We start from the raw sequence: 226,230 nt of genomic DNA, 5'->3' as shown, positions 1-226,230 counted from the left end.
GTTCAGTGGTTGCGTGCTAAGGGCAGCGGCAAGCCCTATGAGTATCAAAAGGGTGGCTTCAACAATCAACGTCAGGGCGTAAATGTTGCTGCGCCGCTGCCGCTTGCCTACCTCGATGAGGAACGAGGCCAAGAAGGCACCAACTATGAACATTACGACAACTGTCAGAAACGCAAGCGCTGCGTCGAAGCGAAACACGGCTAGGAGCTCGGAAGCCAACGAGACGTTTCCGGTCATGTTGGCTGAGAAGTAGTGATAGGCCATATAGCCGGCGCTGTTCACGCCGCCTGCGACGAACGCTAGAATGGATGCCAACATCAGGTCTGTCGCCGGTGTTCTTTTGTCGCCTTCTTGGATGAGCATCTTGAGTGTTTACGTTGCAAGAGATTGCGCGTCGACGATGGCACATTACTGTTCATCACAAGATGCAATGCCTGATCGCGATAGTCGACAGGAATGTGCCGAAAGGCTGTCGCGACCTTTACGAACGACGCCGTGCCTCGAACGTGATTGTTTGATCGTCACGTTTCGGCGCCCGCCCATATTCATAGTTGCCAGAAACCGTGACATCATCGAAGCCGACTGCCCGTAGGGCCAGAGCGAATTCTTCGACACCCCACCATCTCAAGCTGAAGAATTCGAGCTCGCTTGCCACCAGCTGTCCTGCGGCCCAGCGGTCGTAACGCAGGTGAGAAATCGTGGTCTGGGCCACATAGTTGGTTTCAACCCGATGCGCAGTCAGCGTCACGAGGTCGCCATCGGTCGTCGACCATTGCCGAATGCTGCTTGCATCACCCAAAAAGCTGCCGATCGGATCGACGTCCACGATCAGCCGCCCATTTGGGGTGAGATGATCGAAGAACCGCTGTAGCGTTCCCACCGCCGCGGCATAGTCGGTGATCAGCTGGAATGATCCAGCTGGGATTATGACCGCCTCGAAACGCTCGTCATAAGCAAAGGTTTCAAAGGTCTGGCGGCTCAGGTTGGGTGAAAGAGACCGAGCCTCGGATTCGAGCCTGCAATAGTCCAGCATTTCCTGGGACGCATCAAAACCGACGACCTGCAGCCCGGCCTCAAGGAGTGGGATTAGGAGACGTCCATTTCCGACCGCCGGTTCAAGGATAGCGCCTGTGCATTCACTCAGGCGACTACGGTAGAACTCAACGTCACCGAAGGATTTTCCGATGTATTTGTCCAGATTGTAGACGTGGGACGCTAGCTTGCCGTAACGGTTATTCATCTTCAAAATCACTTAAAAAAACAATGCTGATAAGCAGATAAACTCTTCCACACGTTGTGCGTGAGATTATGTCGATATTCTGGCTGCGCCGGCTTGCGGCCGCAAAGTGGTCGAATCGGAAACGGTAAACGCGCTTGGATGACCTGCAACGCTCGCCCTGTTGCAAGCGAAGTACCACCTAGTCCCGGAGACCAGGAGCCGGACTTGACCATCCGGCTCCTGCTTGTCTTAATCTCCGCTCTTTCCGAGCCCGGGCGGGCCGTCCAGGCGCCCAGCCGTTGCCGCCAATGCGCGGATCGCATCCATGGCCGTCGCCAAGCCTTGCATAAGCAGAGCGGTGTCGCTCTCCTCTGCGGATTTGTCGATCTCCAGCGCTCGCTGACGCAAATCTGCACTGGTCGTATTCAGACGGGCAATAAGCTCATTATCCATGATGCTTTCCTTCAGCTTGGTTGTTTCAAGTTGAAGAACGTATGGAGCATGCTGGCGTTCCATACCCCGCATAAAGAGAACGACGACGAGACCACGAAGTGGATGATGGCTTCATGCCGGAACTCTATGAAGGACTGCTGTTTCAGCCTCCTCGCGCGAGATGTATCATCAACGCGATCCTCAAGCGGTCAGTTCCGCTTGAGGCCGGCTAACGCCAGCAGTTATTCGCCCGGCTGGCGCCGCTGGCGAAAATCAACCATCACCACATTGCAGGCTTCAGCTAACCTGTCTGCCGGCCAGGTGGGTTGCGGACTTGGCTTCGTATTGTGATCGCTGCTCTTCTCAACAGGCTGCGCGATCGTCGCTTCACTCTGCATCGTCTGCATTTTCCGATACATATGCACCACGAGCTTCTTGTAGTAAGCGACAACCTGCTGGTGTTCGCAGCGTGGAATGTAAAGCTCATCAAACCGATGGGTCATAATTCTCGTCTCCAGTCTCCATGCCGAATTCCTGGAAAATTGAAGAGTTCCCGGCGCCTGCCGGTTATGGCTAACACTTCCTATCAGGAAACGATTGGAACGCGAGGATTTCGGCGGTGAGGACAGCGCAGACTAGGATCTGTTCTCGCGGTCCGTCTTTGCCGAGAAGGACGCCTCGTCAGCCGAACCGCCAAGCCACCCCCGAATTGCACACTCGTCCATTGCGGCCGCCATCGCAGACGTGCGGGTGGGGAATGGGCCGTGAAGCGTCAGGATCTCGTCACCAAACACAATAGCCACCGTTCTGGTGACGACATCGAAAATAATCTGCGGCCGAAACGACATTGCGTGTTGTCCCTGTGGCGGCGAGAGTGGCGTTGCAGCCAAACCCTCGGTGAGGTGGAACAACTGGTTAGCAACAGCGCCCGACAATACGATGTAACCTGCGTTACATGGTTCAGGATGCCGCTATGAATTCGGGTTGACGAGATTGGTGAACCGTATGCGCTACTTGCGCTTTTGCCGGCCCTCGATGGAACTTTGTTCCCTCGGGGCGAAGGATGCGGGCGGCGAAGGCTTTTGCGCCTTAGGCCCCATGGTCACGGAGAGGTGGTGCGTCGCTGCAATATGTGGCGGCCGCGTGACTTCACTGAGCCAGGGCGCAAACTCGTCGACGCGCCCTCACCCGTTTTCGGCGGATGCCTGCTCCCGATCGTCCAAACTCTTATCTGAAATGCTGCGGCGGGCGTTTTGTGTTCATCTGCAGCTCATGGCGGCTGGCGAAGCGGCCGAAGAGGAGAAGGAGCTTGCGTTCCTCCGCTTTGTCGAGCCCGTTCTTGCGGCAGTGCTCGGCGACATCAAGAACGCTGCGGGTCTCCCTCGGGTTAAGTTGGCGGTCGTCGACGTGATGGGTCATAGCGGGCTCCTCCATTCGCACGAGGAGAGAAACACGCCGGGCAGCACTTTGTTCCCGGCGTTTCGTCTGTCAGGGCACCATGCCGGCACCCGCCTGGCCCGCGACCCGCACCGCGCCGTAATCCCGGTCATACGCCGTGCGGCGGAAGGACTGGCTGCGATCGCGCGGTCGCGCGGAAGGATCATTCGGCAGCGTTCCGATCACCCCGTCTGCATAGGTGCCGGTGGCGATATCGTCGTCGTCGGTCGGGGTGGCGTGAAAAAGACCGAAAAACATCATGGTACCTCCAGTTTCCGCTCGAACGGCCATAGGAAACCTTCGTTCCCGGCGCCGCACGCATAGACGCAAAATTAACCATGTTTGCTAACAGGCCGTTAAAGGCCGACCCTTTTGCGACCGCCTGCCGCAACTTTTTGATCCGGACTGTCATGATTCACGGCTTGGCGTCCGGAAATATTGGCGCTAGCTTTCCGTTACGTCGGGTTGGCAGAGGGGCAATCGATGACGACTGAAATGATTTCAGAAAAGGCACATTCCGACCGCGACATGCTCACGGGCGCCAACTTCGCGGAGAGGACAAAAGGACTGCCGTTTCGCGCGCAGATGGTGTTGCGCGGCCTTCTCGGTCTCGAAACCGGCCTTCTGTCCATGACAGTGCCCACGGGACAAACTTTCGTGATCGGCGGCAAGGTGCCCGGCCCGCATGCTGTCGTCAAATTGCACAGCTGGAGCCTCCTGTACCGCGCCATCAGCGAGGGCGCGATCGGCGTCGCCGAGAGCTACATGGACGGCGACTGGGAAAGCCCGGATGCCGGCGCATTCCTGGAGCTGTTCCTCGTCAACACACAGGTCGGAAAGGGTTATGCGAACGGCCCGCGCGGCTTGTTCCTGCTCGTCGAAAAGTTCCGGCACTGGCTGAATGCCAACACCAGGCGCGGCGCCCAACGCAACATTTCCGCTCACTACGATCTCGGCAATGCATTCTATTCACAGTGGCTTGATCCGACGATGACCTATTCGTCGGCACTCTATTCACGCGGCGCCAACGACCTCACCTCCGCGCAGGTCGCCAAATACCGCGCGCTCGCAGAGGCGACCGGGATCGGCCCGAATGATCATGTGCTGGAAATTGGCTGCGGCTGGGGCGGCTTTGCCGAATTTGCCGCAAGCGAGATCGGCTGCAAGGTTACCGGCCTCACGATCAGCCGCGAGCAACTGGCCTTTGCACGCGAACGCATGGCGAAAGCCAACCTCGCCGACCGCGTCGAACTGAAATTCCAGGATTATCGCGACGAAACCGGCACCTATGACCGCATCGTCTCTATCGAGATGTTCGAGGCCGTGGGCGAGAAATATTGGCCGGCCTATTTTTCAAAGCTGCACGAATGTCTGAAACCCGGCGGGCGGGCGGGCCTGCAGGTCATCACCATCCTTCAGGAGGCCTATTCCGAATACCGGGCCAACCCGGATTTCATTCAGAAATACGTCTTCCCCGGCGGCATGCTGCCGACCCGCGAGCACCTCACGTCGCTCGGCCAGCAGTTCGGGTTCTCGACGGCGTCGGACATCGGGTTCGGCCATGACTACGCCCGCACCCTTGCCGAGTGGCGCCATCGTTTCTGGGCGGCGTGGGAGCGTATCGTGCCCCTCGGATTCGACGATCGGTTTCGGAAGCTGTGGGAATTTTATTTCTACTATTGCGAGGCGGGTTTTCGGGCAAAGAACATCGATGTTCGGCAGGTGGTTTACACACGCCCCCTCGCCTGACATGTCATGGTAGAAAAAATCCCTCTGTAAGGCCCGTCTCGAGAAACACGATTTCTTGCAAAACGACGCTTACCGGCCGAAAAGACGCTTCCTACTCTAGGCAGATAAAACGAGGCCCGTCCCCATGTCCATTCTCCCGTCCGTTCTGGATGCAATCGGCAACACGCCGCTGATCCGCCTCAAGGGCGCCTCGGAGGCGACGGGCTGCGAAATCCTCGGCAAGGCGGAATTTTTGAACCCTGGCCAGTCGGTCAAGGATCGCGCGGCACTCTTTATCATCCGGGCTGCGGAACGCTCTGGCGCGCTCCGTCCCGGCGGCGTGATCGTCGAGGGCACGGCCGGGAATACAGGCATCGGCCTGGCCCTTGTCGCGCAGGCGCTCGGCTATCGCACCGTCATCATCATTCCGGAAACCCAGAGCCAGGAAAAGAAGGACGCGCTGCGCCTGCTCGGCGCCGAGCTCGTCGAAGTGCCTGCCGTTCCCTACAAGAACCCGAACAACTACGTAAAACTCTCCGGCCGTCTGGCCGAGCAACTCGCCAAGACGGAACCGAACGGCGCGATCTGGGCAAACCAGTTCGACAACGTCGCCAACCGCGATGCCCATATCGAGACCACCGCCCCGGAAATCTGGCGCGATACGGATGGCAAAGTGGACGGCTTCGTCTCCGCCGTCGGCTCCGGCGGCACGCTGGCCGGCGTTGCAGCGGGCCTGCGGGCCAAAAATCCGAACATCAAGATCGCCCTTGCCGACCCGGATGGCGCAGCGCTCTACAATTATTATGCCCATGGCGAACTGAAGTCCGCCGGAAGCTCGATCACCGAGGGCATCGGCCAGGGCCGCATCACGGCGAATCTGGAAGGTTTCACCCCGGACTATTCCTACAACATCCCGGATTCCGAGGCCGTTCAGCTGGTTTTTGACCTTATCGAGAACGAAGGCATCGCCCTCGGCGGCTCGTCGGGCATCAACATTGCCGGCGCGATCCGGCTGGCGAAGGACCTCGGCCCCGGCCACACGATCGTGACGATCCTCTGCGACTATGCTAACCGCTATCAGTCCAAACTCTTCAACGCGGACTTCCTCGATTCGAAGGGCCTGCCGGTTCCAGGCTGGCTGAAGGCGAAATCGGGGATCAAGGTCCCCTATCAGCCGGTCGAATAGGTCTCATGTCCCTTCCCACCACTGCCCTCTTTCGCGACGATTTTTATCTTTCGACAAACGAGGCGGTGGTGACGGTGGTGTACGAAGACGGCGGCATCGAGCTGGACCAGACCTGTTTCTACGCGACATCCGGCGGCCAGCCGGGCGACACGGGTTTCCTCGAGCGCGCTGACGGCAGCCGCATCGCGCTCGGCCCGGCCGTGACGGGCGCCACCAAAGAGATCGTCATTCACCGTCCGCTGGAGGGCGAGACGCCGCCGATCGTCGGCGAGACCGTCGTCGCCCATATCGACTGGGCGCGGCGCTACAAGCTGATGCGGATGCACACGGCCTGCCACCTGCTCTCCGTCGTCTGCCCCTTCCCGATCACCGGCGCCGCCGTCGGCGAGGACGACAGCCGTGTCGATTTCGACATGACGGAAACCATCGACAGGGACGAGGTGACGGCGAAGCTGATGAAGCTCGTCACGGAAAACCATCCGATCTTCGTGCAGTGGATCACCGACGAAGAGCTTGCCGCCAATCCCGGTATCGTGAAGTCGAAGAACGTACGCCCGCCGATGGGCCTCGGTCGCGTCAGCCTCGTCTGCATCGGCGAGAACTCGTCCGTCGACAGCCAGCCCTGTGGCGGCACGCATGTGTCCGAAACGCAGGAAGTCGGCACCATCCACATCGCCAAGATCGAGAAGAAGGGCAAGGAGAACCGCCGGTTCCGTATCCGCTTCGGTGCGCCCGGTTCCGAAGGCTAAAGCCATTTGTATTGCGCAGTTCGCGGCACGCCAAACCGCGGCGCACCTTTGCTGGAATTGCTTTGAGGAGAAGACCATGTCCAACGACAAGAGCAAGTTCGTCGTCTCGGCGGATTGGGTGGAAAAGCAGCTCGGCGCACCGGAGTTCCGCATCGTCGACACCTCCTGGTATCTTCCCGCGCAGAACCGTAACGGTGCGGCCGAATATGCGAGCGGCCACGTTCCGGGTGCGGTTTTCTTCGATCAGGACGTGATCGCCGATCATTCCAGCGCACTGCCGCACACCCTGCCCTCGCCGGCCTTCTTTGCCACGGAAGTCGGCAAGCTCGGCATTTCTGACACCGATACTATCGTCGTCTATGACGGCCCCGGCATTTTCACCGCGCCACGCGTCTGGTGGCTGTTCCGCACCATGGGTGCGAAGAACGTCTTCGTCATGGATGGCGGCATCGACGGTTGGAAGAAGGAGGGCCGGCCGCTGCAGACCGACCTGCCGGAACCGGCACCCGCGGTTTTCCACACCAATTTCAATCCCTATGCCGTCACCTCTTTCGAGGAAATGCGCGGCATCGTCTCGACGAAGTCCAAGCAGATCGCCGACGCCCGCGGTGCTGGCCGTTTCACCGGCGATGAAGCCGAACCCCGCGCAGGCATGCGCTCCGGCCATATGCCGGGCGCAAAGAGCATGCCCTCCGGCACCTTCTCCGTCGACGGCAAGTTCAAGGACCTAACAAGCCTGCGCCAGCATTTCGAGGATTCGGGGATAGACCTTTCCAAGCCGGTCGTGACAAGCTGCGGCTCGGGCATCACGGCTGCCATCATCACGCTGGCACTCGCGTCGCTCGGCCATGAAAACAACACGGTCTATGACGGCTCCTGGTCGCAATGGGGTGGCCGGGACGATACGCCGGTCGTGACAGGAAAAGACTGATGGCGAAGAAAGTCCAGCCGACACCGATCCAGGTGCACATCACCGCGCTTGAAATGACGAGCCCGCCGAAGCAGAGCCTGCCGGTGCCTGTCAACGTGCATACCGCCATCCTCAGCGCACCGGAAATCCCGCTCGCCTTCTACCGCTTCCTCTACCGGCAGGTCGGCAGCCGCTGGCACTGGGTCGACCGGCTGCGGATGAATGACGAGACGTTGACGAAAACGCTCAACGACAAGCGCAACAGCGTCACCGTGCTTTATGTCAACGGCGCGCCGGCCGGCTTCTTCGAACTGCTGCAGGTCGATGGGGATGTCATCGAGCTTTCGCATTTCGGCCTGCTCGAACGGGCCCTCGGCCTCGGCATCGGCAAGTGGTTCCTGCTCCAGACCCTCTATGCCGCCTGGGCGCTCGGGCCGAAGCGCGTCACGGTCACGACGAACGATCTCGACCATCCCCGCGCCCTCCAGCTCTATCAGATGTTCGGCTTCTCGCCGGTCGGCACGCGGGATGCGGAGGTCCTTCCCCTCTCCGACGCCGAATTGCTGGACCTGGCCAAGCGTGACTGCCTGCTGCCCACCGAGGGCCGTTAAACAGTCTGAATGACACCCAACCGCCGGTTCATGTTTCCTTCAGATCGTTCGTGGCAGTTTCCGCACGAAAGACGAAACAAGAAGGAAACATCGCCATGCAACGCCGCGCCTTTCTGACCGCGTTTGCCGCCGCCCTCGCCACTCCGGCCCTTTCCGACCTCGCGCTTGCGCAGGAAACGCCGTCCGAAGACATGATCCTGCGCCGCCTCGACGCCGCCCCTGCGCGTCGCATGCCGGAGAACGAACGCGTCACCGTGCGCGAGTTCAAGCGCCGGGCGGACCTGCGCCGCGCCGCGCCGTCGATCGATATCCAGTCGATCAACTTTGCCTTTGCCTCGGCTGACATCCCGCGCTCGGAATATCGCAAGGTGCGCCAGATCGCCCGTGCCATGGAGAAGATCCTCAGCCGTCGCCGCCGCGCCGTCTTCCTGATCGAAGGCCATACCGACGCCGTCGGCTCCGCCGCCGCCAACCAGGTTCTGTCCGAACGTCGCGCCGCATCGCTGAAATGGGTTCTCGTGCAGGAATACGGCATCCCGTCGCGCGCGCTGGAGACGGTCGGCTATGGTGAGGAGTACCTGCTCGTGCCGACCCAGAACGAGGAATGGCGCAACCGCCGCGTCACGCTCCGCCGCATCGACGAGTTCGTGCGGTAGTCCTACCAGCCAAACCCTTCGCCGCCGGCCTTCGTGCCGGCAGTTTTGCTTAGGACGGCAAGAAACGGGTGTCGAAGCGCCACGAAACGATGGATCGTCGCAGCACGACAAATGGAGTCAGCGTCATGTCCATCCGCTTCCTGCCCATCCCGACAGAAACCGCTACCGCTTGCTGGAGCGGCGGCAACGATGCCTATGGCATGACGCCGGAGCGCCATATCTCCGACGGCGACGGGGTGCCCTGCCGCCACTGCCTGCGGCTTGTCGGCGCGGGAGAACCCTACTTCGTCCTCGCCCATCGACCCTTCCCGGTGCTCCAGCCTTACGCGGAAACCGGACCGATCTTCCTTCATGCCGAGCCTTGTGATGCCCATCAGCCATCAGACGCCATGCCGCCTATGCTGACCAGTCGCGACTACATCGTGCGCGGCTATTCCGAAGGAAACCGCATCCTCTACGGCACCGGCGCGGTGGTTGCGAATGCGGAGATTCCCGACTACGCGGCAAGCCTGCTGGCGCGCGAGGATGTCGCGTACCTGCACATCCGCTCCGCGCGCAACAACTGCTACCAATGCCGCGTCGAACGCGCATGAAAAAGGCCCGGATCGCTCCGGGCCTTTCCTGTTTGGTCCTTACATGGATCAGGCGACGTTCAGCACCGCTTCCGGAGCGTAGGACTCATAGCCGAGCGCCTCGGCGACCGGCCGGTTCGTCACGCGGCCCTTGTGCACGTTAAGGCCGGCCCGCAGATGGCGGTCCTCGGCGATTGCCTTCAGGCCCTTGTCGGCAAGCTGGAGGCCGTAGTGCAGCGTCGCGTTGTTCAGCGCATGGGCGGACGTGACCGGCACGGCACCCGGCATGTTGGCAACGCAATAGTGCACCACGCCGTCGACCTCGTAAGTCGGGTCGGAATGGGTCGTCGCATGCGAGGTCTCGAAGCAGCCGCCCTGGTCGATGGCGACGTCGACGATGACGGCACCCTTCTTCATACCGGACAGCATTTCGCGGGTGACGAGCTTTGGCGCCGCGGCACCGGGGATCAGCACGGCACCGATGACGAGATCGGCGGCGAAAACTTCCTCTTCCAGAGCATCGATCGTCGAATAGCGCGTGTGGATGCGGCCACCGAAGATGTCGTCGAGCTGGCGCAGTCGCGGGATCGAACGGTCGAGGATGCAAACATCCGCGCCGAGGCCAGCGGCCATCTTCGCCGCATGCAGGCCCACAACGCCGCCACCAATGATGGCCACTTTCGCCGGCAGAACGCCCGGCACGCCGCCAAGCAGGATGCCGCGGCCGCCATTGGCCTTCTGGAGTGCCGTGGCACCCGCCTGGATGGAAAGGCGCCCGGCAACCTCGGACATCGGCGCAAGAAGCGGCAGGCCGCCCCGTTCGTCCGTTACCGTCTCATAGGCGATCGCCGTCACGCCGGAGGCGAGCAGGCCCTTGGTCTGCTCCGGATCGGGCGCAAGGTGCAGGTAGGTGTAGAGAATCTGTCCGTCGCGCAGCTGCGCCCATTCGGAGGGCTGCGGCTCCTTGACCTTCACCACCATGTCGGACTTCTGGAAGATGTCCGCGGCAGTGGCAACAATTTTTGCGCCGGCAGCGCGGTAGCTGTCATCGTCCGCGCCGATGCCGGCACCGGCCTTGGTCTCGACGATAACCTCGTGACCGTGGGCCACATATTCACGCACGGCCCCTGGCGTCAAACCCACCCGGTATTCGTGATTCTTGATTTCCTTCGGACAACCGACACGCATTCGCGTTCCTTTCCCAGTCTGTTCCCGTCTCATTTTGCCCCGCGTTCAGCGGGGAGCACCATGGAAGCAGAGGAGACGTGCAATGTCCTTGCAAAGCCGGTTTGCGAAACACGCGATTTTCGAATATTCAACGAATATGAGCAGAAATTTCGAAGGAAATTCGAATGGCGCAACGAGATGCAATCGATGCTGCGATCTTGAAGGCGGTTCAGCAGAATGGCCGAATCTCGAATGCAGACCTTGCCGAGCGCGTCGGCCTATCACCGTCGGCCTGTTCGCGCCGGCTCGACATTCTCGAGAAGAGCGGCGTGATCAACGGCTATTACGCCCGCGTGTCACCCAAGGCGCTCGATTACAAGATGATCGCCATCGTGCACATCTCGCTCTCCGGCCAGTTTGCCAAAACGCTCAACGAGTTCGAATCGGCGGTGAAGCTCTGCCCCAATGTGCTGGTCTGCTACCTGATGTCGGGCGAATACGACTATATCCTGCGCGTCGCCGCCAAGGATCTCGAGGACTACGAGCGCATCCACCGCGACTGGCTGTCGGCCCTGCCCCATGTGGTGAAGATCAATTCGAGTTTCGCGCTACGCGAAATCATCGACCGGCCGAATGTCGGGATTTAGAGAAATTCCGGAAGCAAAACCGCTCCGCACTTTTGCTGGAATTGCTCTAAAAGCGCACGCTGACGCCAGCCCGGCGCAACAGCCAATAGAACAGCGCGGTGGCGGCTACGCCGAGCATCACCGCCCAGCCGAAGCCGGATTCGCCGTGGCTGAACGGCAAGCCGGCGGTGTTCATGCCGAAGACGCCGACGACCAGCGTGCCGGGCAGCAGCAAGGCGCTCATGACGGCCATCGCCTTCAGGCTGCGGTTGGATTCATCCGCAAGTTCCGCCGCCATTTCCTCCTGCAGCAGGCGCGCGCGATCGTTGAGCATGACGATTTCCCGATCCAGTCTTTCGAGCCGGATCGACAGGCGCTGCAGCGTGGCGTGCGCCGTTTCCGACAGCATCCATCCGTCGCGGTCTTCTTCCTCGAACAGCGCCACCATTCCGGCCACGGGCCGGTGCAGTGAAACGGCCAAACGCCTGATTTCCTTGAGGCTACGGCGCTCATCGCTCAATCGCTCGGTGACGAGACGATCCTCCACCGCGTCGAGAAGGGCCGCCGCCTCCTTGAGCCGCAGATTGGTGTTCTTGCAGAACGCCGCGACGATGGCCTCGAAAAGCTCGTAGGCCGTCGCCGGGCAAAAACCTTCGGCAAAGGATCGCCGCACCTTGTCCACGGCCGCCAGCGGATGGCGCCGGGCGGTAACGAGAAGCCGATCGGTCATCGCGAAATGCAGTCGGCCGACCGCGGTCGACGTGCGCTCCATGTCCTGCTGCAAATCGACGACAACACCGTGTGTCGTTCCGGTCTCATGGCCGAGAACCAGGCTTTCATCATGTCCGTCGAGAACGGCGCGGGCGGCGACTGGCAGCGTGCATCGGCCGGTGAGCCAGCCCTGCATGCGTTGATCAACCAGATCAACATGCAGCCAGACCCAGCCGTCTTCAGCAGCAAGGGCCTCATCGATCTGCACCGGCGCGATGAGCTTCACCAATCCGTCGGGCGTGCCCCGCCAGGCGCCAACGAGGCCCGGCGGGTGTTCCCTGTCCAACTGCTCCAGCAGGTTCAAATGCGCGCCCAGCGTCAATAGACGTCCGGAACGTACATTTCATCCGGCGGCGGCTGGCGGATATAATTGTCATTGCGAACGCGCTGCGGCAGGTCGATCGGTGGCTTCGGCACATCCTCGTAAGGCACCTGCGCCAGGAGATGGGCGATGCAGTTGAGCCGCGCCCGCTTCTTGTCGACCGCCTCGACGATCCACCAGGGCGCTTCCGGAATATGAGTGCGCGCCAGCATCTCTTCCTTGGCTTTGGTGTAGTCTTCCCAGTGGACCCGGCTTTCCAGGTCCATCGGCGAGAGCTTCCACTGCTTCAGCGGATCATGGATGCGCATGCGGAAACGGAATTCCTGCTCGTCGTCGGTGATCGAGAACCAGTATTTGATAAGGATGACGCCGGAGCGCACCAGCATGCGCTCGAATTCCGGCACCGAGCGGAAGAATTCTTCCAGCTCGTCCGGCGTGCAGAAGCCCATGACGCGCTCGACGCCCGCTCGGTTGTACCAGGAGCGGTCGAACAGCACCATTTCGCCGGCCGTCGGTAGCTGCGAGACGTAGCGCTGGAAATACCATTGATTGCGCTCGCGCTCGGTCGGTGCCGGAAGGGCCACGACGCGGCAGACGCGTGGGTTGAGGCGCTGGGTCACGCGCTTGATCGCGCCGCCCTTGCCGGCAGAATCGCGTCCCTCGAACAACACGACGACCTTGAGCTTCTTGTGCTGTACCCAGTCCTGCAGCTTCACTAGCTCGTGCTGGAGGCGGAACAGCTCCCGGAAATAGACCCGGCGCTCCAGCGTCGGCAGTGCGGGTTCGGACATGCCCTCCGCAACGAGGTCGTCCAGCCGCTCCTCTTCGATCTGCATTTCCAGCTCTTCGTCGAAGCTGTCGGCAATTTCGGCCTTGATGCGGTTCAGATGGGTGTCTTCGAACATGATCTATATCCGTCGATGGTGAGGATTGTTACCTGGCGGCAGGTGAACCAGCAGGAGTGTTGAATGCAGTCTCGCGCGTCAGGAAGTTTGACACGGGATTGAGGGAAGGATGAGGCCGGAAACATAGCACAACTGCGCCAGTACGCCGGAAAGAACGGCATGTCCGAGAGGTGGCCCGCAAACGGCGGAGATGCGATCGACAGCAAAGGATGGCCCCAACGGCGGCGAGGTCGCTTCGGGCAGCCTCTCGCATTGCACCACTCCTCATCGACTGCCTGCTAGATTGCCCGGACTGTCCTTGGATTCGTATAGGAAGCGCGCATGAACCTTTTGTGACGGCTCGAATCTAGATCGCGTTTTGGGAGCGGACGGCGAAAGCCATTTGCCGTCTTGAGGTTCGAGAGTGAAATCCGAACGGCAGCCGAGGGGCTAGCTGAAAATCACGCGGTTACGGCCGGCATTCTTGGCGGCATAGAGCCGGGCGTCAGCCGTCGAAAGCAGCGCATTCAGCGTCGTACCGTCATTGTAGCTGTTGGCAATGCCGATGCTGACCGTCACCGGCGCACCGTCTGGCCTGTGAATTTCGGTCTCCACGGCGCGGCGCAACGCCTCGGCTCGTTCAGCGCCGGCATCGGGGGTTATGTTCTCGCAGATCACCACGAATTCCTCGCCGCCGAAGCGGAAGACCTTGTCGTTGCCGCGCACCGTCCGTTGCAGGCAGGCGGCGATATCCCTGAGCACGCCATCGCCGGCCAGATGCCCGAAGCGGTCGTTGACGTCCTTGAAGTGGTCGGCATCGATGATCATCAGGGCCAGCGGCTTGCCGTCCACCAGCATTGCCGAAAGCATGCGTGGCGCCTCGAACTCCAGACGGCTGCGATCGTAGACGCCGGTCAGCGCGTCCCTACCGGACCGGTCGAGCAGATCCTCGTAGCGCTCCCGGAAGGTGAGATCGGCAAAAATATCCGAAATCGGCCGCGGCGAGACCGGAATGGCCGAGATGCGCGAATAGGAGAGATAGATCGTGATCAGCACGGCATAGGCGCAGGCCGCCATCATCTTGGCAAGCCAGCCACCCCAGAAGACTTCGATCGGCGCACCATTCAGGAAATGCAGGGCGGCAAAGAAGCCGATCTGGTCGAAGGTCAGAACCACGACCCCGGAAACGAAGAAGCGCATGGCCGTGCTGTGCTTGAAGACCCGGCCGAGCCGTTCGTAGAGCAGGATGATGGCAAGCGAATCGATATAGAGCAGCGTCGTGCCCCAGAGCATCAGCCAGCCCATCTCGTCGATGAAGGCGAGGTCGGCAAGGCGACCGGGCACGGCGCTGACGGTCTGGTGATGCCGCAGAAGGAAACCGAGGCCCACCGTCAGAAAGTTGCCGGCAAGCAGGCCGTAGATCGGCGCCCGCACGACGGCCGCATCCTCCTTCACATAAAGAAGGAGGATCATCATCAGCTTGCCGGAAAAAAGCACGGAAGAACCCGGCGAAATGATCCCGAAGGGCAATTCAACGTAGAAGACGGCCGCCAAGTAAGTCTCGAGGAAGTGCATCACCCCGAGCGCGGCGACGAAAACGCCGATGCCCAACTGATGGCGAAGATGCAGGATGCCCACCATGAAGACAAAATAGAACCCGGCCTCGATGAGAAGCAGGATCAGATTTTCAGTACCCATGATCGGTCCGCAGATTCTTCGTGCCGGCAGCTAACAGCACCGGCACGGTCGCAACAAGTCGTTTCCTGCGGATACAGGCAAACGCGCCGGTTCTCCAGCGCCTTCATGCTCTTTGTATGACTTTTCACAAAGCGAAGCGGATTCCGCTTCGCGCTGTCTCAAACCTGCCGGCTGTCCACGCCGTCGCTGAAAAGCGAGGCACCATGCTGGTCGGCAATCTGCTTGGCCTTGCGGAAGGTCGAGGCAACCGTGTCGTCCCGCGAGGAAAAGAGATCGGCGCGGATGAAGGAACGGGTCCACACCCGGTCGCCATCCCGCTTTTCGATCCGCCCGGCAAGGCGATACTGGCCGCCCTCCGGAATGGGAGCTGCGACGAGCGTAAGGTCGTTGTAGGCCTCGGTTTCCTCAGCGATTTTCGCCGGAGCTGCCGGGCCGCTGCCGCGACCGAAGAGTTTTGAAAAGAACGATGCCATGGCCAATTGCTAACACAGGCCGCCGCGCCCTCCAAGAGGAGAGCGCGCAGCCCGGCTCTCTCTAGATGATGAGGTTTGCGAGAATTTCGTTCTCGGTGATGTCCTGGTAGCGCATGCCCGCACCGTCGAAGGCTTTCTTGAGAACCGCAAAGTTCTCCGGCGCCTTTGTCTCGATGCCGATGAGGATCGAGCCGAAGTTGCGGGCGGATTTCTTCAGGTATTCGAAGCGGGCGATGTCGTCGTCCGGGCCGAGCATATTGAGGAAGTCCTTCAGGGCGCCGGGGCGCTGGGCAAGCCGCAGGATGAAGTATTTCTTCAAGCCCGCATGCCGCATGGCGCGTTCCTTGACGTCCGGCAGGCGCTCGAAATCGAAATTGCCGCCGGAAACGACGGCCACCACCGTCTTGCCCTCCAGCGCCTCGCGGCCGAGCGCATCGAGCGCCGTCAGCGACAGCGCGCCGGCCGGCTCCAGCACCACGCCCTCGACATTCAGCATGTCGATCATCGTCACGCAGATCGCGTTTTCGGAGAGCAGCATGACCTGATCAGCGGAAAACTGGCTGAGCGCCGCGAAATTGAGCGCGCCGATCTGCCCGACAGCGGCACCGTCGACAAAATTATCCACCTGGTCGAGCGTCACCACGGCTCTGCTTTCCAGGCTGCGCTTGAGGCTCGGCGCACCGGCAGGTTCGCAGAACAGGAAACTGGAGGGACCGAGCTTGTCGGCAAGATAGCCGGTAACCCCTGAGGCAAGCCCGCCACCGCCGACGGGGAGCACCACGAGATCCGGCAATGTGTCGCCGAGCTGCTCGACGATTTCCGCCGCCACCGTCGCCTGCCCCTCGATGATATCCTCATGGTCGAACGGCGGCACCATCAGCGCGCCAGTCTCCGCAGCATGATCGCGGGCCGCCTTGTAGCACTGGTCGAAGAAGTCGCCGACGAGCTTGATCGTCACGAACTCGCCACCGAAAATGCGCGTCTTGTTGATCTTCTGCTGCGGCGTCGTCACCGGCATGAAGACCACGCCCGGCACGCCGAAATGGCGGCAGACGAAGGCGAAGCCCTGAGCATGGTTGCCGGCGGACGCGCAGACGAAGCTGCGGGCGCCGTCCTCTTTCGCCAAAACCTTGCGGAAGAAATTGAACGCGCCCCTGATTTTGTAGGAACGCACCGGCGAGAGATCCTCGCGCTTCAGGTAAATATCCGCGCCATAGCGGGCGGAGAGATGTTCATTGAGCTGAAGGGGTGTTTCGGAAAAAAGCCCGCGCAATGCGTCACGGGCTGCGTCGACGTCCGGTTTCATGCCGTTCGATGCCATCCTTGAGTTTGTACAATGCAAAGGCTATTGCATATCGCAGCGACAGACACCACCCGTCCCGGCCGCGCGGCCTTTCGAGACTTGACTGAGCCTACAGTAACCGCACGTCATCCATGACGTGCAAAGGGCGCTGTAGAATTTTTGAATATACCGCATCAATGATGCGGTGGCCGGCACGCAGGACGATTTTCGTTGAACGCCACCATCTTCCGGTCCGCCATCAATATCGCCGCCATCAGCGGCATCTATCTCTCCGTGGCGATGCTCATCCCGGCGTTTATCGACGTGTATTACGGCCATCCCGATTCGGAAGTCTTCTTTCTTTCCGCCTTCATGACCGGCGGCCTGTCGCTCGCCACGGCCGCAGCGACCCGCGCCGGCCCACCGCCCTTCAACAAGCGCATGGGCTTCCTCGTCGTCAACATGCTCTGGCTGAGCGCGAGTTTCATCGGTGCGATGCCACTCTGGCTGTCCTCGATGAAATTGACGTTCGCGCAGGCATTTTTCGAATCGGTCTCGGCGATCAGCACGACGGGCTCGACCGTCATCGTCGGCCTCGACGACGCGCCGCCCGGCATCCTGATGTGGCGCTCGCTGCTGCACTGGCTCGGCGGCATCGGGATTCTCGCGCTCGGGCTGTTCATCATGCCGTATCTGCGCGTTGGCGGCATGTCCTTCTTCAAGCTCGAATCATCCGACACCGCCGACAAGCCCTTTGCCCGCATCGCTAGCTACACCCGCGCGTTCCTCGCCATCTACGTGGCGATCACACTGATCTGCGCCATCACCTATGCAGCCCTCGGCATGAGCCGCTTCGACGCGCTGAACCATGCCATGTCCACCGTTGCGACGGGCGGGCTCTCAACGCATGACGCCTCCTTCGGCTATTTCAAAAGCCTGCCGCTGCTCTGGGCCGCCACCTTCTTCATGACGCTCTCGAGCCTGCCCTTCTCGGTGCTGATCCTCATCGTCGTGCGCGGCCGCGTCGATGCGTGGCGTGATCCGCAGATCCGTGTGTTCCTCGGCTATCTCGTGCTTTTCTCCGTGGCAGCCAGCGTCTTCCAGCGCCTTGAAAACGGCGTCGATTTCCGCGATGCCCTGGCACATTCCTTCTTCACCGTCTCGTCGATCCTTTCGACGACCGGCTTTGCCAGCGACGACTATACGCAATGGGGCCATTTCATCGTGGCGCTCGCCTTCGTCGCAACCTTCATGGGCGGCTGTTCGGGATCAACCGCCGGCGGCCTCAAGGCCTACCGCCTGATCATCCTGTTCAACTTCATCCGCACCGGCCTCTACCGCCTCATCTATCCGGACGGCATTCATGCCGTGCGCTACGGGACGATGACCGTCGATATCGATCTCCAGCGCGGCGTCTTCCTGTTCTTCATCACCTATGTGGCGATTTCCGCCATCGGCGCCATCCTGCTCGGCCTGATGGGCTACGATGTGCTGACGGCGATTTCGGCATCCGCCACCTCGCTCTCCAATGTCGGCCCCGGCGTCACCCAGGCGATCGGTCCGGCCGGCTCATTCGCTGGCTTCCACGATGCAGCGCTCTATCTCCTCTCCTTCCTCATGCTACTTGGCCGTCTCGAAATCCTCACCGTTCTCGTGATCCTGACACCGCTGTTCTGGAAGAGCTGACTTAGCACTTGCCATCAGGCGTTCTTGACTGTTGCCACGCTAATTCGCATCCTGCCGCCATCCGGCTGGAGGAAGACTGAATGTTTGTGTCGAAGTCCCTGTTGCGTCTGAGCTTTATCGGCGCGCTTCTGCCCACGCTGGCCTTTGCCGGTCCGCTTCAGGACGCGGCAAAAAAGGCGGAGGAACAGGCCGCCGCCGGCGACACGGTCGGCGCGCACAACACGATCCGCGACGCTTACGGCGCCTTCGCCGCCACCCTGCCCTTTTCGATCGGCAAATCCGTCTTCGTCTCCGCTCCGCCGGAAGGCTACGGAATGTACACAGCGCGGCCGGAAGCGAGCTTCAAACCTGGCGAGGCGCTGATCTCCTATGTCGAGCCGGTCGGCCTCACCTGGCGATCCGCCGATGGCGGCCTGCTGGAATCGCACTTCACCGTCGATCTCGAGCTGCTTGACCCCAAGGGCACCAAGCTTGCCGAACAGAAAGCCTTCGGCTCGTTCGACTTCAAGGGCAGCGTGCGCAACCAGGAAGTCTTCGCCAAGCTGACGCTGAACCTCACCAGCCCGCCGCCCGGCGACTACGTGCTGCGCTACCGTTTCCGCGATGCGGCAAGCGGTGCCGTTGCTGTCAGCGAGCAGCCATTCAAGATCGTGCCGTGATCCGCTTTACGGCTTATCCACAGGGCGGCAGAGAATTGTGACAAGCCGGAATCCGCGCTTTCCAGCGCGTTGACGGTCAATTATGACAGCCGCATGACAACCCCAGCCATGTAAGGGGCATCCATGCTCTCGCTGTTTCGCAAACTTATGCCGCGTGAAGATCGCTTCTTCGATTATTTCGAACAGCATTCCCGCACCGTCGTCGGCGCTGCCGAAGCCCTCCAGCAGGTGCTTGCCGGCGGCCCCGACATGGAAAAACACTGCGACCGTATCATCGCGCTGGAAGACCAGGCCGACGACATCACCCGTGAAGTCCTGCTCGCCGTGCGCCGCAGCTTCATCACCCCCTTCGACCGCGGTGACATCAAGGACCTGATCCAGTCGATGGACGATGCCATCGACATGATGCACAAGACGGTAAAAACCATCCGCCTCTACGAGCAGACCAGTTTCGAGCCCGGCATGCAGGAAATGGGCGACGTCGTCGTCAAGGCCGCCCATCTCATCGCCGAGGCCATCCCACTGCTCGACAAGGTCGGCGTGCATGCCGGCCGCCTCAGCGCCATCGCCGAGGAAGTCACCCGCGTTGAGGGCCGCTCCGACGAGCTGCATGACCAGGGCCTGAAGAACCTTTTCAAGCAATACGGCAAGTCCGACCCGATGGCCTACATCATCGGCAGCGAGATCTACGGCGAACTGGAAAAGGTCGTCGACCGCTTCGAGGACGTGGCGAACGAGATCAGCGGTATCGTGATCGAGAACGTCTGATGGACGCCACCCTCGCCTTTCCGCTGCTGGTCGGCCTCGTCGGCATAGCGCTGCTCTTCGATTTCCTGAACGGCCTGCACGACGCGGCAAATTCCATCGCCACGATCGTCTCGACGCGCGTGCTGCGCCCGCAATATGCCGTCATGTGGGCGGCGTTCTTCAATTTCATCGCCTTCCTGTTCTTCGGCCTGCACGTCGCCGAAACCCTCGGCAAGGGCATCATCGATCCCGGCATTGTCAGCCCGCTCGTCATCTTCGCCGCCCTGATGGGCGCGATCATCTGGAACGTCGTCACCTGGATCTTCGGCATCCCGTCGAGCTCCTCGCACGCCCTCATCGGCGGTCTCGTTGGTGCTGGCCTTGCCAAGACCGGTTTCGATGCCGTCGTCTGGAGCGGCCTCATCAAGACGGCAAGCGCCATCTTCCTGTCGCCCGCCATCGGCTTCCTCCTGGCGCTGATCCTCGTCTTGATCGTCTCCTGGCTTTTCGTGCGCCAGACCCCGTTCGCCGTCGACCGCACGTTTCGCGTCATGCAGTTCATCTCCGCTTCGCTCTATTCGCTCGGCCACGGCGGCAACGACGCACAGAAGACGATGGGCATCATCGCCGTGCTGCTTTATTCGCAAGGTTATCTCGGCGGCGAATTCTACGTGCCCTTCTGGGTGGTCATCACCTGCCAGGCGGCAATGGCGCTCGGCACGCTGATGGGAGGCTGGCGCATCGTGCATACGATGGGCTCGAAGATCACCCGCCTCAACCCGATGCAGGGTTTTTGCGCGGAAACCGGCGGGGCCATCACCCTCTTCGCCGCCACCTGGCTCGGCATCCCCGTCTCGACGACGCACACGATCACCGGCGCCATCATCGGCGTGGGTGCCGCCCGTCGCGTTACGGCAGTGCGCTGGGGAATCGCCGGCAACATCGTCATCGCCTGGATCGTGACGCTGCCCTCGGCAGCAGCGATTTCGGCGCTGTTCTATCTGACGCTCAGCGTTTTCTCGGGCTGAGCGTATCGCCGCTCCGCGTTGGGGAGCGGTGCGGAAGAAGCGAACGATTGACGAACCGGTGCATTCGATTAAATGAAATCAGGCGTGCGTCTTTTTTGAACTGGCATTGGAAACCTATGAACGACAAAGTTTTTGACACTTTGACCGGAATGTACTTCACCGTCGACGATCCCGATGGAAGTTACGGCACCGGCCAGGTTGTCCGTCTCGCGGCCGAAGGGGTCTATTTCATACGCTTCGACGGCAACGAAGTGACGCTTCCGCTGGAGCTTGCATCGATCGGCGAGATGCTGGAGACCACCGACGAAGAGTTCAAGCTCTGGCGCTTCTTCGACACGATAGAAGAGCGGGACAAGTGGATCGAATGGCTTGACGCGCCCTCAAAGCCGCGGGTCATCTCGCTCGTGCGGCCGACAAAATAGGACCTGCCGACAAACGCCGTCTTGACGAGCCGGCCTGACTCCCTGAAAAGCAAAACCATGCGGGCGTGGCGAAACTGGTAGACGCAAGAGACTTAAAATCTCTCGGCCTTGGCTGTGCGGGTTCGATCCCCGCCGCCCGCACCATAGCCCGCGTCTCGCGGGGACCTGAATTCCCCGAAATCAGGATTTTTGACTAGGAAAAAAATCACACTCGCTAGCGGCTACTACCCGCAAGAGTTTCCCGTTTTAAGCGTCGCTTTCCCTTGCGCAAGCATGGAATCGCGGTATCGTTGCCATCGATCCACGGGAAGAGGTTCAAGGCCGTTCCAGGCCAATAGAATTTAGCTTGGAGGGGACATGGCTTGCGCAAACGGAATGGCTTGGTGTCCTGGGAGCGGTGGAGTTGGTCCGCATCGGTGCTTGAAGTGCCAGGCGGTGGTGAACAGCCGCACGCCCCCGCAACAGACCATAAAGCTGCCCATGGCATACGGCAACAGGCTTCATTACGGCGCAGGTGTCTGCCGAAACTGCAGGAACGTTCACGGGGTTGGCCAGCACCTCATCGAGAGCGGGGCCAGCAAAGCATACATAGAGATTTTCATCGCGAACCTGATGATAACCGCGAGTGCGGACTGGGCGACCAAAAACCGACGTTTCATGGTCGGCGTCCTGGTGCCGAAAGGACCATCGCATAAAGTTCTGATTGCATGCTCGAAAGATGGCAACAAAAACGGCTTCGAGGCTGCGGCAAGGCGCATGGGCAATACGATAATATGCCCTGACGTTCAGCGCCCGGTTGTGACCCGTGGTGGGAAAAGATTGTCGGAAGACATGGTAGCCAGTTGCAGGGATGGCAACGAGCCCCTTACCTGCGCAGCACCAAAGCTGATCGACTACGCCATTCGCCATGGATACCCAACCCCATTCGATATGACGGAAGTATTCATCGATCCTCGCAGTCACGCGGGGTTTTTCCAGCGCGATAGCAATACTGGCGTGCTCAGCCCGACGAAAGCCTTCTCCACGCACGGCGTGTCGATCGAATCATGCAAGACATGCGCGAATTTGGTTCCTACGATGATGTGCACTGCACCTTGATGTCGGCGGGACACGACACGCGGCCCAGTCCGCATGGCACCGCCATCGCAAAGGTGCTCTCCAGTGTGGAAGCATTTTAATTTGGATACTCAGAAAACCTCGGCGAATTGCGCATCTCGCACCATCCACCAGCCTTCCATCCCTCTTGGGGGTCTTAGTCCGCTTTTCTGGATTCTTGCAGGCCAGCGTAGGCGTCGGCTCCGCCCGCCACCTCTTCAGACCTGCGAACAACAAAAAGGGTGCGGCCCCTGACGGTGGCCGCACCCTCTTTTCAGTGACGTTTCAGGAGAACGTCAGGCCGAAAGCTTTCCGGCGATCTTGGCAACATGCGCGCCCTGGAAGCGGGCCGCTTCCAACTCGATTTCGGAAGGCTGGCGCGAGCCGTCGCCGTCGGTGATGGTGGAGGCGCCGTAGGGCGAACCGCCCTTGACGGCTTCGACACCCATCTGGCCCTGGAAGGCATAAGGCAGGCCGGCAACGACGAGGCCGTGATGGAGCAGCGTCGGGATGAAGCCGAGGATGGTCGATTCCTGCCCGCCATGCTGAGTGGCGGAGGACGTGAAGACCGAACCGACCTTGCCGACCAGCTTGCCGCCGGCCCACAGGCCGCCCGTCTGGTCCCAGAAATTGCGCATCTGCGAGGCGACCGTGCCGAAGCGCGTGCCGGCGCCGACGATGATCGCGTCGTAATCGGCAAGTTCGTTCACGGCAGCGATCTCGGCCTTCTGGTCGAGCTTGAAGTGCGAGGACTTTGCGACCTCTTCCGGCACCAGTTCCGGCACCCGCTTCACCGTTACCTCGGCACCGGCCGACTTCGCGCCTTCCGCCACGGCATAGGCCATGGCTTCGATGTGGCCATAGGCCGAGTAGTAAAGAACCAGAACTTTTGCCATCGTCGTCTCCTGAGTGTCGAAGGGACCTTTCCGCTTGATCGCGGCGTCGGCTTGGATGTAGCACTTTGAAGTGACGGCGACATGAGCCGCCCGGTCGACAGACTGTTCACCCGCCATTGACAATGCCGTGCCTTCGGTCGGCATTTCTGTCCGAACTTCAGAGAGCGCCCATGAGTTCCCGTCCTATCGCCACTGCCGCCATGCTCGCCATCGGCGACGAACTTCTGTCCGGGCGCACCAAGGACAAGAATATCGGCCAGCTCGCCGATATGCTGTTTCTCGCCGGCATAGACCTCAAGGAAGTGCGCATCGTCGGCGATGACGAAGAGGCGATCGTCGAGGCGCTGAATGCCTTGCGCGCACGCTATACCTACGTCTTCACCTCCGGCGGCATCGGCCCGACGCATGACGACATCACGGCGGATGCGATCTCCAAGGCGTTCGGCGTTCCCTGTCTCTACGATCCGCTCGCCATGCAATTGCTTGGCGCCATGTACGAAAAGCGTGGCGTGGAATTCAACGAGGCCCGCAAGCGCATGGCCCGCATGCCCGAGGGCGCCGTGCATATCGAGAACGCCGTTTCCACCGCGCCGGGTTTCAACATCGGCAATGTCTATGTCATGGCGGGCGTTCCGCAGGTTTTCACCGCAATGCTGGGCACCGTGGTTCCGGCCCTTGAAGGGGGCGTGCCGATGCTGTCGCGCTCCGTCGCCTCGCCCTTCGGTGAAGGCGATATCGGCAGCGCGCTGGCCGCAATCCAGAAGAACCACCCCGAGACCAGCATCGGCTCCTATCCGCGTTTTTCCGAAAACCGGTTCTCGACGGAGATCGTCATCCGCAGCCGCGAGGAAGCCCCGGCGGAAGCAGCCGAGCGCGATGTCATGGCGATGATCGCCGAAATTGCCGCAGCCAAGGCCGCCTCTTGATCCGGATCAAGGTTTTGGCGGCCCGCCGGGCTCATAGTCGCGGCAGCTGCACATTCCGTTGATCTTTCCGATTTGCAGAATGGTGCAGCAGAGCCATATTCTACAATGTGCTTTGCGCGCCGCCGTGACGCGCAGCACTGTGATGAGGACAGGAGGCCGAAATGACCTACAAGACCATCGTGGCAGTGTTGAGCGCCACTGAGGACGCCGGCAAGGTGACGGACCATGCGCTCGTGCTTGCCCGCAAGACGGGCGGCCATGTCATCGGCATTCACGCGGAATCGCCGGTCGTCGTCACGCTCATCGCGCCCATGGAATATCCCGACCCGAATGCCGTGATGGATCTGCAGGAGCGCGCCCAGCGCCAGTCGCGTGACGTTGAGCAGGCCTTCAAGACCCGCTGCGAGCGCGACGATATCTCCTATGAATGGCGCCTCTTTACCGGCACCGCCGGCTATGCCTCGGCGGGCATCATCGACAGTGCTCGTGGCGCCGATCTCGTGCTTGCCGGCCAGTTCGACCCATATCTCGACGGCCCGGCGCGGGAAGATATTGAAGACCTGCTCTACGAGAGCGGCCGCCCGGTCTTTCTCGTCTCCAACGCGCCGGCAGGCCCGGAGCCGATCGAGCGCGTGCTGCTGGCCTGGAACGGCTCGCGGGAATCGGCGCGCGCCGCCTTCGATGCCCTGCCCTTCCTGACCGCGGCCAAGGAAGTCGAGATTTTCACCGTCGACCCACCGGAAAATGCCATGCAGTCGCGCGACTTCTGCGGCGCGGAGCTTGCGGCCACCCTCGCCCGCCACGGCATCAAGACGACTGTCACCTCCGGCTCCTCGGATGGTCACTCGGTAGCCGACGCGCTGAACCGCCGCGCGACCGAAATCGACGCCGGCCTTATCGTCATGGGCGCCTACAGCCATTCGCGGCTGCGCCAGCGCCTCTTCGGCGGTGTTACGAGCGCCATGATGCGCGGCGCCCGCGTGCCGGTGCTGATGTCGCGCTAAGATCGACGGTTGCTGGCACGCTTGCCGTCAACCGATGGCCTTGATCATCGTGGTGGCGGATTGAAAGCCGAAGACCGGTTTGAGGATGCCGAGTGACACGGTCGACGTGGCTTCAAACCCGCGGCGTGCATAGAGGGCGCGCGCCCGCGGGTTTTCGTCAATCACGTCCAGGCGAACCTGTTTCAGCCCGCTTCCAACGGCATGCTGCTCGACGGCATCCAGCAGTGCAGAGCCGACGCCAAGGCCGCGGGCCTCCGCGCGGACGAAAATACCATCCATCAGCAGCGTGCCGGGCGTACATTGCCGCTCCAGAAGGCCGATCAAGAAACCGCGGGCGATGCCGCTCAACCAGCCATAGACACGCGCCATTTCTCGCAAGCCGCCACCGACAAAGGCGCCTTGAGGGGTCTTGAAGCCGACAACGCCAAGGAATCGGTTGTCGCGCGAGACCGCGCTGATGGCATGGCTCGGATTCAACGCCTGCTCGATAAATGCGACAGCCCTGTCTTGCGGACCGAGCGGATAGCGCAACTTGCGGGAAAACGCCTCCCAGTAACCCGCCGCGGCGATAGCACGGTGTTCGGGCCGCAGCCCCGGCTCAACCTCATAGTCCCGATCATCGATCTTCGCCATTGCCGTCTCCTGTCTCATTGGCGAGACATATGGGAGTGGTATGGCGGCCAAACAATTCCAAGTGCCAGTTCCCGCCGGACTTCGCTGTGGATCGCCCGCCTTGCGGGATCGAGCGGCGATTTCTTTGGGACGCAAACTGCATTACAGAGAGGAATCTTTCTTCCGCCTATCAGGAGCCTGTCATGTCGCTGCCCGACAAAGCCTTCCCCGTATCCTGGGACCAGTTCCACCGCGACGCGCGCGCGCTTGCCTGGCGGCTAGCGGATGGCGGGCGGGAATGGCGCGCCATCGTCTGTATCACCCGTGGCGGCCTAGTGCCGGCGGCTATCGTTTCGCGCGAACTCAACATCCGCGTCATCGAGACGGTCTGCGTCGCCTCCTACCACGACTATGTCTCGCAGGGTGAAATGCACGTGCTGAAGGGCATCTCGCCCGAACTGTCGAAAGAAGGCGGTGAAGGCATCCTCATCGTCGACGACCTGACGGACACCGGCAAGACGGCCGCCGAAGTACGCGCCATGCTGCCGAAGGCGCATTTCGCCGCCGTTTACGCCAAGCCGAAGGGCCGTCCGCTGGTCGACACCTTCGTCACCGAGGTCAGCCAGGACACCTGGATCTATTTCCCTTGGGACATGGGCTTTACCTACCAGGAGCCGATCGCCAAGGGCACGCAAGGCTGATCTTCTGCAAAGCGGATTGAAACAAGGTCAATGCAGTGCGGCAACGCGCTGATTTGCCGATTTTTTCACCCGGAGCCGGCGGATGTGCGAAACGCGCCCGCCGGCTTAATCTTTCTGCAATTCCTTGAAAAGATAGTCCTTACATTCACCGGCGAATAGCGGTGGAGGGAGGCCGGGTACGACATGCATTCTGAAAAGCCGGCATTTGCGGCCGCCCTCGTCGCTGCACTGCTTGTCTGGAGCCACGCGGAAGCACAGCAGGATATCCGCACCACGGCCGTCGCAGAATTCATTGACGACAATGTCCGTCCCTGGCTCGATGAACCGGCAATCCTCAATGCCATCATCGCGCAGAACGCAGCCCATGCGCACCTCAGCCAGGCCGCGGTCGACGACCTCGACGCCCGCTGGCGGTCAGAGCTGTCTCGCGCCGCACGGCCGATGATCGAGGCGCAGCTGTCCAACCCCCTGTCGCTCTATCTCAAGGGCCAGCAGCGCGCGGCTGGAGGACTGATCACCGAAATCTTCGTCATGGACAATCGCGGCCTCAATGTCGGCCAGAGCGACATCACCTCCGACTACTGGCAGGGCGACGAGGCGAAGTGGCAGGCGAGTTTTGGTGACGGGGCGCTTCATATCGAGGAGGCGGAGCGCGACGAGTCCACGCAGCTCATGCAGGCGCAGGCGAGCCTTCCGATCAGGGATCCGCGGACCGGCGTCGTCATCGGCACGATCACCTTTGGCGTCAATCTGGACGCGCTTTGACGTAGCGTCAGAGAATCACTTTATCCACGGATCACAAGTCGTCCCCGCTGGCTATTGCTTGATGTCGGGGTGCAAAAAAACTCCGTGTTTTCACCTGTGATTTTTTTCGTTTTTCCACAGTGGCGTGCCCCGCCATCTCACCTTTCGGCGCGAAGCCGCTGATTCTTCAGGCTTCCGGCGATGTCCCCATTTTCCACAGGCACCAGCCACAAGATATAGGGTTCAAACTTCGTTCACAAACCAGCCCTTGACGGGAATCGCCCTGATGAGGTTAATGAAATCCAAGTTGCGGCGGCGGCTGGACCGTATTGTTACGAGGTCGGTTCTCATCACGAAATCGCGTTGTCATGCGCATGTGACCGGGTGGATGATCCGCTCGCCACACGAGGGTATTTGCGCAAGATTTCTTGAAACGCCACCGCAATCATGGGGCTGGAAAAAAGAAGCTGTTGATACTATATTTAGTGTTTGCAGCTAAACTCAGCACAAGATACAGGATCCCGAGATTGATCGGGTTTCCCGCACGGACTGAAGATTTGAGCTGGCTGCAGGCTATTGCGGCTGGACGGGACTAATTGCGCCCTGTTTTCAAGGCAGGTTGCGGCAGCAGAGGACAACGGACAATGCGCATAGAACGTCGTTTCACCAAACCCGGCCAGTCGGCCTTTGCGGAAATCGAATTCCGCAAGGCCATCAGCGAAATCAAGAACCCGGACGGCTCGATCGTCTTCCGGCTCGCCGATATCGATGTGCCGGCGCAGTTTTCCCAGGTCGCCGCCGACATTCTTGCCCAGAAATACTTCCGCAAGGCCGGCGTGCCTGCGCGCCTGAAGAAGGTTGAGGAAAACGACGTTCCTTCCTTCCTGTGGCGTTCCGTTGCCGACACCGAAGCCCTGAAGACGCTCCCCGAGGGTGAGCGCTACGGCTCGGAAACCGACGCACGCCAGGTTTTTGACCGCCTTGCCGGCACCTGGACCTACTGGGGCTGGAAGGGCAAGTATTTCGCCTCCGAAGAAGACGCTGCCGCCTTCAAGGACGAGCTTGCCTATATGCTGGCCACCCAGCGCGTTGCCCCGAACTCGCCGCAGTGGTTCAACACCGGCCTGCACTGGGCCTATGGCATCGATGGCCCCGGCCAGGGCCACTTCTATGTCGACCCCTTCACCGGCAAGCTGACCAAGTCGAAATCCTCCTACGAGCACCCGCAGCCGCATGCCTGCTTCATCCAGTCGGTCGAGGACGATCTCGTCAACGAGAACGGCATCATGGACCTGTGGGTACGTGAAGCCCGCCTCTTCAAGTATGGCTCCGGCACCGGCTCCAACTTCTCCTATCTGCGCGGCGAAGGTGAAAAGCTTTCGGGCGGCGGCCGTTCCTCCGGCCTGATGAGCTTCCTGAAGATCGGTGACCGCGCCGCTGGCGCCATCAAGTCGGGCGGCACGACACGCCGTGCGGCCAAGATGGTCGTGGTCGACATCGACCACCCGGATATCGAGGCCTACATCAACTGGAAGGTCAAGGAAGAACAGAAGGTGGCGGCCCTCGTTACCGGCTCGAAGATCGTCGCCAATCACCTCAAGGCCATCATGAAGGCCTGCGTGAATTGCTCGGCCGACGGCGACAAGTGCTACGACCCGGCCGAAAACCCGGCGCTCAAGCGCGAAATCCGCGCTGCCAAGAAGAGCCAGGTTCCGGAAAACTACATCAAGCGCGTCATCCAGTTCGCCAAGCAGGGCTACAAGGACCTCGAGTTCAAGACCTACGACACGGACTGGGATTCGGAAGCCTACCTCACCGTCTCCGGCCAGAACTCCAACAACTCCGTCTCGCTGAAGGACGACTTCCTTCGCGCTGTGGAGAACGACGGCGACTGGAACCTGACCGCCCGCAAGGATGGCAAGGTCATGAAGACGCTGAAGGCCCGCGACCTGTGGGAGCAGATCTCCTACGCCGCCTGGGCATCGGCCGATCCGGGCCTACACTTCAACACGACGATGAACGACTGGCACACCTCGCCGGCCGCGGGCCCGATCCGCGCCTCGAACCCGTGCTCGGAATACATGTTCCTCGACGACACGGCCTGCAACCTCGCTTCGCTGAACCTGCTTCAGTTCAAGGATGCCGCCACCAAGAACATCAACATTGCCGACTACGAGCACGCCGTCCGCCTGTGGACCATCGTGCTCGAAGTCTCGGTCATGATGGCGCAGTTCCCGTCGCGCCAGATTGCCGAACGCTCCTATGAGTATCGCACGCTGGGCCTCGGCTACGCCAATATCGGCGGCCTGCTGATGTCGTCCGGCATTCCCTACGATTCGACGGAAGGCCGCGCCATTGCCGGCGCGCTGACCGCGATCATGACGGGCGTTTCCTATGCCACATCGGCCGAAATGGCCGGCGAACTCGGCACGTTCCCGGGCTTTGCACCGAACCGCGACAACATGCTGCGCGTCATGCGCAACCATCGTCGTGCAGCCTATGGCGAAACCACCGGCTACGAGCAGCTCTCGGTCAACCCGGTGGCGCTCATTCATGACGAGTGCCCGGACCAGACCCTGATCGTCCACGCCAAGGCCGCCTGGGACAAGGCTGTGGCGCTTGGCGAAAAGCATGGCTACCGCAACGCCCAGACGACCGTTATCGCGCCGACCGGCACGATCGGCCTCGTCATGGACTGCGACACGACCGGCATCGAGCCCGACTTCGCGCTGGTGAAGTTCAAGAAGCTCGCCGGCGGCGGTTACTTCAAGATCATCAACCGCGCCGTCCCTGAAGCGCTTCGCACGCTCGGCTATTCCGAAAGCCAGTTGGCCGAGATCGAGGCCTATGCGGTCGGCCACGGCAACTTCAACCAGGCACCGGCCGTCAATCCCGGTTCGCTGAAGGCGAAGGGCTTCACCGACGAGAAGATCGAGGCGGTCAGCGCCGGTCTCAAGGCTGCCTTCGACATCAAGTTCGCCTTCAACCAGTGGACGCTCGGCGCCGACTTCCTGAAGGACGTGCTGAAGGTTTCGGATGCACAGCTCTCCGACATGTCCTTCAACCTCCTGGAGCATATCGGCTTCTCGAAGAAAGACATCGAAGCCGCCAACATCCACGTCTGCGGTGCCATGACGCTGGAAGGCGCGCCCTTCCTCAAGGCCGAGCATCTGGCCGTCTTCGATTGCGCCAATCCGTGCGGCAAGATCGGCAAGCGTTACCTCTCGGTCGAAAGCCACATCCGCATGATGGCGGCCGCCCAGCCGTTCATCTCGGGCGCCATCTCCAAGACGATCAACATGCCGAACGAGGCGACCGTCGAGGACTGCAAGAACGCCTACATGCTCTCCTGGAAGCTCGCGCTGAAGGCCAATGCGCTTTACCGCGACGGCTCGAAGCTCTCCCAGCCGCTCAACGCCTCGCTGATCGAGGACGAGGACGACGAGGACGATGCAATCGAGGCGCTGGTCGCAGCCCCCGCTGCCGCCCAGGCCGTCACGGTCACGGAGAAGATCGTCGAGCGCATCATCGAACGGGTCTCGCGCGACCGTGAGAAACTGCCGAACCGCCGCCAGGGCTACACCCAGAAGGCCGTCGTTGGCGGGCACAAGGTCTATCTGCGCACCGGCGAATTCGGCGATGGCCGTATCGGCGAGATCTTCATCGACATGCACAAGGAAGGTGCTGCCTTCCGTGCGATGATGAACAACTTTGCCATCTCCATCTCGCTCGGCCTGCAGTACGGCGTGCCGCTCGAGGAATTTGTGGAGGCCTTCACCTTTACCAAGTTCGAGCCGGCCGGCATGGTGCAGGGCAACGACGCGATCAAGAACGCCACGTCGATCCTCGACTACGTCTTCCGCGAACTCGCCGTCTCCTATCTCGGCCGCCATGACCTCGCGCATGTCGACCAGTCGGACTTCTCCAACACCGCGCTTGGCAAGGGCATCCAGGAAGGCAAGACCAACCCGTTCTCGACCGGCTGGACACGTGGCCACAAGCCGACGCTCATCCAGGGCGGCCAGATGGGTGACCGTCCGCTCAGCGAGCCGAAGGGTGCCGCAACGGCAGCGCCCGCCAAGGCATCGTCGGGCAGCAACGTCACCTCCTTTGCCGGCAACGCTGCCCGCAAGCTGGAGCCGGCGACCGCCATCTCCACCCACGAAATCGTCGCCTTCAAGCGCGATTACGAGGAACGCGCCGCCGAGCTTGCCGAGGAAATCGCGGAAGAAGGCATCGCCGACGAGGCAGAACAGGGCGTCACCGCCCTCTTCTCCGACAAGGCCGCCGCCGAAGCCGCCAGCGCCAAGGCCGATGCCAAGAAGCTCGAAGCCGAACGCCGCATGCGCTCGATCGCCCAGGGCTACACCGGCAACATGTGCTCCGAGTGCCAGAACTTCACGATGGTGCGGAATGGCACCTGCGAGAAGTGCGACACCTGCGGCGCCACGAGCGGGTGCAGCTGAGTCTCACGACGCTGCTTGTACTGAAATGGATCCCGCCGATGTCCCAGACGTCGGCGGGATTTTCTTTTGACGAACCCTACGGGAAATCATGCAAGTGCAGGCGGTCGGCTGCGTTGGTTGCCTTACCCGCTCTTCCTAAAACGACAAAAAGAATGGATGCAGGATCCGACGCGCTGTCAGGTACCTGGTGTACGGAGCTTGGCGGCGGCACGGGCGATCGTGTCTGCGAGCTCGTTGCCTTCGATCCCATCGTGCCCACGGCACCATTCAATGCGAAGGCAGGGGTTAGCGCTGAGCTGGCGGTCGAGCTCCTGCCATAGGGCAACGTCCCGTATCGTCCGCTTCCTCTTCCGAAAATTCGGCTCGATCCGCCGCCAATCGTTATTTCGCCAGATCGGCCTGAAACGCCGACAGCCTTCTTCAGCCCGGCTGGAGTCGGTCCAGATCGTGGCGGGTGCGCCATGCCATTCCGTATTGATCCAGATCACAGCCTTCAGGATAGCTAACACTTCGAACGTGTTGTTCGAATCTCCTGGGGCAGAGCCGTGATCGCGCTGGATTTCACGCTTTGCCTGAAACGCAACGAACGCCCAGCCTCCAACCGATAGTCGAGGATTGAAAGAGCCATCGGCGAAGACGTCGATCAAATCGCGTTCCATGAAGGTACTCAGTCCGGCATGAGGGGACTGTGTATTTTAGAAGAAAAAGGCTCAGCTCAGCGTGGGTTCGCCCGCGTTGCTCCCGCCTCAAGCGTCCAACATCTCCCGCACCGCCTCTGCCAGCTGCTTCAGCGAGAACGGTTTCGGCAGGAAGCCGAATTTGGCGTCCGCCGGGAGATTGCGGGCGAAGGCGTCTTCGGCGTAGCCGGAGACGAAGATGAACTTCATGTCGGGATAGGTTTTGCGCAGCTCGCGCAAGAGCGTCGGGCCATCCATTTCGGGCATGACGACGTCGGAGACGACGATGTCGACGGCGCCGTTCAGGTCTTCCATGATCTCGAGCGCCTCGACGCCGGAGCCGGCCTCATGCACCGTGTAGCCACGGGTTTCCAGCATGCGCTTGCCGCCGCGGCGCACCGCCTCCTCGTCCTCGACGAGCAGTACGACGGCCGAGCCGCCGGTGAGGTCGCGCGGTTCCTTTTCCACGACCTGCGCGGCCGGCAGCTGCGCTACGCTGGTAGCGGCCGCGGCGTCCACCGGCACGACGTCTTCAATATGGCGCGGCATGAGAATGCGGAACGTCGTGCCCTTGCCAACTTCGGAATCGAGATAGATGTAGCCGCCGGTCTGCTTGACGATGCCGTAGACCATGGAGAGACCGAGGCCCGTGCCCTTGCCGACTTCCTTGGTCGTGAAGAACGGCTCGAAAATCTTGTCGATGATCTCCGGCGGAATACCGGTGCCCTGGTCGGCGACTTCGATTTCCACATAGTCGCCCGGCGGCAGGTCGCGCAGGTTGCGCGCGGCAGCTTCTTCCGCTTCGACATTGCGGGTGCGGAAGGTGATCGTGCCGCCGTCCGGCATGGCGTCGCGGGCATTGACGGCAAGGTTGATCAGCACCTGCTCGAACTGACCGAGATCGGTCTTCACCGGCCAGAGGTCCCGGCCGTAGGCGACCTCGATCTTGACGTTCGTGCCGGTCATGCGGTCGACGAGCATGCGCAGGTCGCCGATGACATCCGTCATGTTCAGCACCGTTGGGCGCATGGTCTGCTTGCGTGAAAAGGCGAGCAATTGACGCACCAGCACGGCGGCACGGTTGGCGTTGCGCTTGATCTCCATAAGATCGGCAAAACTTGCATCCGCAGGACGCGCCGACAGCAACAGATGGTCGGAGGACAGCAGGATCGCCGTCAGCACGTTGTTGAAGTCGTGCGCGATGCCGCCGGCGAGCGTGCCGACCGCGTTCATCTTCTGCGTCTGCGCCATCTGCGTCTCGAGCGCCCGCTGCTCGGTGATCTCGACGGCGTAGACGATGGCAGCCTCTTCCGGCGCTTCGTCGCTCTGGTCGATGACGGCGTTCACATAGAAGCGGAAATGCCGACCATCATCGGCCGGATGGAGTGAGTCGAGTGGCGGAATATCGCCCTGGCGGTCCTTGGCGGCATCGAGCGCGGATTGCAGGCGCAGGCGATCCGTATCGTGCACGATGGTTTCGAGCTTTGCGCCGCGGTCGATATCGTCGCGCGAGACGACCCCGGAAAACAGCTTCAGGAAGGGGGCGTTGGTGCGCAGGATGCGGCCGTTGCCATCGACGGAGGCGATCGCCATCGGCGTGTTGTTGAAGAAGCGCGTGAAGCGCATGGAGGCGATCGACGCGGACTGATCGCTGTCGCCACCCTCCTCACGCGCGAGAACGATGGTGCGGCTTTCGCCCGGCGCCCCGTCGCGCATGGACGTCACGCGATGCACGATGCGCACCGGCAGGCTCTGGCCGTTCGTCTTGCGCAGGTCGAGGTCCAGCGTCTCGGTGCGCTTCAGGCCCGGCTCGGCCTGGACGGACTGGATGAGCGAAAGCCCCTCGCCCGCCACGACATCGGCAATCGACAGCGATCCCGGCTGGAACTTGGCGAGATCGATGCCGAGCCATTCGGCAAGCGTGGCGTTGAGATAGACGATCTCGCCCTTGCGCCCGGCGGAGAAGAAGCCTGCCGGCGCGTGGTCGAGATAGTCGATCGCGTTCTGCAACTCTTTGAAGAAGCGCTCCTGGTCGTCCCGCTCGGAGGTGATGTTGGAAATTTGCCAGATATAGAGCGGCTGCTTGGCGTTCTCGTGGTTCGGCAGAATGCGCGCCTTGAGGCGATACCACTGGGCGCCCGAGCCGTTGGCACCGGACGCGTTGAGCGGCTTCTGGACCCGGAACTCCTCCGCGCCCTCCTTGCCCTCGTGCAAGCCGTTGGTCAGGCGGTAGACGGATTCGGTGGCGTCGCGGTTGCGCGAGAGCAGCGTCTCCAGCGTCTGCACTTCCGAACCGCCCTTTGCACCCGTCAGCGCGCCGTAGGCCGTGTTGGCATAAACGATGCGGCCCTTGCGGTCTGTGACGACGGTTCCGTCCGGATGGGAATCGAGGAACGAACTCGCGAGATCGTCTGAGCCCGCCGTCTGCGGCATGAATTCGACGAGGCCGATAAGCGCGGAAACGACGAAGAAGATGCCGGCCATGGCGAGCACGCCAAGTACGCCGAGCACGAGCTCGTTGTCGAGCTGGTTCTTGAAGACGATGAAGGCGCCGGCGGAGGCCGCGAGCACGACGGCAAGCAGCACGACGCGAAACGCGACCGCCGGCCGCACGCCACGCTCCACGATCGGCACATTGTCCTCGCCCGGTCGCTTCATCGTCGTCATCAATCCCTCATCTGCAACGGTCCGGCCTTGCGCTTCGCCCGCACCCGATGCCAGAATCATGTTTATCCGCCCGAGGGAAGCGCAGAAAGCCGTCGAGGGGAAGCAAGATCGCGAATTCACAGGGAATATTCCGCCTGAACCATCGCAATTTCCATAGGCTGCCATAGTTAGGCGACCATGACGGCGGCAATCGGTGCTGGACAAGCGCGGCAAAGCGCTTGTACCACCCCGTTAAAAGCCGTCAAATGCAGCCGGTTCGGCGAAAAGCCAATCTGCGGAAAAGGAGTGAGCGCGCCATGTTCCAGGAGATTCTCACAGAGAACGGCACGAAATTCGTCATCGCCGCGGTGGTGGTGCTACTCGGCCTCGTCTGCCTCGCACTGGTGCTCTGGATCATCCGCGGACGCCCGTCCTCGCCGTTCATCCGCGGCGGGAGAAACCGCACGCCGCGCCTTGCCGTGCTCGATGCCGCCGCGATCGACACACGCCGCCGGCTCGTGCTGGTACGCCGCGACGACGTGGAACACCTCCTCATGATCGGCGGCCCGACCGACATCGTCATCGAGACCCGCATCGCCATCCCGTCAGCAGACACTACCCAGCCCGTCGAGAAAGCACCCCAGAAGGTCGAGCGGGCCGAACCGACACCCGTGCAGCACGAAACGCCTGCCAAGGCGGCAGTCGAACCGATCGTCGCGGCACGCGCAGCGACGATTGCCGCGACCGCCACAGAACGCCGCCCGGCCGCCACACCGGAAGGGGTCTCCGCCATGGGCAAGGTGCTCTATGCCGGTGAAGACAGTGCCGCCGCCGCACGCGCCGTTCCGACACGCACCGCCACGCAGCCCGTGACGACAGGCCAGCAGCCCCAGACGAGCACCCAGCAACGCACGCCCGAACACCGTATCGAAGACGTTCTGGAGCAGAGCCGCCAGCGTGTGTTGACACCGCAACCGGCAGCGACGACGACACAGGCGGCGATCGGACAGACCGTGCAGCGTCCGGTGACGGCGCAGCCCCTCGCCAAACCGGCCGCTGCAATCGACAATCCGGCCCTTGTCAGCGAATTCGAAAAGATCCTCGAAGCGGAGATCACCGGCGGCGGCGCCACGGCGGCCACCCGCACGACCGCACAGGCGACCACCGCGCAGACGACAGCCAACCCCACCCAGACGGCCAACACGCTCGGGCAGGCACAGCCTGTCGCCAAGAGCCGTGAGGAAACCGAAGCGGAAATGGCCCGCCTGCTTGGCGAGATTGCAGCGAGCAGGAAAGCGTAGCGCCAAGCGCGACGCGAAGGCGTGGATTTGCCCTATCCGAAAGGTAGCGCAAAGCCCCGCACAAGACATAAAGAAGCCGCCAGAAACGATGTTTCCGGCGGCTTTAGCTTTTCAAGGTGTTACGTCACGCAATCCGCACCCGGCCGGCACCGGAAAATCCGATGCTCGAGATCGCTTGGTCTTCTGTCGGCCCTCTTCAAACCGGCAGAAAACGGCTACTCGTCGCGATACACCTTTTCCCGACGCTCGTGGCGCTCCTGCGCCTCGATCGAAAGCGTTGCGATCGGGCGGGCGTCGAGACGCTTGAGGCCGATCGGTTCACCTGTTTCCTCGCAGTAACCGTAGGTGCCTTCGTCGAGACGCTGCAACGCCGCATCGATCTTGGAGATCAGCTTGCGTTGGCGGTCGCGTGCCCGAAGTTCGATGGCACGGTCGGTTTCGGAGGAAGCCCGGTCCGCGAGGTCCGGATGGTTAGCGCTTTCTTCCGCCAGATGACCAAGGGTTTCGCGCGCTTCGCGCAGAATGTCGTTTTTCCAGGCGTTCAGCTTCGCTCGAAAGTAAGCCCGCTGGTTTGCACTCATGAATTCATCGCCCTCATCGAGGACGAAATTGCTAAGATCGATCTTCTCACTCAACGCGATTCTCCTGAAGAACATCTCAAGGCGCGCTGTATATCCCTACAGGTAAGCTGATTCAAGCCTGCTGAAACTTACCCACGGTTTTCGCGTCTGCCTCTATTTTGAACCTTGCCAGACTAATATTTCATCAAGATTACAACGGGATGGGGAAACTGGCCTGTCGGCGCGCCATCCCATGCGACCTGTCGCCGGGCGATATGGCGTGCCCGCGGTGCCGCTCTGCCCCAAATATAGGCACGAGATTCTCGACTGTTATGCACGCTAGAACGATTTTCTTTCGCAAAACTGTCCCATCGGCAGATTCAGACTTATTTTAGCAACTCGTGCTTCTCTTCCTGCAAGGCAGGAGCACGCATTGGATGTTCAGCAAGGCGAAGGCCATTCTCACGATCGAATCCGGCAATCCGGAGCTCGTCCAGGCGCAGCTTGTCGCCTTTACCAAGCAGGTGCCGCTGCTCTACTTCATGCTGGTGACGAATACGGTCGCCCTCACCGTCACGCATTTCAACGCCGCCCCCGCCTATCTCACGCTGTACATTCCTTCGGCGCTCTATGCCGTCAGCCTCACCCGGCTGGTCCATTGGTGGTTCAGCCGCGACCGGCGCTATACGCATGACGAGGCGGTCGGCCGGCTACGTTCGACCTACCGCCTAACCGCCCTTCTCGGCGCCGGCTTCTGCGCCTGGTCGCTCAGCCTGTTTTCCTATGGCGACGCCTACCAGCAGTCCCATGTCGCGTTCTACATCGCCAACACGGTGATCGGCTGCATCTTCTGCCTCATGCATCTGCGTGCCGCCGCCTTGATGCTGACGGCGATCGTGCTCGGGCCGTTCACCGTGTTCTTCGCCGCGTCCGGCAATCCGGTCTTTACGGCGCTGGCGCTCAATGTCGCGCTCGTGACCGTCGCCATGGTCTTCATCCTTCTCACCTACTACCGGGATTTCGGCGCCCTCATACAATCGCAGAAGGAACTGACCGTCCGCCAGGCCGAAACCCAGCGGCTCAGCGACGAGAACCACCGCCTCGCCAATCTCGACAGCCTGACCAACCTGCCGAACCGTCGCCAGTTCCGCGCCGAGCTGGAAAGGCACATCATCGAGGCTGAGAAGAACGGAACGGGCCTGGCCCTCGGCCTCATCGATCTCGATGGCTTCAAGCCCGTCAACGACACCTTCGGCCATGGCATTGGCGACAAGCTGCTCGTCGAGGTCGGCGAGCGGCTCTCCGCCTTTGCCGGCAGGGGCGCATTCCCGGCACGCCTCGGCGGCGACGAGTTCGGAATCATCTTCGAGGGCAAGCCCTGTCCGGACCGGCTGCGGCTGCTCGGTGAAGAAATCTGCACGGCGCTGCAGGAGCCCTACATCTTCAACGGGCAGACGCCACGCGTTTCCGGCTCGCTCGGCATCTCCATCCTTGGCGATGCCGGCACCACCGCCGACCGGTTGTTCGACCGGGCCGATTTCGCACTCTACCTTGCCAAGCAGAATTTCCGTGGCATCACGGTCGTCTTCTCCGCCGAACACGAGGCTGAGATCAACGAGCAGGGGCGCGTCCAGCAGGCATTGCTGGGTGCCGATTTCGACAGCGAAATGCATCTCGTCTTCCAGCCGATGGTCGATGCCGACACCAACGGTATCTTCGCCTATGAGGCGCTCGCCCGCTGGGAAAGCCCGACCCTTGGCCCGGTTCCGCCCGGCGTCTTCATCCGCGCCGCCGAACGCGCGGGCATCATCGGGCGGCTGACGGAAGTGGTAATGCGCAAGGCGCTGGAGGCGGCTCAGACCTGGCCGGCCCATATCCGTCTTTCCATCAATCTTTCGACCCGCGACGTCGTCTCCAACAAGACAGTCGATGCCCTTCTCGAGATCATCGCGGACAGTGGCGTCGATCCCAAGCGCCTCGATGTGGAGGTGACGGAAACGGCAGTCATGCGCAATTTCGCGCTTGCCGCAGACAATATCCGCCGTTTCGCAGACCACGGCATCGGCATTGCCCTCGACGATTTCGGCACGGGCCATTCCAGCCTCAGCTATGTGCACAAGCTGCCGCTCACCAAGATCAAGATCGACCGTGGCTTCATCGTCGACATCACCACGAACGAACTCAGCCGCAGCATCGTCAAGACGATCGTCGACCTCTCGCGCAACATCGGCTGCGTCTGCGTGGTCGAGGGCATGGAAACCCCAGAGCAGGTGGCGGCGCTGCGCGCGCTCGGTTGCCGCATGATGCAGGGCTACTACTTCGCACGGCCCCAGAAGCTTGAGGATACGCTCGCATATCAGGCGGTGTCCGACAGCATCGTGAACGCACCCATTCGCAAAACCGGTTGATCTTTCCGGCAAGGAAAGACATGACAGGGGACAGCGGCACAGATCCGCGACCGCAGGCGAATGGAGGACAGACTTGGCATCTCTCGGCACGCCGGCCTTCCGGCTTTATATCCTTCGCCACGCCCGCGCCGCCTGGGCCCAACCCGGCCAGTCTGACTTCGATCGTGCCCTTGATGATGATGGTTTTGCCGAAGCCGAGGTGATCGCCGAGGAGGCGGCCGACCAGGGCTACAAGCCGGCTCTCATCATTTCATCGACCGCCGTGCGGTGCCGGCAGACCGCCGAACCGTTCCACCGCACCGTCAGCGAAGAATTATCGATCGAATACGTCGATTCCCTCTATTCGGGCACCGTCGATACCTATGCCGAACTCGCCTTCGCGGACCGGCAGGAAACCTCCGTGATGGTCGTCGGCCACAACCCGATGATCGAGGAATTCTTTCACCGCCTCGTCGGCAAGGAAATCGCCGAAACGGCAGCACCTTTCGGCTTCCCGACGGCGGGTCTTGCCATTCTCGATTTCGACGAGCGTCCAACGCAAGAGAATTACGGCGGTGCCTGCCTTGCCGGCTTCATGGCGCCGCGCCCCGCCCATTGAGGAAACGGCGGCGCTCTTTTTTTGCCGGATTTCGTTTCCTATATCGTCATCGACGCTGGAAAGAGACCCTTGCCGCCTAGCCTGACCACCCTCACCGATGAAGCCCTGCTCGCGCTCGACGCGCTGACCGGCCGCGCCACCAATCTCGTCAATCCGTCGATCCGCCTCGGCGTGACGGGCCTGTCGCGCGCCGGCAAGACGGTTTTCATCTCCTCCCTCGTGCACAATCTGCTGAACGGCGGCCGCCTGCCGCTGTTCGAGGCCGGCCGCTCCGGCCGCGTATCGAAAATCCAACTGGAACCGCAACCGGACGATGCCGTGCCGCGCTTCCAGTACGAGGATCATATCCGCGCGCTCGTCGCCGACCGCGTCTGGCCGGATTCGACACGCGCCATCTCGCAACTGCGCATCACGCTCGACTACGAAAGCGCATCCGGCTGGGGCCGCCTGTTTTCGCCAGGGAAACTCGCAATCGACATCGTCGATTATCCCGGCGAGTGGTTGCTAGACCTGCCGCTGCTCGCACAGGATTTTCGCACCTTCAGCGCAAACACGGTGGCGCTCGCCCAATCGGGCATCCGCGCGGAACTCGCCCGGGAATGGATGGCATTGTCCAACACGGTCGATCCTGCCGCGACCGCGCAGGAGGCAACCGCCCGTTCGCTCGCAGACGCCTTCACCGCCTACCTGAGGGCCTGCAAGTCGGACGAACGTTCACTGTCCACCCTGCCGCCCGGCCGTTTCCTCATGCCTGGCGACCTCGAAGGCTCCCCTGCACTGACCTTCGCCCCGCTGCCGAACCTGCGCGACGGCCGGCCGGAAAAGGGTTCCCTGCATGCGATGATGGAGCGGCGCTACGAGGCCTACAACAGCCATGTAGTCCGCCCCTTCTTCCGCGAGCACTTTGCTCGCCTCGATCGGCAGATCGTGCTCATCGATGCGCTGCAGGCCATCAATCGCGGAGCTGAGGCGGTGCATGATCTCGAGCGTGCCCTCGGCGACGTGCTCGACTGCTTCCGCGCCGGCCAGAACAGTTTTCTCTCCTCCTTCGTGACACGCCGCATCGACCGCATCGTGATCGCCGCCACCAAGGCCGATCATCTGCACCATGAAAGCCATCCCCGGCTGGAAGCCGTCACCCGCCGGCTCGTGGAGCGCGCCATCGAGCGCATCGGCATGAGCGGCGCGGGCATCGAGGTGATGGCGCTCGCCTCCGTGCGCGCCACGCGCGAGGCGACCGTCAAGCATGACGGCGAGGACCTGCCGGTCATCGTCGGCGTGCCGATGGCGGGCGAGAAGATCAATGGCGAAATCTTTGACGGCGAGCGGAAAACAGCGATATTTCCCGGTGACTTGCCGGCGAATCCGGATTCACTTTTTCAAGCCCTTGAATCACAGTCCGAAGGTGAAGCACCCCATCTTCTGAACTTCGTGCGCTTCCGCCCACCGCATATCGAGGAGACCGGCGGCGGCCTGAAACTGTCGGTACCGCACATCCGTCTCGACCGCGCGCTGCAATACCTGATCGGAGACCGGCTCGCATGAACGACCGCCCGCGCAAGCCCGCCGCCTTCTCGCTTCCCGCAGATGCAACGGCAAAACAACCGGAGCGCACCACGCCACGCGCGCCCGCCGCCTTCGACGATGCGGTCACGCTGACGCTCGACGCCGAAGATCCCTTCATCGCAACGACGGCAGACCTGCCGGACTTCCTGCCGCCGGTCGCAACGCCTCGCCCGCTCCGCATCACGCTCGGCCGCATCGCCTTCGGCGCGCTCGGCCTGCTCCTGTCGCTCGCCATCGGCCTGTGGGTCGATGCTCTGATCCGCGACCTCTTCAACCGCAACGACTGGCTTGGCTACCTCGCGATCGCCGCCGCTGCGATCGCCGTGCTCGCGCTTCTCGGCATGGTCACGCGCGAATTGATCGGTCTGCGCCGGCTCGCCGCCGTTCAGGATATCAAGCACGACGTTGCCGAAGCTGCCTTGTCGCCGACACCGTCCGTCGGCCGGGCCATCGTCGCCCGCCTCGTGCATCTGCTCGCCGCTCGACCCCAGACGGCACGCGGACGGGCACGGCTCGCCGAGACCGAGGGCGAGATCATCGACGCCGCCCACCTTATCGATCTTGCCGAGCGCGAACTGATGACGCCGCTCGACCGCGAGGCGCGCGCCCTCATCCTCGGCGCCGCCAAACGCGTGTCCATCGTGACCGCAGTCAGCCCCCGCGCCTTGGTCGACCTCGGCTATGTCGTCTACGAAAGCAGCCGGCTGGTGCGCAGCATGGCGGAACTCTATGGCGGTCGGCCGGGCAAGATCGGCATGCTGCGCCTGATGCGGGACGTCATCGCCCATCTCGCCGTCACCGGTTCGATTGCCATGGGTGACAGTATCGTGCAGCAGGTGCTCGGCCACGGGCTTGCCTCAAAACTCTCCGCAAGGCTCGGCGAAGGCGTCATCAATGGGCTGATGACGGCACGAATCGGCATTGCCGCCATGGACCTTTGCCGCCCCATGCCCTTCCGCTCGCTGAAACGGCCCGGCATCGGCGATTTCATCGGCGACCTGACGCCCGGCGCCTCGGGACGTCGTCGCGACGAAGCGTGACCGACGAGCAACACCCCGGATTCCCGCACGGACAAACCTGTCAAATGATAGGGGGTGAGGCCGCTGGAAACCGTCCATTAACCATTTTCGCGCAAATCTCGTGACACTAAAGCAGGCCAAAAGGCCGTCGCCTATCAAGGATCGTTCATGTACCCGCGCACCTCTTTGATCGCCCGCGCCTCCGTAGCGGCCTTTCTCGCAGTCACCACTCTTGCATTGCCCGCGTCCGCCGGATCGCGTGACAAGGCGTTTTTCGAGCAAGTCACCGGCAACTGGCAGGGCAAGGGAGAAATCGTCGCCGGCAAGTACAAGGGGACCAAGTTCTCCTGCGACCTGACGGGCGATACCGCACCGGCAAAAAGCGCCGGCATCCAGCTCGACGGCTTCTGCCGCGTCGGCGTCTTCAAGCAGCCGATGTCGGCGCTGATCACCAAGGCGGGCAACAGCTATACCGGCAAGTTCCTGGATGGCGCCTCCGGCAAGGGCCTCGACATCACCTCCGGCCAGGTTAATGGCAACAAGGTCGTCGTCGGCATCAACCGCCAAAAGCTGAACGGCGCAATGATCGCCCGCCTCGAGAGCGACAACAAGCTGAACATCACCATTTCGGTGAAGGTCGAAAACCGGATGATCCCGGTCATCGGCGTGTCGCTCGACCGTAATCTCGACGACATCGCGGTCGGCTCGATCAAGTAGCCGTCTTCCACCATTCGGAGCCGGCGCTCGCCGGCTCGATACCCGCGACATCAGCATCCTTCAGCCAGGATTCCACCGTGCGCCCCTGCACCTCCAGTTCGGGCGCTACGTCGGCCAGCGGCATCAGCACGAAGCCGCGCCCCGTCATGCGCGGATGCGGCAGTTCCAGCCGCCCGCCGGCCTGCTCCACACCCTCATAGGTCAAAACATCGATATCGATGGTGCGCGGTCCCCAGCGCTCCTTGCGTTCACGCTTCATGTCGCGTTCAATGCCAAGGCAGGTATCCAGCAGCGGCTCAGGCTCAAGCGCCGTTTCGATCAACGCGCAGGCATTGAAGAACCAGTCCTGGTCCGTCTTGCCCCAGGGCGGCGTCCGGTAGAGCCGCGATACGGCAACGACACCGCAATCCGGCCGCGCATCTAGCGCCCGCAAAGCCTCGGCCATCGCACGGACGGGATCGCCGATATTGCCGCCAAGGCCGAGCGTGGCCCGGCGGAAGGGCTCAGACGACATGATCGACCGTTACCTGGACGTAGTCGAGCACGCCGGGTACCGGCGCGTTCGGCTTTCTCACCGTGATCCGCGCCCGAGCAATCTGCGGGAAGCGGGCACAGAGAACGGTGGCGATCTCCTGGGCAAGTGCCTCGATCAGATAGCGGCGCTGGCCGGTGACGATCTTTTCGATCTCCTGGAAAGCGACGCCGTAGTCGACGGTCGATTCGATCGCATCGTCCGAGAGCGGCTGCAACGGCCGCACGTCGAGTTCGGCATCGACGAAAAAGCGTTGCCCCAGAAACTCTTCCGCGTCGTGCAGGCCGTGGCGGGCGAAGAAGGCGCAGTTCTTGAGCGTGATCGTGTAGCTGGTGGTCATGGATTCATCCTGTCTGGCTGAGTGTCAGGCGCGTGTCTCGCGTGCCTTCACCTTGCGCTCCGCGGCGAGCATAGCATCCGCCATGGCAAGCGCATCCCTGTTGATTGCGACATCATGCACCCGGAATACCGCCGCGCCGGCGATGCGCAGAAGCGCCGTCGTGGCGGCCGTGCCGGCGTCCCGGTCCGCCGCCTCACGCCCGGTAACAGCGCCGACGAAGCGCTTGCGCGAGGTTCCGGCGAGAATGGGCCGTTCGAAACCGTAAAGCTCGCCGAAACGCGCCATCAGTTCGAGGTTTTCATCACTATCCTTGGCAAAGCCGAATCCCGGATCGAGCACGATCGCCTCACGGGCAACGTTCGCCTCACGGGCGATCTCGAGCGAGCGGCCAAGGAAGAGGTACTGGTCTTCCACCACATCCGGCCGTTTTTCCCGGTCACGCCCCGTGTGCATGATGCAAAGGCCAGCGCCTGTCTCGGCGGCGACGCGCGCGATATCCGGTTCACGCTGCAGGCCATGCACGTCATTGACGATATGGGCGCCGGCCGCGACCGCAAGCCGGGCGGTTTCGGCACGATAGGTGTCGACGGAGATGATGGCATCGGTCGTACCGGCAAGCGCCTCGATGACGGGGAGAATGCGGTCCTGCTCCTCGGCCGCCGTCACGGATGCGGCGCCCGGGCGGGTCGATTCCCCGCCGATATCGATGATCTCCGCGCCCTGTTCCAGACAGAGGATCGCCTGCGCCACCGCCGCATCGGCGCTGTCGAACCGGCCACCATCGGAAAAGGAATCAGGCGTCACATTGACGATCGCCATGAGAATGCCGCGCGGCCCGAGCTCCAGATGGCGGCCATGGGCAAGCGCCCAGCGGGAGGGATCGAACGGTGAAAACATGGCGGTTTCCCTCGACGGTTAAGAAGAGCGCCGGGCGTGTGAAAAACGCCGTAGCACCTTGAATCTGGTGAACAACCTTAGTTTTTAATCAACCGATCTGAAACTAGGGTTCTTCGCGGCGCCCGGAAAGGGTGTTGCGCTTGCGGAGCCTATGCCCCAAGCTTAAAGGAAGTTCAACCGGCCGTTTGGCTGGCACACCATCAGGGAAACCCGATGGCGAAAGGAATGCTGATCCGAATGAAGACCATCGCTCACCTGATGGCCCTTGCCGCCCTTGCCTGCCTCGCCGTTCAGCCGGCGCGCGCCGAGACGATCACCTCGAAAACCTTTGCCTATTTTTCCGTCGGTGGGCGCACGGCGGCCGAACTCGACGAAGAACTGTCCAAGCGCGGGCCGGTGATGAAGCACAGCGGTTCACGCCATCCCGGCGCGACGAAGATCAAGTGGGGCGGCTCGGTAACCTATGTGCGCCGCGGCGACCGTTGCGCCGTCGGTGAGGCGAAGGTGACGCTGTCCACGCAGATCATCCTTCCCCGCTGGAAGAACCGCAAACGCGCCACCGAATCGCTCGCCCTTATCTGGGACACGCTGGCAAGCGACATCAAGCGGCACGAGGAACGCCACGCCGAAATCGCCCGCAACCATGCCCGCACCCTCGAACGCACCTTGAAGACCTTGCGTCCGGAGGCCGACTGCGAACGCATGCAGGCCCGCGTCGACCGGGTGACGGCCGACGCCGTTTCCAAGCATGACGCCGACCAGGCACGCTTCGACCGCGTCGAATCCAAGAACTTCAACGACCGCATGATGCGCCTGCTGACGCACCGCCTGAAGAGCAAGCTCCAGTAACGGCCAAGCAGCCGTTCATGTATTTCTGGATGAGCGTGAGTGATTTCGGACCGGGGCAAGGCCCGGCCTGTTACCGATCCATAAAATAACTGGTTAGTTTTAGCGATAGCGCAATTCCGCAAATCACCGTATCTTCATGTCAACATTGAACGGGAAGAGGGTTTTTCCTTCCCGCAGTAGCATGAAACAGTTTGTAACAGGTTCTCCTGGCGCGTCCCATTGAAGCAGCAGGTGTCTCCTCCCTCTCCTGTTGCGATGCGCCCTACTGGCCTCGCTCGTCTTGATCGACCGGCGAGGCTCTTTTTTTGCCCCTTCTATTCTTTGTTGGAGCCCACGCCTTCGATTCTCTTCTTCAGGCGTGAAGACGAGGTCGTGTATTCCAGCGTCGTGCGCCCGCCCGGAAAGCAGATGCGCCGGACCGCCTGCGTCATCAGCGCCGCCTCGTGGAAGCCGGAAAGGATAAGTCGCAGTTTCCCCGGATACTGGCTGGCATCACCGATGGCAAAGACCCCCGGCTGCGATGTCTCGAAACGTTCCGGATCCACGACGAAGGCATCGCCCGAACGCTCCAGCGGCCAGGCCGGGGCCGGGCCAGCCTCAAGCGAGGGCTCGCCCGCGCCGGGCACAAACGTGCCGAGCCCGGTGGCGACGACCACGACACTCGCGCCAAGCGACGCGCCGTCTTTCAAAGCCACCTGAAAGCGCCCATCCGGCTGCTGCGCGAAACCGGTAACGGTCGATGCAAAACGAAACCGGGGCGAAAAAGGCGCGATCTGCTCAAGCAGACGATTGGTCAGCTCGAGCCCGTCGATCTTCAGGAAGCCCGGGACGTCATAGATCGGCTTGTCGGGATAAAGCACGGCGCATTGGCCGCCGGCGCGGTCGAGGCTGTCGACCAGCGCGCATGTCAGCCCGTACAGTCCGAGCTGAAAGACGGAAAAAAGCGCAACCGGTCCCGCGCCGACCAGAACCACATCGGTGTCAGTGGCGGGCTCCATTCAACGCTCCGAAAAAGGATGATGTCAGGCCTGGCGTTCCGGCACGTGAACCACGAGCCCGTCGAACGCATCCGACATCTTGATCTGACAGGAAAGCCGCGAGGTCGGGCGGACATCATAGGCGAAGTCCAGCATGTCCTCTTCCATCGCTTCCGGCGGGCCGACGATCGCGCTCCAGGCATCGTCCACATAGACGTGGCAGGTCGCGCAGGCGCAGGCGCCGCCGCATTCGGCTTCAATGCCGGGCACGGAGTTGCGCACGGCATTTTCCATGACCGTGGAGCCTTTGGCGACATCGAGTTCGTGGCGCGTGCCATCGAAGGCGACGATGGTGAGTTTGCTCATGATGGGTTCCGGATCCTCAAGGCTGCCCGGAGTGGGCGAATGGCTGACCGGCGGAGGGACGGTGCCGCACCGCCAGCTTTCTGGCGGACGTTTCCAACAAAACCCCTCCTCAGTCAACATCGCCCGGCCGGCCCGGCCTTCACTGGTCCGGACGCGGCATCGGCTTTCCCCGCCGCGCCAGTCGATCGGCGACCGGCCTGCGACGATCAGCGGCAGAGCTTGAGGATGAAGTTTTCCGCCTCGACGACGGCTGCGGTCACGCTTGCAAGGGCGATGGCATTGGCGGGATTTTCCTCCAGCGCCTCGGCTGCCTTGCTGACGGCCGTGGCGCCGACCGACTGGGCAGAGCCCTTCAGGCGGTGTGCGACGGCTGCACGGGCAGCGCCTTCGGAGCCGGCGATTTCCTTCATGCTCTCACGGGCCTGGCGCGCGAACATCTGCAGCACTTCCAGTTCCAGCACCTTGTCACCCATGGTCTGGCGGGCAAGGTGTATCAGATCGATCGGCCGTCCATTTGAGGGACACATGCCGCCTGCATTATCGGGCGCCTCGAATGCGATGTTGAGCGCTGCCATTTGCCAATATCCTTATCTACGCTACGTACGCTTGTTTCATTGTGATGCACGCAGATGCCGATGCGGTCCGGCGTTTTCGCCGCGTATCCGCAAGAACATGGGACAGCTATTCTGCGCCGCCGGCGCGCCTATCCGATTAAAAGACGGCGCAAAGTGGGCATGAATCGCAAACTATGGTTAACGGCTGAAAATTCGCCATTTTCCCAAGTTTTCCATTGCGATACAGATTCGCTGGAAATTAACTTCCTGTTAAGTTTCGGGCTAAGGGAGATGGCAATGAATTGTGTGATACAGGCTAATGTGTCACTACGATACGACCGGATATTCCCGGTGGATAAACCGTGGGCGGAGTACACCATTTCGTCCTTCGGGGTTATCGAGCGAATTTGAAATGAACGGGGGCCTGGACGCTGCTTGCCATGAGGGTATGCAGCAAGACCGGCCACCAACCGGACGGTTCGAATGCGCCTGAGCAGCGGCAGCGCGCACGAAGCCCGATCCTGGACATGGTAACGAGGCGTATCCGCATGGCGACGAACAAGTCTATCGAGTCGATCGACGAAAAGGCCTTCCAGGCCCTCGAAGAAGCACTGAAAATCGACTTTGACGATCTTACGCCCGAGACGCCCTCGAAGAAGGACGCTTCGGAGGCCCATGTGTCTGAATCCGCAAGCCGCATTTCGAACAAGACGCAGGAAAAGCCTGCAAGCCGCCCGGCAACAGGCGAAGCAGCGCGCAACCTGAGCCCCGAACCGGCCCCTAAGACGCCGGCCTTTACACCCGCCAACGACGGTTCCCGCAAGACGCCGGCCGCGATCCTGAAATCGCTCGACGTCCGTTCTGGCCGCGCGCCGATCCGCATGGCGGTCCTTGCCTCCGTCCTCTGGGTCATCGGCGGCCTCGGCGTCGCGAACCTGCTTTATGCACCGCAGATCTGGCAGATCCGTTCCATCGCCGATCTCGTGGCGCTTCCCGGCGCCATCGGCATGGTCGTGGCCATCGTCATGCCGATCATGCTGTTCTTCGCTTTCGCGATCATGATCGCCCGTGCCCATGAACTGCGCAACGCCGCCCGCTCCATGGCCGAGGTCGCCCTGCGCCTCTCCGAGCCGGAAACGGTCGCCTCCGACCGCATCATGTCCGTCGGCCAGGCCGTGCGCCGCGAAGTGTCGGCGATGAACGAAGGCATCGAGCGCACGATCGCCCGCGCGACCGAGCTCGAAACCCTGGTGCATTCCGAAGTCAACGCGCTCGAACGCAGCTATTCCGACAACGAAATGCGCGTGCGCACCCTCGTGCAGGAACTCGGCTCCGAGCGCGAGGCGATCATCAGCCACGCCGAGCGTGTCCGTTCCTCCATTTCCGGCGCACACGAACAGCTCAAGGACGAACTGGCGAGTGCTGGCGACAGCATCACGCAGCGCCTTGCGACCTCCGGCGAGGCTTTCGCCTCCATGCTCGACACCCGCGCGGCCATGCTGATGGAAAAATCCGACAGCGCCACGCAGACGATCGGCGCCATGCTGTCGGCCCGCACGGACAGCCTCCTGTCGACGCTCAGCTCGTCTGGCCTCGCACTCGCCAACGAGTTCGACACCCGCCTGGATCAGCTCACCCAGAACCTCGATTCGCGCGGTCGCGATCTGCTTCAGCAGTTCGAAACCCGCGCAAGCTCGCTTGATACCAACACGGAAAAGCTGAACGCAGCACTCAACGAGCGCGCCAAGCAGCTGAATGAGACGCTGATTGCCCGTACCCGCGAAATCAGCGAAAGCCTGTCCGTTGGCCAGCACGCCGTCACCAGCGGCCTCGATCACGTCATTCAGTCGATGAATGCCGCACTCGACGAAAAGGGCGCACAGTTCCGCCAGAGCCTCAAGAACGCGGCCGACGACACGGTCATGGATCTCGACCTGCGTACGGGCTTCTTCGACGAGCGCATGCAGACGACCGTCGGCCAGATCGCCGGCGCCTTCGACCAGCGCGTGGAGGAATTCACCCAGGCCTTCGACCAGCGCGCTGGTTCGCTCGATTCCAAGCTGATGGAAAGCCTCGCCCGCATCAACGAGACGGTCGCAAGCGGCCGCGACTCGATCGACGGCATTCTGACCTCCAGCATCGAGCGCCTTGACAACACGCTGACCGACCAGTCCTTCGCGCTCGCCACCAGCCTTGGAACCGGCCAGGAACTCTTCGAGAGCGCCGTAACCGGCCATGCGGATGCAATCAGCAATGCGGCGAGCAGCGCCCACGAGCGCATGACGTCCCTTCTTTCGGAAAAATCCTCGACGCTGCTCGGCGGTCTCGCCGACGTCCAGAACCGCATCGAAAGTGGTTTTGGCGTGCGCGCCGATGCGCTGGCCGAGAGCGTTTCGGGCAGCGAACGCCGCCTTACGGAAGCACTCGATTCCCGCGGCACGGCCATCGCCACCGACATCGAAGCCGCGCAGGCTCGCATGGAAGAGGCGCTCGGCGCCCGCAGCCAGGCATTGGTCGAAAGCATCGCCGGCAGCGAGCGTCGCCTGACGCAGGTGCTCGATTCCCGCGGTGCGACGATCGCCGACGATATCCAGGCCGCGCAGGCCCGCATGGAAGAGACACTCGGCGCGCGGGCCGACGAGATCACCTCGACGATTGCCGCCAGCCACAACCGCATCGACAGTGCGCTGTCCGAGCGCACCGCCGCCCTGTCGTCCATGCTGAACGAGACCGGCAGCCAGCTGGAGCACTCGGTCGGTTCGGCCGCGAACCGCGTCGAGACCGCGCTGACGGGTGCCGCCCGCCAGATCGACGAGGTCATCACCGGCCGCACGGCAAACCTCGCCTCGGTACTCTCCAACAGCGCCGGCTCCATGCTCTCGGCCATCGACACCGCCGCGAACCGCGTCGAAAACGTGCTCACCGAAGGCAGCCAGCAGCTTGGTGGCGTCCTGCACGGACAGGCCACGGAATTCGCCGATGCCTTCTCCGGCCGTGCCGCCGAGATCGCCGAAGCCCTGTCCGGCCGCGCCTCGGAGCTTGCCGGCTCGCTCGTCTCTACCCATGAGCAGATCCGCGCCACGCTCGACGACCGCATCAACGCCATCAACCTGGCGATCACCGACGGCCGCAACCAACTTACCGAAACGCTCAACGATCAGGCGACCAACATCGGCACCTCGATCGCCACCAGCGCCGGCATGCTGGAAATGACGCTGGAACAGCATGAGGAAACGTTGCGCCGCACAATCGACGGCAGCGCCGCCCTGCTCGACTACCGTGTGCGGGAAAGTGCGGGTGCCGTTGCCGAACGTCTCGGCGAGACTTCGTCCAAGATCGCTGAAGCCGCCAACGCCTTCGGCGCACGCATGGAACAGACGGTCGACAGCGTCGCGACCCGCTTCGACACGACCGGCAGCAAGCTCGAGGAAAATCTCGGCAAGCTGGAAGCCCGCATCGAACACAGCGTCGAGAACGTGTCGGGCATCGTCGACACCGCCGCCGCCCGTATCTCCGACACCCTGTCGGAACGGCTTGCCGACCTCGATCGCGTGGGCAGCGACGTGTCGCTGCGCGTCTCCGACGCCCTCTCCCGCCCGATCGCCGAAGTCGACCGTATCGGTGACGAGACGACGGCCCGTATCGCCGCCGCACTGTCCGGTCGTGTCGGCGACATCGAACGCGTCAGCGCCGATGCGGCCGAGCGTATCGAAGGCGCGCTTTCGGGGCGCATCACCGATATCGAGCGCGTCAGCACCAGCGCCGCAGATCGTATCGAAGGCGCCCTTTCCGGCCGCCTCGATGATATCGAACGCGTGACGGGCGAGGCCGCCCAGCGCATCGATGGCACACTCGCCGAACGCGCCACCCAGATCGAACGCATTGCCAGCGAAGCTGCCGAGCGCATCGACGGCACGCTTGCAAAGCGTGCAGGCCAGATCGCCCGCGTCACCGGCGAAGCAGCGGAACGTATCGACGGCACCCTCACAGAGCACGCGGGCCAGATCACCCGCATCTCCGGCGAGGCCGCGGAGCGCATCGGCGGCACCCTCACCGAGCATGCGGGCCAGTTCGCCCGCATCTCCGGCGAAGCCGCAGAACGCATCGACGGCACCCTCACAGAGCACGCGGCCCACATCACGCGCGTCTCCGGTGAAGCCGCAGAACGCATCGATGTCACCCTCGGGGAGCGCGCCAGCCAGATCGCCCGCATCTCCGGTGAAGCCGTGGAGCGCATTGGGAATACCCTTGCGGAGCGCACCGGTCAGATCACCCGTGTTACCGGCGAAGCCGCAGACCGCATCGGCGGCACCCTTGCAGAGGGCGCCGGGCAGATTGCCCGCGTCACCGGGGAAGCGACAGACCGCATCGACGGAACGCTTGTCAGCCGGACCGGCGATATCGAACGTATTTCCGGCGAAGCCGCCGATCGTATCGCCGCGACCATCGACGAGAAGACCGGCCGCATCGAGGAACGCCTCGGCACGATGGACCGGGCGCTCACCATCGGTCTCGACAGCGTCAACCGCACCATCGACGGCAAGGCAGCCGGGCTCGCCCAGACGCTACGCGACGCCGTTTCGCAAGCCGCCCAGGACATGGATGCCGAAGCGATCCGTTCGGCCCAGTCGCTCGCCAAAACCGGTGAGGAATTCGCACACCTCAGCACGTCGCTGCGCGGTGCCGTCTCCCGTGCTGCGCAGGACATGGGCGTGGAAGCCCAGCGCGTCGCGGAAAACATCGCCCGCACCGGCGAGGAATTCGCCGACAACCTGTCCGCCCGCAATGAAGCATTTACCCGCGCCGTCGAGGAAACCACCACCTCTGCCGTCGCCCGCTTCGAAGAAACAGAGGGCCGTCTCGCCAACCAGGCACAGTCGCTGCGAGCGGGCCTGGGTGACGTCGAAAAGGCGCTGGAAGCGCGTGGCGCCTCCATCCGCTCGACGCTCGACGATCGCACCCGCGAACTCAACTCGATGCTGGCCAGCCGCACGGAAGAACTGTCGCGCCTGATCAACGAGGAGGCCCGCCCGGTCATCGACGACTACGCTGCTGCCGGACGCGAAGCCGCGGAGCGCATCAGCGGCGTCGCGCGCGAAAGCGCCGATCGCCTGCGCAACGAGAATGCCGCGCTCATCAACGCAATCTCGGCCCGCACCTCCGATACGCTCGCTGCAATCTCGGCACGGACGGAAGAAGCTGCCGGCACGATGCGCGCGATCGAAGACGGCCTTCAGGCAAATGTCGAAAGCCTGATTTCCCGCCTGTCGGAAAGCAACGGCGCGATCTCCGGCCTGGTCGATGCCGCCAGCCAGACGCTCGGTGCCATCGACGGTCGCCTGACGAGCACGGCCGAGCGCTTCAATACCTCCGCCGAGCGCGCCTCCGACATGGTCTCCACCACCTCGCGCCTGCTGGAAGGAAAGGTCGATCGCCTCTCCGATATTTCGGCCGGCACGCTCTCGCAGATCGGCGGTATCGTCGGGCGCTTCGAGGATCACTCCAAGATCCTGGCCCAGGCCTCCGACCTGCTCGCCGCCGCCCAGTCGAACCTCGTCTCGACGCTGGAAGAGCGTCAGGATGCGCTGCGCTCGCTGTCCATTGGTCTGGTGCAGCGTTCGGAAGAGATCGAGAAGACGATGCAGTCGCTCGAAGGCATGGTCGAAGGCGCCTTCAGCCGCGCCGAAGAGCGCTCGAACCTGATCGCCGGCAACCTGCGCGGCGGTATCCAGAACTCGTTCGCTGAAGTCGGCCGCATCCTCGGCGACACCGAGAAGCGCGCCGAAGCCGCCGCGAACACACTGCGCGATTCGCTGGTCAAGGCGGGTGAGGAAGCGGGCCAGTCCGTCGAGGGCGCCTTCGTGCGCGCCGAGGAACGGACGAAGGAAGTGGCGAACCGCCTGCGCGGCAGCGTCGGCGCCTCGCTCTCCGACGTCGACCGCCTGCTCACCGAATCCGGCAAGAAGTCCGAAACCGCCACGGCCGTCATGCGCGATGCAATGCGCGAAGCGGTCGAGGAAGCTGTCGGCAAATTCTCCGGTGCGACCGAGGAAATCCGCCGTGCCGCCACCGAGATCCGCAAGGAACTCGACCAGACCCGTGGCGAACTGAAGCGCGGTGCGTTCGATCTGCCGGAAGAAGCCAAGGAAAACGCCGCCCAGATGCGCCGCGCCGTCAGCGAGCAGATCAAGGCCCTGCAGGATCTTTCCGACATCATCGGCAAGTCCTCCTCGGCGCTGGAAGTCTCCCGCCCGGCCGTGCAGGCAACCGTTGTTCAGCAGCCGGTGCAGCAGGCCCGTGTGGAGCCCGTCCGCGAAGAGGCGACGCCGCCGTTGCGCGGTAGCCTCGGCCTTGAGCGGGCCGCGACGGTCACCGTGCCGCAGCGCGCGCAGCCCCTGCCCGCCGAAGGCGACAGCAAGGCGGCCGGCGAAGGCGGCTGGATGCGCGATCTCCTGCGCGGCGCCGTCTCGCGAGAGGAAGCGCAGTTCGCCCAGCCGCGCGGCGAAGGCCAGGCAGCGCGCCCGGCCGACACCCGCAACCCGCGCCATGTCGTCGAATCGCTGAACTCGCTCTCGGTCGATATCGCCCGGGCCATCGATCACGACGCCTCGGTCGACCTGTGGCGGCGCTACCAGCGCGGTGAGCGCGACGTCTTCACACGCCGCCTCTACACGCTGAAGGGCCAGCAGACGTTTGACGAGATCAAGCGCAAGTATGAGCGCGAGCCGGAGTTCCGGACTGCCGTCGACCGCTACATCGCGGACTTCGAAAAGCTGCTCGCCGACGTCGCCCGCAACGACCGCGACAAGGCGATGACACAGACCTACCTCACCTCGGATACCGGCAAGGTCTACACCATGCTGGCGCATGCCGCGGGCCGCTTCAGCTAAGCGGACTGGAAAGCGAACCGAAAACGGCCGCCGACAAGGCGGCCGTTTTGTTTGGGGCCTGCACGCCGAGGAAACCGGGACGCAAAGAGAGCGGCAGACATCGTTACCGGGCCAATCCCGCCCGGCAGCGGCGCAGATTGTCCCACTTTCCTCTTTTCGACGTGCGAAACCTTATAATCCGCCCTCTTACCCTCTATATGCGGTTCGATATGCCGGAACAAGCATGGGAGAGAGTGACAAAAATGATTTTGATACAGGGATTTGGGCGCGGGCTGGCAATGCTGGCAATGGCGGTGATGGTGATGATGACGCTGGTGGACGTGGCAGAAGCCCGTCGCGCCGGCAGTGGTTTCGGCAGCCGGGGTACCCGCACCTTCTCCACGCCGTCGACCACGCGCGCCGCGCCGACCGATGCCCAGCCGATTGACCGCACGATGACCCGCCAGCAGTCGGCCCAGCCGTCCGCAGGCCGCAACACGACGGCCACCAATCCGCGCCCAGGCCTCTTCGGCGGCTTCGGCGGCAGGCTTCTTGGTGGCCTGATGCTCGGCGGCCTGGTCGGCATGCTGCTCGGCTCCGGACTTGGCGGCGGCATCGGCTTCCTCGGCCTGATCCTACAGGTCCTGCTGATCGCCGGTGCCTTCCTCTTGCTGCGCCGCATGTTCGCGCAGAGAAACGCACCTGCCTATGCAGGCGCCGGTGCCCAGCGCAACGCCCATCCGCAGAACGGTGGATCGGACTTCCAAATCCCGCGCATCGGCGGCGGTAGTCGTCAGGCAGCACCGCAGCCGAAGTCCGGTGACGAGATCGGCATCCAGCAAGGCGACCTCGAGCAGTTCGAAAGCATGCTCAAGGAAGTGCAGGCGGCCTATGCAACGGAAGATTTCCGCACGCTGCGCCAGATCACCACGCCGGAGGCCATGTCCTATCTCGCGGAAGAACTCAGCGACAACGCCACGCAGGGTCTGAGAAACGAAGTGCGCGACATCCACCTGGTGCAGGGCGACGTCGCCGAAGCCTGGCGCGAGGGTGCGGACGAATACGCCACCGTCGCCATGCGCTACGAAAGCATCGACGTGATGCGCGACCGCTCTACTGGCCAGGTCGTTTCCGGCGACCCGGACAATCTCACGGAAGCCGTCGAGATCTGGACCTTCGTGCGCCGCGATGGCGGCGAGTGGAAGGTTTCGGCCATCCAGGGCGTGCAGAACGCCTGATACGACAAGGCCGTGCGCTGCGACAGCAGCGCACGGCCCTAAAGCAATTCCAGCAAAAGCGCGTAGCGGTTTTGCGTCTGGAATTTCGCGCAAACATAAAAGTCAGAGCGTTTTCGCGCTTCGAAGGAAAGCGGAAATGCTCTAGAGCTTTGGTTGATCAGATCGAGCTCAGCGTCCAGCCGACGATATCGGCAGTGACCGCGGCAAAGGCCGCATCAAGCCCCTTCACAAAAGCCGTGCTGCCGGATCCATTCACCGGCACCATCGCGCGAAACACCTTCTGCGCCCGCACCGTGCCATTGCGATCATTGAGCAGCTTTGCGGAAATTTCCACCACGGCCGTATTCCCGCCGGAGGTCTGCACCTCGAATGAGCGGATGTCGGTGGCGATCTGGTAGTCGATCGCAAGCCCCTCGCCCGGCCGTCCCACGCCGCCAACCCGTCCGGTGTTCTCAAAGGCCTGAACCAGCTTGGCCTGTACCATCTTGCTCAGGCTGTCGCTCCATTGCGCCTGGGCGAGATACTGGATCTCTGAAGGCGACGGGCGGATAACGATCTGTTCGCTGTCGAGCGCCTTCAGTGCCGAGGGCTGCGGCACGAGAATCTGTCGGTTCTTGGCGGATGGCCCTTCGACGGATGCCACGGTGGACAGGCTGAACGTGTCATTCTTGGCCTGTGTGCTGCCGCACGCGGCAAGCGTTGCTGCCAGTACGGCGATGAACGCGGCGCGCGCCGCAGTCCCGTTCCGCAACAACTCCATACCCGATACCGTCATGTCGTCCTCAAACCCTTGTGCCCAGATGTGTAGCAGTGGCACGGCATGCTGTCACGGCTGCGGGCGCGGACAAAGTCACGTCCGACCTCCAGCCGTTAACCATTGTGGAGATAGGGCCACACTTCCCGGCTGGATCACCGCCGGGTGCGGCCGTCATACTGCTTGACCGTCTCGCCGCCGAACAGCAGGCGCTGCGGATTGCGCTCGAAACCGGAGATCGCACTGTCGAGATTCTGGATTGTCCGACGTGTATCGAGCACTAGCGCCTCGACATCCCGCAGGCCGGAGCCGGAGAATCGCTGGATCCCGTCGGCGATCGGTCCGATTCGGCCATTCAGCGTATCGGCGGCCTGCTTGATCGACTGCAGCGTTGCCTTGGCTTCGGCGAACAGTGATTCGGAATCACCCTCGCCCAGGAAGCCGTCGAGCTTTGCCAGCACGCCATCGACCCGCGAGGACGCGGCGTTCAGCTTGTTGCTCATCTGCTGCACGTCGGTGATGATCTGGTCGATATCCTCTTTGCGCTCGCCGATGCTGTTGGCAACGCCGGTGACGGAGGCGATCGCCTTGCGCGCATCCGCCGTCGCCACGGAAATGTTGTCGATCGCCCCACCGACCTTCTGCGTATCGACGACCGCGACAAGGCTATCGACCTTATCGAGCGTTGCCGTTGCCCGCTTGCCGAAGGTGTCGAAGGTCTCGGCCGTCTTGCGGAAGCCTTCGACGGTCGTCTTGATGTCGCCCGAGGCCGAGGCGATATCCTTGCTGACCTTGTCGACATTGCTGACGAAGTCCTCGACCTTCTTCGGGTCGACCGCCTTGATGAGATCGTCGACCGATGCAAGCACCGTGTCCAGGCGGCTGGACAGGTTCGTGAAGGTCTCCGACAGGCCGCCGACGCTTTGCAGGAATTCGTCGATTTTCTCGCCGTTGCGGGCAAGCGAGCCCGAAAACTGATCGGCATTGCGGATCGTGTTGGTGAGCGGGCCGCGTGCGTCCGCGACAAAGCCCTGGATGTCGGTGATCGCAGTGTCTGCCCGCTTCAAGATCTTGTCGGCGGTCGAAAGGATGTTCGTCACGCTGGACTGCTCAGCCTGAAGCACCGCCGGCGTTTCGGTATCGAAGGCCTGGCGAAGGATGTTCTGGTCGTTCGCGCTACCGCCGGAGAGCTCGATATAGGCAGCACCCGTCAGGCCCTGCACTTCGAGCACGGCCTTGGTGGACTGCTTGACCGGTGCGGAGGTCGAGACCTCCGTCATGGCGACGGAGAAAAGCGGATCCTTGGCATCGATGGCAAGGCTGCGCACGGAGCCGACGGGGATGCCGTTGAAGCGCACCGGCGAACCGACGGAAAGGCCGTTCGCCGAGCCGGGAATGCGGATGGCAAGCTGCGCCATCTCACCGCCGCGACCATATTGCGACATCCAATAGACGAAGCCGAAGGCGGCGGCCATGACCAGCACAGTAAAGAAACCGACGAGGGCGTAATTGGCTTTCGTTTCCATGCTTCAGGCTATCCCGCTCGCAATTCCATCCGCCGGGACCAAGAGGCCCGGATGCTCCTTACGTCTTCCGCACGATCGACCGTGCACGCTTGCCCCGGAAATAGGACTGCACCCACGGATCGTCAAAGGCCAGCATGTCCTCGATCGTGCCTTCAACCAGAACCTTCTTCTGCCCGAGGACGGCGATGCGGTCGCATACCGAAAACAGGCTGTCGAGGTCGTGAGTCACCATATACACGGTCAGTCCGAGGGTGTCGCGCAGTTTGGCGATCAGCTCATCGAATTCGGCTGCACCGATCGGGTCGAGGCCGGACGTCGGCTCATCGAGGAAAACCAGCGCCGGATCGAGCGCCAGCGCGCGCGCCAAGGCGGCTCGCTTGATCATGCCGCCGGAAAGCTCGGAAGGGAACTTGTCCGCCGCTTCGGGCGCAAGGCCGACCAGCTCGATCTTCAGGCGCGCCAGCTCGTCCATCATCGCCTGCGGCAGGTCGAGATATTCGCGCATCGGCACCTGGATGTTCTCCTTCACCGTCAGCGCGGAGAACAGCGCGCCGTGCTGGAAGAGCACGCCGAGCTTCATGTCAAGCGCCAGGCGCTCCGCCTCGCTCGCCTTGTCAAAATCCGTGTCGAAGATGCGGATCGCGCCGGATCGGCGCGACAGAAGCCGCAGCACCGTGCGCATCAGCACCGACTTGCCGGTGCCGGACGCACCGACGAAGCCGAGGATCTCGCCGCGGTAGATATCGAGGTTGAGCTTGTCGAGCACGATGTTGCTGCCGAAGCCGACGGTCAGATCCTTGACCGAAAGCACCACATTGTCCTGTTTTGCCGAAGTCGAATCCATGAGTATCCCTAGAAGTCGATTGCGGCGTAGAACATGGCGAAGAGGCCGTCGACGAGAATGACGACGAAGATCGACTTCACGACGGAGGCTGTGACATGGCGGCCAAGTGATTCGGCACTGCCGCCGACCTTCAGCCCCTCCACGGAGGCGACGATGCCGATGATCAGCGCCATGAACGGCGCCTTGATCATGCCCGAGACGATCGTCGAAAGGTCGATCGCCTCGCGAAGCCGCGACAGGAACGTGTCGAAGGTGATGCCGGAATAGGACCAGGCGACCGCGGCGGCACCGAACAGCGCCGCGAAATTGGCAATGATGGTGAGCAGCGGCAATGCCACGGTGAGTGCTACGAGGCGCGGAAACACCAGCACGCCGATCGGGCTCAATCCCATGACCTTCAGCGCGTCGATCTCTTCGCGCATCTTCATCGAGCCGATTTCGGCGGTGATCGCGCTGCCGGAGCGACCGGCGATCATGATGGCGGTCAGGAGTACGCCGATTTCACGGAGCTGGAGAATGCCGACGAGATCGACGACAAAAACTTCGGCGCCGAAGTAACGCAGCTGGAAGGCGCCCTGTTGCGCGATGATCGCGCCGATCAGGAAGGACATCAGGAGAATGATCGGCACGGCGCGCACGCCCATGCGGTCGATCTGGTGGACGATTGCCGCGGGTGACAGGCCACTCTGGCGCCCGAGCTTCAGCTGCGCACCGCGCACAGCCGAGCCGAGAATGAACATGGCGGCAACCGCATCATCCCAGACGTCCACCATGGCACGACCGATCGGCGCGAAAATGCGCTCGAAGCGCGAGGCGGGCGGCCCCTTCTCCTCACGCGGCTCGGCAAGCTTTTCGGGCAGCGCGGCGATCAGGTCGGCATAGTGCGCGCCTTGGCGGTCGCTAACGCTCACCTCGCTGCCACCGGCCTGCCGCTCGGTGATCGCCCGGCGCAACAGCCAGGCCCCGGCCGTGTCCATTTCGGCAACACCGCTGAGGTCGATTTCGAGGGAGGCGCCGTTTTTGCGGGCGACCTCGGCCAACCGTTTGCTGGCGGCGACCGCGGTCACGTTCACCCAATGGCCGGAGAGACGCCAGATCTCCCCGTCCTTGCCCGACAGGCTTTCGGTCACGATTTCGGCTGAGGGGCTGGCGGCGGTCAAATCTCTTGCATCTTCCCGTGCTTGGGACAACATGCGCCTGTCTTATCGGCTCGCCGGCCATCTGTCACCGAACGAACCGGTAAAAGCCCCGTCCCGCCTCGATTTTTTCAGGCCCGCCAGGATCGACATGATGCACCGAACCCTTCTTGCCACCCCCGAAAGCTTTCCGATTGCCGGGGCTTTCACCATTTCGCGCGGTGCCAAGACGACGGCCGAGGTGGTGACCTGCACGATCGGCGCTTCGGGGCTGACAGGACGCGGCGAATGCGTGCCCTACAGCCGCTACGGCGAATCGGTCGCCAGCGTGCTGGCTGCCATCGAGGAGATGCGTGGCGCCATCGAAGACGGCATCGGCCGCGAGGACCTTGCCAACCTGATGCCGGCGGGCGCAGCCCGCAATGCGCTCGATTGCGCGCTGTGGGATCTCGAAGCCAAGCTCTCCGGCGTGCCGACCTGGCAAGTCATCAACACGGCCGCCCCGCAAAAACTCGTCACTGCCTATACACTCTCGCTCGGCGAACCGGAGGCGATGCAGCGCCAGGCGGCGGACCATGCATGGCGGCCTCTGCTGAAGGTCAAGGTTGGCACCGCCGACGATGCCGAACGCATCCGTGCGGTCCGCGCCGGGGCGCCGGAAAGCGCCATCATCCTCGATGCCAACGAAGGCTGGACGCCGGAAAACCTCGCCTATCATTTCTCGATCTGCGCCGAGGCGCGCATTGCGCTGGTGGAGCAACCGCTTCCGGCCGATAATGATTCGGCGCTCCGCGACAATGCCCGCCCCATCCTCGTCTGCGCCGACGAGAGCGTGCACCGGGCGGCGGATGTGGCAAAGCTCGCCGACCGCTATGACGCGATCAACATCAAGCTCGACAAGGCTGGCGGGCTCACGGAAGCGCTGATGCTGCGCGAGATGGCCAAGGAACACGACCTGAAGATCATGGTGGGCTGCATGGTCGGCACCTCGCTCGGCATGGCGCCGGCCGTGCTGCTCGCACAGGGCGCCGATTTCGTCGATCTCGACGGACCGCTGCTGCTTGCCCGCGACCGGGAGCCGGGCCTTCAGTATGAGGGTTCTACAGTCTACCCGCCAGAAGCCGCCCTTTGGGGCTGAGCGCGGGGCGCGACGACCCGGCCGGCAATGATGGCGACGAGGCCGGCCGCGGCGACGAGCGACATCAGGTAAAAACCCTGAACGCCGTACCAGCTGAACGTATAGCCGGAGACGAACGTCGCAATCGCGGTGAACATGCCGGTGTAGAAGAAGTAGAGCCCCTGCGCGGCCGCCTCCTGCTCTTCTGCCACACGCTCCACGAGCCGGCTCTGCGCACTCATGTGGATGAGCGCGTAGGTGAAGGCGTGCAGGCATTGCAGCACAAAGTAGCCAGCGAAAGACATCTCCATCGGAAAGAGGATCCAGCGCGCGACGGCCACCCCGCCGCCGACGATCATCATCGACCACAGATTGAAGCGCTGCCTCAGCTGGACGGCAAACAGGAAGAAAACCACCTCCGCAAGCACGCCCGCACTCCACAGGATGCCGACATCCACGCCGCTGAAACCCATCTTCTGCCAGTAGATCGCCGAGAAGGCGAAAAGCATGGCGTGGCTGGCGTTGACGAGGGAGACACCGATCAGCATGAGCTGCACATCCCACTGGCGCAGCGTGCTTTTCGTCGGCATCGTCGCGATCGCCGATATCGGGGAAGGCCGGCGCGGCTTGCCGATCCGGGGCGCGATCATCGCGCCGAGCACCGTCAACACGAAGGCAGCCGCCATCGCCGGCAGCACCATGTCACCGCCATAGAGGCCGGCAAGCCAGCCGCCGGTCATCGTCGCCAGAATGAAAGCGAGCGAGCCCCAGAGGCGCATCCTGCCATAATCGAAATTCCAGCGGCGCACACCGGAAAGCATAATCGCCTCGGTGATCGGGACGTATGGTGAGTAGACCGCACCCTGTAGGGTATAAAGCAGCAGAACGGGCCAGAAAGACCCCGTCGCAAACAGTGCCACCGCCGTCAGCAGAGACAGCAACCCCGACCAGATGAGCACAATCGACCGCTCGCCGATCCGGTCAGCCACCACACCGGCAATGGGTGCGGTGAAGATGCGTACGAACATCGGCACGGCGAGCACGATACCGATCTGGAAATCGCTCATCTTCAGCGTTTCCAGCCAGACAGGAAAGAACGGCAGCGCAATGCCGTTGACCATCATCGGCGCACAGAAAACGAGGGCAATACGCGCGGCGAAGAACGGCGGCGCGCCGGTGGTCACGGAAAACCCGGAAGGGGCGGTCATTGGCGGGGAACCTGCGTTGGAACGCCCTCGGCTCTAGCACGCCGACGTACGTACGCCAATCCGCTATTTCTGCCCTTTGCCGACAATGCCCGATTTGTGAAAGCCGGCTATGCGGCTTCCGACTCGCGGGCCTCGATCGCCAGCATCTGGCGCGACACCGGAACCACCTCGGCAGGCGTCGTTGCGAGCTTCTGCCAGGTGATCAGCTCCATCTCGCCATCATGGTGCTCGGCAATCGCCGTGCAGCTCTCCACCCAGTCGCCGCTGTTGATGTAGCGGATGCCGTCGATCTCGGTGATGACGGCGTGGTGGATATGGCCGCAGATAACGCCATCGGCGTCGTTGCGCCGCGCCTCTTCGACGACGACCTTCTGGAACTCGCCGATGAAGTTCACGGCCGATTTCACCTGCTGCTTGGCCCAGGACGAGAAGGACCAGTATGGCAGGCCGAGCCGGCGGCGGATGGCGGCGAAGACGACGTTGATGGCGATGGCCGCATCATAGGCCCAGTCGCCGAGATAGGCGACGACGCGGGCATGGCGCACGACGACGTCGAATTCGTCGCCGTGCAGCACGAGGTAGCGCTTGCCGTCGGCCGCTTCATGGATGATGCGCTCGGCCACCTCGACGCCACCGAAATGGGTGCCCGGGAACTCGCGCAGGAATTCATCATGGTTGCCGGGGATGTAGATGATGCGCGTACCCTTGCGCGCCTTGCGCAGCAGCTTCTGCGTCACGTCGTTGAAGGCCTGCGGCCAATACCAGTTGCGCTTGAGGCGCCAGCCATCGACGATGTCGCCGACGAGCACGATCGTCTCCGCTTCATGATGCCGCAGGAAGTCGATCAGGAAGTCCGCCTTGGCTGCCTTCGATCCCAGATGCACGTCCGAGATGAACAGCGTACGGAAGTAGCGAATGTTCGGGTCAGCGGGGGTCACAGTCATGCGTGGTTCTCCGGGTGGCCGGCCGCCGCGATGATCGTCATAAAGGGCGGCTTTGATACAGTTGAAAACCAGAGTCCTGTTTCAGATTGATGACACACCTATGCCTTTTCGATCCGCAAATAGGCATTGCACCGGTCGATGAATGCGGCTTTATGGAAGGTTCCGAAAACTTCACGTCGCGGCGGTTTCGTGTCAGGAATGGCCGCAACGAAAACAGCATATGGCAGGGAGCATCATGAGCACGGGTGATAAATCGAGGACGCAGGACGGTCCGGTAAGCGGCGACATCGACCAACAGGCCCTCTTCTTCCACCGTTACCCCCGCCCCGGCAAGCTCGAGATCACCGCCACCAAGCCGCTCGGCAACCAGCGCGACCTGGCACTTGCCTATTCGCCCGGCGTCGCCGCACCGTGCCTCGCCATCCGCGACGATCCGAACACCGCCGCCGACTACACGGCGCGCGCCAACCTGGTCGCCGTCGTGTCGAACGGCACGGCCGTTCTCGGGCTCGGCAATATCGGACCGCTGGCCTCCAAGCCCGTCATGGAAGGTAAGGCCGTCCTTTTCAAGAAATTCGCCGGCATCGACGTCTTCGACATCGAAATCGACGCGCCGACCGTCGACGAGATGGTCAATGTCGTGTCCGCGCTGGAGCCGACCTTCGGCGGCATCAACCTGGAAGACATCAAGGCGCCGGAATGTTTCGAGGTGGAGCGTCAGCTGCGCGAGAAGATGGATATCCCCGTCTTCCACGACGACCAGCATGGCACGGCGATCATCGTCGCCGCCGCGGTGCTGAACGGCCTGGAACTGGCCGGAAAGTCGCTGCATGAAGCGAAGATCGTTACCTCCGGGGCCGGCGCCGCAGCACTTGCCTGCCTCAACCAGCTCGTGGTGCTCGGTGCCAAGGTCGAGAATATCTGGGTGCACGATCTCGAAGGCCTCGTCTACAAGGGCCGCGAAGTGCTGATGGACCAATGGAAGGACGTCTACGCGCAGGAAACGGACAAGCGCCAGCTTTCCGAGAGCATCGACGGTGCCGACGTCTTCCTCGGCCTTTCGGCCGCCGGTGTGCTGAAGCCGGAACTGCTCGCCCGCATGGCGGAACGGCCGCTGATCATGGCGCTCGCCAACCCGACGCCGGAAATCATGCCGGAAGAAGCGCGCGCCGCCCGCCCGGACGCCATGATCTGCACCGGTCGCTCGGACTTCCCCAACCAGGTCAACAACGTCCTCTGCTTCCCCTACATCTTCCGCGGCGCGCTCGATTGCGGCGCGCGCACGATCAACGAGGAAATGAAGATGGCGGCGGTGCGGGCGATCGCAGCGCTTGCCCGCGAGGAAGTGTCCGATGTTGCCGCGCGCGCCTATTCCGGTGACACGCCGAGTTTCGGCCCGAACTACCTGATCCCCTCGCCCTTCGACCAGCGCCTCATCCTGCGCATCGCACCGGCCGTCGCGCGTGCGGCGGCGGAAACCGGCGTTGCGACGCGTCCGATCACCGATTTCGACGCCTATCTCGACCAGTTGAACCGCTTCGTCTGGCGCTCGGGCTTCATCATGAAGCCGATCTTCGCCGCCGCGAAAAAGGCCGAAAAGAAGCGCGTGATCTTCGCCGAAGGCGAGGACGAGCGCGTGCTGCGCGCCGCCCAGGTGCTGCTGGAAGAGGATATCGCCAAGCCGATCCTCATCGGCCGCCCGCACATCATCGAAACGCGCCTGAAGCGGTATGGCCTGCGTGTGCGCCCGACGGTCGATTTCGAGGTGGTGAACCCGGAAGACGATCCGCGTTACCGTGACTATGTCGACGAGTACTTCCGCATCGTCGGCCGCAAAGGCGTGAACCCGGAAGCCGCCCGCACCATCGTGCGCACGAATCAGACGGTCATCGGCGCGCTTGCCGTCAAGCGCGGCGACGCCGATGCTCTGATCTGCGGCGTCGAAGGCCGCTATGCCCGGCATCTGCGCGATGTGCGCCAGATCATCGGCAAGCGGGACGGCGTGCTCGATTTCTCGGCGCTCAGCCTGCTCATCTCGCAGCGTGGTGCCACCTTCTTCACCGATACCTACGTCACCTGCGAGCCGACCGCCGAAGCAGTGGCCCAGATGACGGTGATGGCGGCACAGGAAATCCGCCGCTTCGGCATCACGCCGCGCGCCGCCCTCGTCTCGCACTCGAACTTCGGTTCGCGCGATTCCGAAAGCGCCTTCAAGATGCGCCACGCTATGGAGCTTGTGCGGGAGACGGACCCGGATCTCGAGGCCGACGGTGAAATGCACGGCGATGCGGCCATTTCCGAGGCCCTGCGCCAGCGCGTCATGCCGGATTCGACGCTGACGGGCGAAGCAAACCTGCTTGTCTTCCCAAATCTCGACGCCGCAAACATCACGCTCGGCGTGGTCAAGACGATGACGGACAGCCTGCATGTCGGCCCGATCCTGCTCGGCGCCGCCCTGCCCGCCCACATCCTGTCGCCGTCCGCTACTTCGCGCGGCGTCGTCAACATGGCCGCCCTTGCCGTGGTCGAAGCCTCCTATCCGGAAGGTTCGATCTGATTGGAAGGCTTGCCTTACGAAACGGCCGCCGCTTCGGCGGCCGTTTTCGTTTTTGGCGCCGGACGGGCGCCGTCATGTGCCTCCCACCAGTCGCCCAGCGCATCGATCAGCGGCATCACGGTAAGGCCGGCAGGCGTCAGGTCGTATTCGACACGCAGCGGATAACCGTCGAAGACCGTGCGTTCGACCAAACCGGCCTTTTCCAGCTTGCGCAGCTCCAACGTGAGGATGCGATGCGAAACGGTCGGATTGTCCCGTCGCAGATCACTGAAACGCTTGGTGCCATCCTTCAGATAGTAAATCAGCAGCGTCGGCCAGCGGCCGCCCAGCACCTGCATGACCTCCTCGATCGGGCAACGGGAAACGAGATCCTTCATGGCAGGCTCCGGCGTGGTGACAAAAATGTGCGTAATTTACATGGGGGCAGGCAAGGCTTAGGTCCAGTGTCGCTGCGCAGCGTGGTCAACAGAAATCACGGAGAACAACATTGGAACCGATCCTCATCTACGGCTTCCCCGCCGGAAGCTCCATGGGCCTCGTCGCAGCACTTGAATGGCTCGGCAAGCCCTACAGGCTCTGCCGCGTCGACATGCTGGGCGAAATGCGCGACCCCGCCTATGCCCGTCTCAACGCCCGGCACGAGACACCCGCCCTCGTCACCGATGACGGCCGCGTCATCACCGAAACCATGGCGATCGCCCACTGGCTCGCCGCGCGCGACACGGAACGGCGCATCAGCTTCACCCCCACCGCGCCTGAAGCCGATCGCATGATGCAACTGATGGCCTACCTCAACACCGGTTTCACCGGCGCCTTCAGCCCGCTCTGGTCGGCGCTGGAAATGGAGACGCCGGACCCGGTGCTGCAGCAGTCGCTGCGGGCGTATGGACGTGAAGCTGTCATCGAGCGACACGACAAACTGGAGGCCATGCTCGGCGACACACCCTACCTCGTGGGCGGGCATCCCACGCTGGCGGACGGCGTGCTCATCGGCGTTGCTCGCTGGCTCGATTATCACGAGGTGGCACCGGCAAGCCGCTGGCCGCGCATCGAAAAGGTTCGCCGCCTGTTGGAAACCGACGCCGCCGTGCGCTTCGCAACGGCACTGGAAAACGGCGAGACCCCGGTCGGATCAGGCGTCGTCAAGGGCCATATCCCGCTCGCCGAGGTGATCGAGCGTTTCGGCCGCAGTTGATCGCGGAAGGCCGGGCCAAAGCCCGGCCTTTCCCTCAAGTAGCCACGAGCTCCACCCGACGCGTGATGCCGATCGCCGCCAGAAACGGCTCATCGTGACTGACGACGAGGAGCGCGCCGTCATAGGCGCGCAGCCCCGCCTCCACCGCTTCGATCGAATCGATGTCCAGATGGTTCGTCGGCTCATCGAGGATCAGCAGCGCCGGCGGCGTGCCACCGCCAAGTACGCAGGCGAGGCCCGCGCGTAGTAACTGCCCGCCGCTGAGACTGCCGACAATCTGCAAGGCGGCATCGGCGCGGAACATGAAACGCGCCAGTGCCGCGCGGCAGGTATTTTCATCCGCGCCGGGATTGAGCTGGCGGAAATTGTCGCGGATCGACAGCGATGGATCGAGCAGGCTCACACTCTGATCAAGCATGGCGACGTCGGTAAAGCCCCGCACGCTCCCCTGCCACGGCTGTAACTGGTTGGTGACGAGGGCAAGCAGCGTCGTCTTGCCGGAACCGTTCGGCCCCGTCACCGCGATCCGCTCGGGCCCGGTCATCACCAGGGAAAGATCGCGAAGCACCGGCTGATCCGGCGCGTAACCGACCGTGACATTCTCGATCTTCAACACCGTCTTGCCAGTGGCCAGATGGGTCGATGGCACGGCAACGGTCAGCGGTTGGAGGATTTCGATGCGCTCGCGCGCCGCGGTGACCGCCTCGGTAGCCTGCCCCTGCCGGCTTTCGGCAAGGCGGGCATTGGAACCGCTCGTCAACTCGCTGCGCTCCTTCATGGCACCCAGCATGATGCGGGGAATATCGCCCCGCGCCTTCTTCCGGCGTCCGGCGCTGTCCTTGCGCGCCTTGCGCTCGGCGATGGCCTGCATGTTCCGCGCCACCTCCGCGGCCTGTTTTTCGGCATCCGCAAGGTCGCGGTGCGCGGCCGAAAGCTCCAGCGCCTTGCGGGCCCGATAGGCGCTCCAGTTGCCGCCATAGCGCGCAGCGCCTAGCGTTGTCAGTTCGACGATAGCGTCCATCGTTTCGAGCAGCTCCCTGTCGTGGCTGACGACGATCGCGCCTGCCCGCCAGCCCGCAAGCAGGTCGATGACCGCCCGGCGCCCTTCCCGGTCGAGATTGTTGGTCGGCTCGTCGAGTAGCAGGAAATCCGGTTCGCTAAAGATGAGGGCTGCAAGCGCCGCGCGTGTGCGCTGCCCGCCGGACAGCGCCGTCAACGGTGTGCCCGGCTCGGCAGACAGACCGACACGGGCAAGAGCTGCGGCAAGCCGCGTCTCCAGCGTCCAGTCCGCATCGGCAAGGGCATCGGCGTCCGCCTCACCGCGCACTGCAAGGTCAAGCAGATCGAGGGCCTCGACGATACCGAAGAGGCTTGCGACCGTCTCATCCGCCGCGACCTGCACGCTCTGACGCAGCAGGCCGAGCGTGCCGTCCACCGAGACGGTGCCGGCCTGCGGCGCAAGATCGCCGGTGACGAGCTTCAGCAATGTCGTCTTGCCGACGCCATTGCGGCCGACAAGGCCGGCGCGCTCGGCACCGAAGCTCAGGTCGAGATTGGAAAGGAGGGTGTGGCCGTCAGGCGTGGACCACGTGATTTTGGAAAGTGTGATGGAAACAGGCATGGTAACCCCCGAGAACAAAACGAAGTCGATTTGTGTTCGGGTTGAATTCCATGGTGCACCAGCCGGTCAGCATTGACGATGCCGGAGATTTAGGGCCGAACCGGCCGGCTTGCAAGCCCGAGGCCGGTTCGGCAGATCGAAAGAGTCAGGCCGCCGGCGGCTGATCCAGCCGCTTCGACCACTCGTCCGCCTTGCCATTGCCGGCGGGATGCCAGGGCGATCCCTTGAGGCCGAGCTTGCCGCGCAGGCCCATCGCCGAAATGATCAGCCGGTTCATGCCGGAGGCGATGAAGGGCAGAGACGCGAGGTGCAGGCCGGTGAACGGCAGGAAGGGATTGCGGCGCAGCGACCCATAGATCTCGATGCGCGTCGTCGTCTTGTAGCTCGGGCTGCGCGCGTGGAAACCGTGCGTGTCGGCGACGATCAGCGTATTGGCCTTGACTGTCATCCTGACCGGTTGGCCATAGCCGAGCGCACCCAGTTCATCAGGCATGATGCGCAGCGAGCCACGGGCGGAGTAGATGTTTTCGATGGCATCCGGATTCTCGCTGATGCGACGCTCCCAGGCGATGCGCTGCGGCGTCATCTCATGCGAGCCCGGCACATAAGCGAAGGGGCCGTCTTCCTCGTTGACGTCGCGCAGGAAGAGCCAGGCCTTGGCCGTCGGCTGGAACGTATCACTGTGCAGGGCGGTCTGCGGATCGGTCGAGCCCTTGGCGATGACCGACGGCAGGGCCATCACCACCTGCACGACGAGCAGCGGCTGGCCGGCATGGGACGACACGTAACGCAGCAGATTGGTGAGCCGCGGGTCGTTGCGCGCCGCCTTGAAGCCCGGCAGGCTTTCCAGGTCGCTGTCGTCGATGATCGCGCGGCGGGTGACTGTGGCGCCCTGCTTCATGTCGTAACGCTCGAAATCGCGCTCGGCGAGTTCACGCGTGACCGCGGCGAAATCTTCGGGGGACAGGAAGTTCTCGATCTTCACGAAGCCGTTCTCGGCATATTGCCGGCGGTACTCCGGCGCGACCGTGCTTTCCAGCTTGGTCCGGCGCCAAGCCGCCATGCGCATGGCGAGCGAGACGCGCTTTTCGTGCAGTCCCTTCCTGTTCAGCCATTTGCTGCCGATGATGGGGTTGTCGGCGAAGGATTTTGCGCCGGACGCGACCTGAAGCGCGTAGAGAGGACTGAGCAAGACTGAGGAAATCCGCATGTGCACCTGCCTGCAAGGGCCGGTCTCCCCTTGAGGGCGACTGCGCGAGAAGCGCGCATACCGGCTGTTGTATGTGCCGAGATTGCTACACCAAGCCCCGGGGGAGATCAATTACGCCCCTTCACCAAAAGGTGAGAATTCAAATCATGTTTCTCTTGCGCGTTAATCACAAATACGGGAGCGCGTTGCGCTTCCCCCCCGGTAGCCTATGATAAGGCCTGCATATGCGGCGGGATCGCCGCTCAAACGCACATTCATGGGATCGACGACTTGAAAAGACGCGCCAGTCTTCTTTTTGCCGTTGCTACCGGCCTGCCGCTGTTATTCTTCGGCGGCACGGCGGCCGCGAACGTGTGCGAGCGCATCCAGGCCGAGCTTGCCAACCTGCCACGGGTTCTAGTCGATACGTCGAGCGCCCGCAAATATGCCGGCGCCATCGCGCGCCAGAACATCCAGCTTCGCAAGGCCAAGGGCGACCAGCGCCGCCTCGGCTGTTCGGGCGGAAGCATAATCGTCGTCGGCGGGCCGAACGCTGAAGCGTGCGACACGCTGGAGTCGGTCATCGGCAAGATGGAGCGAAATCTCCAGATCCTCGACAGGAAGCGCCGCGAATTCGCCGGCGGCACCTCCACCGACGGCAAGCGCAGGCGCCTGCTCGCCTCCTTTGAGACGAACGGCTGCAATGACGAAGCGAAAGTGATGCCCGTCGCGGCGACCGAGACGCTGCGCACGCCCGATGAAACACACAGCCTACCGCTCGGCACCATGCCTGATGGTAGCGGACGGCTGGAACTGCGCTCGCTTGGCGGCAGCAACGGCCATGGCAACCTGCGCACCGTCTGCGTGCGCACCTGCGACGGCGGCTTTTTCCCGATCTCCTCAGGCGCCACGCCGCTCGATTTTCGGCGTGACCAGCAGGTCTGCAGCATGATGTGCCCGCAGACGGAAACCGAGCTCTTCTATCAGTCGATGACGAACGGGCAGGAAACCGACCAGATGACCTCGACGGTTAGTGGTCGCCCCTATTACGAGTTGCAGAACGCCTTCTCCTACCGCACGCGTGACCTTTCCAAGCCCGGCGCTTGCGGCTGCAATCTCTCGGCCTATTACCAGGAGATGATCAAGCGCGAGAAGGCGTTGAAGGGCGACCCTGCACAGGCAGCGACCGGCGACGACGGCGGCTCCATCACCAGGATCGATACTCTGCCGAAAAAGGCGGAAACAGCGGTCAAGACGCCGGTGACGATCGAGGAACGCGACTACGATCCGGCGACCAGCAAGGTGCGCACAGTCGGCCCGGTCTTCCTGCCGGCAAACCAATCCGCCATCGACCTCGGCCGTCCGGCCGATGCCGGCGTCAACTGACGCCGGTTTCCGGCCAGCGCTCCTCGAACACCAGTTCTTCCAGCGGCAGGCGCTGTCGCCAGCCCTTCACCGCCAGCTCCGGCTCGGCATAGAGCCGGTCGACGAAACCCACACACAGCCAGGCGACGATCTCGATATGCTCGGGTATGCCGAGGATGCCCCGGACGTCGCTGTCGTGAAAGATGCTGACCCAGCCGACGCCCACCCCCTCCGCCCGCGCCGCGAGCCAGAGGTTCTGCACGGCGCAGACCGTCGAATAGACATCCATGCGCGGATTGTGGGTGCGTCCCAGCACCACCGTTCCGCCGCGCATCGGATCACAGGTCACGCAGATCGAGAGCGGCGCCTTGAGAATGCCCTCGAGCTTCAGGGCGCGATACTGCCCCTGCCGCTCGCCTTCGAACATCGCCGCCGCCTCGGCATTGGCTTTTTCAAACGCGGCATGCACCCGCCGCCGCGTCGCCTCGCTGCGCACCATGAGAAAATTCCACGGCTGCATGAAGCCGACCGACGGCGCGCTGTGGGCGGCATGCAGCAGACGGCCGACGAGGTCGTCCGGCAATGGTTCGGGCAGAAACTGGTCGCGCACGTCACGGCGCGTTTCGATGGCACGATAGACGGCTTGCCTGTCCTCGCAAGAAAAGGCGCCCGCCCGGACCAGAGGGTCCCACGGTTCGGTTCGCATCGTTTTCTCCCCAACAATGCGCACAACCTGCCGCCGTCCACGCGGGTTCGGTCTATCTTGCCAGGCCGGTCTTCTGACTTCGGGTCACGCAGCAAGCACCTGCCTTCCCGGTTGAGCAACCAGTGGCAAAAGCCTGAATCGATTCAAGCTTTTACGGCGCGCGCTATCCCCGTCACAGCGTTGGGCACGTTCCGGACCTGGGCTTTTCAAGCCCGCACCGGATTCCCGATTCTCCCGCAAAAAGCGGGCACCTGACGGGGACGATATGCGCATGACCGGACGATGCGATCAAGCCCGCTTGCGCCGCGGGCCTGTCCATCTGCGGCTTACTAGGCGGCGCGGGCCTCGCCGGCCTCGGCAATCTCGGCCCTGTCCATGTCACCGGCATGGACGGCACGGTTGCGGCCGGCGTTCTTGGCCGCATAGAGCGCGGCGTCAGCCATGACCATGACGTCGTGCACCGTCTTGCCATGCTGCGGGAACTGGGCGATGCCGGCGCTACCGCCGATCAAGAGAAGCTGGCCGTCATAGGCGATCGGGATCTGCGCATCCAGAACGAGGCTGGCGGCAAGCTCCACCAGATGCTCTCGGCTATGTTCGCCGGTCAGCAGAACGCAAAACTCGTCGCCCCCCAGGCGGGCGACACAACCGCGCCGGCCGACACGCTCGGAGAAGCGCCTGGCGACGGCCTGAAGCACAGCATCCCCCGCAGCATGTCCATGCCGGTCGTTGACTGCCTTGAACTTGTCGAGATCGAGCGCGAGGATCGCGAAGGGCTTGTTCTCGCCCTTCTTGATGGCGCGCGACATTTCCTCGTCAAAACCGCTGCGGTTCTTGAGCCCGGTCAACGGATCGTGCCGTGCGAGGAAGGCATTCTTCGTCTCGCTGCGCTGGAGCGCGCGGACGAGTGCGGAAAAGCGCAGGGTGACGAACAGCATGACGCCGGCAAATACCAGCACGAACAACGCGATCTGCGGCAGCGCCGAGCGCCAGACGAAGGATCCCGGCATGTTGGGCCGCCAGGACGTGACCATCGGATTGTAGGTATCCCCGCCGACCGGCGTCATCAGCAACCCCGGCTCCTGTGTCACGATCGGCGTGAAGCCAAGATCGCGCACGCCGAGGCGCCGCTCGGTGTTTGCCAGCATCTTTTGCGAGACGGGTTTGACGGTGATCAGCAGCGTCGGCTCAAGCCGGTTCGCGGGGATGTAAAGTGTCTTGGGAATAACCGCCTGCACGACGACGATGCTCATCACCCGGTCGATCAAGCGCATGCCGGAAACGTGGATTTCGGGCAGTGCCGGCGTCAGCAGGTCCGGGTCTGCCTTCGCACCGGCCACCACCCAACCGCCGCGATCGGGCGACAGCGCCTCGCGATAGGCGCGCTCGGCCCTGCGGGTGAGATCGCTCACCCAGTGCAGCTTTTCGCGGGCCTTGCGTTCTGAAACCTTTTCACCGCGCTGTACGCCCAGCACCTTTTCACCATCCGGCGAGGTAAGGATCATCCAGGAGAAACCGAAATCGGACCACATCCAGTCCCGCATCTGGTCGCGCACGAAGGTGTCGTCCGGCATGCCGTCCGCCAGTTCGTTGAACGCCTTGTCCCAGAAGGAGAGCTGGCTCTGGTACTGCACGACCTGGTCGATCTGGTGGCTGAACTCGTTGCGCACAAGGGTGCGCTCGGTCTCGGCGACGAAACTGTCGGCCCGCTCGATTGCATAGTCCAGAACGAGATAGTTGGCGGCTCCAAACAGCAGGACGATCATCAAGGCCGCCGCCCGGATCGCCCAACCTACACCGCGTCGCCGCGTCGTGCGGCCCAGTTCAGCCTTGCCCGTCATTGTTTCCCTGCCTGTCCCCCACCCTTTCCGGGCATTGTTGGGAGGAGGCTAACTGACAGACGGCAAAATTCGCTTAAACGGGCTGGTGAGTGAAAACTTAACTCACGCTCACCGGAAATGGGGATCACCCAGCCGGCGCGTAGCGCACGAAGGCGAATTCTGTGCCATCCGGCGACCAGTTCGGCACATTCATCGTGCCCTGTCCGCCGAAAAGCTCTAACAGAATCCGCGCGTTGCCGCCGTCCATGTCCATGAGGCGCAGGCGCACATCGAGATCGCGGGGATGATCGAAAACGTCGCCCTCGTAGGAGAGCACGAGCAGGTGTTTTCCGTCCGGCGAAGGGTGCGGGAACCAGTCACCATAGGGGCTGTCGGTGATGCGCGTCGGCTCGCTGCCGTCGGCACGCACGCGCCAGATCTGCATGTGGCCGGTGCGGCTGGAATTGAAGTAGATCCACTCCCCATCGGCAGAATAATCCGGCCCGTCATTGCGCCCTTCGCCGAAGGTCACACGCCGCTCCTCGCCGCCTGCGACCGGGATGGTGTAAATGTCGAAGACATCGCCCCGGATGCCACAATAGGCGAATGTTTCGCCATCCGGCGACCAGCCATGCCAGTAGGACGGCAGGTTCGGCGTTACCAGCCGCGGCGTGCCGCCCTCGGTCGGCAGCACATAGATCGCCGACTTGCCGAACTCGACCTTGTCGCTGATCGCCAGCAACGTGCCATCGGGCGAAAGCCCGTGGTCATTGTTGCAAAGCGTCGCAAACCCCGTGTCGATCTGCACGGGTTCGCTGCCATCAAGCGAAAGGCGATAGAGCAGCCCGTCGCCGTTGATGACCAGAAAACGCCCATCCCGCGAAAAGTTCGGCGCCTCGACGAGCCGCTCCGTCTGCCACACGACGCGCGTTTCGCCAGTAACGATATTGTGGATCTCGACGGAACTGCGCATGGCTTTCTCCAGTCGTTATTGTCGCTCGTCGACCACCGGCAACAGCTTCCGGCAGATGGATTGCATGAGCACGAAATTGCTGTGCTCGCGCCAGGTCGAAACGAAACCCCAGGCCAACAGCAAAAGGATGCAGATGAAGGCCACGCCGGTGATGACAAGGCTGCCGGTCGCAAGGCCGTAGATGCCGAACACTGCCGGCGTCGCGAAATAGGCGATCTGCGCCGAAACATGCCGGCCGGCCGATACGTCGCTCAGTGACCACAACCGGATGAGCCTGATTTCCTCCGGTGTGAAATCCGGGCGGTTTTCGTCACCGCCCGGCTCGCTGGAGCGCGCCTCCACGCCCTACCCCCGGTCCCGGAACCGGTTGGTGATCGGGTAGCGGCGGTCTCGGCCGAAATTCTTCTTGGTGATTTTGACGCCCGGCGCCGATTGCCGGCGCTTGTATTCCGCGATGTAGAGCAGGTGCTCGATGCGATGCACGGTGGCCGCATCATGGCCACGCGCAACGATTTCCTCCGTGCTCATTTCCAACTCGACGAGGCACTCGAGGATATCGTCGAGCACCGGATAGGGCGGCAGCGAATCCTGGTCGGTCTGGTTGGGGCGCAATTCGGCAGACGGCGCCTTGTCGATGATGTTGTTCGGGATCACCTCGCCCGTCGGGCCGAGCGCGCCTGGCGGCACATGCCCGTTGCGCCAGCGCGACAGCGCGTAGACCTGCATCTTGTAGAGGTCCTTGATGGGATTGAAACCGCCGTTCATGTCGCCGTAAAGCGTGGCGTAGCCAACCGACATTTCCGACTTGTTGCCTGTCGTGACGACCATCGAGCCGAACTTGTTGGAGATCGCCATGAGGATCGTACCGCGCGTACGGCTCTGCAGGTTTTCCTCGGTAATGCCCTCTTCCGTGCCTTCGAAGGTTTCCGACAGTGCCGAGAGGAAGCCTGTCACCGGCGCCTCGATCGGCACGATGTCATAGCGGCAGCCGAGCAGCTTGGCACAGTCGGCTGCGTCCTTCAACGAATCCTTCGAGGTATAGCGGTAGGGGAGCATCACGCAGCGCACCCGCTCCTCGCCCAGCGCATCGACGGCGATCGCCGCGCAGATCGCCGAATCGATGCCGCCGGACAGGCCGAGCACGACATTCTTGAAGCCGTTCTTGTTGACGTAGTCACGGAAGCCGAGCAGGCAGGCGCGGTAATCCGCCTCCTCCTTCTCCGGAATGCGCGACATCGGCCCGCCGTCGCAGACCCAGCCCTCGCCATGCTTCTTCCAGGTGGTGAGCGCGATCGTCTCCTCGAACTGGCTCATCTGGAAGGCGAGCGTCTTGTCGGTGTTGAAGGCGAAGCTCGCGCCGTCGAAGACGAGTTCATCCTGGCCACCGAGCTGGTTGGCATAGAGCAGCGGCAGGCCGGTCTCGATGACCTGCTTCAGCGCCACCTGGTGGCGAATGTCGACCTTGCCGCGATAGTAGGGCGAACCGTTCGGCGAGAGCAAGATTTCCGCTCCGCTTTCCGCCAGCGTCTCACAGACGCCGAGTTCGCCCCAGATGTCTTCGCAGATCGGAATGCCGAGACGCACGCCGCGGAAATTCACCGGTCCGGGCATGGCGCCCTGGTCGAAAACGCGCTTTTCGTCGAACTCGCCGTAGTTCGGCAGGTCCACCTTGTCGCGCACGGCGATCACCTTGCCGCCATCGAGCACGGCAACGGCATTGTAGCGACCCGTCTCATCCTGCCGCGGGAAGCCGATGATGACGCCGGGGCCGCCCTCGGCCGTGTCGGCGGCGAGAGCGTCGATGGCGCGACGGCAGGTGTTCAGGAAGGCGGGCTTCAGCACCAGATCTTCCGGCGGATAGCCGGAAATAAAAAGCTCCGTCAGAAGGAGGAGGTCGGCACCTTGCCGGGCGGCATCCTCGCGGGCGGCGCGCGCCTTGGCAAGGTTTGCGGCAACATCGCCGACGGTCGGGTTCAATTGCGCGACGGCGATGCGCAGCGTTGCCTTTTCAGTCTGGGAAGTCATGTCTGCGGACCCGTTTCCTTCAGAACAGTTCCAGCAAAAACGTACAGCGCTTTTGCGTCCGGAACTGCAAAAAACATAGGGACAGAGCGTTTTCGCGTTTCAGGGAAAGCGGAAAATGCCCTGGTGTCCGATCCTGCTGCCGCGCGCGGCTATCGCTCTCTCGAACGGTCGAGAAGCTCTTTAGAACATCACAAGCGCTTTGGGAATGAACCGCGACGCCGTTTGCGCGCGCTTCAGCACAAAACCCTCGTTTTTCAGGCAGTTCCGTCGACCATTGCGGCGGTGCAACAGAGGGAACCAAAGCACGGGGAGAACGTTGCAGAAACCGTTCATCTCCTGTTCAAGATGACATCCGTATGACAAATACACGAAACTTTTATGAAATCTGGAGACGGCTTTGGCTCTGTTCACTCCCGCAGCCGTGGCGATCAATACCACAGAAGGCCTTGCCGTCGAGGCAGGCTTTTTCGCGCGCCACGCCAAGGCGCTCGCCGTGCTGCGTTCGCTGGCCGTTTCCGGGCTTCTTGCGCTCCTGACCGTCATCGTCATCGAGTTGATCACGCGCGGTTCGGTCGAGCAGACCTGGATCTATTTCACCAATCTCGAACAGCCCGCCTGGACCACCACGGGCGTGTTCTTCCTGCTCTATCTCGCCATCGACGCGCTGATTGGCCGGCAGCACAAGGCGGTGCTGCTGGTATCCCCGCTCGTCATGCTGATGGGCGTCATCTCGCAGCAGAAACAGGTTTTCCTCACCGACCCGCTCTATCCGACCGACCTGCTTTTCGGTCGCCAGATCATGGAGCTGATGCCGGTGCTCGTGCAGGACAGGCCGTGGACCGCTGCGGGCCTCGCGCTTGCCGTCGTCGCTGCGGTTGTCGGCCTCATCAGCCTTTGGGTCTTCGCCTGGCGCCGCTTCCGTCCGCTGACCAGGAAAGAGCGCCTGACGCGGCTTGCCATTGCGCTGCCGCTGCTCGCCGGCTTCGTCTCGATCATGGACTACAACGAATTCTCCTGGGTCCGTGACCGGCTCAAGGTGTTCCCGATCATGTGGGACCAGGCGGAAAACTATCGCCACAACGGCTTCATGATGGCCTTCGCCATCAACCTGCCGATGGCCAACGTGCAGGCACCCTCCGGTTACATGATCGACGCGATCGACAAGATTCCGTCAAAGCCCATGCCGGTCGGCACGACGCACCGTTCCAAGCCCGACGTCATCGTCGTCATGAGTGAATCGCTGTGGGACCCGACGCGCCTCGAGAACGTAAAACTCTCGGCCGATCCGATGCCGGTGATCCGCGAAAACCAGAGCGGCGGCGTCTTCTCGCCGGAATTTGGTGGCCTGACCGCCAATGTCGAGTTCGAGGCGCTGACCGGCTTTTCCAACGCCTTCCTGCCGACGGGCAGCATTCCCTACCAGCAATATGTGCGCAAGCCGATCCCGTCGCTCGCCACGTTCTTCCGCGCCGAAGGCTATACCGCGCGCGCCATCCATCCGTTCTCCGGCTGGTTCTGGAACCGTTCGAGCGTCTACAAGGCCTTCGGTTTCCAGACCTTCAAGGACGTCGACAAGATGCCGCCGCTGGCAAAACGCGGCAACTTCACCTCGGACGAGGCACTGACCAAGGAAATCATCCGCCAGGCCGACATGCAGGAGGATCCGTTCTTCTTCTTCACCGTCACGCTGCAGGGCCACGGCCCCTATGACGACGGCCGCTATGCGAAGACCGACATCGACGTCGAAAGCAAGCTGGATGCGCGCGATACCCGCATGCTCGCAAGCTACGCCCAGGGCGTGAAGGAAGCGGACGGCAGCCTGAAGATGCTGATGGACTGGGCGAAGGAGCGCGACCGCGAGACGATCATCGTCGTCTTCGGCGACCACCTGCCGCCGCTCAACACGGTCTACCAGAATTCCGGCTACATGCCGGGCATCACCGCCTCGCGCAAGGGCACGCCCGAGCAGATGCAGAAGGAGCACGAAACGCCCCTCGTCATCTGGTCGAACAAGACCGGCGTGGAAAAGGAAGTCGGTACGATCAGCCCGGCCTTCCTCTCCTACTTCATCCTCAAGGAAGCCGGCTTCGAGCATCCCTACTACACCGGCTTCCTCGGTGCGGTGCACGACAAGCTGCGCGTCATCGACCGCTACATGCTGATCGACGCCAAGGGCAAGGGCACCGCCGGCTGGGCGCGCAAGAAGACGATCGACCCCCTGGTGCGTGACTTCCGGTTCCTGCAGCACGACATCATGTTCGGCAAGCAGTATGGCTTGGAGCGTTTCTTCAACTCCCATGCGGAACTGATGGCGGCGGGCTTCTGACAAGCAGCCGAACCGCGCTAGGCTAGGGCTCCGATTCCTTTTTCCGGAGCCCCGGCCATGAGACCCTTCGACGACGCTGCCCAGATCCTCTTCGGCAAAGCCGCCGACGAACTCGACGAGACCGAACGCGAGGTCCTTCTCCACTCCCGAGAAGGGAGAATCCTGTCGGAAGACAGGAACGTTGCTTACGAATCGAAACAATCGGTCGGTGAACGCATCGCCGACGGCATTGCCCGCGTCGGTGGCTCCTGGGCCTTCATCATCGGCTTCCTTGTCTTTCTCGTGCTGTGGACGGTCGGCAACACGATCGTGTTCGCGCGCGAGGCCTTCGACCCCTACCCCTTCATCTTCCTCAATCTCGTGCTTTCCATGATCGCCGCCCTCCAGGCGCCGATCATCATGATGTCCCAGAACCGGCAGGCCGCCCGCGACCGCTTCGAGGCCTCCAAGGACTACGAGGTCAACCTGAAGGCGGAGATCGAGCTCATGGCGTTGCATCACAAGATCGACACGCATTTCCTCGACGAGATCGCCGCATTGAAGCTGGAAGTGCTCCGCCTGCATGACGCACTTCGCCAAAAGTGAGCAACGCGTCAATACAACCAGCGCTATATGCTACTTTAGGCTGAGCAATTTATAGAAGAAATTAAGATTCTGGGTGCACGATAAAAGTGCATCCGTATTTTGGATGCGGGAAAGCCTTGCCGTCAGACAATTCCAAGGAGGAGATGTCATGCACGTCCTGTCCCGCCTGTCGAAGGATCGCACCGGAACCTCGGCATTGGAATTCGCGATCATCGCGCCCCTGTTCTTCCTCGCGCTTTTCACGTTGATCGCTTACGGGGTCTATCTGAGCGTCACCCATTCGGTGCAGCAGATTGCCGCCGATGCAGCCCGCACGGCGGTCGCGGGTCTTAACTCGAATGAGCGCGTCACGCTCGTCAACCGCTACCTTACCTCTTCCCGCCTCGACTATTCCTTCATCAACCGCACGAAGATGAAGGTTCTGGTCACCGAGGATCCCAACAATCCGGACCAGTTCACCGTCACGATCTCCTATGATTCCAGTGATCTGCCGATCTGGAAGCTTTTCACCTTCGCATTGCCGCAGGAGAAGATCGAGCGTTATGCCACCGTGCGCGTGGGAGGGTACTGATCATGAAGCGTCCGCACGATCTTATCGCCAACCGCTCCGGCAATATCGGCACGCTCGCGGCCCTCAGCCTGCCATTGATCATTTTCTCGACGGCCCTTGGCGTCGACTACGGCTACCTCACGGTGCAGCAGCGCCAGTTGCAGGCGACGGCCGATCTCGCAGCCATTGCCGCCGCCGCCAATGTCGTCGAAGCGGAAAAATCCGCTGCCACCTATTTCGCCCTCAACAACCTGTCGGTGTCTGTCACCGGCAAGGACGGCCTCGTCATTCCACCCGCAACGTCGGTAACGACGAAGTCCACGCAGGCCGTCGCCAAGGTCGAACGCGGCCGCTACACGGCCGATCCCGATATCGCCCCTGAAGACCGTTTCAAGCTCGCCAGCACGGAAGCCGATGCCGCCCGCGTGGTCCTGACACGTCCCGGCGATCTCTTTCTCGCATCGATGTTCATGCCGAAATCGCCCGTGCTGACAGCGACCGGCTCCGCCTCGCGCACGAAAGTCGCTGCCTTCTCGGTCGGCACACGGCTCGCCAGCCTGAATGACGGCATTCTCAACGCACTGCTCGGGAAACTTCTCGGCACCAACCTGTCGCTCAAGGTGATGGACTACCGGGCGCTGGTCGATGCCGACATTTCCATCCAGCCGTTCCTGAAGGCCATTGCGACCGAACTCAACCTCACGGCTGCGACCTATGAAGACGTGCTGAACGCCGGCGTTACCATGCCGCAGCTTCTCGCCTCCATGCGCGCCGTGCATGGCCTCTCCGGGACCGTCAACTCCGCGCTGCGGGCCATCGAACAGGCGACTGCAGGCAGCAAAGTGAAGCTGCCGCTCTCGCGCATCCTCAATCTCGATCCGAAGAAGGGGCTTACGGTCGCTACCGGCGGCGATTGGGAAATGTCGATCAATGCCATGCAGATGATCTCGGCGGCCGCGGCACTCGCCAACGGCAAGAACCAGGTCGCCCTCAATGTCGGTGCGGCCATTCCGGGCCTTGCCACGGTGACCGTCAATCTCGCGATCGGTGAACCGCCGGTCGAAACGCCGGCCCATCGTCTTGGCGCGCCGGGCAGTGCCGTGCGCAGCGCCCAGACGCGGCTTGCCGTCGAAGTAAGTATCGACGGCCTCGCGGCCCTCGCCGGCCTGAGGATAAAACTGCCGCTCTATGTCGAGGTCGCCGCTTCCGAGGCGAAGCTTGCCGATATCCGCTGCCTCGGCGGCACGGCCGTCAATGCCAATGTCTCGGTCGATGCCGTTCCGGGTGTCGCGGAAATCGCGGTCGGCAAGGTCAATCCCGACGTGCTCTCCGACTTTTCCGATGAGGCCCGCGTGGAAAAAGCCCGCATCATCGATTCCGCGCTGCTGCGTGTCGATGCGATCGCCCATGTCGAGGCCAAGAACCTCAGCAAAACCCGCCTTGCCTTCACGCCAACGGAAATCGCAGCCCGCACGGTCAAAACCGTATCGACCCGCGATACGCTGACCTCGACCACCAAGACGCTGCTGGAGAATCTCGATGTCGACATCCAGCTTCTCTTCCTCACCCTCGGCACACCGAAGGTGATCACCGCAGCCCTTGCCTCGACGCTCGGCACGGTAACACCGGCCATCGACGAGCTGCTCTACAACCTGCTGCTGGTCGTCGGCGTCAGGATCGGCGAGGCCGATATTCGCGTCACGGGCGTGCGCTGCCAGCGCCCCGCCCTCGTGCAGTGACAAGATCGGTGCGCCTCATCTGTTCTGAGCGAACTGCGGCGCACCGTCCTCGATCTCGTAATAGTCGCCCTTGTCGGCGCAGAAGATGTGCACGCCGATCCTGAGCCCGGTCGGCTGGTCGAACGTGCCGGCCATGATCGACGTATGGTCCGAACCGTCGCCCTTCCAGAACAGCGCGGAGCCGCAGGTGCGGCAGAAGGCGCGACCTGCCGTGTCGCTTGCCCGGTACCAGGTGATGTTCTCCTCACCCTGCACGGTCAACCCCTCGTTCAGTACATTGGTCGCGGCATAGAAATGCCCGGTCTGCCGGCGGCACTGGCTGCAATGACAGGCCACCACCTCGCGCAATCGACCGAACGTACGAAACCGCACCGCACCGCACAGGCAATGCCCCGTATGTTCCTCGCTCATACTTCCTCCCCAAAGAAAAACCGGGCCAGCTTTGCCAGCTGGCCCGGTCCTGTCAAATTCACATTCCTGAATGCTTGCATCAGCCCCGCTAATTTACAGAGACGAAGCAAGAACAGAAAGAGATCAACCGTTCACAACCATCCGCTTTTCGTCCCGGCCACCCTTCATGCGCTCTGCAAGAAGGAAGGCGAGCTCCAGCGCCTGGTCGGCATTGAGGCGCGGATCGCAATGTGTGTGGTAGCGATCGGCAAGGTCGTCGCCCGACAATGCGCGCGCACCGCCGGTGCATTCCGTCACATCGTTACCGGTCATCTCGACATGGATGCCCCCCGGATGGGTGCCTTCCGAACGGTGGATCTGGAAGAAGCTTTCGACTTCCGACAGGATCCGCTCGAACGGACGGGTCTTGTAGTTGTTGAGCGTGATCGTGTTGCCATGCATCGGATCGCAGGACCAGACGACCTTCTTGCCTTCCCGTTCGACGGCACGGATGAGGCGCGGCAGGTTTTCCGCAACCTTGTCGTGGCCAAAGCGGCAGATCAGCGTCAGGCGACCGGCTTCGTTCTGCGGGTTCAAGAGATCGATCAGCTCGAGCAGGCCATCACCGGTCAGCGACGGGCCGCACTTGAGACCGAGCGGGTTCTTGATACCGCGGCAATATTCGATATGTGCATGGTCGGGCTGGCGTGTACGATCGCCGATCCAGATCATGTGGCCGGAGGTCGCGTACCAGTCGCCGGAGGTCGAATCGACGCGGGTCAGCGCCTGCTCGTAGCCGAGCAGCAGCGCCTCATGGCTCGTGAAGAAATCGGTCTCGCGCAGGTTCGGATGGTTTTCCGACGTGATGCCGATGGCCTTCATGAAGTCCATAGTCTCGGAAATCCGGTCGGCGAGCTTGCGGTAGCGCTCGGCCTGCGGCGAATCCTTGATGAAGCCGAGCATCCACTGGTGCACGTTGTCGAGATTGGCGTAGCCGCCCATCGCGAAGGCGCGCAACAGGTTCAGCGTCGCAGCCGACTGGCGGTAGGCCATCAATTGGCGTTCCGGGTTCGGAATGCGGGCCTCTTCGGTGAACTCGATGCCGTTGATGATATCGCCGCGGTAGGACGGCAGCGACACTTCACCCTGCTTCTCGATGTTCGAGGAGCGCGGCTTGGCGAACTGGCCGGCAATACGGCCAACCTTCACGACAGGCTGCTGGGCGCCAAAGGTCAGCACCACGGCCATCTGGAGGAAGGCGCGGAAGAAGTCGCGGATCGTATCGGCACCGTGCTCGGCGAAGCTCTCGGCGCAATCGCCGCCCTGCAGCAGGAAGCCCTTGCCCTCGGCCACGTTGGCGAGCGCCGACTTCAGTCGACGTGCTTCACCGGCGAAGACGAGCGGCGGAAACTTCGCGAGGCGCTCTTCGGTCGCCGCCAATGCGGCGAGATCCGGATAATCCGGAACCTGCTGGATGGGCTTCTGCCGCCAGCTGGTCGGGGTCCAATTCTGTGCCATGATACTCACCTGTCCTGAGACGGCCGCGAAACCTGCGGACGCCCCTCCTTTTGAAGATGCGGGCTTATAAACCGTTAGATGGTTCTTGCATAGCCGAACTTCCAGCGGCAGCGACGCATTTGCAGCGCTAGCGCCCACGCGTCTGACAGACTGTAGAGCATGCCCCAGTCGGCGGTTCTGGCCTAGAAGCGGCGCGGGGCCGTCCGCTGTGCGCAACTCCAATCGGCAACCCTCTGGCGGGGCCGCGCTGCCGGCCTTTTTGTGCGTCGGTTCAAAAACCACGCGACGAGTTTGCTGGCCCATTCCAGGCCGCGCCATTCGTCTCGCTCCAACGGGTCGGACAGTGGCCACACTCCAGGCCGGCCACCCGACCGTTCCATCTTGTCGATAGTAATCATCCATTCCGGGCTCATCACAGAACTCCTTGTTTCCGGTGTCCGGCATGAGGTAGCGCGTGCACTCATTCGATCGTAGAGGCGCAAATGAAACGCCCATTTCACAGTTGAATGATGCCGGCAGTCCGGTTTTGCATTATGAAAAGGGGATTGAACGAGGAATTCGTGATGCCGGAAGTCGACTGGAGCGATCTGCAGCTTTTCTTCCATGTGGCCTCGGAGGGAGGGCTCGCCGGCGCTTCGTCCATCACCGGCATCAGCGCGCCGACGATCGGTCGCCGCATGCTGGCACTGGAGCGCAGCATGGGCAGGACGCTCTTCCTCCGCAGCCAGCAGGGCTATCGGCTCGCCGCCGACGGCATGGTACTGTACGAGCACGTACAGACCATCCGGCGCACCACGGCCGATATCACGAGGTGGCACGGCGATGCCTTCACATTGCCGATCGTCTCGATTGCCGGCGATATCTGGACGACCGGTTTCATTGCGGAAAACACAGGCGATCTGCGGAGCCCGACCGACGGTTTTCGGCTATGCTGCAAGCAGCTCCAGCCCGGCGAGGACCTGACCTACCGCCACGGCATGATCGCCCTGTTCCACAGCGCGCCGAAGACCGGCAACGTCGCGGTTCGCAAGTCGGTGGATGTAGCCTATGCGATCTATCGCGCGGCGGATCTCGCCTTCGAGGGGGATCTGCCCTGGGTGTCGATCGGCACGGAGGTCGCCATGTCTGACGCCGAAAAATGGGTGTTCCGCAACCATGAACAGCACATCCACACCTGGACGAACGCGCCCGACGTTCTGGCGCGACTGATCGCCGGCGGCGCAGGGCGCGGCGTCCTGCCGACCTTTGTCGGCGATGCGATACCGGGGCTGATGCGCGAAGGTGAGCCCATTCCGGGCCTTACCCATTCGCTGTGGATCGCAGCCAATGATGACGATCGTCACCGCCCGGAAATGCGGGTGGTGATCGACCGTCTTTCGGCGCTCTTCAAGCGAAGCGAAGACCGCTTCGCCGGACGTCTGCCGACGAAAAGCCGGCCGACCGTCAGATCCGCTGCCCGTTCCTGACGCGGTAGCTCGGCTGGTACATGGTCACCAGCTCTTCCGACGCTGTCGGATGCACCGCCATGGTACGGTCGAAATCGTCCTTGGTGACGCCGGCCTTCAGCGAAATGCCAAGAAGCTGTGCCATCTCGCCCGCCTCGTGGCCAAGAATATGCGCGCCGAGCACCTTGCGGTCGGCAGCGTTGACGACGAGTTTCATGATCGTCTTTTCCTGCCGGCCGGACAGCGTCGCCTTCATCGGACGGAATTCGGCGCGGTAGACTTCGAGATCGTCGAAAGCCTTGGCGGCCTCCTCCTCGCTCATGCCCACCGTACCGATCTCCGGCTGCGAAAAGACGGCCGTGGCGATCAGGTCATGGTCCGGCGAGACCGCATTGCCGCGGAATTCCGTCTCGATGAAGCACATGGCCTCGTGGATTGCGACAGGCGTGAGCTGCACGCGATCCGTCACGTCGCCGAGTGCGAAAATGCCGGGCACATTGGTGCGGGAATAGTCATCGACGATGATCGCGCCCCTCGCATCCACAGCGACGCCCGCCGTTTCCAATCCGAGGCTGCCCGTATTCGGTACGCGGCCGAGCGCCAGCATCACCTGGTCGACGGTGAGCGTCTCGCCCGCCTTGGTCGTCACTATGCGGCGCCCGCCCTCACCTTCGGCAACATTGGTAATGATGTCCTCGCAGATCACGCGGATGCCCTTGGCGATCATCGCGGCCTGTAGCCCCTGGCGCATGTCCTGGTCGAAGCGGGACAAGATCTGCTTGCCACGATAGATCAGCGTCGTCTCGACACCGAGCCCGTGGAAAATGTTGGCGAACTCGACGGCGATGTAGCCGCCGCCGGTAATCACGATGGATTTCGGCAGGTCCGGCAGGTCGAACGCCTCATTCGAGCTGATGCAAAGCTCATGGCCGGGAAGGTCGACATGCGGTGTCGGGTGGCCGCCGACGGCAATCAGGATGCGCTCGGCGGTCACCAGTTCATCGGTCACGGTAAGGCGGATCGTGTTCGGGCCGACCAGCACGGCGCGCGTTGCCAGGATCGTGGCCGCCGAGTTCTCCAGCCCCTTGCGGTAGAGACCCTCCAGTCGGGTGATCTCCTTCTCCTTCGCCGCGACGAGCGTCGGCCAGTCGAACCGCGTTTCGCCGACTTGCCAGCCGAAGCCGGCGGCGTCCTCGAAATGCTCGTGAAACTGCGAGGCATAGACATAGAGCTTCTTCGGGACGCAGCCGCGGATGACGCAGGTGCCGCCAAAACGAAACTCTTCCGCGATCGCCACTTTCTTGCCCATGCTGGCGGCAAGGCGCGCACTGCGCACGCCGCCGGAGCCCCCACCGATGACGAAGAGGTCGTAGTCGAATGTCGGCATGGTGATCTCCTGCGGGCAAGCCTGGCCGGACGGCCGTCTGACGGGTGTCCGGCAGGCGAATCCGCCACCGGGTGCAACACATATAGGAACAGCGCGGGCAAAAGGAAAAGGCCGCTTTGCCACCCGTGCTGGAGCGCTCCCCCGCCGCCTTCGACGGATTTACGACGGTCCTCCCAAATTTGGTAAGCTGGAAGCGACAAACGCCATTTACCGAAGCGGATATCAACCCTATGAATCCGCTGCCCGATTGTGGGCTAAATGGATGATCGATATGCACAAATTGAATTTCTTCACAGCCAGCGTCGCGGCACTCGCTCTGCTTGCAGGCCCGGCTTTGGCGGAAGACCTCGTCTTCCAGCTCAAGAACGGCACCGGCTCGGTGCTGACGCGTTTCTACACCTCGCCGGTCGGCGTGGACCAATGGGAAGACGATGTTTTCGGTGAGCAAGTCCTGAACCCGAACGAGACGATCGAAATCACCATCGGCGATGGCCGCGACGTCTGCAACTATGACATGCGCTTCGAGTTTTCCGAGGAATCCGACCTCGACACGACCACCGACACGCAGAATCTCTGCGAACTCGGCACCTACACCATTCACGAATAAGCTGGAGGTGGCTGCTTCCCGGGGGTGGCGGCCTGTCGGCGCTTCGAGGAAAGCTGTCGGAATAGAAAAAGGGCGGCTCGCGCCGCCCTTTTTGGAGATGATTACTGCTGCGGTTGCACCGTGCCATTTTCCAGCGTGACTGCTGGTGCGGCGTCGAAGATCGGATCGAGCTTCTTGCCGCTTTCCGTTTTCAGGTCGCGGTCTACGCCGACGGCCCAGATTTGCGCGGCCTTCGCGACTTCCCGCATCGCGATCGGTCCATCTGAAAGCAGCTTCTTGCCGACCGGAGAATTATAGAAATCCGCAATGGACTTCAGCTCTTCCTGCGTGAAGGTCTTTGCGTAGATCGTCGCGGCTTCGCGCTCCAGGTCAGCGCGACGCGGGGCGAGTGCGAGCGCCTGCTCGTCAACGACCTTGTTGATATCCGCTTCGTGGTTCGGCGACGACTGTATGAGTACGCCCTTGGTGCGAACGGCGAGGCTCGGAAGAATATTGTCGAAGTTGGCCGTCGCACCGATTGCATCGATAGCCGCACGCGCGGCCTTGATCTGATCTTCCGTCACATCCTGCGCCTTGACGGCACCGGCAAGGCTTGCCGAAAGGATGAGGCTCACCGCGAGGGTCCGGCCGAAACCAGCGAATTTGATCATGTCGGTCTGTGCTCCTGTCTATTCTTGCGCCGTCAGCGTGCGCGCACCCGCGGGTCCCGCAATGATGGCAAGCGACGCCATGTTGATGAAGAGGCCGTGTTCGACGACGCCCGGTATGTCATTGAGGCTGCTTGCGAGCGCATCTGCATCAGGAATGCGGCCAAAAGATGCGTCGAGAATGTAGTGTCCACCATCCGTCATGAAGGTGCCGTCGCCAGACGCGCGCAGCGCAATGCTGCCGGAAAGTCCAAGGCGGGCGGCCGTCTTTTCGATGGCGATGCGCGTCGAGACGAGGCCGAACGGATTGACCTCGATGGGCAGCTTGAAGGCGCCGAGCGTCTCGACGACCTTGCTTTCATCGGCGATGACGATCATCCGCTCGGAGGCGGCAGCGACAATCTTTTCGCGCAGCAATGCGCCACCGCCGCCCTTGATGAGCCGTAGCCGGCTATCGACTTCGTCCGCACCGTCGATGGTGAGGTCGAGTTCCGGCAGTTCGTCGAGGGACTTCAGCGGCACGCCGAGTTCGACGCAAAGCCGTGCCGTCCGCTCGGACGTGGGCACGCCTTCGACCCTGAGGCCGCCAGCCACCTTCTCTGCCAGAAGCCGCACGAATTCTTCCGCGGTCGATCCTGTGCCGATACCGAGGCGCATTCCGTCTTCAACATGGGCGAGCGCGACCGCAGCGGCCTTGATCTTCATTTCCCGGGCGTCCATGCCCCAAATCTCCGTAAACAATTATCAGCCGGCGCGCTCCAGGCGGCCGGAATTCCGGTGAGACACTTACACGCCCTGAATGGCAAACGAAAGCCAAAATCGCCGCAGGCCTGCGGCCGATAAGGCGATTGCAAATACCCGCGCCATCGCATACCGGAAAGACCGTCCCTCCCCACCTCCCGCAAGGTTTTCCCATGTCCGCTTCTCTCGTTGTCTTCGATCTCGACGGTACACTCATCGACACGGCGCACGACCTCGTCGCAAGCCTCAACCACACGATCGGTCTCGAAGGCCTTGATCCCGTCGGTTATGGCGACCTGACCTATCTCGTCGGCCATGGCGGCCAGGTGATGATCAAACGCGCCTTCTCGCTGCGCGGGCGCGAGATTTCCGAGGAAGAACTGCAGCGCATGCTCGGCATCTTCGTCGAGCACTATGCCGATGCCATGCCGGGCGTCTCCGTCCCCTATCCCGGCCTCATCGAGGCGATGGATCGTCTTTCCGGCGCCGGCCATCGGCTTGCGGTCTGCACCAACAAGATGGAGGGTCTCGCGCGTCGCCTGGTCGACGGCCTCGGCCTCACCGCACGGTTTGCAGCGATTACCGGGGGCGACACCTTCGCGGTGCGCAAGCCGGACGCCGAACACCTGCTCGGCACCATCCACCTCGCGGAAGCCGATCCTCTGCGCACAGTCATGATCGGTGACAGCCTCAACGACATTCTCGTCGCGCGCAACGCCGGCGTGCCGTCCATCGGCGTTCCCTTCGGTTACTCCGATGTGCCGGTGGCCGAGCTTGAACCGACGCATGTCATCACCCATTTCGACGAACTGACGCCCGATCTCGTCGAGCGCCTGCTCGCCCGCTAATATCGTTTGGAGTGCCCGTGGACTGGACTGAAACGCTTCTGGACGTCCGGTCCGGCTGGGCGCCTGCTCACGAGGGCGAATCCGGCGACCGCGTCTTGCGCAGTGCCGATGGACGCCGCTACGCGAAGCTGGCGAGAAAACACCGTGCGGTGGAACTCGCCGGCGAGCGCGAGCGCCTCCTCTGGCTGGCGGGCAAAGGCATCGCCTGCCCGGAACTGCTCGGCTGGCAGGAGAATGAGCATGGCGCCTGCCTTGTGATGAGCGCCGTGTCCGGCATACCGGCGGTCTTGCTTTCCGGCGGCGACCTGCTCACGGCCTGGCCCTCCATGGCCGAACATCTCGCTGCCCTGCACGCCCTTCCCGCGGACGATTGCCCCTTCGAGAAAAGCCTTTCAACGATGTTCGCCCGCGCCGCCGATGTCGTGGCGCGCGATGCCGTCAATCCGGATTTCCTGCCGGATGAAGACCGCAACCGACCGGTGCCGGAACTGTTGGCACGGGTTGAAGCCGAGCTTCCGCTCAGGCTGGCACAGGAAGAGCAGGATCGTGCCCTCTGCCACGGCGATCCGTGCATGCCGAATTTCATGGTCGATCCACGAACGCTTCGCTGCACGGGCCTGATCGACCTCGGTCGCCTCGGCACGGCCGATCCCTATTCCGACCTGACCCTGATGCTTGCCAATGCGGGGGAAAACTGGACGACCGACGCGGAGGCAGAAAAAGCCTTCGACATCCTCTTCTCCACCCTAAAAAACAAGGCGCCCGACAGGGGGCGCCTCGCCTTTTATCTGAGACTGGATCCGTTGACCTGGGGCTGAGCGATCAGCCCTGGATCTCGCGTGCCTTCTGCGTCGCGGCAAAGGCCTTGCGCACATAGTCGTCACGACCATAGACGTCGTCGAAATATTCGACCTTGCCGTCCTTGTTCGGCCAGGCGGTGAAATAGGCGACGTAGATCGGGATATCCGCCTTGACGCTGAGCGCCTTGTTGCGGCCGGCCGCGATCTCCTTGCCCACCTCTTCCTCGCTCACACCCAGCACAGCGGCTGCCATCTTGCGCGGCTCGACAAGGCGCACGCAGCCGTGACTGAGCGCTCGCATGTCCTTCTTGAAGAAGCTCTTCGACGGCGTGTCATGCATGTAGATGGCATGGCTGTTCGGGAAGAGGATCTTCAACTCGCCCAGCGCATTGTCGCCGCTTGGCGGCTGGCGCACGGAAACGCCCGCCGTCGAACCGTACCAGTTGACCGAGGACGACGGGACGGCGCGGCCACCCACGGCCACCTCGTAACCCATGCGGTCGAGATAGGACGGGTCATTCCGGAGCTTCGGCAGCATCTCGTTGACGATGATCGACTGCGGCACGCCCCAGTACGGATTGACCTCGACGGTCTGCACCTGATCCTGGAAGAAATAGGTCTGGTTCGCCTTGGAACCGACGACCGTGCGCATCGAGAATTTTTCTGCGCCGCCCTCGTAATAATACACCTGGAAGGCGGGCTGGTTGATGAAGACGTGGCGGGCGCCGAGATCGACCGGCAGCCAGCGCGTCTGCTCCAGCGCCACTTCGAGCTTGCCGACCTTGTCGGCCACGGAATCGCCGCCTGTCATCTTGCGGATCGAGGCCTTGCCGACGACGCCGTCCGGCTTCAGGCCGTTTTCCTTCTGGAAGGCTTCGACAAGAGTGACCAGTTCGGGCGTGTAGTCCGGCGTGCCGGAATAGGTAGCGATCGTCACGGAATGATCGGTCTTCAGCGCGTCCGAGCCGTGCTTGACGATCCCCTTGATGATGTTGGCAAGCTCCGGGTTGCTCTGGCCGGGTTTCAAGAGTGTGCCTTCGGCGATGACAACACGGTCCTCGCCTTCGGTCTCGGCGCGGAGCTTGGCAAGTTCTGCCTTCAGCATCTGGAAATCAGCGTTCGCGGGCGAACGGCTCTCTAGGTAGCCTTTGACATTGCTGCTCATCGCCACGTTCTTCAACGCTGCGACGAGATTGACGTCCTTGCGCTTGAAATCGTGATAGCCGGAAATGCGGTTCGGATCGATGCGGCCGCGCACGGCGTCCTGCACGTAGGTCGCAACGGCCGAGGACAGGGCGATCTCGAAGGTGGCAAGCTCGCTGTAGCGCGCATTCATGTCGGCGCTGTCGAAGCTGTCCGACGGGATTTTCACTGCGTAATCCCAGGGAGCAAGACCGACGGATGCCGCATCCGCCAGCACGGCGATGACCGCCTTTGCCTTGTCGTTGATGCCCGTGCCGTCGATCCAGACGAATTTCTTCTGCGAGCCGTAGAAGGTCTCGACCGCCTTGGCCGCATCCGGCGTCGTGCGCACGTTCACCGTGGAGAAGGCGGCACGGATGCCTGCATCGCCCGCAGGCAGAACCTCTGCGGAAATCGAGCTGGTAACGACCGGATCAGCCAGCCTGTCGACGGCGACGCGCGTCAGGGCGTCAGCCTTGTAGGTGTAGTAGCGCGGACCGGTGACGCGCGGCAGAGGCTTTGCCTCCCGCTTCACCTCGGCGCCAGGCAGCGCGGCGCCGGTGGATACGCCGGGAAGCTCCTCGTATTTCGGTTCTTTCTTCTTGCCGCCGCGGATGATGTCCATCAGCGTCAGGGCGTTTGCGGGTGCGGCATTGAGCGTGACGGCGGCACAGGAGAGTGCCAGCGCAGCGGCCAGCACGGCAGTCTTTGTAAGCTTCATCTGTAATCCATTCCCCGAATGAACCGCACGTCGCGGTCTCTCTGGCGGCGCCCGAACCAGCAGGCCGGTAAGTTATAGGAAAGGATGGTGAATGAAAAGGAAACGCCCCCTCCCGCCAGCCCCGCCAAACCTCACAAATCCGTTAGTCCACACCCGGCAAGCGAGACGGATTAGCCCACGTAAAAATTTGAATTGGCGGCGAAATTTCTCAAAATTCTCGCAAAACAGCTCTCCGGCAATAAAAAAGCACAAAAAAACGAATGCGCGCTTGTGTTGGAAAAAGCACAGCAGGAAAGACGCCTCCCGCCCCTCCCTGCCACCCGTCGTGGCCTAATCGATTTTAACCGAAAGTCTTGTCCCTGCGGGCATTCCGCCCCTTGCAACCCGGTCGCAGATGGGCCAGAGAATTGCGCGATTTCGCGCCAGCGCGGGCCTCCCTGGATAGCCCGCGCTCGCCCGGCCTGCCGCGCCCCATGCGGCGGCATCGCCGGCGGCAGGACGGAACGCATGGGCTTTAAGCGGGAAGCACAATGACATCGACGCGCACGGAAACGGATACATTCGGCCCCATCGAAGTGGACAACAGCCGCTATTGGGGCGCGCAGGCCCAGCGCTCGCTCGGCAATTTCAAGATCGGCTGGGAAAAGCAGCCGCTTTCGGTCGTGCGTGCGCTCGGCATCGTCAAGCAGGCCGCCGCCCGCGCCAATGCGGAACTCGGCCGTCTCGACCCGGCGTTGGCCAAGGCCATCACCGAAGCCGCGCAGGAAGTCATTGACGGCAAGCTCAACGACCATTTCCCGCTCGTCGTCTGGCAGACCGGCTCGGGCACCCAGTCGAACATGAACGCCAACGAGGTTATCTCCAACCGGGCGATCGAAATGCTCGGCGGCGTCATGGGTTCCAAGAAGCCGGTGCATCCGAACGACCACGTCAACATGAGCCAGTCGTCGAACGACACCTATCCGACGGCCATGCACATCGCCTGCGCCGAGCGCATCGTGCACGACCTGCTGCCGGCACTGAAGCACCTGCATGCCGCACTCGAGGCCAAGGTGAAGGCCTTCGATCACATCATCAAGATCGGCCGCACGCACACGCAGGATGCAACGCCCCTCACCCTCGGCCAGGAATTCTCGGGTTATGCCGCGCAGATCGCCTCGGCGATCAAGCGCATCGAACTGACGCTGCCGGGCCTGTGCGAACTCGCCCAGGGCGGCACCGCCGTCGGCACCGGCCTCAATGCCCCGGTCGGCTTTGCCGAAAAGGTCGCCGACCATATCGCAAAAATCACCGGCATCGACTTCAAGACCGCACCGAACAAGTTCGAGGCGCTTGCCGCCCACGACTCGATGGTCTTCTCGCATGGCGCCATCAACGCCGCCGCGGCAGCGCTCTTCAAGATCGCCAACGACATCCGCTTCCTCGGCTCCGGTCCGCGCTCGGGCCTCGGCGAACTGGCGTTGCCGGAAAACGAGCCGGGCTCGTCGATCATGCCGGGCAAGGTCAACCCGACCCAGTGCGAGGCCCTCACCCAGGTCTGCGCCCAGGTCTTCGGCAACCATGCCTCGCTCACCTTCGCCGGCAGCCAGGGCCATTTCGAACTCAACGTCTTCAACCCGCTGATGGCCTACAATTTCCTGCAGTCCGTCCAGCTCCTCTCGGATGCCGCGATTTCGTTCACCGACAATTGCGTCGTCGGCATCGAGGCGCGTGAGGACAACATCAAGGCGGCGCTCGACCGTTCGCTGATGCTCGTCACGGCACTCGCGCCGAAGATCGGCTACGACAACGCCGCCAAGATCGCCAAGACCGCGCACAAAAACGGCACGACGCTGCGCGAAGAGGCCGTCGGCGGTGGCTATGTCACCAACGAAGAATTCGACGCGGTTGTACGCCCTGAAAAAATGATTATGCCGGGTTGAGGTAGAATTTTCGAATATTCCAGCCGAGAAGGCCCCAGATCATTGGATTTGCGGCCTTTTTTGATTCCTGGCTGCCGCTACGGAACGCACAACTGTTAATCATTCCCAAAGCATTTTCGCTTTATTTTGCGGGTCGGGAGCCAACATGATGAAATCAGGAGCAGCCGAAATGAACACGGCCGTTGCGCAGAAGGTCCAGGTGCCGGATATCGCCGCGCAGGTGACCTATGCCATGCGCGTAATGGGTATTTCTCCAATTCCGCGGAACTACGAGCTGTTCTATGAGGCCTATATCGGCTCGAACCCCAAGCTGACCCGCGAACTTGCAGCCCTTGGCAGCAAGGCCTCGCAGGAAGAGCTTGACGAGATCGGTACGCAATATTTCGGCCATCACCACGGCGCGACCGCCATCGACTGCGTACACTCGAAGATCGTCGGTGAGCTGGAAGGCCTGCTTCGCCTGCTCAAGCAGGAACAGACCTCGCTCGAAAGCTACAACCGGCTGCTCGACGAAACCTATGGCCGCATCACCGGCAAGAACGCCGCCAGCGTCGACATCATCAAGAACGTCATCGGCGTGCTGACGCAGGCGACCGGCGACACCATCAGCCAAGGCAAGGAGATGGTGGAGAACGTTGCGCAGAAGTCGATCGAGATGGACAACGTGCGCAAGGAACTCGACGAGTACAAGCGCATCGCCAACACGGATTCACTGACGCAGCTCTCCAACCGCCGCGCCTTCGACGACAGGCTTTCCGCCATCTACAATTCGTCGATGTCGCACAACGTCACCGCGCTGATCCTTGCCGACATCGACCATTTCAAGAAGATCAACGACACCTACGGCCATCCGGTCGGCGACAAGATCCTCGCCTCGGTCGGTAGCCTCATCCGCGCCAATGTGCGCAAGGACATTCTCGTTGCCCGCACCGGCGGCGAGGAATTCGCGATGATCGTCGAGGGCAACACCGAGGAAGAGGCGATGGCGATCGCCGAGCGCATCCGCATCGCGCTTGAGCACACGCCGTTCAAGAACTCCAAGACCGGCGTCAACTATGGCCCGATCACCATTTCGCTCGGCTTCTGCATGGCGTCTTGGGCGGAAGGTCCGGGCGAGCTCTACTCGAAAGCCGACATCGCGCTCTATTGCGCCAAGAACGGTGGTCGCAATCGCACCATGGCGTTTGAGGACGGCATGAAGAAGGATTTTGCCAAGAGCTGGCTGATCTATCGCAAGTAAGCGGCAGCCCGCTTTTGCAGACGCGGCGCCTTCGGGCGCCGTTTTCGTTTGCGGCGGAACCGTGACGGCCGTCGTGCGTTATGAGGCACGGGAGGAACGTGCCATGCAAACCGGATTTCTTGAAATGACGATGATCGCCGCCCTGATGCTGAGCAGCCTGGTCTGGATTCAGCCCTTCTGACGATCGTCAGACACCCGGCGGCCCCTGTTCCCGCCGGAACATCCCGCCAGACGGCGATGTCCTAGAAAGTCCCCATCAGAGAACACCGAGCCGGGCATGAATGCACCGGCCGCTCCAGACAGGGACCAGGACAATGAAAAAGCTCGCTATCGCCCTCCTCGCAGGTCTTCTTTCCACCGCAGGCAGCGCCTTTGCCGCCGACAACGCCATCGACCCGATCGAGGTCGCTTCGCTCTCGTCTTCCGCACAGAAGACAGGTTGGCTGCAGGTGCTCTCCGGCGGCAAGCCGGTCGCATCGGAAAAGAAGATCGCCGCCGTTTCCCGCGCGCCGATCGCCCGTGAACTCGTCGCCTTCGACGAGAAGGTCGCGCCGGGCACGATCATCGTCGACAATTCCGAACGCCGCCTCTACCACGTGCTCGGCGACGGCATCGCCATGAAATACGCCGTCAGCGTCGGCCGTGACGGCTTCATCTGGACGGGTTCGGAAAAGGTCACGCGCAAGACCGAGTGGCCGACCTGGACACCGCCGGAAGACATGCGCGCTCGCGAAGCCAAGAAGGGCAAAATCCTGCCGGTCTCGATGAAGGGCGGCCTCGACAACCCGCTCGGCTCGCGCGCCATCTATCTCGGCTCGACCATCTACCGCATCCACGGCACCAACCAGCCGTCCTCGCTCGGCAAGGCGCAATCGTCCGGCTGCATCCGCATGGCGAATGAAGACGTGGAGCACCTCTATACCCAGGTCACGAAGGGCGCGACGGTGATCGTTCGCGACTAACCCGCAATCAGCGGCAGGCGGAAGCGCCTGCCGCTTTCGCTATGGCGATCAGTTCGGGCCGGTACTCGAAATGCATCGTATCGTAGTGGTACCAGCGCCCGCCCCAGACGAAGCCGTGTTTCTCGAAGATCGCGATGATCTCCAGCGGGTACTTGTTGGCGTATTTCGGCACCTTGCCCGGCTTGCCGCCGGACCAGACCCAGTAATCCGCAAACTTCGTGTTGAGATCGAGAGCCGCGCCAAAACTGTGCACCGACATGTTCTGCGCGCCGGACACCTTGCGCCAGTTGAATGTCCCGGCCGAGGGCGTCAGGTAACGCTTCAGCTCCGGCTTTGCCGCAAGCTCGTCGCGCACCTTCTCGAGCGCCGCAGCAGCCCCTTGCCGCTTCGTCACGCGCAGCGTTTCGCCGAACCATTTGACCGGAACGAGGTCGGCCTGAACGGCCTTCGCCGATTGGCCATAAAGACGCATCATCAAAGGATCGCTGCGGATGCGACCGGGGTCGAAATCGACCTCCGGCTTGGTCTCGCAAGCGCCCAGCGGATAGATCTGCCGAAGGCTGTCGTCGACATCCCCGTTGGCGAGTGCCGTCTGGTGGTCCTTCGTCCGGCCGTCATCGATGTCGAGCGGCGGACCGCCGTCCTTGAAGACAAGCCTGTTGCCTTCGATGCCGGCGAGGCTTTCCGGATAAGCCTCGACCAGCAGCTTGAGACGGCTCGCAGAGTCAGGCTCTGCCGCACCGACAGCGGAGACGGCCAGGAGGCAAGCGGCAATCGCTACGAGCAAACCGTTAATCGACTGAGATACTGATATAGTCGCCTCCCGCGCCACGCCAGATTTCGACGTGGATGCGCACGTCGCCGTCCAGCAGGCGGCGCGCGGCCGCGCCCTCGATGCGACCGCTGCGAAGCATGCGTTCGGCAAGCTCCCGGTTGCGTGCCGAAGCGAAGAAACCGTCGATGTCATCGCCGGGCTGGCGCACACCGAAGCGGTGGACATTGGCGCGATCCTGCCGGATCACCTGCCAGGGCTGCGTCAGACGCTCGTTGCTGGAATTGTAGAGGTCGTCCTGGCCGATATAGGCGCTATAGCTCTCGATCAGCTCGTCCGCCCTGGCAACGCCGCCCGAAACAGCAAGCACCGCGGCAACAGCCGCCGCAAAAAGTCCTGTCCGCATTCCTTACTCCGCTCTCAGCTTTCGCCGTTTACAATCAATGACAAGACGGGCCGAGGCGGCGGAATATTCAGATCCGCCTACCACATGCTCTTGGCAGCACGCCCCGGCCATTCCCGATCATAGGCAACACCGTCAAACCCCTTCTTGGCAGACGCGAGCATCTGCCCGACGGTCGGCAGGCAGGCGGTATCGCGAAACTTCTCCGGGTTCCAGAGGTCGGCGCGCAGCACCGCACGGGCGCATTGCGAATAGACCTCCTCGATCGTGATCACCACGACGGAGCGCGGGTGCCGGCCGTCCATCTCGAAGCGCTCGGTGATGGCCTCGTCGATACGCACCACGGCGCGGCCGTTGAGGCGCATGGTGGTGTTCGAGCCTGGAATGAGGAACATCAGGGCGACGCGTGGGTCGCGCACGATGTTGGAGAGGGAATCAATGCGGTTGTTGCCGCGCCAGTCGGGCAGCATCAGCGTGCGCTCGTCCTCGATGTGAATGACGGAGCCGGCATCACCGCGCGGTGAGCAGTCGAGCCCCTCCGGTCCCACGGTGGCGAGCGCCATGAAGGGCGAGGCCTCGATCATCGCGCGGTATTCCGGTAGCAGGAAATTCGTCACCTTGACGAGCGAGGCTTCGCCCGGTTCGCCGTAAAGCGCGTTCAACTGGTCGACCGAGGTGACGATGGTCATGCATTTCTCCTGTGCTCTGCTCCTTGCGGCGCATCGCACCCTCGCATGACAGGTTCATGACGAAAAGCCCGTCAGGCGGCGATGCGCCGCCCGTCCTCCGAAAAGAAATCGACAATGCGGTCGATCACCGGCTCAGCGGAAACGATGCGGCGGTGGCCAAAACCGTTTGCCCATTCCAGCGTGACATTCGACCCGGCGGCGGCGTAGCGCCGCGCATGCATGGCCGGCACCTCCTTGTCGTCCTCCGCATGGATGACCAGCATCGGCGTGTTGAGGCGCCCTGCCCCGTTTGCCGCATCGAAGGCCGAAAGCGGTGCGCCGGCGATACGCTCGACGTGATCTTCCAGCGCGACCTGGGCCTTGGCGCCGAGTTTCAGGTAGCGGCCGAGATCCTTGAACAGCCACGACATTTCGCTCGGCGAGCCGATCGTCACCAACCGGCGCGGCCGGTGCGCGGGCACGTACGGTACGAGGCCACTGGCGGCACAGGCCAGCGACGCGCCGCCGAAGGAATGGCCGCAGAAATAGTCGAAGCCACCGAAGCGCTGCCAGGCTGCGTCGATCGCCCGAACCGCCATCGGCAGTGTCAGCGTGCGCCCCCGAGACGCGCCGTGGCCCGGCAAATCGAGTGCCACGACTTCATGCCCCGCCGCAACAAGGCCTTCCGTCAACGCGGAAAGATAGGCCGCCTGCGAGCCCCAGCCATGCACGACAAGGACCCGCCCCGCAAAAGCCTCGCAAGGGCGAGCCGCGAAACGATGGGCAACGGCCGTGCCGCCGGCAAAGGAGAGTTCGACGCGCTGCGCCTGCCGCATCCACCCTTCGGAGCGGGCGAACAGTTCCCTCTCCTTGGCGGTGCGCGACCTGCGGCCGGGCGTCGTCGCAAAGAGACGGAAAGCGGCGCGGCCGGCCGCCGCGGGAGAGACGGCAGCGACGCTCGAAAGCGCGAGCCGGATGACCTTCAAGCCAAAGGATGCCATAGTGGGAATCCATCAAAAATGTTCAATGCTGAACAATAAAGTACAACGATGAACAAAAAGCAAGCCTTTCCCTGGGATCATCCGCGCTTTCGCAGCTGGATCGGCGTGGCGCGCGCCTGCCAGCTCATGCAGCAGACGATGACCAAGGCGATCGCAGATCTCGACATCAAGACGCCGCATCTCGACATCCTGATCAACCTCTATCGGTTCGACGGCATTTCCCAGCAGGAGCTTGCCAGAAAACTGCTCGTCGGCCGCTCGAACATGAGCATGTTGCTGCCGCAGCTCGAAAAGCGCGGGCTAATCGAACGCAAGCCTGATGCGAAAGACAAGCGCGTGCTGCGCCTCTCCCCTGACTGAGACCGGCCGCGACCTCACCGAGGATGCGATGACCATTCAGACCGGCATGATCGATCGTATCCTCTCCCAGACCCCGGCCGATCGATGCCTCCAGGTCGCCGAGGCCATGGAGGACCTGATCCATATTCTCCAGACGATGGAGACGGATAGCGAACCGGACGACCTCTAGACCTGGGCGAGATCGTCCGCCCGCGTCGACTTCAGCGACAGGAACTCCCATAGCGCAACGCCGAAGAGCACGGCGGCGGCGGCCATGAAGAGCTGGTAGGGTTCGACGACGGGCACAACTATGGAGAGGCAGAGCAGCACAGCAATGCCGACGAGGTGCGAAAGGGGCGAGCGCCCGCGGATCGCCGCCTTGAACCAGATGTTGCCGGCAAGGAAAACGACCGGTCCACCGATGATGGCGCTTGCCGTCTTGAAATCGACAGGACCATGCGGATGCGCCAGCGCGAACTCCTCCGCCACCGCCGACAAAACGATCCCGGCAACGATGGGGATATGGGCATAGGTGAAGGCCATGCGCGCGATACGGCCCGGGGTTGCCGAATGTTGGATCAGATGCGCCGCCTCGCCATGGCCGAAACGGAAGTAGATCCACCACATCGTCGCGGTCGACAGGAAAGCCACCGCAAGCAGGATGATCGTAAAACCGTCGAGCAGTTCCATGCCGGCGACGGTGCGCCCGGTCACCAGAATGGTTTCGCCAAGGCAGATGATGACGAAGAGCGCGCAGCGTTCCGCCATATGTTCGCCCGAGACCTCCCAGTCGCTCACTGTCGAGCGCCCGAGGCCTGGGACGACGAAGCCGAGCGCTGGCGAAAGATAATCGATGCCGAGCGCGATGAGCCATAGCACCAGCCGCGCCTCGTGCTCGACGAAAGCGCCGGCAAGCCAGAAAACCGCGGAAAACAGCGTCCATACGGTGATACGGGTGAAGTTGAAGCTGTTTTCCGGCCAGTCGCGCCGCATCACATAGGCGGTGAATGCCGAGCGGCCGACCTGCATGGCAACGAAGGTCAGCGCGAAAAGAAGACCGCCCTCGCCGAAGGCCGTCGGAATGGCGATCGACAGCATCAGGCCGAAGAACATCAGCACGAAGAGCAGGATGCGCACCGGCGCCTTGTCGGGATCGAGCCAGTTGGTCGCCCAGGTCGTGTAGATCCAGACCCACCAGACCGCCAGCATCAGCACCGCCGCCTCGACAAGGCCGGTCGGCGAATAATGCGCCGCCAGCGAATGCGAAAGCTGGATGATCGTCAGCACGAAGACGAGGTCGAAGAAGAGTTCGGCAAAAGCCACCTTGCCTTCCTTCGCCGTGCCGCGGGCGCGCAGGCAGGCGGATTCGGCAAAGCGTTCGTCGTTCGTCGCCGTCATCGCGGCTCCTTTCGCGTTAAGCCAAGGGCGTTCAAACCGCCGGTCGAATCATTCCAGAGCACTGCGACCGCGGCACGTAGGCATGAGAAGAACACGACCGTGTCATAGCTGGAAGTCGGTTTATTAGAAATGACGCATGCCGAACGATGTGGCTACAGCAAGTGTGTCGCGTCAGCTGGCCTCTTCCTGCGTGAGGCGTTGCCGTTCTTCCGCTTCCGCCCGCTCCCGGGCCGTGCGGGCTGCGACGAGATCGGCCGGCTGGGCATTGCCGCGGATAAGCTGGCGGCCGGCATAGATGCCGCCGATCGTCTCGAGCTCCAGCCGTTCGCGGTCGACATCGCGGAATTCCTCCACCACTTCGGCGGCAAGATCCTCGTCCTCTCCCAACGCTTTCAGCGTTTCGCGGCTGAACACCATTGCTGATTCAAAGGTTTCGCGAATCTGGAAATCGACGCCGGCATGCACGAGGTCGATGGCATGGCCACGGTCATAGGCGCGGGCAAGCAAGGGAACGAGCGGGAACTCATCCTTCACCACCTCCGCGATCTTCACCGCAGCCGCCTTGTCGTCGAGGCAGATCAGGATCGCCTTGGCGGTCGCCGCACCTGCGGCATGCAGGATGTCGATGCGCGAGCCGTCGCCGTAATAGACCTTGAAGCCGAAATCCGCAGCGTCGCGCACGAATTCCGCATCCTTGTCGATCAGCGACAGCGTATAGCCCCGTGCCCAGCAGCGGCTGGCTGACGATCTGGCCGAAACGGCCGAAGCCGATCATCAGCACCGTGCCCTCGACATTTTCCGGCAGCGTCAGTCCCTCGGTCGATGGCTGCTGCTTTGGCACGACGCGGTCATGGAGGATGACCATCAGCGGCGTCAGGACCATCGAGATGATGATCGTCGCCGTCAGGATGGCGTTTTCCTCGCCGTTGAGAATGTCGGCGGCTACCGCTGCCGCATAGAGCACGAAGGCGAATTCGCCGCCCTGTGCCATCAGCACGGCGCGCTCCAAGCTTTCCGCATGGCAGGTGCCGAGCAGGCGGGCAACGACATAGATGAGCAGCGTCTTGGCAACCATGTAGCCGATGACGCTCGCCACCACGAGCTGCCAGTTGGCGGCAATGACCGTCAGGTCGATTGCCATACCGACGCCGAGGAAGAACAGACCGAGCAGGATGCCGCGAAACGGTTCGATATCCGCCTCCAGCTGGTGGCGGAAGGACGATTCGGACAGCAGCACGCCGGCGAGGAAGGCGCCCATGGCCATCGACAGGCCCGAGACCTGCATGGCGAGCGCCGAGCCGAGCACGACGAGCAGCGCCGCCGCCGTCATCACTTCGCGCGCGCCGGAGGCGGCAAGGATGCGGAAGAGCGGGTTGAGCAGGTAGCGCCCCGCCAGCACCAGCGCCACGATCGCCCCTATGGCGATGCCGATCGAAAGCCATCGGTCGGACGCATCCGTCGCCGCCGCGCCCGTGCCGAGCAATGCCACGATGGCAAGCAGCGGCACGATGGCAAGGTCCTCGAAGAGCAGGATCGCCACGATGCGCTGGCCCTTCAGCGTGGACATCGTGCCCTTCTCCTGCAGCATCTGCATGACGATGGCGGTGGAGGTCAGTACGAAGCCGGTGCCGGCAACGAAGGACGGGATGAGCGGAAACCCGAAGGAAAGGCCAATGCCGGTCAACGCCGCCATGGCCCCCATGACCTGGATCGCCCCGAGCCCGAAAATATCCTTGCGCATGCCCCAGAGCCGCGACGGCTGCATTTCAAGGCCGATGATGAACAGGAACATCACCACGCCAAGCTCGGCAACATGGATGATCGCCTGTGAATCGGCAAAGAAACCGAGCCCGAAGGGACCGATCGCAAGCCCGGCCGCGAGATAGCCGAGTACGGAACCCAGCCCGATCTTCTTGAAAATCGGCACCGCAGCGACACCCGCCGCCAGCAGCACGACAACCTGCGTCAGATCGTTTGCATTCGCTTCTGCTGCCAAAGGACATCTCCCGTTCGGTTCTGGGTGGACGCTACCTCGGCAGGCAGGCCAATCTTTTATCGCGGCTTTTCTGACATATCGCGGCTCATGCCCTTCTCCGCAAGCTCGCGCTCGTAGTCTGCGAAGAGGTCAGCGCCCTTTTCCCCGAGTTCCCGGAGATAGGACCATGTGAAGATGCCGGTATCATGAAAATCATCGAAGCCGATGCGCACGGCGTAATTGCCCGTCGGTATCATGGAGATGATCGCGACATTGCGCTTGCCCGGCACGGTCAGCTTCTGTCCCGGCCCGTGGCCCTGCACTTCCGCCGACGGCGACAGCACACGCAGCATTTCGGCAGAAAGGTCGAAGCTCGCGCGGTCGTTGAAGGTCACGACGAGGCGCTGGCGATCCTTCGAGACACGCAGTTCGGTCGGCCAGAGATCGCTCATGGCATGCCCTTTCCCATAAGAATTCGTGAAGGACTATGCCGCAAGCCGGGGATGTGCAAGGCTGAAAATGCTGTCATAATCGCCGCATCGACTTGAAGTTTCGCCCCACGCGCACGACATGTCGGTAAGGAGGACGTGGTTTGAACTCGTATGCTGGCCCCTGGAACGGCGCGAACGCCATCGCGCAATCCGACGCACCGATGATCGATCCCTTCGGGCGGGCGATCACCTATCTGCGCGTGTCGGTCACGGACCGCTGCGATTTCCGCTGCACTTATTGCATGGCGGAAAACATGACCTTCCTGCCGAAGAAGGATTTGCTGACGCTCGAGGAGCTCAACCGGCTCTGTTCCACCTTCATCGCCAAGGGCGTGCGCAAGCTGAGGCTGACCGGCGGCGAGCCGCTGGTCCGCAAGAACATCATGTATCTGGTGCGCGAACTCGGCCGCCATGTGCATGACGGCCAACTCGACGAGTTGACGCTGACGACGAACGGCTCCCAGCTTGCAAAACATGCAGCCGAACTTGCCGATTGCGGCGTGCGCCGCATCAACGTCTCGCTTGACACGCTCGATCCGCAAAAATTCAAGTCGATCACCCGCTGGGGCGAGCTTTCCAAGGTCATGGAAGGTATCGACGCCGCGCAGGCGGCCGGCCTGAAGATCAAGATCAACGCGGTCGCCCTCAAGGGCTTCAATGACGGCGAAATCCCGGACCTGATGCGCTGGGCACATGGCCGCGGCATGGACCTCACCCTTATCGAAACCATGCCGATGGGCGAGATCGAGGAAGACCGCACCGACCGCTACATGCCGCTGTCGGAAATGCGCGACCGCCTCGCCGAAGAATTCACCCTCACCGAAAACGCCTACCGCACCGGCGGCCCGGCTCGGTACGTCACGGTCGAAGAGACCGGCGGCCGCCTCGGCCTCATCACGCCGATGACGCATAATTTCTGCGAAAGCTGCAACCGCGTCCGCCTCACCTGCACCGGCACACTCTATATGTGCCTTGGCCAGAACGATGCGGCGGACCTCCGCCTGCCCCTGCGCGCCGCCGAGGACGATGCCCTGCTCTCTCAGGCGATCGACGAAGCGATCGGCCGCAAGCCGAAGGGCCACGATTTCATCATCGACCGCCGCAACCGCCCGGCCGTCGCCCGCCATATGAGCGTCACCGGCGGCTGACCCGCCAAAAACCGAGGTTCGGGTGAAGTTCTTTCTCGCGGCGCTGCTTTGCGCCATCCTCCCCGCCGTCACGATGGCCGCCGAACGTCCCCAAGGCATCGCCGCGGCCGAAGCCGTTGCCAAGGCCGCCTTCGGCACGGACTGCGACATGAACGGCATGCCGGAAGTGCCGATGGCCGAGCCCGATGGAGAAGGATACGGCCATTCGGTCTACAGCTTCTCCTACAAGCCCGACTACGACCCCAATGGCCCCGACGTTCAGGTCGAGGTCTACCAGCTCTTCTGCGGCTCCGGCGCCTACAACATCCGCCACGCCTTCGTGCTGAAGAAGAGCGACGACGAGTCCCTGAAACTTGCAACCTTTGCCACGCCCGATCTCGACTACAGCTACGCCGACGAGGAGATGAGCAAGCTGAAGGCCGATCCGAAGGTGCGCGGCTTTCGTGCCACCGGCCTGCTGGTGAACGCTACCTTCGACCTGGAAAAACGCACGATCACCAGCCACGCCGCCTGGCGCGGCATCGGCGATGCCTGGGACAGCGGCGAATGGGTGTTCCGTAATGGCGACTTCATCCTGACCCGCTTCGAGGTCGACCCGACCTACGGTGACCCGGATCCGGCGGCGGAAAGCTACGTCGTCTACGAGGTCGCAAAATAGCGGTGCCTGCGGGACGACGGAAGAGCGGCAGCGAACAAGAAAAAAGGCCGGGTAAAAACCCGGCCTTTTTGATGTCAGAGGAGTTTTCCGACCTACGCTGCGTAGTGCTGACCGTAGGAGCCGCCCTGCCGCATATCGAGATCGCGGGTCTTGAAGTGGTCGATCTTCTGGTTGAGGCTTTGCACCCGACGGCGCAAGCCGTGGATTTCGGCGGTGTTCTCCTCCACCATCGCGGCATTCTGCTGGGTGATAAGTTCGACCTGATGCACCGCCCGGTTCACCTCGTTGATGCCTTCATACTGGGCGGCGGCAGCGGCCTCGATCTTGCCGACCAGACCATGGATCGACGAAATGTGCTCGTTGATCACCGAAAGCGCCTCGCCGGTCTCGGTGACGAGCGCGACGCCGTTGCGTACCTGCGTCGAGCTGGCGGAGATAAGGCCCTTGATCTCACGGGCGGCACCCGCGCAGCGCTGGGCAAGCTCGCGGACTTCCTGCGCGACAACCGCAAAACCGCGACCCGCCTCACCAGCGCGCGCTGCCTCGACACCGGCATTCAGTGCCAGCAGGTTCGTCTGAAAGGCGATCTCGTCGATGACGCCGATGATCGTGCTGATCTTTTCCGACGAGCGGTTGATCTCGCCCATGGCGTCGACCGCCTTCGCCACGACCTCGCCGGAGCGCTTGGCATAGCTGTGCGTCTCGTCGACCGAAACCGCCGTCTTCTGGGCACTTTCGGCCGTCGAGCGCACGATGTCGGTCAGCTGGCGGAGCGCTCGCGAGCTTTCCTCCAGCGCCGCCGCCTGCTGCTCCGTGCGACGGGCAAGATCGTCTGCCGATGCGGCCAGATTGTCCGTGCCACCGTTGATCTCCATCGTCGTGGCGCGGACGTCCGAAAGGGTCAGGCGCAACGCTTCCACGGCATTGTTGTAGGTGCGGGCCATGGCGACATATTCGGCAGCGAGAGCCTCCGTCATGCTTTCTTCGAGATTGCCGGCCGCAAGCTGGCCGAGCACGTCGGAGAGCGCAGTGAGCGCCTCGGTCTGTTCCGCCTCGATGCGGGCGCGCTCGCTGGCGCGGCGGGCCTGCTCTTCGGCCGTCAATTGGCGCTGGGCCTCTGCCTCGTGCTCCAGCCGCACGTTTTCGCGCGCCGCGTCACGGAAGACGGCAACTGAGCGCACCATGTCGCCGATTTCGTCTCCGCGGTTGCGGCCGTCTATGCTGATGTCGAGATCGCCGCTGGCAAGCCGCGACATAGCCTCGGTCACGCGCTTCAGCGGACCGCGCAGCGTCTCGACCAGCATCAGGCCACCGATGATGGCAAGCAGCGTGCCGGCAACCATGGCGATGAGCGAGACGTTTGCCGACCGCTGACTATCCGCCTTGCCGGCCTCCTGTGCGGTGGAGACGAACTGTTCGAGAGTGGTGCTGGCATCCGCGACCGAGGCATAGGCGGCAGAGCGCGCGGCCTGCCATTTCTCCCCGACGGTGATGAGGTCCTGCGTGCCCTTCTCGATGCTGGCAAGCGATGGCGCCAGCTTTTGCGAAAGGTCGCGCAGCGCCGCATTCTTCGTACCAAGCTTGGCAAGTTCGGCAGCACTGGTCGCAACGGCCTTCACGTCGGCGAGCACCGCATCGCGGCTCCCCTGGTCGAGCTTACGGTGCAGTTCGCTGATATGCAGGCGGGTTTCATCGATGCCCTTGAACGTATCGCCCATCAGGGTGATCAGCGTCTTCAGGAGGCCGATCTCCGCATCCATGCCGACAAACCGCTTGGCGGCGGTATCGGAGTTCTTGCCCGCTTCCTTCAGGAAGTCGGCATCGAATTTCGTGAGCTTGGAGAGCACCGACATGAATTTCGTCTTCTTGCTCTCCGCGTCGTCGGTGCCGGCAAGAATCTCCTTGATCTTGGCGACTTCCACCTCGAACGGCTTGATCTGCCCCAGGGCCTTCGTCGAGGCGATCGCCTTGGATTCATCGAGTTGCTTCAGAAGCTGCGGCAGATAGGTTTCGGCCGCCTTCACCTTGTCCTCCGGCTTCATCGCCAGCGCGACGGGCTTGCGGAACTTGCCGATGCGTTCAGCAAGCCCCTGATAGGCGGCGGCATCAAAAAGCAATGCCTTGGCAAAGGCTTCCTTCTCGCCCGATTCACTGCGGATGACGCCGATCTGCTTTTCGGCAAACGCGCCGTCCTTGGCCATTGCCGCCAGCGCGCCCTCAAGCGCTGCCGTCACGGCATTGCGTTCCTGGTCGATCGCCCACAGCGTTTCGGCCTGGCTGCGCATCGTACCGGCAAGTGCCACGACCGAGGCAATCTTGGCCTTTTCGGCGGCATCCGGCAGCAGCGCATCAAGATCCTGGATCCCCGCCTCCTGCTCGTCGATCCGGGCGCCCAGCGCATCGCGGGTGTCCTGGCCCGGCCGGTCGGCAAAATCCTGCAATCCGGTGCGCAGGTTCTGGAAGTGCGACAGGCTGTTGATCGTCTCGCGGGTGACCGTCATGTGACCGTTCAGCGTACTCGCGGTGAAATAGCCGACGAGGCCGATGCCCGCGATCAGCGCGACGAGAGGGATGACGAACAGCAGCACCTTGGTGACGATGCGGCGCTGCTGGAGCAGGCGGTCAATGAAGGACATGGGTTCCCCGACGTTTTTTTAACGACCAAGATCCCTGCGGGTGTTCCTCAAAGCCGAAGCGGCCGCTGAAGCTCGTCGTTGCGAGCGCGGCCGGCCAGATGGCATGTCGGGGCTTCGGCCGATCCCACACCGGGCGGCCTGCCCTCACCCGTCGCATCATGCGATCGTTCATTGGGATGCCGCAACGATAGGTGGGGAAACTTAAGGAAGTCCTTCGGGAAAACGGCAGAAACTCAGCGTGTTGCGCCCAGCTGGCAGGGCTTCATGCCCAATATTCGCCCATCCGCTGCTTCCTTCGGCACAGACCCTGTTTGTTCCGATGGCATACGGCACACAATCAGCCTATGAGAGTGCATACAGGCTTGGAATCATCCGCATGAATCTCACCGGAAACGCCAGGGGCGCTCTGTTCATGGCCATCGCCATGGCGGGCTTCACCTGCAACGATGCCCTCGTCAAATCCGTCACCGCGACGATGAATACCGGCCAGATCCTCTTCGTGCGCGGTCTGATGACGACGGTGCTTGTCGTCGTCATCGCCCATTGGATGGGCGCGCTCCGCTCCTGGCGGGTGATCCTGCAACCTGCCGTCATGCTGCGGCTTGTGGCCGAAATCTTCGCGTCGATCGCCTATGTGTCCGCGCTGGGGGCCATGCCGCTCGCGAACACCGCGGCGATCCTCCAGGCGCTGCCGCTCGCCGTCACGCTGGGTGCCGCGCTGTTTCTCGGCGAAAAGGTCGGCTGGCGGCGCTGGCTGGCCATCACCGCTGGCTTCGCCGGCGTGCTCATCGTCATTCGCCCGGGTCCGGAGGGATTTTCGCTGGCGGCTGCGTATGTGATCGCGTCCGTTGTCGGCGCGGCGGCGCGGGATCTTGCGACGCGGCAGATCAACAGCGACGTGCCCTCGCTTTTCGTCAGCGCCGTCACGTCTGCCACCATCACGCTCACAGGCGCCGCTCTGATCGAGCCGATGGGCGGCTGGCAGCCGATGTCCGCGGAAACATTCGGCCGGCTCGCCGTAGCGAGTGCACTGCTTCTCATCGGCTATCAGGGTATCGTCAGCGCCATGCGCTCCGGCGAGATCTCCTTCATCGCCCCCTTCCGCTATACGAGCCTCCTCTGGGCGATCGCCATCGGGTTCCTGTTCTTCGGCGAGTTGCCGGACCTCTGGATGACGGTCGGCGTCGCCATCATCGTTGCCTCGGGCCTCTACACCTTCTACCGCGAAAACCGCCGCAGCGCGGCGGCCGTCGCCCAGGAGTCCAAGCCGGAATCGCCCTGACGTCGGAAAGGGTTGCGACCGGCGCCTTCACCGACTAGACCGGATGGCGAGGGATACCGGCAATAGGAATGAGATGGTACTGGCGCATGCGATACCGGGCGTGATCCTAGCCGGAGGCCTTTCCTCCCGCATGGGACAGGACAAATCGCGCATCCGCCTCGGCGGCACCGCACTCATCGATCGCGCCGCCCGGCGGCTGCGCCCGCAGGTCTCCACCGTCGCCGTCAATGCCAATGGCCCCGTGCTCTTCGAGCGTGGCCAGGAACTTCCGGTCTTTGCCGACCTCGATGCGGCCCGCGCCGGGCCACTTGGCGGCGTGCTGGCCGCGCTTGACTACGCGCGCCGCGATCATCCGGATGCCAGCCACGTCGTAACCGTTCCAACGGACAGTCCCTTCTTCCCGACCGACCTCGTCGCCCGGTTTTCCCGCGTCATCGACGCGCCGGACCGCATCGCCGTTGCGCGCTCGGCAAGCGGCCTTCACCCCGTCTTCGCCCTTTGGCCGGTGGCGCTTGCCGCCGATCTTGCCGACTGGCTCGCAAGCGGCGGCGCCCTGCGCGTGCGCAGCTATCTCGAGCGCCACCAGGCGCGCGAAGTCACGTTCCCGCTGATCGAGACGGCGCGTGGCGATTTCGATCCCTTCTTCAACATCAACACGCCGGGCGATCTCGACGAAGCGGAAAACTGGCTTTGGATAATGGAACGATGACGCGACCGAAAATTTTTGGCATTGCCGGATGGAAGAATTCTGGCAAGACCGGCCTCGCCGTCCGCCTGGTGACGGAACTGGTCGCGCGCGGCTACCGCGTCTCCACGATCAAGCACGCCCATCACGACTTCGACATCGACAAGGTCGGCGCCGACAGCTACCGCCATCGCCAGGCCGGCGCCTATGAGGTGACCATCGTCTCCGGGACCCGCTATGCCATCATGCACGAATTGCGTGGTGCTGCCGAACCCTCCTTCGAGGAAATCCTCGCCCGCCTCGCCCCTTGCGATCTCGTGCTGATCGAAGGCTACAAGCGCGAACCGATCCCGAAGATCGAGGCTCGGCGCCTCGAAGCCGCCAACCGCACGCCCCTTGCCCCCGAAGATCCGCATATCGCCGCCATCGCCGCGGATCACCCGGTGACGGACACGACGCTCCCCGTCTTCGATCTCGACGATACAAAAACCATCGCCGACTTCGTCGTCGCGGTCACCGGCCTGGGGGAAGGCTGAGCGCACGGCAGGCCCACGTTTTTCCACCGCATGACGGCATTGCCAAATACCAAAAGGCCGCGGGGTTTCTCCCGCGGCCTCGTTTGTTCGATACGTCGTTCCTTACTCGGCCATTGCGACCGGCTTTACCAGCGGGGTCACGCGGCGGATCGTGACGCGGCGGTTGAGCTGTTCCGCACTCTCCGTCTCGATCTTCAGGTAGCGCTCGCCATAACCCTGCGTCGCGAGGTTTTCCGGCGCGATGTCGTAGACGTCCGTCAGAACGTTGGCGACAGCCTCGGCGCGCTCGTCGGAGAGCACGAGGTTCGATTCGTCCGAGCCGACGGCGTCCGTATGCCCCTCGATAAGGAAGGTTTCGCCTGGATCCTTGTCGAGGATCTCGTTGATCGCATCCGCCACCTTGCGCAGCGACGACGCCTGGTTCATCGAAATCTCGGAAGAACCGGTCGCGAACGTGATCGTATCGAGGTCGATGCGACGCACCTTGTCGCGGATACGCGCGGAATACTTGACTTCATCCAGCGTGTAGACCCTTTCAACGGGCTCCACCGGCGGCCGGTCGAGGAACTCGCGATAGTCGTGACGATCCTCGGCGGACGTGTCGATGATATAGTCGTCGACGGGAATGGTCAGGCGCATCGGCGGAAGGCGCTCGCCGGGATCGACGAAGGTCGGCCGACTGTCGCGATCGATTTCCGGCGCATAGAACATCACATATTCACGGCCGGCACTGTTGATGCGCGAGCGCTGGATGACCTCACCGTAGCGGTTGCGGATCGTAACGACCCGGTCGCCGTTCGGCCGTATGATGACTTCGCGAACGCGGCCGTTCGGCAGGTCCTCGAAATAGGTTTCCGCCGCACGGCGTGACAGACGACCGCCATCGTCCGAACGCACGATGACACGGTCGCCGAAGTTGATCACGAAGCGGTCTTCCACTTCGCGCTCGACGCGCCAGCCATCACGATCGGCATAACGCGGACGACGGTCACGGCGTTCGCCCCGCTCGCGCTCGGCCGGTTCGTACTCGACGCGATCGCGGTCCTTCCAGCCGATCTGGGCGTCCCGGTCGGATTCAGGAACACGGACATCGGCATTGCGCCGTTCTTCCGCACGCTTGCGGCGACGTTCCTCACGCGACGAGTCCCGGCGATTATCCGATTCTTTGTCGCTGTCGAGCACAGCCGCACCATCGATGAACGGTAGTTCGATCGTGTCCGTCGTCTTGGAGGGATCCCTGGCAATCCGTTCACGGCCTTCGTCGCGCTTGCGACGGCGCTCTTCGCGAACCTTCTCCCGGGCTTCCTGCTGTTGCTCGTCGACCTCGGCCTCACGCTGCTTCTGGCGACGCTCTTCACGCGCCTTCAGCCGCTCTTCCTGCTGCTGTTGTTCACCTTCAGCCTCGCGCTGCTTCTGGCGACGTTCTTCGCGCGCCTTCAGCCGCTCGTCCTGCTGCTGCTGTTCGCCTTCCGCCTCGCGCTGCTTCTGGCGGCGCTCTTCGCGCGCCTTCTGGCGATCCTGCTGCTGTTGCTGCTCGCCCTCAGCTTCACGCTGCTTCTGGCGGCGTTCTTCACGCGCCTTCAGCCGCTCTTCCTGCTGCTGCTGTTCACCTTCAGCTTCGCGCTGCTTCTGCCGACGCTCCTCGCGCGCCTTCTGCCGCTCTTCTTGCTGCTGCTGTTCGCCTTCCGCCTCGCGCTGCTTCTGGCGGCGCTCTTCGCGCGCCTTCTGGCGATCCTGCTGCTGTTGCTGCTCGCCCTCAGCTTCACGCTGCTTCTGGCGGCGTTCTTCGCGCGCCTTCAGCCGCTCTTCCTGCTGCTGCTGTTCACCTTCAGCTTCGCGCTGCTTCTGGCGACGCTCTTCACGGGCTTTCTGACGATCGCCCTGCTGTTGCTGCTCGCCCTCAGCCTCACGCTGCTTTTGGCGGCGCTCTTCGCGCGCCTTCTGACGATCCTGTTGTTGCCCCTCGTCGCCCTGTTGCTCCTCACGGGCCTGCTTGCGTTCGCGCCGCTGACGGCGCAGTTCTTCCTCGGAAAGATCGCCTTCGCTTTGAACGGTAATGACGTGCGGCACGCCCTCGGAGACGAATGCGGGGCGCATCACCGCCGCCTCCACCGGTTGCCAAACCAGCGACGCGAGCGGCAAAGCCACCGTTGCCAGAAGTGTTGTTCTCTTGCCCATTGGCGTTTCCTCGTTGCCAGTTATGCCGGCGTTGAATCAAGTTTTGCAGGCGAATTTGTGTTGTTGCTACGCTAATCCATCGCAGATGAATCCGCGCTGAACAGGACATGGCCGCCGGTCACGCCGACGGCCATGGTGAAACGCACGAAGACGCGATCAGTTCGCTTTCGCCATAGGACGCACCAGCGTCGTGACGCGACGAATGGTGACGCGGCGGTTCTGCTGTTCGGCCACGTCGGTGCGTACTTTCAGGAAGCGCTCGCCGTATCCCTGCGTCTGGAGGTTTTCCGGCGGGACGCCGTAAACCTCGGTCAGCAGGCTCGCAACCGATTCGGCGCGCTCGTCGGACAGCACGAGGTTCGGCTTGTCTGCGCCGACCGCGTCGGTATGGCCCTCGATGAGGAAAGTCTCACCCGGATCCTTGTCGAGCACCTTCTGCATCGCCTCCGCCACGCTGCGTAGCGTGCGCGCCTGCGACATCGGCACTTCGGCGCTGCCCGTCGCGAATGTAATCGTATCGAGGTCGATGCGGCGCACCTTGTCGCGCAGACGGGCCGAGTGTTTCACCTCATCGATCGAATAGACCCGCTCCACGCGCTCGACAGGCGGCTCGGAGAGGAACTCGTAGAAATCGCGGTCCGGCTCGCTCGACGTGTCGATAATATAGTCGCTGACCGGAATGCGCAGACGCATCGGCGGCAGTTCGTATCCGACATCGACCAGACCAGGACGCGGCGCATCGCCTTCAAGTTCCGGTGCATAGACGAGGATGTACTCCCTGCCGTCCCGGCCGACCCGCGAGCGCTGGATGATATCGCCGTAGCGATTGTAGATCGTTACGATGCGTACGCCGCCGGGACGCGTGATCGTCTCGCGGACGCGGCCCCGGGCGAGGTTGTCGTAGAAAACCTCTTCCGAATCGCGGCGCAGACGCGGCCGGTCGTCGCCGCGCACGATCAACTGGTCGCCGACCTCCAGCACCGTGCGGTTTTCAATCCGCTCGATCACATTGACCTCGGTGACGCTGTTATCGATCGTCGTGTTGTCGACCGTCGTGTTGTTGACGGTATTGTTGTTGACGATCGTATTGTTGATCACCGTGTTGTTGATGATGTTCGTCGTCTCGGGCATGGCGAAGTCCGGTGCCTTCTCGACCCGCTCGCCGTCCTCGTTGATGGCCGCCTCGATCTTGCCGGGAACGGCCTCGCGGACCTCCTCGGAGATTTCGGCCTGGGCGGAATCATCCGATTCCGGCACCGGCACTGCCTCGTCCTGTGCACGCAATTCCTCGCGCTGCTTGCGACGGTCCTCGCGACCCTTCCGGCCACCGGCCTTGTCGGCGTCCTTGTCGCTGTCGAGCACCGCGGCACCGTTTTCGACCGGCAGAACGACCGTCTCGTCCGTCTTCGACGGGTCTTCGGCGATTTCCTGCTTCTGTTCTTCCGTCAGCGTCTCCACGACCGGCTCTTCGACAGGCGTTTCGCCGGTCTCGGCGGTCGCAGGCTGATCCGTACCGGTTTCGGCCGGCGTTTCCTCAACGGCAACGGCTGGCTTCTCACGCTCTTCGGCCGCGGGTTGTTCGCCGGTCGTGGTTTCCTCGGTAATGCCGTCCTGTTGCTGCACAGGCTGCTCGGCCTGCTGTTCCTCGGCCGGCTTCTGTTCTCCGGCAGCATTCTGTTCGTCAGCTTGACGCTGCTGCTCTTCACCGGCCGCACGCTGGGCTTCTTCTTCCGCAGCCTTCTGTTCGGCCGCGGCTTTCTCAGCGTCTTCAGCGGCCTTCTGTTCCTCAGCCTGGCGCTGCTGCTCTTCTCCAGCAGCACGTTGGGCTTCCTCTTCGGCAGCCTTCTGTTCGGCCGCGGCTTTCTCAGCGTCTTCAGCGGCCTTCTGTTCGTCAGCCTGGCGCTGCTGCTCTTCACCGGCAGCACGTTGGGCTTCCTCTTCGGCAGCCTTCTGTTCGGCCGCGGCTTTCTCAGCGTCTTCAGCGGCCTTCTGTTCGTCAGCCTGACGCTGCTGCTCTTCACCGGCAGCACGCTGGGCTTCCTCTTCCGCAGCCTTCTGTTCGGCCGCGGCGTTTTCAGCGTCCTCGGCGGCCTTCTGTTCGTCGGCCTGACGCTGCTGCTCTTCACCAGCAGCACGCTGGGCTTCCTCTTCGGCAGCCTTCTGTTCGGCAGCGGCGTTTTCAGCGTCCTCGGCGGCCTTCTGTTCGTCGGCCTGACGCTGCTGCTCTTCTTCGGCGGCGCGCTGGGCATCATCCTGCTGTTGTTGCTGCTGTTGCAGAAGCAGGTCTTCCTCGCTCGGCTGCCCTTCGCCGGTATTTTCCTGCGCAACCTCGAACGGTTTCATCAGCGCGTCTGCGAGCGTCGGCGTCGCGATCAGCACCGTCGACAGAACCGGCAGCGCAACGGTTGCAAAAAGTTTGGAGCGGAAAGTCATCGTTTAATCCTCACGGTGTCCCGTCTTTTCATTTGCGGCCCACACGGCTCTTCCGGCCGGTGCGCGAACCCTTCACAATCCACTCAAGGCCTAGCCAGGAGTATATTAACCTCACCTGAATGACCTTGGATGAGGCACCAGATAGGCCTCTCCCTCAGCCCGGCCAGAGGCGGGGCATGAAATTGTCGGGGAAACCGGGCGGAAAAGCGGCGCGAAACCAGTTGATTTTTTGGCAAAAAACGGTCGATTATCCGGCCCAAGCGGGCAGGCCTGCCCGCTTCACATCAAGGCCCGGACAATAAGAAAAACCGGAGAGCCTTTAACAGAGAGGATCACAATGCGTATTTCCAAACGTTTCACGCTCGCAGCTTCGGCTGCGGTCATCGCCCTCTTCGCATCGTCCGCGATGGCTGAAGGCGAGAAGATCGTGATCGGCACGGAAGGCGCCTACCCGCCCTTCAACAACCTCGAATCCGACGGCACGCTGACCGGCTTCGACGTCGACATCGCCAAGGCGCTCTGCGAGGAAATGAAGGCCGAGTGCACTTTCGTCACGCAGGACTGGGACGGCATCATCCCGGCGCTCATCGCCAAGAAGTTCGACGCGATCGTCGCCTCCATGTCGATCACCGCTGAGCGCAAGGAGAAGGTCGACTTCTCCAAGAAGTACTACAACACGCCGCCGGCCATCATCGTGCCGAAGGATTCCGAGATCAAGGAAGCAACACCTGAAGCGCTGGCCGGCAAGGCACTCGGCGCGCAGGGCTCGACGACGCATTCCAACTATGCCCAAGCGCATATGAAGGACGCCGACATCAAGATGTATCCGACGGCTGACGAGTACAAGCTCGACATCGCCAACGGCCGCATCGATGCCGCCATCGACGACGTGGTGGTGCTGTCCGAATGGCTGAAGACCGAAGCCGGCGCCTGCTGCAAGCTGCTCGGCACGCTGCCGATCGACCCGGTCATCAACGGCGAAGGCGCCGGCATCGCGGTCCGCAAGGGCGAAACGGCGCTCGCCGACAAGCTCACCGCGGCGATCGCGGCCATCCGCGCCAGCGGCAAGTACCAGGAAATCAACGCCAAGTACTTCCCGTTCGACGTCTATGGCGACTGATACGCGGCCACATCTGTGTCATGCGGGTTTTTTCTGACCCCATCACCAGAATGCACGGGCGGGAGGGCTTGCTCTCCCGCTCCTTTTGTTTGAGAACTTGCACATAAGAAAAGACAGGCGCAGGAAGCGCTTGAACAACAAGCGCAAAGCGCATCGGGGGTTCTTCTGGCATGAGCGGGTTCTTCACCGCCATCGTCGAGGCGGTAACCGCATTTATCGGGATCATCGATCCCTTTTGCGGGCCGGTCGGCATCTTCAATCTTTTCCTGGGCAAGACGCTCCTGGCGTGTGGTGCTGCCGGCTGGGGCGACGAGATCGCCTTCGGGTTCCTGGTGACGGCAAGCCTCGCCATCGCGACCCTGCCCGTCGGCCTGCTGATGGGCTTCTTCATTGCGCTGGCAAAGCAGTCGGAAGAAAAGTCGCTCAGACTTTCGGCCAATATCTACACAACGCTCTTCCGCGGCCTGCCGGAACTGCTGACGCTGTTCATCGTCTATTACGGCCTGCAGATCCTCGTGCAAAACCTCGTCGCCGCGATGGGATATGATGGCACGATCGAGATCAATGCCTTCTTCGCCGGCATGTTCGCGCTCGGCCTTGTCTTCTCGGCCTATTGTTCGGAAGTGCTGCTCTCCGCCTTCAAGGCCATTCCACGTGGCCAGTATGAGGCAGGTTACGCGCTCGGTCTCCACGAGGGCCGCACCATGCAGCTCATCGTGTTGCCGCAGCTGATCCGCGTCGCCCTGCCCGGCCTCGGAAACCTGTGGATGGCACTCCTGAAGGACACTGCCCTCGTCTCCGTCATCGGCCTGCCGGACATTCTGCGCCAGACGGGCATCGCGGCACGCGTCACCAAGGAAGCCTTCCAGTTCTACACCGTCGCCTGCGCGCTCTTCCTCATCCTTGCTTTCCTTTCGTCGCTGGTCTTCTCCAGCATCGAGAGCTGGGCCAAGCGCTCGGAGGTCGCGCGATGAGCTACGTCACCACCCTCATCCCGCCGCAAGCCGCGCCGCCGGCTCCGCCGAAGCCCTTCACCGCCAGCCGCTTCTTCGGCAACATCTTTATGGGTGTGTGGCTGGCGCTTGCCATCGGCATCTTCCTGATGATCACCGGCGGTTGGGATCCGGAAAAATTCGCGAAATACGGGCCGAACTACCTGTCCGGCCTCGGCGTCACGCTGCTTCTGGTGGGGCTCTCGGTTGCGCTCGGCGGCCTTATCTCGCTGCCGCTCGCCTTCGCGCGCATGTCGAAGAACCCGGTCCTCTCCTGGTTTTCCTACGGCTATGTCTATTTCTTCCGCGGCACGCCGCTGCTGATGCAGTTGTTCCTCATCTATTACGGCCTCGGCAGTTTCTCCGCCGAGCTCAAGGCCTGGGGCCTGTGGTGGTTTTTCCGCGATGCGTGGAACTGCGCGCTTTTGACCTTCACGCTCAACACTGCCGCCTATCAGGCCGAGATCCTGCGCGGCGCTATCGAGAGCGTGGGGCGCGGTCAGCATGAGGGCGCAGCCGCCCTCGGCCTGCCGAAAAAGGTCGCCTTCTTCAAGGTCATCCTGCCACAGGCGCTGATTGTGGCGTTGCGCCCCTACGGCAACGAGATCATCCTGATGATCAAGGGATCCGCCATCGTTGCCATCGTCACGGTCCTCGACCTGATGGGCGAAACCCGCCTCGCCTTCTCGCGCACCTTCGACCCGCAAGCCTATCTGTGGGCCGCGCTGATGTATCTCCTCATGGTGGAGCTGCTGCGCAATCTCTGGGCCTGGCTGGAAACCCGCCTGACCCGCCACTTGAAGCGCTGAGACCCCTGGCAGCACTCATCGATGGGTGCTGCCAAATACCTGATTTAAAAGAAATATTCTCGTTGCGGATCAGAAATTAACATTTCGGTAACCCTGCGAGCGCTCAATTATAGGGACCATCATTCACCACGCAATGAGGTCGCTATGACAAATGACATGGCAATGCAGCTCAAGGGCTACGGCGTGACCACGGCCCAGATCCTCTATCGCATGCCGGATCACCAGCAGTTCCTGCAAGCCTATATCTGGCAGCACTACGATCTCGCCCCCGACTTCCCGGAAATGAAGAGTTTTCTGAAATTCTGGCAGGAGAAGCTGGATGGCCCGATCCACTCGGTGCGCTACGTCCACCGCCGGCTGATCTCGGCGACGGAATGGCGCGCACTCAAGGGTGAGTTCATCCTCAACTGACGGGTAGTGCAATGACTAGACGTGAACCGAGCCGTGCGCCAATTCCGTGTCGGACATGTCCACCTTGAGAGAAAAGTAGGCGATCGCGGCATAGAAAATCGCCAGGAAGCAGAGCACGAAACCGCCGGGGATAGGCCCGAGCGCCGCTTTGGCCACCACATGCTCGAAAGCAAGCGCGATGTCCTTGCTCGACCCCGTCTGGCTCTGCATCGTCGAGGACGAGATTTTCAACGCCCAGGCCAGAAGCAGGATGAGATACATCCAGCAATAGTTCCGCCGCAGCCGCCGACAGGCCGCATCGCGGTAACTGATCAGGAATTCCGGCTTGCGCAGGCTTTTGGCGATCGGCGCCGCCCAATCGAGGGCAAGCTGCCCGCGCGGGTTGAGGATTTCGGCAAAATAGAACCGCTCGAGCTGCCGCACCCGCGCCCGGTAGACATCGAAGAAACGATAGCGCCGCGCCTCGATCATCAGCAGCAGCGTCACCAGCAGCATGGCGAAAAGCAGCACGCCGTGATGCGAGGTCGGCGTCGAGAGCGAGACGGACAGCAGTGCCGCCACCACGGTAATCGCCCAGTTCGACGTCTGGTCGATCCGGTTGCGCCAGCCGGCCATTCGCCCGAGCTCGCCGCGATAGTAGTGCACCATCGTATTGATCGTCTCCATCGACGTCACCGGCAAGGCGGGACTGCCGGTCGGCTTGACTTCAGCCGAATGCGACAAGGGGGACATATCGCCAGGCATGTCATTCCTCCGAAAGGTCTTTTTGGTCTTGGAAAGATCATGCGCCTCTTTCGGCGATTGATAAACGGCTATTTGCGGCCTATGAGACGCCCCCATGACCAAGATCGACGAAGATGCGCTCGCGGAAGCCTATAACCGCGCCCTTTCGCTGGAAAAATCCGGCGATTTCGATGCTGCCGCCAAGGCCTATGCCGAAGTGCTGGCGCTCGATCCCGAAGACCACGGCGGTGCCGCTGTGCGCCTCGCCTCGATGGGCCGCGGCGAGACGCCGGAAAAGGCGCCTGACGCCTATGTCACCACCCTCTTCGACCAGCACGCCGAAGTTTTTGACAACGTGCTCGTCGAGCAGCTCGGCTATTGCGTGCCGCTGCTCGTGCGCCAGCGGTTCCAGGCGCTTGATATGAGTCCGTTCAAGCGCGTGCTCGATCTCGGCTGCGGCACCGGGCTGACCGGTGGCGCGCTGCGCGACATGGCCGAAGACATCACCGGCGTCGACCTCTCGGAAAACATGGTCGAAATCGCCCACGAGAAGGATCTCTACGAAACCCTCTACGTCGCCGAAGCCGTCGACTTCCTTGACGACAACGACGACGAGCCCTTCGACCTGATTACCGCGACGGACGTGCTCCCCTATCTCGGCGCACTCGAGCCGCTGTTCTTCGGCGCTGCGGAAAATCTCGTGGCCGGCGGCCACTTCATCTTTTCGTCCGAAACCCTGCCGGAAGAAACCTTCGCCGGTCGGCCCTTCATGGTCGGCCCGCACCAGCGCTTTGCCCATGCCGCGGACTACGTCCGCCAGCGTCTCGATGAAACCGGCTTCGACATCGTCGAGATCACCGATATCACCGTGCGCATGGAAGAAGGCGAGCCGATCGCCGGCCATCTGGTGCTGGCGAAACATCGCGGCTGACGGGCAGCTTTAGCTCGCTCAGGCAAAACTCTTTTTGCGGGGGGCAACGGCCTGCGTGTCGGTGACGGCAGGCAGGCTCTGGAGCACGCGCTTGGCCGGCAGGATGGCAATCGCCTCGGTGCCTTCGCGCAGCTTGGATTTCAGGATGAATTCGCCATTGTGCTTGGCAAGGATGGCCTGAACGATCGGCAGGCCGAGGCCGGTGCCCTGCTCGGCGCTCTTGATGGCGATGGAACCCTGGCCGAAGGCGGAGAGCACGATCGGGATTTCCTCTTCGGGAATACCCGGGCCGTTATCCTTGATCGAGACATACTGGCCACCGCCGGCTGTCCACCCGGCCTTGACGATGACTTCGCCGCCCTGCGGCGTGAACTTCACCGCGTTCGACAGCAGGTTCAGGATGACCTGGCGCAGCGCCTTTTCATCCGCCCAGACCGCCGGCATGCCGCCCTCGACCTGTTCGGCAATGGTGATGTTCTTGGCGCGCGCGCGCAACTGCACCATGCCGATGCAGTCTTCCGCGATATCGACCAGATGCACGGAATCCTCGGAGAGATCGTATTTGCCCGCTTCGATGCGCGAGAGGTCGAGAATCTCGTTGATGAGGTTCAGCAGGTGCTGCCCGGAGCGATGGATGTCGGACGTGTATTCCTTGTAGACGGGGTTGTTGAGCGGCCCCAGCACCTCCGTCGACATCACCTCGGAAAAGCCGAGAATGGCGTTCAGCGGCGTGCGCAGTTCATGCGACATCGAGGCCAGGAAACGGGATTTGGCGAGGTTTGCCTCTTCCGCCCGGCGGCGCGCTTCGTCCGACATGGATTTTGCCACTTCCAGTTCAGCGATCAGGTCATCCTTTTCCGACTGGGAGGAGAGCAACTGAGCACTGGTGTGGCGCAGACGGTGCGTCATGAACACCAGGAAAACCATGGCTGCCGCGATGATCGCCGCCGTGCCGATGGTTGCCGAATCCGGACGCAGGGTCGCCGAAATACCGAGGGCAACGACTGTCGGCGTAAAGGCGTAGAGAACCGCATGACGTAGCATGAGCGTGCTCATGGCCGTCACCGCGAGTGCGACGAGCAGTGCCGATCCCTTGTAGAAATCGAACGTCACGCCGCTGCACTGACCGCAGGTCTGCAAGGCGAAGGCCGCCCAGGCAAGTCCCATGAAAACCTGTGCGATGAGGAATCGGCGTTGCCAGCGTCGGACGGTGTCGGCGGTGATTTCCCGCCCACGCGCGCGACGCGCGACGATCATGCCCAGCGCATGCATGCTCAAGGCCAGAACCGCCCAGGCAATGAGGCCGATTTCCCCGGTCAGATAAATCCCGCCGGCCGCAATCAGCACGATGACCATCGGCACGGCGAGAGCGCTCTGCACGGTCGAAGCGATGTGGAGCTGCAGCATTTCGCGCTCGAAGCCCGGCGAGAGGCCCGTCGCCGTCTGCAACCGTTCACGAGTCGTGCGGACGGCCCGCGAAACAGCCTTGTTTCGGTGGCTGCGCGACTTGTCGACGATAATCTTGTCGGTCGATGTGCTGACGCCGGTACTCATCACAAATGCAACTGTTGCGGACAGCGTTGAATTCTAGGGTGGAATCCTTAAGAAGATGCTGCCGCGCATAAACCATTTGCGAACCATTCCGGCATTTTCCGTAACGTGAATTCAAACGCGTTCCGGCATATGACCGAACATCAAGACTCTAGCTTAAGGAACGGGTTGCATGGGGCTTTCCAGGCGGGCGCGCGATCTCGGCGTTGCGGTGGCGATCCTCGCGCTGACGGCGCTGGTCGTGGCGCGAATCAGCGGCGAAAGCGGCGAGACGATCACCGGCACGGCACGGGCAGCGGACGGCGACACGCTGACGCTCGACGGTCACCGCATTCGTCTTGTCGGCATGGATACGCCGGAGATGATGCAGATCTGCAAGCGCGACGGCGAGGACTGGCGCTGCGGCGTGGCCGCCCGGTCCCGACTTGCCGAGTTCTTGCGGGCCGGGGCCGTCACCTGCCAGACCCAGGGGACCGACAAATATGATCGGTGGCTGGCGCGCTGCGAAACCGCCGATGGCGACCTCGGCGGACGCATGGTGCGGGAAGGCCTCGCGGTCGCCTATGGCGGCTATGAAGACGAGGAGCAGTTCGCCAAGGCCGAGCGCAAGGGGCTGTGGGGAACCGAGTTCGACATGCCGCAGCAATGGCGCCGGATGAATGGCCGGCCGCAGGAAGAGGCGCACGGCGCGGAACCCGGCGTGCTCGGCGGCATTCTGGCAACTTTCGGCCTGAACTGAACGGACGGCGCGATGGATGACAAAAGACCTGCCGGCGACCTGGCTGCGCTTCGCGCGGCGATCGCGGCCTGTCGGGTCTGTCGCGACGCTCCTGCAAAGGCGGATAATCCCCTGCCGCACGAGCCGCGCCCTGTCGCCGTCATTTCCGAGAACGCGCGCATTCTCATCGCCGGGCAGGCGCCCGGGCTGCGCGTGCATGAAAGCGGCCTGCCGTTCAACGATGCGTCCGGCGACCGGTTGCGGAACTGGCTCGGCGTGACGCGCGATGCGTTCTACGATCCCGCAAAATTCGCGATCGTGCCGATGGGGTTCTGCTTTCCCGGCTACGATGCCCATGGCAGCGACCTGCCGCCGCGGCGGGAATGCGCGCCGCTCTGGCGCGCCGGCGTGATTGCCGCCATGCCGCAGGTCGAACTCGTGCTGGCGATCGGGCAATATGCGCAGGCCTGGCATCTCGGCGCGGCAAAGGCTTCGAGCATGACGGAGACGGTCCGCGATTGGCGCCGGCATCTGGGCCGCAATGAAAGACCTGCCGTGTTGCCGCTGCCCCATCCGAGCTGGCGCAATACCGGCTGGCTGAAGCGCAATCCCTGGTTCGAGGCAGATGTTCTGCCGGAATTGCGAAAGCGGGTGAAAACCCTTACGGATTAAAATGTCATTCTTTCAATTTACCGATATACCGGTGTATGAGGGAATTAAATTTCGTAGGGGAATACAATGGATCGTCTGGACCGAAAAATTCTGCGCCTCTTGCAGGAAGATTCCACGCTTGCAGTGGCCGACCTCGCCAAGAAAGTCGGGCTCTCCACCACGCCTTGCTGGCGGCGCATCCAGAAGATGGAAGAAGACGGTGTGATCCGCAAGCGCGTTGCGCTGCTCGATCCCGTCAAGATCAACACCAAGGTCACCGTCTTCGTCTCGATCCGCACCAATTCGCATTCCACGGAATGGCTGAAGCGTTTCTCCGAGGTGATCGTCGAGTTCCCGGAAGTCGTCGAGTTCTACCGCATGAGCGGTGACGTGGATTATCTCCTGCGCGTCGTCGTACCGGACATCGCCGCCTACGATGCCTTCTACAAGCGCATGATCGCCCGCATCGAGATTCGCGACGTCTCCTCCGCCTTCGCGATGGAGCAGATCAAGTACACAACCGAGCTTCCGCTCGACTACATGGCCGTGGACAACCAGAAGAGCGGCGAGGATTGATCAGCGGCTGATCCGGGCGAGCGTGTTTTCAGCGGTCAGTTCACGCACGCAATCCTTGCCGTTCCAGCGTTCCGTGCGGTCAGCACTTGCCGCGAGTGTTTGCGCGAGCGCAAGCGCTGGCCCATGGCAGGCATGGCTTCGTTTGCCGATGCTGCGCAACGCCCAGTTGACCGCCTTCTTCACGAAATTGCGCGGGTCGGCTGCGTGGTTTTCGATGAGGGCGAGCCAGGCGATGATCGTCCCGTCCGGCTCCCGCTTCAGATGAACCGCCGCGCCGGCAATCATTGCAAAGGCGGCGCGGCGCACGAATTCCCGCTCCTCGGCGGCAAATTCCTCGATAAGCGCAAGAAGCCCGGCCTCGACAAACAGATCGGCCGCGGCATCGACGATTTCCCAGGATACGAAATCGCCGGCAAGGCGGTGCGCCTCCGCCGCCGTCAGCCTCTTCGGCTCCATCGTGAAGAGCGCGAGTAGACGGGCTTCCCGGATACCGCTGTCCCAAAGGGCAAAGGCGCGGGCGTGGTCCTTTCCGGCCACCCGCGCGATTTTTCTCAAAACAGGATTGGAAATGCCGAGCGCCGCATCAGTAACGATGCCGTAGCGGGCAATGCCCGCAAGGCTCTCCTCGGACCGCAGCGAATGAAGGTGCTCCAACAGATCAGCGGCCGAGGCGGTTTTACCGATCATTTTTTCTCGAGCCGGGCAAGCAGCGCGGACGTATCCCACCGGTTGCCGCCCATCTCCTGCACGTCACCGTAGAACTGGTCGATGAGGGCTGTGACGGGGAGCTTGGCACCGTTGCGGCGGGCTTCCGACAGGACGATATCGAGGTCCTTGCGCATCCAGTCGACGGCGAAGCCGAAATCGTATTTGCCGGCGATCATCGTCTTGTGGCGATTGTCCATCTGCCAGGAGCCAGCAGCACCCTTCGAGATGACCTCGATGACCGCCTCCATGTCGAGCCCGGCCTTGGTGCCGAAATGAATGGCTTCCGCCAGGCCCTGCACGACGCCGGCCACGCAGATCTGGTTGACCATCTTGGCCAGTTGGCCCGCACCGGTCGATCCCATCAGGCCGACCATCCTTGCATAGGCCTCCATGACCGGTTTCGCCTTCTCGAAGCTCACCGCATCGCCGCCGCACATGATGGTGAGCACGCCATTCTCGGCGCCCGCCTGGCCGCCGGAAACGGGCGCGTCGATGAAGCCAAAACCCTTGTTTCTGGCGGCAATGTCGAGTTCACGGGCGACCTCGGCCGAGGCCGTGGTGTGGTCGACGAGGATCGCGCCTGGCTTCATACCGTCGAGCACGCCGTCCGCGGCGATCGTGACGGAGCGCAGGTCATCATCGTTGCCGACGCAGGTGAAGACGAGATCGACGTCCTTTACCGCTTCGGCGGGCGTGCGAAACGCCGTTCCGCCGAATTCGGCAGCCCATTTTTCCGCCTTGGCGAAGGTGCGGTTGTACACCGACACCTCGTGGCCGCCCTTGACCTTCAGGTGGCCTGCCATGGGATAGCCCATGACGCCGAGACCGATGAATGCAACCTTTGCCATGCCGTAACCTCCTGCAATCTTTGGCAGGAGGTTTAGCGGATGATCGGTTTTGGTGAAAGTGTTTCTCGCTCAGGGGATAGAAAGGCGGAGAGATCCGTCACGCACGGCTGCAGCGACAGGACCCGACCGCATCAAACAAACTGCGAAATCACCACGTAACCGGCATAGACGGCATTCGAGATGATCAGGCAGAACACAGCGAACGAGCCGAGATCCTTCGAGTGCTTGCCCATTTCGGAGATTTCCGGCGAGACCCGGTCGACGATCTCCTCGATCGCCGTATTGAGCGCCTCGAAGGCGACCATCAGCAGAAACAGGATCGCCATCGCCACATACTGGAAGAAGGACGCGCCGACGACGGTGAACAACACCATCGCGACGCCGAAGGCGATCAGCTCATGCCGGAAGGCCGATTCGCCGAGCAGCCGGCGCGCGCCGGCAGCCGAATAGGTGGCCGCCGCAATCAGGTGGCTGAAGCCTGTCTTTTTCTCGATTGGTGCCTGACCCATTCCAAAATCCTGATTCTGCCGCGCCCATAAAGCATGCCCGCATGACGGGAATGCCTTGGGTCTCAATTCACACCATTTGGGGCTTTTTGCCGACCGCCGAGTTAGGTGCGGTTGCTGACACCCGCCTGAACGAAGGTCGCCATGCCGGAATGGCAAGCCGCGGCCGCCTTGACGATGCCGGCGGCCAGTGCTGCGCCTGTGCCCTCGCCAAGCCGCATGCCGAGTGCCAGAAGCGGGGTCTTGCCGAGCTTCTCGATCGCCTTCATATGCGCCGGCTCCGCGGAGACGTGCCCGATGAGGCAATGGTCGAGTGCCGCCGGATTGGCGGCGCGCAGCACCGCGCCGGCGACCGTTGCGACATAGCCATCGAGAATGACCGGAATCTTCTGCATGCGTGCGGCGAGGATCGCGCCGGCCATCGCGGCGACCTCACGGCCACCAAGGCGGCGCAGCACTTCGAGCGGATCGGACAGATGCGCGCGGTGCAGATCGACTGCCTTCTTCACGGCCGCGATCTTGCGTTGCAGGACCTCCCCTTCCGAGCCTGTGCCCGGACCGACCCACTCTTCCGCCGTGCCGCCATAGAGCGCGAGGTTGATCGCGGCTGCGATCGTCGTGTTGCCGATGCCCATCTCACCGACGCACAGCAGGTCCGTGCCGCCGGCGACGGCCTCCATGCCAAACGCCATGGTGGCCGCGCAGTCGCGCTCGGAAAGGGCTGCTTCCTCCGTAATGTCGGCAGTTGGATAGTCGAGCGCGAGGTCGAAGACCTTGAGGCCGAGATCATGCGTCACGCAGATCTGGTTGATCGCCGCGCCGCCGGCAGCGAAATTCTCAACCATCTGGGCGGTGACCGAGGACGGATAAGGCGTGATCCCCTGCTTGGTGACGCCGTGGTTACCGGCGAAGATGGCGACGAGCGGACGGGTCACGGCCGGCGGACGACCGGTCCAGGCGGCGAGCCAGAAGGCGATTTCCTCCAGTCGGCCGAGCGCGCCCGGCGGCTTGGTTAGCTGCGCATCGCGTTCGCGCGCAGCCACGAGTGCTGCCGAATCCGGGCCGGGCAGGTTGCGCAGCAATTCACGAAAATCATCGAACGGCAGGCCGCTGGCACTCATCTTGGGGAATTCCTTGCTTGGGGCTTTCAAAGGCGGGTGTTTGGTGTCTCCTAATAGAGGCAGGGCGCGAATCCGACAACCGCATTTGCGGTGGCCTTCATCGCCTTTTGCGCCTTAACAGCAGGGGCTCCTTAAAGTGACCATCCAAGACTATATCGACGACGCCGCCCGCTCGGTCGCCTTCCTGTCGCGCGTGCCGGTGCCGCAGCGACACTTCATCGGCCATGACGGGCGGCTTTCGCGCGCCGTCCGCGCCTTTCCGGTCGCCGGCGTACTGATCGTGCTTCCGGCCGCAGCCCTCGCCGCAATCCTTTCCGCACTCGGCGCCCCACCGCTTCTCAACGCCTTCGCCACGCTCGCCCTGCAGGTGCTGGTCACCGGCGCGCTGCACGAGGACGGCCTTTCCGACAGCGCAGACGGCATCGGCGGTGGAAAGGACCGGGAAAGCGCGCTCGCCATCATGAAGGACAGCCGGATCGGCTCCTACGGTGCCGTGGCGCTCATCCTGTCCTTCGGGCTGCGCGCTGCGGCGATCGCAGCGCTCGCCACCGTCCTCGCGCCCTCCGGCCTCGGCATGGTCCTGCTTGCCGCCGCCGCCGCCAGCCGCACGGCCATGGTCTGGCACTGGTCGCTGCTGCCGCCGGCCCGCCGCGACGGTGTCGCTGCATCGGTCGGCGAGCCGGACAGCGGCGCCACCATCTTCGCGCTGGTGAGCGGCGTGCTCATCACCACGGTGCTGCTCCTGCCGCACGGCACCGTGCTTTCCCTTGTCCTGCTGTTTGCGGCGGCCGCCCTCTCCGTCCTCGCCTTCAATCGCATCGCGATGCGCAAGATCGGCGGGCATACCGGCGACACGATCGGCGCAACGCAGCAGCTCTCGGAAATGTCAGTGCTGTTCGCCCTTGCCTTGGCGCTCTGAGCTGCCGATATAGGGGAAAAGTCCGCTGGAGCCGCGATGGAATCGCCCTGCATTCTCGTCTGTTCGATCGATATGGTGACCGGCTACTGTTTCGGCTGCGGTCGCACCCGCGACGAAATCGGCGCATGGACGCTCTACACGTCCGAGCAGCGCCGCGCGATCATGGCCGATCTGCCGGCTCGCCTTGACACCGTTGAACGCAAGCCGCGGCGCGAAACCCGCCGCACGCGCATGGCACGGGAGCGCGGCGAAGCATGAGGCTCTACATTCTTCTCGGCATCCTCGCCGTCGGCCTTGCCTTGCTGATCGTGAACCATGACGGCGGGCGCACGATGGGCATGGACAACAACGACTTTGGTCGCCTCGTCACGCTCTCGGCCATCGCCACGATGATGGCAGCCGGTGTGCTCGCCGGCCGCCGGCAGTTCGGCGAGAGCGTGCGCCAGGCCGGCATCTGGCTGCTACTCATCCTCGTGCTGGTCACCGGCTATCTCTATCGTTTCGACCTGCAGGATTTCGGCAATCGCCTGACCGCCGGCCTCATTCCCGGCCGTGCCGTCGTGACGACCAGCGCCAGCGGCGAACAGATCCTGGTGATCAACAAGGGTATCTCCGGTCATTTCGAGGCCGATGTAACGATCGACGGCACGCCATTGCGCATGCTGGTCGATACCGGCGCGAGCTCCGTCGTGCTCTCCTACGAAGACGCCATGCGTCTCGGTATCAACCCGGACAACCTGGTCTTCTCCATCGACGTCTCCACCGCCAACGGCCGTGCACGCGCAGCCCCCGTAACGCTCAGGGAAGTCGTGATCGGTCCCATCCTGCGCGGCGCCATCCGCGGCATGGTCACTGAAGAGGGACGCCTCGACCAGAGCCTGCTCGGCATGAGTTTCCTGGAAACGCTCGGCTCGATCGAGATCACGCGGGATGAGTTGCGGCTGAGGGATTGATCCTCCCTACTCCGCCGCCTCGCCCTTGATCACTTCCACGGCCGCGGCAAGCTCGTAGGAATAGCCCTCCAGCATGGCATAGGCCTGCTCGATGACCGCGATCTGGCCCTCCGCATTGCGGATCGCCTCTGCAATCGACTGCGAACGGGCGCGCAGCATGGACCCCAGAAAGTCCGTGCCGGCCTTGCGACCCAGGCGGTCGATATGCTGGCGCACGCGGTTGCGGTGGCGTTCCAGTTCGAGGATGTGGAAACGGCTCTTGACGATGTCGTCGGAAAGTTTTCGCCGCATCGCCGCCAGCGGATCGAAGCTGCCAGGCTCGCGCTCGTCGAGAATGACATCGTTGACGAGCGGCTCCAAAAGCATCAGGCCCTTGAGGTCGCGCGGATCGGCAAGCTGCGGATCGAAGCCGGTATCGTCAAAGACCTTGCGGCGAATGGGGTCGCGCAGAAGATCGTAGCAGGTCTGAAGGCGGGCGAACTGGTCCGCATCGCCGCCCGAATCGGGGTGCATGCCCTTCGCGGCCTTGCGATAGGCAGCCTTCACCGCGTTGTCGTCGGCATCGCGCTCTATTCCAAGCATGGCGTAGGGATCGATCACGCGGCCACCTGTCCGTCTTTGTCTTCTTTACGCAATTCTCGGCAAGCAAAACCGCTGCGCACTGTTGTCGGTATTGCCATGTCGCGTTCACACCTAGTCCCGTGGCGCCCTGCCATCAAGGGCGAAGCAGGCGAAGTTTCCAACTCCGAGAGGACGAAATTGTGGTCGCCGCACGGCGATGCACAGAAACCGTTATTCCGCCGCCGCGCCCGCTTGCGCCCGGACGGAAAGTACCGCCGCAAAGGCCGCCTCGATCACCTCCGGCCCTGCGCCAGGCTTCGTCGCATCCGTCGACAGAATCTGGCGGTAGCGCCGCACGCCCGGAAAGCCCTGGAACAGACCGACCATGTGACGCGTCACATGCGCCACCCGTCCGCCGCGTGCCACAACGCCGGCGGCATACTCCATCATCGCATCCCGAACGGTTTCCCAGTAGTCCACGGAAAGGTCCTGCGGGGGAACAGCCGTCCCGGAAGAAAGCCAGGCCTCCTGCGAAAGCGGATGCGGAAAACAATCGTCCACGCCGGTCAGGACACCGCTATCCTGATAGGCCGCCCGCCCGAGCATGGCGCCATCGAGACCATCGATTTCCTCCACGGCCTGACTCAATGTGTGAAGCCCGCCGTTCAGACCGATGAAAAGATTCGGGTTTTCCGCCTTCAGTCGGCGCACCAGCCCGTAGTCGAGCGGCGGGATATCGCGGTTTTCCTTCGGTGACAGGCCTTGCAGCCAGGCCTTGCGCGCATGCACCCAGACAGCATCCGTACCGGCAGCCTTAATGCGCGCGACGAGATCACGCAGCGCCACCTCGGGATCCTGGTCATCGACGCCGATACGGCACTTGACGGTCACGGGAATGGCAACAGCCGCCTTCATCGCCGCCACGCAATCCGCCACAAGCTGCGGCTCGCGCATCAGGCAGGCGCCAAAGGTACCGGATTGCACGCGGTCCGACGGACAGCCGACATTGAGGTTGATTTCGGCATAGCCGAACCCCTCGCCGATCCGCGCCGCCTCCGCGAGCTTCTGTGGATCATTGCCGCCAAGCTGAAGCGCCACAGGGTGCTCAACGGCATCGAAGCCGAGCAGCCGCTCCCGGTTGCCGCGCAGGATGGCATCGGCAACGATCATTTCCGTAAAGAGCAGCGCGTTCTTCGTCATCTGCCGCGCGAACACGCGGTAGTGTCGATCCGACCAGTCGATCATCGGGGCGGTAGCGAAAATCTTCGCTCCAGTGCGCACGGACTGCTGGTAGAATGTGCCTGTATTCGTCATGATCGGCCTCATACTCCATGCACGGCAGAAAAACCACCCTGCCGCCTTTTCCCGACCCGGCAGGCGGATGCTAGAGTGGCGTCGAGGAATCAAACCGCCGGAGGACCCCATGCCGCTCTATTCCCTTGACGACCGGACGCCCACGCTGCCCGCGGCAGATCGCTACTGGGTGGCACCGGATGCCAACGTCATCGGCAAGGTGATCCTCGGCGAGGATGTCGGCATCTGGTTCGGCGCGACGCTGCGCGGCGACAACGAACCGATCATCATCGGCGCGCGCACGAATATCCAGGAAGGTGTCGTCGTGCACACGGACCCTGCAAAGCCGGTCGTCATCGGTGAAGATTGCACGATCGGCCACGGCGCCATCATCCATGGCTGCACCATCGGCAACAACTCCCTGATCGGCATGGGCGCAACCGTGCTGAATGGCGCGGTGATCGGCAACAACTGCCTCGTCGGCGCCAATGCGCTGGTGACGGAAGGCAAGGTCTTTCCGGACAATTCGCTGATCGTCGGCTCCCCGGCCAAGGTGGCCCGCACGCTGGACGCCGCCACCATCGAAGGCCTGAAACGTTCCGCCGACAGCTATGTCCGCAACTGGCAGCGCTTCCGGAAGGGGCTGAAGCTGATCGGCTGACGCCGATCGCGACGCAATTTTACCTATGCACAGCCCGCGCAGGTGCCGCGGATCTCGATCGTCGTCTTGCCGGTCTTGAAATTGCGGTCCTTGGCAAAGCCTTTCAGGCGGTCCTCGATCATGTGATCGTGGAACTCCGTCACCTGACCGCAGGTCTCGCAGATCGTGAAGGCCGTGAGGCCATGGGCGTGACAGCCCTCATCCGGATGCGCGCAGGCGACGAAGGCATTGATGCTTTCGAGCCGGTGCACGAGGCCGAATTCCAGCAGCTTGTCGAGCGCCCGATAGACCTGCAAAGGCGCGCGAAAACCGTCGTCGCGCAGCTTGTCGAGAATGGAATAGGCGCTGAGCGGGCTGCCGGAATGCGTCAGCACGTCGAAGACGAGGCCCTGGTTGCGCGTCAATGATTGCGTGGTCATGCCTGACCTCCCTGGCTTGCCGCCGAATGATCCACTCCGCCCGTTCTCTGTTTCGTCAGCAGGCTCAGAACGAACAGGCCAAGCGCTGCGACGACGATCGAGGGACCGGACGGGGTGTCGAATTTCAAGGAACCGAAGAGCCCGCCGACGACGGCCAGCGCGCCTATGACCGAGGCGAGCACCGCCATGATTTCCGGGCTGGTGGAAAAGCGCCGCGCTGTCGCGGCCGGGATGATCAGCAGAGATGTGATCAACAGGATGCCGACGATCTTCATGGCGATGGCAATGACCAGCGCCATCAGCAGCATGAAGGCAAGCCGCGCCCTTTCCGGCTGCAGGCCCTCGGCCTCCGCCAGTTCCGGGTTGACGGTCGAGGCGATGAGCGGGCGCCACATCCAGACGATGGCGAAGGTGACGAGAGTGCCGCCACCCCAGACGAGATCGACATCGGCACGCGAGACCGCGAGAATATCGCCGAACAGGAAGCCGACCAGGTCGATGCGCACCCAGGTCATGAACGACACCATGACGAGGCCGATCGCCAGTGTGGCATGCGAGAGAATGCCGAGCAGCGCGTCGGTGGACAGCGTGCCGCGCTTCTGCAGAAGCAGGAGCAGCATGGAAATGGCCGCAGCGACGATGAACACGCTGATCAGCAGATTGAAATCCATCAGCAGCGACAACGCGACGCCAAGCAGCGCGGAATGGGCCATCGTATCGCCGAAATAGGCCATGCGCCGCCACACGACGAAGCAGCCGAGCGGTCCGGCGGTGATGGCGAGCCCCACGCCGGCGACGAGCGCGCGCATGAAGAAATCGTCAAGCATCGCGCCGCGCCCCTCTGCTGCCGGTCGGCGCCGGGCTGTGATCATGGCCGCAGCCGCAGTTCGGCCCGTGGGTGTGCACGATACGCATCGGTCCGGCCTTTCCGCCGGTCGGCAGGATTTCGACGTGATGGCCGTCATCCGGCCGGCAGTCGTCGGTGATCGAGCCGTCGGAATGCTGCACACGGCCATCCGGCAGGTGCGTGTGGTCGTGATTGTGGTTGTAGAAAGCGAGCGTCTGGCCAGCCCGTGCGCCAAAAAGCTTGAGATATTCCGGGCTCTGGCTGACGATTTCCGGCGTGCCGCGGCAACAGACATGGCCGTTGAGGCAGATCACTGTATCCGTCTCGGCCATCACGACATGCAGGTCGTGCGAGATCAGCAGGATGCCGCAGCCCGTCGTGTTGCGGATGGTCTTAATGAGATCGTAGAGCGCGATCTCGCCGGAAAAATCGACGCCCTGCACCGGCTCGTCGAGCACCAGCAGGTCGGGCTTGCGGGCAACCGCGCGAGCGAGAAGCGCGCGCTGGAATTCACCGCCGGAAAGATGCTGCACCTCGGCACGCGCGAGATGGCGGATGCCCGTCGCCTCCAATGCAGCGTCGATCTCCGCACCCTTGAGCGGCGAGGTCAGCGTCATTAGTCGGTCGACGGTGAGCGGCATGGTCCAGTCGACGGCGAGTTTCTGCGGCACATAGCCGACCTTCAGGCCGGCCTTGCGCTCCACCCTGCCCTCATCCGCTTTCAGCACGCCGATCGCCGCCTTTGCGGTCGTCGACTTGCCTGAGCCGTTCGGGCCGATCAGCGTGACGATCTCGCCGGGAGCGATCGAAAAATCCACGCCACGCACGAGCCAGCGGCCCTGGCGGCGCACGCCGACACCCGCAAGCGAGACGAGCGGCTGAATGGTCTTGGTCGGGGTTTGCAGCATCATTTTTCCAAAAAGCCTGTTGCCATCGGATATGGCACACGTTATAGCATAACGCAATTGATGTAATAACATTACGCTCACATTCAAGGCGGAGTTTTTGATGCACAAGGCTGTACGCGCCCTTCTCCTCTCCACCGCCCTCCTTGCCGCCGGCGCCTCTGCCGCGCGGGCCGAAACCCCGAATGTGGTGGTATCGATCAAGCCGATCCACTCGCTCGTGTCGGCGATCATGCAGGGTGTCGGCGAACCCGGCCTGATCGTCGAAGGTGCCGCCTCGCCGCACACCTATTCCCTCAAGCCGTCGAATGCCGCAGCCCTGCAGGATGCCGACGTCGTCTTCTGGGTCGGCCACGGGCTGGAAGCGTTCCTGGAGAAGCCGCTGGAATCGTTGGGCGGCAAGGCAACCGTCGTCGAACTCGAAGACGCACCCGGCCTCGAAAAGCTGCAGTTCCGCGAAGGTGGCCCGTTCGAGGCACATAGCCACGAGGGCGAAGACGCCCACGAAGGCCACTCCCACGGCGAGGACGGTCACGATCACGCCAAGGAAGCCGAGGAAGGCCACGAACATGCTGGCGAAGCCGGCCATGAGGGCCACGAGCACGGCGAATTTGACATGCATCTCTGGCTGAGCCCGGACAATGCGCGCGCCATCGCCGCGGAGGCCGCGAAGGTGCTCTCGGAAAAGGATCCGGCCAATGCGGAAACCTACAACAAGAACCTCGCCGCACTGAACGACAAGATTACCATTCTCGACAAGGAAGTCGCCGGCACCATCGCACCGGTGAAGGAAAAGCCCTTCATCGTCTTCCACGACGCCTACCAGTATTTTGAACATCACTACGGCGTGCATGCTGCCGGTTCCATCACCGTCAGCCCGGAGACCCTGCCCGGTGCCGAGCGCCTGACGCAAATCCGCGACAAGGTGAAGACGCTGGGCGCAACCTGCGTCTTCGCCGAACCGCAGTTCGAACCAAAGCTGGTGAATGTGGTGATCGAAGGCACTGCGGCCAAATCCGGTACGCTCGACCCGGAAGCCGCCACGCTGGAGCCCGGCCCGGACCTCTACTTCACCCTGATGAAGAGCATTGCCACGTCGCTGCGCGATTGCCTTGGCCAGCCAAGCTGAGCCGCGACGACGTCTCGGCCTGAGGCCGGACGACATCGCAAAGAACGAGGCGGGATCATCCCGCCTTTTTCGGCGCAACAAATGTAATAGTATAACATTAAAAGGCACTTCGCATGGACAACCGCCTCCCCGTCACCGTGCTTTCCGGATTCCTCGGCGCCGGCAAGACGACGCTGCTCAATCACGTCTTGAACAACCGCAGCGGCCTGCGCGTCGCCGTCATCGTCAACGACATGAGCGAGGTCAACATTGATGCCGCCCTCATTCGCGATGGCGGCGCGGACCTGTCGCGCACGGACGAACAGCTCGTCGAGATGACGAACGGCTGCATCTGTTGCACGCTGCGCGACGACCTGCTCGCCGAAGTGCGCCGCCTCGCGGAGATGGACCGTTTCGACTATCTGCTGATCGAATCGAGTGGCATTTCGGAACCGCTTCCTGTCGCCACGACCTTCGACTTCCGCGACGAGACCGGCTGGAGCCTGTCGGACGTTGCCCGGCTCGACACGATGGTGACGGTGGTGGACGCCGCCAATCTCCTGAAAGACTATAGCTCCCAGGATTTTCTGGCCGAGCGCGGCACGACGGCCGGTGAAGGCGATACGCGCACGCTGGTGGAATTGCTGGTCGAGCAGATCGAGTTCGCCGACGTGGTCGTGCTGAACAAGACGGGCGTGACGCCGCTCGAAAACCTCATCGCCGCCCGCCAGATCGTCGGCGGCCTCAATGCCTCGGCGCAGATCATCGAGACCGACTTCGGCCGCGTCGCACTCACCGACATCCTCGGCACCGGCCGTTTCGATTTCGAGAAGGCGAGCGAACACCCGCTGTGGTTCAAGGAGCTTTACGGTTTCAAGGACCATGTGCCGGAGACTGAGGAATACGGCATTCGCTCCTTCGTGTACCGGGCGCAAAAGCCCTTCCACCCCGCCCGCCTCAAGGCCTTCTTCGATGAGAGCTGGCCGGGTGTCATCCGCGCCAAGGGCTTTTTCTGGTTGGCCACTCGCCCCCACCATGTCGGCGAGATGAGCCAGGCGGGCGCCCTTGTCAGGAGCGGCCGGCTTGGCCTCTGGTGGGCCTCCGTGCCACGCCAGCACTGGCCGCAGGACAAGGCGGCGCTCGACGCCATCGCCCGCTATTCCGATCCCGTCTGGGGTGACCGGCGGCAGGAACTCGTCTTCATCGGAGCGGACCCTATGGATGAAGCCGATATCCGCCGCCGGCTCGACGCCTGTCTGGTCGATGCCGACGCCTTCGAGCCGACGCGCTGGGCAAACCTGCCGGACCCCTTCCCGCTGTGGATCCGCGAGGCAAGCTGATCAGGACAGCGTTTTGTAGCTGAGCCGCTCGAAATCCGCGGGCATCGCCCGCCCGGTGATATCGAAGGCGAACAGACCGATGAAGGCGCCGGTGAAGGAGCCATGCTCCCCTCTCCCGCCCTCATCGGAAACGACACCGGCATCAAGCACCGGGCCGATCGCCGCCCACGCCTCCGCTCCAGCCGGACGCCAGAAGAACTGGAGGTCGTTGCCGCGCACCTCCGCCGCCAGTTCCAGAGCGCCGTCGCCAACCGCCACGCCGCTGCCGGCTGGAAAGGTCAGGCTGCCACCCGGGTAGTCGCCGGGGCAGGACAGGATCGTCAGCACGCGGCCGTGCGTCTCGTGCGTCGTCAGGCCGAGGGCGTGGAACTTGTAGCGGTTGTAGTAGTGCGTCAGCCCGGCGACCTGCTGGTAGACCTCCGGCATCGCCTCGATCACCGTTTCGGCGCGGAAATCGTGATGCTCCTGGCGGCGCGCCACCAGCGCCTGTTCGAACCAACTGCCGATGCTTTCGCGCCCGAAGAGCCGCAGATAACCGGGCCGGGCGGAGAGCGAGAAGATCCGCTCCGGCTCCGGCGTGCGCAACCACTGGAAATCCGCTGGCAAGTCCCGCTCCGAAAAATCATAGGAAACGCTGTCCGGCTTCACGATGGCCACAGCGCCGTGCGGCGCCGGCACCTCGATTTCCGGCACCGGCGAACCGTGTTCCAGATAGAGCCAGCCATCGTCGCGCCACACGCATTTCTGCAGCGCCGTCTCGCGGCCGAGCGTGCAGCGGCGCTGCGGCGGCAGCGGACGGCCGCAGAGATGTGTATGATAGGCCTCCCCGTCCGGCGTCTCGACATACTGCCCGTGCCCTGCCCGCTGGAGCGGCGCCTGCGAATGGTCCTTGGCCGTGATGAGATGGACGTCTGGGTGCATTTCGTACGGCCCGTCGATCGTCTTCGAGCGCGCCATTGTCACGACGTGATCGTACCCCGTGCCGCCTTCCGCCGTCGTCAGATAGTACCAGCCATCGCGGCGGAAGAGGTGCGGCCCCTCCACCAGCCCCTGCCGGCTACCGGCAAAGATATTCTTCACCGGGCCGACAAGACGCCTCGTGGTCGGGTCCCATTCCTGAAGCAGGATGCCGTCAAACGCGTCGTGCGCCGCGCCGCTGTGATTTTCCGGCCGGTGGTTCCATTGCATGTTGAGAAACCACTTTCGCCCATCCTCGTCATGGAACAGTGACGGGTCGAAACCGGAGGAGTTGACGTAAACCGGATCGGACCATTCACCACCCGCTTCGGAGGCCGTGACGATGTAATTGTGCGCATCCTTGAAGTTGCCATCGAAGCGCTTGACGTCGGTAAAAACGAGCCAGAACAGCCCGTCGGCATAGGAAAGGCATGGCGCCCAGACGCCGCAGCTATCGGGATTGCCGCGCATATCGAGCTGGCTTTTGCGCTCCAGCGGCCGCTTGACCAGCGTCCAGTTCACCAGATCGCGGGAATGATGGATCTGCACGCCCGGATACCATTCGAAGGTCGAGGTCGCGATGTAATAGTCCCCCCCCACACGACAGATCGAGGGGTCCGGGTTGAAGCCCGGCAAGATCGGGTTGCGGATCATTGTTTCCTCCCAAATGATGCACGTACGTCAGATTGCAATTGAAAAAGGGCCGCCCGGTTTTGCCGGGCGGCCCGAAAATATCAGTCGATCTCGGCGGAGCTCTTCCAGAGATTGACGTCCGCACCGTTCGAAAGGGTCTCGATCTCGGCCAGTTCGGCGGCTGAGAAGTCGAGATTGCCCAGCGCCTTGACGCAATCGACGATCTGCGACGAACGGCTGGCGCCGATCAGCGCCGAGGTGATGCGCCCGCCGCGCAGCACCCAGGCGATCGCCATCTGCGCCAGCGTCTGGCCGCGCGTCTCGGCGATCTCGTTGAGCTTGCGGATATTGTCGAGGATTTCAGGGCGGAGGGATTCCGACTTCAGGAAGTGGTTCAGCGCCGCGCGGCTGTCGCTCGGTATGCCGCCAAGATATTTCGCCGTCAGCAGGCCCTGCGCCAATGGCGTGAAGACGATGGAGCCGATGCCGAGGTCCTCGAGCGTATCGACGAGACCATCCTCTTCGATCCAGCGGTTGAGCATGGAATAGCTCGGCTGGTGGATGATGCAGGGCGTGCCGAGGTCCTTCAGGATCGCGGCGGCCTCGCGGGTGCGCTGCGAATTGTAGGAGGAGATGCCGACATAGAGCGCGCGGCCGGAGCGCACGATATGGTCGAGCGCGCCGCAGGTTTCCTCCAGCGGCGTCTCCGGGTCGAAGCGGTGCGAATAGAAGATGTCGACATAGTCGAGACCCATGCGCTTCAGGCTCTGGTCGCACGAGGCGATGAGGTACTTGCGGCTGCCCCACTCACCATAGGGACCCGGCCACATGTCGTAACCGGCCTTGGAGGAGATGATCAGCTCGTCGCGCAGATGTGCAAAATCGGTACGGAGGATCTCGCCGAAGGCGGTTTCCGCCGAGCCAGCCGGCGGGCCATAGTTGTTGGCGAGGTCGAAATGCGTGATGCCGAGGTCGAAGGCGGTGCGGCACATGTCGACCTTGCGGTCATGCGGTGTGTCATCGCCGAAATTGTGCCACAGCCCGAGCGAGATCGCCGGCAGCTTCAGGCCGGAGCGTCCCACGCGGTTGTAGATCATCGTGTCGTAGCGGTTTTCCGCCGGCTGCCAGGCCATGGTCAAATTCCTTTGCTTGAATCGAGGACTGTTTCGTACAGCCCTCTCGCGCCAGCCGGCAAGGGACATCCGTCCTTTGCCGGCGGCTTGTTCGCAATTTCGCAAAGCGGCACGCTTAGCGCAGCAGCGCCCGCGCCTCCTCGATGCCGAGCGCTTCGGGCTGGGTGCAGGTCGTCACGATGTCAATCGCCCGCCCCTCTTCCGCCGAGCGCAGAATTGCCGTCAGGACGTCGATCGTATGCAGCGAACGATCGAGCGAGCAGCGATAGTCGCGACCGGTCGCCACGGCATCCATCATGTCGGCGAGGCCGATGCCGCGGTAGTTGGCCTGCGTGCCCCAGTCGAATTCGTAGTTTTTGGCGGTCAGCGGGTGATCCCAGACTTCCACTTCCCTGGGCTCGCGGTCGTTGCCGGCGACTTCAACCTTGCCCCCGAAGAAATTCGGATCCGGCACGAAGACCGCGCCATCGGTGCCGTAGAGTTCCATGTTCTGGTGGCGGTGTGCCCAGACATCCCAGCTTGCCATCAGCGCAATCTGCGCGCCGCTCTCGAATTCGAGGATCGCATGGATGTTCGTCGCCACGATCACCGGCACCTTTTCGCCAAGACGCGGACCATTGCCGATGATGCGCTCCTCGCGCGCCCTGTTGGCGAGTGCGACGACGCGCTTCACGGGACCAACGAGGTTGACGAGGTTGTTGACGTAATAGGGGCCGAGATCGAGGATCGGCCCGCCGCCCGGAGCGAAGAAGAAATCCGGGTTCGGGTGCCAGCTTTCCATGCCGGGGCTCAGCACATGCGCCGTGCCCGACATGATCTTGCCGACCTGTCCGCTATCGATAATGTGGCGGGCGAACTGGTGCGAGCCACCGAGGTAAGTGTCCGGCGCCGAACCGACCTTGAGGCCCTTGGCGTCGGCGATACGGCGCAGATCCTCGCCCTGTTCGATCGAGAGAACGAAGGGTTTTTCCGAATAGACGTGTTTGCCCGCCTCCAGCGCCGCCTTCGAGACGGGATAATGCGCCTCCGGTACCGTCAGGTTGACGATGACGTCGACCGCAGGGTTGGCGAGCAGCGCGTCGATCTCCTGCGCCTCAACGCCAAACTCTTCCGAACGCGCCTTGGAGGCCGCGGGGTTGATATCGGCGCAGGCGACAAGCTTCAGGTTCCTGAACATCGGGATCAGCTTGAAATAAGCGCCCGAAATGTTGCCGCAGCCGATGATGCCGACTCCGTATTCCTTGCTCATGATGATCAGTCCTCAGAATGCCTTGATGGTTTTAATCGAGCGGGTGGCAAGACGGGTAATGTCCTTGGGATTGTCATGCTCGACGATGAAGTGTTTGACCGGCGTGCCGGCGAGCGCCTTGGCGAGATCGCCCCAGGCGACGGTGCCGTGGCCGACATCCGCCCAGCCGTCCTCGTCGGCATTTTCGCCCTTCGGCGCGATGTCCTTGACGTGCACGGCGGTGATGCGGTTGCCGTATTTCTGGATCCAGGCGAAGGGATCGGCCCCGCCACGGATGATCCAGGCGATATCCGCTTCCCAGGCGAGATCCGGCCCGCCGGCAAAGATGTGATCCTGCGGCACGGAACCGTCCTCGAGCGTGAAGAACTCGAAATCATGGTTGTGCCATCCAAAGGTAAGGCCTGCCTTGCGGAGTGGCTCGCCGGCCTTCTGCAGGCGTTCACCGAAGACATGCCAGCCCGCGGCATCCGTCGGGCGGTGCTCCGGCAACAGATAAGGGCAGTAAACCGCCTCGATGCCGAGCGTGCGGCAAATCTCGAGCACGCGCTCCGGCTCCGCCTCCAGCATGTCGAGGCCGAAATGGGCGGTCGGCATGGTGAGGCCGTTGCGATCGAGATCGGCCTTCACCTGCTGAATGGCGGCATCGTCGAGCGCGGCGTAGAGCGCGCCGTAACCTTCAACCTGCTTGTAGCCGGCATCAGCGAGGATGCGGAAGATTTCGGCGAAGGGCTGGAAGTTGCGGGCGCTGTAGAGCTGGAAGCTGACGGTCTGCATGGAAGTCTCCTCGTATCAGTCTTGGGAAGTCTGGCAGGAATGAAGATCGAGCCAATGAAATTGGGGTACCGCGCCGCTTTCGGCAGGCGTGAAGATCACGGTCTTTCGCTCTCCGACGGTAAGGTCGAAGGCATTGTCGGTCCAGCGGCCGGCGACATCGGCCTCCAGCATGACATGCAGCGCAAGGCTGCTTGCCGCGGCGGTGACAGCGAAACGACCATCCTCGCGCGGTGCAACGTCGAGTGTCAGGCCGGACGCTTCGAGGTCGAGTGCCTTGTAGGTGCCGGAGACATGATGCCCCTCGCCCGTCATGCCGTTCGAGGCCTCGAAGGACCAGAAGAGCAGCGTGTCTTCCGGCAGCTCAGCGGCAAAGACGGAGAACAGCATTTCGGCCTTGTCCGGCCCGCACCACCCTTCCGCGCTGCGATAGGGTCGGCGCTCGCCGGCGAGCGAGACGAGCCAGGTTTCGAGCTTTACCGTCACGGCTTCGGCCGTGTCGTTGACGACGGCGAAGCCGATGGTCTCGCCGTCCTTCGACGGGATCGCTGCGACGGCCACGGGCTGGAAAAAGCGGCGCACCATGTAGTGCATGGCCTTCCAGCTGCCGCCGTAGTCGAGGCTTGACCAGGAGGCGACCGGCCAGGTGTCGTTGAGCTGCCAGTAGAGCGTGCCCATGCAATGGGGCTTCAGCGAGCGCCAGTATTCGACGGCGGTGCGGATAGCGAGGCCCTGCTGGATCTGGCTGAGATAGACGAAGCTCGCGAAATCCTTCGGGAAGCGGAAATAGCGGAACATCGTGCCCGCGATCCGCTCGTTGCCACCGGCATTCTTCTGGTGGCTCTCCATCACGGGCGACGCGATGTTCATGTCCTTCAGGCCCGCAAAGGTCTTCATGACCGGCATGGACGTGTAGGACTGGAAGCCGAATTCCGAGCAGAAGCGCGGACGCACGGTACGGTAGTTGTCGAAGGACTTGTTCTCGTGCCAGACGGACCAGTAATGCATGTCACCGGAGCCGTCGGCATGCCACGCATCGCCGAAGTCGAGATGGCCGGAGGCCGGGCTCGACGGCCACCAGATCGCGCCGGGTGCCGCCCTCTTCATCGCCACTTCGATTGTGCGGTTGAGGCGGTCGTAGGAGACAAGGTAGCGGTCACGGTTTTCGCGGCTCGCCTCGAACCACGTCAAAGCGCCGACAAGCTCGTTGTCGCCGCACCACAGAACGATGCAGGGATGCGAGGCGAGACGCTTGACCTGGTAATCCACCTCGGCGGCGACATTATCGAGGAAATCGACGGTCGAGGGGTAAAGGTTGCAGGCGAACATGAAGTCCTGCCAGACCATCAGGCCGAGTTCGTCGCAGAGATCGTAGAACCAGTCCGGCTCGTAGAAACCACCGCCCCAGACGCGGAGCATGTTCATGTTGGCGTCGGCAGCCGATTGCAGCAGGTCGCGCACGCCGGCGGGATTGATGCGGGACGGCAATGCGTCGGCGGGGATCCAGTTGGCGCCGCGGCAGAAGATTTCCCGGCCGTTGACCTTCAGCGCGAAACGGCTTCCAGCCTCGTCCTTGTCCGTCACCAGCTCGACTTGCCGGAGCCCGATGCGACGCACGACGGTCTCGGTCGGTGTCTCCACGCGCACGACATAGATCGCCTGCTCGCCATGCCCCGCCGGCCACCACAACGCCGGCTTCTCGATGCGGAACATGTGCGTCAGCTGGGTCTCGCCGGCACTGACGCCGGTATTGAGCCGCACCCGCTCTTCGCCAAGCGCGAAATGCACCGGCAGGATGCCCGGCCCCGTGGCATGGAAGGTGACAGTGACGTAGAGATCGACCGCGCCACCGGCGTGGTGGAATTGCCGCGTCGTCACATGCTCGATGCGGGCGGCCTCAAGCTTGCGCAGCACGATCTCGCCGTAGATGCCCAGCGGCGCGATGGCAATGTTCCAGTCCCAGCCGAAATGGCATTGCGGCTTGCGCAGCATGTTGCCGTTCGGGATCGGCGAATTGCCCGTGGACCAGGGAATGAAGAACGGCTGGTCCGCCTGGCGCGCGGCACCGGCAGCGATACTCGAGTGGATCAGCACCCTCAGCGTGTTCTCACCAGCCTTCAGAGCATCTGTGACATCGGGTCGATAGCGGCGGAAGCAATTGTCCGTGTCGAGCACAAGCACGCCGTTGACATAGACGGAGGCGACGGTGTCGACGCTGCCGATATCGAGATACCAGTCGCCCTCCAGCATTTCTGGCGTCACCGTGAAGGTGCGCTCGATCGTCCAGTCCTTCTCGGCGACCCATTGCACATTCCGCTCATTGCGGCCGGTATAGGGATCAGGGATGAGGCCGGCGGCAAGCAACGCGCTGTGCACGTCGCCGGGAACACGCATGGGAGCGGTCTTTTCCGCGTCGGTGCTTGTGACGATCCAGATGCCCGAAAGGTCGATGGCGGTGATGTCTGATGTTTTGATCATAGTGTTATCTCTGAACTTCGCGCTTGGAGCATTTGCCCCTCACCCTGGCCCTCTCCCCGCAAGCAGGGAGAGAGAATAGCGATGTCTCGGCCGAACAGCCGTCCTTCCGCCTGCGAGGAGACGGTGTTAACGGACAGAGGAGGCCCTCTAGATCCGCTCCTCCGTCCCCGCATCGAACAGCGAGGCGAGCCCCATGTCGAAGGAAAGCCGCACCGCCGTGCCCGGCGCGAAACGCCGCGCGCCCGCGACGCGAACGGACATGGTATGGCCGGCGTGTTTCAACCAAAGCAGATTGTCGGCCCCCATCGGTTCCTCGATGTCGACCGTCGCCTGATGGATCTCGGACCCGGTACCATCCTCGTTGACTTTCACATGCTCAGGCCGAACACCCAGCACGACCTTGCGGCCGGCCTGGAGCGGTTCGCTAGCGTTGTAGCCGTCGAGCGAAAAATCCACGCCGTTCGTATGGAAGACTGGTCTGCCGTCCCTCTCCACGATTTCGCCGCGCAAAAAAGTCATCGACGGCGAGCCGATGAAGCCGGCGACGAACATGTTGCGTGGCGCGTTGTAGATCGTGTTCGGATCGGCAAGCTGCTGGATGACGCCGCTCTTCATGATGGCGATGCGGTCGGCGAGCGTCAGCGCCTCGATCTGGTCGTGGGTGACGTAGATCATCGTGTTCTTCAGCGACTGGTGCAGCCGCTTGATTTCCACACGCAACTCCGAACGCAGCTTTGCGTCGAGGTTGGAGAGCGGCTCGTCGAACAGGAAGACATCGACGTCGCGCACGAGCGCCCGGCCGATCGCCACCCGCTGGCGCTGGCCGCCGGAAAGTTCCGACGGCTTACGCTTCAGAAGCGGGCCGATCTGCAGAATTTCGGCGGCACGAGCGATACGCTTCTCGATCTCCGGCTTCGGCATCTTGGCGACCTGCAGGCCAAAGGAGAGGTTCTTCTCCACCGTCATCTGCGGATAGAGCGCGTAGGACTGGAACACCATGCCGATGCCGCGGTCCTTGGGCTCTTCCCAAGTGACGTTCTTGTCCTTGATGAAGATCTGACCGCCGGTCGGCTCCAAGAGGCCGGCGATGCAGTTGAGCAGCGTCGACTTCCCGCAGCCGGACGAGCCGAGCAGCACGAGGAACTCGCCATTGCCAATATCGAGATTGAGGTTTTCCAGCACGTTGACCGCGCCGAAACTCAAAGACAGGTCCTTGATGGATACGGAATTCTGCATGGCTTAACCCTTGACTGCGCCGGCGGCGATGCCGCGGACGAACAGTCGTCCCGACACGAAATAGACGATGAGCGGAACCGCACCGGTGAGCAGGGTCGCGGCCATGTTGACGTTGTATTCCTTCACCCCCTGGACGGAGTTGACGATGTTGTTGAGCTGCACCGTCATCGGGTAATATTCCGGCCGCGTGAACACGACGCCGAACAGGAAGTCGTTCCAGATGCCGGTGATCTGCAGGATCATCGCGACGACGAAGATCGGCAGCGACATGGGCAGCATGATGCGGAAATAGATCTGCCAGAAGCCGGCGCCATCGATGCGCGCCGCTTTGAACAGCTCTTCCGGCAGCGACGAGAAGTAGTTGCGGAAGAGCAGCGTCAGGATCGGCATGCCGAAGATCGTGTGCACGATGACGAGGCCGGTCAGCGTGCCGTAGATACCCATTTCGCGCAGCACGATGACGATCGGGTAGATCATCACCTGATAGGGAATGAAGGCGCCGATGATGAGGATGGTGAAGAACAGGTCTGCACCCTTGAACTTCCAGTTGGCCAGCGCATAGCCGTTGACCGAGGCGACGAGGATCGAGATCAACGTCGAGGGAACGGTGATGCGCACAGAATTCCAGAAGCCGCGCGAAAGACCATCGCAGTTCAGGCCCGTGCAGGCCTGCGCCCAGGCTTTCACCCACGGCTCGAAGGTCACTTCCAGCGGCGGCGAAAAAATGTTGCCGAGGCGGATTTCCGGCATGCCCTTCATGGACGTGACGACCATCACGTAGAGCGGCAGCAGGTAATAGAGCGCCGCCACGGTAAGCGTACCGTAAAGCATGATGTTGCGGCCGGAGAGCGCACGGCGGGGTTTTGCGCCGCGCGGTTCGACACCGGCTTTGGTGGCTGCGGCAAGTGCGGGGCCGGCCTTGAGAGTAATGCTGTCAGACACGCTTGCGCCCTCCAAACTCGAGATAGGCCCATGGCACGATGATGATAGCGACGGTGACGAGCATCATGGTGGAGGCGGCAAAGCCCTGCCCCAGGTTCTGCGCCTGGAACATGTAGTCGTAGACGTATTTTGCCGGCACCTCGGACGCGATGCCCGGTCCGCCGCTGGTCTGCGCCACCACGAGGTCGTAGACCTTGACGATGCCGCTCGCGATGATGACGAGCGTCGTGATGAAGACCGGACGCATCATGGGGATGACGATGAAGAGATAGGTCTTCCACATCGGGATGCCGTCGACGCGCGACGCCTTCCAGATGTCCTCATCGATGCCGCGCAGACCCGCCAGCAGCAGGCACATGACAAGACCCGTGCCCTGCCAGAGCCCGGCGATCAGCACGCCGTAGATGACGATGTCGGCATTGTAGAGCGGATCGAAGGTGAAACTCGTCCAGCCGAGTGAGCGCACCACCGACTGGACGCCGAATTCCGGATTGAGAATCCATTGCCAGACGAGGCCGGTAACGATGAACGACAGGGCGAAAGGATAGAGAAAGATCGTGCGAAAGGTATTCTCGAAACGAATCTTCTGGTCCATCAGCGCGGCCAGCAGGAAACCGACCACCAGGCTGAAGACGAGCGTGAAGACGCCGTAGATCGCAAGGTTCTGGATCGACATGATCCAGCGCGGCGCGTCCCAGAGGCGCTCGTACTGATCGAAGCCGACGAAGTTCGCCCGCGGCAGCAGTTTCGAGTTGGTGAACGAATAGACGACCGTCCAGACCGTGCCGCCGAGAAAGATGACGACGGCGGTGAGCATCATGGGAATGGAGGCAATCTTGGAACTGAGATTGCGCAGCAATTTACTGGGGCGACCGGTGTGTGCCTGGCCCGTCATGGGTCACTCCTCCTTGGTCTTGATCAGCGATGGGGCGACGCCTACGTGAAGCAGTCGCCGGAACCGGCCGACGGCAGGACGCCGCCGGCCGCGATCTCATATCGCTGGTCAGTCCGCCGAGGCGATGATGTCGGCAAAACGCTTCTGGGCGTCCTCCGCCGTCATCGATGCGTTGGCAAAGAATTCGGAGAATAGATCCTCCTTCTGCTTCTGGCTGTCGGCAGAAAGCAGTTGGTCCGTCCATTCGACCACGTTCCCCTTGGCGAGGATGTCGAGACCCTTTTTCATGCAGTCGTTGGCGGCGGCGAGATCGACATCACCACGCACCGGCAGCGAGCCCTTCTTCAGGTTGAAAGCGACCTGCGCTGCCGGACTTACCAGCGTAGAGGCGAGCACTTCCTGCGCCTTCGACTTCTCCTCGTCTTGAAGCATCGGGAAATAGAAGGCGTCTCCACCCGTCGCAATCATGTCGGTCACGCCAAGGCCCGGAAGGCAGGTATAATCCTTGCCCGCAACCTTGCCGGCGAGCGCGAATTCACCCTGTGCCCAGTCGCCCATGATCTGGCCACCGGCCTTGCCCGTGATGACCATGTTGGTCGCCTGATTCCAATCCTGCACGTTCGTGCCCTTGGACATGCGCCGGGCATCCTCGGCAGCCTTGAATATCTTGGCGATATCAGGACCGGCAGCCACGTCGGCGTCCTTGTCCTTGTAGACCTTGTAGAAGGTGTCCTTCCCGCCGATTGCCAGCAACAGCACGTCGAAGGCACCGGATGCCTGCCACGGCTGACCGCCGACGGCGAGCGGAACGATGCCGACTTTTTCGAGTGCCGGAGCTGCGGCGACGAATTCGTCCCAGTTCTTCGGAACGGCGACGCCGGCCTTTTCAAAAGCTTCGTTGGAGAGCCACAACCACTGCCAGGAATGGATATTGACCGGCGCGCAATAGATCTTGCCGTCGATCGTGCAGCCGTCGAGCAGGCTTGCCGGCTTGATGATGTCCTTCCAGTTTTCGCGCGTCGCGACATCCGTCAGGTCGCGCATCAGCCCGGCCTCGACCAGTTCCTCGGCCTGGCGGCCGTGGTTGAACTGCGTGGCGGCCATCGGATCACCGCCGGTGATGCGGCTGACCATGATCGGCCGCGCCGTGCCGCCAGAGCCGGCGATGGCGCCATCAACCCACTTGTTGCCCGTCGCGTCGAAAGCCTTTGCCAGTTCAGCGACCGCCGCGGCCTCCCCGCCGGACGTCCACCAATGGGTTACTTCCAGATCGGTCGCATTGGCTGCGGCGAACGGCAGAACCACTGTCGCTGCCAAGATAGCAGCCATAGAGCGAATTTTCATGAGTTTCCTCCCTCACTGAAACGTTGCAGTAAAAAGCTAACCCAATCGATTTAATCGCGCAACAGGCTCGGCGCACAAATATCGGCTTCCGACCCAAGAACGCGTTGCCGACTACCGGGAAGGGCCACATCTCGCACGGTGTAGCGTAGCGCGACATAGCAGACAACATATTATTTTCATTTACTATTTCACGAAATCATCAGCCCAAGCTGCGAGTGAAACTTCGCAAGCGCATAATTTATGACTTTGCGGTGCAATGCCGGATTTCTCGCGCCAGAGAACAAAAATCCTCTTGTTTTCCTCTCGACAAAGAAGCTGCATCGTTACAGATTTATAGGAATTTCGACGGGGAGTAGCGGCCGAGGTTAAAAAATGCATAACCGGGCGCTAATACGGAGAGGTGGCAGGCAGGGGATGAGCAAGAAGACAAGCGAGGGCCAGACAGCGACGCTTTCGCCAAACAGCGAACGGCCGACGCTGAAGACGATCGCCTTCATGACCGGCCTTGGCATTACCACGGTGTCACGCGCGCTGAAGGATGCGCCTGACATCAGCAGCGAGACGAAGGAGCGCGTGCGCCTCGTCGCCCGCCAGATCGGCTACCAGCCCAACCGTGCCGGCGTGCGCCTGCGCACCGGCAAGACGAACGTCATTTGCCTGATCCTCAGCCTCGAGGAAGAGATCATGGGCCTGACGAGCCCGATGGTCGTCGGCATATCCGAAATTCTTGCCTCGACGCAGTATCACCTGGTGGTGACGCCCTACCGCACGCAGGGCAACGCGCTCGACCCCGTGCGCTACGTCCTGGAAACCGGGGCAGCCGATGGCGTGATCATTTCACGCACGGAGCCCAAGGACCCGCGTGTCGCGCTGATGATGGAGCGCAATTTCCCCTTCTCCACCCACGGGCGGACGGAAATGGGGCTCACCCACCCCTACCACGATTTCGACAACGAACGATTCGCCTATGAGGGTGTCCGCAAGCTCGTCGAGCGCGGCCGCAAGCGTATAGCACTGCTCCAGCCGCCGCCTTACCTGACCTTCCACCTGCATATGCAGGCCGGTTTCGAAAAAGGTATCCGCGATTTTGGCGCAACGGCGGTGCCGTTCAGCCAGGTCAACCTTGATTCCAGCCTCGTCGATATCCGCAGAGCCGGGGAAGCCATGCTCACGGCCGCCGATGCGCCGGACGGCATTGTCTGCGGCAGCGGTTCCGGTGCCGTTGCGCTGATTGCCGCCCTTGAAGCGGCCGGCCGCAAGCTCGGGCAGGATATCGACCTGGCCTCCAAGGAATCGCACATGCTCCTGCAGTGGCTTCGCCCGGAAGTCGTGATCATGCGGGAAGACATTCGCCTTGCCGGCCGGGAACTTGCGAAAGCCGTGATCGCTCGCATCGAGGGAAAGCCGGCGGAAGAACTTCAAACGCTGAGCTACCCGATTCCGACGGACGAGAGCTGACGCATCCGGCGTGGCGATTTGTAGCTGTTGCAGGCTGCCCATTTTTACGGCATCGCAGTGCGATCGCGTGAATCAGACGGTTCGCGACGAGCAAGCGAAATGCGACGGAGCGGCAAGCAATGGGACACGAAAAGCAGAGATTGAACTATGTGCTGTTCCTCGTCGCCGGGGCAGGCTTCGTGAATGTCGCGAGGGCGATGACGCTGTCGTTCCTCGCCATCAAGCTGCAGCAATCATTTGGGCTCGGCCCAGCCATGATCGGCGTCCTCTTGGGGATCGGCCCTCTGGTGGGGGCGGTCGCGGCGCCGTTCGCGGGCTCCCTGTCCGACAAGGTCGGGCGCAAGACGGTCCTCACGCTCACCCTCCTCTCCATGGCGATCGCCATGGCCGGGATGGGGATTGCCGAAACGGTTCTCGCCTTCTGCCTTGCCCAGATCGTCGCGGCCGTCGCCATCGCGATCAACGAGCCGATTTCGCGCGCCCTTATGAGCGATGTCTGCCCCGAGCCGATGCGCCTCAAATATTTCTCCTGGCGCTATACGGCGATCAATTTCGGCTTTGCCGTCGGTCCGCTGATCGGCATCGCCGCGGGTGCTGCATCCACCATGCTTTTTGTCATCGCGGGCATCGTCTATGCGCTGTTTGCGCTTGCCCTGCATCTGCTGAAAGTCCCGGCGTATCAGGATAGTGGGGAGACCGCCGCCGCGCCCAAAATCTCGATACTTCAGAGCATCAAGACCGCGATCCGGGACCCACGCCTGGCCTTCTTCGTCGGTGGCGGCACCTTGCTGGTCGCCGTCTATGGCCAATGGTCGGCAACACTCGCTCCCTATCTCGCCGGCAACATCTCCGGTGGCGTGGAAATCTTCGCTTACATCGTCTCCATCAATGGTGCCGTCGTCCTGCTGGGGAACCCGTTTGCCCGCCGCTTCATCGAGCGCGCCGGCGCCCTCAACGCACTGGTGATCGGCTGCCTGCTGTTTCTGGCGGGCGAACTTGGTTTCCTGGCGTCCACGGGCTTCTGGAGCCTCGCGATCTCGATGGTGATTTTCACGATCGGGGAAATCCTCGTCGTACCGTCGGAATACATGCTGGTCGATGGCATTGCGAACGACCGCAACCGGGGCAGTTATTTCGGCGCCCACTCCTTCTCGACCGTCGGCAACTTCGTCGGCCCAACCCTCGGCGGCCTCATGCTGGGTGCATTCGGCGGCCCCGGCATGTTCCTGCTCTTTGCCGCCTTTGCCGTCGGCAGCGCAATCCTTTTTGCCATCGGCACGAGAATGCCGCCACCAAGGGCATCGGTCGAACTTACCCCGGCTGCCGCATCGGAAGGTGTGGCCGGCCCTCATCTTCGTGGCCTCTACGCCTAACGTCGCTGCAAACGCCCATAAGCAAAAGGCCCGGTCTCTCGACCGGGCCTTTGTTATTCTCAGCCGTTAAGGCCGGAGCCCCATGGGCCATGGTGGCTGTCGGCACCGTCGACGCGGTCAAAGCCATGCGCACCGAAGAAGTCGCGCTGCGCCTGGATGACGTTTGCCGTGCCGCGCGCGCGACGGTAGCTGTCGAAGTAGCCGAGCGCCGAGGCGAGTGCCGGAACCGGCAGGCCATGAAGCGCTGCTGCGGAGACGACACGACGCAGGGCGCCATCGGTGTCCTTCACCATCGTCGCGAAGGCCGGGGTGACGATAAGGTTTGCCGCATCCGGTGCCTTGGTAAACGCGCTGGTGATCTCGTCGAGGAACTGCGAGCGGATGATGCAGCCGGCGCGCCAGATCTTGGCGATCGTCGGCATCGGCAGGTTCCAGTTGTACTCCTTCGAGGCGGCCGACATCACCGCAAACCCCTGTGCATAGGCACCGATCTTGCCGGCGAGCAGCGCGCTTTCGAGGTCCTTGATGAAGGCAGCCTTGTCGGACACCTGGAGAGCCGGAACATCCGGCAGGCCGAGGATCTTTTCAGCGGCTTCACGCTCGGTCTTGAACGAAGAGATGGAACGGGCGGCAACGGCGGCTTCGATGCCGGTCGCGGGCACGCCCATGTTCTGCGCCTCGATAGCTGACCATTTGCCCGTGCCCTTCTGGCCGGCCTTGTCGAGGATCATGTCGACCATCGGGCCACCACCGATCGGATCCTTCGCGGCGAGCACCGTTGCCGAAATCTCGATCAGGTAGGATTCGAGGCGGCCCTTGTTCCACTCGGCGAAGACGTCGGCAATCTCGGAGGCGCTCATCTTCAGGCCATCGCGCAGGATGCCGTAAATTTCGGCAATCATCTGCATGTCGGCATATTCGATGCCGTTGTGGATGGTCTTGACGAAGTGACCGGCACCGTTTTCGCCGAGCCACGCGACACACGGGTCGTCATTGTACTTGGCGGCAATCGAGGTCAGCACGGTCTCGACGCGCTTCCAGGAATCTTCCTTGCCACCGACCATGATGGACGGGCCGTGACGCGCGCCCTCTTCACCGCCGGAAACGCCCATGCCGATGAAGGTCAGGCCGGAATCCTTCAGCGCATCGAAGCGACGCATCGTATCGCGGAAGTTCGCGTTACCGGCATCGATCATGATGTCGTTTTTCTCGAGATACGGACGCAGCAATTCCATCTGCTGGTCGACCGCAGCCCCTGCCTGGATCATTATAATGATCGGGCGCGGCGGGCGGATGGCCGCGACAAACTCCTCGATGGTATCGCAGGGCACGATCTGGCCCTGGAGCGCACCGGCCTCCTCGTAGAATTCCTTCGTGCGCGCCACCGTGCGGTTGAAGACCGCGATCTTGTTGCCCTTCTCGGCGATGTTGAGCGCGAGATTCGACCCCATAACACCGAGACCGATAAGCCCGATTTCCGCCTGTGCCACGTTCATACCTCCGTAGGATGGCGCGGCGTGGGATTTGTCCGGACTTATGCCGGAAACGCCGCGCAAAAAGAGAGTTTGGAGCCTCGGCTCCAGCCGTGGTGTTTTGGCATTCAAATCGATTTACGACAAGCAATTGTTTGGACAAAAGGCCATTTTAGAACCAATCGAACCTACCGCCCGGGCTTGTCCTCGCCGTCGTCAAGTATGCGCCAGGCGGCCCCCTCGACATCGTCATACTGGCCGCTCTTCAGCGACCAGAGGAAGGCGACGAGCCCCAGCCCGCCGAGGAAGAGCGCGATGGGAATGAGGAAAATCAGCGTGTTCATGCAGCTTGCACCACAGATGCTGCCGGGCGGGCTTCGTCCGTCGCACGAGCAGCGAAGGCCGGCAATTTTCCGCGCAGGCGAAGCGAGTTCACCACCACGATGATCGATGACGTGGACATGGCAATGGCGGCGATCAGCGGCGTCGCGTGGCCAAGAATTGCAACAGGCACGGCGATGACGTTGTAGCCGACGGCGAGCGCGAAATTCTGCCGGATCAGCCGGTCGGCACGCCGCGCGGTCTCGAAAGCGAAGGGTATGGCTTCGAGGCTTTCATGCAGGAAGACGAAATCCGCCGCCTGCCGGCCGACATCCGCCGCCGTCGCCGGAGCGATCGAGACGTGAGCTGCCGCAAGCGCCGGCGCATCGTTGATGCCGTCGCCGACCATCAGCACACGGCGCCCGGCCGCGGCACGCTCGGCAACCTCCTCCGTCTTTTCGCGCGGCGACAGGGCAGCGCGCCAATGGCCGATACCAAGCATGCCGGCAACGCGCGAAACGGCTGGTGCGCGGTCGCCGGAGAGGATCGCCATCTCGACCCGCTCGCGCTTGAGAGCCGTTATGGCCTCCGCCGCGCCGGTGCGCACCGCATCTTCGAAACGGAAGGTTTCCAGCACCGTGCCGTCACGCGACAGCACCACCTCGGAAAGCCCATGCGCCTCCTCACCCAACATGGCCTTGCCGCAGGCGAAGGTACGGCTGCCAAGACGAAGCACGCCTTGCGAGGTCACGGCTTCCAGACCGCCGCCGGCAATCTCGCTTACCGCTTCGATGACCGGCATGGGGCCGGCATTGGCTGCCGCCAGCGCCAGCGAGAGTGGATGTCGCGAATGGGAAGCCAGCGCCGCCGCGAGGGCAAGATGGGACCGGTTCGCCGTCTCCCGGTCGACAAGGCGCGGCTTGCCGAGCGTCAGCGTACCGGTCTTATCGAAGACGGCGGTGTCGATTTCGGCAAGGCGCTCCATGGCGGACCCGTCCTTGACCATGACCCCGCCGGCAAAAAGCCGGCCCGCCGCCACGACCTGAACGACCGGCACCGCAAGGCCGAGCGCGCAGGGGCAGGTGATGATCAGGACCGCGATGGCGACGAGCATGGCATGCTTCCAGTCACCATCGTAAAAACCCCAGCCGAGAAAGGAGACGAGCGCCAGGAGATGCACGGCCGGCGAATAGATCTGCGCGGCGCGGTCGGCAATGCGGCGATAGCGCGCCCGGCCGCCTTCGGCCGCTTCCATGAGGCCAATGACTTCCGAAAGAAACGAGTTGCGCGCAGTCGCGACGGCCTCCACCAGCAGCGAACCGGTGAGGTTCATCGCCCCGGCTTCCAGCTGCGTGCCCGGCGTGGCGGCCAGCGGATCGCTCTCGCCATTGACGATCGAGCGATCGACATCGCTGGCACCCGACAGCACGCGGCAATCGACGGGGATGCGTTCGCCGGCAGAAATGGAGAGGTGTTCGCCGACCGCGATCTCCTCCACCGGGCGGTAGTCGCGTGTACCGTCCGGCCGCACCACCATGGCGCCACGCGGCGAAAGGCGTGCAAGACCGGTTATGGCCGAGCGTGCGCGGTCGCGCATGACATGATCCAGCGTGCGCCCGATGAGCAGGAAGAACAGCAGGCTCACCGTCGCATCGAACCACACATGTTCGGCACTGTGCACGGTTTCCCAGAGCGAAACCGTGTAGGACAGCGTGATAGCGAGCGCGATCGGCACGTCCATGTTGGTGCGACCGTGGCGCAATGCATTCCAGGCCGACTGGTAGAAAAAGCGGCCGGCATAGATCAGCGTCGGGCCGGCGATGAAGGCGGAGATCCAGTGGAACAGGTCACGCGTCGCGGCCTCGGCCCCCGACCACACCGAAACCGAGAGCAGCATGATGTTCGTTGCGGCAAAGCCCGCGACGGCGACGGCGCGGATCAACTGGTTGCGCAGCGCGTCATCGCCCTCCGCTGCGAACGAAAAGAGATGCATGTCGTAGCCGGTAGCGCGGATGGCGGCCGCAAAGACCTGCGGATCGGTGCGCTGACCGTCCATATCCTCCATCCAGACCACCGAGACCCGACGGGTGGACAGATTGACGCGCGCACGAACCACTGCCGGCAAGGCGTTCAGTGCAGCCTCGATGGTGGTGATGCAGGTGCCGCAATGCACGCCCGGCACGCTCAGCTCGCTCTGTCGCAGCCCCTCGCCCACCGGACGGCTGGCAAGCAGCAACTCTTCCGACGACGGCAAGGCGTGCGATAGACGCGCCACCTCGGCGGCGCCTTCCGTGCCGGGTGCGCAGCAGCTCATTTTGCCCCTCCCGCGACAATGGTCCGGAGGGTCTGGTGGAACACCTTTGCACCGTCCTGTTTCGTGCTGATATCAACGATCCACTGGCCGACGGGAACGTCGCGTTCCGCAACGAACAGCCCCGGCCCGTCCGGCTCCAGCGCAAGCGTGAAATCTTCGCGCTCATCGACAGGACGCTTGAAGGTGGCGGCAACCTCATTGGCGACAACCGGCCCACCTTTGGCGTCGACGACACGATAGGCGATGCGCCCGTTCTCGATCACGAGACTGCCCTCGATGCCGCTCGCGGCATGCGCCTTGGCCTCGGCCACCTTGCCGTTGAACTGCTGGCTGGCGACATAGGTGTTCTGCACGACAAGGCCGCTCCAGCTGTTGGAGGCGTTCCAGGCCATGATCATGTTGACGGTGATGATGGTGCCGAAAAACAGCACCATGATGCCGAGCATGTGCCAGCCGGTGAAGACGAAACCCTGCTCCTTGTTCTGCATAGCCATCACTTTGCTCCCGGCGTGTTGAAGTTGGCGGAGTAGACGTCGCGCTCGTGGCCCTGGCGGTCTTCGGCGATGATCTGGAAGCCTTCGGTCGCTTCCGTGAGGCGATCCTTCGGCAAGGTGACGAAGACGCGCAGCGCCGTCACCTTGTCCGGGTCGACCGGCACATCGACGCTGCGGCCGACCGAGCCGGCATGGCCGGCGATCTTCATGGTGGCGCCCGGCATACCCTCGATCGACACCGTGATGACGCGCGGTTCCGGGATCATGTTGAGCAGCTTTACGGCATAGCCATTGCGGATCGACCCGTCGGATTCGACGACGAACTGGGGGTTACGGTCGTGGATGACGTTCATGTCCAGCCGGTCGCGCGACAGGAGTGCATAAAGCAGCACCAGCCCGGCCAGCGACCAGATACCGAAATAGAGCAGCGTGCGCGGGCGAAAAATGATGCGCCAGTTGAAGTGACGGACCTTCTCGTCGAAGCGGCCATCGGCATCGCGCACGCGCTTGGGATCGACCGGCACGGCGCCGCCTGCCGTGGCGAGCGCCATGTTGGCCGCATAGTCCGACAGGGTGGCATAGGCGATGAGGCCCCGCTCCTTGCCGATCTTGTCCATCACGTTGTCGCAGGCATCGATGCACAGCGCGCAGGTGATGCACTCCATTTGCTGGCCATCGCGGATATCGATGCCCATGGGACAGACGACGACGCAGGCGTTGCAATCGACGCAGTCGCCAACGCTCTCGCCGGCAGCGGCCACCTTCTTGGCATGGCGGCTGCGCGGTTCGCCTCGCCAATCGTTGTAGGTGACGACTAGCGAGCTTTCATCGAGCATCGCCGCCTGGATGCGCGGCCACGGGCACATATAGGTGCAGACCTGCTCGCGCATCAGCCCGCCGAAGATGTAGGTCGTCGTCGTCAGGATCGCGACGGTGATGTAGGCGACGGGCGGGGCCTGCAAGGTCGCGAAATTGACGAGCAGCGTCGGCGCATCGGCGAAATAGAAGATCCACGCACCGCCGGTCGCAACAGCGATCACCAGCCAGACAGCATGTTTGCTGACACGCTTCCAGACCTTGTTAAGCGTCCACGGACCGGTGTCGAGCTTGATGCGCGCATTGCGATCGCCCTCGATTGCCCGTTCCACGACGAGGAAGAGATCGACCCAGACGGTCTGCGGACAGGCATAGCCGCACCAGGCTCGACCGACCGCGGAAGTGACGAGAAACAGCCCGAAACCCGCCATGACGAGCAGGCCCGCGACGAAGAAGAATTCCTGCGGCCAGATCTCGATGAAGAAGAAGTAGAAGCGACGGCCGGCGAGATCGACGAGAACCGCCTGGTCCGGCGCATGCGGCCCACGGTCCCAGCGGATCCACGGCGTCAGGTAGTAGATGCCGAGCGTCACCAGCATGACCAGCCACTTGAACTGGCGGAAACGCCCCTCCGCGCGCTTTGGAAAGATCTTCTTGCGCTTTTCGTAAAGCGGTTTGCGAACCTTCGCCGAATTGACCGGCTCCGCTTCGTGTCGCTCGATGGAATTGTAGATCGTGGTGGTATTCTGTTGCATGGGACTCGGCCGCACCTGTCGTTGTGCCACCACAATGACGACAACAAGCCCCACCATCGTTGATCTACGTCAAGTTTCAGGCATAGGCGGACGTGGCGGGTTGCCGCATCAGGGTCCCACGCAAGTCAACTTCGCACGCGCCGTGCGGTAAAATGTTCACTTTTCGTTCGACATTTACCCACCATTTCCTCTATTCTCAGGAAAGAGGAGACAGCGATGACCACCGTTCCCGCCCGCATCATCCACCGATCCATCGCGCGCGACTGGCGCGCGGTTTATGCCTTTGCCGCCCAGCCGGAAAACATGCCGCTCTGGGCCTCCGGCCTGGCGGCGGGCCTGACACGCGACGGCGAGGACTGGATCGCCGATGGCGGGCCGATCGGCGCTGTGCGCGTGCGCTTTGCGCCGCCGAACGCGTTCGGTGTCATCGACCATAGGGTGACGCTGCCGAACGGCGTCGTCGTCGACAATGCGCTGCGCGTTGTGCCGAATGGCGATGGCGCGGAAGTGATGTTCACGCTGCTGCGCCAACCGGGTATGGACGATACAGCCTTCGAGTCGGATGCGGCGCACATCGCCCGCGACCTCGAGACACTGAAAAGATTGATGGAAGACAAGGAGAACCCGCGATGAGTGGCAAGGGTGCCGATCGCAAGATCGACTATATCGAATTCAACGTTACCGACATCGCCCGGAGCAAGGCCTTCTACGGCGGCGCCTTCGGCTGGACGTTCACGGACTTCGGCCCGGAATATTGCGAGTTTCAGGACGGCCGCCTCACCGGCGGCTTCACGACGCTCACACCGGTCTCCGCCAAGGGCGGACCGCTCGTTATCCTCTTTGCCGACGATCTCGAAGACGCGGTCGGCCGGGTGGAAAGGGCCGGCGGAACGATCTTGAAACCCATCTTCGCCTTCCCCGGCGGCCGGCGTTTCCAGTTCGCGGACCCCGACGGCTACGAGCTCGCGGTCTGGTCCGACCGGTAATCGGCCTTTCGCAGCGTCAATGTGAGTGCCCTGGCGACTTTTAGCGAAGGAATTCAGGCTTTTTCAATCAGACGCTCCTAGGCAGGGCCTGCGATCAAACGAACGCGGGCCTGTTTATGTACAAAATCCTCGGCAAGACACTGTTGGTCGCCGTGCTCTCCACGCTGGCATCCCTTCTCATCAGCTTCGCCTTCGTGCCGCTGATGGGCGGCGAGGTTGCAGGCGCGGGTCTCGTCATGACGATCGTCTGTCCCATCGTCATCTCCATCCCCGCCTCGTTCGTGCATTTCTATCTGGCCGAGAAGCTGCGCTCGGCCAATACCGCGCTCGCTGCGGCAAAGGACGAGCTTTCGGTCGCCTATGCCCGCCTCCAGCACCAGGCGCAGCGCGATGCACTCACCGGCCTCCTCAACCGCGCGACCTTCATGGCCGAGTTGGCGGCCCGGAGCGACGCGGGCATACATGGCGGCCTGCTGTTCCTCGATCTCGATCATTTCAAGTCGGTCAACGACCGCTTTGGTCATGCGACAGGCGATGAAGCACTCGCGCGCGTCGGTGGCCTGCTTTCCGAACTCGCACTGGAGGGCGATCTCGTTGGCCGGCTGGGCGGCGAGGAGTTTGCGATCTTCCTGCATGCAGCCTCGACCGAGCGCATGCTCGACCACGCCCAGACCATACGTGAGGCCGTGGAGGCGATCGACCTCATCGCGCCCTCCGGCCAGCGTATCCCGCTCGGCATCAGCATCGGCGCCTTCCACTGCGCGCCGCGCTTCGACCCGGCGGAAGCACTTGCGGCCTCCGATCGCAATCTCTACCGGGCAAAATCGGCGGGCCGCAACACCGTTGTGGCATGAAAAAGGCCGCGGAAACCGCGGCCTTCTTGCTTGAAAGTGTCTAGTGCTTACTCGCCGCCGCCCAGCGAATGGACGAAGACGGCGAGTTGCTTGACCGCCGGATCACCTAGACGCGGCAGCCAGGCCGGCATAACACCATGCTTCGGCGACTTGATCTGCGCGGCGATGGCAGCCTCCCCCTCGCCCTTCAGCCAGATCGCATCGGCAAGGTTCGGGGCGCCCATCTCGTGGTTGCCCCTGGCGTCCTCGCCGTGGCAGGCGGCGCAGTTGTCGGCAAAGATCTGCCTGCCGGGTTCGACCATGCCGGCATCCGCAGGCGTGCCCGTCAGGTTGACGACGAAGGCCGCGACCTGCTTGATTTCCTCGGGCTGGAGAATGTCGCCATAGGCGGGCATCTCGGAGACGCGGGTCTCGTCGTCACCCGGATGACGGATGCCATGGGCGATCGTCTGGTAGATGTCGTCCACCGTGCCGCCCCAGACCCAGTCGTCGTCGTTGAGGTTCGGGAAACCGACGAAGCCCGCAGCACCCGAGCCGTGGCACTGCGCACAGTTGACCTTGAAGGCCGAGGCGCCGCCGGCGATCGCGAATTGCGAAAGCTGCGGATCGGCGATGATCTCCTGCAGGGAGGACTTGGCGATGCGATCGACCATGCCGGCCTGCGCTTGCTTGGCGCTGGCAAGCTCGGTTGCGATGTTGGCGCGGCTCGACCAGCCGAGCATGCCGGTCGTCGCATCGGAGATCAGCGGCCAGGCCGGAAACGCGATGGTGTAACCGATCGCCCAGAGGATGGTGGCATAGAACGTCCAGACCCACCAGCGCGGCATCGGGTTGTTGAGTTCCCGGATACCGTCCCATTCGTGGCCGGTGGTTTCGACGCCCGAGATTTCGTCAATATGTTTCTCGGCCATGATCAGTCCTCCTTGAGAGGGATTTCAGCAGCCCGTTCGGCGGCCTTGCGGGCGCCGGGGCGGAAGACGAAGGCGACGACGGCCAGGAAGAACAGCGTCATGGCGAGAAGCGCCCAGCTGTCGGCGAAGTGGCGCATGGCGGTATAGGTTTCCATGGGGCCCTCCTCAGCGGTAACCGGCGGCGTCGTCATAGGTGGAGAAATCCACCAGCGTGCCGAGCATCTGCAGATAGGCGACAAGCGCATCCATTTCGGTGAGCTTTGCCGGGTCGCCGTCGAAATCGCCGAGCTTGGCCTTCGGGTAGCGGGCCTCGATGCCAGACGTGTCGGCATTCGGATCGGCCTGCGCCTTCATGTCGGCTGCGGCGTTTTCCAGCATCTCGTCCGTATAGGGCACGCCGACGGCGCGGTTGGCCGACAGGTGCATCGAGATGGCCTTCACATCGACCGGCGTCTCCTTGAGGAAGGCGTAGCTCGGCATCACCGATTCCGGCACGACCGAGCGCGGCTCGATCAGGTGCTGGACGTGCCACTCGTTCGAGTAGCGGTCGCCGACGCGGGCGAGATCCGGCCCCGTGCGCTTCGAGCCCCACTGGAACGGATGGTCGTACATCGACTCCGCCGCCAGTGAGTAGTGCCCGTAGCGCTCCACCTCGTCGCGGAAGGGCCGGATCATCTGGCTATGACAGGTGTAGCAGCCCTCGCGGACGTAGATGTCGCGACCGGCAAGCTCCAGCGGCGAGTAAGGCCGCATGCCCTCCACCTTCTCGATGGTGTTTTCGAGATAGAACAGCGGGGCGATCTCGACGATGCCGCCGATGGAGACCACGAGCAGCGAGCCAACGAGGAGAAGCGTCGCGTTGCGTTCAAGGATGGCGTGTTTATCAAGAATGGACATCGCGTCCCCTCCTATTCGGCCGGCTGGAGCGCGGGCGTGGCACCCGGGATCGGGGCCTCGTCACGCTGGTAGCCGAGGATTGTCATGGTCACGTTGTAGGCCATGATGAGCGCGCCCAGCAGGAACAGCCCACCGCCGACGGCACGCAGCACGTAGTAGGGGAACATGGCGGCGATCGTTTCGGCGAACGAGTAGACCAGGAAGCCCTGCTCGTCGTATTCGCGCCACATCAGGCCCTGCTGGATGCCGGCAACCCACATGACGGCCGCGTAGACGACGATACCGAGGGTGGCGAGCCAGAAGTGCCAGTTGACCATGCGGATCGAGTAGAGCCGCTCACGCTTCCACAGTTTTGGCACGAGGAAATAGATCGCGCCGAAGGTGATGAGGCCGTTCCAGCCGAGCGCACCCGAATGTACGTGACCGATCGTCCAGTCCGTGTAGTGGCTGAGCGAGTTGACCGACTTGATCGACATCATCGGCCCTTCGAAGGTCGCCATGCCGTAGAAGGCGATGGCCATGACCATCATGCGCACGATCGGGTCGGTACGGATCTTGTCCCAGGCGCCCTGAAGCGTCATCAGGCCGTTGATCATGCCGCCCCACGAGGGCATCCAGAGCATGATCGAGAAGACCATGCCGAGCGTCTGCGCCCAGTCCGGCAGCGCCGTATAGTGCAGATGGTGCGGGCCGGCCCAGATGTACATGAAGATCAGGGCCCAGAAATGGATGATCGACAGGCGGTAGGAATAGACCGGACGGTTCACGTGCTTGGGGACGAAATAGTACATCATGCCGAGGAAGCCGGCCGTCAGGAAGAATCCAACCGCATTGTGGCCGTACCACCACTGGGTCAGCGCATCCTGCACGCCCGAGAAGGCAGAGTAGCTCTTCACGCCAAGGAACGAGACCGGGACGGCCAGGTTGTTGACGATGTGCAGCATCGCGACCGTGACGATGAAGGCGAGAAAGAACCAGTTGGCCACATAGATGTGGGGTTCCTTGCGGGTCATGATCGTGCCGAGGAACACGATCAGATAGGCGACCCAGACGATGGTCAGCCAGATGTCGACATACCATTCCGGCTCGGCATATTCCCTGCCCTGCGTGATGCCGAGCAGATAGCCGGTGGCGGCCATGATGATGAAGAGCTGATAGCCCCAGAACACGAACCAGCCGAGATTGCCGCCGAAAAGGCGGGCGCGCGAGGTGCGCTGCACGACATAGAACGAAGTCGCGATCAACGCGTTGCCGCAGAAGGCGAAGATGACGGCCGAGGTGTGCAGCGGGCGCACGCGGCCGAAATTGAACCACGGCTCGATATTGAGATCGGGGAAGGCAAGCTGCGCAGCGACGACGACGCCGACCAGGAAGCCGATGACACCCCAGAACACCGTCGCGATGACGCCGTAGCGGATCACCTCGTCGAAATAGCCGTCGTCATCCTGGGACGACTTGGCGGCGGTGGCCGGCGCAAAGGAGATGCGCCGGATCATGAAGAGCGTGCTGGCAAGCAGCACGAAGAAGAGGACCCACATATGGGCCTCGAAGAGCCTGTCGTGGGCGAATGCCGCACCGAGCAGCGCGATAAACGCGCCGACGGCCAGGACGATCGTTTCCGTTACATATTTCATCGTTGGCATCCCCCAACTGGTCAATTTCTCGCTCAGGCCGGCTCCCTCACGGAATCGGCCTTTGCGCTCGATTGAGGCTTCGCAGATGCGCACGGAAGCATCCTTGACATGGATCAAGGCAGGGAACGGAAGCGGACGGCATCAAAGGGACAGGTTGACGCAGCCGCGCGTCGTGACACCCGCGGCCCCTCCAAACGAGGAAGCATGACATGACAGACTATGCAGATATCGCCCGGTTGCTCTCGGATCGTCCGACGGATGCCGTTTCGCTCGACTGGCTGAAAAAAGCCCACGACACGCAGTTGACGCTCTGCACGGCGCTGGAGGAAATCGCCGACAGCCTGCCGGCGAGCGTCAATCGCCAAAAATGCATCTACGCGGCCAAATCCCTGATTCCGCTGGTCAATGGCGTGCATCGCTATGAGGAGGAAGCCCTGTTCCCGCTGCTGGAGAGCAAGGGCGCCGGCGATCCGGAACTCACGGTGTCCATCGCCCGGCTGAAATTCGAGCATGTCGAGGACGAATGCTTCGCGGAGGAGCTGACCGACACGCTGACGCGCCTCGGCAGTGGCGACGATACCGTAAACGCAGAAGCCGCGGGCTACATGCTCCGCGGCTTCTTCGAATCGATCCGGCGTCATATTGCCTTCGAACAGCAGTTCATGCTGCGCGGCGGCCTTGCCGCATGAGACGGATCAGGCCGCCATCGGGTCGCGCACTTCCTGCAGCTCCTGGAGCACGAGGATAGCGCCGAGCGCATTTCCCGCTGCCGACATGCAAGGCGTCATGCGGCAGCGGATCATCGCATTGCCAAGACGCGAGGACAGATAGTCGTATTCGACCACCTCCCCCGCAAAGCAGCGGTCAAGGTGCCGCTTCACCCGGCTCTCGAAACGCTGCACACCGATGAACTCCACGACATGCCGCCCCACGAGATCGATGGGTTTCTCGCTGAAGCGCTCGGCATTGAGCGGGTTGGAATAGATATAGCGATAGTCCGTCGCAATGACGGAAACCCGGTCCGGCAAACTCTCGAGGATCGCCTCGTTGAGCAACCCGTCCTCCACCACGCGCGGCACCGCCATCGGCCGTGAAGCCTCCGGCAGCTTCAACCCGAACGGTGTTGCAGCGTCCTCGGTGCCAAAATAGCGATCCAGCAAAATCTTGAAACTATGCGCCTGCCGGAGCACGCAGGCCCTGTCTTCAGATTCTTCCCGGAGAAGGTCCACCACGAATTGGAATTGGGACCGCAGTTCGGAAGCGTCGTTGGCTTCCCTGTTCAACACAGCCGCCAAGGCGGGCTCGATTTCCCTGTCCAGCATGGAAACGAGACGTTCATTCCCCGTCTTCACTGCGTGCTGGAGTTGCGAATACTTAAACCAGAACAACTCTACAAGAGCTTTCAATTCATGCTCCCTGAATTGCTGAAATCTACAGCAATTGCATCACTACATTATTTAAACTGTCCGGAAGTGATATGCAGCTTTGATCGTTACCTCCCCAAATATGCTATCCAAAGCGCTTACATTAGCAAAATGGTAACAGCGAACGGGAGGATGTCAAACCCGAATTAGCCAAAAGTCGCATAATTCGGAAAACTGAACGTATTCAAAATTAGAATGAAAAGAAAAAAATAGTAAGCACTCAAGTAATAAGGCCGCGCTTGATATTCCACCGATCATGGTACCAAAGCCATTGGCCGGGATATTCCCGCACCCACTGCTCCACCTTGTCGTTGAGCATCTGGGCGGTCGCATCGACATCGACGGCGCCATTCTCCTTGCGGGGAACCTGCATTGCCGGCTCCAGCTCCAGCCGATAGCGATTGCCCGGCAGGCGGATGCAGCGAGCCGGATAGACCTCGCAGTCGAACTGGCGGACGAGCTTGGCAAGCAGCGGATTGGTCTGCACGTCGCGGCCGAAGAATTTCGTGTGCAGTCCCCTGTTGAATTTTTGGTCGACCAGCACGCCGACCGGACCGCCACCCTCCAGCTTGCGGGCAAGCGTGAAGGAGGAGCCGGCATGCGACGGCACGAGGTTGCCCATGCGGGCGCGGCGGAATTCGAACACCTTGTCGGCAACATAGGGGTTGTTCGGCGGCCGGAAGAGCACCGTCACGTCAAGCCCGAAGGACGCGCCGGCCACCGGCAGCAGCTCGAAATTGCCGGTATGCGCCGTGAAGACGATGAAGGGACGCGGATTGTCGCGCAGGTCGAGGAACAGCGGGATGCCCGACACCTCGATCCGGCCGGGCGCTGAACGCTCAGGATCGAAATCGAACAACCGGTCGAGAAAGACATATTCGGCGGCAAGCCGGCCCATATTGCCCCAAGCATCGAGGGCAATCGCCTCGATCTCCGCCTCGGGCTTTTCCGGGAAAGCGTTGCGCAAATTTGTCAGCGTCAGCTTGTGCCGGCTCGTCCTGGGGCCGATCCAGCGCGCCACGCGGTCGGCAAAATGGATTGCCCGGTCGGCCGGCAGCAGCTTCAGGAGATTGAGCAGGCCGAAGGCGAACTGCGCCACCAGCCATTGCTGTGTGTTCCGGAGCGCCAGGACAAGGCGTGTGACGATCATCTTCACGCGTGTCAGTCCAGCCTGAGGACGATCTTGCCGAAGATCTGGCGCGATTCCATGCGCTCTAGCGCCGTTGCGATACCGTCGAAGGTGACTTCCGTATCGATGACCGGCTGGACGACGCCGCGCGCCATCTTCTGCATGGCATTCGCCATGTTTTCCATGCGGCAGCCAAACGACCCGAGCAGCTTCAGCTGCTGCTGGAAGAGCATCATCAGGTTCAGGTCGGTCGAGACACCGGATGTCGAGCCGCAGGTGACGAGACGGCCGCCGCGCTTCATGCACAGCATCGAGCCCGCCCATGTATCCTTGCCGACATGTTCGAAGACGACGTCGACGCCTTTCTTCTTGGTCAGCTTGCGCACCACGCCCTCGAAGCGGTCTTCACGATAGTTGATGACGTGATCGGCACCGAGCGCCTTGGCCTTCTCGATCTTGTCGTTCGAGCCGACGGTGGTGATGACGGTGCAGCCGGTCTTCTTGGCAAGCTGGATGGCCGCGGAACCAATGCCGGAACCGCCGGCATGAACGAGGATCGTCTCGCCTGGCTCGAGCTTGGCATTGTCGAACAGCATGTGCTCGACCGTGCCGAAGGTGACGGGCGCGAGCGCGGCGGCAACCGCATCGATACCGGGCGGTGCGGGCACGAGTAGGCGGGCAGGAAGGTTAACCTTCTCCTGCGCGAAACCGTCGAGATGGAAGCCGTACACGCCGCCGACATGTTCGCAGAGATTGTCGCGGCCTTCACGGCAGGGCTTGCAGAGGCCGCAGGTGCGCGCGCCGTAGATGGAGACGAGCTGTCCGGGCAGAACATTGGAAACGCCCGGGCCGAGCGTCTCGACAACGCCGGCCGCTTCCGCGCCGATGACGAGCGGCATCTTGCGCTTGGCGAACGCCATGCCGCGCCAGCCCCAGACGTCGATATGGTTGAGGGCGACGGCCTTCACGCGCAACGTAACCTCGCCCGGGCCGGGAGCGTCCGGTTCCGGGATGTCGGTCAGTTCGAGCTTGCGGTCGTCGAGAAGCTGAAGGGCGCGCATGGTCTTGTTCCTATCAGGCCGGTTCGGCCGTCATGACGAGGCTGGCGTTCTGGCCGCCGAAGCCGAAGGAGTTCGAAAGCACGGCAGTCACCTGCTTGTCGCGCTTCACGTTCGGCACGACGTCGAGCACGATTGCCGGGTCGGGATTCTGGTAATTGATGGTCGGCGGCAGGGTGCCGGTCAGCATGGTCTGGATCGAGAACACCGCCTCGACCGCACCGGCGGCCGTCAGCGTGTGGCCGATCATCGACTTGTTCGACGACACCGGGATGCCCGCCAGCTTTTCGCCGAAGACGGTCGACATGGAGAGATACTCCATCTTGTCGTTTTCCGGCGTCGAGGTGCCATGGGCGTTGATATAGCCAATGCCGCTCTCGTCGATGCCGGCATCTTCCAGCGCGGCGCGGATCGTTGCGATGGCCGGGGCACCATCCGGCGAAGACCGCGTGCGGTGGAAATGGTCCGCCTTCTCGCCGCAGCCCTTGAGGATACCAAGCACCTTTGCACCGCGAGCGATGGCCGACTCCAGCGATTCCAGCACGAGCGTCGCAGCGCCTTCGGCGATGACAAAACCGTCGCGGTCCTTGCTGAACGGTTTTGATGCCTTGGTCGGCGGATCGTTCTGCGTCGAGAGCGCTGAGAGCAGCGCGAAGCGGATGAGGGCTTCGGCCGTCACCGAGCCATCGGTACCAACAGTGAGCGCCCGGTCGGTGCGACCCTGACGGATCGCCTCGACACCGAGCTGGATCGCCGTGGCACCCGAAGCGCAGGCAGTCGACAGCGTTACCGGCAGACCGCGCGTTCCGTAGCGGTCGGCAAGACGCTCGGAGATCGCGCCGAACGCCCAGGCCTCATGCAGCGCCGGCTCGGGCTTGCCCCGCAGCACGGCAAGGAAACGGTCATAGGCATCGCCCGGACGCTGCGATGGTGGCGCGCGATCGGCGAGTGCGAAACGGTCGCGCCAGTCGGGCTCGATCGGCGGAGCAGCGAGGAAGAGCGGTCCGCCGAACTCGCCGGAAAGGCCGGCCTGCGCCAAGGCCTCATCCGTCGTCTCGCGCGCATAGGCGTAGGAGCGTTCAACCGGGTTTTCGACCGGCAGGTCGATGAAGTCGACCGTGCCGGAAATACGGGTGTTCAGGCCATCGACCGGAAAGCGGGTAATATCATGAATGCCGGACACGCCGCCGGTGAGCGCGGTCCAGTTGTCCTTGAGCCCCTGCCCCAGCGAGGTGATGACGCCCATGCCGGTGACGGCGACGATCGGGCGACCGAGATGATCCCTGTAGGCGGCGTTCGTCATGGCCGGAACCTCACTTCTCTGCCGAAAGGATTGCGACGCCTTCGCCGCGCGAATGGCCAACCGTCGTCACGACGGCCGTCGCGGCAGGCGCGTTCATAGCTGTTTCCACCGCCGTGTCGAACGGGGCGACAGTAACGCCGCCGCCGAGCGTCAGCGCGGCAAGCGCCAGGCCGAGCGGGAACTGCGCCTCGAGCGACTGGCCGATCACGGCACTGTAGCCGCGCACAGCACTGCCGGAAAAACGCGTGTCGAGCCAGCTCTTCTCGCGTGCCGTCGCATCATGCGCACCGGATGCGCCGGAAAAGACCACGGTCTCGCCACCTGTGGAGGCGCCTTCAGCCAGGCGCTCAAGCCGGGCTTCCAGACGGCCTTCGTCGCGCGAACCACGGTCACCGCCGATGGCATCGATCGTCGCATAGATGCGCGCGCCACGGGCTTCCGCATGCGCACGGGATTCGAGGATGAGGAACGCGGCAGCCGAACCGGTGATGATACCGCCACCGGCATTTTCGTCACGCGACCACAGCGGCGTCCAGCCGCCGGTCGCATGCGCACCGATGGCCTCATAAAGCAGGATGACGTCCTGCCGCTCCGCAACCAGCGCACTGCCAACCAGCGTGTGCGTCGACTGGCCGGCGCGAATGCGGTGGAACGCTGTTTCGACGGCGCTGATACCGGCGGCTTCCTCACCCATGAAGGTGCGGGAGGAACCCGTGACCTTGTGCACGATGGAGATATTGCCGGCGAGCAGGTTGGAAAGCTGGGCAAGGAAGAGTGTCGGGCGGAGCTCCGTCGTCAGCTTTTCGTTCAAAAGCTGCTCGCGGTCGTTGCGCTTCAGGCCCTCGTCGACGATCAGCGAATCCACCGCGATGTCGCGCTCGCCGCCGCCGGCAGCCACGATCATGTCCATCGTGCCGCAGGCTTCCGCATTGTCTTTCAGTCCGGCGTCATCCAGCGCGAGACCGGCGGTGAAAACGCCGAGGCGCTGCCAGTTTTCCATCTGGCGCTGGTCGCCGCGCTTGGCGATCTGCTGGTTCCAATCGATTTCCGGCATCGGATGGACCGGATAGGGCGCAAAGCGCTCCGTCTCGATCTTCAGCTCCGGCGCCGTCGCACCGCCGAGGATTTCCACATGGGTCTGAGCCCCGACACCGTGACAGGTGACGATGCCGACGCCGGTGATGACCACATCGTTGTTCGCCTTGGCCATGCTCATTTCCCTTCCGCAGACGCCGCGAGCGCCTCGAACAAACCCACCTCTTCCGCACGCTTGCGCACGATATCCGCGAGCGGCACTTCGGCAAACGGCATGGTGCGCAGCTTGAGCTGCGCATCGCAAACCTTCTTGCCGGCGGATGAGATCTTCGCCTTGGTTACGGCATAACCCGACCCGTCATGCTCCAGCATCGCCTCGATGTCGAGCACCGCATCGGGCTCGACGAAGGTGCGCATCTTGGCGCCATCGACGGTCATCAGGAACGGCATGGCCGCAAAATCGGACGCTGCCAGCACGAGAAAGCCGGACGCCTGCGCCATGGTCTCGATCAACAGCACACCCGGAACGAGCGGCATGCCGGGGAAATGGCCCTCGAAAACCGGGCTCTTTGACGGCACGACCGAGCGGGCCTTCAGCACGCGACGCGCACCGTCGACGGCCTCGACCCGGTCAATCATCTGAAAATATTCTAACAACATCGTTTTTGCCTCCGGCGGGTTCCGGAAATCGAAAGGCCTGCCGAAGACGGCAGGCCGCAAGCCAAAGGCGCCGGGAACCCGGCGCAAAGCTGCAAAACGCAGCCGGTCGCCGTGGCCTCAGGCCTTGGCAGCCCGCAATTCGTCGATCTTGGCGCAGAGGTTCTTCAGGACGAAATACTCTTCCGTCGCGACCTTGCCCTCGTTGACGTCCTGCGTCCACTTTTCCAGCGGGATCTTGATGCCGAATTCCTTGTCGATCGCAAAGACGATGTCGAGGAAGTCCAGGCTGTCGATCCCGAGATCGTCGATGGTGTGGCTGTCCGGCGTGATCGTCTCGCGATCGATTTCGCTCGTCTCAGCAATGATGTCGGCAACCTTGTCGAATGTAGCAGTCACGCCCATACCTCATGAATCTATAGTTGGGCGATCCTATATGGAAATCGAACGCAATTGCCAATGGGCTTGATGAGGGCCCTGCATAGCCGGCAAAGCTGTGTTGCGCAAACGACATGCCCAAAATGGCCCGTCATACCGCGATGGAATGGCGGCCGCGACCGCTTGCAAGATGCGCGTCGAAGACGGCGGCAACCGTGCGGGCGAAGGGCCGACCTGTAACCGTCAGCACGAAACGATCCCCTTCGATGCGGCAAAGGCCATCCTTGTCCGAGGCTACAAACCGGAGGGCCTCCGAACGGATGGTGCCCGCCAGATCCGGATACCGCGCGGCAAGGTCGACGAAGGAAAAGCCGAAATCGCACATGACCCGCTCGATGCCCCAGGCGCGGGCGCGGTCCTCCGCCGTAAAGGAATAGCCGCGCACCACCGCAAGGCCGCCCTCACCCACCCGCCGCAGATAATCGCCCGTCGCAGGCATGTTCTGGATGTAGCCCTGCGGCAGCTGGCCGATGGACGATGCCCCGAGCCCGATCAGCGCATCCGCCTCATCGTCCGTATAACCCTGGAAATTGCGGCGTAGCGTGCCGTTCCGGGCCGCGATGGCCAGCCGGTCGGCCGGCAGGGCGAAATGATCGATGCCGATCGCCTCGTAGCCGGCAGCGACCAGCATTTCGGCCGCCATCTGCATCTGGCCGAAGCGCGCGACGACGCCGGGCAAAGCCGCTTCGTCGATCATCGTCTGGTGCTTCTTCATCCACGGCACATGGGCGTAGCCGAAAAGCGCGATGCGATCCGGTGCAAGCGAGATGACGGCGCGGACGGTCTCGGCAAGCGTTTCGATCGTCTGGTGCGGCAGGCCATAGAGGATGTCGCAGTTGACGGAACGCACGCCCCTTGCCCGAGCCGCTTCCACCACGCCGCGGGTCTGCTCGAATGTCTGGATGCGGTTGATGGCCTTCTGCACCGCTGGATCAAAATCCTGGATGCCGAGGCTGGCGCGCGTCATGCCGATCTCGGCAAGAGCATCGTGCCTGGCCTCGTCGAGGTCGTTGGGGTCCATCTCGACGGAGATTTCAGCATCGTCGGAGAAGGAAAAATTTTCGGCAAGACAGGCTTTCAGGGCGACCATGTCGTCAGGCCGCAGCAGGGTCGGCGAACCGCCTCCGAAATGCAGGGCCGTCACCGGCACGTCCCGAGACACACGACCGCCGATGGTGGCGATCTCCGTATGGACGCCCTTCAGATAGGCTTCGACAGGCTCGTAGCGCAGCGTGTGCTTCGTATGGCAGGCACAGAACCAGCAGAGCCGGTCGCAATAGGGAATATGCGCGTAGAGCGAGAGGCGATTTTTCGCATCCAGCGTGCCTAGCCAGCGCGCATAGACATCCGCATCGATGCTTTCGTTGAAATGCGGCGCTGTCGGATAGCTCGTATAGCGCGGCACCGGCGCCGAAAGGCGTTCCACGAGGGCGTCTTGCATGGTCAATCTCCTTGCTCGCGAAGGAAATAAACCGGAAAGAGCCGCCGCCATTTGATTTTGATCAAGTGAAAGCCGGAAGGACTGGGCTAGGATTTGACAATAGTCAGGAAGCGCTATTTTGCCGCTGGGCGGCACGCTTTATGTTCGGGTCTGTGTGCGGTAGCACGGCTGCGTTGTGCCGCTCGACCGCCGGGCGAAAGGAAAAGCCGAAATGGAAGTTCGCCGCCGAGATATCCATAATTCCGATATCCCCATTGTGTGCCGCGCCTGCGAGGCACGCCACGGCGGCGTCTGCGGCACGCTCACCCCTGAACAGCTGACCGAACTCAACAAGCACTCCACCCGCCATCGCCTCGACACCGGCGCCGAAGTGATCGGCCAGGGCGAGACCATCGTGAACTATTCCAACATCATGCGTGGCGTGGTGAAGCTGACCAAGGTGATGGCCGATGGCCGCCAGCAGATCGTCGGCCTGCAGTTCGCGCCCGATTTCCTCGGCCGCCCCTTCCTGGAGGAAAGTGCGATCACCGCGGAGGCTGCGACCGAAAGCGAAGTCTGCAACTTCCCGCGCCCCGTGCTCGACCGGCTGATGAAGAAGACGCCGGAGCTGGAGCACAAGCTGCACCGGCAGGCCTTGAAGGAACTGGACGAGGCGCGCGACTGGATGCTGACGCTCGGCCGCAAGACGGCGCAGGAAAAGGTCGCAAGCTTCCTCTACCTCATCGCCACCCATATCGATCCCGAAAGCGTCGATATGTCGACCTTCGACCTGCCGCTGTCTCGCGCCGACATCGCCGACTTCCTCGGGCTGACCATCGAGACGGTGAGCCGGCAGTTCACCAAGCTGCGCAAGGAAAACGTCATCCGCATCGAAAACAACCGGCACGTGATCGTTCCCGACATGGACCGCCTGATGCGCTACGCCAGCGCCGACTGAGCTCAACCGTTAGCGCGTGATCACGATGCGGGTTTTGGACAGCCCGTTGCTCTTTGCCATCTGGAAGAATGTCGCCGCATTGTTCGGGTGCAGGCGCACGCAGCCATGCGAGGCAGGGCGTCCGAGACGCTTCGTCTCGTAAGTCGCATGCACCGCATAGCCACCCTTGAAGAACACGGCATAGGGCATCGGCGCGTTGTTGTACTTGCGCGAACGATGGTTTCGCGAGGTCCACTTCGCCGACCAGGCGCCCGTCGGCGTGCCAAAGCCCTTGCGGCCGGTCGACACCCGCCAGCGATATTTTACGACACCGTTCTGAGTAACGACCATGGTCTGCGAAGCAAGGCTGACCTGGGCGACAAGATTGGCAGAAAGAGCAGTTTGGGTTTGAAACAGTACAAGACAGAATGCGACAGCAATCGCAGACAAGGTACGCATGACTTCCCCTCTACACGATTTGGGCACGGCTTCAACGCCATGTCTCACAGCGAGACAGAATATAGACGTTTCAGCCTTCCGCAATATTGACAGGGGTAACGAAAAGAAAACGAAGTTAAGGCGTAAAATTTTACGGAATGCAGGTCGCTGCGCTCAAAACAAAATAACAAGAAAGAGTGCAAGCGCGACGGCCCCGGCAAGTGCAGCGCAGGCCAGGGAAAAAATCCGCAAGGAAAGATCAATATCCGCAACCGTCGCCACCGTGCGGCCACTGGCATTCATCATCGGCTCGTCAACGCGCGCGCCGCCATAGATGCGCGGTCCGGCGAGGCCAATGCCAAGCGCACCCGCCATTGACGCTTCCGGCCAACCAGAGTTGGGGGAACGGTGCAGTCCGGCGTCCCGCAGTGCCGTCCCGATTGCCGCGCGCGCGGCGCGCCTGCCCTTCGCCAAGAAGGCCCCGGCGGCGATGAAAAAGATCGAGAGCCGCGCAGCCGGCCAGTTGGCGAGGTCGTCCAGCCGGGCGGAGGCCCAGCCGAAGTCGAGATATTTCGCATTCTTGTGGCCGATCATCGAATCGGCCGTGTTCAGCATCTTGTAGGCGAACAGGCCCGGCAGGCCGAGAAGCGCGTACCACAGGGCTGGTGCTACGACGCCGTCGGAAAAATTCTCCGCCAGGCTCTCGATGCCGGCGCGGCAAACCGCTGGCTCGTCGAGCGTTGCCGGATCGCGCCCGACAATCATCGACACCGCGTGCCGACCACCGTCGAGGCCGCCGCGCTTGAGACCGGTCGAAACGGCGCGGACATGATCGTGCAGGCTTTTCTGGGCAAGAAAGATCGCAACGACGACGATCTCGATGGCGACACCAAAAATGCCAAGCGGTGCCAGCAGCCGATGCATCAGGAAACCAAGGAAAAAGCTGGCGGCAAGCAGGGCGGCGATGCCGGCCGCGCCATTGAAACGCTTCGTCTCGGCGGAAAGGCGCTTGCCGTTGAAAAGCTTGTCCATCACGCCGATCGCACGACCGAAGAGCACGACCGGGTGCGGCACGCGGCGCCAGATCCGGTCCGGATCGCCGACGAGGCGGTCCAGCACGAGCGCGAGGAACAGGATGAGCAGGGTCTCCGTCATCGTTCAGCCGACCACATCTGCCAGCGCCGCGGCAAGGCGGACATCCGCCGCGCCGTCCGGTGTCAAGCCGAAGCGAAGCCAGCGCGGATTGTAGTCGAACGGACGAACAAGGATATGATGCCGGCAAAGCCCCTCGTGAAGCGCTCCGGCATCCGCATGGTTGACCAGGGAAAAGAGCCCCGTGCCGCCGGCGATATCGAGGCCGGCGCGAGTTAGCGTTGCGTCAAGTGCGGCCTTGCGCGCATCGATGCTGCGGTGGATGGCGGATGTGTCGGAGACCATGAGTTTTGTCGCGATCGTCAGGGCCGGCCCCGACACGGCCCAGGGCCCGAGCCCATCCTCGATGCGGTCGAGGACCGATGTCTCGCCGATGACGAAACCGAGACGCAGGCCCGCCAGGCCGAAGAATTTGCCGAAGGAGCGGAAGACGAGCAGACCGGGCGCGCCGTCGCCCGCCAACGGTGCAATACAGGTCTCTGGCCCCATGTCCCCGAAGGCCTCATCGACGACGAGCAGCCCGCCCGTACGGGCGATACGGGCATGAAGATCAAGCAGGACCGCACGGGAAAACAGGCGGCCGTCCGGATTGTTCGGGTTGACGACGACAACGAGGCCATGCGCGTCGGAAACGGCATCGAGGCCGGCGATACGGTCCACTGGCAGGCCGGCATTTTCCAGGACACGCGCATATTCGCCATAGGTCGGCGAGAGCACGGCGGCCCGGCGCCTGGCCGCGACGAATCGTGGAAGCAACTGGATGACGGACTGCGTGCCGGGCACGGGCAATGGCAGTGCGTTCGACGTGGCATAGTATCGCGCAGCAGCAGTGCGCGCCGCATCCTGCCGTTGCCGGTCCGGCAGGCGGTGCCAGGCCGCAATGTCCACATCCGGCAGGACAGCGGGGATGGGGTTGATTCCAGTCGATAGGTCGAGCCAGTCTTCCGGCCGGCCACCGAAGCGCGCGGCCGCCGCGGCAATGCCGCCGCCATGAATGATGCGCGGCGCGGTCATACGGCCTCCGGCGCCAGATCGACGAGATGCATATAGGAACCGCTCACATTGCCCCGACGCAGACCGGCCTGGCCGAGATCGTCGCCCATCGCATCCGTAACGGCAAAAAGGCGGTCCGCCTCACCTTCCTGCTGCACGGTCGAATAGTGGAATTCATGGGCGGTCATCACTGCGTCGAAGCCCGACCCCGCAAGCGGCGTAACACGGCGATAGCCGAGATGGCGTCGGCGTTCGGCAAAGCTGGTGACGAGCGGCAGCAGGCCCAGCATGCCGTGGCGTGAGCCATCCGCCGCAACCAGTGCTTCCCCCAGAGTCATGTAGCCCCCGCATTCACCATAGATGCGTGCCCCCCGGCGCGCCGCATCCTGCATGCCTAGGCGGAAACGCCCGGCATTGGCAAGGGTCGCGGCATGGAGTTCGGGATAACCGCCGGGCAGATAGATGGCGTCGGCATCGGCGGCCGGCGCCTCATCCGTCAACGGCGAGAAGAACGAAAGGCTCGCCCCCGCCTGCCGCCAACCCAACATGAGGTGCTCATAGGTGAAGGCGAAGGCGGGGTCGCGGGCAATGGCAATGCGCTGACCGAAGGGCGGCAAGTGCGAGACGGACAGTGTTGATGGCCGGGCGGCCCGCGTCGCCGCGAGCGCGACGAGACGGTCGAGGTCGCAGCACCGTGAGACGACCTCCGCCGCATGGGCGATGAAGGTTTCCAGCGTGCCGTGTTCGCCCGCCTGCACGAGACCGAGATGGCGTTCCGGCAAAGCGAGTGCCGAGTCACGTTCAAGCACGCCGAAGATATCGACGCCGCTCGCCTCGAGAGCACCGCGCAGCATCGCTTCATGCCGGGCACTGCCGACCTTGTTGAGAATGACGCCCGCTACGTGGATGTCGCTGCGAAAACCCTGGTAGCCCTTCACCATGGCGGCAACGGACTGCGACATGCGGCTGCAATCGGCGACGAGCACGACGGGCAGGTCGAGCGTCGCCGCCAGGTCGGCCGGCGCGCCCGTGCCGTCGGCGGCGCCATCGAAGAGGCCCATCATCGCCTCGACGAGCAGGAAATCGCCCTCGCCGGACTGAAGGGCGGCATTGGCGCGAATGAGGTCGGGGCGCATGGCCCAGGGGTCGTAGTTAAGGCAGGGTTTTCGGCTGGCGGCGGCGTGGAAGGCCGGGTCGATGTAGTCCGGCCCCGCCTTGCCGGAAACGAGGCGCACGCCGGCATCGGCGAGCGCGCGCGCCAGACCGAGTGTCACCGTCGTCTTGCCGGATCCGGACGCGGGCGCAGCGATGAGCAAGCCGCTCATGCCGGATCCTTGAGCCCGCGGGAACCGAACGGATCGGGCGAAAGCTTGCGGCCCTGCGTCAACGCGCCGAGCCAATCGAGCGAGGCGCGCAGGCGCACGACTTCACCGACGACGACGATGGCGGGCGGCTCGATACCGGCGGCCTGGACATCGGCTTCGGCGCGGGCGAGCGTCGTTTCCAGCACCTGCTGTTCGACGGTCGCGGCATTGCAGACGAAGGCGACAGGTTCGTCCGGCGAGCGGCCGCCGGCGATGAGGTTGGCGGCGATCTGGCCGATATGTTTCATCGCCATATACATGACGATGACCGGCGATCCCTTGGCGATGCCATCCCAATTGATGCGGTCCGGCACGAGGCCGGAGGAGTCGTGGCCGGTGAGGAACGTCACCGCGTGATTGACCTCGCGATGCGTCACCGGAATGCCGGCATAGGCAAGCCCGCCGATACCCGCCGTGATGCCCGGCACGATGCGGAAGGGAATGCCGTGCTCTATCAGCGTCAGCGCCTCCTCGCCCCCCCGGCCGAAGACAAAGGGATCGCCGCCTTTCAGCCGCAGCACACGGTGGCCTGCGCGGGCGAGTTCGACGAGCCTGAGCGAAATATCCCGCTGCTTGTGCGAGGGCTTGCCACCGCGTTTTCCGGCAAACTCCAGTTGCGCTCCGGGATGCGCGAGCGAGAGGCAGTCGGCATTGACCAGCGCATCATGCACGATGACATTGGCCTGCTGGAGCGCATTGGCGGCGTGCAGGGTCAAAAGGCCCGGATCGCCCGGACCGGCACCAACGAGCCAGACGCTGCCCTTCTCCATCGTTGGGAGGGCTGAGAACAGGGCGTGCATCACGCAAACTCCCGGTTGGAATCAAAATGCGAGGGAGTGGATTCGGTCTCTGAAAAAGCCATCGCAACCCCTTGAAACGATTCGGCGACGGCAACAGTGGCATGAGCGGATTTCGTCTTCTCCACGACAAGTCGCCCATCCAGCCCTGCCTGCGCCAGCGCGGCAGCCTCGGCAACGCCGTGGCAACCCGTATGGGCGAAAACGAGATCGGAAGGATTGGCAAGGCGTGGCGTCTCGGCTTCAAGGCGCACCGCCGGAAAGGTCACGAGCGGCACGGAGAAATGCCGAGCGACCGCGAGCATGGCCGGTTCCTCCGCGCGCACGTCGAGCGTCGCGACGGCAGTGATCTGCTCCGGGCAAACACCGACGGATACGGCGAGATCGACGAGTTCGGCGGGCGGTGTCCCGCGTTCGCAGCCAAGGCCGAGGACGAGCGATCGTCGTCCAGTATCCGGTGGTGGGGCCTCAGGGCGCATGGCAGTCTCTCGCAAAATTCCACGCGAAAGGCCCGGCATCGCCGTCATCCGACAGTTCCGGATGACGGCCCCTCTGGGTCAGCCGCACCGGACACCGCTCGGCCCGCTTGCGGGCACCGTCGCCCCTCCTTAGTACCGGAGGGCGGCAAGCCGGTCAAACCGGTTTGCGGCACCGAGCACGCCGGATGCGGCATGCCTCAGGCCGAACGGAGATTGGCCAGCACGATCTCCCGCCAGATGCGTGTCGGCGACACCCAGGCATCGGGTGCATTGTAACTGCCGGAATAGATGACACAGGCAATCCCCAGGTCCGGCATCAGCCAGAGCCGCTGGCCGCCATTGCCGAAGCCGGCAACCCAAGGCTTCGGCGTGCCGAGGGCCGGCGCTTCGTCGAGAAACCAGAAATAGCCGTAGCTCAGCCCCTCGCCCGTCGTGACCAACGGCTTGAGCGACGTCTCGATCCAGCGCTGCGAAACGATAGGCCGGTCACCCGCGCGGCCGCCATACAGCAAGAGGTGGCCGATCCGCAGGAGATCCCGCGAACTGAGCCGGAGGCCGGACGCAGGTGAGGCAATTCCATCCCGACCACTCATCCACTCGAAATGCGTAATGCCGAGCGGCTCGAACAAGGCCTCACGCGCAAAGTCCTCGATGCGGCGGCCGGTGCCGCGCTCGATGATCGCGCCGACGAGCGCCGTCGCACCACCGGAATAGACCCAGCGGGTGCCGGGCGCGTGAACGACCTTCTGCTCCAGCACGAAACGATAGCGATCCGGCGCGTTCTCCATGGCGATCTCGCTGTTCAGCGGATCGGCATAGGAGCGGTACTCGTCCCATTCGAGGCCCAGCGTCATGGTCAGCGCATGGCCGATGGTCATGCCCGCCCGCGCCGGGTCGGCGAGAAGGTCTGGATATTCCGGAAACTGCGCCAGCAGCGGCGCCTCCGGCGGCGGGACGAGACCACGATCGAGCGCGATGCCGTAGAGCAGACTGACGACGCTTTTCGTCACGGAGCGCAGATCGTGCAGCGTGACGGCATCGAAGGAGACGGCGCCGAGTGGCATGCCCCAACTCTCATCGGGCGCGTCATGATAGTGCTCCAGCACCAGCTTTCCGTCGCGGCTGACAAGCACCGCATGCAGGTCGCGTAAGAGGCCCGCTTCGATGCCGGCAAGAAGCTTGCGCTTCATTCCAGGGTCAAAGCCCATATCCGCCGCCGATCGCTTTTCGTTATCCATCGCCGTCATCGCCCACCTCTTTCGCCGCCGTAGCCTACACGCCGTCTACCTTGCTGTTTGATCCGCGTTGCGCACATCACACAAGAGCTTTCCGCGCGAAGCCCTCGCGGGCTTTGCTTTTCACCCTGCAGTCTGACAGAAGGTCAGCCAAATCTCCTCACCGATCTCCGAGTCCCGCCTTGGCCGACATCGCCCTTCACGTTCTTTTCTTCCTGTTCCTTGCCGCCTTCCTTGCCGGCTTCATCGACTCCATCGCCGGCGGCGGCGGCATGATCACCATTCCGGCCATGCTGCTCGCAGGCATTCCGCCGCTGGAAACGCTAGGCACCAACAAACTGCAATCGTTGTTCGGTTCGGGTTCTGCGACACTCGCCTATGCTCGCGCCGGCCATGTCAAACTCAGCGAACAATTGCCCATGGCCGCAGTCGCGGCGTTCGGCTCGGTGTTCGGCGCCCTGCTGGCGACCGTGGTGCCTGGTGATGTGCTGAAGGGTGTGCTGCCCTTCCTGCTGGTGGCGATCGCCATCTATTTCGGGCTGAAGCCGAATATCGGCGACGTCGACAAACACCGCCGCATGAGCGTCTTCCTGTTTACCGTTACCATCGTGCCGCTGATCGGCTTTTATGACGGCGTGTTCGGGCCTGGCACCGGCTCCTTCTTCATGCTCGCCTTCGTGATGCTCGCCGGCTTCGGCATCCTGAAGGCGACGGCGCATACGAAGCTTCTGAACTTCGGCTCCAATCTTGGCGCCTTCGTCGTCTTCATTCTCTATGGCGTCGTGCTGTGGAAGGTTGGCCTCGTCATGGGGGCCGGTCAGTTCCTCGGCGCCCAGGCAGGCTCGCGTGTGGCGATGAAGAGCGGCGCAAAGATCATCAAGCCGCTCCTCGTCATTACCTCGGTGGCACTTGCCATCCGGCTGATGGCCGATCCGAGCCATCCGATCCGCGTCTGGCTCGGCTGGTAGGGTTCAGTATTCGACGCCCTGCTGCGCCTTGATGCCCGAGCGGAACGGGTGCTTCAGAAGCTCCATCTCGGTCGCAAGGTCGGCAATCTCGATCAGCTCTTCCTTGGCGTTGCGGCCCGTCAGCACGACATGGGTCATGTGCGGCTTCTCTGCCTGCAGGAACGCGATCACCTCGTTGACGTCGAGATAGTCATAGCGCAGCGCGATGTTGATCTCATCGAGCAGCACCATGGAGTTGCGCTCGTCGCGGATCAGTTCCTTCGCCTTCTCCCAGGCCTTTTCTGCCATCGCCACGTCACGGGCGCGGTCCTGCGTTTCCCAGGTAAAGCCTTCGCCGAGCGTGTAGAATTGGCAGATATCGGAGAAGTGGGCCTCGATCAGCTCGCGCTCACCCGTCACCATCGCGCCCTTGATGAACTGCACGACGGCGCACGGCTTCTTGTGCGCGATGTGACGGAAGATCATGCCGAAGCCGGCGGTCGACTTGCCCTTGCCCTTGCCGGTATGGACGATGACGAGGCCCTTCTCGTCCGTCTTCGTCGCCATGATCTTCTCACGCGCTTGCTTCTTCTTCGCCATCTTCTCCGAGTGGCGGGCAAGCTCGGCTTCGGTCATGCCGGCAGTTTCGTCGTGGTTCTCGGTCATGTCAGTCTTCCCTTCCGTCTCAGGACGCCTTACGGGCGCCTAGCATATCGAGTTCAAAGCGCGCCGAATTCGAGCGGGGCGTCCAGAGCTTCCGGTCGATCGCCTCGGCAAAGCGCGCCGCCATTTCGGCGAGTGCCGCCGGGTTCTTCTGCATCAGAAAATCGCGCACGCGTTCGTCCAGCACATAGGCCTGATAGGCGGCCTCGAAATGATGATCCTTCACGGCCCCGGTCGTCGCGGCGAAGGCGAACATGAAATCCACCGTCGCGGCGATCTCGAAGGCGCCCTTGTAGCCGTGGCGCATGACGCCGTCGATCCATTTCGGATTGACCACACGGGCACGCACGACGCGGCCGATCTCGTCTTCCAGCGTGCGCACCACCGGCTTTTCCGGGCGCGACAGGTCGTTGTGGTAGATGACGGGCTGCTGGCCGGAAAGATGCTCCACTGCCGCCGCCATGCCACCCTCGAATTGGTAATACTCGTCGCTGTCGAGCAGGTCGTGCTCGCGGCTGTCCTGGTTCTGGACCACGGCTTGCAGGCTCTTCATGCGTGCCTCAAGCCGCTCGAGCATCGGCACGCTGTCGCCATCGCCGTCATAGGCATGCGCACCCCAGGCAAGCCAGGCTTCGGCAAGGTCGCCGCGCTCGGTCCAGAGACCTTCGTCCATCATGGTTTGCAGACCAGCGCCGTAGCCACCGGATGTCGCGCCGAAGATGCGGAAACCAGCCTGCTTCATCGCGTCATCCTCGGATACGCCTTCGGCAGCCAGCGCCGCAGCCTCGACCCGCATACGGGCAGCGATCGGGTTGTCCGAATCGTCCTCCTCAAGCGCCCCGACGGCGCGCACGGCGCGGTCGAAGAGCGCAATCTGTTCCGGGAAGGCATCGCGGAAGAAGCCGGAGATGCGCAGCGTCACGTCGACACGCGGATGGCGAAGAACCGCCGGCGGAATGATCTCGAAGCCGGTGACACGGCGCGATGCCATGTCCCAGGTCGGCTTGACGCCGATCAGCGCCATCGCCTGCGCGATGTCGTCGCCACCGGTGCGCATGTTGGACGTGCCCCAGGCCGTAATGCCGAAGGATGTCGGCCATTCGCCGTGATCCTGCGCGTATCGGGTGACGAGCAGCTCGGCGGATTTTTTGCCCAGCTCCCAGGCCGCGGGCGTCGGCACGGCGCGGCTGTCGACGGAATAGAAGTTACGCCCCGTCGGCAGCACGTCCGGCCGCCCGCGCGTCGGTGCGCCGGAAGGGCCGGGCTCGATGAAACGCCCGTCGAGGCCACGCATCAGGGCTGCAATCTCAGCCGGTCCACAAGCGGCAATGGCGGGACGGATAGTGCTGTCGATCACGGCGAGCACCGTGTTTGTCGCATGCCAGTCGTCCGGACAAACAAGCGTACCATCCACCAATCGGGCTGCGAGAAGCTCGATGCGCTCCACCGTATCGCCATTGCTGCGCCAAGTGGCGTCGGTTTGGTGGGCAAGGATTTCCGGGCGCGGGCCCTTCCATGGATCAGAGGCGACACAATCGAGCGGGTCGAACGTCGTGCCGGCCAACGCATCCGCCGCAATCGCCCGCTGCAAGCTTGCCTCGCCGCCCTCGCCAAGGCCGCGCGGCACACGGGCGAGCGCGACCGTCAGATCGGTCAGCAGCCGTCCCTCTGGCGACACGCCGAAGACGTGCAGGCCGTCGCGGATCTGCTTTTCCTTGAGATCGCAGAGATAGGCGTCGAGCTTCTGCAGCGCCGCCTCCTCGCCATCGGACTTGGCAATGCCGGCATCGCGGTCGAGACCGATGTCGCGCACCAATTCGAGGATTTGTCTCGTGAGCAACTTGATGCGGCGCGGGTCGCCACCGGAGGCCTCGTAATATTCGTCAACCAGCGCTTCCAGGTCCTTCAGCGGCCCATAGGTATCGGCCCGCGTCAGCGGCGGCGTCAGGTGGTCGATGATGACGGCCGCGGAGCGGCGTTTCGCCTGCGTGCCTTCGCCCGGATCATTGACGATGAAGGGGTAGAGATGCGGCACGGGGCCGAGCACGGCTTCGGGATAACACGCTTCGGAAAGCGCCAGCGCCTTGCCCGGCAGCCATTCGAGATTGCCGTGTTTGCCCATGTGAACGATGGCATGGGCACCGTAATGCTGCCTCAGGAAGGCGTAGAAGGCGAGATAACCATGCGGCGGCACGAGATCCGGCGAATGGTAGGTGTCCTTCGGATCGATATTGTAGCCACGCGCCGGCTGGATGCCGACCAGCGTCTCGCCGAAACGGGCAAGCGGCAGGGCGAAGACATTGCCCGTGACGAAAGGATCCTCCTCCGGCGCACCCCAGCGGGCCGTCATCTCGGCCTGAATCGACTTGGGAAGCGCGGCGAAGAACGCTTTGTAATGATTCAGGGAAAGCGTTTCGCGGATTTCACGGCCGTCGTTTGCTGCATTGGTCGGCCCGGCCATCAGGTGGCCGATCAGCGTATCGCCATCGGCCGGCAGATCGGCCACCGCGTAACCTTCCGCCGCCATGGCGCGCAGCACTTCCATCGTGCCGGCCGGCGTATCGAGGCCCACGCCGTTGCCGAGACGACCGTCACGGTTCGGGTAGTTCGCCATGACGATCGCGATGCGGCGTTCGGCCGGCATCGCGCGCCGCAGCCGCGCCCAGCCAGCGGCAAGTTTTGCGACGAAGTGGATGCGGTCTTCGACCGGATCGAGGCTGACGATGTTCGTCTCGACGCGCTCGTCGTAGCGCGCCGCTGCCTTGAACGAAACGGCGCGCGAAAGCACTCGGCCATCCACCTCCGGCAGCGAAACGTTCATGCCGAGATCCCGCGCCGTCAGCCCCTGCCCCGATGCTTCCCAGGCCTCGCGCGACGATCCGGAGAAGATCGCTTGCAGGACAGGCGCGCCCGTCTCGTCAAGTACGGTGGGTTTCCGGCCTGCACCCGGCGCAGAGACCGCGAAGCTCGTGGCATTCAGTACGACCTCCGGCCGGATGTCGGCAAAGGCCGCACGCACCGTCTCCACGGAAACGGGCTCTTTCAGGCTGGAGACGAAGATCGGCAAAGCGCGAACGCCCTCGGCGGCAAGCGCCTCGATCAGCATTTCTACGGGGCGGGTTTCTCCGCTTTGGACATAGGCGCGGTAGAAGCTGATGGCTGCGGTCGGGGGTTCCAATCCCTCCGGCCTAAGCGCGCTCTTGGACGCCTCCCGCCATGTGGCGATATCGACGACACCCTGCCTCGGCCACCAGATTCCGGCCTTTTCCAGCGGCATTGCCGGTTCCGGCGTTTCACCACCGAAGACCAGTGCATCCGCATAGGCGAGGAAGCGCTCCGCGTTGTCGGCTCCGCCCTCGTTCAGATAGGTCCAGAGGCTCTGACGATCCCCGTTATCGATGCGATTGAAGGGAACCAGCCCCTCGTCCGGCCGATCGTCGCCGGGCAGCGCCACGAGCTTGATGCCATTGGCAACCGCCGTCGCCAGCAGCGCTTCCAGTACATAGCGGAAATAGCTGGCGCCGCCGAGGGCACGGATAACGATGAGCTTGGCGTGACGGGCCGTGCGCTCGATATAGGTATCGACCGACATGGGATGCGAGAGCGCCGCGAGGCTGGCAAGGCGCAACCGCGTCTCGGTACTACGCACCCGGTGGGCGGCGGCGATGGAGGCGAGTTCCGTGTCGGCGGCAGAGAGGAAAAGGATATCGCCCGGCGTCTGGCCAAGGTCGATGGCTTCCTTACCGTCGGCGATGGTGCCTTTCTGGGCTAGCAGGAGATGCATGCGGCGCCTCCTGTTTGGCGGTTTGCCTTACCAGTGGATCCTCGGGTCAAGCCCGAGGATGACGGAGTGTGTGGGGGTGCGGCGCCCAAAAGCAGCCGTCTACGCCGCTGGCCGCCAGCACGCTGAAAGCATTGAGAGTGTCGCCAGTATTGAGCGTGCCGCGCATCTTGGTAAGAACGTGCCCAATCGGGAAGCCACAAACGTTGCCTCGAAAGATTGCGCGCGCGATCAGCCGGCCCCCACCCCTCCCCACCGTCATCCTCGGGCTTGACCCGAGGATCCACCAGCACCGCACGCCGGGAATGGCCATGCCGTGCCTGAGAGGCGGAGGAGAGGAAGGGCCGCACGCTCATGCCGGAATCACACCGCCGCAGCGATGGCGGCGCGTACGGCTTGCTCGTCCATGTCGTGCAGGCCGATGACGACGAGGCGGGTGCCGCGGGTTTCGCTTGGGGTCCAGGCGCGCTCGAAATAGGTATCGATGCGGCTGCCGACGGCCTGGATGAGAAGGCGTAGCGGCTTGCCGGGCACGTCGGCAAAACCCTTGACGCGTAGCACGTCGTGTTCGCCGATCACGCCCTTGAGGCGCTCGGTGAAGGCGGCCGGATCTGCGATGGCGCCGAGTTCCACGACGAAACTATCGAATTCGTCGTGGTCGTGCTCCTCGCCGTTCTCATGTTCCAGTTCGTGGTGCGACTTGCGGTTGGCGATGTCGTCTTCCGTGCCGACGCCGAGGCCGAGCAGCACGGCGGCGGCGACTTCACCGTTCCTGGCTTCGATCATCGAGGGCTTGCGAACGGTACGGGACGCGACCTCGTCGCGCACGGCCTGAAGGCCGGCGGCATCGATCAGATCGGTCTTGTTGAGGATGATCAGGTCGGCAGCGGTGAGTTGGTCTTCGAACAGCTCTTCCAGAGGGCTTTCGTGGTCGAGATTGTCGTCCTCGACACGCAGCGCATCGACCTTGTCATGGTCATCGGCAAAGCGGCCCGCGGCGACCGCGGCGCTATCGACCACGGTGATGACGCCATCGACCGTCACCTGCGTCTTGATTTCCGGCCAGTTGAAGGCGGCGATAAGCGGCTGCGGCAAAGCAAGGCCAGACGTCTCGATGACGATGTGGTCCGGGCGGTTTTCGCGCTCCAGCAGCTTCGTCATGGTCGGGATGAAATCATCAGCGACGGTGCAGCAGATGCAGCCATTGGTGAGTTCGATGATGTCGTCCTCGGTGCAGGCTTCCGCGCCGCAGCCCTTCAGCACGTCACCATCGACGCCGAGATCACCGAATTCGTTGATGATGAGCGCGATGCGCTTGCCGCCGGCATTCTGCAGCAGGTTGCGGATCAACGTCGTCTTGCCGGCGCCGAGGAAGCCGGTGATGACGGTGGCGGGGATTTTCTGTTGCAGCATAGGCTCAACCCTTCATTTTCAGCGGCAGTCCGGCCGCAACGAAATAAACATTTGGCACGAGGGCGGCGACCTGCTGGTGCAGCCGCCCGGCATGGTCGCGGAAGTCGCGCGCCATGCGGTTTTCCGGCACGATGCCGAGACCGACCTCGTTCGACACGAAGACCAGTTGACCCGGCGCCGTCGCGATGACCTCGATGAGGCCGGTAAATTCGGTGGCGATGTCCCGTTCCTCCAGCATCAGGTTGGTGACCCAGAGCGTCAGGCAATCGATGAGCACTGCCCGGTCCTCACGCGCCACATCTTTTATGCGTTCGGCGAGTGCAAGCGGCTCTTCATAGGTTTCCCACCCCTTGCCGCGGTCTTCCCGGTGTCTGGCGATGCGCTCCCGCATCTCGTCATCCCAGGCACGGCCGGTGGCGATATAATGACGCGAAAGGCCGGTCTCTGCGACCAGCCTTTCGGCAAAAGCGGATTTTCCGGAACGCGCACCGCCCAGAACCAGGACGGCCCCGGGCGATTTTTGCGTCATATCAGGCAGCCTTGGCGACTTTCTCGTTGGCAAAGCCCAACGCGAGACCGAGCACGATCCAGAAGAACAGCGTCGTGGCAAGTGCCGCAACCGCGAACTCCGCACCGAGAACGGCCGGAACGTTGCTGGAAATGTCGCTCGGCTGCGGCGCGCCGTAAACCTGCGGCGCCGCAATCAACACGATGCCGGCGACCTTGGCCACGATACCCTGCTTCAGGAACAGGAGGTACAGTCCCCCGGCCGAGAGCAGGACGGTCGCAACCCACCAGATCTGGCGCTGGGTAAGATCAGCAGCCGGGAAACCCGGAAGTTCCGGCGGCAGGCCGATGGCTGGCAGCATATGCACGGCAAGCCAGCCGGAGGCACCCCAGAGCGCACCGTTCGCGACGGTGATCGGGTGTCCGGAAACCAGGCTGAAACCCGCCAGCAGAAGCGCAAAGCCGGTGCCGGTGACAAGGTTGGCCAAAAGCGTGCCGGAGAAACGGCTCATGCCGAACATGATGCCACCTTCCTCGTGCTCCTCGCCCTCATGGGCATAGGCGACGGAAACCGGCGACAGGTAAGACGCGACGTCCAGAATCACGGCGCCGAGCGAGGAATGCTCCTGCGTCGTGGCGGCGCCACCCGTGGTGGGCGTCGTGCCATCAGTTGCCGGTGCGGTTTCTTCGCCGCCGCCCTCGAATTCTTCTGCGTGAAGAATGAGCGGCACGACTCGTGCCTCCTGGGCGGCTGTCATCAGCACGCCAGAGAACAGCCCGGCCACCAGGGCGGCCAGGAGATAACGAACGATCATGTCAAAAACTCCTTAGTGGCAGGGAAAGCCGTAGGAGTGACGGGTGTCGTGCGCCGTATCGTGCAGCACGGCCGAATTTGCCAGGCCGGCGCTGAAAACGAGGAAGGCACCGAGCAGCAGCGCAAGCGCGCCGGCGACAAGGCGATCGTTTGCGGAAAGGGTAACAGTAGACGTAGCGGAAACAGCCATGACAACCTCCGTGCAGGCGTTGGGGAAGCCCCTCCCCAGGTCGAGCGATATGCCCTCATCGGCTGGCAGGTCTCCTGGCTCGTGGCGTCCGGCGTTTTCACGCCTGCGGACCGCTCTCACCTTCCCGGGTATCAGCATCGCGAAAGGTGGACGATTCGTAGAGAAAGAGGCGTCCGAGCCTTGGCTTATCGCAATGCCACCCAGTGGCTTTTCCGGCTGGTTTTCTCTGTGCAGCCCGGAGCACCATGCCCCATGACCCACACAAATCCTCCCCACCGGATGAACGTTCCTCGCCACTCTACAGTCGCGGGGTCGGCCGTGATTGCAGCGCCCTAATTGGGTCCGCCGCGTCACATTCCCATTTACTCCCCGATCCGTTTCCGGATCCGGGAACCATCCAATACTGCGGATGATTATGCTTCCCGTCCCGTGAAGTCAATCGACCGGCAGCGGCATCACCTGTGCTGAAACCGCCGTCCGGTCGTCGCAATCTCAATAGCCGGGGATGATCACCATGCCACCGCCGCCATTGTAGTAGCCGTCGTCACCGTTGTAGCGCTCGTAGTAGCCGTCAACGGGGCCTTCCAGCACGTCATAGTCCTGCTGGTACTGGCGTTGCTGGTACTGGCGCTGCTGATATTGACGCTGGCGATTCTGGCGAGCCTGAGCATACTGCGCGGCCTGCCGGAGTTCACGGAACTGCGCACGCGACAGGTAGCCGTCAGCGCGATAACCGGACGAGCCCTGCCATGACGCGATCGCCGAGCGGGTACGCGGTCCGAACACGCCATCCGCGCCATAGGTGTTGAAGCCCAGAACGCTCAGCCAGCGCTGCGCCTGCACACGGGTCGAGCGCTGCATATAGGCTTCGCGTGGGTCAATGACCGGTTCCTCGACGACCTTGCGCTCGGTTTCCGTGGTCGCCGTCTCCTGCTTCGGCTTGGTTTCCTGTGTTTGCTGGCGCGCGGCATCGGCAAGCGTCGAGAGCCGTTCGCGAGCATCCGCGAGGAATCGGCCATTCGGATAAGCCCTGAGATAGTCGCGGAAAGCATCTGCCGAACCGTCGAGCACGGCTTTGCGGAAGGTTTCCTCTTCGCGCTTCGCCGCATCGGCCTGTTCCACGGCAAGGCCCCGGTCCTTCGTCTCGGCACCCTGCGCTTCATTTTTGCGGGCCGCGGCTGCCGCGTTATCGGCTTCAGCTTGCTTCTTTGCAGTCGCCGCCTCTTCGGCGCGTTTTTCCGCCTCGTCGGCAAGGCGGGCCGCTTCCGTGGCCTTCGCCTCGGCGTCCGCCGCAGCCTTGGCGGCTTCGGCCTTCAGTTTCTCCACTTCGGCAGCTTTCTCTTCCGCAAGCTTGCGGGCAGCGGCGGCCTCTTCCTCGATCCGAGCCTTTTCGGCAGCGGCCGCCTTCTCAACCTCGACGCGCTTGACATCGGCGTCGCGACGGGCGGCGGCCTCTTCCTCGGCACGCGCCTTTTCCGCAGCGGCAGCCTCTTCGGCCTTCGCGCGCTCAGCCTCGGCCTTCACCCGGGCAGCCTCTTCCGTCTTGGCCTTGTCCGCCGCAGCCTCCGCCTCTGCCTTCAGGCGCTCGGCCTCGGCTGACTTTTCATCGGCGAGCTTGCGGGCGGCGGCTTCCCTCTCATCGGCTTCCGCCTTCAGGCGAGCGGCTTCCTCGACGCGCGCCTTTTCGGCGGCGGCAGCCTCCGCCCGTGCCTTCTCCTCCGCAGCCGCCTTTTCTTCAGCCGCCTTTTCTTCGGCAAGCTGACGGGCAGCCGCTTCTTCTTCCGCCTTCTTTGCCTCAGCCTCCGCCTGCAGGCGCGCGGCTTCCGCCTCGGCCTTTTCCGCCTCGGCAACCTTGCGCGCTTCCTCTTCAGCCTGCTTCGCCTCGGCTTCCGCCTTCAGGCGTGCCGCTTCCGCTTCGGCCTTTGCCTTTTCCGCCTCCGCGACCTTGCGGGCTTCCTCTGCAGCTTGTTTTGCCTCGGCTTCAGCCTTCAAGCGGGCGGCTTCCGCATCGGCTTTTGCCTTTTCCGCTTCTGCAACCTTGCGGGCTTCCTCTTCGGCCTGCTTTGCATCGGCTTCCGCCTTCAACCGGGCTGCCTCCGCATCGGCCTTGGCCTTTTCCGCTTCTGCGGCTTTCTGGGCGTCTTCCTCGGCCCTTTTGGCTTCGGCGGCCGCACGCTCGGCTTCCTCGGCCTTCGCTTGTTCGGCGGCGGCGGCCTCGTCCGCCTTGGCCTTTGCACCAGCCTGCTCAGAGCTTCCGGTCGTCGGCTTGGCCTTGGTGCTGGCCTGCAATTCAGCGATGCGCAGGCGCGCCATCGAGGCGAAGGTGCCGTTCGGATAGGTCTTCAGATAACCTTCGTACTGTGTGACGTCGCTGCCGGCGGAAACCTTCTGCCAGAGGGCGAACTCCTCCTCCCAGCGCTTTCCCGCACTCGTCGCTTCCTTGCCCGTCGTCTGGGCGAAGGCGGCGACCGGCAGGCCGCAAAGCGACAGCCCGACGAGGCTTGCAAGGCCGCATCTCACCAGAACGGATCGTGCGAGAGGTCCAGAACCCATATTTCTCACCCTTTCGGAGCGCGCGAAGGCTTAAAGCCCGATGACCGGGCGGATTTCCGTCACTCCTCGCACCGAATTCTGGCGCAACTTTGGTGCGGCAGGCCGGTGGCGAAGAACCCGATGGCTGTACGTTTCAGAAGGCCAGTTTAATCAGCGGCGCCCAAAAGGCCATCGAGCCAAACGGGGTCGAGAACCGCCTCCAGCTCCGCCGCCACACCATCCAGCGCCTCGTCGACGCTCTTTCGATAATCGAATCCGCCGCCTTCGATGCCGAAATCGGCAAGCAGTCCGGCCCGGTAGGCGTCGCTGGAGAGGAGGCCGTGCAGGTAGGTGCCCATCACCCGCCCATCGGCCGAAACGGCCCCATCGGCGCGCCCGTCGATACGGACCGAGGGATGCAGCGTATCCGGCCCCGTGGTCTTGCCGAGATGGATTTCATAGCCTTCCAGCGGCACGTCATATTGCAGTGAATGCGCCGTGCTGTTGCGCACGGTCTTCTCCGGCGCCATCTCCGTTTCGACCGCGAGCAGGCCAAGGCCTTCGACCTCCCCCTCGCTCCCCTCGATACCGAGCGGGTCCGTAACCCGTTGGCCCAGCATCTGGTAGCCGCCGCAAATGCCGATGACGCGGCCACCGCGGCGCATATGCAGGGCGAGATCCCTGTCCCAGCCCGCTGCTCGGAAATCGCGCAGGTCCGCGATGGTGGATTTCGAGCCAGGCAGGATAACAAGCCCGGCATCGGTCGGAATGCGCTCCCCGGGGCGCACGAAGACAAGATCCACCTGCGGCTCGGCCTTGAGCGGATCGAGATCATCGAAATTTGCAATGCGCGACAGGACCGGCACCGCCACTTTCAGCGCGCCCTCGCCCCCCTTGGCAAGCCGCTCCAGCACGACGGAATCTTCCGCCGGCAGGCGTGCTGCCTGTTTCAGCCAGGGAACGACGCCGAAGCACGGCCAGCCGGTAAAGCGGCCAATCTCCGTAATCCCGCTGTCGAACAACGTGACGTCGCCGCGAAACTTGTTGATGAGGTAGCCGGTGACCATGCGCCGGTCTTCATCCGGCAGGATGGCATGGGTGCCGACGAGCGAGGCAATCACGCCGCCGCGGTCGATGTCGCCAACGAGCACGACGGGCACGCCGGCGCGCGTCGCAAAACCCATATTGGCGATGTCCCCTGCCCGGAGATTGATTTCCGCCGGCGAGCCCGCGCCCTCGACGACGACGAGATCGGCACCCGCCGAGATCGTCTCGAAACTTTCCAGCACGGCGCCCATCAGCTTCGGTTTCAGTGCCTGGTAGTCCCGCCCCTTCGCCTGGCCGAACACCTTGCCCTGCACGATGATCTGGCTGCCGACGTCGGATTGCGGCTTCAGCAGCACCGGGTTCATGTGCACGGAGGACGGCACGCGGGCAGCGAGCGATTGCAGCCACTGCGCCCGGCCGATCTCGCCGCCATCGGCCGAAACGGCGGCGTTGTTCGACATGTTCTGCGGCTTGAAGGGACGCACCTTCAAGCCGCGATTTGCAGCGATGCGGCAGAGCCCTGCCACCAATACCGTTTTTCCGACATCAGAGCCGGTGCCCTGGAGCATGATCGTTCTTGTCATGCGCCCCAACTAGCATTCCCGCCTGCCGCCGAAAAGCCCTGATTTACCGCAATTCCGCCCCAATCTTACACCGCCGGCAGGTGCATTTTCGCAACAGCGCGCCATGCAATGCAAGCATGGCAGATTTGCTATTCATTTTGCGACATTTTGCGCCGTGAACGATCGTGACTTTTCCCTCGGGTACGCTTATATCCACGTCATCAAACAGCCGGGGCGTGTGGCTTCGGGTTTCAAGGACAAAGACAATGCTGTTCATCTTCAGCAAGCCGAACTTCGTACAGATCGCCTGGAACGGCGTCGCCCCGCAGAACCAGTCCCGCGTGCGCAACGTCGTCATGGACGCGCCGCTCGGCCCGCTGGGCTTCATCCGTACGCGCTCCGTCGGCTAACTTTCGAGCGCGACGTCAGGTCCGCTCGCATGCAACGTCGCCTCTCTCCGGGAGGCGGCGTTTTTTATTGCCATTTCCACGGCCCTGAAACGGCGAAAGCCGTGCATCCCTTTCGGTGATACACGGCTTGCCAAAATACGCATGGCGGCTTCCGACAAAAACGCATCGGGGCCCAGGCACTCCGGTACGCAATACCTTTCCGGAGCGGGCGGCGGTGTCCCCCGCCGTGAGGAAAGCAATAGCGGCACATCCTTACCGGACCGTTATTGAGACCTTAAGCAAAGGTGAATCGCGATTTTTTTTGAAAAATTGCGAATTATTTTTCAGAGGGCGAAAGCGGCGCATTCGGAACAGGATATGTCCGCATTCAACGACCATCCGTATCCCCCGGGAAACGGGGCCATGAACATTTGCCCCGATGCGAGCAAACGCCCAATTTTTCCACCGATAGGTTGTCGGATTTTCAGCATCCTGATCGTCCGGCGCGCCGCTTCCGGCGCAGGAATGCCGCTCAGGAGGTTGATTTCTCAATGAGAACCCGTAGGCTGCTTCCTGTGACGCACGAAGACACATCGCCGGTGACAGGGTTCCGCCGGCGGATCAGAAAAAAGGCTCGGCGTCGTTGCAGCAGGGGGTTGGCTCGCCTCACCTGGCATCGAACCTCCATGGCTGCCGTAAAACTTTCGGGCAGACGGGACACCGCAGTAACCTGCGCTGCCTTCCGGGTTGATCGCTGCATCTAAGACTGGGAGGTCTTAATCTATGAAGAAGCTCCTTGCTTCCACTATCCTCGCTGCCGGCCTCTATGGCTTTGCCGGTTCTGCCCAGGCGGCAGACTGCGGTGAAGTCTCGATCGCCGAAATGAACTGGGCCTCTGCCGGCGTTGCCGCGCATGTCGACAAGCTCATCCTCGAAAACGGCTATGGCTGCACCGTCACGCTGGTGACCGGTGATACGATGCCCACCTTCACCTCCATGAATGAAAAGGGCGAACCGGATGTCGCGCCCGAAATGTGGGTGAACGCCGTGCGCACGCCGCTTGACGCGGCCATTGCCGAAGGCCGCCTGATCCAGCTCGCTCCCCTCCTCTCGGAAGGTGGCGTCGAAGGCTGGTGGGTCCCGAAATTCTTCGCCGACGCGCATCCCGACATCAAGACGGTGCAGGACGCGCTGAAGCATCCGGACCTCTTCCCCGCACCGGAAGACGCCTCCAAGGGCGCTGTGCACAACTGCCCGTCGGGCTGGAACTGCCAGGTTTCGACCGCCAACCTCTATAAGGCGCTCAAGGCCGACGACATGAACTTCACGCTCGTCGACACGGGCTCGGCCGCGGGCCTCGATGGCTCGATCGCCAACGCCTTCGAGAAGAAGGCCGGCTGGCTCGGCTACTACTGGGCACCGACCGCCATTCTCGGCAAGTACGAGATGACGCGCCTGTCCTTCGGCGTCGAGCACAACAAGGCCGACTGGGACGCCTGCACCGCCGTGCCGGACTGCGCGGATCCGAAGGTCAACTCCTATCCGACCTCGGACGTCTTCACCGTCGTGACCAAGTCCTTCTCCGAAAAGGCCGGCGTTGCTATGGACTACATGAAGACCCGCCAGTGGGATAACGGCACGGTCGGCAAGGTTCTCGCCTGGATGACCGACAACCAGGGCACCAACGAAGACGCCGCAAAACACTTCCTCGAAAACTATCCGGACATGTGGACCAAGTGGGTCGCCCCGGATGTCGCGGAGAAGGTCAAGGCCGCTCTCTGACACACCGATCGCCGGCAGCCCTCCCCGGCTGCCGGCCTTTCTTTCGCGACCTGAACGAGGACGCTGGCTTTTTGCCTGACGCCCGCCCAAGAAACTGCAGAGGTCGCAAACAGCACAGTATCAAGCGGCAGTTCGTGCGAATACGAACTGCAAGCCGGGAACCAGAACAAGAATATCCCTGTGCGCGCCGTTCCGTTCGCAATTGCAAACTCATTTCATTGCGATGCGGAACAATAACTTCCGGTAGAAAGAGGGGAAAAGGATGGCAGGCATATGCGAATTGTTGCCAGGCTTTCTATGCAAGTTTCCGGCCTTCAGTGACGCCAGCGTCCGCGGCGCACGAAAAGTCATCGATGATGGTTTCAAGGGCCTCGTAAGAGAATATGTGAACATTATCGACGCAATGGTGCAGCCATTGCAGTGGTTTCTGAACTATCTTGAACGGCTGTTCGTCAGTTCACCCTGGCCGATCATCCTGATCATCATGGTGGCGATCGTCTATTACGGCAGCCGCAACATAAAGATCACCATCGGCACTGCGCTCTCCATGTTCGCCATCGGCCTTCTGGGCCTGTGGAACGATACGATGGTGACGCTGGCCATGGTGACGGTCTGTACGATGATCGCGATCATCGTCGGTATCCCTATCGGTATCGTGATGGCCCGCTCCGATCGCGTCCAGGGCATCATCAACCCGATTCTAGACGTGATGCAGACGATGCCGAGCTTCGTCTATCTCATCCCCGTCGTCATGATCTTCGGCATCGGCAAGGTGCCGGGGCTGATCGCGGTCGTCATCTATGCCGTACCGCCAATGATCCGCCTTACCAATCTCGGCATCCGGCTCGTCGACAAGGAGGTGCTGGAAGCCGCGGACGCCTTCGGCTCCTCCGGCTGGCAGAAGCTCAAGAACGTGCAGATGCCGCTGGCCTTGCCCACCATCATGGCCGGCATCAACCAGACCATCATGATGTCGCTCGCCATGGTCGTCGTCGCCTCGATGGTCGGCGTCGGTGGTCTTGGCAAGAACGTGCTGCAGGCCATCAACAACCAGTTCTTCACGGTCGGGTTCCTCAACGGGTTCGCGCTCGTGGCCATCGCCATCATTTTCGACCGTACAAGCCAGGCCTATGGCAGACGGCTGCAGAAGCATTCGGAGGTAATTCATGGTTAGTCATGCAATCGAGGTCCGCAATCTCTACAAGATCTTCGGACCCCGCGGCGGCGACTATGTCGATGCAGTCAAGAAGGGCCTCGGCAAGGCAGAGCTGAACGAGAAATACGGCCATGTTCTCGGCCTGCGCGACATCAACATCTCGATGCCGGCCGGCGGCATCATGGTGGTGATGGGCCTCTCCGGTTCCGGCAAATCGACGCTGATCCGCCATATCAACCGCCTGATCGACCCGACCGCCGGCGAAGTGCTCTATGACGGCGTCGACGTCTGCAAGATGAACGAGAACGACCTGCGGGAGTTCCGCCGCCACAAGACGGCGATGGTGTTTCAGAAATTCGCGCTGCTGCCGCACCGCACGGTTCTGGAAAACACCGTCTACGGTCTGGAAATCCAGGGCGTCGGCCAGGAAGACCGGGAAAAGCGCGCCAAGCAGTGGATCGCCCGCGTCGGCCTTTCCGGTTTCGAGAATCATTACCCGAACCAGCTTTCGGGCGGCATGCAGCAGCGTGTAGGCCTTGCCCGGGCGCTGACCAACGACGCCGACATCCTGCTGATGGACGAAGCCTATTCGGCGCTCGATCCGCTGATCCGTGTGGACATGCAGACCGTGCTTCTCGATCTCCAGAAGGAGCTCAAGAAGACCGTCGTCTTCATCACGCACGATCTCGACGAGGCACTGCGCCTCGGCGACAAGATCGCAATCCTGCGCGACGGCATGGTCGTGCAGCAGGGCACCGGCCAGGAAATCGTGCTGAACCCGGCGGACGAGTACATCACGGCCTTCGTCAAGGAAGTGAACCGCGGCCGCGTGGTCAATGTCGAGACGATCATGGCGCCGCTCTCCGGCAACCCGGAAGGCATGCCGATCGTCAAGGGCACCGTGCTGGAAGTGGCCGCGCGTGCCATGACCTCGGTGAACCAGACGCTCGCCCATGTCGTGGACGAGAGCGGCAAGCCGGTTGGCGCAATCAGCCTCAGCGCCATCATCTCCAGCATGGTGACGCCGACAAGCCATGAGGCAAAGGCTGCCTGATAGTCGCCCAGACCTTGGAACAAGGGCGCCCTCCCCGGGCGCCCTTTTGTTTTGCCGCCAAAGCAGCGTTGCAATCACATAAAGAAATCTTTATATGATGTGACAAACAGAAGGATACCTCCATGACCGCGACGAACCCGCTTGCCGAGCTGCTTGCCGAAAAGTCCTTCCTGCTTGCCGATGGCGCAACCGGGACTTCGCTCTTCGCCATGGGCCTGGAGGCTGGCGAGGCGCCGGAGCTGTGGAACGAAGCCAAGCCGGAAAACATCACCAAGCTGCACCAGGATTTCGTCGACGCCGGCGCGGATATCATCCTCACCAACACCTTCGGCGGCACCCGCCATCGCCTGAAGCTGCATCACGCCCAGGACCGCGTTCATGAGCTGAACAAGGTGGCAGCAGAAATCGCCCGCGCCGTCGCCGACAAGGCTGAACGCACGGTTATCGTCGCCGGCTCCGTCGGCCCGACGGGCGAGTTGCTCATTCCGCTCGGCGCGCTGACCTATGACGATGCCGTCGCCGCCTTCGCAGAGCAGATCGAGGGCCTCAAGGCCGGCGGCGCGGACGTCGCCTGGATCGAGACCATGTCGTCCGCGGAGGAAATCCGTGCGGCTGCGGAAGCCGCCACCAAGGTCGGCATGCCCTTCGTCTATACCGGCTCGTTCGATACCGCCGGCAAGACCATGATGGGCCTGCATCCCCGCGACATCTATGGCGTTGCCGGTGATATCGGCGCGGGTCCGCTCGCGGTGGGCGCCAACTGCGGCGTCGGTGCCTCCGACATCCTCTCTTCCCTGCTCGACATGACCGGCGCCGATCCGTCGGCGACCGTCGTCGTCAAGGGCAATTGCGGCATCCCGGAATTTCGCGGTTCGGAAATCTACTATTCCGGCACGCCGCCGCTGATGGCCGAATATGCCCGCCTTGCCCGCGACGCCGGCGCCCGCATCATCGGCGGTTGCTGCGGCACGTCCTGCGAGCACCTCGCCGCCATGCGCGTGGCCCTCGATGCGCATGAGCCGCGCGAACGCCCGGCCCTTGCCGAGATCATCGAAAAGATCGGCCCGCTGCGCAACAAGACCGCCGACGAAAGCGCTGCCCAACCGACCAGAGAGCGCAGCAGTCGCCGCCGCGGCTGAGCTCTCCCGAAAGATCATCCATCAGCCGCCCCGGCAAACGCCACGGGCGGCTTTTTCTTGCGAGTAGGCCTTGGCATTACCTGCAAGGTAATCGATCTGCCGCAACCGGCCACCTAGTCTGCCTGTCAACGAAACCCGTTCACAGGAGAAGCCCGATGACCACCTACGCCCTCACCCACCTTCGCAATGTCACGATGGGGCCGCAGATCGTCGCCTATCTGGAGGGGATCGACGCCACCATGGCGCCCTTCGGCGGCAAGTTCGTGATCCATGGCGATGGAAACAAGCGCGTGCTGGAAGGCAGCTTTGCCGGCGACGTGATCATGCTGTCCTTCCCGACCCGCAAGGCGGCCGAGGACTGGTACGCATCCGATGCCTACCGTGCGATCCTGCCGCTTCGCACCTTGAATTCCGACGGCGACATACTGCTGGTCGACGGTGTCGACGACGACCACAAAGCGACCGACATTCTGAAGAAGAATTAGGCCGAACAACGATGGAGACGAAGATGACGAACACGATGGAGATAGCCGGCACGAACGTTCTCGTGCTCGCCGTTGACGGACCGCCGATTGCAACAGAAGCGGACGGCAACGACGTCATCAGCGAAGCCTTCTCGACGGAGGCCCAGCTCATCGCCATCCCGGTGGAGCGCCTCGGGCCGGATTTCCTCCGGCTCGAAACGCGCCTCGCCGGGACCGTTTTTCAGAAATTCGTCAACTACCATCTGCGCTGCGCTATCGTCGGCGACATCGCCCCGCTGCTCGAAAACAGCAAGGCGCTCACCGATTTTGTGCGCGAGACGAACAAGGGCCGGTCGATCTGGTTCCTCGCGAGTCTTGATGACCTGCGGGCAAAACTCACCCGGATGAGCGCCTGACGAGACCGATCAGGTACCAGCCAGGAACTCCCGCCAGGCGTCCAGACCCGCATCGATGTTGCGCCGCCCGACGCCGACGCGAAAACGATCCATCGGCACCGGCAGGAGATCCGAAACGTAGAGGGTGGAGGGCAGCAGCAGCACGCCCTTCTCCTCGACGAGCCGGCGGCAATGGTCTTCCACGCCATCCTTGCCGAGATACCGGGGAAAGGCGACACAGCCGCCATCCGGTGCTGCCCAGTCGTAGAGATGCGGGAAATCGGCAAAGAAGGCCCCGATCTTGACCATGTTTTCCACGCAGAGCAAACGGTTGCGGGCAAAGATCGTCTCGCGCGCCTTGATCGCGATGTCCGCCAGCACCTCGGAAGGGCGTGCGTTGCAGATGGAGAGGTAGTGCTTCATCTTCTCCATGCGTTCGAGCAGCGCATGGTCACGGCTGGCGATCCAGCCGATGCGCAGGCCAGGCAGGCCATAGGCCTTGGACATCACGTTGAGAGAGATGCCTTTGTCAAACAGGTCGGCCGCCTGTGGCAGGCGTTTCTCGTCGTCGATCTCCAGCCCGCGATAGACCTCGTCGGAGAACAGGTGGATGCCACGTTCGGCGCAAAGATCGACGAGGCCGCGGAAAATCTCCTGGTCGGCGATGGCACCGGTCGGATTGTTCGGAAAATTGACGGCGATGAGCTTGGTTTCCGGCCGAAGGGCTGCCCGTACATCATCGAGATCGAGTTGCCAACGGTTCTCCGGGTGAAGCGCGATCCCCGTGACATTGCCGGTGATGGTGACCGGCATGGTCTCCATCGACTGATAGTTCGGCACGGTGACGATGGCATGGTCGCCCGGCCCGAGCAAAGCCAGCATGGCGCAATACAGCCCCTCCTCCGCGCCGGCAAAAGTCAGGACATCGGCGCCGGAGAGCGTGTCATAGGTCGAGGCGATGGTTTCGCGCAGTGCCGGCGCGCCCCAGGTCTCGGAATAACCGAGCGAGACGCGCTCCCACGTCTCGCGGTCCTCCGAGCCGGCCAGTGCCAGCAGATCGGACATCGTCATGGTCTCGGCGTCGCTCGCCGTCATGTGGTGGCGCGCCTTGAACTCCCAGCGCGAGAAATGGGTTTCGAGGCGGAAATCCGGCAGCGTGCTCACGATGGCCTGTCCTTCTGGTTCTGGCGCCGGGCATCGGCGAGATAGTTGTAGATCGAGGCGCGCGAGGCGCCGATAAGGGAAGCCAGGTGATCAACGGCGTTGCGCGTCTGGAAAAGGCCGCGTTCGTCGAGGGCGGCAACGAGCGCCACCCGGTCGCCCTTCCTGAGGGCCGTCAGCGCCAGGCCACGGGTGCGCAGCCAATCATGCAGCGCGGTGTTGATTTCCTCCCGCCAGTCACCGGCAAAAAGCGATGGCGGCCGTTGTGTCGCGACGCCCGTGAAGGCGGAAAGCAGCCTGGCCGCCGCCTCGAAATGCGAGACATCCATGTTGATACAGAGCAGGCCAAGCGCCTGGTCATGGTCGTCCTTCAGCACGGCGGTCACCGATTTCAGCCGCCGCCCGTCCTCGCCGGTCTTTTCATAGGGGCCGTAGATGCCTGCCTCCCCCGCCGCCTCCAGCGCGTTTTCGACAAGCGAGTCCATGCCCGCCTTGCGGCCGGAAAAGGCATTCCAGATGCCGGCAATCAGCCCCGTTTCGAGATCGTGCAGCACGACCTCGGCATGGGGATAGAACAGGGTGGAAATGGCCGCGGCCGTCGCGGCATGCTGGCGAAGCAGCAGATCGGCGTTTGATGAGTCGAACATGGCGGCACACAATCCAAAAATAGACTTTTTGTCAATATTGGATTTTCAGTCCAAACACGTCTCGCGGGCTTGCGAGGCGTTTTTCCGCGTCCTATCCAAAGGCAGGACGGTTCTCAGGGGGACGAACATGAGCGCGGATCTTGCAGCCTTTCCGGACCGGGACACCGTAGCCGACAAGCTCGCCGCGCTTGGCGAGGCCGAGCAGGCCTATCTCCGACTGCTGATGGAAAACGCCAAGCAGGACGAGAACCTGCTGGAAGGGCTCGACCTCTTTCTCAACCGTGCCGCTGCCGCGCGGTTCCTCAACTCGCTGAAGCTGGAAAAGCTCGGCGAATGGCTGGGCAACACGGCACCCGCGCGCTTGCAGATGCGGCTTGTCGAAACCGCCCGCTCCAGCCAGCATGCCGCCTTCGCCGCGTTCCGCGCCGGGCTGACGCGGTCCGGTGGCCTCGAACGGGCCTACCCGAAAGCCTGATCCGCCGCAGCCGCCAGCGGCCCGAAGGATTTGCGGATGAGGTCCGCCATCCCGTCGATCGCCGGCCCGCCACGCCGCGGATTGCGCTTCAGCACGACCCGCGAGGAATCGACCGTCGGAAAACCGTCCGCAAGGGTCAATTCCCGCGCGCCCGGCGGAATGTTGCTGCGGGCGAGCGGCGCAATGGAAAGCCCACTCGCAACCGCCGAACGCAGCCCGCTGCTCGTATCGCTGGTATAGGCGACGCGGTACGGGATCGCGTAGCGCTCCAGCGAGCGTTGCGCGAACTCCCGACACCAGACCGAGCGCCGATAGAAGGCGACGGGTACCGGACGCTCCAGATGCAGGTTGTGCGCATTGGAAGCCACCCAGACGGTTGGGTCGATCGCCAGAAGCTCGCCGGAAATCCCGCCGTCCCACTCGAAGATGACAGCAAGGTCGAGTTCGTCCGCGTCCAAGGCCTCCATCTGCTGGGCTGTATAACCGCAAAACACCGTCACCTCGGCGCCTGGATGGGTCTCCGCAAAGGCGGCAAGCGCATTGGGCAGGACCGTCTGGTTGTATTCCTCGGGAATGCCGACCCGCACCGGCCCGTCCAGCGGCAAGGTGCGCATCGCTGCCGTCGTCTCGTCGACCAGCCCGACGATGCGCTTGGCATAGGGCAGCAGCCGTCTGCCCTCCACGGTCAGCGCAACCCCACGCGGGCCACGCTCGAACAACAACACGCCGACCGATTCCTCGAGCTTGCGCACCTGCATGCTGACGGCAGACTGGGTGCGGCCGAGCCTGTCGGCCGCATGCGTGACATTGCCGGCGTCGGAGACGGTGACAAAAATCCTGAGCAGGTCGCTTTCGAGAGGGGGATACATGACGCCATCGCTTTTCCTGATACCTGCCATCATCGCTATTCGTTTGTGAAATGTCTACAGCTTTGCTTGGCTCTTGCGCAGCAAGGGAAGGCAAAGGCCATGGGAATTTTCGGAAAACTGCTGGAAATGGTGGAGCGCTACCGTCAGGCGCGGGCGGAACGGGAGGCGTTGCGGTTGCTTATCGCGCGCAAGGATGTTCGCTTGCTGCGCGATGCCGGACTGGGACTGCCCGAAGACGCCGAGCCCCGCTGCACGCCGCTGCCTCAAACAAAGGAGAGGCGCTGGACGGCGCCTCTCTTCCGGTTACCGCCACCGTCCCCCCGCAACCGGGGTGAAGGGGATACTACGCCGGCCTCCTCGAACAAGAAGCCACGCAAGCACGGAAAACATCTCGGCTTGTTGCCTTCTCCCCGCCTGCGGGGAGAAGGAGACCGGCAGGCCGGATGAGAGGCCGCGCGCCTTACTGCGCCTTCTCCCCGGAAAGACCGCCGGCAAGCTGGACGAGCTTTATGAATTCCGCCCGGTAGCCGAACGGATCATTGCCCTTGGCGGCTTCCGCGAGGCCGAGGATCGAGCCGTAGGCATAGTCCTGAAGGGCGGAGACACCCTTCAGCTTCTGCCCGAAGGCGGCAACCGCGACGGAGAAACGCACGTCCGCCGAGGCTGCATTCACATCGGCGACAGCATTGGCGTCCGTCACCGGCAGGGTGACAAGTTCGCTCGTGTCGCTATTCGGCTTCTTCCAGCGCATCTTCAGGAAGGCGAGTTCGGAACTGCCTGTGGCGGGAGTTGCCGCCGCCTGCTCCTTGCCGTAACGCAGGGGATCGTTCAGCACGGCCGGGCTGCCCTTCGGCGTCACCTCGTAGATCGCGGTGACACGGTGGCCGGAGCCGATGTCGCCGGCATCCACCTTGTCATTGTTGAAATCCTCGCGGTTGAGCACGCGGGTTTCGTAGCCGATCAGGCGATATTCGGCGATGCGCTCCGGATTGAACTCTATCTGGAACTTGACGTCCTTGGCGATAGGGAAGAGCGAGGATCCCGCCTCCTCCACCAGCGTCTTCTGCGCTTCGGCCAGCGTATCGATATAGGCGGCGGTGCCGTTGCCGTTCTGCGCCAGCGTCTGCATCATGCCGTCATTGTAGTTGCCGCGGCCGAAACCGAGAACGGAGAGGAAGATGCCGCTCTTGCGACGCTCCTCGATGACACGCTTCAGCTCCTCGTCGCTCGCCGGACCGACGTTGAAGTCACCATCCGTCGCTAGCATGACGCGGTTGACGCCATCCTTCTTGAACGCCTTCTGCGCCAGCCGGTAAGCCGTCTCGATGCCCTCGGCGCCGGCCGTCGAACCGCCCGGTTGGAGATTGTCGATGGCGGCGAGGATCGTATCGCGTTCCTTCGCCTGCGTCGGCTCCAGCACCACGCCGGCATTGCCGGCATAGGTGACGATCGATACCGTATCCGTATCCTTCAGCTTGCCGACAAGCAGGCGGAAGGCGCTTTTGAGCAGCGGCAGCTTGGCCGGCTCGTCCATCGAGCCGGAGACGTCGATGAGGAAGACGAGGTTGGCCGATGGTTGCTCGGTCGCCACGGTCTCGAAACCCTTGATGCCGATATGGAGCAGTTCCGTGTCCTTGTTCCACGGCGTCGGCATGACCGTGACGGTGGCATTGAACGGCTTCTCCGCCGTCTCCGGACCCTTCCAGTCATAGGGGAAATAGTTGACCAGCTCCTCGACACGCACGGCTTCGGCATCCGGCAGGCTACCGCCGAGCAGCGAACCGCGCGCATAAGAGTAGGACGCCGTGTCGACATCGGCGGAGAAGGTCGAGACCGGGTCGGTCGCGACACTCTTCACCGGGTTTGGATCGGCGGAGGCAAAGCGTTCGCGGTCCTCCTCTGGCGTGGGCATCGCAATTGCATCCGCCACGGCGGAGGGCTGCACGATCGATCGATTCAGCATGTCCATATTGGCAGCGCCACCGAGGGCCAGCGACTCCGGCACCCCCGCCGCCTCCTTCTCATCGTGCAGTTCGGCAACCGGTGCCGGCTCGGCTGCGAGCGTGTTCGTGGCCTGAGCCGTGTCGGCGGCCGTCGCGACGGCATCACTTTCTGCGGCGGTCTGCACCTCGCCCTGAACCTTCTTTGCCTCCTGCTTGCGAGCGCGCAGATCCTGATCAACCGGCTTCGCCGCAATCTCTGTTTCGGCGGTCAGCGGCACCGTGCCATTGCGCACCAGTTCATAGGTAAAGAGGCCAGCGACGGGCACGACGAGAAGCGTGGCAAGGGCCGAGCCGGCGAGAAGTTTGCGGTTCATGATGGGACTCCATATCCAGTTGAACATGGAGCTTCGACGCCCGCCGTCTGTCGATCCTTGGGGGGTGGTCGCATTTTTTTCCGCGTCGTCAAAAGCCAGCATGGCGGCAGCAAGCGCCTGGGCACGCGCGGAGGAATCCGCAGCGGGCGGGGTGCGGCGGGCGAGTTTATCGAGGTCGAGATCGGTCATCGTCTATCCTTCCGTCACGCGGCGGCATCGCGCAAAAGCACCTTCAGGCGCTTGCGGGCCTCGTGCACATGCCAGGAAATCGTCGTTTCGGCGCAGCCGAGCACGTCGGCCGCGGCCGCATGGTTCAAGCCTTCGCCGTAGATCAGCAGCACGGCGTCACGCTGCTTGTCGGGAAGCTGGCGCACGGCCTGCCACAGCTCCTCGCTGCCGTCCTCGCCGGGGCCGCCTTCCAGCACCGCCTGCTCGCGCAGATAAGCCGCATCGCGCCATTCGGCCCGGCGGCGTTTGCGCATCTGGTCACGCGCCGCGTTCAGCGTGACGGTATAGAGCCAGGTGCCGAAGCGGCTGGCCCCCTTGAAGCCGCGAATGGCGCCGGCGAGGCGTATGCACACCTCCTGCGCCACATCCTCGGCATCTTGCCGGTCGCCGCACCATCGCCAGGCGACGGCATGGATGAAATCATAGCGGCTTTCGATCAGCGCAGCGAAGGCCTGCCGATCTCCCAATGCCGCCTTTTCGACAAGTTCTGTTTCCACGGGTCCATCCCGATTGCAGTTCACTAACCTCTACGACGTCCGTCGGGCGGCAATCCTTGGGTGGCGGCGAGGTTTTTTTCTCAGCCGGGCAGATTTTTCACGACGGCGATGATCGTGCCCATCACCGCATCGCGATCGTGGCGCCGGGTTTCCGGGGAGTAGAGGCTGGAAATGCTGCCATCGAGAAACAGGGCATTTTTGCATTGCAGCCGGTCACGAAAGAGCGTCGCGAAATCGTGGAACCGCACCGGATCGTTCGAGATCACTAAGGCGACGCGGCCGTCCGGCAGGATGCCGACGCCGTTGCGGATCTGCAGGCTCGTGCCGTCGGCCAGGAATCTCGGATGGATCTCGCCTTCGACAACCAGCATCGGCCCGGATTGCGTCGCCTCGCGCGGCGAAAGCCCCGCTTTTGCGTAGGCCTCCGTCTCCATCACACCGGCCTTTCCCTCGCCCACCCAGAACACGCCGTTCGGTTTCAGGAAGAAATTGCCGAACGCATCACCCCGATTGAGCCCACCCGTTTCCCGGCCATGCTCCACCAGCAGCCCAACCGGCCCGTAGTCCGCATGATACATGCCAGCATTCATAGCAAAGCTCACGTGCTGCCGGTTCCGCAGGAGATGCGTGTTGAGCTGGTCATAGCTGGCGCCACCCACACCCAACGTCGCCGCACCGTAAAGGCGGATCGTCTCCGTGGCCGGATCGAAGGTACAGACGGTGTAGCGGCCGGAAAGATGTTCGATCGCAGCACATTTCGGCGGTTCGGCCATGGCAACGCTCCGCAAGGATAGGGTGGCAAATAGAAATATGAAAAACAGAAGGAAACGCATGCCCCTTGGCTCGACTGCCAATGCGGCGAATTTAGCGACGCCGCTCAACGAAGCGTCAAAGCGACAGCGCCGCCATGTGGAAACGAAGCTGGCTGTCATTGTAGCGGTAGGCAGCGCCGACCGGGCAGGCAGCGCGGGCGAGACAGCCGGAGCCCATGCAGCCCCCCTGTCCTTCCGGCGACCGCAAATGCCCGCGACAGGAGGATACGTCAAAAATGGCCGGACGCACCGCGCCAGCGGGACAGGTGGTGAGGCATGGCTTGTCTGGACAGTGGTCACAGGGATGCAGTGCCACTGCTGCTGGGGCGTCCTCGACGGGTTCGGCAAAACCGAGCGCGCCGCGATAGCCATGCCAGAGTCCGTAGACGGGGTGGATGAGGATGCCAAGCGGCGAGGCTTTCAGGCCTTCCGCACGCATCGCCCATTGCTGGAACGGTTGCCAGGGCGGATCGGAGGGGAACCAGGGTGTGGCGTTGACTGTGGCGGCAACGGTCCGGATGATTTCCTTCGACCACGTGTCGAGCGGGTCGCTGCCGCCGCGGTCCGGTCTCCCTTCCCGCCAGCGCGAAAAGGCGGGCCAGAGGGAACTGCCGATATTGCCTATGAGCACGACACTGGCGGCGGCGTTACCATTCGACAGGATCGGCGTGGCCTCCCCTTCGGAAAAATTGACGGTGCCGCGCAAAAAAAGACCGTGCGGCTCGAGAGCCGCACGGATGGTGTCGAGATCGGGGCGATGCGACCTCACTTGGTCACGTCCCCCTTGAGTTCATAGTGCGGGCGCCAGACTTCTTTCTGGATCATGTCGGCAACCCGCGTTGCTCCGCCTTGCTCCCTGGCGCGATCGGGACCCTTTCAGGTGAAGGCGTCGGGCATCGAGTCCTTGCGGCTCGCCACATAGGCAAGCAGCGCGTCGTCGATGGCCGGATCGAGATAAGGCGCCTCGTAGCTTTCCAGCCACGAACGGCAGAGCGCGTTGGCACGCTCCTCGATACGCTTCTGGCCTTCGATTTCCCACTGCTCGAACGAGTTGTTGTCGGCGAGCGGCGAGCGGTAGAAAGCGGTCTGGAAGTTGGCCTGCGTATGGGCACAGCCGAGATAGTGGCTGCCCGGGCCGACTTCGCGGATGGCATCGAGCGCCTGCGCGTTTTCGGAAAGGTCCACGCCCTCGGCCAGCTTCTGCATCATGCCGAGCTGATCCTGGTCGATCATGAACTTTTCGTAGGACGAGACGAGACCGCCTTCGAGCCAGCCGGCGGCGTGCAGCACGAAGTTCGTGCCGGCCAGCAGCGTCATGTTGATCGTGTTGGCCGATTCGTGCGCCGCCTGCGCATCCGGAACCTTGGAGCCGCAAAGCGAACCGCCGGTACGGAACGGAATGCCAAGACGGCGGGCAAGCTGGGCCGCACCATAGGACACGAGCGACGGCTCCGGCGAGCCGAAGGTCGGCGCACCCGACTGCATCGAGATCGACGCCGCGAAGGTGCCGAACAGCACCGGCGCCCCCTTGCGGATAAGCTGGGTAAAGGCGGCGCCAGCGAGAACCTCGGCAAGGATCTGCGTCAGCGTGCCGGCGACGGTGACCGGGCTCATGGCACCGGACAGGATGAACGGCGAGACGACGCAGGCCTGGTTATGGCGGGCATAGACCTTCAGCGCGCCCACCATGGTCTCGTCGAAAACCATCGGCGAGTTCGCGTTGATGAGGTTCAACGTCACGCAGTTGTTCTCGACGAACTCGTCGCCGAAGACGAGCTTTGCCATGGCGATCGTGTCTTCCGCGCGCTCAGGTGCCGTAACCGAGCCCATGAACGGCTTGTCGGAATATTTGATATGGCTGTAGACCATATCGAGGTGACGCTTGTTCACCGGCACGTCGACCGGCTCGCAGACCGTGCCGCCGGACGAGTGCATCGACGGCGCCATATAGGCGAGCTTCACGAAATTGCGGAAATCCTCGATCGTCGCATAACGACGGTTGCCTTCGAGGTCGCGAACGAATGGAGGGCCGTAGACCGGCGCGAAGACGGTGGCCTTGCCGCCGATCTGCACGCTGCGCTCGGGATTGCGCGCATGCCAGGTAAAGCTGGACGGCGCGGTCTTCAGGAGTTCGCGGCAGAGGCCCTTCGGGAAGTGCACGCGCTCGCCGCGCACATCGGCACCGGCTTCCTTCCAGAGCTGAAGCGCTTCCGGGTCTTCGCGGAATTCGATACCGATCTCTTCAAGAATAAGGTCGGCATTCGCCTCGATCAGTGCCAGACCTGCCTCGTCCAAGACCTCGTATTCCTTGATTTTGCGGGTGATGTACGGCAGCGACGGGCCTGGACCGCCGCCCGTGCGCGACGCACGCCGTGCAGCAGCACCACGACCTTCGCCGCGCGAGCGGCGACCGCCGCCTTCTGCCTGCCCGGCCGCCAGTTCAGATGTGTCGTCCATGTCATTTCCTCTCAAGCGCGCCACCCTGGCAGCCCTGTAACCGCTTCGATCCTAAACAATGCCGCAAAAGGGACATTCCTAAAAGCGCCACGGGCGTCCCTGATAACGAAAAGCAGCTCGGTGCGGAATGGCCAAAGGCCTGCCCGCTCAAAAACAGTCCTGAATAGAAGGCAACGTTCAGCCGGCGACCCGCAAGGTGCGCTGCTCGACCGGCACCGGCTTGCCAAGCAGAAACGGCAGCAGCACGAGCGGCTTCATCGGGCGGGCGAAATGATAGCCCTGCGCGAACGGAATGCCGAGGCTGCGAAGAGCGGTAAACTGCTCTGCCGTTTCCACCCCCTCCGCAACCACCTCCATGCCGAGATCCGTGGCCATACGACCGATGCCGCGAACGATGTCGACGCTGCGCGCCGAACTCGTAATGTTGTCGATCAACGATTTGTCGAGTTTGACGCGCCGGAACTCCAGGCCTGCCAGACGCCCGAGATTGGAATAGCCGCGCCCGAAATCATCGACGGCAAAATCGGTGCCGCTGTCTCGCAAATGTTCGATGTTGCGCAGAACCGTCTCGCTCTCATCCATCATCGCATCTTCGGTCAGTTCCAGGAGCAGGCCACCCCTGACAACAGCCTGCCGGCGCATGACCTCGACCACCGCGTCGGAAAACCGTTCGAGATTGAGCAGGCGCGGTGAAATGTTGACGGCTACCTGCAGATTGCGGCCACAGGCGGCGAGCGTGCTGCGGATATTGCAGGCGCGCTCGATGACGAACAATGTCAGCGGCAGGATTTCGCCCGCCTGTTCCGCTGCGGCGACGACGTCGTGGGGATCGATCAGGCCGAGGTCCGGATGCTCCCACCGAACGAGCGCTTCGAGGCTCGTGGGGCGTCCATCGGCCAGCGAAACGATCGGCTGGAATGCGACATCGATCTGCCCCGTCTCGATGGCCGACCGGATCTCCGCCTGAAGGGCCTGCTTACGGTGGCTCATGGCCATGATGTCGGGTGTGGTAAAACGGATGCAATTGCGCCCCGCCGCCTTGGCGACATAAAGCGCGGCATCCGCATCCTTCATCATCTGCTGGGGCGTGGCGCCGATACGCGCATCATCGATATGGGCAATGCCGAGACTGGCGGAAATACGCACGGGTTTGCCGTCGAAGAAACAGCCGGCGGAGATGCGCGCCACGGCTGCCTCCGCATAGTCGCGTGCCCGCTCCCGCGATCCGTCGAGCAGAATGGCGAACTCGTCGCCGCCGAGGCGAGATACGATATCCGCCTCCAGGCGCAAGCTATCAAGTATCTCCGCGACCGCCTTCAGCACATGGTCGCCAGCCGCATGGCCGAGCGTATCGTTGACGCCCTTGAAGCCGTCGAGATCGACGAGCACGACGGCAAAACTTTCCGTCATGGATTGCTCGGCAAGCGCTGCCTCAAAACGGCGGCGGTTTGCGATGCCGGTCAGGTGATCGGACGCCAGCAGGCGCCGCTTGTCTTCGAGCGCCACCTTCAGGCGGCGATTGAAACGCCGGGACAACGAGAGTTCCACCAGAACGTAGATCAGGACGAGACAGGAAAGGCCAACGAACTCGATCTGTATCGACCGCAGGTCGTCCAGGCTTTGCCGTTCCTTTTCCACCAGTTCCCGAAGCTGGTTGCGCCGCGCAGTATACGAACGGTCGCTATATTCCAGAAGCGGCGCCTGAAACTCCATGGCGAAATCGCCGACTTGCTTGAAGCTCGCCGGATCGCCGGCTTTCAGGGCAAGGACCGCCGCCTCCAACCTGGGAAGGTTGGCGAAAATGCGCGACACCACCGAGGTCTCGATCACCTCGCCACTGGCCAGCGCATCCGTGTAGCTCGCGGTTCGCAGCGTATCCATCCGCGACCAGAAGATATCGAGTGCGAACCGCACGTCCTCCCAGCTGACGGTGTTGTCGGCCTGGGCGAGGCGGTAGGCCTTGTTGACGAGGTCGTTGAACTCCATCTCCGACCGCGTCGCCTCTTCAAAGCGCGCCGAGTTGAAGAGGCGAAGATTGATCCCGTCCGCGACCTTCTTCACGCCGTCCTGCCCGACGACGAGCATCACGGCGAGGAGGCCGAGCATGGCCGGAAAGCGGATCCAGAGAAGGCTCGACGTGTTGAGCCGCGGAATTTTCATTTTACGACAAGGTCCTTGAGCTGCCAGATGCTGCGTGCCTCGTAGACCGGATCCTTCTGGAGCTCGGTATGTTCACCGGTCGGGTAGATGATCCAGGCGGGGCCCTTGCTGCGCACGGTGAGCCGCTCCCCGTCCATCTCGATCGCGGCGATCACGTCGAGCGTGGCGAAATCGGCCATCGGGATCTCGACTTCGTATTTGTCGAGCGCCACGGCGGCCGCGGTCGTGCCCTCAACGCCCGCCGCCTTCAAGACGTCCCGTATCAGCGGCCCGCGAACCTCATGCAACGCGTCGTCCATGCCGGGTGCCAGCGCCTTGTAGGTGACGGTGCCAAGTTTCTCGACCACCGCCTCGGTCACCTGAAAATCCCCTTTGGCGCTTCGAACGGTAAACAGGACATCATCCGCGTGGGCGAACGTCGCGCTCACGAGGAGTGTGGTAAAAACGAACAGGCGTTTCAGGATGGAGCGCATAGGATGATCCCTCGGTGTCATCCTATCAAGTGTTCATGAAGCCTTAAAAAGCGGTTATTACAATTGCTAGTGCGGCATAAGGCTGTGCGCGTCTCGGGTTGGTAGCCCTCAAATGACTGCCTGTCGGACTGACGAAAATGCGACATCGTCGCAATTCGCCCGGGCCCGCGTCGCAATCGAAAACGCTTTGCAATGCAATGACGCTAACTGTATTCAACGACAGAACCCCGAAAGCACGCGTGTCGCTTTCAATATGTGAGGATTGCCATGTCTGACGACGAAATCATTCTCGCCGATCTCTCCGACGAAGAACTTGTGCAGCAGATGCACGACGACCTCTACGACGGCTTGAAAGAGGAAATCGAAGAGGGCACCAACATCCTGCTCGAGCGCGGCTGGGCTCCCTACGACGTCCTGACTCAGGCACTCGTCGAAGGCATGCGCATCGTCGGCGTCGACTTCCGCGACGGCATCCTGTTCGTGCCGGAAGTTCTGCTGTCGGCGAACGCCATGAAGGCCGGCATGTTCATCCTGCGCCCGCTGCTCGCCGCCACCGGCGCGCCCAAGCAGGGTAAGATGGTCATCGGCACCGTCAAGGGCGACATCCACGACATCGGCAAGAACCTCGTCGGCATGATGATGGAAGGCGCCGGCTTCGACGTCATCGACCTCGGCATCAACAACCCGGTCGAAAACTACCTTGAAGCCATCGAGCGCGAACAGCCGGATATCCTCGGCATGTCCGCCCTCCTCACGACGACGATGCCCTACATGAAGGTCGTCATCGACACGATGAAAGAAAAGGGCCTGCGCGACGACTACGTCGTTCTCGTCGGAGGTGCGCCGCTGAACGAGGAGTTCGGCAAGGCCGTCGGGGCCGACGCCTACTGCCGCGACGCGGCCGTGGCGGTCGAAACGGCCAAGGAATTCATGAAGCGCAAGCACAACATGCTTGCCGGCTAGGCTTTGAAGTTCGGACGGCGCCGCCCTTGAAACGGCGCCGTTCGCTGACGACCTTTAGTTTGCGGCTCTTTCCACGCTTCGGCCGGCATCCTGCGTCGCATCCACGGCATTGGCCGTATCCCGTCCCATGCCGCGAATGGTGTTACCGCAGGCGCTGAGTGCGAGAAGCGCGGCGAGAACGATGCTGATACGGGTCATATTTGTCCCAGTCATGGTCGGGGTCCCTCTAGATGGATGTGGTTGACGCAGAACTTCACCTCGGAAGTCCGACGCAGAAACGCACGAACGCGGAAAAAGTTCGCGTGATCGCGTGCGGTGCGATTGCGCGCGAAATTTTGGCCATTCGCGACGCCAACGGGCTCGACCATATCGACCTTCTCTGTCTTCCCGCCATCTGGCATGCCCATCCGGAAAAGATCGCGCCCGGCGTCGAAAAGGCCGTGGAAGAGGCACGCGCCGAAGGCTTCGACCGCGTCTTCGTGGGATATGCCGATTGCGGCACCGGTGGCCTGCTCGACAAGGTTTGCGAACGGCTCGGCGTCGAGCGCATTGCCGGTCCGCACTGTTATTCCTTCTTTGCCGGCAACGAGGCCTTTGCGGCGACAGAAGACGATGTCACGGCATTCTTCCTCACCGATTTCCTCGCCCGCCAGTTCCGCGCCTTCGTCATCGAGCCGCTCGGCCTCGATCGTTATCCGCAACTGAAAGCCATGTATTTCGGCAACTACACCAAGGTCGTCTATCTCTCGCAGATCGAGGACCAGGCCTTGCAGCGGAAGGCAAAGGAGGCCGCGGACTATCTCGGGCTTGCCTATGAATACCGCTTCACCGGCTATGGCGACCTGACGGACGAACTGCTGCGCGCCCGCTAACCAATCCTTAGCCCTGCCGCGCAAAATCCCGCGCGGCAGTTACCGCTTCCTAAGCCCTCGCAACGATGATGCACGCCGAAAACAGGGCGAGGCAGGGCATGACGGAACGCGACACACGGACGGAAACGGTGGCGATGCTCATCCAGCCCGGCCCGAACCCGGAAATCGTCGTCACTGCCGTCAAGGCCGTCTTCCCGAACCTCATCGTCATCGAAGAGCAGCCGGAATCCAAAAAACTCTTCATCCAAAGACGCGCGAAAAAACTCGGCTGGATACAGGCCCTCGGTCAGCTCGCCACCATGGTGGTTTCAAAGTACGGCAAGCGCTTCACCAAGGCCCGCGCTGCGGAAATCCTTGAAGAATTCGGCGCAAGCACAGCAACGGACTCGAAAATCCGCCGCGTCGCCGTTCCCTCGGCCAACAGCCCGGAGTTTCTCAAGGCGCTCGACGACATCCGGCCGGCGGCGCTGCTGCTCGTCAGCACCCGCATGCTGAAGGCGCAGACGCTCGCCGCCATCCCCTGCCCGGTGCTCAATTTCCATGCCGGCATCAATCCGCAATATCGCGGCCTTCAGGGCGGCTACTGGTCGCGTATCCAATCCGACGAAGCGAATTTCGGTGCCACGGTGCACCTCGTCGATGCGGGCGTGGACACCGGCGGCGTGCTCTACCAGCAACGGATGAAACCTTCCAAACGCGACACGATGCACACCTATCCGGCTCTGCAGACGGCGGCCTCAACCGGCATCATTATCGATGCGCTGCAAGACGCCGTGACCGGCAACCTCAAGCCTTTGAAAATAGCCGCACCCTCGCGGCAATGGTATCATCCGCCGATCTGGACATGGCTCTGGAACGGCTTAACCCGCGGCATCTGGTAAAACCTCTGGACAGTCGAATCCCGCGTCGTTTTTGAGCATGGGGCAGTCGTGGCGAGTGAAGCCCGCGACGCGGCCAGACCGCATTGTCAGTGCTAGAGCAATTCCGGGAAAAGTATGCGACGGTTTCCGTCCGGAATCGCGAAAAAGAGGAAGAGCGCTTTCGCAATTCAGAGAAGCGCGGAAACGCTCTGGGAGAAATTTGGCATGGCAGACCGCATCATCGTCTACTGGCGCGACATCCCCGCCCAGGTCATCATCAAGAAGGGCCGCACGACGGCCAAGCGTGAACTGTCGCTGCGCTTCACAGAAGCGATCGATATGTGCGCCATGCGCACCGGTGCCGCCGAAACGGACGATTACCTCGCCGAATGGCGCAAGGCCGATCCGGTGCCGGTTTCCGACGACCTCGAAGCCGAAGCCGACAAGGCCGCCGCCGAGTTCGAGGAAGCCTACGACCGCGAGCGGCTCGTCAGCCTAGTCAAATCCGGAGGCCGCGAGAATGGCTGACCCGAAACCCGGCAATGCCGCGCCCGCCACGAAGGCCGCCACCGGCGCCTTCACGCCGGCCGGCGTGTCGCCGAGCCGCCGCGCGCGCCGCAAATACACGGTCCGGCTCTGGGCCGTGCGCAACTCCCGCTTCCTGGAATGGTTTTACCATCGCTTCGCCGACGTTTTCTTGCTGCTGCACCCGGTCTGGAAACTCTTCGGCTACCAGCGCGTTGAGCGTCCGATCACCTTCGTCGAAAAGCATGTGAAGGGTTTCCTCTTCGACTGTCGCATGTGCGGACAGTGCGCACTATCGTCGACGGGCATGTCCTGCCCGATGAACTGTCCCAAGCAGCTTCGCAATGGTCCCTGCGGCGGCGTTCGCGCCAATGGCAATTGCGAAGTGGAGCCGGATATGCCCTGTGTCTGGGTCCAGGCCTGGAAGGGCTCGCAGAACATGGCCAAGGGGGATGCCATCATGAACGTGCAGAAGCCGGTGAACCAGTCGCTGCGCGAGACCTCGTCCTGGCTGCGCGTGACGGCCGAAGCCGCCGCGGCCCGTGAAGCCGCAGCAGCAGCCGGAAAGGACGCCTGATCCATGGCGCATATCGACGAAAACCCGCTCGGCCCCCACCTGCCGCTCGATCCCCTGCCCGGCCACTCCTCGCTCGGCCGGCTGGAGCGCGTGCTGCGCCGTGGCGAGTTCGCGGTCACGACCGAACTCAACCCGCCGGACAGCGCCAATCCGGAAGACGTCTATGAGCGGGCCGCGATCTTCGACGGCTGGGTGGACGGCATCAACGCGGTCGATGCGTCGGGCGCCAATTGCCACATGTCCTCCGTCGGCATCTGCGCGCTGCTCACCCGCATGGGCTATGCACCGATCATGCAGATCGCCTGCCGCGACAAGAACCGCATCGCCATCCAGGGCGACGTTCTCGGCGGTGCCGCCATGGGCGTCACGAACATGATGTGCCTGACCGGTGACGGCGTGCAGGCTGGCGACCAGCCGGGCGCAAAACCCGTTTTCGACCTCGATTGCATGTCGCTTCTCGAAACCGTGCGCATCATGCGCGACAACGGAAAATTCCTGTCTGGCCGCAAGCTGACGACGCCGCCGAAGGTTTTCCTCGGTGCCGCGATCAATCCTTTCGCGCCACCCTACGATTTCCGCCCCTACCGCCTTGGCAAGAAGATCGAAGCCGGTGCTCAGTTTGTGCAGAGCCAGTATTGCTTCGACGTGCCGATGTTCCGGGAATACATGAAGAAGGTGCGCGATCTCGGCCTGCACGAAAAATGCTTCATCCTCGTCGGCGTCGGCCCCATGGCATCCGCCAAGACGGCCAAATGGATCCGCTCCAACGTACCGGGCATCCACATTCCCGATTCCGTCATCACCCGCCTTGAAGGCGCGCAGGACCAGAAGAAGGAAGGCAAGCAACTCTGCATCGACATCATCAACGAGGTGAAAGAGATCGAGGGTGTGTCCGGCATTCACGTCATGGCCTATCGGCAGGAAGAATATGTCGCAGAGATCGTGCATGATTCCGGCGTGCTGAAAGGCCGCCAGCCCTGGAAGCGCGAGGCCAATCCGGTCGACCAGCTTGTGGCCGAGCGCATCGAGAGAACCCGCGAAGGCGTCGAACAGAACCAGCAGCAGATGGCGGAAAAAGCCGCCCATCAACCCCATTGACCGCGTGCCGGCCACCGGCCGACCGTCGCTTGTAACACCGGAAATCGCGCGCTAGACGTGGTCGAGCGCCCCGCCCCAGAGGACACTACATGACACGCACCATCGTCGCCTCGGCCACCCGCGAAATCATCATCGGTTTCGACCAGCCCTTCTGCGTCATCGGCGAACGCATCAACCCGACCGGCCGCAAGAAGCTGGCCGCCGAGATGATCGAAGGCAACTTCGACACCGTCATCAAGGACGCGCTGGAACAGGTCGCCGCCGGTGCGACGATGCTTGATGTCAACGCGGGCGTCACGTCGGTCAACCCGAACGAAACCGAGCCGGGCCTGCTCGTCAAGACGATGGAAATCGTGCAGGGGCTCGTTGATGTACCGCTGTCGATCGACAGCTCCGTCACCGCCGCCATCGAGGCTGCGCTGAAGGTCGCCAAAGGCCGGCCGCTGGTCAACTCGGTGACCGGCGAGGAAGAAAAGCTCGAAGCCATCCTGCCGCTCTGCAAGAAATACGACGTTCCGGTCGTTGCGATCTCCAACGACGAGACCGGCATTTCGATGGATCCGGACGTGCGCTTTGCCGTCGCCAAGAAGATCGTCGAGCGCGCCATGGATTACGGCATCAAGCCGCACGACATCGTCGTCGACCCGCTGGTCATGCCGATCGGTGCGCTGGGTGATGCCGGCCGCCAGGTCTTTGCGCTGCTCTATCGCCTGCGCAACGAGCTGAAGGTCAACACGACTTGCGGCCTTTCCAACATCTCCTTCGGCCTGCCGCACCGTCACGGCATCAACGCCGGCTTCATTCCGATGGTCATCGGTGCGGGCATGACGTCGGCCATCATGAACCCCTGCCGTCCGCAGGAAATGGAAGCGGTGCGTGCCGCCAACGTGCTCAACGGCACCGACGCGAATTGCTCGACCTGGATCAAGACCTATCGTGACCACAAGCCGGCCGAAGGCGGCCATGTTGCAGTCGCTGCACCGTCCACGGGTGCAGCAGGCGGTGGTCGTCGCGGCGGCCGTGCAGGGCGCACGGGCTCCAGCGCGGCACCAGAATAAGATGGCGGGCGGGCGGCAGTTTCGTCGCGATGCCTTCAGCCTGTGGCTGGAGGCGCCGCTTGTCATCGCCATGCGTTGCCATGAGATGCAGATGGCGGCGCTGACCGGGTCGACCCAAAACACTGCCGAGATGACCAAAATGGTCACCGAAAAGATGGCTGCCGCGACGGAGAGTGTCGTGGCAGCCAATTTTGCTGTTGCAAAGGCCGTGATGACGGCGGCATCGCCGTCGGCAACGGCCCGCGCCGTGTCAGAAGCCGCCATCAAGCCCTATGGCAAGCGCGTGCGCCGGAACGTGCGGCGGCTCGCCGCCAAGAAGGGCTGACGGGCGGTTTCGCGCCCCACAGGAAAGTACGATCGATGCGCTACGAAGGTGAGAACGAGACCAACATGACCGAAGCTTCGGTAAAAGAACCACTGGTCCTCTTCATGCCATCGGGCAAGCGCGGCCGCTTCCCGGTCGGTACCCCCGTGCTCGACGCCGCGCGCAAGCTCGGCGTCTATGTCGAGAGCGTGTGTGGTGGACGCGCGACCTGCGGGCGCTGTCAGATCGAAGTGCAGGAAGGCAATTTCGCCAAGCACAAGATCGTCTCCTCACTTAACCACATCTCGGAAAAGGGTCCGAAGGAAGAACGCTACGAAAAGATCCGTGGCCTGCCGGATGGCCGCCGCCTCTCCTGTTCCGCCCTCATCCTCGGCGACCTCGTCGTGGATGTGCCGCAGGATACGGTCATCAACGCGCAGGTCGTGCGCAAGGCCGCGACGGACCGCGTCATCGAACGCAACGCCGCCGTCCAGCTCTGCTATGTCGAGGTGGACGAGCCCGACATGCACAAGCCGCTCGGCGATCTCGATCGCTTGAAGGTGATGCTTGAAAAGGACTGGGGCTGGAAGGACCTGCTGGTCGCGCCACACCTCATCCCGCAAGTGCAGTCTGTCCTGCGCAAGGGCAACTGGGGCGTCACCGCCGCCATTCACCGCGACATGGATAGCTCGCGCCCGTTCATCGTCGGCCTGTGGCCGGGCCTCAAGAACGAGGCCTACGGCGTTGCCTGCGACATCGGCTCGACGACGATCGCCATGCATCTCGTCTCGCTGCTGTCGGGTCGCATCGTCGCCTCCTCCGGCACGTCGAACCCGCAGATCCGCTTCGGCGAAGACCTGATGAGCCGCGTCTCCTACGTCATGATGAACCCGGATGGCCGGGAAGCCATGACCAAGGCGGTGCGCGAAGCCGTCAATAGCCTGATCGGCAAGGTCTGCGACGAAGGCCAGGTCGACCAGCACGACATTCTCGATATGGTGTTCGTCGCCAATCCGATCATGCATCACCTGTTCCTGGGCATCGACCCGACGGAACTCGGCCAGGCGCCCTTTGCACTCGCCGTCTCCGGCGCGCTGCAATATTGGGCGCATGAGCTGGACATCGACGTCAACCGCGGCGCGCGGCTCTATACGCTGCCCTGCATTGCCGGCCATGTCGGCGCGGATGCCGCGGGGGCAACGCTTGCCGAAGGCCCCTACAGGCAGGACCGCATGATGCTGCTGGTTGACGTCGGCACCAATGCGGAAATTGTGCTCGGCAACCGACAGCGCGTCGTTGCCGCCTCCTCACCGACCGGCCCCGCCTTCGAGGGCGCGGAAATCTCCTCCGGCCAGCGCGCCGCCCCGGGCGCCATCGAGCGTGTGCGCATCGACGCTGAAACGCTGGAGCCCAAATTCCGCGTCATCGGTGTGGAAAAATGGTCGGACGAAGAGGGTTTTGCCGAAGCTGCGGCAAGCGTCGGCGTGACCGGCATCTGCGGCTCGGCCATCATCGAGGTCGTCGCGGAAATGTACCTCTCGGGCATCATCTCCGAGGACGGCGTGGTCGATGGCGCGATGGCGGAGAAGAGCCCGCGTATCCTGCAGAACGGCCGTACCTTCTCCTACCTGCTGCACGATGGCGAACAGCGCATCACCGTGACGCAGAACGACATCCGCGCTATCCAGCTCGCCAAGTCCGCGCTCTATGCCGGCATCAAGCTGCTGATGGAAAAGCAGGGCGTCGACCATGTCGACACCATCCGCTTCGCCGGCGCCTTCGGCTCGTTCATCGATCCGAAATACGCCATGGTGCTCGGCCTCATCCCGGATTGCGACCTCAACGAGGTGAAGGCTGTCGGCAACGCGGCCGGCACGGGTGCGCTGATGGCGCTGCTCAACCGCGACCATCGCCGCGAGATCGAAAAGACGGTCAATCACATCGAGAAGATCGAGACCGCGCTGGAGCCGAATTTCCAGCAGCTCTTCGTCAATGCCATGGCGCTGCCGAACAAGGTGGACGCCTTCCCGGAACTCGCCAAGGTCGTGACCTTGCCGGAGCGCAAGGGGCCGTCCGACGATGGCGGCGGAGAAGGTGGCGGACGTCGCAGGCGCCGCAGCCGCGAGTAACACGGGTCGGAGCCGCGGCCCTGGCCGCGGTTACCTTACCCGTAAACCAACCCAGCGAATTCCGTTTTGTTTTCGGCGGTTTATCGGCATGGTAGGCGAATAGGGCGAGGCGCTCACGCGTTGACACGATATCGCTCGCCATCCCTCCAGCGCACGAAAGCCCGCTTCATGTCCGTTGCCCGCCTTGCCGCAGCCGGCCTCTTTCTCCTTGTCGCCAGCGGTACCGCGTGGGCGCAGGAAGACTATCCCTTTACGGGAGAATGGGAATGTGACGGCGCGCCCTTCGTCTTCACCTCCACGGTGTACAGCATCGGGGACGACAGTTATGACATCCAGGAGGCCCAGGAAGGCTCGGACGGCTCTTATTCGCTGTTCCTGTCGGACGAGGTCTACATCACCCTTTCGGAGATCACCTCGGACACGCTGGATTTTTCCTCGTCCGAGAGCAACCGGACCATGAACTGCCGCAGATATTGAAGCGCAAAAAACAACGAAAGACTTTTCCATGACGAAAGCCCGCCTGCTTGTCCTCGCCCTTTCCCTGGCCATCACCTCCCCCGCTCTCGCCGACACCTATGCGGCGATCAGCAACACGGCAATGTCGATCACCGGCGACATCGAGTTCGACGATTTCGGCATCACCTTCGAAAACGGCGAGCAGATCACCTTCGACGAGCTTCTCGGCGATACGTTCATGGTGGGTGGTGAAAGGGTGAATGGCTCGGTCTACAGCATTGCCGAGCCGAAAGATCCGGTTCTTCTCAACGGTAACCGGCTGTGCGGCCAGCCCGTGACCTACGTCGCCTCATGGGGTGACGCCGACACCACGACGGTCGCCGTATTCGCGACGGACGATGTGCCGAAAAGCGACGCGGAAATGTGCGCGTCCTACTCCTACGAATAATGCAGGAAGGCCTGGCTTACACCCGGCCTTCGATTTCAGCAGGCGACCTGCAGCATGTCCATCGGACGGCGCTCGATGCGGGCGAAGGCGGCGCGGATATAGTCCGCCACGGCCAGCGCCGGCGTATCGGCCTCCTCGTTGACAACGAGGCCGATGAGGTAATGGCCGAGGTCCGGCAATCCGTCCTTTTCACCGAGCGCCACCATGTCGTCACCGACGAGGAAGCGCGCGAGCGGCGCGACGGCAAGGTCGGCGCGGATCGCGGCGCGTTGGCCCATATGGTGAGCGCAGAAGTAAGCCACGCGGAAATCACGGCCGGAACGGCTCAATTGCTCGAGAGCCCGCGCCCGCCAGATGCAGCCCTCTTCCCAGACGGACACCGGAAGCGGGTTTTTCAGATGCGCATTGCCGCAGTTCTTGCCGGCCCAAACCAGCTGTTCCTTCAACAGGATTTCACCCGGAATCGGGATCGTGCCGTCGGTCGCATTGAAGATGGCAAGGTCGAGCCGGCGTTCTGCAACGGCGCGACGCAGGCTGCTGCTCGTCTCGATCGAGACATTGACCGCGATCGACGGATAGGTATCGGCAAACCGCCGCAACACTTCCGGCAGGATAAGCTCGCCGACGTCATCCGGCGCACCGAGCCGCACCACGCCATTCATTTCCGGCATCATGAAGCGTGACACCGCTTCGTTGCTCAGCGCAATCAAGCGGCGTGCATAGGAAAGCAGCACCTCGCCGTGATGGGTCAATACGACCGAGCGCGCATCGCGACGGAACAGCGAGCAACCGAGCAGCTCTTCCAGCTTCTTGATCTGCATGGAGACGGCGGACGGCGTTCGATGCACCGTCTCGGCGGCGGTGGTGAAATTACCGGTCTCTGCAATCGCCACGAAAGTTTTCAGGATATCGAGCTCCAGCAGGGGGAGCGTCTGGCGCATCAGCAGGTTCATGCTTGCCTCCATGGATCAGAATTTCTGAAGCATAATGTCACTTCATTTCGTTTGATTGAAAACCGAGATGGGCGGATAGTCAACCTATAGAAACAACGAAGGAAAGGAAAAACGCCATGAAAACGCAAAAAACGTACACAGACGGCGCCGATCTCGCTGTTCGTGCCCGCGGAAACGGATTCTACTACGCAATACGGCGCTTCGTGGGCGACGCCGTCGAGGCCCGCCGCAGACACAATGCGATCCGCCATACGGCTGAAGAACTGGCGCTGCTGCCTGACTATCTGAAGCAGGATATCAACTGGCCTGCCATCACAAACCATGAAGTACGCTGATCTATCCAATCAAATATATTCGTTTGATTGATGCATGAGGTTGCGGCATAGTCACCATCAAGGTCGCGACCTTTCGAAACCTCCCAAGCTCGAAAGGAACCCTGAAAATGGCAATAGCATTGGAACATCGTCCGGTACGGCGTGCATCGAGCACCCGCGATGCCGGCAGCCTGTCACATTTCCTGCGTGAAGTCGTTGAACGGATCGTATCCGCCTGGCAGCGCCGTCGCGTCGAGCGCGAGCAGGAAAGCATGCCCTACGATCTTCGCAAGGACATCGGTTACCGCTCGTGGGACAAGACCACACGATGATGGACGACTGTTGCGGCAATCCGCCGAAAGATGACGACGCCAAACACCGCCGGAGCTGACCTTCAAAAGTCTCTCCGGCGGTTTTGTTTTACGGGTGGACGATCGGCACGTTCGGTGCTGCGGTTTCCGGCAGCACGCCCGTCAGCCGCGGGTCGTCGAAGACTTCGATCTGGCGCTTTACCGGCGTGAAGCCCGAGCGGATATAGAAGCCTAAAGCCTGCGCCGAATCGAGCGTGCAGGTATGCACCCAGAAGCGCTGAATGGGCGCATGCCCCTGTCGTGACCAGGCCTGCGTGATCGCCCGGTTCATCAACCACCGCCCCGTACCATTGCCGATCGTTGCCGGCGTCAGGCCGAAGAAGGCGAGTTCGCAGGTCCCCTCCTCCCGGAAATCAAGTTCCAGCAGCCCCTCTGCCCGCCCATCCTTCATCACGGCATAAACCTCGACATCGGGGTGATGGAGGATCGCGGCGAGGTCCTCTCCAGCCATGGCAAGGCGCGAGGCCCAAAGCCATTCGGTACCGATGCGGCTGTAGAGGTCACGGTACCAGGCGACATCCGGCCGCTCGATACGCTCCAGGGTGATGCCGGGCTGCTCAGGATCGCTGCGCCCGGCCGGCGGCACCTGCATTTCGAGGCAGGTCACCACGGCGGCAAGCTTTCCCGCGGGCACGTCCGAATATCCGTCTGGCAGCATCTTTTCATCCTCTCAAACTCGCCCCGTATTTGGCCGGAGCGCTCCGCATTGTCAAACAGGGACGGGCCTGCGACGGCGGCCGGATTGGGCCTGTCGCAATCGGACAACGCATCCGGCGGGGTCGCAAATGTGCAAGTGCGAACAAAATGTCACAATTCCGCCCGAACGCCCTGACATTTCAGCGATACGCGACGCAGCGCAGTCGTAACCATCCTCTTCTGTGTCGCAAAAATGCTAGCACGGCCGCCGTTCTCCCTGCGACCATTGCGACATCGCGCCTCCAGCATGGACACTCCGATGAACAAGCAGAACGTCAAGAAGCGCTCCCTGGTTTTTTTCCTCGTGCCCAACTTCTCCATGCTGCCCTTCTCGGCGGCGATCGAGACCTTGCGCATCGCCAACCGCATGCTCGGCTATGAGGCCTATACCTGGCGCCTCTCGTCGACGGACGGCCAGCAGGTGCTCTCCTCCAGCGGCATAGGCATCGAAGTGAACTCGTCGCTTGCCGACGAGCGCAAGTATCTCGGCGGCGAGAACCGTCCCTCCATGGTGCTGGTCTGTTCCGGCATCTATGTCGAGGACTTCTCCAACAAGTCGGTCAATGCCTGGCTGCGCGAGGTCTACAATCGCGGCCTTGCGGTCGGCTCGCTCTGTACCGGCGCCCATGTGCTCGCCCAGGCGGGCCTGCTCGCGGGCAAGCGCTGCGCCATCCACTGGGAAAACCTGCCGGGCTTTGCCGAGGCCTTCCCGCAGGCCGACGTCTATGCCGACCTCTACGAAATCGACGGCAACATCTATACCTGTGCCGGTGGCACCGCCTCGCTCGACATGATGCTGAACCTGATCGACCAGGATTTTGGCGAGAATCTCGTCAACCGCGTCTGCGAGCAGGCGCTGACCGACCGCGTGCGCGGCCCGCATGACCGCCAGCGCCTGCCCTTGCGCGCCCGCCTTGGCGTGCAGAACGCCAAGGTGCTGTCGATCATCGAACTGATGGAGAAAAACCTCTCCGAGCCGCTTTCCCTGCTGGAGATCGCCGACGACGCCGACCTGTCGCGCCGCCAGATCGAGCGCCTGTTCCGCCAGGAAATGGGCCGCTCACCCGCACGCTACTACCTTGAAATCCGCCTCGACCGCGCGCGCCACCTGCTCGTGCAATCCTCCATGCCGGTGGTGGAAGTGGCCGTCGCCTGCGGCTTCGTCTCCGCCTCGCACTTCTCCAAGTGTTACCGCGAACTCTACAACCGCTCGCCCCAGCAGGAGCGCGCCGAGCGCAAGCTGACGCTTTCGGCCATCGCACGCTGATCGAAGAGTAAAGAAGACGAGAAATCCCCGTCCCCGTGATGGGGATGTTAGCTTGCGAGCGCGTTCATCAGGGAAAGCTCGGAGAAGACCCGGTTCCGGCCGGCATGCTTGGCCATGTAGAGGAACTGGTCCGCCGCGTTCAGGTAGTTGTCGAAGGTTTCACGACCGGAAATGGCTGCAAGACCCGCCGAAACCGTGATCGTCACGGCCTCGCCGTCCGCATCGATCGGCTGGGCCGCCAGTTCGAGACGCAGCCGCTCGCAATAGTCGAGCGCCTCTTCCAGCCCCAGGCCGCTGAAGATGATGCCGAACTCCTCGCCACCGAGGCGGGCAAGCAGGTGCCGGTCGTTGATCCGGTGTTTCAGCCGACGTGACACAGCCTTCAGCACGATGTCGCCGACCTCATGGCCGTAGGTGTCGTTGAGCCTTTTGAAATGATCGATATCGAGGATGGCAATCGATGCAAGCTCGCCGCGGCGAAGCGCCTGGTCGACAAGCCGCGGTCCAGTCTCGAAGAAGTAGCGGCGGTTATAGATATCGGTGAGATAGTCCCGCGCGGCAATGCGATGCAGCGACTGAACGCGCTTCTGGATTGCGGCAACGTGGAAGACGCGGCTGTTGAACTCTTCGACGAGGAAGGGTTTCTGGATATATTCATCGCCACCGGCCCGCAGGAAGCGCGCTGCAACCATGCGGTCTTCCGATTTGCACAGACCGACCACCCGGACGGCATCGTCGCCATGCCTCTGGCGGATCTCGCCAAGCAGGGTAAAGCCATCCATGTCGGCTAGGTCGAGGTCTGCGACCACCATGTCGATATCGCCGCGGGCATCGAGAACGTCGAGGGCGGCAGCGCCACTTTCGACGGCAATGATCTGAAAGCGCTGCTTGGCAATCAGGCTCACCTGCCGCTGCAGGCTCTCCGGATCCGAATCGACGACGAGGACCTGGGTCTTGCCGCTGGTCAGGATACGATCGACGGCGAGAACGAGTTGCTGGATCGCCGCCGGATTGTCCTTGACGACATAGTCGAGCACATTCTTGGCGAGGATCTGGTCACGGGTGGCATCGCTGAAGGAGCCGGTGAAGACCAGCGGCGCAATGCCCTTGGAAATCACGTAGTCCAGCGCCTCGCAATTCGGCGCGTCGGGCAGATTCAGGTCGAGAACGGCAAGCGCGAATTCAGGCGCCTCCCCCTGGAGCGTGCCCCGCAGTGCGGCCATGCTGGAGCAATGCGTGACGCTGAGGCCGAGCTCCTTCTCCAGCCGGTACTTGAGCGCCGTGGAGAACATGCGCGAATCTTCCACGAGCAACACCTGCTGCCCCGAATGGCGCAGAAATGCAGGTCCTCGCTGCGGATTTGAATCCACTCCCACGTCGTCCAGTACCTTAGATGAAGTTCCGTCTGGCAAGCATTACAAACCACTGGTTTTACCAAGTGGTTAATACGCGGACAAATATCTCACGCTACGTAAGGGACATATCCGGGTGAGTTGGAGAAGTCCCGGGAATTTCAGGCCGATAGCCGTTTCTGGGCCGTCTTGATCTGGGTCAGCGTGTCCAGATTCTGGTTCACGCGGCAGTAGAATTCCTCGTCGATGAACGGCCGCATGATGAAGTCGTTTCCGCCGGCCTTGAGGAAGCGCGCGGACAGCAGCCGGTCCGTGGAGGAGGACACGCCGATAATGCGCAACTGGTGCGATCCGATGGAGCCGCGGATGCGTCGCGTCAGCTCGAAGCCATCGATATCCGGCATGTTGTAGTCGGTGATCATCAGGCCGATATCTGGGTTGGCCTTCAGCAGCGCCAACGCGCTGGCGCCATTGTCGGCAATGCTGACGCGGAAATTGAAACGCTTGAGGCGTGTGGAAAGAAGTGCCCTCGCCGTCGCGCTGTCATCGACGATCAGCACGTGGTGCTGATGATTGGTCAGGAAGCGGCAGACCGACTCTGCCAGCATATCCACGGCAAAGATGTTATCTTTGAGGATGTAGTCGACGATTTCCTTCGAGAGCAACTGGTCGCGTGTCTTCTCCTGAAATGTGCCGGTAAAGACGATCGTCGGAATGCTGAGGTCGACCAGGTAGTTCAGGGCCTCGCCATTCTCGGCACCCGGAAGATTGATATTGGAGATCGCAAGTGTGACCTTGTCGGTGGACTTGTCATAGGCAAGTTCCAGATCCTCGAAGCTGCGGCAAATCTCGACATCGATGTCGAAAAGCTCCTTCAGGCGCTTTGAGATCATGGAGGTGAAGACGTTTGAGTCCTCGGCGACCAGAATACGGTGATGCGAAAGAGACGCGCCGGTATACTGCATTCCGGATATGCCGATAAACGCCATGATATGCCTTCGTAAATTAGATATTCCCCAGCCTATGGGTAGCCGGCAACCCTTTGCGAAAGCGTTAAATTTAGAGGGCATGAAAACGCGATAGGGCGGCGCGGCATCGCACGGCGCCCAACACGAAAAACGGCGCGGTTTTCTTCCGCGCCGTTGTACATGTCCTGGCGAAATTACTTGACGGAGGCGGAACCGCCCTGGATTTCGACCTCTTCGCCGCCATTCAGCGCGATACGGTCGCCGTTCGGCAGCGTCACAAAACAGCCGGAGGGGCAGATGGTCTCAGTGGCACCGGGTTCCAGCGCGACTTCCACGCGGCTGCCATCCTCGACGATGACGAGGACTTGCGTATCGCCATCCTTGTTGGTCACCGAGGCAGCAACGGCCGGAGCGGACAGAACGGCCGACACCACCAGCATCATGATCATTCGCTTCATTTTCGCCCGGCGCCAAGCGCCGCCCCTGTTCACAAGCCCGAAGGAACACTATCGCTCCTCGATCGGATTTGCATCACGTTTTATGCGGGGACGGCTGAATGCAGCGTGAATGCGGCGTTCATGTGCCGGAAATCAGGCGGTTGGCTCGGTGTCCGGCCCCTCGTTCGCCGTCTTGCGGCGCCGGCCGGTGGCGCGGGGGCGCAGCTTCTCCGTCGCCTGGTCGAGCAGGGCCGTGATTAGCTCCGCCCCCTCCGGAGAAATCTTGATCGGCACTTCGGGCGCCGCAGGCCCGCCAAGCGGAATTTCCTCCGTGCGGAACCGCTCCAGAATGGCCGACCTCAGCTCCGATTTCACACTGGTGCCGTTGAGGATATCCGCGAGGAAGGCACGGATCTCGAAGTCCAGCGTGCTCGACGAGAACGCCTGGAAGACCACCATGGGCTCCGGATTGCGCAGGAGACCCTGCTGTGCCCGTACGACCTCCGTCAGGATCTCCTGCACGCGGCGCGGATCGTTGCCGGCGTGAACGCTGAGCGCCACTTCGATACGGCCAAGCTTGTTGCGATGCGTCCAGTTGCCGACCTGACCGTTGATCAAAACGGAGTTCGGCACGATCACCGTCTGGCGCTGGAACGTTTCGATCTCCGTGGCGCGCACGGAGATGCGGCGCACAAAACCTTCCGTCGTGCCGGCCACCACCCAGTCGCCCACCTTGAACGGGCGTTCGGCGAGCAGGATGAGGCCGGAGACGAAGTTCGAAACGATGTTCTGGAGACCGAAACCGATACCGAGCGAGAGGGCACCGGCAACGACCGCCAGGCTGGAAAGGTTGATGCCGGCCGCCGAGAGGCCGATGAGGCCGGCAAGCGCCACACCCGCATAGCTGACCGCCGTGCGCACGGAATTGCGCACACCGACATCCACCTGGCTGCGGGCCAGCACATTGCCGTCCACCCACTTCTGAAACCAGCGTGTGACGACAAGGCCGACGACAAACAGCAGGATGCCGACCAGGATGCCGACCAGCGAAATGGTGATGCTGCCGATGCGGATTTCCGTGAAGAAGCGATAGGTCCAGGATTCGATGTCCGCGACCTGAAAGCCCCATTGCAGCAGGATCAGCGGAATGAACAGGACGAAGACCAGAAGATAGATGCTGAGCCCCGCCGCAAGCCCCACCTGATCGAGCGCGACCTGGCCGAGCCCGAAGCGCTCCTCGAGCCGCTTGCCCACCGCCGTCTCGGCAAAGGCGCTCGGAGCCGAAACCGCGCGCCCGGAAAGGAAGCCGATATACATTGTGACGATCACCGCACCCGTCACAATGATCTGCGTTGCGATAAACCGCGCCATGCCGACATAGCCGAGCAAGGGCGCGAAGATCAGGACGAGGCCCGTCAGGATCAAAAGCACGAAAATCGACCGCGGCCAGGGCCGGCCCTGCGAATCCGGCACCTCCCCCTTCGACAATACCGGCTTGATGAAGGCCGTGACGAGCAGCAGCGCGCCGATGATGAGCGAGGCGAAGAAGCTCTTCACGACGGTCAGGACCACAGGCGAGCCCAGGACTTCGCTGATCGTTCCCAGGAAATAATCGGCGCCGTTGACGATCGCCATGCTGCAGATCAGCAGCCACAGAAGCTGCGCTCCGCGATCGGAAACCCGGACCAGACGCCAATGCCCGTCCCGCGGCGAAAGTACCGCATTGGCAAGCTGCGCCATGAAATAGACCGCGACGATCACCCCGAGCCCGATGGAAATGATCGGCGCGATGTCGGTGCGCAATACCTTGAACGCATCCAGGAAGAAGTAACTGGCCCCGGCAAAGGCGGCCGCGGCCATGGTCGGCAGGACCGTCGACCAGAAGGCGACGGACAGGCGTGTGATGTAGTGCGGCTTATCTTGCCGCACGCCACGGGTGATGAGCGGGGCAAACAGGCGGTAACTGCCGGAGAGCAGGACGAGCGCCGCCAGCAGCGACAGCGCGACAGCACCAAAGAGCTGCATCCGCTTGAACTTCCAGACGAACTGCATCCACGCCGTCACGGTGCGGCCGAATGTCTGCGTTTCCTCGGCAATCGCACCGGAGGCCTCCGTGAACAGGTCGGCGTTCACGTCGGTGCGTTTGAGGATCGCCTCGCTGAACAGCTGCCGGCGCATTTC

At 62.7% G+C, this 226,230-nt stretch carries 214 protein-coding genes, 1 tRNA gene, 2 pseudogenes and 2 riboswitches (2 of these 219 only partly in view); of the genes and pseudogenes, 95 read left to right on the top strand and 122 right to left on the bottom strand.

All coding sequences use genetic code 11. From position 1 onward, the window contains the following. The 6 genes from BSY16_RS04780 to BSY16_RS04750 all read right to left on the bottom strand — a co-directional run. Positions 1-318, bottom strand: the beginning of a protein-coding gene (locus BSY16_RS04780) for a YoaK family protein (RefSeq protein ID WP_171902382.1). 324 nt of this gene lie to the left of the window's left edge; 318 of the gene's 642 nt are visible here — the first part of the coding sequence; it begins with the start codon at positions 316-318; its stop codon lies beyond the left edge, outside the window. A gap of 163 nt (positions 319-481) precedes the next feature. Beyond that, positions 482-1,240, bottom strand: a complete 759-nt coding sequence (locus tag BSY16_RS04775; protein WP_069061374.1) for a class I SAM-dependent methyltransferase — start codon at positions 1,238-1,240, stop codon at positions 482-484. Between the two features lie 228 nt (positions 1,241-1,468). After that, entirely contained in the window at positions 1,469-1,672 is a 204-nt protein-coding gene (locus BSY16_RS04770) for a hypothetical protein (RefSeq protein WP_069058609.1), read from the bottom strand. A 221-nt stretch (positions 1,673-1,893) separates the two neighbouring features. After that, positions 1,894-2,154 (bottom strand): hypothetical protein, encoded by a 261-nt coding sequence (locus tag BSY16_RS04765; RefSeq protein ID WP_069058608.1) that lies wholly within the window; start codon positions 2,152-2,154, stop codon positions 1,894-1,896. Positions 2,155-2,878: 724 nt separating this feature from the next. Continuing rightward, positions 2,879-3,070: a hypothetical protein gene (locus tag BSY16_RS04755; protein ID WP_069058606.1), complete on the bottom strand. Its 192-nt coding sequence runs from the start codon at positions 3,068-3,070 to the stop codon at positions 2,879-2,881. Between the two features lie 69 nt (positions 3,071-3,139). Continuing rightward, the gene (locus tag BSY16_RS04750; RefSeq protein WP_069058605.1) at positions 3,140-3,349 is read right to left on the bottom strand and encodes a hypothetical protein; all 210 of its coding nucleotides are present in this window, start codon (positions 3,347-3,349) and stop codon (positions 3,140-3,142) included. A 222-nt stretch (positions 3,350-3,571) separates the two neighbouring features. On the opposite strand from BSY16_RS04750, the gene BSY16_RS04745 reads away from it, so the two are divergent. The 7 genes from BSY16_RS04745 (at position 3,572) to BSY16_RS04715 (ending at position 9,521) form a co-directional block, all read left to right on the top strand. Next, entirely contained in the window at positions 3,572-4,837 is a 1,266-nt protein-coding gene (locus BSY16_RS04745; RefSeq protein ID WP_069058604.1) for an SAM-dependent methyltransferase, read from the top strand. 124 nt (positions 4,838-4,961) lie between these two features. After that, on the top strand, positions 4,962-6,002 hold the full coding sequence (locus BSY16_RS04740) for a cysteine synthase A (protein WP_069058603.1): 1,041 nt from the start codon (positions 4,962-4,964) through the stop codon (positions 6,000-6,002). A 5-nt stretch (positions 6,003-6,007) separates the two neighbouring features. Continuing rightward, positions 6,008-6,751 (top strand): alanyl-tRNA editing protein, encoded by a 744-nt coding sequence (locus BSY16_RS04735; protein WP_069058602.1) that lies wholly within the window; start codon positions 6,008-6,010, stop codon positions 6,749-6,751. Between the two features lie 76 nt (positions 6,752-6,827). Next, complete coding sequence (sseA, locus tag BSY16_RS04730; RefSeq protein ID WP_069058601.1) at positions 6,828-7,682, top strand: 3-mercaptopyruvate sulfurtransferase; 855 nt, start codon at positions 6,828-6,830, stop codon at positions 7,680-7,682. Then, complete coding sequence (locus tag BSY16_RS04725) at positions 7,682-8,272, top strand: GNAT family N-acetyltransferase (RefSeq protein ID WP_069058600.1); 591 nt, start codon at positions 7,682-7,684, stop codon at positions 8,270-8,272. Before sseA ends, BSY16_RS04725 begins: the two co-directional genes overlap by 1 nt. Positions 8,273-8,367: 95 nt before the next feature. Beyond that, positions 8,368-8,928 (top strand): OmpA family protein, encoded by a 561-nt coding sequence (locus BSY16_RS04720; RefSeq protein ID WP_069058599.1) that lies wholly within the window; start codon positions 8,368-8,370, stop codon positions 8,926-8,928. Positions 8,929-9,053: 125 nt separating this feature from the next. Continuing rightward, positions 9,054-9,521 carry a DUF1203 domain-containing protein gene (locus BSY16_RS04715; protein ID WP_069061373.1) on the top strand — a complete coding sequence of 156 codons (468 nt, stop codon included), beginning with the start codon at positions 9,054-9,056 and terminating at the stop codon, positions 9,519-9,521. A 48-nt stretch (positions 9,522-9,569) separates the two neighbouring features. On the opposite strand, the gene ald is transcribed toward BSY16_RS04715, so the two are convergent. After that, a complete protein-coding gene (gene ald, locus BSY16_RS04710; RefSeq protein ID WP_069058598.1) occupies positions 9,570-10,688 on the bottom strand; it encodes an alanine dehydrogenase in 1,119 nt (372 codons plus the stop codon). A gap of 164 nt (positions 10,689-10,852) precedes the next feature. Between ald and BSY16_RS04705 the strand changes: the two genes are divergently transcribed. Further along, positions 10,853-11,314, top strand: a complete 462-nt coding sequence (locus BSY16_RS04705) for an Lrp/AsnC family transcriptional regulator (RefSeq protein ID WP_069058597.1) — start codon at positions 10,853-10,855, stop codon at positions 11,312-11,314. A gap of 46 nt (positions 11,315-11,360) precedes the next feature. Here BSY16_RS04705 and BSY16_RS04700 read toward each other — a convergent pair whose 3' ends face one another. The 5 genes from BSY16_RS04700 to ilvA form a co-directional block, all read right to left on the bottom strand. Further along, positions 11,361-12,386, bottom strand: coding sequence for a CorA family divalent cation transporter (locus BSY16_RS04700; RefSeq protein WP_069058596.1), 1,026 nt, complete (start codon positions 12,384-12,386; stop codon positions 11,361-11,363). Next, entirely contained in the window at positions 12,383-13,291 is a 909-nt protein-coding gene (gene ppk2, locus BSY16_RS04695; RefSeq protein ID WP_069058595.1) for a polyphosphate kinase 2, read from the bottom strand. The genes BSY16_RS04700 and ppk2 overlap by 4 nt, the downstream gene beginning before the upstream one ends. A gap of 429 nt (positions 13,292-13,720) precedes the next feature. Continuing rightward, positions 13,721-14,971 carry a GGDEF domain-containing protein gene (locus BSY16_RS04690; RefSeq protein WP_171902441.1) on the bottom strand — a complete coding sequence of 417 codons (1,251 nt, stop codon included), beginning with the start codon at positions 14,969-14,971 and terminating at the stop codon, positions 13,721-13,723. Between the two features lie 155 nt (positions 14,972-15,126). After that, a complete protein-coding gene (locus BSY16_RS04685; protein ID WP_069058593.1) occupies positions 15,127-15,441 on the bottom strand; it encodes an HlyU family transcriptional regulator in 315 nt (104 codons plus the stop codon). A gap of 61 nt (positions 15,442-15,502) precedes the next feature. Beyond that, positions 15,503-16,747 (bottom strand): threonine ammonia-lyase, encoded by a 1,245-nt coding sequence (ilvA, locus tag BSY16_RS04680; RefSeq protein WP_069061372.1) that lies wholly within the window; start codon positions 16,745-16,747, stop codon positions 15,503-15,505. A gap of 207 nt (positions 16,748-16,954) precedes the next feature. Here ilvA and BSY16_RS04675 point away from each other — a divergent pair, with 207 nt between their 5' ends. The 7 genes from BSY16_RS04675 (at position 16,955) to BSY16_RS04645 (ending at position 22,363) form a co-directional block, all read left to right on the top strand. Further along, positions 16,955-18,409 (top strand): TrkH family potassium uptake protein, encoded by a 1,455-nt coding sequence (locus BSY16_RS04675; protein WP_069058592.1) that lies wholly within the window; start codon positions 16,955-16,957, stop codon positions 18,407-18,409. Between the two features lie 80 nt (positions 18,410-18,489). Beyond that, positions 18,490-19,068 (top strand): hypothetical protein, encoded by a 579-nt coding sequence (locus BSY16_RS04670; RefSeq protein WP_150129875.1) that lies wholly within the window; start codon positions 18,490-18,492, stop codon positions 19,066-19,068. A 123-nt stretch (positions 19,069-19,191) separates the two neighbouring features. Then, entirely contained in the window at positions 19,192-19,836 is a 645-nt protein-coding gene (locus BSY16_RS04665; RefSeq protein WP_069058591.1) for a DUF47 domain-containing protein, read from the top strand. Continuing rightward, positions 19,836-20,843, top strand: a complete 1,008-nt coding sequence (locus tag BSY16_RS04660; RefSeq protein WP_069058590.1) for an inorganic phosphate transporter — start codon at positions 19,836-19,838, stop codon at positions 20,841-20,843. Before BSY16_RS04665 ends, BSY16_RS04660 begins: the two co-directional genes overlap by 1 nt. A 116-nt stretch (positions 20,844-20,959) precedes the next feature. Then, complete coding sequence (locus BSY16_RS04655; RefSeq protein ID WP_069058589.1) at positions 20,960-21,265, top strand: hypothetical protein; 306 nt, start codon at positions 20,960-20,962, stop codon at positions 21,263-21,265. A gap of 59 nt (positions 21,266-21,324) precedes the next feature. Beyond that, positions 21,325-21,409: transfer RNA gene (locus BSY16_RS04650), tRNA-Leu, on the top strand. A 336-nt stretch (positions 21,410-21,745) separates the two neighbouring features. After that, positions 21,746-22,363: a hypothetical protein gene (locus BSY16_RS04645; RefSeq protein ID WP_150129874.1), complete on the top strand. Its 618-nt coding sequence runs from the start codon at positions 21,746-21,748 to the stop codon at positions 22,361-22,363. 293 nt (positions 22,364-22,656) lie between these two features. On the opposite strand, the gene wrbA is transcribed toward BSY16_RS04645, so the two are convergent. Then, positions 22,657-23,256: an NAD(P)H:quinone oxidoreductase type IV gene (gene wrbA / locus BSY16_RS04640; protein WP_069061370.1), complete on the bottom strand. Its 600-nt coding sequence runs from the start codon at positions 23,254-23,256 to the stop codon at positions 22,657-22,659. A 170-nt stretch (positions 23,257-23,426) separates the two neighbouring features. On the opposite strand from wrbA, the gene BSY16_RS04635 reads away from it, so the two are divergent. Both BSY16_RS04635 and BSY16_RS04630 read left to right on the top strand, forming a co-directional pair. After that, entirely contained in the window at positions 23,427-24,182 is a 756-nt protein-coding gene (locus BSY16_RS04635) for a competence/damage-inducible protein A (RefSeq protein ID WP_069058587.1), read from the top strand. Between the two features lie 161 nt (positions 24,183-24,343). Further along, positions 24,344-25,186 carry a universal stress protein gene (locus BSY16_RS04630; protein ID WP_069058586.1) on the top strand — a complete coding sequence of 281 codons (843 nt, stop codon included), beginning with the start codon at positions 24,344-24,346 and terminating at the stop codon, positions 25,184-25,186. 27 nt (positions 25,187-25,213) lie between these two features. Here the strand turns inward: BSY16_RS04630 and BSY16_RS04625 are convergent, their stop codons facing one another. Next, complete coding sequence (locus BSY16_RS04625; protein WP_069058585.1) at positions 25,214-25,819, bottom strand: GNAT family N-acetyltransferase; 606 nt, start codon at positions 25,817-25,819, stop codon at positions 25,214-25,216. Between the two features lie 182 nt (positions 25,820-26,001). Between BSY16_RS04625 and gpt the strand changes: the two genes are divergently transcribed. The 3 genes from gpt (at position 26,002) to BSY16_RS04610 (ending at position 31,709) form a co-directional block, all read left to right on the top strand. Next, the gene (gene gpt, locus BSY16_RS04620) at positions 26,002-26,499 is read left to right on the top strand and encodes a xanthine phosphoribosyltransferase (RefSeq protein WP_069058584.1); all 498 of its coding nucleotides are present in this window, start codon (positions 26,002-26,004) and stop codon (positions 26,497-26,499) included. A 183-nt stretch (positions 26,500-26,682) separates the two neighbouring features. After that, positions 26,683-27,264, top strand: coding sequence for a hypothetical protein (locus tag BSY16_RS04615; protein ID WP_069058583.1), 582 nt, complete (start codon positions 26,683-26,685; stop codon positions 27,262-27,264). A gap of 623 nt (positions 27,265-27,887) precedes the next feature. Beyond that, positions 27,888-31,709, top strand: coding sequence for a vitamin B12-dependent ribonucleotide reductase (locus BSY16_RS04610; protein WP_069058582.1), 3,822 nt, complete (start codon positions 27,888-27,890; stop codon positions 31,707-31,709). A gap of 176 nt (positions 31,710-31,885) precedes the next feature. Here BSY16_RS04610 and BSY16_RS04605 read toward each other — a convergent pair whose 3' ends face one another. Together BSY16_RS04605 and cckA are read right to left on the bottom strand one after the other, a co-directional pair. Further along, a complete protein-coding gene (locus tag BSY16_RS04605) occupies positions 31,886-32,368 on the bottom strand; it encodes an RNase H family protein (RefSeq protein ID WP_069058581.1) in 483 nt (160 codons plus the stop codon). Positions 32,369-32,455: 87 nt separating this feature from the next. Continuing rightward, positions 32,456-35,053 (bottom strand): cell cycle histidine kinase CckA, encoded by a 2,598-nt coding sequence (gene cckA / locus BSY16_RS04600; protein WP_069061369.1) that lies wholly within the window; start codon positions 35,051-35,053, stop codon positions 32,456-32,458. A 296-nt stretch (positions 35,054-35,349) separates the two neighbouring features. Between cckA and BSY16_RS04595 the strand changes: the two genes are divergently transcribed. Further along, entirely contained in the window at positions 35,350-36,333 is a 984-nt protein-coding gene (locus BSY16_RS04595) for a flagellar biosynthetic protein FliO (protein WP_069058580.1), read from the top strand. A 215-nt stretch (positions 36,334-36,548) separates the two neighbouring features. On the opposite strand, the gene dksA is transcribed toward BSY16_RS04595, so the two are convergent. Continuing rightward, the gene (gene dksA / locus BSY16_RS04590) at positions 36,549-36,968 is read right to left on the bottom strand and encodes an RNA polymerase-binding protein DksA (protein ID WP_069058579.1); all 420 of its coding nucleotides are present in this window, start codon (positions 36,966-36,968) and stop codon (positions 36,549-36,551) included. 362 nt (positions 36,969-37,330) lie between these two features. On the opposite strand from dksA, the gene BSY16_RS04585 reads away from it, so the two are divergent. From BSY16_RS04585 to BSY16_RS04565, 5 genes are all read left to right on the top strand, one after another. Then, a complete protein-coding gene (locus BSY16_RS04585) occupies positions 37,331-39,301 on the top strand; it encodes a putative bifunctional diguanylate cyclase/phosphodiesterase (RefSeq protein WP_069058578.1) in 1,971 nt (656 codons plus the stop codon). Positions 39,302-39,374: 73 nt separating this feature from the next. Beyond that, positions 39,375-39,899, top strand: a complete 525-nt coding sequence (locus tag BSY16_RS04580; protein WP_069058577.1) for a SixA phosphatase family protein — start codon at positions 39,375-39,377, stop codon at positions 39,897-39,899. A 69-nt stretch (positions 39,900-39,968) separates the two neighbouring features. After that, entirely contained in the window at positions 39,969-41,444 is a 1,476-nt protein-coding gene (locus tag BSY16_RS04575; protein ID WP_069061368.1) for a YcjX family GTP-binding protein, read from the top strand. Continuing rightward, on the top strand, positions 41,441-42,505 hold the full coding sequence (locus tag BSY16_RS04570; RefSeq protein WP_069058576.1) for a YcjF family protein: 1,065 nt from the start codon (positions 41,441-41,443) through the stop codon (positions 42,503-42,505). Before BSY16_RS04575 ends, BSY16_RS04570 begins: the two co-directional genes overlap by 4 nt. Before the next feature lie 147 nt (positions 42,506-42,652). Further along, the gene (locus tag BSY16_RS04565; RefSeq protein ID WP_069058575.1) at positions 42,653-43,201 is read left to right on the top strand and encodes a hypothetical protein; all 549 of its coding nucleotides are present in this window, start codon (positions 42,653-42,655) and stop codon (positions 43,199-43,201) included. Here BSY16_RS04565 and folK read toward each other — a convergent pair. Genes folK through folP form a run of 3 tightly spaced genes read right to left on the bottom strand, consistent with a single transcriptional unit; the run spans position 43,194 to position 44,970 of the window. Then, positions 43,194-43,715 (bottom strand): 2-amino-4-hydroxy-6-hydroxymethyldihydropteridine diphosphokinase, encoded by a 522-nt coding sequence (gene folK / locus BSY16_RS04560; RefSeq protein ID WP_069058574.1) that lies wholly within the window; start codon positions 43,713-43,715, stop codon positions 43,194-43,196. The genes BSY16_RS04565 and folK overlap by 8 nt on opposite strands. Beyond that, entirely contained in the window at positions 43,705-44,073 is a 369-nt protein-coding gene (gene folB, locus BSY16_RS04555) for a dihydroneopterin aldolase (protein WP_069058573.1), read from the bottom strand. The genes folK and folB overlap by 11 nt, the downstream gene beginning before the upstream one ends. Before the next feature lie 24 nt (positions 44,074-44,097). Continuing rightward, positions 44,098-44,970: a dihydropteroate synthase gene (folP, locus tag BSY16_RS04550; protein ID WP_069058572.1), complete on the bottom strand. Its 873-nt coding sequence runs from the start codon at positions 44,968-44,970 to the stop codon at positions 44,098-44,100. Positions 44,971-45,207: 237 nt separating this feature from the next. Between folP and BSY16_RS04545 the strand changes: the two genes are divergently transcribed. Then, the gene (locus tag BSY16_RS04545) at positions 45,208-45,819 is read left to right on the top strand and encodes a DUF922 domain-containing Zn-dependent protease (protein WP_150129873.1); all 612 of its coding nucleotides are present in this window, start codon (positions 45,208-45,210) and stop codon (positions 45,817-45,819) included. A gap of 314 nt (positions 45,820-46,133) precedes the next feature. Here the strand turns inward: BSY16_RS04545 and BSY16_RS04540 are convergent, their stop codons facing one another. The 3 genes from BSY16_RS04540 to BSY16_RS04530 form a co-directional block, all read right to left on the bottom strand. Continuing rightward, positions 46,134-46,817: an NAD(P)/FAD-dependent oxidoreductase gene (locus BSY16_RS04540; RefSeq protein ID WP_069058571.1), complete on the bottom strand. Its 684-nt coding sequence runs from the start codon at positions 46,815-46,817 to the stop codon at positions 46,134-46,136. Between the two features lie 24 nt (positions 46,818-46,841). Next, the gene (locus BSY16_RS04535) at positions 46,842-47,162 is read right to left on the bottom strand and encodes a 2Fe-2S iron-sulfur cluster-binding protein (RefSeq protein WP_069058570.1); all 321 of its coding nucleotides are present in this window, start codon (positions 47,160-47,162) and stop codon (positions 46,842-46,844) included. Positions 47,163-47,368: 206 nt separating this feature from the next. After that, positions 47,369-47,737, bottom strand: a complete 369-nt coding sequence (locus BSY16_RS04530) for an Hpt domain-containing protein (protein WP_069058569.1) — start codon at positions 47,735-47,737, stop codon at positions 47,369-47,371. Positions 47,738-48,264: 527 nt separating this feature from the next. Between BSY16_RS04530 and BSY16_RS04525 the strand changes: the two genes are divergently transcribed. Together BSY16_RS04525 and BSY16_RS04520 are read left to right on the top strand one after the other, a co-directional pair. Further along, positions 48,265-54,606: an apolipoprotein A-IV repeat region-like domain-containing protein gene (locus BSY16_RS04525; RefSeq protein WP_069058568.1), complete on the top strand. Its 6,342-nt coding sequence runs from the start codon at positions 48,265-48,267 to the stop codon at positions 54,604-54,606. 242 nt (positions 54,607-54,848) lie between these two features. Beyond that, complete coding sequence (locus tag BSY16_RS04520) at positions 54,849-55,823, top strand: Tim44 domain-containing protein (RefSeq protein WP_083242825.1); 975 nt, start codon at positions 54,849-54,851, stop codon at positions 55,821-55,823. Between the two features lie 157 nt (positions 55,824-55,980). Here BSY16_RS04520 and BSY16_RS04515 read toward each other — a convergent pair whose 3' ends face one another. From BSY16_RS04515 to BSY16_RS04500, 4 genes are all read right to left on the bottom strand, one after another. Beyond that, positions 55,981-56,598 (bottom strand): ABC-type transport auxiliary lipoprotein family protein, encoded by a 618-nt coding sequence (locus BSY16_RS04515; RefSeq protein ID WP_069058567.1) that lies wholly within the window; start codon positions 56,596-56,598, stop codon positions 55,981-55,983. Positions 56,599-56,732: 134 nt separating this feature from the next. Further along, positions 56,733-58,103: an MlaD family protein gene (locus BSY16_RS04510; protein ID WP_069058566.1), complete on the bottom strand. Its 1,371-nt coding sequence runs from the start codon at positions 58,101-58,103 to the stop codon at positions 56,733-56,735. A gap of 58 nt (positions 58,104-58,161) precedes the next feature. Further along, complete coding sequence (locus BSY16_RS04505) at positions 58,162-58,947, bottom strand: ABC transporter ATP-binding protein (RefSeq protein WP_069058565.1); 786 nt, start codon at positions 58,945-58,947, stop codon at positions 58,162-58,164. 8 nt (positions 58,948-58,955) lie between these two features. Next, complete coding sequence (locus BSY16_RS04500; protein WP_069058564.1) at positions 58,956-60,140, bottom strand: MlaE family ABC transporter permease; 1,185 nt, start codon at positions 60,138-60,140, stop codon at positions 58,956-58,958. A 97-nt stretch (positions 60,141-60,237) separates the two neighbouring features. Between BSY16_RS04500 and dgcA the strand changes: the two genes are divergently transcribed. After that, positions 60,238-61,221, top strand: a complete 984-nt coding sequence (gene dgcA / locus BSY16_RS04495) for an N-acetyl-D-Glu racemase DgcA (protein ID WP_069061365.1) — start codon at positions 60,238-60,240, stop codon at positions 61,219-61,221. On the opposite strand, the gene BSY16_RS04490 is transcribed toward dgcA, so the two are convergent. Together BSY16_RS04490 and BSY16_RS04485 are read right to left on the bottom strand one after the other, a co-directional pair. Then, a complete protein-coding gene (locus BSY16_RS04490) occupies positions 61,191-62,408 on the bottom strand; it encodes an MFS transporter (protein ID WP_069058563.1) in 1,218 nt (405 codons plus the stop codon). The two genes, dgcA and BSY16_RS04490, sit on opposite strands and share 31 nt — an antisense overlap. Positions 62,409-62,515: 107 nt before the next feature. Continuing rightward, positions 62,516-63,352: a UDP-2,3-diacylglucosamine diphosphatase gene (locus BSY16_RS04485; RefSeq protein WP_069058562.1), complete on the bottom strand. Its 837-nt coding sequence runs from the start codon at positions 63,350-63,352 to the stop codon at positions 62,516-62,518. Between the two features lie 235 nt (positions 63,353-63,587). On the opposite strand from BSY16_RS04485, the gene BSY16_RS04480 reads away from it, so the two are divergent. Further along, entirely contained in the window at positions 63,588-65,909 is a 2,322-nt protein-coding gene (locus BSY16_RS04480; protein ID WP_069061364.1) for an NADP-dependent malic enzyme, read from the top strand. Positions 65,910-65,923: 14 nt separating this feature from the next. Here BSY16_RS04480 and BSY16_RS04475 read toward each other — a convergent pair whose 3' ends face one another. Beyond that, positions 65,924-66,286 carry a winged helix-turn-helix transcriptional regulator gene (locus BSY16_RS04475; protein WP_069058561.1) on the bottom strand — a complete coding sequence of 121 codons (363 nt, stop codon included), beginning with the start codon at positions 66,284-66,286 and terminating at the stop codon, positions 65,924-65,926. A gap of 110 nt (positions 66,287-66,396) precedes the next feature. On the opposite strand from BSY16_RS04475, the gene BSY16_RS04470 reads away from it, so the two are divergent. Then, complete coding sequence (locus tag BSY16_RS04470; protein WP_069058560.1) at positions 66,397-67,104, top strand: glutathione S-transferase family protein; 708 nt, start codon at positions 66,397-66,399, stop codon at positions 67,102-67,104. Positions 67,105-67,138: 34 nt separating this feature from the next. Here BSY16_RS04470 and BSY16_RS04465 read toward each other — a convergent pair whose 3' ends face one another. Further along, positions 67,139-68,725 (bottom strand): ABC-F family ATP-binding cassette domain-containing protein, encoded by a 1,587-nt coding sequence (locus BSY16_RS04465; protein ID WP_069058559.1) that lies wholly within the window; start codon positions 68,723-68,725, stop codon positions 67,139-67,141. Positions 68,726-68,870: 145 nt separating this feature from the next. Continuing rightward, entirely contained in the window at positions 68,871-69,935 is a 1,065-nt protein-coding gene (locus BSY16_RS04460; protein WP_069058558.1) for a phytanoyl-CoA dioxygenase family protein, read from the bottom strand. A 270-nt stretch (positions 69,936-70,205) separates the two neighbouring features. On the opposite strand from BSY16_RS04460, the gene BSY16_RS04455 reads away from it, so the two are divergent. Then, positions 70,206-71,300, top strand: coding sequence for a DUF2865 domain-containing protein (locus BSY16_RS04455; protein ID WP_069058557.1), 1,095 nt, complete (start codon positions 70,206-70,208; stop codon positions 71,298-71,300). Here BSY16_RS04455 and bluB read toward each other — a convergent pair. The 5 genes from bluB to BSY16_RS04430 all read right to left on the bottom strand — a co-directional run bounded on the left by bluB (position 71,293) and on the right by BSY16_RS04430 (position 76,803). After that, the gene (gene bluB / locus BSY16_RS04450; RefSeq protein ID WP_069058556.1) at positions 71,293-71,985 is read right to left on the bottom strand and encodes a 5,6-dimethylbenzimidazole synthase; all 693 of its coding nucleotides are present in this window, start codon (positions 71,983-71,985) and stop codon (positions 71,293-71,295) included. The two genes, BSY16_RS04455 and bluB, sit on opposite strands and share 8 nt — an antisense overlap. Positions 71,986-72,031: 46 nt before the next feature. After that, positions 72,032-72,255, bottom strand: a riboswitch (cobalamin riboswitch). A 59-nt stretch (positions 72,256-72,314) separates the two neighbouring features. Beyond that, a complete protein-coding gene (locus BSY16_RS04445; protein ID WP_069058555.1) occupies positions 72,315-73,826 on the bottom strand; it encodes a diguanylate cyclase domain-containing protein in 1,512 nt (503 codons plus the stop codon). Positions 73,827-73,950: 124 nt separating this feature from the next. Beyond that, the gene (locus tag BSY16_RS04440; protein ID WP_069058554.1) at positions 73,951-74,778 is read right to left on the bottom strand and encodes a TolB family protein; all 828 of its coding nucleotides are present in this window, start codon (positions 74,776-74,778) and stop codon (positions 73,951-73,953) included. Between the two features lie 15 nt (positions 74,779-74,793). Continuing rightward, positions 74,794-75,120, bottom strand: a complete 327-nt coding sequence (locus tag BSY16_RS04435) for an ammonium transporter (protein ID WP_069058553.1) — start codon at positions 75,118-75,120, stop codon at positions 74,794-74,796. Positions 75,121-75,123: 3 nt separating this feature from the next. Continuing rightward, positions 75,124-76,803, bottom strand: coding sequence for an NAD+ synthase (locus tag BSY16_RS04430; protein WP_069058552.1), 1,680 nt, complete (start codon positions 76,801-76,803; stop codon positions 75,124-75,126). 397 nt (positions 76,804-77,200) lie between these two features. Between BSY16_RS04430 and BSY16_RS04425 the strand changes: the two genes are divergently transcribed. The 4 genes from BSY16_RS04425 (at position 77,201) to BSY16_RS04410 (ending at position 82,003) form a co-directional block, all read left to right on the top strand. Next, positions 77,201-79,129, top strand: coding sequence for an LTA synthase family protein (locus BSY16_RS04425; RefSeq protein WP_083242824.1), 1,929 nt, complete (start codon positions 77,201-77,203; stop codon positions 79,127-79,129). Positions 79,130-79,186: 57 nt separating this feature from the next. Continuing rightward, positions 79,187-79,714, top strand: a complete 528-nt coding sequence (locus BSY16_RS04420; RefSeq protein WP_069058550.1) for a DUF1003 domain-containing protein — start codon at positions 79,187-79,189, stop codon at positions 79,712-79,714. Positions 79,715-79,862: 148 nt separating this feature from the next. Then, positions 79,863-80,285 carry a TadE/TadG family type IV pilus assembly protein gene (locus BSY16_RS04415; protein ID WP_069058549.1) on the top strand — a complete coding sequence of 141 codons (423 nt, stop codon included), beginning with the start codon at positions 79,863-79,865 and terminating at the stop codon, positions 80,283-80,285. A gap of 2 nt (positions 80,286-80,287) precedes the next feature. Further along, positions 80,288-82,003, top strand: coding sequence for a pilus assembly protein TadG-related protein (locus BSY16_RS04410; protein ID WP_069058548.1), 1,716 nt, complete (start codon positions 80,288-80,290; stop codon positions 82,001-82,003). Between the two features lie 15 nt (positions 82,004-82,018). Here the strand turns inward: BSY16_RS04410 and BSY16_RS04405 are convergent, their stop codons facing one another. After that, positions 82,019-82,414 carry a GFA family protein gene (locus BSY16_RS04405; protein WP_069058547.1) on the bottom strand — a complete coding sequence of 132 codons (396 nt, stop codon included), beginning with the start codon at positions 82,412-82,414 and terminating at the stop codon, positions 82,019-82,021. A gap of 123 nt (positions 82,415-82,537) precedes the next feature. Next, positions 82,538-83,911, bottom strand: a complete 1,374-nt coding sequence (locus tag BSY16_RS04400; protein ID WP_069058546.1) for a class II 3-deoxy-7-phosphoheptulonate synthase — start codon at positions 83,909-83,911, stop codon at positions 82,538-82,540. A gap of 563 nt (positions 83,912-84,474) precedes the next feature. Between BSY16_RS04400 and BSY16_RS04395 the strand changes: the two genes are divergently transcribed. Next, positions 84,475-85,377: a LysR family transcriptional regulator gene (locus tag BSY16_RS04395; protein WP_069061363.1), complete on the top strand. Its 903-nt coding sequence runs from the start codon at positions 84,475-84,477 to the stop codon at positions 85,375-85,377. Here the strand turns inward: BSY16_RS04395 and gor are convergent. Further along, entirely contained in the window at positions 85,355-86,743 is a 1,389-nt protein-coding gene (gor, locus tag BSY16_RS04390; protein WP_069058545.1) for a glutathione-disulfide reductase, read from the bottom strand. The two genes, BSY16_RS04395 and gor, sit on opposite strands and share 23 nt — an antisense overlap. A gap of 271 nt (positions 86,744-87,014) precedes the next feature. Between gor and BSY16_RS04385 the strand changes: the two genes are divergently transcribed. Further along, the gene (locus BSY16_RS04385) at positions 87,015-87,350 is read left to right on the top strand and encodes a hypothetical protein (protein ID WP_069061362.1); all 336 of its coding nucleotides are present in this window, start codon (positions 87,015-87,017) and stop codon (positions 87,348-87,350) included. A 101-nt stretch (positions 87,351-87,451) separates the two neighbouring features. Here the strand turns inward: BSY16_RS04385 and BSY16_RS04380 are convergent, their stop codons facing one another. Beyond that, a complete protein-coding gene (locus BSY16_RS04380; RefSeq protein WP_069058544.1) occupies positions 87,452-88,000 on the bottom strand; it encodes a DUF2059 domain-containing protein in 549 nt (182 codons plus the stop codon). Positions 88,001-88,018: 18 nt separating this feature from the next. Then, positions 88,019-88,717 carry a ribose-5-phosphate isomerase RpiA gene (gene rpiA / locus BSY16_RS04375; protein WP_069058543.1) on the bottom strand — a complete coding sequence of 233 codons (699 nt, stop codon included), beginning with the start codon at positions 88,715-88,717 and terminating at the stop codon, positions 88,019-88,021. A 194-nt stretch (positions 88,718-88,911) separates the two neighbouring features. Between rpiA and BSY16_RS04370 the strand changes: the two genes are divergently transcribed. Further along, entirely contained in the window at positions 88,912-89,586 is a 675-nt protein-coding gene (locus BSY16_RS04370; RefSeq protein WP_069058542.1) for an HAD family hydrolase, read from the top strand. Positions 89,587-89,603: 17 nt separating this feature from the next. Then, the gene (locus BSY16_RS04365; protein ID WP_069058541.1) at positions 89,604-90,404 is read left to right on the top strand and encodes an APH(3'') family aminoglycoside O-phosphotransferase; all 801 of its coding nucleotides are present in this window, start codon (positions 89,604-89,606) and stop codon (positions 90,402-90,404) included. A gap of 4 nt (positions 90,405-90,408) precedes the next feature. Here the strand turns inward: BSY16_RS04365 and BSY16_RS04360 are convergent, their stop codons facing one another. After that, positions 90,409-92,289 (bottom strand): L,D-transpeptidase family protein, encoded by a 1,881-nt coding sequence (locus tag BSY16_RS04360; RefSeq protein WP_069058540.1) that lies wholly within the window; start codon positions 92,287-92,289, stop codon positions 90,409-90,411. Positions 92,290-92,819: 530 nt separating this feature from the next. Here BSY16_RS04360 and fumC point away from each other — a divergent pair. The 3 genes from fumC to BSY16_RS04345 all read left to right on the top strand — a co-directional run bounded on the left by fumC (position 92,820) and on the right by BSY16_RS04345 (position 96,413). Beyond that, complete coding sequence (fumC, locus tag BSY16_RS04355) at positions 92,820-94,211, top strand: class II fumarate hydratase (protein ID WP_069058539.1); 1,392 nt, start codon at positions 92,820-92,822, stop codon at positions 94,209-94,211. Between the two features lie 169 nt (positions 94,212-94,380). After that, positions 94,381-95,451, top strand: coding sequence for a GGDEF domain-containing protein (locus tag BSY16_RS04350; RefSeq protein WP_069058538.1), 1,071 nt, complete (start codon positions 94,381-94,383; stop codon positions 95,449-95,451). A 314-nt stretch (positions 95,452-95,765) separates the two neighbouring features. Further along, on the top strand, positions 95,766-96,413 hold the full coding sequence (locus BSY16_RS04345; RefSeq protein WP_069058537.1) for a L,D-transpeptidase: 648 nt from the start codon (positions 95,766-95,768) through the stop codon (positions 96,411-96,413). Between the two features lie 7 nt (positions 96,414-96,420). On the opposite strand, the gene BSY16_RS04340 is transcribed toward BSY16_RS04345, so the two are convergent. The 4 genes from BSY16_RS04340 to BSY16_RS04325 all read right to left on the bottom strand — a co-directional run bounded on the left by BSY16_RS04340 (position 96,421) and on the right by BSY16_RS04325 (position 99,257). Next, positions 96,421-97,200, bottom strand: coding sequence for a M15 family metallopeptidase (locus BSY16_RS04340; RefSeq protein WP_286157180.1), 780 nt, complete (start codon positions 97,198-97,200; stop codon positions 96,421-96,423). Between the two features lie 4 nt (positions 97,201-97,204). Beyond that, positions 97,205-97,591, bottom strand: a complete 387-nt coding sequence (locus BSY16_RS32665; protein WP_069058536.1) for a hypothetical protein — start codon at positions 97,589-97,591, stop codon at positions 97,205-97,207. A 77-nt stretch (positions 97,592-97,668) separates the two neighbouring features. Continuing rightward, the gene (locus tag BSY16_RS04330; protein ID WP_069058535.1) at positions 97,669-98,277 is read right to left on the bottom strand and encodes a pyridoxamine 5'-phosphate oxidase family protein; all 609 of its coding nucleotides are present in this window, start codon (positions 98,275-98,277) and stop codon (positions 97,669-97,671) included. A gap of 71 nt (positions 98,278-98,348) precedes the next feature. Continuing rightward, positions 98,349-99,257 carry an alpha/beta hydrolase gene (locus BSY16_RS04325; protein WP_069058534.1) on the bottom strand — a complete coding sequence of 303 codons (909 nt, stop codon included), beginning with the start codon at positions 99,255-99,257 and terminating at the stop codon, positions 98,349-98,351. A 48-nt stretch (positions 99,258-99,305) separates the two neighbouring features. Here BSY16_RS04325 and BSY16_RS04320 point away from each other — a divergent pair. Beyond that, positions 99,306-99,786 (top strand): annotated as a pseudogene (locus BSY16_RS04320) (MarR family winged helix-turn-helix transcriptional regulator). Here BSY16_RS04320 and BSY16_RS04315 read toward each other — a convergent pair. The 3 genes and pseudogenes from BSY16_RS04315 to BSY16_RS04305 form a co-directional block, all read right to left on the bottom strand. After that, complete coding sequence (locus BSY16_RS04315) at positions 99,783-100,994, bottom strand: low temperature requirement protein A (RefSeq protein WP_069058533.1); 1,212 nt, start codon at positions 100,992-100,994, stop codon at positions 99,783-99,785. The pseudogene BSY16_RS04320 and the gene BSY16_RS04315 sit on opposite strands and share 4 nt — an antisense overlap. Positions 100,995-101,165: 171 nt before the next feature. Further along, positions 101,166-102,990, bottom strand: a pseudogene (locus BSY16_RS04310) (monovalent cation:proton antiporter-2 (CPA2) family protein). A gap of 56 nt (positions 102,991-103,046) precedes the next feature. Next, entirely contained in the window at positions 103,047-103,421 is a 375-nt protein-coding gene (locus BSY16_RS04305; RefSeq protein ID WP_069058532.1) for a gamma-butyrobetaine hydroxylase family protein, read from the bottom strand. 200 nt (positions 103,422-103,621) lie between these two features. Between BSY16_RS04305 and moaA the strand changes: the two genes are divergently transcribed. Continuing rightward, positions 103,622-104,608, top strand: coding sequence for a GTP 3',8-cyclase MoaA (gene moaA / locus BSY16_RS04300; protein WP_150130022.1), 987 nt, complete (start codon positions 103,622-103,624; stop codon positions 104,606-104,608). A 22-nt stretch (positions 104,609-104,630) separates the two neighbouring features. Next, positions 104,631-105,266, top strand: coding sequence for a DUF1176 domain-containing protein (locus tag BSY16_RS04295; RefSeq protein ID WP_069058530.1), 636 nt, complete (start codon positions 104,631-104,633; stop codon positions 105,264-105,266). 92 nt (positions 105,267-105,358) lie between these two features. On the opposite strand, the gene BSY16_RS04290 is transcribed toward BSY16_RS04295, so the two are convergent. After that, on the bottom strand, positions 105,359-107,902 hold the full coding sequence (locus BSY16_RS04290) for a methyl-accepting chemotaxis protein (RefSeq protein WP_069058529.1): 2,544 nt from the start codon (positions 107,900-107,902) through the stop codon (positions 105,359-105,361). Positions 107,903-108,278: 376 nt separating this feature from the next. On the opposite strand from BSY16_RS04290, the gene BSY16_RS04285 reads away from it, so the two are divergent. The 3 genes from BSY16_RS04285 (at position 108,279) to mobB (ending at position 110,405) form a co-directional block, all read left to right on the top strand. Continuing rightward, positions 108,279-109,184 carry a DMT family transporter gene (locus BSY16_RS04285; protein ID WP_069058528.1) on the top strand — a complete coding sequence of 302 codons (906 nt, stop codon included), beginning with the start codon at positions 108,279-108,281 and terminating at the stop codon, positions 109,182-109,184. Between the two features lie 73 nt (positions 109,185-109,257). After that, a complete protein-coding gene (gene mobA / locus BSY16_RS04280; RefSeq protein WP_069058527.1) occupies positions 109,258-109,893 on the top strand; it encodes a molybdenum cofactor guanylyltransferase MobA in 636 nt (211 codons plus the stop codon). After that, positions 109,890-110,405 (top strand): molybdopterin-guanine dinucleotide biosynthesis protein B, encoded by a 516-nt coding sequence (mobB, locus tag BSY16_RS04275; protein ID WP_069058526.1) that lies wholly within the window; start codon positions 109,890-109,892, stop codon positions 110,403-110,405. The genes mobA and mobB overlap by 4 nt, the downstream gene beginning before the upstream one ends. 102 nt (positions 110,406-110,507) lie before the next feature. Here the strand turns inward: mobB and BSY16_RS04270 are convergent, their stop codons facing one another. Next, entirely contained in the window at positions 110,508-112,583 is a 2,076-nt protein-coding gene (locus tag BSY16_RS04270; RefSeq protein WP_069058525.1) for an OmpA family protein, read from the bottom strand. A 156-nt stretch (positions 112,584-112,739) separates the two neighbouring features. After that, positions 112,740-115,016, bottom strand: a complete 2,277-nt coding sequence (locus BSY16_RS04265) for an OmpA family protein (protein WP_069058524.1) — start codon at positions 115,014-115,016, stop codon at positions 112,740-112,742. 337 nt (positions 115,017-115,353) lie between these two features. On the opposite strand from BSY16_RS04265, the gene BSY16_RS04260 reads away from it, so the two are divergent. The 4 genes from BSY16_RS04260 (at position 115,354) to BSY16_RS04245 (ending at position 118,348) form a co-directional block, all read left to right on the top strand. Continuing rightward, a complete protein-coding gene (locus BSY16_RS04260; protein WP_069058523.1) occupies positions 115,354-116,136 on the top strand; it encodes an ABC transporter substrate-binding protein in 783 nt (260 codons plus the stop codon). A 170-nt stretch (positions 116,137-116,306) separates the two neighbouring features. After that, positions 116,307-117,110, top strand: coding sequence for an ABC transporter permease (locus BSY16_RS04255; RefSeq protein ID WP_069058522.1), 804 nt, complete (start codon positions 116,307-116,309; stop codon positions 117,108-117,110). Continuing rightward, positions 117,107-117,937, top strand: coding sequence for an ABC transporter permease (locus BSY16_RS04250; protein WP_069058521.1), 831 nt, complete (start codon positions 117,107-117,109; stop codon positions 117,935-117,937). Before BSY16_RS04255 ends, BSY16_RS04250 begins: the two co-directional genes overlap by 4 nt. Positions 117,938-118,081: 144 nt before the next feature. Beyond that, positions 118,082-118,348 carry an usg protein gene (locus tag BSY16_RS04245; protein WP_069058520.1) on the top strand — a complete coding sequence of 89 codons (267 nt, stop codon included), beginning with the start codon at positions 118,082-118,084 and terminating at the stop codon, positions 118,346-118,348. Positions 118,349-118,363: 15 nt separating this feature from the next. Here the strand turns inward: BSY16_RS04245 and BSY16_RS04240 are convergent, their stop codons facing one another. Further along, positions 118,364-119,092, bottom strand: coding sequence for a DUF2270 domain-containing protein (locus BSY16_RS04240; RefSeq protein WP_069058519.1), 729 nt, complete (start codon positions 119,090-119,092; stop codon positions 118,364-118,366). 94 nt (positions 119,093-119,186) lie between these two features. Between BSY16_RS04240 and BSY16_RS04235 the strand changes: the two genes are divergently transcribed. Continuing rightward, positions 119,187-120,002, top strand: a complete 816-nt coding sequence (locus tag BSY16_RS04235; RefSeq protein ID WP_069058518.1) for a class I SAM-dependent methyltransferase — start codon at positions 119,187-119,189, stop codon at positions 120,000-120,002. 18 nt (positions 120,003-120,020) lie between these two features. Here BSY16_RS04235 and BSY16_RS04230 read toward each other — a convergent pair whose 3' ends face one another. Then, complete coding sequence (locus tag BSY16_RS04230) at positions 120,021-121,556, bottom strand: sensor histidine kinase (protein ID WP_069058517.1); 1,536 nt, start codon at positions 121,554-121,556, stop codon at positions 120,021-120,023. 169 nt (positions 121,557-121,725) lie between these two features. Here BSY16_RS04230 and BSY16_RS04225 point away from each other — a divergent pair, with 169 nt between their 5' ends. The 3 genes from BSY16_RS04225 (at position 121,726) to BSY16_RS04215 (ending at position 123,498) form a co-directional block, all read left to right on the top strand. Further along, positions 121,726-122,292, top strand: a complete 567-nt coding sequence (locus BSY16_RS04225) for a thermonuclease family protein (protein ID WP_069058516.1) — start codon at positions 121,726-121,728, stop codon at positions 122,290-122,292. A 12-nt stretch (positions 122,293-122,304) separates the two neighbouring features. Next, positions 122,305-122,943, top strand: a complete 639-nt coding sequence (locus BSY16_RS04220) for a uracil-DNA glycosylase family protein (protein ID WP_069058515.1) — start codon at positions 122,305-122,307, stop codon at positions 122,941-122,943. 66 nt (positions 122,944-123,009) lie between these two features. After that, positions 123,010-123,498 carry an Lrp/AsnC family transcriptional regulator gene (locus tag BSY16_RS04215; protein ID WP_069058514.1) on the top strand — a complete coding sequence of 163 codons (489 nt, stop codon included), beginning with the start codon at positions 123,010-123,012 and terminating at the stop codon, positions 123,496-123,498. Here the strand turns inward: BSY16_RS04215 and BSY16_RS04210 are convergent, their stop codons facing one another. From BSY16_RS04210 to cobT, 4 genes are all read right to left on the bottom strand, one after another. Further along, positions 123,499-124,185: a DNA alkylation repair protein gene (locus tag BSY16_RS04210; RefSeq protein WP_069058513.1), complete on the bottom strand. Its 687-nt coding sequence runs from the start codon at positions 124,183-124,185 to the stop codon at positions 123,499-123,501. It abuts the gene before it with no gap. Then, positions 124,182-125,072 (bottom strand): NAD(P)-dependent oxidoreductase, encoded by an 891-nt coding sequence (locus BSY16_RS04205; protein ID WP_286157202.1) that lies wholly within the window; start codon positions 125,070-125,072, stop codon positions 124,182-124,184. The genes BSY16_RS04210 and BSY16_RS04205 overlap by 4 nt, the downstream gene beginning before the upstream one ends. A gap of 113 nt (positions 125,073-125,185) precedes the next feature. Next, positions 125,186-125,563, bottom strand: a complete 378-nt coding sequence (locus tag BSY16_RS04200; protein ID WP_069058511.1) for a diacylglycerol kinase — start codon at positions 125,561-125,563, stop codon at positions 125,186-125,188. 101 nt (positions 125,564-125,664) lie between these two features. Further along, positions 125,665-126,681 carry a nicotinate-nucleotide--dimethylbenzimidazole phosphoribosyltransferase gene (gene cobT / locus BSY16_RS04195; RefSeq protein ID WP_069058510.1) on the bottom strand — a complete coding sequence of 339 codons (1,017 nt, stop codon included), beginning with the start codon at positions 126,679-126,681 and terminating at the stop codon, positions 125,665-125,667. A gap of 136 nt (positions 126,682-126,817) precedes the next feature. Between cobT and BSY16_RS04190 the strand changes: the two genes are divergently transcribed. The 3 genes from BSY16_RS04190 to BSY16_RS04180 are packed head-to-tail and all read left to right on the top strand — an operon-like array spanning position 126,818 to position 128,553. Then, positions 126,818-127,600, top strand: coding sequence for an adenosylcobinamide-GDP ribazoletransferase (locus BSY16_RS04190; protein ID WP_069058509.1), 783 nt, complete (start codon positions 126,818-126,820; stop codon positions 127,598-127,600). A gap of 36 nt (positions 127,601-127,636) precedes the next feature. After that, on the top strand, positions 127,637-127,858 hold the full coding sequence (locus BSY16_RS04185) for a DUF1289 domain-containing protein (protein ID WP_069058508.1): 222 nt from the start codon (positions 127,637-127,639) through the stop codon (positions 127,856-127,858). Beyond that, a complete protein-coding gene (locus BSY16_RS04180; protein ID WP_069058507.1) occupies positions 127,855-128,553 on the top strand; it encodes a retropepsin-like aspartic protease family protein in 699 nt (232 codons plus the stop codon). The genes BSY16_RS04185 and BSY16_RS04180 overlap by 4 nt, the downstream gene beginning before the upstream one ends. 6 nt (positions 128,554-128,559) lie before the next feature. On the opposite strand, the gene BSY16_RS04175 is transcribed toward BSY16_RS04180, so the two are convergent. Then, a complete protein-coding gene (locus tag BSY16_RS04175) occupies positions 128,560-129,135 on the bottom strand; it encodes a J domain-containing protein (protein WP_150130021.1) in 576 nt (191 codons plus the stop codon). Positions 129,136-129,345: 210 nt separating this feature from the next. Further along, positions 129,346-130,428 (bottom strand): tRNA dihydrouridine(20/20a) synthase DusA, encoded by a 1,083-nt coding sequence (gene dusA, locus BSY16_RS04170; RefSeq protein WP_069061360.1) that lies wholly within the window; start codon positions 130,426-130,428, stop codon positions 129,346-129,348. 109 nt (positions 130,429-130,537) lie between these two features. Between dusA and BSY16_RS04165 the strand changes: the two genes are divergently transcribed. After that, entirely contained in the window at positions 130,538-131,068 is a 531-nt protein-coding gene (locus BSY16_RS04165) for a gamma carbonic anhydrase family protein (protein ID WP_069058505.1), read from the top strand. A gap of 23 nt (positions 131,069-131,091) precedes the next feature. On the opposite strand, the gene BSY16_RS04160 is transcribed toward BSY16_RS04165, so the two are convergent. From BSY16_RS04160 to BSY16_RS04150, 3 genes are read right to left on the bottom strand one after another with little or no spacing between them, the layout of a single operon-like run. Then, positions 131,092-131,487, bottom strand: a complete 396-nt coding sequence (locus tag BSY16_RS04160; protein ID WP_069058504.1) for a Fur family transcriptional regulator — start codon at positions 131,485-131,487, stop codon at positions 131,092-131,094. Next, complete coding sequence (locus BSY16_RS04155; protein WP_069058503.1) at positions 131,484-132,314, bottom strand: metal ABC transporter permease; 831 nt, start codon at positions 132,312-132,314, stop codon at positions 131,484-131,486. The genes BSY16_RS04160 and BSY16_RS04155 overlap by 4 nt, the downstream gene beginning before the upstream one ends. After that, positions 132,307-133,242 (bottom strand): ATP-binding cassette domain-containing protein, encoded by a 936-nt coding sequence (locus BSY16_RS04150; RefSeq protein ID WP_069058502.1) that lies wholly within the window; start codon positions 133,240-133,242, stop codon positions 132,307-132,309. Before BSY16_RS04150 ends, BSY16_RS04155 begins: the two co-directional genes overlap by 8 nt. Positions 133,243-133,342: 100 nt before the next feature. On the opposite strand from BSY16_RS04150, the gene znuA reads away from it, so the two are divergent. Next, a complete protein-coding gene (znuA, locus tag BSY16_RS04145) occupies positions 133,343-134,368 on the top strand; it encodes a zinc ABC transporter substrate-binding protein ZnuA (protein ID WP_069058501.1) in 1,026 nt (341 codons plus the stop codon). Between the two features lie 113 nt (positions 134,369-134,481). Then, on the top strand, positions 134,482-135,687 hold the full coding sequence (locus BSY16_RS04140; protein ID WP_069058500.1) for a GTP-binding protein: 1,206 nt from the start codon (positions 134,482-134,484) through the stop codon (positions 135,685-135,687). Here BSY16_RS04140 and BSY16_RS04135 read toward each other — a convergent pair whose 3' ends face one another. The 9 genes from BSY16_RS04135 to BSY16_RS04095 all read right to left on the bottom strand — a co-directional run bounded on the left by BSY16_RS04135 (position 135,688) and on the right by BSY16_RS04095 (position 147,325). Continuing rightward, positions 135,688-137,298 (bottom strand): glycoside hydrolase family 43 protein, encoded by a 1,611-nt coding sequence (locus BSY16_RS04135; protein ID WP_069058499.1) that lies wholly within the window; start codon positions 137,296-137,298, stop codon positions 135,688-135,690. A gap of 80 nt (positions 137,299-137,378) precedes the next feature. Then, positions 137,379-138,410: an L-glyceraldehyde 3-phosphate reductase gene (gene mgrA, locus BSY16_RS04130; RefSeq protein ID WP_069058498.1), complete on the bottom strand. Its 1,032-nt coding sequence runs from the start codon at positions 138,408-138,410 to the stop codon at positions 137,379-137,381. A gap of 115 nt (positions 138,411-138,525) precedes the next feature. Beyond that, positions 138,526-139,659, bottom strand: coding sequence for a Gfo/Idh/MocA family protein (locus BSY16_RS04125; RefSeq protein WP_069058497.1), 1,134 nt, complete (start codon positions 139,657-139,659; stop codon positions 138,526-138,528). A 12-nt stretch (positions 139,660-139,671) separates the two neighbouring features. Then, positions 139,672-140,433: a sugar phosphate isomerase/epimerase family protein gene (locus tag BSY16_RS04120; protein ID WP_069058496.1), complete on the bottom strand. Its 762-nt coding sequence runs from the start codon at positions 140,431-140,433 to the stop codon at positions 139,672-139,674. Between the two features lie 15 nt (positions 140,434-140,448). Continuing rightward, positions 140,449-142,908 carry a beta-mannosidase gene (locus BSY16_RS04115; protein WP_069058495.1) on the bottom strand — a complete coding sequence of 820 codons (2,460 nt, stop codon included), beginning with the start codon at positions 142,906-142,908 and terminating at the stop codon, positions 140,449-140,451. A gap of 147 nt (positions 142,909-143,055) precedes the next feature. After that, positions 143,056-144,144, bottom strand: coding sequence for an ABC transporter ATP-binding protein (locus BSY16_RS04110; RefSeq protein WP_069058494.1), 1,089 nt, complete (start codon positions 144,142-144,144; stop codon positions 143,056-143,058). Positions 144,145-144,147: 3 nt separating this feature from the next. Further along, entirely contained in the window at positions 144,148-144,975 is an 828-nt protein-coding gene (locus BSY16_RS04105; RefSeq protein WP_286157201.1) for a carbohydrate ABC transporter permease, read from the bottom strand. Between the two features lie 103 nt (positions 144,976-145,078). Beyond that, positions 145,079-145,981 (bottom strand): carbohydrate ABC transporter permease, encoded by a 903-nt coding sequence (locus BSY16_RS04100; RefSeq protein ID WP_069058493.1) that lies wholly within the window; start codon positions 145,979-145,981, stop codon positions 145,079-145,081. 108 nt (positions 145,982-146,089) lie between these two features. Then, complete coding sequence (locus BSY16_RS04095; RefSeq protein ID WP_069058492.1) at positions 146,090-147,325, bottom strand: ABC transporter substrate-binding protein; 1,236 nt, start codon at positions 147,323-147,325, stop codon at positions 146,090-146,092. A gap of 414 nt (positions 147,326-147,739) precedes the next feature. On the opposite strand from BSY16_RS04095, the gene BSY16_RS04090 reads away from it, so the two are divergent. Next, complete coding sequence (locus BSY16_RS04090) at positions 147,740-148,783, top strand: LacI family transcriptional regulator (RefSeq protein ID WP_069058491.1); 1,044 nt, start codon at positions 147,740-147,742, stop codon at positions 148,781-148,783. Between the two features lie 119 nt (positions 148,784-148,902). After that, positions 148,903-150,156 carry an MFS transporter gene (locus BSY16_RS04085; protein ID WP_069058490.1) on the top strand — a complete coding sequence of 418 codons (1,254 nt, stop codon included), beginning with the start codon at positions 148,903-148,905 and terminating at the stop codon, positions 150,154-150,156. A 59-nt stretch (positions 150,157-150,215) separates the two neighbouring features. Here BSY16_RS04085 and gnd read toward each other — a convergent pair whose 3' ends face one another. From gnd to ccoG, 5 genes are all read right to left on the bottom strand, one after another. Next, positions 150,216-151,646, bottom strand: coding sequence for an NADP-dependent phosphogluconate dehydrogenase (gnd, locus tag BSY16_RS04080; RefSeq protein WP_069061358.1), 1,431 nt, complete (start codon positions 151,644-151,646; stop codon positions 150,216-150,218). 170 nt (positions 151,647-151,816) lie between these two features. Continuing rightward, the gene (ccoS, locus tag BSY16_RS04075) at positions 151,817-151,972 is read right to left on the bottom strand and encodes a cbb3-type cytochrome oxidase assembly protein CcoS (protein ID WP_069058489.1); all 156 of its coding nucleotides are present in this window, start codon (positions 151,970-151,972) and stop codon (positions 151,817-151,819) included. Further along, positions 151,969-154,263, bottom strand: coding sequence for a heavy metal translocating P-type ATPase (locus BSY16_RS04070; protein ID WP_083242822.1), 2,295 nt, complete (start codon positions 154,261-154,263; stop codon positions 151,969-151,971). The genes ccoS and BSY16_RS04070 overlap by 4 nt, the downstream gene beginning before the upstream one ends. Further along, entirely contained in the window at positions 154,260-154,757 is a 498-nt protein-coding gene (locus BSY16_RS04065; RefSeq protein ID WP_069058488.1) for a FixH family protein, read from the bottom strand. The genes BSY16_RS04070 and BSY16_RS04065 overlap by 4 nt, the downstream gene beginning before the upstream one ends. Further along, positions 154,757-156,328 carry a cytochrome c oxidase accessory protein CcoG gene (gene ccoG / locus BSY16_RS04060; protein WP_069058487.1) on the bottom strand — a complete coding sequence of 524 codons (1,572 nt, stop codon included), beginning with the start codon at positions 156,326-156,328 and terminating at the stop codon, positions 154,757-154,759. Before ccoG ends, BSY16_RS04065 begins: the two co-directional genes overlap by 1 nt. Before the next feature lie 216 nt (positions 156,329-156,544). Here ccoG and BSY16_RS04055 point away from each other — a divergent pair, with 216 nt between their 5' ends. The 3 genes from BSY16_RS04055 to BSY16_RS04045 all read left to right on the top strand — a co-directional run bounded on the left by BSY16_RS04055 (position 156,545) and on the right by BSY16_RS04045 (position 158,168). After that, complete coding sequence (locus tag BSY16_RS04055) at positions 156,545-156,961, top strand: polyketide cyclase (protein WP_069058486.1); 417 nt, start codon at positions 156,545-156,547, stop codon at positions 156,959-156,961. Further along, complete coding sequence (locus BSY16_RS04050; RefSeq protein WP_069058485.1) at positions 156,958-157,314, top strand: VOC family protein; 357 nt, start codon at positions 156,958-156,960, stop codon at positions 157,312-157,314. The genes BSY16_RS04055 and BSY16_RS04050 overlap by 4 nt, the downstream gene beginning before the upstream one ends. 116 nt (positions 157,315-157,430) lie before the next feature. Continuing rightward, positions 157,431-158,168 carry a GGDEF domain-containing protein gene (locus BSY16_RS04045; RefSeq protein ID WP_069058484.1) on the top strand — a complete coding sequence of 246 codons (738 nt, stop codon included), beginning with the start codon at positions 157,431-157,433 and terminating at the stop codon, positions 158,166-158,168. Between the two features lie 47 nt (positions 158,169-158,215). On the opposite strand, the gene ccoP is transcribed toward BSY16_RS04045, so the two are convergent. From ccoP to ccoN, 4 genes are read right to left on the bottom strand one after another with little or no spacing between them, the layout of a single operon-like run. After that, positions 158,216-159,079, bottom strand: a complete 864-nt coding sequence (ccoP, locus tag BSY16_RS04040; RefSeq protein ID WP_069058483.1) for a cytochrome-c oxidase, cbb3-type subunit III — start codon at positions 159,077-159,079, stop codon at positions 158,216-158,218. A 2-nt stretch (positions 159,080-159,081) separates the two neighbouring features. Beyond that, positions 159,082-159,234, bottom strand: coding sequence for a CcoQ/FixQ family Cbb3-type cytochrome c oxidase assembly chaperone (locus tag BSY16_RS04035; protein ID WP_069058482.1), 153 nt, complete (start codon positions 159,232-159,234; stop codon positions 159,082-159,084). A 10-nt stretch (positions 159,235-159,244) separates the two neighbouring features. Beyond that, positions 159,245-159,976 carry a cytochrome-c oxidase, cbb3-type subunit II gene (gene ccoO, locus BSY16_RS04030; protein ID WP_069058481.1) on the bottom strand — a complete coding sequence of 244 codons (732 nt, stop codon included), beginning with the start codon at positions 159,974-159,976 and terminating at the stop codon, positions 159,245-159,247. An 11-nt stretch (positions 159,977-159,987) separates the two neighbouring features. Then, the gene (gene ccoN / locus BSY16_RS04025) at positions 159,988-161,610 is read right to left on the bottom strand and encodes a cytochrome-c oxidase, cbb3-type subunit I (protein ID WP_069061356.1); all 1,623 of its coding nucleotides are present in this window, start codon (positions 161,608-161,610) and stop codon (positions 159,988-159,990) included. 209 nt (positions 161,611-161,819) lie between these two features. Here ccoN and BSY16_RS04020 point away from each other — a divergent pair, with 209 nt between their 5' ends. Beyond that, on the top strand, positions 161,820-162,299 hold the full coding sequence (locus BSY16_RS04020; protein ID WP_069058480.1) for a hemerythrin domain-containing protein: 480 nt from the start codon (positions 161,820-161,822) through the stop codon (positions 162,297-162,299). Positions 162,300-162,305: 6 nt separating this feature from the next. Here the strand turns inward: BSY16_RS04020 and BSY16_RS04015 are convergent, their stop codons facing one another. From BSY16_RS04015 to hemN, 8 genes are all read right to left on the bottom strand, one after another. Continuing rightward, positions 162,306-162,932 carry a PAS domain-containing protein gene (locus BSY16_RS04015; RefSeq protein WP_083242821.1) on the bottom strand — a complete coding sequence of 209 codons (627 nt, stop codon included), beginning with the start codon at positions 162,930-162,932 and terminating at the stop codon, positions 162,306-162,308. A 322-nt stretch (positions 162,933-163,254) separates the two neighbouring features. Further along, positions 163,255-164,184: a lipid A biosynthesis lauroyl acyltransferase gene (locus BSY16_RS04010; RefSeq protein ID WP_069058478.1), complete on the bottom strand. Its 930-nt coding sequence runs from the start codon at positions 164,182-164,184 to the stop codon at positions 163,255-163,257. An 11-nt stretch (positions 164,185-164,195) separates the two neighbouring features. Beyond that, a complete protein-coding gene (locus BSY16_RS04005) occupies positions 164,196-165,224 on the bottom strand; it encodes a zinc-binding dehydrogenase (RefSeq protein ID WP_069058477.1) in 1,029 nt (342 codons plus the stop codon). 13 nt (positions 165,225-165,237) lie between these two features. Continuing rightward, positions 165,238-166,524, bottom strand: a complete 1,287-nt coding sequence (locus BSY16_RS04000) for a beta-ketoacyl-ACP synthase (RefSeq protein ID WP_069058476.1) — start codon at positions 166,522-166,524, stop codon at positions 165,238-165,240. A 10-nt stretch (positions 166,525-166,534) separates the two neighbouring features. Continuing rightward, positions 166,535-167,734 (bottom strand): beta-ketoacyl-ACP synthase, encoded by a 1,200-nt coding sequence (locus BSY16_RS03995; RefSeq protein WP_069058475.1) that lies wholly within the window; start codon positions 167,732-167,734, stop codon positions 166,535-166,537. 2 nt (positions 167,735-167,736) lie between these two features. Continuing rightward, the gene (locus BSY16_RS03990) at positions 167,737-168,219 is read right to left on the bottom strand and encodes a 3-hydroxyacyl-ACP dehydratase FabZ family protein (RefSeq protein WP_069061355.1); all 483 of its coding nucleotides are present in this window, start codon (positions 168,217-168,219) and stop codon (positions 167,737-167,739) included. A 117-nt stretch (positions 168,220-168,336) separates the two neighbouring features. After that, positions 168,337-168,621 carry an acyl carrier protein gene (locus BSY16_RS03985; RefSeq protein ID WP_150129872.1) on the bottom strand — a complete coding sequence of 95 codons (285 nt, stop codon included), beginning with the start codon at positions 168,619-168,621 and terminating at the stop codon, positions 168,337-168,339. A gap of 124 nt (positions 168,622-168,745) precedes the next feature. Beyond that, complete coding sequence (gene hemN, locus BSY16_RS03980; RefSeq protein WP_069058474.1) at positions 168,746-170,095, bottom strand: oxygen-independent coproporphyrinogen III oxidase; 1,350 nt, start codon at positions 170,093-170,095, stop codon at positions 168,746-168,748. Positions 170,096-170,306: 211 nt separating this feature from the next. Here hemN and BSY16_RS03975 point away from each other — a divergent pair, with 211 nt between their 5' ends. Then, a complete protein-coding gene (locus tag BSY16_RS03975) occupies positions 170,307-171,032 on the top strand; it encodes a Crp/Fnr family transcriptional regulator (protein ID WP_069058473.1) in 726 nt (241 codons plus the stop codon). A 9-nt stretch (positions 171,033-171,041) separates the two neighbouring features. On the opposite strand, the gene BSY16_RS03970 is transcribed toward BSY16_RS03975, so the two are convergent. The 7 genes from BSY16_RS03970 to BSY16_RS03940 all read right to left on the bottom strand — a co-directional run bounded on the left by BSY16_RS03970 (position 171,042) and on the right by BSY16_RS03940 (position 177,481). Then, a complete protein-coding gene (locus tag BSY16_RS03970; RefSeq protein WP_069058472.1) occupies positions 171,042-171,470 on the bottom strand; it encodes a L,D-transpeptidase in 429 nt (142 codons plus the stop codon). A gap of 153 nt (positions 171,471-171,623) precedes the next feature. After that, complete coding sequence (gene cbiB / locus BSY16_RS03965; RefSeq protein WP_069058471.1) at positions 171,624-172,604, bottom strand: adenosylcobinamide-phosphate synthase CbiB; 981 nt, start codon at positions 172,602-172,604, stop codon at positions 171,624-171,626. Between the two features lie 3 nt (positions 172,605-172,607). Beyond that, on the bottom strand, positions 172,608-173,615 hold the full coding sequence (gene cobD / locus BSY16_RS03960; RefSeq protein WP_069058470.1) for a threonine-phosphate decarboxylase CobD: 1,008 nt from the start codon (positions 173,613-173,615) through the stop codon (positions 172,608-172,610). Beyond that, a complete protein-coding gene (locus BSY16_RS03955; RefSeq protein WP_069058469.1) occupies positions 173,612-174,919 on the bottom strand; it encodes a cobyrinic acid a,c-diamide synthase CobB in 1,308 nt (435 codons plus the stop codon). Before BSY16_RS03955 ends, cobD begins: the two co-directional genes overlap by 4 nt. Then, positions 174,916-175,758: a uroporphyrinogen-III C-methyltransferase gene (cobA, locus tag BSY16_RS03950; RefSeq protein WP_069058468.1), complete on the bottom strand. Its 843-nt coding sequence runs from the start codon at positions 175,756-175,758 to the stop codon at positions 174,916-174,918. Before cobA ends, BSY16_RS03955 begins: the two co-directional genes overlap by 4 nt. Then, a complete protein-coding gene (locus tag BSY16_RS03945) occupies positions 175,758-176,234 on the bottom strand; it encodes a cobalamin biosynthesis protein (RefSeq protein ID WP_069061353.1) in 477 nt (158 codons plus the stop codon). The genes cobA and BSY16_RS03945 overlap by 1 nt, the downstream gene beginning before the upstream one ends. A 197-nt stretch (positions 176,235-176,431) precedes the next feature. Next, on the bottom strand, positions 176,432-177,481 hold the full coding sequence (locus BSY16_RS03940) for a serine hydrolase domain-containing protein (RefSeq protein WP_210187404.1): 1,050 nt from the start codon (positions 177,479-177,481) through the stop codon (positions 176,432-176,434). Between the two features lie 170 nt (positions 177,482-177,651). On the opposite strand from BSY16_RS03940, the gene BSY16_RS03935 reads away from it, so the two are divergent. Next, complete coding sequence (locus BSY16_RS03935) at positions 177,652-178,437, top strand: TSUP family transporter (protein WP_069058467.1); 786 nt, start codon at positions 177,652-177,654, stop codon at positions 178,435-178,437. Between the two features lie 3 nt (positions 178,438-178,440). Here BSY16_RS03935 and cobO read toward each other — a convergent pair whose 3' ends face one another. The 8 genes from cobO to BSY16_RS03895 all read right to left on the bottom strand — a co-directional run bounded on the left by cobO (position 178,441) and on the right by BSY16_RS03895 (position 189,947). Continuing rightward, the gene (gene cobO, locus BSY16_RS03930; RefSeq protein WP_069058466.1) at positions 178,441-179,082 is read right to left on the bottom strand and encodes a cob(I)yrinic acid a,c-diamide adenosyltransferase; all 642 of its coding nucleotides are present in this window, start codon (positions 179,080-179,082) and stop codon (positions 178,441-178,443) included. A 19-nt stretch (positions 179,083-179,101) separates the two neighbouring features. Continuing rightward, positions 179,102-182,863: a cobaltochelatase subunit CobN gene (cobN, locus tag BSY16_RS03925; RefSeq protein ID WP_069058465.1), complete on the bottom strand. Its 3,762-nt coding sequence runs from the start codon at positions 182,861-182,863 to the stop codon at positions 179,102-179,104. 360 nt (positions 182,864-183,223) lie between these two features. Next, a complete protein-coding gene (cobW, locus tag BSY16_RS03920) occupies positions 183,224-184,273 on the bottom strand; it encodes a cobalamin biosynthesis protein CobW (protein ID WP_069058464.1) in 1,050 nt (349 codons plus the stop codon). Between the two features lie 4 nt (positions 184,274-184,277). Next, positions 184,278-184,802: a bifunctional adenosylcobinamide kinase/adenosylcobinamide-phosphate guanylyltransferase gene (gene cobU / locus BSY16_RS03915; protein WP_069058463.1), complete on the bottom strand. Its 525-nt coding sequence runs from the start codon at positions 184,800-184,802 to the stop codon at positions 184,278-184,280. A gap of 1 nt (position 184,803) precedes the next feature. After that, on the bottom strand, positions 184,804-185,595 hold the full coding sequence (locus BSY16_RS03910) for a CbtA family protein (protein WP_069058462.1): 792 nt from the start codon (positions 185,593-185,595) through the stop codon (positions 184,804-184,806). A gap of 12 nt (positions 185,596-185,607) precedes the next feature. Beyond that, positions 185,608-185,784 carry a CbtB domain-containing protein gene (locus tag BSY16_RS03905; protein ID WP_069058461.1) on the bottom strand — a complete coding sequence of 59 codons (177 nt, stop codon included), beginning with the start codon at positions 185,782-185,784 and terminating at the stop codon, positions 185,608-185,610. 47 nt (positions 185,785-185,831) lie between these two features. Then, positions 185,832-186,197: riboswitch (cobalamin riboswitch) on the bottom strand. 79 nt (positions 186,198-186,276) lie between these two features. Next, positions 186,277-188,337: a peptidoglycan-binding domain-containing protein gene (locus tag BSY16_RS03900; protein ID WP_069058460.1), complete on the bottom strand. Its 2,061-nt coding sequence runs from the start codon at positions 188,335-188,337 to the stop codon at positions 186,277-186,279. 146 nt (positions 188,338-188,483) lie between these two features. Beyond that, entirely contained in the window at positions 188,484-189,947 is a 1,464-nt protein-coding gene (locus tag BSY16_RS03895) for a cobyric acid synthase (RefSeq protein WP_069058459.1), read from the bottom strand. Positions 189,948-190,192: 245 nt separating this feature from the next. On the opposite strand from BSY16_RS03895, the gene BSY16_RS31875 reads away from it, so the two are divergent. From BSY16_RS31875 to BSY16_RS03865, 7 genes are all read left to right on the top strand, one after another. Next, entirely contained in the window at positions 190,193-190,336 is a 144-nt protein-coding gene (locus BSY16_RS31875) for a hypothetical protein (protein WP_150129871.1), read from the top strand. Between the two features lie 762 nt (positions 190,337-191,098). Next, complete coding sequence (locus BSY16_RS03890; RefSeq protein ID WP_069058458.1) at positions 191,099-192,097, top strand: ABC transporter substrate-binding protein; 999 nt, start codon at positions 191,099-191,101, stop codon at positions 192,095-192,097. Between the two features lie 262 nt (positions 192,098-192,359). Next, complete coding sequence (locus BSY16_RS03885; protein WP_069058457.1) at positions 192,360-193,271, top strand: ABC transporter permease; 912 nt, start codon at positions 192,360-192,362, stop codon at positions 193,269-193,271. Further along, positions 193,264-194,307 (top strand): quaternary amine ABC transporter ATP-binding protein, encoded by a 1,044-nt coding sequence (locus BSY16_RS03880; protein WP_069058456.1) that lies wholly within the window; start codon positions 193,264-193,266, stop codon positions 194,305-194,307. Before BSY16_RS03885 ends, BSY16_RS03880 begins: the two co-directional genes overlap by 8 nt. A gap of 122 nt (positions 194,308-194,429) precedes the next feature. Next, positions 194,430-195,446, top strand: a complete 1,017-nt coding sequence (gene bmt / locus BSY16_RS03875; RefSeq protein ID WP_069058455.1) for a betaine--homocysteine S-methyltransferase — start codon at positions 194,430-194,432, stop codon at positions 195,444-195,446. A 155-nt stretch (positions 195,447-195,601) separates the two neighbouring features. Next, complete coding sequence (locus tag BSY16_RS03870) at positions 195,602-195,931, top strand: DUF1330 domain-containing protein (RefSeq protein ID WP_069058454.1); 330 nt, start codon at positions 195,602-195,604, stop codon at positions 195,929-195,931. Positions 195,932-195,954: 23 nt separating this feature from the next. Beyond that, positions 195,955-196,326: a DUF4180 domain-containing protein gene (locus BSY16_RS03865; RefSeq protein WP_069061351.1), complete on the top strand. Its 372-nt coding sequence runs from the start codon at positions 195,955-195,957 to the stop codon at positions 196,324-196,326. A gap of 9 nt (positions 196,327-196,335) precedes the next feature. On the opposite strand, the gene BSY16_RS03860 is transcribed toward BSY16_RS03865, so the two are convergent. Together BSY16_RS03860 and BSY16_RS03855 are read right to left on the bottom strand one after the other, a co-directional pair. Then, positions 196,336-197,469 carry an aminotransferase class I/II-fold pyridoxal phosphate-dependent enzyme gene (locus tag BSY16_RS03860; RefSeq protein WP_069058453.1) on the bottom strand — a complete coding sequence of 378 codons (1,134 nt, stop codon included), beginning with the start codon at positions 197,467-197,469 and terminating at the stop codon, positions 196,336-196,338. Beyond that, a complete protein-coding gene (locus BSY16_RS03855) occupies positions 197,466-198,113 on the bottom strand; it encodes a helix-turn-helix transcriptional regulator (RefSeq protein WP_069058452.1) in 648 nt (215 codons plus the stop codon). The genes BSY16_RS03860 and BSY16_RS03855 overlap by 4 nt, the downstream gene beginning before the upstream one ends. Positions 198,114-198,240: 127 nt before the next feature. On the opposite strand from BSY16_RS03855, the gene BSY16_RS03850 reads away from it, so the two are divergent. After that, positions 198,241-198,588, top strand: coding sequence for a hypothetical protein (locus BSY16_RS03850; RefSeq protein ID WP_069058451.1), 348 nt, complete (start codon positions 198,241-198,243; stop codon positions 198,586-198,588). Here the strand turns inward: BSY16_RS03850 and BSY16_RS03845 are convergent. After that, positions 198,573-199,457, bottom strand: coding sequence for a LysR family transcriptional regulator (locus BSY16_RS03845; RefSeq protein WP_069058450.1), 885 nt, complete (start codon positions 199,455-199,457; stop codon positions 198,573-198,575). The two genes, BSY16_RS03850 and BSY16_RS03845, sit on opposite strands and share 16 nt — an antisense overlap. Positions 199,458-199,556: 99 nt before the next feature. On the opposite strand from BSY16_RS03845, the gene BSY16_RS31870 reads away from it, so the two are divergent. Next, positions 199,557-199,904, top strand: a complete 348-nt coding sequence (locus BSY16_RS31870) for a hypothetical protein (protein WP_150129870.1) — start codon at positions 199,557-199,559, stop codon at positions 199,902-199,904. Between the two features lie 13 nt (positions 199,905-199,917). On the opposite strand, the gene BSY16_RS03835 is transcribed toward BSY16_RS31870, so the two are convergent. The 7 genes from BSY16_RS03835 to BSY16_RS03805 form a co-directional block, all read right to left on the bottom strand. After that, positions 199,918-201,963: a vWA domain-containing protein gene (locus BSY16_RS03835; RefSeq protein ID WP_069058448.1), complete on the bottom strand. Its 2,046-nt coding sequence runs from the start codon at positions 201,961-201,963 to the stop codon at positions 199,918-199,920. A gap of 14 nt (positions 201,964-201,977) precedes the next feature. Continuing rightward, positions 201,978-202,499, bottom strand: a complete 522-nt coding sequence (locus BSY16_RS03830; RefSeq protein WP_069058447.1) for an RNA polymerase sigma factor — start codon at positions 202,497-202,499, stop codon at positions 201,978-201,980. 80 nt (positions 202,500-202,579) lie between these two features. Next, positions 202,580-203,272: a phosphodiester glycosidase family protein gene (locus tag BSY16_RS03825; RefSeq protein ID WP_286157179.1), complete on the bottom strand. Its 693-nt coding sequence runs from the start codon at positions 203,270-203,272 to the stop codon at positions 202,580-202,582. A 115-nt stretch (positions 203,273-203,387) separates the two neighbouring features. Continuing rightward, positions 203,388-204,080 (bottom strand): ferredoxin family protein, encoded by a 693-nt coding sequence (locus BSY16_RS03820; protein WP_069058445.1) that lies wholly within the window; start codon positions 204,078-204,080, stop codon positions 203,388-203,390. 107 nt (positions 204,081-204,187) lie between these two features. Next, positions 204,188-205,768 carry a trimethylamine methyltransferase family protein gene (locus BSY16_RS03815; RefSeq protein ID WP_069058444.1) on the bottom strand — a complete coding sequence of 527 codons (1,581 nt, stop codon included), beginning with the start codon at positions 205,766-205,768 and terminating at the stop codon, positions 204,188-204,190. Positions 205,769-205,945: 177 nt separating this feature from the next. Then, on the bottom strand, positions 205,946-207,928 hold the full coding sequence (locus BSY16_RS03810; protein ID WP_069058443.1) for a putative bifunctional diguanylate cyclase/phosphodiesterase: 1,983 nt from the start codon (positions 207,926-207,928) through the stop codon (positions 205,946-205,948). Continuing rightward, a complete protein-coding gene (locus BSY16_RS03805) occupies positions 207,925-208,401 on the bottom strand; it encodes a putative pterin-binding protein (protein ID WP_069058442.1) in 477 nt (158 codons plus the stop codon). The genes BSY16_RS03810 and BSY16_RS03805 overlap by 4 nt, the downstream gene beginning before the upstream one ends. A 267-nt stretch (positions 208,402-208,668) precedes the next feature. Between BSY16_RS03805 and BSY16_RS03800 the strand changes: the two genes are divergently transcribed. Further along, a complete protein-coding gene (locus tag BSY16_RS03800; protein ID WP_069058441.1) occupies positions 208,669-209,364 on the top strand; it encodes a cobalamin B12-binding domain-containing protein in 696 nt (231 codons plus the stop codon). Between the two features lie 54 nt (positions 209,365-209,418). On the opposite strand, the gene BSY16_RS03795 is transcribed toward BSY16_RS03800, so the two are convergent. Continuing rightward, complete coding sequence (locus tag BSY16_RS03795) at positions 209,419-209,562, bottom strand: entericidin domain-containing protein (protein ID WP_150130019.1); 144 nt, start codon at positions 209,560-209,562, stop codon at positions 209,419-209,421. A gap of 32 nt (positions 209,563-209,594) precedes the next feature. On the opposite strand from BSY16_RS03795, the gene BSY16_RS03790 reads away from it, so the two are divergent. From BSY16_RS03790 to BSY16_RS03745, 10 genes are all read left to right on the top strand, one after another. Further along, the gene (locus BSY16_RS03790; RefSeq protein ID WP_069058439.1) at positions 209,595-210,236 is read left to right on the top strand and encodes a DUF1638 domain-containing protein; all 642 of its coding nucleotides are present in this window, start codon (positions 209,595-209,597) and stop codon (positions 210,234-210,236) included. A 98-nt stretch (positions 210,237-210,334) separates the two neighbouring features. Further along, positions 210,335-211,117, top strand: coding sequence for a formyl transferase (locus BSY16_RS03785; RefSeq protein WP_069058438.1), 783 nt, complete (start codon positions 210,335-210,337; stop codon positions 211,115-211,117). Positions 211,118-211,321: 204 nt separating this feature from the next. After that, a complete protein-coding gene (locus BSY16_RS03780; RefSeq protein WP_069058437.1) occupies positions 211,322-211,624 on the top strand; it encodes a virulence factor in 303 nt (100 codons plus the stop codon). Beyond that, entirely contained in the window at positions 211,617-212,198 is a 582-nt protein-coding gene (locus tag BSY16_RS03775) for a methylenetetrahydrofolate reductase C-terminal domain-containing protein (RefSeq protein ID WP_069058436.1), read from the top strand. The genes BSY16_RS03780 and BSY16_RS03775 overlap by 8 nt, the downstream gene beginning before the upstream one ends. A 3-nt stretch (positions 212,199-212,201) precedes the next feature. Next, positions 212,202-213,296, top strand: a complete 1,095-nt coding sequence (locus BSY16_RS03770) for a methylenetetrahydrofolate reductase (RefSeq protein ID WP_069058435.1) — start codon at positions 212,202-212,204, stop codon at positions 213,294-213,296. A gap of 89 nt (positions 213,297-213,385) precedes the next feature. Then, positions 213,386-214,354, top strand: coding sequence for a methyltetrahydrofolate cobalamin methyltransferase (locus BSY16_RS03765; protein WP_069058434.1), 969 nt, complete (start codon positions 213,386-213,388; stop codon positions 214,352-214,354). After that, a complete protein-coding gene (locus BSY16_RS03760; protein WP_353652379.1) occupies positions 214,260-214,679 on the top strand; it encodes a hypothetical protein in 420 nt (139 codons plus the stop codon). Before BSY16_RS03765 ends, BSY16_RS03760 begins: the two co-directional genes overlap by 95 nt. A gap of 35 nt (positions 214,680-214,714) precedes the next feature. After that, entirely contained in the window at positions 214,715-216,787 is a 2,073-nt protein-coding gene (locus BSY16_RS03755) for an ASKHA domain-containing protein (protein WP_069058432.1), read from the top strand. A 168-nt stretch (positions 216,788-216,955) separates the two neighbouring features. Then, positions 216,956-217,264 (top strand): hypothetical protein, encoded by a 309-nt coding sequence (locus tag BSY16_RS03750; protein WP_069058431.1) that lies wholly within the window; start codon positions 216,956-216,958, stop codon positions 217,262-217,264. Positions 217,265-217,292: 28 nt separating this feature from the next. Further along, positions 217,293-217,691: a hypothetical protein gene (locus BSY16_RS03745; protein ID WP_069058430.1), complete on the top strand. Its 399-nt coding sequence runs from the start codon at positions 217,293-217,295 to the stop codon at positions 217,689-217,691. A gap of 35 nt (positions 217,692-217,726) precedes the next feature. Here the strand turns inward: BSY16_RS03745 and BSY16_RS03740 are convergent, their stop codons facing one another. After that, positions 217,727-218,644 (bottom strand): LysR family transcriptional regulator, encoded by a 918-nt coding sequence (locus BSY16_RS03740; protein ID WP_069061350.1) that lies wholly within the window; start codon positions 218,642-218,644, stop codon positions 217,727-217,729. 116 nt (positions 218,645-218,760) lie between these two features. Between BSY16_RS03740 and BSY16_RS03735 the strand changes: the two genes are divergently transcribed. Together BSY16_RS03735 and BSY16_RS03730 are read left to right on the top strand one after the other, a co-directional pair. After that, on the top strand, positions 218,761-218,979 hold the full coding sequence (locus BSY16_RS03735; protein ID WP_069058429.1) for a hypothetical protein: 219 nt from the start codon (positions 218,761-218,763) through the stop codon (positions 218,977-218,979). A gap of 107 nt (positions 218,980-219,086) precedes the next feature. Beyond that, positions 219,087-219,290, top strand: a complete 204-nt coding sequence (locus BSY16_RS03730; RefSeq protein WP_150129868.1) for a hypothetical protein — start codon at positions 219,087-219,089, stop codon at positions 219,288-219,290. An 88-nt stretch (positions 219,291-219,378) separates the two neighbouring features. Here BSY16_RS03730 and BSY16_RS03725 read toward each other — a convergent pair whose 3' ends face one another. Beyond that, positions 219,379-219,987, bottom strand: coding sequence for a GNAT family N-acetyltransferase (locus tag BSY16_RS03725; RefSeq protein WP_069058427.1), 609 nt, complete (start codon positions 219,985-219,987; stop codon positions 219,379-219,381). Between the two features lie 297 nt (positions 219,988-220,284). Between BSY16_RS03725 and BSY16_RS03720 the strand changes: the two genes are divergently transcribed. Continuing rightward, positions 220,285-221,292, top strand: a complete 1,008-nt coding sequence (locus tag BSY16_RS03720) for a GlxA family transcriptional regulator (protein ID WP_150129867.1) — start codon at positions 220,285-220,287, stop codon at positions 221,290-221,292. 47 nt (positions 221,293-221,339) lie between these two features. Here the strand turns inward: BSY16_RS03720 and BSY16_RS03715 are convergent, their stop codons facing one another. From BSY16_RS03715 to BSY16_RS03700, 4 genes are all read right to left on the bottom strand, one after another. Next, positions 221,340-222,599: a GGDEF domain-containing response regulator gene (locus BSY16_RS03715; RefSeq protein ID WP_286157178.1), complete on the bottom strand. Its 1,260-nt coding sequence runs from the start codon at positions 222,597-222,599 to the stop codon at positions 221,340-221,342. 206 nt (positions 222,600-222,805) lie between these two features. Continuing rightward, complete coding sequence (locus BSY16_RS03710) at positions 222,806-223,633, bottom strand: response regulator (protein WP_069058424.1); 828 nt, start codon at positions 223,631-223,633, stop codon at positions 222,806-222,808. A gap of 173 nt (positions 223,634-223,806) precedes the next feature. Beyond that, on the bottom strand, positions 223,807-224,070 hold the full coding sequence (locus BSY16_RS03705) for a hypothetical protein (protein WP_069058423.1): 264 nt from the start codon (positions 224,068-224,070) through the stop codon (positions 223,807-223,809). 132 nt (positions 224,071-224,202) lie between these two features. Next, on the bottom strand, positions 224,203-226,230 hold the 3' portion of the coding sequence (locus BSY16_RS03700; RefSeq protein ID WP_069058422.1) for a mechanosensitive ion channel family protein. It continues 459 nt past the right edge of the window; only the last 2,028 of its 2,487 coding nucleotides appear in the window; its start codon lies beyond the right edge, outside the window; the stop codon is at positions 224,203-224,205.

Origin of the sequence: Sinorhizobium sp. RAC02, from assembly GCF_001713395.1 — a bacterium.
Classification (GTDB): Bacteria; Pseudomonadota; Alphaproteobacteria; order Rhizobiales; family Rhizobiaceae; genus Shinella.
This window is presented reverse-complemented; position numbering and strand designations above follow the sequence as displayed.

What these genes read in the sequence shown, in the direction of transcription:
- BSY16_RS04360 (WP_069058540.1), bottom strand. Translation starts at nt 92,289, where the DNA reads ATGAAGCTTACAAAGACTGCCGTGCTGGCCGCTGCGCTGGCACTCTCC.
- BSY16_RS03790 (WP_069058439.1), top strand. Translation starts at nt 209,595, where the DNA reads ATGGATGTGGTTGACGCAGAACTTCACCTCGGAAGTCCGACGCAGAAA.
- folB (WP_069058573.1), bottom strand. Translation starts at nt 44,073, where the DNA reads ATGACCACCAGCTACACGATCACGCTCAAGAACTGCGCCTTCTTCGCC.
- cobN (WP_069058465.1), bottom strand. Translation starts at nt 182,863, where the DNA reads ATGCATCTCCTGCTAGCCCAGAAAGGCACCATCGCCGACGGTAAGGAA.
- BSY16_RS04635 (WP_069058587.1), top strand. Translation starts at nt 23,427, where the DNA reads ATGAGTTCCCGTCCTATCGCCACTGCCGCCATGCTCGCCATCGGCGAC.
- BSY16_RS03780 (WP_069058437.1), top strand. Translation starts at nt 211,322, where the DNA reads ATGGCAGACCGCATCATCGTCTACTGGCGCGACATCCCCGCCCAGGTC.
- ppk2 (WP_069058595.1), bottom strand. Translation starts at nt 13,291, where the DNA reads ATGTTCGAAGACACCCATCTGAACCGCATCAAGGCCGAAATTGCCGAC.
- cckA (WP_069061369.1), bottom strand. Translation starts at nt 35,053, where the DNA reads ATGACGACGATGAAGCGACCGGGCGAGGACAATGTGCCGATCGTGGAG.
- bluB (WP_069058556.1), bottom strand. Translation starts at nt 71,985, where the DNA reads ATGCGAACCGAACCGTGGGACCCTCTGGTCCGGGCGGGCGCCTTTTCT.
- BSY16_RS04645 (WP_150129874.1), top strand. Translation starts at nt 21,746, where the DNA reads ATGGCATACGGCAACAGGCTTCATTACGGCGCAGGTGTCTGCCGAAAC.
- BSY16_RS04045 (WP_069058484.1), top strand. Translation starts at nt 157,431, where the DNA reads ATGTACAAAATCCTCGGCAAGACACTGTTGGTCGCCGTGCTCTCCACG.
- BSY16_RS04530 (WP_069058569.1), bottom strand. Translation starts at nt 47,737, where the DNA reads ATGGCAGCGCTCAACATCGCATTCGAGGCGCCCGATAATGCAGGCGGC.
- BSY16_RS04625 (WP_069058585.1), bottom strand. Translation starts at nt 25,819, where the DNA reads ATGGCGAAGATCGATGATCGGGACTATGAGGTTGAGCCGGGGCTGCGG.
- BSY16_RS04440 (WP_069058554.1), bottom strand. Translation starts at nt 74,778, where the DNA reads ATGCGCAGTTCCGTCGAGATCCACAATATCGTTACTGGCGAAACGCGC.
- ccoP (WP_069058483.1), bottom strand. Translation starts at nt 159,079, where the DNA reads ATGGCCGAGAAACATATTGACGAAATCTCGGGCGTCGAAACCACCGGC.
- BSY16_RS04235 (WP_069058518.1), top strand. Translation starts at nt 119,187, where the DNA reads ATGACCAAGATCGACGAAGATGCGCTCGCGGAAGCCTATAACCGCGCC.
- BSY16_RS04070 (WP_083242822.1), bottom strand. Translation starts at nt 154,263, where the DNA reads ATGAGCTGCTGCGCACCCGGCACGGAAGGCGCCGCCGAGGTGGCGCGT.
- BSY16_RS04765 (WP_069058608.1), bottom strand. Translation starts at nt 2,154, where the DNA reads ATGACCCATCGGTTTGATGAGCTTTACATTCCACGCTGCGAACACCAG.
- BSY16_RS04395 (WP_069061363.1), top strand. Translation starts at nt 84,475, where the DNA reads ATGCCGGAAGTCGACTGGAGCGATCTGCAGCTTTTCTTCCATGTGGCC.
- ald (WP_069058598.1), bottom strand. Translation starts at nt 10,688, where the DNA reads ATGCGTGTCGGTTGTCCGAAGGAAATCAAGAATCACGAATACCGGGTG.
- BSY16_RS04535 (WP_069058570.1), bottom strand. Translation starts at nt 47,162, where the DNA reads ATGAGCAAACTCACCATCGTCGCCTTCGATGGCACGCGCCACGAACTC.
- cobW (WP_069058464.1), bottom strand. Translation starts at nt 184,273, where the DNA reads ATGCTGCAACAGAAAATCCCCGCCACCGTCATCACCGGCTTCCTCGGC.
- cobT (WP_069058510.1), bottom strand. Translation starts at nt 126,681, where the DNA reads ATGAGTGCCAGCGGCCTGCCGTTCGATGATTTTCGTGAATTGCTGCGC.
- mobB (WP_069058526.1), top strand. Translation starts at nt 109,890, where the DNA reads ATGACGCGACCGAAAATTTTTGGCATTGCCGGATGGAAGAATTCTGGC.
- ccoO (WP_069058481.1), bottom strand. Translation starts at nt 159,976, where the DNA reads ATGTCCATTCTTGATAAACACGCCATCCTTGAACGCAACGCGACGCTT.
- mgrA (WP_069058498.1), bottom strand. Translation starts at nt 138,410, where the DNA reads ATGGCCTGGCAGCCGGCGGAAAACCGCTACGACACGATGATCTACAAC.
- cobA (WP_069058468.1), bottom strand. Translation starts at nt 175,758, where the DNA reads ATGCACGCCCTGTTCTCAGCCCTCCCAACGATGGAGAAGGGCAGCGTC.
- BSY16_RS04605 (WP_069058581.1), bottom strand. Translation starts at nt 32,368, where the DNA reads ATGGAACGCGATTTGATCGACGTCTTCGCCGATGGCTCTTTCAATCCT.
- dusA (WP_069061360.1), bottom strand. Translation starts at nt 130,428, where the DNA reads ATGACGAATACAGGCACATTCTACCAGCAGTCCGTGCGCACTGGAGCG.
- BSY16_RS03870 (WP_069058454.1), top strand. Translation starts at nt 195,602, where the DNA reads ATGACCACCTACGCCCTCACCCACCTTCGCAATGTCACGATGGGGCCG.
- BSY16_RS04610 (WP_069058582.1), top strand. Translation starts at nt 27,888, where the DNA reads ATGCGCATAGAACGTCGTTTCACCAAACCCGGCCAGTCGGCCTTTGCG.
- BSY16_RS04055 (WP_069058486.1), top strand. Translation starts at nt 156,545, where the DNA reads ATGACCACCGTTCCCGCCCGCATCATCCACCGATCCATCGCGCGCGAC.
- BSY16_RS04215 (WP_069058514.1), top strand. Translation starts at nt 123,010, where the DNA reads ATGGATCGTCTGGACCGAAAAATTCTGCGCCTCTTGCAGGAAGATTCC.
- BSY16_RS03770 (WP_069058435.1), top strand. Translation starts at nt 212,202, where the DNA reads ATGGCGCATATCGACGAAAACCCGCTCGGCCCCCACCTGCCGCTCGAT.
- BSY16_RS03885 (WP_069058457.1), top strand. Translation starts at nt 192,360, where the DNA reads ATGGCAGGCATATGCGAATTGTTGCCAGGCTTTCTATGCAAGTTTCCG.
- BSY16_RS04105 (WP_286157201.1), bottom strand. Translation starts at nt 144,975, where the DNA reads ATGCTTTACGGTACGCTTACCGTGGCGGCGCTCTATTACCTGCTGCCG.
- BSY16_RS04120 (WP_069058496.1), bottom strand. Translation starts at nt 140,433, where the DNA reads ATGCAGACCGTCAGCTTCCAGCTCTACAGCGCCCGCAACTTCCAGCCC.
- BSY16_RS04630 (WP_069058586.1), top strand. Translation starts at nt 24,344, where the DNA reads ATGACCTACAAGACCATCGTGGCAGTGTTGAGCGCCACTGAGGACGCC.
- BSY16_RS04305 (WP_069058532.1), bottom strand. Translation starts at nt 103,421, where the DNA reads ATGAGCGATCTCTGGCCGACCGAACTGCGTGTCTCGAAGGATCGCCAG.
- BSY16_RS03910 (WP_069058462.1), bottom strand. Translation starts at nt 185,595, where the DNA reads ATGATCGTTCGTTATCTCCTGGCCGCCCTGGTGGCCGGGCTGTTCTCT.
- BSY16_RS04285 (WP_069058528.1), top strand. Translation starts at nt 108,279, where the DNA reads ATGAATCTCACCGGAAACGCCAGGGGCGCTCTGTTCATGGCCATCGCC.
- BSY16_RS03850 (WP_069058451.1), top strand. Translation starts at nt 198,241, where the DNA reads ATGAGCGCGGATCTTGCAGCCTTTCCGGACCGGGACACCGTAGCCGAC.
- BSY16_RS03945 (WP_069061353.1), bottom strand. Translation starts at nt 176,234, where the DNA reads ATGCGCCCTGAGGCCCCACCACCGGATACTGGACGACGATCGCTCGTC.
- BSY16_RS04160 (WP_069058504.1), bottom strand. Translation starts at nt 131,487, where the DNA reads ATGACCACGCAATCATTGACGCGCAACCAGGGCCTCGTCTTCGACGTG.
- BSY16_RS03990 (WP_069061355.1), bottom strand. Translation starts at nt 168,219, where the DNA reads ATGTTGTTAGAATATTTTCAGATGATTGACCGGGTCGAGGCCGTCGAC.
- sseA (WP_069058601.1), top strand. Translation starts at nt 6,828, where the DNA reads ATGTCCAACGACAAGAGCAAGTTCGTCGTCTCGGCGGATTGGGTGGAA.
- BSY16_RS04465 (WP_069058559.1), bottom strand. Translation starts at nt 68,725, where the DNA reads ATGCCTGTTTCCATCACACTTTCCAAAATCACGTGGTCCACGCCTGAC.
- gpt (WP_069058584.1), top strand. Translation starts at nt 26,002, where the DNA reads ATGTCGCTGCCCGACAAAGCCTTCCCCGTATCCTGGGACCAGTTCCAC.
- BSY16_RS04140 (WP_069058500.1), top strand. Translation starts at nt 134,482, where the DNA reads ATGGACAACCGCCTCCCCGTCACCGTGCTTTCCGGATTCCTCGGCGCC.
- cobO (WP_069058466.1), bottom strand. Translation starts at nt 179,082, where the DNA reads ATGACCGAGAACCACGACGAAACTGCCGGCATGACCGAAGCCGAGCTT.
- BSY16_RS04015 (WP_083242821.1), bottom strand. Translation starts at nt 162,932, where the DNA reads ATGCTGGACAGGGAAATCGAGCCCGCCTTGGCGGCTGTGTTGAACAGG.
- BSY16_RS04185 (WP_069058508.1), top strand. Translation starts at nt 127,637, where the DNA reads ATGGAATCGCCCTGCATTCTCGTCTGTTCGATCGATATGGTGACCGGC.
- BSY16_RS04245 (WP_069058520.1), top strand. Translation starts at nt 118,082, where the DNA reads ATGACAAATGACATGGCAATGCAGCTCAAGGGCTACGGCGTGACCACG.
- BSY16_RS03765 (WP_069058434.1), top strand. Translation starts at nt 213,386, where the DNA reads ATGACACGCACCATCGTCGCCTCGGCCACCCGCGAAATCATCATCGGT.
- BSY16_RS04085 (WP_069058490.1), top strand. Translation starts at nt 148,903, where the DNA reads ATGGGACACGAAAAGCAGAGATTGAACTATGTGCTGTTCCTCGTCGCC.
- BSY16_RS04095 (WP_069058492.1), bottom strand. Translation starts at nt 147,325, where the DNA reads ATGAAAATTCGCTCTATGGCTGCTATCTTGGCAGCGACAGTGGTTCTG.
- BSY16_RS04100 (WP_069058493.1), bottom strand. Translation starts at nt 145,981, where the DNA reads ATGACGGGCCAGGCACACACCGGTCGCCCCAGTAAATTGCTGCGCAAT.
- BSY16_RS03825 (WP_286157179.1), bottom strand. Translation starts at nt 203,272, where the DNA reads ATGGCCGAACCGCCGAAATGTGCTGCGATCGAACATCTTTCCGGCCGC.
- BSY16_RS04325 (WP_069058534.1), bottom strand. Translation starts at nt 99,257, where the DNA reads ATGGCATCCTTTGGCTTGAAGGTCATCCGGCTCGCGCTTTCGAGCGTC.
- BSY16_RS03835 (WP_069058448.1), bottom strand. Translation starts at nt 201,963, where the DNA reads ATGACCGATCTCGACCTCGATAAACTCGCCCGCCGCACCCCGCCCGCT.
- BSY16_RS04090 (WP_069058491.1), top strand. Translation starts at nt 147,740, where the DNA reads ATGAGCAAGAAGACAAGCGAGGGCCAGACAGCGACGCTTTCGCCAAAC.
- BSY16_RS04000 (WP_069058476.1), bottom strand. Translation starts at nt 166,524, where the DNA reads ATGACGAACGCCGCCTACAGGGATCATCTCGGTCGCCCGATCGTCGCC.
- BSY16_RS03810 (WP_069058443.1), bottom strand. Translation starts at nt 207,928, where the DNA reads ATGAAAATTCCGCGGCTCAACACGTCGAGCCTTCTCTGGATCCGCTTT.
- BSY16_RS04655 (WP_069058589.1), top strand. Translation starts at nt 20,960, where the DNA reads ATGAACGACAAAGTTTTTGACACTTTGACCGGAATGTACTTCACCGTC.
- BSY16_RS04065 (WP_069058488.1), bottom strand. Translation starts at nt 154,757, where the DNA reads ATGGCTATGCAGAACAAGGAGCAGGGTTTCGTCTTCACCGGCTGGCAC.
- BSY16_RS04480 (WP_069061364.1), top strand. Translation starts at nt 63,588, where the DNA reads ATGAGCACGGGTGATAAATCGAGGACGCAGGACGGTCCGGTAAGCGGC.
- znuA (WP_069058501.1), top strand. Translation starts at nt 133,343, where the DNA reads ATGCACAAGGCTGTACGCGCCCTTCTCCTCTCCACCGCCCTCCTTGCC.
- BSY16_RS03905 (WP_069058461.1), bottom strand. Translation starts at nt 185,784, where the DNA reads ATGGCTGTTTCCGCTACGTCTACTGTTACCCTTTCCGCAAACGATCGC.
- moaA (WP_150130022.1), top strand. Translation starts at nt 103,622, where the DNA reads ATGATCGATCCCTTCGGGCGGGCGATCACCTATCTGCGCGTGTCGGTC.
- BSY16_RS03735 (WP_069058429.1), top strand. Translation starts at nt 218,761, where the DNA reads ATGAAAACGCAAAAAACGTACACAGACGGCGCCGATCTCGCTGTTCGT.
- folK (WP_069058574.1), bottom strand. Translation starts at nt 43,715, where the DNA reads ATGTCGTCTGAGCCCTTCCGCCGGGCCACGCTCGGCCTTGGCGGCAAT.
- BSY16_RS03805 (WP_069058442.1), bottom strand. Translation starts at nt 208,401, where the DNA reads ATGCGCTCCATCCTGAAACGCCTGTTCGTTTTTACCACACTCCTCGTG.
- BSY16_RS04745 (WP_069058604.1), top strand. Translation starts at nt 3,572, where the DNA reads ATGACGACTGAAATGATTTCAGAAAAGGCACATTCCGACCGCGACATG.
- BSY16_RS03995 (WP_069058475.1), bottom strand. Translation starts at nt 167,734, where the DNA reads ATGGCCAAGGCGAACAACGATGTGGTCATCACCGGCGTCGGCATCGTC.
- BSY16_RS03750 (WP_069058431.1), top strand. Translation starts at nt 216,956, where the DNA reads ATGTCCGTTGCCCGCCTTGCCGCAGCCGGCCTCTTTCTCCTTGTCGCC.
- BSY16_RS03955 (WP_069058469.1), bottom strand. Translation starts at nt 174,919, where the DNA reads ATGAGCGGCTTGCTCATCGCTGCGCCCGCGTCCGGATCCGGCAAGACG.
- BSY16_RS04035 (WP_069058482.1), bottom strand. Translation starts at nt 159,234, where the DNA reads ATGGAAACCTATACCGCCATGCGCCACTTCGCCGACAGCTGGGCGCTT.
- BSY16_RS31870 (WP_150129870.1), top strand. Translation starts at nt 199,557, where the DNA reads ATGGGAATTTTCGGAAAACTGCTGGAAATGGTGGAGCGCTACCGTCAG.
- BSY16_RS04230 (WP_069058517.1), bottom strand. Translation starts at nt 121,556, where the DNA reads ATGAGTACCGGCGTCAGCACATCGACCGACAAGATTATCGTCGACAAG.
- BSY16_RS03710 (WP_069058424.1), bottom strand. Translation starts at nt 223,633, where the DNA reads ATGGCGTTTATCGGCATATCCGGAATGCAGTATACCGGCGCGTCTCTT.
- BSY16_RS03845 (WP_069058450.1), bottom strand. Translation starts at nt 199,457, where the DNA reads ATGTATCCCCCTCTCGAAAGCGACCTGCTCAGGATTTTTGTCACCGTC.
- ccoG (WP_069058487.1), bottom strand. Translation starts at nt 156,328, where the DNA reads ATGCAACAGAATACCACCACGATCTACAATTCCATCGAGCGACACGAA.
- cbiB (WP_069058471.1), bottom strand. Translation starts at nt 172,604, where the DNA reads ATGACGGAGACCCTGCTCATCCTGTTCCTCGCGCTCGTGCTGGACCGC.
- BSY16_RS04570 (WP_069058576.1), top strand. Translation starts at nt 41,441, where the DNA reads ATGAACGACCGCCCGCGCAAGCCCGCCGCCTTCTCGCTTCCCGCAGAT.
- folP (WP_069058572.1), bottom strand. Translation starts at nt 44,970, where the DNA reads ATGTTTTCACCGTTCGATCCCTCCCGCTGGGCGCTTGCCCATGGCCGC.
- BSY16_RS04485 (WP_069058562.1), bottom strand. Translation starts at nt 63,352, where the DNA reads ATGACTGTGACCCCCGCTGACCCGAACATTCGCTACTTCCGTACGCTG.
- BSY16_RS04460 (WP_069058558.1), bottom strand. Translation starts at nt 69,935, where the DNA reads ATGCGGATTTCCTCAGTCTTGCTCAGTCCTCTCTACGCGCTTCAGGTC.
- ilvA (WP_069061372.1), bottom strand. Translation starts at nt 16,747, where the DNA reads ATGAAACCGGACGTCGACGCAGCCCGTGACGCATTGCGCGGGCTTTTT.
- BSY16_RS03795 (WP_150130019.1), bottom strand. Translation starts at nt 209,562, where the DNA reads ATGACCCGTATCAGCATCGTTCTCGCCGCGCTTCTCGCACTCAGCGCC.
- BSY16_RS03745 (WP_069058430.1), top strand. Translation starts at nt 217,293, where the DNA reads ATGACGAAAGCCCGCCTGCTTGTCCTCGCCCTTTCCCTGGCCATCACC.
- BSY16_RS04540 (WP_069058571.1), bottom strand. Translation starts at nt 46,817, where the DNA reads ATGGAGCCCGCCACTGACACCGATGTGGTTCTGGTCGGCGCGGGACCG.
- BSY16_RS04565 (WP_069058575.1), top strand. Translation starts at nt 42,653, where the DNA reads ATGTACCCGCGCACCTCTTTGATCGCCCGCGCCTCCGTAGCGGCCTTT.
- BSY16_RS04220 (WP_069058515.1), top strand. Translation starts at nt 122,305, where the DNA reads ATGGATGACAAAAGACCTGCCGGCGACCTGGCTGCGCTTCGCGCGGCG.
- BSY16_RS04345 (WP_069058537.1), top strand. Translation starts at nt 95,766, where the DNA reads ATGAAAAAGCTCGCTATCGCCCTCCTCGCAGGTCTTCTTTCCACCGCA.
- BSY16_RS04755 (WP_069058606.1), bottom strand. Translation starts at nt 3,070, where the DNA reads ATGACCCATCACGTCGACGACCGCCAACTTAACCCGAGGGAGACCCGC.
- BSY16_RS03890 (WP_069058458.1), top strand. Translation starts at nt 191,099, where the DNA reads ATGAAGAAGCTCCTTGCTTCCACTATCCTCGCTGCCGGCCTCTATGGC.
- BSY16_RS04200 (WP_069058511.1), bottom strand. Translation starts at nt 125,563, where the DNA reads ATGGGTCAGGCACCAATCGAGAAAAAGACAGGCTTCAGCCACCTGATT.
- BSY16_RS04775 (WP_069061374.1), bottom strand. Translation starts at nt 1,240, where the DNA reads ATGAATAACCGTTACGGCAAGCTAGCGTCCCACGTCTACAATCTGGAC.
- BSY16_RS04420 (WP_069058550.1), top strand. Translation starts at nt 79,187, where the DNA reads ATGAGACCCTTCGACGACGCTGCCCAGATCCTCTTCGGCAAAGCCGCC.
- wrbA (WP_069061370.1), bottom strand. Translation starts at nt 23,256, where the DNA reads ATGGCAAAAGTTCTGGTTCTTTACTACTCGGCCTATGGCCACATCGAA.
- BSY16_RS04750 (WP_069058605.1), bottom strand. Translation starts at nt 3,349, where the DNA reads ATGATGTTTTTCGGTCTTTTTCACGCCACCCCGACCGACGACGACGAT.
- BSY16_RS04255 (WP_069058522.1), top strand. Translation starts at nt 116,307, where the DNA reads ATGAGCGGGTTCTTCACCGCCATCGTCGAGGCGGTAACCGCATTTATC.
- BSY16_RS04660 (WP_069058590.1), top strand. Translation starts at nt 19,836, where the DNA reads ATGGACGCCACCCTCGCCTTTCCGCTGCTGGTCGGCCTCGTCGGCATA.
- BSY16_RS04705 (WP_069058597.1), top strand. Translation starts at nt 10,853, where the DNA reads ATGGCGCAACGAGATGCAATCGATGCTGCGATCTTGAAGGCGGTTCAG.
- BSY16_RS04175 (WP_150130021.1), bottom strand. Translation starts at nt 129,135, where the DNA reads ATGCTTGGAATAGAGCGCGATGCCGACGACAACGCGGTGAAGGCTGCC.
- BSY16_RS04250 (WP_069058521.1), top strand. Translation starts at nt 117,107, where the DNA reads ATGAGCTACGTCACCACCCTCATCCCGCCGCAAGCCGCGCCGCCGGCT.
- BSY16_RS03730 (WP_150129868.1), top strand. Translation starts at nt 219,087, where the DNA reads ATGGCAATAGCATTGGAACATCGTCCGGTACGGCGTGCATCGAGCACC.
- BSY16_RS04715 (WP_069061373.1), top strand. Translation starts at nt 9,054, where the DNA reads ATGTCCATCCGCTTCCTGCCCATCCCGACAGAAACCGCTACCGCTTGC.
- BSY16_RS04180 (WP_069058507.1), top strand. Translation starts at nt 127,855, where the DNA reads ATGAGGCTCTACATTCTTCTCGGCATCCTCGCCGTCGGCCTTGCCTTG.
- BSY16_RS04445 (WP_069058555.1), bottom strand. Translation starts at nt 73,826, where the DNA reads ATGACGGGCAAGGCTGAACTGGGCCGCACGACGCGGCGACGCGGTGTA.
- cobD (WP_069058470.1), bottom strand. Translation starts at nt 173,615, where the DNA reads ATGACCGCGCCGCGCATCATTCATGGCGGCGGCATTGCCGCGGCGGCC.
- BSY16_RS04410 (WP_069058548.1), top strand. Translation starts at nt 80,288, where the DNA reads ATGAAGCGTCCGCACGATCTTATCGCCAACCGCTCCGGCAATATCGGC.
- BSY16_RS04270 (WP_069058525.1), bottom strand. Translation starts at nt 112,583, where the DNA reads ATGGGCAAGAGAACAACACTTCTGGCAACGGTGGCTTTGCCGCTCGCG.
- BSY16_RS04510 (WP_069058566.1), bottom strand. Translation starts at nt 58,103, where the DNA reads ATGGAAACGAAAGCCAATTACGCCCTCGTCGGTTTCTTTACTGTGCTG.
- BSY16_RS04515 (WP_069058567.1), bottom strand. Translation starts at nt 56,598, where the DNA reads ATGACGGTATCGGGTATGGAGTTGTTGCGGAACGGGACTGCGGCGCGC.
- BSY16_RS03815 (WP_069058444.1), bottom strand. Translation starts at nt 205,768, where the DNA reads ATGGACGACACATCTGAACTGGCGGCCGGGCAGGCAGAAGGCGGCGGT.
- dgcA (WP_069061365.1), top strand. Translation starts at nt 60,238, where the DNA reads ATGCACCGAACCCTTCTTGCCACCCCCGAAAGCTTTCCGATTGCCGGG.
- BSY16_RS03895 (WP_069058459.1), bottom strand. Translation starts at nt 189,947, where the DNA reads ATGACAAGAACGATCATGCTCCAGGGCACCGGCTCTGATGTCGGAAAA.
- BSY16_RS04315 (WP_069058533.1), bottom strand. Translation starts at nt 100,994, where the DNA reads ATGACGGCGACGAACGACGAACGCTTTGCCGAATCCGCCTGCCTGCGC.
- ccoN (WP_069061356.1), bottom strand. Translation starts at nt 161,610, where the DNA reads ATGAAATATGTAACGGAAACGATCGTCCTGGCCGTCGGCGCGTTTATC.
- BSY16_RS04385 (WP_069061362.1), top strand. Translation starts at nt 87,015, where the DNA reads ATGCACAAATTGAATTTCTTCACAGCCAGCGTCGCGGCACTCGCTCTG.
- BSY16_RS04505 (WP_069058565.1), bottom strand. Translation starts at nt 58,947, where the DNA reads ATGGATTCGACTTCGGCAAAACAGGACAATGTGGTGCTTTCGGTCAAG.
- BSY16_RS03985 (WP_150129872.1), bottom strand. Translation starts at nt 168,621, where the DNA reads ATGGGCGTGACTGCTACATTCGACAAGGTTGCCGACATCATTGCTGAG.
- BSY16_RS04595 (WP_069058580.1), top strand. Translation starts at nt 35,350, where the DNA reads ATGTTCCAGGAGATTCTCACAGAGAACGGCACGAAATTCGTCATCGCC.
- BSY16_RS04400 (WP_069058546.1), bottom strand. Translation starts at nt 83,911, where the DNA reads ATGGCACAGAATTGGACCCCGACCAGCTGGCGGCAGAAGCCCATCCAG.
- BSY16_RS04265 (WP_069058524.1), bottom strand. Translation starts at nt 115,016, where the DNA reads ATGACTTTCCGCTCCAAACTTTTTGCAACCGTTGCGCTGCCGGTTCTG.
- BSY16_RS04240 (WP_069058519.1), bottom strand. Translation starts at nt 119,092, where the DNA reads ATGCCTGGCGATATGTCCCCCTTGTCGCATTCGGCTGAAGTCAAGCCG.
- BSY16_RS04150 (WP_069058502.1), bottom strand. Translation starts at nt 133,242, where the DNA reads ATGCTGCAAACCCCGACCAAGACCATTCAGCCGCTCGTCTCGCTTGCG.
- BSY16_RS04165 (WP_069058505.1), top strand. Translation starts at nt 130,538, where the DNA reads ATGCCGCTCTATTCCCTTGACGACCGGACGCCCACGCTGCCCGCGGCA.
- BSY16_RS04155 (WP_069058503.1), bottom strand. Translation starts at nt 132,314, where the DNA reads ATGCTTGACGATTTCTTCATGCGCGCGCTCGTCGCCGGCGTGGGGCTC.
- BSY16_RS31875 (WP_150129871.1), top strand. Translation starts at nt 190,193, where the DNA reads ATGCTGTTCATCTTCAGCAAGCCGAACTTCGTACAGATCGCCTGGAAC.
- rpiA (WP_069058543.1), bottom strand. Translation starts at nt 88,717, where the DNA reads ATGGACGCCCGGGAAATGAAGATCAAGGCCGCTGCGGTCGCGCTCGCC.
- BSY16_RS03975 (WP_069058473.1), top strand. Translation starts at nt 170,307, where the DNA reads ATGGAAGTTCGCCGCCGAGATATCCATAATTCCGATATCCCCATTGTG.
- BSY16_RS04370 (WP_069058542.1), top strand. Translation starts at nt 88,912, where the DNA reads ATGTCCGCTTCTCTCGTTGTCTTCGATCTCGACGGTACACTCATCGAC.
- BSY16_RS04260 (WP_069058523.1), top strand. Translation starts at nt 115,354, where the DNA reads ATGCGTATTTCCAAACGTTTCACGCTCGCAGCTTCGGCTGCGGTCATC.
- BSY16_RS03855 (WP_069058452.1), bottom strand. Translation starts at nt 198,113, where the DNA reads ATGTTCGACTCATCAAACGCCGATCTGCTGCTTCGCCAGCATGCCGCG.
- BSY16_RS04290 (WP_069058529.1), bottom strand. Translation starts at nt 107,902, where the DNA reads ATGTCCTTCATTGACCGCCTGCTCCAGCAGCGCCGCATCGTCACCAAG.
- BSY16_RS03720 (WP_150129867.1), top strand. Translation starts at nt 220,285, where the DNA reads ATGAACAAGCAGAACGTCAAGAAGCGCTCCCTGGTTTTTTTCCTCGTG.
- BSY16_RS03970 (WP_069058472.1), bottom strand. Translation starts at nt 171,470, where the DNA reads ATGCGTACCTTGTCTGCGATTGCTGTCGCATTCTGTCTTGTACTGTTT.
- BSY16_RS04735 (WP_069058602.1), top strand. Translation starts at nt 6,008, where the DNA reads ATGTCCCTTCCCACCACTGCCCTCTTTCGCGACGATTTTTATCTTTCG.
- BSY16_RS04415 (WP_069058549.1), top strand. Translation starts at nt 79,863, where the DNA reads ATGCACGTCCTGTCCCGCCTGTCGAAGGATCGCACCGGAACCTCGGCA.
- bmt (WP_069058455.1), top strand. Translation starts at nt 194,430, where the DNA reads ATGACCGCGACGAACCCGCTTGCCGAGCTGCTTGCCGAAAAGTCCTTC.
- BSY16_RS03760 (WP_353652379.1), top strand. Translation starts at nt 214,260, where the DNA reads ATGTTGCAGTCGCTGCACCGTCCACGGGTGCAGCAGGCGGTGGTCGTC.
- BSY16_RS03800 (WP_069058441.1), top strand. Translation starts at nt 208,669, where the DNA reads ATGTCTGACGACGAAATCATTCTCGCCGATCTCTCCGACGAAGAACTT.
- BSY16_RS04115 (WP_069058495.1), bottom strand. Translation starts at nt 142,908, where the DNA reads ATGATCAAAACATCAGACATCACCGCCATCGACCTTTCGGGCATCTGG.
- BSY16_RS03775 (WP_069058436.1), top strand. Translation starts at nt 211,617, where the DNA reads ATGGCTGACCCGAAACCCGGCAATGCCGCGCCCGCCACGAAGGCCGCC.
- BSY16_RS04685 (WP_069058593.1), bottom strand. Translation starts at nt 15,441, where the DNA reads ATGGCATCGTTCTTTTCAAAACTCTTCGGTCGCGGCAGCGGCCCGGCA.
- BSY16_RS04380 (WP_069058544.1), bottom strand. Translation starts at nt 88,000, where the DNA reads ATGATCAAATTCGCTGGTTTCGGCCGGACCCTCGCGGTGAGCCTCATC.
- BSY16_RS04020 (WP_069058480.1), top strand. Translation starts at nt 161,820, where the DNA reads ATGACAGACTATGCAGATATCGCCCGGTTGCTCTCGGATCGTCCGACG.
- BSY16_RS04350 (WP_069058538.1), top strand. Translation starts at nt 94,381, where the DNA reads ATGAACACGGCCGTTGCGCAGAAGGTCCAGGTGCCGGATATCGCCGCG.
- BSY16_RS04525 (WP_069058568.1), top strand. Translation starts at nt 48,265, where the DNA reads ATGGCGACGAACAAGTCTATCGAGTCGATCGACGAAAAGGCCTTCCAG.
- BSY16_RS04225 (WP_069058516.1), top strand. Translation starts at nt 121,726, where the DNA reads ATGGGGCTTTCCAGGCGGGCGCGCGATCTCGGCGTTGCGGTGGCGATC.
- BSY16_RS04475 (WP_069058561.1), bottom strand. Translation starts at nt 66,286, where the DNA reads ATGAAGGATCTCGTTTCCCGTTGCCCGATCGAGGAGGTCATGCAGGTG.
- BSY16_RS04665 (WP_069058591.1), top strand. Translation starts at nt 19,192, where the DNA reads ATGCTCTCGCTGTTTCGCAAACTTATGCCGCGTGAAGATCGCTTCTTC.
- mobA (WP_069058527.1), top strand. Translation starts at nt 109,258, where the DNA reads ATGGTACTGGCGCATGCGATACCGGGCGTGATCCTAGCCGGAGGCCTT.
- BSY16_RS04125 (WP_069058497.1), bottom strand. Translation starts at nt 139,659, where the DNA reads ATGAGCAAGGAATACGGAGTCGGCATCATCGGCTGCGGCAACATTTCG.
- BSY16_RS04110 (WP_069058494.1), bottom strand. Translation starts at nt 144,144, where the DNA reads ATGCAGAATTCCGTATCCATCAAGGACCTGTCTTTGAGTTTCGGCGCG.
- BSY16_RS04720 (WP_069058599.1), top strand. Translation starts at nt 8,368, where the DNA reads ATGCAACGCCGCGCCTTTCTGACCGCGTTTGCCGCCGCCCTCGCCACT.
- BSY16_RS03740 (WP_069061350.1), bottom strand. Translation starts at nt 218,644, where the DNA reads ATGAACCTGCTGATGCGCCAGACGCTCCCCCTGCTGGAGCTCGATATC.
- BSY16_RS04725 (WP_069058600.1), top strand. Translation starts at nt 7,682, where the DNA reads ATGGCGAAGAAAGTCCAGCCGACACCGATCCAGGTGCACATCACCGCG.
- BSY16_RS03940 (WP_210187404.1), bottom strand. Translation starts at nt 177,481, where the DNA reads ATGACGGCGATGGATAACGAAAAGCGATCGGCGGCGGATATGGGCTTT.
- BSY16_RS04005 (WP_069058477.1), bottom strand. Translation starts at nt 165,224, where the DNA reads ATGCGCGCCCTTCAGCTTCTCGACGACCGCAAGCTCGAACTGACCGAC.
- hemN (WP_069058474.1), bottom strand. Translation starts at nt 170,095, where the DNA reads ATGCAAGACGCCCTCGTGGAACGCCTTTCGGCGCCGGTGCCGCGCTAT.
- BSY16_RS04010 (WP_069058478.1), bottom strand. Translation starts at nt 164,184, where the DNA reads ATGATCGTCACACGCCTTGTCCTGGCGCTCCGGAACACACAGCAATGG.
- BSY16_RS03705 (WP_069058423.1), bottom strand. Translation starts at nt 224,070, where the DNA reads ATGAAGCGAATGATCATGATGCTGGTGGTGTCGGCCGTTCTGTCCGCT.
- BSY16_RS04050 (WP_069058485.1), top strand. Translation starts at nt 156,958, where the DNA reads ATGAGTGGCAAGGGTGCCGATCGCAAGATCGACTATATCGAATTCAAC.
- BSY16_RS04135 (WP_069058499.1), bottom strand. Translation starts at nt 137,298, where the DNA reads ATGATCCGCAACCCGATCTTGCCGGGCTTCAACCCGGACCCCTCGATC.
- BSY16_RS03900 (WP_069058460.1), bottom strand. Translation starts at nt 188,337, where the DNA reads ATGGGTTCTGGACCTCTCGCACGATCCGTTCTGGTGAGATGCGGCCTT.
- BSY16_RS04740 (WP_069058603.1), top strand. Translation starts at nt 4,962, where the DNA reads ATGTCCATTCTCCCGTCCGTTCTGGATGCAATCGGCAACACGCCGCTG.
- BSY16_RS04210 (WP_069058513.1), bottom strand. Translation starts at nt 124,185, where the DNA reads ATGATCGGTAAAACCGCCTCGGCCGCTGATCTGTTGGAGCACCTTCAT.
- BSY16_RS04670 (WP_150129875.1), top strand. Translation starts at nt 18,490, where the DNA reads ATGTTTGTGTCGAAGTCCCTGTTGCGTCTGAGCTTTATCGGCGCGCTT.
- BSY16_RS04545 (WP_150129873.1), top strand. Translation starts at nt 45,208, where the DNA reads ATGAAGACCATCGCTCACCTGATGGCCCTTGCCGCCCTTGCCTGCCTC.
- BSY16_RS03755 (WP_069058432.1), top strand. Translation starts at nt 214,715, where the DNA reads ATGCGCTACGAAGGTGAGAACGAGACCAACATGACCGAAGCTTCGGTA.
- BSY16_RS03785 (WP_069058438.1), top strand. Translation starts at nt 210,335, where the DNA reads ATGACGGAACGCGACACACGGACGGAAACGGTGGCGATGCTCATCCAG.
- BSY16_RS04770 (WP_069058609.1), bottom strand. Translation starts at nt 1,672, where the DNA reads ATGGATAATGAGCTTATTGCCCGTCTGAATACGACCAGTGCAGATTTG.
- BSY16_RS04330 (WP_069058535.1), bottom strand. Translation starts at nt 98,277, where the DNA reads ATGACCATCGTCACCTCGGTCGACCAGTTGAACGCGCTTTACGGCGAA.
- BSY16_RS03725 (WP_069058427.1), bottom strand. Translation starts at nt 219,987, where the DNA reads ATGCTGCCAGACGGATATTCGGACGTGCCCGCGGGAAAGCTTGCCGCC.
- cobU (WP_069058463.1), bottom strand. Translation starts at nt 184,802, where the DNA reads ATGACGCAAAAATCGCCCGGGGCCGTCCTGGTTCTGGGCGGTGCGCGT.
- BSY16_RS04430 (WP_069058552.1), bottom strand. Translation starts at nt 76,803, where the DNA reads ATGACTTCCCAGACTGAAAAGGCAACGCTGCGCATCGCCGTCGCGCAA.
- gor (WP_069058545.1), bottom strand. Translation starts at nt 86,743, where the DNA reads ATGCCGACATTCGACTACGACCTCTTCGTCATCGGTGGGGGCTCCGGC.
- BSY16_RS04405 (WP_069058547.1), bottom strand. Translation starts at nt 82,414, where the DNA reads ATGAGCGAGGAACATACGGGGCATTGCCTGTGCGGTGCGGTGCGGTTT.
- BSY16_RS04490 (WP_069058563.1), bottom strand. Translation starts at nt 62,408, where the DNA reads ATGACCGCCCCTTCCGGGTTTTCCGTGACCACCGGCGCGCCGCCGTTC.
- ccoS (WP_069058489.1), bottom strand. Translation starts at nt 151,972, where the DNA reads ATGAACACGCTGATTTTCCTCATTCCCATCGCGCTCTTCCTCGGCGGG.
- BSY16_RS04500 (WP_069058564.1), bottom strand. Translation starts at nt 60,140, where the DNA reads ATGTTGTCCCAAGCACGGGAAGATGCAAGAGATTTGACCGCCGCCAGC.
- BSY16_RS04520 (WP_083242825.1), top strand. Translation starts at nt 54,849, where the DNA reads ATGATTTTGATACAGGGATTTGGGCGCGGGCTGGCAATGCTGGCAATG.
- BSY16_RS03865 (WP_069061351.1), top strand. Translation starts at nt 195,955, where the DNA reads ATGACGAACACGATGGAGATAGCCGGCACGAACGTTCTCGTGCTCGCC.
- BSY16_RS04585 (WP_069058578.1), top strand. Translation starts at nt 37,331, where the DNA reads ATGTTCAGCAAGGCGAAGGCCATTCTCACGATCGAATCCGGCAATCCG.
- BSY16_RS04615 (WP_069058583.1), top strand. Translation starts at nt 26,683, where the DNA reads ATGCATTCTGAAAAGCCGGCATTTGCGGCCGCCCTCGTCGCTGCACTG.
- BSY16_RS32665 (WP_069058536.1), bottom strand. Translation starts at nt 97,591, where the DNA reads ATGCGGACAGGACTTTTTGCGGCGGCTGTTGCCGCGGTGCTTGCTGTT.
- fumC (WP_069058539.1), top strand. Translation starts at nt 92,820, where the DNA reads ATGACATCGACGCGCACGGAAACGGATACATTCGGCCCCATCGAAGTG.
- BSY16_RS03880 (WP_069058456.1), top strand. Translation starts at nt 193,264, where the DNA reads ATGGTTAGTCATGCAATCGAGGTCCGCAATCTCTACAAGATCTTCGGA.